This window comes from Paenibacillus xanthanilyticus (genome assembly GCF_042682185.1).
Classification (GTDB): Bacteria; Bacillota; Bacilli; order Paenibacillales; family Paenibacillaceae; genus Paenibacillus_Z; species Paenibacillus_Z xanthanilyticus.
Window position 1 is genome coordinate 3,450,139 of sequence record NZ_JBHUHA010000001.1, and the last position, 230,686, is coordinate 3,680,824.

Genomic DNA, 230,686 nt, shown 5'->3' on the forward strand with positions numbered 1-230,686 from the left:
TGAAGTCCAGCAGCGAGCGGAGCGTCAGGTGCTTCTTGTCTTCGCCCTGCACCATCGCCGAGAATTTCTTGTACATGTCATAGTTATTCGTACGCGAAGCCATCTGCAGCGTGTGGATCGTCTGCGGGCTGAACAGGTGGTCTTCGCCGTCTTTACGCCATTGGTACTCGCCGCCGGAGTCGAGCTCCTTCACGCGGCCTTCCTGCTCGGCGAACGCCCGGTTGTGATGCTTGAGCGTCTCTTGCGCGACGATATCGAGGCCGATGCCGCCGATGCGCGAAGGCGTCCACGTGAAGTACTTCTCGATCAGCTCTTCCTGCAGACCCACGGCTTCGAAAATTTGCGCGCCGCGGTACGATTGAATCGTCGAAATCCCGTATTTGGACAGGATTTTCGTAACGCCTTTCGTCGCTGCTTTAATGAAGTTCTTGACCGCTTTCTCGTGCGTTACGCCGCGCAGCATGCCTTGGCGGATCATGTCGTCGAGCGTCTCGAACGCCAGGTACGGGTTCACCGCGCTGACGCCGTAGCCGAGCAGCAGGGCGAAGTGATGCACTTCGCGCGGCTCGCCGGATTCTAGCAGGATGCTGACGCGCGTACGCGTGCCTTCGCGGATCAAATGGTGATGCAGCGCGGAGACGGCCAGCAGCGCCGGGATCGCCGCGTTCTCGCGGTCAACGCCGCGGTCGGACAGAATCAGAATGTTGTGACCTTTCGCGATGACGCGGTCGGCCGCTTCGTTCATTTGCTCAAGCGCCGCGCGCAGCCCTTCTTCGCCTTCGGCAGCCGGGAATAGAATCGGCAGCGTGATCGACTTGAAGCCAGGACGGCGGACATGGCGCAATTTGGCGAACTCTTCATTAGAAAGAACAGGCGATGCGAGCGAGATCTGGCGCGCGCTCTCCGGCTCCGGATGAAGCAGGTTGCGCTCCGGTCCGATCGTCGTCGTCGTCGCGGTGATGATCTCTTCGCGAATCGCGTCGATCGGCGGGTTCGTGACTTGCGCGAACAGCTGCTTGAAGTAGTTGTACAGACGCTGAGGGCGCTCCGACAGAATAGCCAGCGGCGCGTCGTAACCCATGGAAGCGATCGGCTCTACGCCGCTGCCTGCCATTGGCTCGAGCACTTTGCGCACGTCTTCGAATGTATAACCGAAAGCTTGCTGGCGGCGTTCGACGGACTCATGGTCCGGCTCCGGCAGCTCTGGCGCGTCCGGCAGATCGTCGAGTCCGATCAGGTGCTCGTTCAGCCATTCGCGGTAAGGCTGCTCGCCCGCGATCGCGGCTTTCACTTCCTCGTCGGAAATGATGCGGCCTTCCTTCGTATCGACCAAGAGCATGCGGCCTGGACGCAGACGGTCTTTATATAGGATGTTCTCCGGATCGATAGGCACCGTGCCTGCTTCGGAACCGAGAATGATGTGGTCGTCCTTCGTTACGTAATAGCGAGCCGGACGCAAGCCGTTGCGGTCGAGGATCGCGCCGATCTGCGTGCCGTCGGTGAATGCCATCGCCGCCGGACCATCCCATGGCTCCATCAGCGTGCTGTGGTATTCATAGAAGGCTTTCTTCGTATCGTCCATCGTCTCATGGTTCGACCACGGCTCCGGCACCATCATCATCGCGACGTGCGGAAGCGAACGGCCGGACAGGAAGAGGAATTCCAGCGTGTTGTCGAACATGGCCGTATCGGATCCATCCGGGTTAATGACCGGTTTGACTTTGTCCATGTCGCTGCCGAACAGCTCGCTCTCGAAGAGCGACTGGCGGGCATGCATCCAGTTGACGTTGCCGCGCAGCGTGTTGATCTCGCCGTTGTGGATCATATAGCGGTATGGATGCGCGCGCTCCCAGCTCGGGAACGTGTTCGTCGAGAAGCGGGAGTGGACGAGCGCAATCGCCGTTTCGACCGCTTCGTCGCTGAGCTCCACGTAGAACGAGCGGACCTGCTCGGTCGTGAGCATGCCTTTATACACGATTTTCTTGCTCGAAAGGCTCGGGAAGTAGAACACGTCCCCGCCCTCGGCGCCCGCATAGCGAATCGCCAGCTCGGCGCGCTTGCGGATGACGTACAATTTGCGTTCAAAGGACATTTCGTCCTGCAGGTCGGCGGATTTGCCGATGAATACTTGACGGACGTACGGTTTAACCGCAAGCGCCGATTTGCCAAGCTTCTCATCGTTCGTCGGCACGGTGCGCCAGCCGATAACGGTCTGTCCTTCCTCGCGGATGATCGTCTCCAGCTCGCGCTCGTTTTTGCCGCGGACCGTCTCGTCCTGGGACAAGAACAGCATGCCTACCGCATAATCGCCGCTTGCTGGCAGTTCGATTCCGAGCCCTTTCATCTCGCGCTCGAAGAACTTGTGCGGGATTTGAAGCATGATACCCGCGCCGTCCCCCGTATTCGGCTCGCTGCCTTGGCCGCCGCGGTGTTCCATGTTCTCCAGCACCGTGAGCGCCTGACGGACGATTGTATGCGACTTTTTCCCCTTGATGTTTGCCACAAAGCCCATCCCGCATGCGTCTTTCTCGTACTGCGGGTCGTATAGACCTTGCTTCGGCGGCAATCCGAAACGATTCTCTTTCATTGCGTGCAACCTTTCTATCAGAAGATTTTTGTGCAAACGTAAATCATGACGGCCCTACGCTTCAATTTAGAAGCACAATCGCTTACAATGGAAAAGGAGTGCAACCTCGACCGTTTCCGCATCTTCGAGAGCACGAACATTCCGGCTCTACAGATGTTCATTGTACGGAATCTCGCTTTATCGCTTCGATGTGCCGCAGTTCAAACATCCAATGCGCAAATTTTGTATTTATATGATAATACCATCACCCCATTGCGATATCAATTTATTCTTTTTATGATTGTGATAAGAGATCTTTTACGAAAGATGCCAGTTTCGAACATTCATATAGCCTAACTATAGCAAAAGGAAGTGGTCTCATTGTATAGCAACTTTAGGAAAACGCCTCTTACGCTCCTCTCGCTCGCGGCGATCTTGCTCGCCGGCTCGCTCCCGCAGACCGGCGCGGCAGCGCCGAACGCGAACCAAACGTCCGCAGCGCATATCGCCGAAATCCGGACAATCCCTCTCGCGGCCGCGGCGCCCGTATCCGCTTACAACCGCGCCAATCCGTACAAAATCGTGGCCATCGGCGACTCGCTCACGGTCGGCTACGAGATGGGGATTACCGACCCGTCGGCGCTCTATGGCTACGTCGGGCGGATCTATGAGCAGGCGCTCTATCGCGGCGCCGCCGAAGTGCAGAACTTCGGCATTCTCGGCCTGAAGAGCGGCGGCTTGAAGAGCTGGCTGGATGCGGCTGTTCAAGGCACGACGGTAGCGGCTGAGGACGCGCAGAGCGGTTTGTCCAAATACCCGTACGCAGCCGAGACGATCGCCAAGTCCGCCGCGCTCAAGGAAGCGGCCAGCGAGGCGGATTTGATCGTCATGACGATCGGCGGCAACGATTTTCTTCCTATATTTACGGAGCTGCAATCGAGAACCGTAGAACCGGCCGAGCTGCAGAAGCTGCTCGACGATCTGCTCGCAGGCTATAGCGCCACGCTCGAAGCTTCCCTGCGCGCGATCGTCAGCCTGAATCCGGATGCCAAGATCGTGCTCGCCGACCAATATTTGCCGCTTCCGAAGCCAAGCCAGTTTGTGAAAGTGGTCACCGAGGAGCAATATGCCGTTCTCGAAAAGGCGGTCTCCGCACTGCACGACGCGCTAGAAGCGGTGGAGTCGAAACTTGCCGGAGAAGGCGTATCATTGTCGATCGTTGACATCGCCACGCCGTTCGCCGGCCAGCAATTCATGCTCACTTCCATTCGCGACAAAGACGTACATCCGAACAATGCCGGCTACGAGGTGATCGGACAACAGTTTGCGAGCGCCATCTGGGGCGACTACCGCAAGGCCGCTCCGCTGGCCGCGGACACGCCGCTTCATTTGGTCGTGAATGGCAAAGAACTGACCGGCGGCAACAAACCGGTTATTAAGAATAACACGACGTTCCTGCCGATGCGCGACGTCGCGAGCGCGCTTGGCGCCACGCTCGCCTGGGACGGCAAAACCCAAACGGCGACGATTCAGGCTTCAGGCAAGAAAGTGGCGTTCACGATCGGCGCAAAGACGATGAACGTGAACGGCCAACCGGTGCCGCTGGCAACGCCGGCCTACCTCGCGAAGAATGGCAAAAACCTCTCGACGTATTTGCCCCTCGCGGCATTGTCGGAGGGTCTTGGCTATCAGGTCGTCTACCGCAAGACAATCAAAACGGCATTTATTAATCCATAATTTTCCTTCCTATATTAAGCGCAAAAAAACCAGTCTGGGAACCGGCCGCATGTCGACCGTTTCCAGGCTGGTTTTTTCGGTTCGCCCGCGCGATGCGGGCGTCTACTCCTCCATGTACGGCTTGCCTTCCTCGCCGCCGAGGCCGATGCGGGTCAACTCCTCGATGGTGAAGAGCGAATGGAAGCGCAGGCCGGCCGCTTCAATGTTCCGGCGGCCTTCCGGATCCTGCTCGATCACGCAGATGACGTCGGTCACGTTCGCCCCGGCCGCGCGAAGATCCGTTACGCTTTGCAGCACCTGCGCACCCGTAGAGACGAGGTCCTTGATAACGCAGACGCGCTTGCCCGAGATCTCCGCGCCCTCCGCGACCCGCCCGGTCCCGTACTGCTGCGCCTTCAGGCGCACGAACACGGCCGGCAGCCGCGTCTCCAAGGACAGCACGGTTACAAGGGGAATGCCGCCCAGCTCTAGCCCCGCCAGCACCTGCGTGCCGACCGGCACGAACGTGGACATCTCCCACGCGATCGCGCCCATGAGCCGCGGGTCGGATTCGAACCGGTACGGATCGACGTAATTGTCGCTTGTCGCGCCGGAGCGCATGCGTACTTCCCCGTTCCAATGCGCGAGCTTATAGATTTCCTCGGCCATCATTTGCTTGTCCATGGTAAGAAAGATCGCCTCCTTCGCTGAAATAAACGGACGATGAGGCTTGCCGCCGGCGGCGTCCATGCTACTTGTACTCCCGGCTGAGCGCCTCGAGAGAACTTAATCCCTTCTCCGCCCAGCGCTTCAGCTTGTCCAGCGCTTCCATCTCGCGCGCCAGCGCGGCCATAAGCGAGCTCCGGTAATCCGGCACGTCGCCGCGGAAAGGCGACAAGTCGCCATAAGGCACGTTCGTCTTCTCCGTGTAGCTGAGCGCCCGGCGCTCATGGAACATCGGCACGTCGGGGTCGTACGGATTGTGCAGATCCCCCTGCTCCGGATGCTTGCGCACCGCCAGAATCTTCACGAGCGCGCGAGGTCCGCCGGCTTCGACCACTTCTCCGATGTATTCTCCCGTCTTTACCTTCGCGTTGACCAGTTCGCCCGCTTCCGGACGGTAGGGTTCGCCTGCTCTCATGACGCGTTCACGCTCCATTCGTTTGAACTATTCTGTTCCTAGCATATCGGAAGTAGCGAAGAGGAAGCAAGTTGCGGGAAAAAGCAAGCGCTATCATCTTTTTACCCGACTTGCTCGTCGGTATTCATGGGGGGATGCAAGCCCCTTTGGGAATTTACCTAATTTTTAGGCGCTATTTGTACCGCTTTACAGCTTAGATGGGCGTTGCAATCTTGTGTTAGCGCTCCCGCCGAAGTAATATGGTATAAGATAAGCCGCGGAGAACAGATGGCGGGCGACCGAAGTCCTTCGTCTCTATACAGAAAAGCAGGTGAGAAGATGCGCAAGAAACGAGTGCTGTTGCTCTCGGAAGGGTTCGGCTCCGGACATACCCAAGCCGCCTACGCGCTGGCCGTCGGTCTGCGCGAGTTGGATCCGGGAATCCAAACTCGCGTCATCGAGCTCGGGAAGTTCCTGAATCCGGTGCTGGGGCCGATGATTGTGAACGCTTACCGCAAAACGGTCAGCAAACAGCCGAAGCTTGTCGGCATCATGTACCGCAGACAATACAAGAAATCGCTCAACCGGCTCACCCAGCTTGCGTTGCACCGCATTTTTTATACCCATACCTCCCAAGTCATCGAACAGCTCAAGCCCGATCTGATCGTCTGCACCCACCCGGTGCCGAACGCGGTCGTCGCCCGGCTGAAGCGGCTCGGGCTGGATGTTCCGCTGTTCACGCTGATTACGGATTATGACGCCCACGGCACGTGGACCAGCAACGAGGTGACCAAATACCTCGTCTCCACCCCGATCGTGATGGAGAAGCTGCTCGAGCGCGGCATTCCGGCTCAGCGGATCGAAGTGACGGGCATCCCCGTGCATCCGAATTTCTGGCATACGCACGACAAAGCCGAGATTCGAGCGCAATTCGGCTTGAAGCCGATGCCGACGGTGCTCATCATGGGCGGTGGATGGGGGCTTATGAACAGCGACGACCTGCTCGCCTATATGACCGAGTACCGCGAACGCGTCCAGCTCATTTATTGCGTGGGGAATAATGAAGAATCGCGCGCGCGCCTGCTCGCCGACCCCCGGTTTCAGCACCCGAACGTGCGGGTCATCGGCTTTACCCGGGAAGTCAGCAAGCTGATGGACATTTCCGATCTGCTCGTGACGAAGCCGGGCGGCATGACGTGCACCGAGGGGCTGAGCAAAGGCATCCCGATGCTGTTCTACGAGCCGATCCCCGGCCAGGAGGAAGAGAATTGCGAATATTTCGTGCAGCAGGGGTTCGGCGAAATGCTGGAGTCCGCCGCCACCGTCAAACGATGGTTCGACTTAATACAGGAGCCTTACGCCTCCGACCAATTTAGACGAAAACTGCTGACCAAGCGGAATCAATATTATAATCCGATGCAATGCTCCCGTGCCGTCCTGCAGTTTATGCAGTGACGGTTTTTCTTTTGGCCCGCCCTTTCGCACCGCAATAGGCCCGGAAGAAGGTCTTCCGAGTTAAACATGAGGGTTGGCCGAACGAGCGCCTCTTCGACGACCTGAACCGTCGCCTGCCGCGGCATTCTCGCCGAATCCGATGCGGCAGCATCGAACGTGTCAACAAAAGTTGTCCCCTCTCCGCTGAATAGGCATTCCCGATCGGGGTAAATATAGGGGCGACATGGACAAGGAGGGCTAGCCATGACGAACCGCTCGCTCGACGGGAAAACGATCATTTTGCGGCGGAGCTCGACACGGCGAAGGCGTTCAATTTGACGATCAAGCGCAGCACGGTCGCCGTCCTCGGCCTCGGCAATATCGGTCCTTACGCCGCCATGCCGGAGGTGAAGGGCAAAGCGATGCTGTTCAAAGAGTTCGCCGACGTGGACGCCTTTCCGATCTGTCTGGACACGCAGGATACGGAGGCCGTCATCGCCGCGGTGAAGGCGCTTGCGCCCGGCTTCGGCGGCATTAGCCTCGAAGATATCGCCGCCCCGCGCTGCTTCGAGATCGAGTGCCGGCTTCAGGCCGAGCTGGACATCCCGGTCTTCCACGACGACCAGCATGGGACTGCGGTTGTCCTATATGCCGGGCTGCTGAACGCGCTCAAGCTGGCCGAGCGATCCTTAAGCGAGGCGCGGATCGTCATCTGCGGCATCGGCGACGAATTAGATCAACAATGCGCCCTGCTTCCCCGGTATCTTCCGTGGGGCGCTCGACTACCGCGCCACCCATATCAACGAAGCGATGAAGCTGGCCGCCGCCGAGGCGATCGCCTCGGTCATCGGCGAAGACGTGCTGAGCCCGCTCTATATCGTGCCGAGCGTGTTCAATGGGCGGGGCGTTGAGAAGGTGCGCCGCCGCGTCGTGCAGGCCGCTGCGGCGACCGGCGTGGCGCGCAGGCAAGCGCGCGAGTAGCAGGATCAGACGGAACGTCAAAGAAGGACATCCGCGCCGATTGACGGCCGGATGTCCTTCTTGGTAATCCCGTATAAGTCCGCTCGAAAGAGAACTAATTTACAGCACGCTGCCTCCGTACAGGAAGCGGTACTCCCAGTGCTTGCCAGCGATGTCGCTCGTGCGAACGCCGCCGGAAGCCGTCGAATACGTGTGCAGCACTTTGCCGTCGCCCAGATAGATGCCGACGTGCGTGATCGTCGCCGTGGCCTTGTTTACGCCCGCGTAATTCGACGCGCTCGTCCCCTTATAGGACATGAAGACCATCAGATCGCCCCGCTTCAGACTGCGCCAGTCGGTCTTCACCGCGCCTTTGCTCTGGACGTATTCGCCCTGCCCGCGGGAATCGGCCGGCAGGGTCAGGCCCATGCCTTCGCGGAACGCCGTCCGCACGAAATCCGAGCAGTCGAACGTCGTCGTCGTGTTACGGTCGGAGCTGTATTCGTAAGGCGTGCCCCAATATTTCATGCCGGCCGCGATTACCGCTTCGATGGAAGCGTTCGTGTCCACGGGAGGCGTCTGCACGGGAGGCGTCTGCACCGCGCCGCCCGTCGAGCCGCCGCCCGTGCCGACCGAATAATTCGTCGTCACGTACTTCGGATCCGAGCTCACATACCCTTGGACGCCGTTTCCGTCCTGCACCAGATACCAGTAGCTGTTCGGCTGGCCGATAATCGTCAGCGGTTCGCCCGTCTTCAGATAGCGGATGCGCTCCGCGCTCGTGGAAGGACCGGTCCGGAAGGACGCGGACGACGCGGCAACCGCGTTCGTCGTGCCCGAGGACGGCGCGCTGACCGATGTCGTATAATCAATATATTTGTCCGCGCTGGACATATAGCCGACTCGTCCTGCACTGTCTCTGACTTGGAGCCAGTATGCGTTCACTTCGCTTAGCACCGTGACGTCTTCGCCCGTTTTCAGATAGCGGATAAACGCCCCGCTCGTGGACGGCTTCTCGCGAAACGAGACGGAAGCCTGGATTTCGGCTGGTCCGGTCTGCGCCATCGCGGCGATCGGCATCGAGATGGAAGCGGCAAGAATCGAGATCATCGTCATTGCGGTAAGTTTCTTCATCGTTAGGTACCCCCGTTGTCATGTTGTCGTTAATCGCATGTCTCACGTCATTACCTAGCGCCTATGAATCGTAATGCTGCAACCTGTCTCGGCAAGGTTGTGCTCGCTTGTCCTGGCACCATTGTACGAAGTTTGGCGGACTATCCGCTATCGACCGCTCGTCCCATCTTCCCGGGTCCCATGAGCGGCAAGTCTCAATTGCCGCGGCAACCCAAAAAGCGCTCCGGCGGAGATGCCCAAGCGAACGAATCGCTTGGCCTCTCCGGTCGGAGCGCCTCAAAGGGGACGTATGACAATCGGCTAAATGGATAGGACTATAGACTCAATTATAAGGAGTAAGCTGAATATCCTAGAAACATTTACCGTTTGCGCATTCTAGCGTGTTTATGCCTGATTATGCCTTATCCCTGCGAATACTGCGGCGCCTGTTCTTCCTGCTTGGCTCCCGATGCCGCAGCAAGCTCGCGATACTTATCCATATACTTCACGCACGTGTTCACGTACGTCGCGTGCGACCAGGTCAGCGGCGTAACGGACAGCGGCGATCCGCTGAACGGATCCAGCTGCTCCGGCAGCATGCCGGTGCGCAGCGCGTGGTCGGCGACCCATTCGATCGTCTGGCTGGCTGCTTGGAGTTCGCCCAGCGTCGTCGCCGATTCGATCTTCCAATCGGCCACCCATAACGTGCAGATGATCCACGGATTGCCCGGCGCCTCCTGCAAGTTGCCGGTACGTTGGAAGTAGTAGTCGTTGTAGTAGCGGGCGATGCCGCCGACCGGCGTGCGCACGAGCAGGCCTTGGGCAATCGCGTTCATCGTGCTGTTCACGCGCGGATCGGTCGTCGGCAGCACGCCGAATGCCGCGATACCGTAAATACTGCTCTCGAGCGTCATATCTTTGACCCATTGCCCGCCTCGGCGGTACAAGCCGCGAATAAACCGCCCTTCCTCCTCATCCCACAGATGCTTCACGATGCTCGCCTTCATCTCGTCCGCCGCCTTCTGGAACCGTTCGGCCCGCTCCTCGTTGCCGAAGAGCCGGCAGAAGTTCGATGCGGCGGTCAAGCCAGCATGAACCGCGGATACCGAATACGTGTAGATGCCGTGGCGTTCCTCCCACAAATCGTAGCAGGGTGCCGGCAATCCGGTCTCGGCGTCCACGTAGTTCATAAGGAACTTGCCGGCGCGTACAACCAGCGGCTTATAGAGCGATTGGGCAAAGGCGATGTCGCCGTGCTTCTCGTACAGCTTCCAGAACGCATGCAGCACGAGGCCCGTCTCGTCGATCTGGATCGGCAGCTGCGGCAGTCCGTCAGCGAGGAACGGATGCCAACTGGAGCCGACCGTCCCGTCCGGATTGTACTTATGGTGCAGGTAGCCCTCCGGCGACAATCCCTCGGTACAGAAGACGAAGAACGGCTCGACCAGCTCCGGATAGCCCGCGTCCGACATCGCCATCGCGATCATCGCGCCGTCCCGCGGCCAGACGTAGCTGTAGTGGTCCCGGTTATATTGCAAAATATCCGAATCGTTTGCCGCCGTAATGGCCCCGCGGATGTCGGTCTGCGTGCGAATCGTCAGCAGACTGTGCCGAAACAGGCGGATCGCCCGATCGCTCATGCCGCCGAAGTCCCGCTTCACCTTCGTCGCCCAGCCCTCCCAATAGACGGCCACGCGGCGCAGCAGCTTCTCCGGCCGATTGTCCCGCACATACTGGTCGAGCAGTTTCACGTCCTGCAGATTGCGGCCGACCGACATCCAATAACTTGCCCGCTCCGTCGAACCGCCGGGCACGAGGATGGTCAGGCCGGCCGTGCTGTCGACCGAGCCCTGCGAGATCGGATTGCCCATCAGATGGCCGTCCTCCGCGTCGACCCAGGTCCCCTGCGCCCCGCCGAACCGCTTGATTCCGATCGAATATTGCGAGATGCCGCCTCTGCCGCCCCACCCGTTGAACATGAAGTAGAAGTTGCGTTTATAATGGAACAAGCTTCCGTTCTCCGGCAGGAAAGCGGCGGTGTCGCCGACTTCGCTTTCCCCGATGCTCAAGTCCTGGTGGAAGAACAGGCGCACCTCGCGCTCCTCGTCTCGTTCATTCGTGATCTCGACGCTGCGCAGCAGCACCGGATCCCGTTGGTGAACCCCGTCGTAGATGACGAGCCGGATGCCCAGATTCTCGTGCACCGCTTCGGTAATGGCGACCAGCGTCGAGTCCGCGTAGCGGCTTTCCTTGCGCCAGCTCGGATTGTCGAGCCAGCTGAACTGACCATCGACCCAAATGCCGAAGCGGCACATTTGGCCGCCAACGTGATTGTATTGCCCCACGTAGGGATAATAAATATCGCGGATATAGGCATTGCCGTCGATATTCACGAGTAACTGGCCATTACCGAGCGCGATGTGCCTCGTCATGTCATTTCACCGACTGTGGGTAGATGGGCTTCCGTGCCGAACGGCACATGGCCCTTCTGCGTCAGCCTCATAAGCGCGTCCAGCCGGTTCGTGGATTCGACCACCGACATATAATCGGACTTCGGCACCGAATGATAAGCGACGACCTCTCCCGTGTGGAAATAGAGCTGCAGCTCCGCCTTATCCTCGTTGTACGAACAAAATGCGATTTGCTTCGATTCGACCGGTAATAGCATCCAATTCCCCTCCTTCAGCATATGTTCAGCTATCGTCATTCCCTAACTATATGAGGTATTGCGCGATTTCTTCCCGATATTTCTGCGTCATCCAGTCCAGTTTTTCGTGCGAGTCGGTCTCGACGACGAGCTGCAGCAGCGGCGCGTCCGTCGCGTGCAGGACGAGCACGCTCCCGTCGACGTGATCGAAGCGAAGTCCGCCCGGCCATTCGGTCGCCTCCGACTCGTGCCGCTCCGACAACAGCCGGAAAATCGAGCCTTTGCGTTCCCACGGACAATCGATCCACTCCCGGGCCCGGTATTGCGGCGGAATCGCCGCGAGGATCTCTTCGGGCCGCTGCCCGGATCGCGCCATATGGCGCATGAGCATCGCCGCGGCATACAATCCGTTCAAGACGGGGTGAAACAGCGGATCGTCCGTCGCCTCCAGCATCGAGCGCGGATCATTCTTCGTCCGGCGGACTTGGCCGCCTAATCCTTCAGCGATCGATTCCGCGACGGCCGGCGCATCGACCGGGAGGCCGAACGTCCGGCCGCGGCTGCAATGGCTGACGGCCGCGACCGCCAGGCAGAGCAGATCGTCGCCCTCGATCGGCTCGCCCCGCGCATCCAGCACCCGAAGCGTCCGGCCGCTTTCGTCGAGCATCAGCTTCAAGTCGGCGCTAGCCATGAGCGGCCATAACGCATGCTCGTCCGGCGATCCCGCGTACACAATGCGCGCAGCGCCCGGCCCGAGCAGCGCGGCCGCAAGGCCGAAGATGCCGGGATCGCAGCAGATCGCCACCGTGCCGAGTTCCTCGCCCGCCCAGCCGGCCGTCTCGGTGAAGCGTCTGGCATAGACGTCATTCACATACGTTTCCCCTCGTCCACCCAGCGAATCCGGCTGAACTCGTCGAAAATCGTTGTGATTGTAGGCGGATTCGACCTTTCGCGCCAAGGCGCTCGCGATGGGCAGGCCCGCGGCGTCTCCGCATTCGAACCGGATGCGGACCTCGCTCTCGCCGGCCGCGTGCTGGATGTGGATGTAGCCATCCATGCCCGCATCCAGCATGTAGGCGCGGGCAGCATCCGGCAGCGTCGTTCCGCCGTCGATGACGTCGATGCAGGCGGTCTGCAGCGCGGGGATGATCGATTCTTTCATGACCGCCGCATACGGATGCTCCGAATTCGTCACGAGCAGCCGGCTCCCTTCGGGAAGCTGGGAACCGTAGGCCTGGGCGAACCGAGCCGCGCTCTGGGGCGTCATCTCGACGCCAGCCAGGCCCTGGGCGCCCCAATCGCCTATCAGTCGGGTGGCGGCCGCGCCGCCCCAGATGAGCGAGGTCGGCACATGCGCGTCGTCCTGGATTTCTTTCTCCGGCCAGACGTGCACGTGGCTGGCGACCGTTGCCCTGCGGCCGATCCGGCAATGGCTGCCAACGACGGACTGCGCTTTAAGCCGGGAGCCGTCGCCGATCGCGCTGTGGTTGCACAGCAGGGCGCCCCGCATCTCGACAGCTTGTCCGAGCTGGGCGTTATCCCAAATAATCGAGCGTTCCAGCTCGGAGGCGCCGCCCACGCGGGCGGAATGGCCGATGATGGAATATGGCCCGAGCACCGTGCCGGACTCGACGCGCGCCCCTTTGCCAATATAAGCGGGTCCGAGAATGCGGACCGACTCATCCAGCTGCGCATCCTCGTGCGCCCACACGCCGGGCATTAGGGGGTGTCCCTCCAATTGTACCTCAACTTTGCCGTCCAGCATGTCGAACTGCGTCTGCTTGTATTGATCAATATTCCCGATATCCGACCAGTAGCGGTCCGTTACGTATCCATAGAGCGGGATGCCTGCTTCCATAAGAGAAGGGAACAGCTCCTTGCTGAAGTCGTACTCTCTCCCGGCGGGAATATGGGCAAGCACATCCGGCTCCACAATATATATACCCGTATTGACCGTGTCGCTGAACACCTCCGGCCAATCCGGCTTCTCCTGGAACCGGACGATGCGGCCGGACGCATCGGTCTGCACGACGCCGAACTCCAGCGGGCGCGTCACCCGGGCCAGGACGAGCGTCGCCGCGGATCCGCTCTGTTCGTGAAATCGGACCGCATCGGCAATATCGATGTCGGTCAGCGCGTCGCCGCTAATGACGACGAATCGCTCGTCCAGGAAATCCGCCGCGTTCTTGATGCTGCCCGCCGTCCCGAGCGGGACCGTCTCGTCATAATACCGCAGGTTCACGCCGTGCTCGCGCCCATCGCCATAATAACGGGTGATCGCCTCCGGCATGTACTGAGTCGTCACCGCGATGTCGGTCAATCCGTGCCGTCTGAGCAGTTCGATTATATAACTCATGCACGGCTTGCTCAGCAGCGGGACCATCGGTTTGGGCAGCGAGCACGTCAGCGGCCGGAGCCGCGTTCCTTTGCCGCCCGCCATAATGACTGCTTTCATCCTTCATCCCCTCCTTAGCTCTGCGCGTTCGCGGCGAACTGCCGATCCACGGCATCCCCATAGATGCCGCTAACGCGCTGCGCCAATCGCTCCCATTGATATTCGGTGACGAGCTTCTCGTACGCGTTCTCGGCCATCGATTCGGCTTGGCCGGGATTCATCAGCGATTCGGTCACGTGCCAAGCGAGCGAGTCTACATGGCCCGGCAGCGCTTTGAAGCCGTGCACGCCGTGCTCCACGATGCTCGCAAGTCCGCCCGTATCCGAGACGACGAGCGGCCTGCGGTACCGCATCGCCTCGAGCGCCACAAGACCGAACGGCTCGTACAGGCTCGGAATGACGACGACGTCCGCCCGCGCCATCCAGGCGCTTTTCTCCTGGTCGCTCACGAAGCCGACGAACCGGACGCGATCCCCCAGATTGGCCGCCTGCTGCCGCAGCGCATGCTCCATCGGCCCGCTGCCGGCGATGACGATTCGCGCGTCCGGTACATGGTGCAGAATTTGCGGCGCGGCATGCAGCAGCACCTGCACGCCTTTCTCGAAGACGAGCCGCCCGATGAAGAAGATGACGCGCCCTTCCTCCTGCTTGGGCTGCGCCGCTTCCTCCACGTGAACGTCGATCCCGTTCGGCACGAGGGCGATCTTCTCCTCCGACAGCTGGAAGCAGCGGCGAACCTCCTCCACCATCGGCGTGCTGCAGACGATGACTTTCGCCGCCTCGTAGCAGAGCCCCGCTTCCAGCCGGTGGATATTGTGCTGCAGTTCCGTATGGAGCGCGCCGCCGTTGCGCCCCCACTCCGTCGCGTGGATCGTCGCCACGAGCGGAATGCGGTAGCTCATCTTGATTTCGCGCGCCGTATAATAGACCATCCAGTCGTGGGCATGCAGCAGGTCAACCCGACCGCCCGCCTCGATCCACTGTACCAGATGGTCGGTCATCGCCAAGTTCATCTCGAACATCCAATGGTAAAAGTCCGTGTCGCCCGAATGCAGCACCGGCACCCGATGGACGAAGACGCCGTCCTTCTCTTCGAAATAAGGCGCTCCGAATTGCGAGGTCGTCACCACGTGCACCGCCTCGCCCCGTCTGGCCAGCTCCTGCGCCAGCTCGCTGACCGCCTTCGACAGTCCACCGACGTTCTTCGGCGGATATTCCCAGGCGAGCATGAACGTGTTGCGCTTGTTCCGCGTCCGCTCCATCACCCGATCCAGACGCGAAGCCGACAGCAGCGCGACGGGCGACGGCACGTCGATCGGCACGTAGTCCGCAAAGCTAACCAGCGGGAAGCAGTTGTCCCGTTCCTCGAGCGTCGCGATCCATTCCGGGTCGAGCGATTCGTGATCCAGCATGTCGCACAGCCGGTGGAAATCGAGCAGATGGCGCTTCGTCCGGTTCACCGCGTATTCGACGACCGTGCCCGCATCCATGATGAACGCCCAGTCGCTGCTCTGCGCCAGCATCAGCTCGCGCGCGGCCTGATTCAGCGCCCGCCGCGTCAGCGCGCGCAGCGCGTTCTCGCCTGCGCCCGCCAATTCCGCATGCGCGCCGGCGACGCGGATCATCCGCTCCTCCGCTTGGTGCAGATGGCGATAAATCCAATCGTTATGCCCCTGCAGCCACACCTCGGACGACGAATGGCGTCCCCAGCTCGAATCATTGATTTTGCCCGTGTCCGCCAGCGGGTACTGGGCCAAATATTCCGACGGCGTGATCATCCTGATCGTATGCTGGTCGTAATAAAGCTTGCGGCACAGCTCCTCCAGCCAGATCGGCCCTTCGTACCACCAATGGCCGAACAGCTCGGCGTCGTACGGAGACAGCATGAGCGGCGTCCGGTCGAGGAAGCCGAAAGCGTGCTCGGCCTCGGCTTGGCGGCATGCGATGAAGTGGTCCGCCTGCATCGCCGCCTTGCCGCGCGCCCATTCCGGGTTGTATGGCTCCTTGTACGAGCCCTTGGAGGTAATGCGATAATATTTGATGCCCGTGTTGACCCGCTCGTTCGTCGGCAGGACGTACGGCTTTATGTAACGCCACGCTTCTTCGGACTCCCAACCCAAATCCCAGCCGATGTCGCGGTAGTACTCCCGGTAATCGAAATCGCCGGGGTAGCCGTCCGTCGAGCTCCACACCTGCTGGGCGGACGCGGGATCGCGCGGGAACGCCGTCACGCCGTACGGCGTGAGGAGCGGCGCGTACAGCTCGCGGTTGGCCCGGGGGGTCGCATATTGGACGGCGGTGGAATCGCATAAGAAATAATGAATGCCATACTGGCGCAAGATGCGGTCGATGCCGACGCTATAGGCGCATTCGGGAAGCCAAATCCCTTGCGGGCGCTGCCCGAAATGACGGACGTAATCGTTCACCGCGGTCGCGATCTGCGCCTTGATCGCTTCCTCCGTCTTGACGAGCGGCAGGAACGCGTGGGTCGCGGCGCTGGTCATAATCTCGATTTTGCCGGCATCCTGCAGCGCCTTGAAGCGCGGGATGAGCGCCATGCCTCCGGCGAGGTACATCGCTTTGTAATGCTCGAAGCGTTCCTTGTACATATGCGCGAGCGGCAGCAGGGCCGGATCGTCCTTGAGCCGCTTCGTCTCGCTCTCCGCCAGGCGGATCAATTTATCCAGATGCGCGAGGAAGCGCTGCTGCATGAGCGGATCCTCCAGGAGGGCCAGCAGCGTCGGGGTCATGGAGAGCGTCATGCGAAAATCGACGCCGTCCCCGTCCAGCCGCTCCATCATCTCCAGCAGCGGCAAATACGTTTCCAGCATGGCTTCGTAAAACCATCGTTCTTCTAAATAATCGTCCCGGTCATGGTGACGTATGTAAGGCAGATGCATGTGCAGCACCAGGGTGATATACCCTTTGCAGACCGGCTTCGGCCGGATTTTGTTCATCATCAAGACGAATGCCTCCTTTCTGAATCTGGGCGAGGGTCTGCATATTCTCGAAAAGATGAGGCAGGACGCGCTCGCCGTACGGATGGACCGTCGGCCTGGCCGGGATCACCGGCTCGCCGAAACCAGGGGCGGCATCGCGCGGCACGGCGGCGAAATTCGAGCGCATCAGCGGCACGAATTGCCGGTTCCACGTGTAAGTGCCGAAATCCACGAGATATGTACAGCCTGCCCGGACGCCGCCGATATACCAGTTGTTCGCCTCCGGGTTCGTCTCGATATCAAAATAACCGTTCGCGTTGCTGCCGTTAAAGTAGACGTTGGTGACGTCATAGACGCGCAGCACCTTCGGCAGGAAGTGCCAGTCCGTCTGGAAATGCTGCGCGGCCAGCCAGCGCCGGCGGTTGCCGATCTCCCAGTAGACGTACAGCGTATGGGCGTCCCGAACCAGCAGATGAAGCAAATCTTTGTCATAGCGGTCGGGCAGTTCCTGATGATACAGCATCGGCTTAAAGCCGCCTCCTCTCGCGCATTTGCGGGTAACCAACGTCATTAGAATGGCATTCCCTTCTTGGAAGTATGCAATAAATCCCGGGCTGCCTCCCCCTTCCCCCTCCGCCGAGGGGAACCAAAGGGCTTTGCCCTCTGGACACCGTTTTCGTGCTGGCACGATTGTACGCGTTGGGCGGGTGGTTCGAGTTTGGCACGCTTTTGTCCTTGCGGACAAAGCTTCATGCGCGTGCGACCTCCCCCTTCCCCCTCCGCCGAGGGGAACCAAAGGGCTTCGCCCTCTGGACACCCTTTTCGTGCTGATACGACTGTTCGCGGTGGGCGGGTGGTTCGAGTTTGGCACGCTTTTGTCCTTGCGGACAAGGCTTCATGCGCTTGTGGGCGCACCCTTCCGTTTTCCCTCCCCCTTCCCCCTCCGCCGAGGGGAACCATAGGGCTTCGCCCTCTGGACACCCTTTTCGTGCTGGCACGATTGTTCGCGTTGGGCGGGTGGTTCGAGTTTGGCACGCTGTTGTCCTTGCGGACAAAGCTTCATGCGCGTGCGACCTCCCCCTTCCCCCTCCGCCGAGGGGAACCAAAGGGCTTCGCCCTCTGGACACCGTTTTCGTGCTGACACGATTGTTCGCGGTGGGCGGGTGGTTCGAGTTTGGCACGCTTTTGTCCTTGCGGACAAGGCTTCATGCGCTTGTGGGCGCACCCTTCCGTTTTCCCTCCCCCTTCCCCCTCCGCCGAGGGGAACCATAGGGCTTCGCCCTCTGGACACCCTTTTCGTGCTGGCACGATTGTTCGCGTTGGGCGGGTGGTTCGAGTTTGGCACGCTTTTGTCCTTGCGGACAAGGCTTCATGCGCTTGTGGGCGCACCCTTCCTAGCAGCACCTCCCCCTTCCCCCTCCGCCGAGGGGAACCAAAGGGCTTCGCCCTCTGGACACCGTTTTCGTGCTGACACGATTGTTCGCGGTGGGCGGGTGGTTCGAGCTTGGCACGCTGTTGTCCTTGCGGACAAAGCTTCATACGCGTGTCGTCCGCTTGCGCGGACACCCTTGCTTTGCTAAAACAAAAAGCAGCCAGGACGGCTTTCGCCTTCCTGACTGCTCTCTTGCGGATTCGTTTGGCGCTTAATGCGCTCCGCCTTCTGTGCCGAGCGGCTCCACGTGGACGTGGACGCTCATGATGTTGTGCTTGCGCTCCATGCGCCGCTCGATTTCGTCGCTGATCCGGTGGCTTTCCATCAACGACAGGTCGGGATCGACTTGCACGACGACGTCGATCAGCACGTTGCTCCCGTGCACGCGCGCCTTGATGTCCTTGATCGACCGTACGCCCTGCGTGCGCTCGATCGTGCTCCGGAGCGTATGCAGCTCTTCTTCATTAAAGCCGTCGGTCAGCGCGTGCGTGGAGCTGTAGAAGATCTCCCACGCCGTCTTGCAGATGATCCCGCCCACGAATAACGCCGCCACCGGATCGAGCCAGTACCAGCCGAATTGGGAGCCGATGATGCCGACGGCCGCGCCGATGCTCACCAGCGCATCGGACAAATTGTCCTTGGACGCGGCCATGAGCGCCTGGTTGTTGATCCGTTTGGCGAGCCGCCGGTTATACACGTAGACGCCGAACATGCAGGCCGCCGCGCCGAGCGCCACCCAGGCGGTCAGCATCTCCGGCGCCGCGCGGTGGTCGGCGAACAGCGATTTGCCCGCGCTGATCAGCACCTGGATACCGACGGTCGCCATAATGAAGGAAGCGACGAGCGCCGCGATCGTCTCCGCGCGAAAATGCCCGTACGGATGGTCTTCGTCAGGCGGCTTCTGGGAGATCCGCAGACCGATCAAGACGGCCGTCGATGCGATAATGTCGGTCAAATTGTTATATCCGTCGGCCACGAGCGCGGCGGAAGCAAACGCATAACCCGCGCCGAGCTTGAGCGCCGAAAGCACCAGATAGGCGCCGATGCTCACCCAGGCTCCGCGCTCGCCTTGTTTGATTTCTTGGTATTGATCCACTTACGGCAGCTCCTCTCCATGGCCGGGTTCAGGCAAGTCCGCATTCTCCGCGGGTCCGGCGAATGGCGATTGTCGCCTTCAGCATACCAAGCCGCGTCTTGTGGGTCTAGAGAAACAGTGTTGGCGCGAAGCATACTTTCCCTACCCTCGCAAGATCGTTGACCGCCGCCAACTTTCGCCGGTTCGCTTCCGGCAGTCCAAGTCTAGCATTGCCGTTATGCGCGAAATCAAACCTTTTCCACCCCGCATCTTCCCTTCGAAGCGCGCTATTCCAAGGATTGACAGTGTTTGGGTCCGGTGTTAACGTTAGTGACGAAGAAAACGAACCTAGGAGGCCAAGTCCGTGAATTTCGACGAGCGTGGTCCGATTTATGCGCAGATCGCGCACCGGATTAAAGAAGACATTATAAGCGGCAAGCTCCATGAAGAGGAGCAGGTGTTGTCGCCGAACCAATATGCCGCCTTCTATCAGATTAATCCCGCTACCGCGGCCAAAGCCTTCGAGCTGCTGGAAGAGGAAGGCATCCTGCACGAGAAGCGGGGCCTCGGCCGATTCGTCAGCCGTCAGGCGCGCATCCGCCTGCTCCGCGAGCGCCGGGAGCGCTTCTTCAAGCAATACGTCGATCCGATGCTCGAAGAAGCGTTCGCCATCGGCATTACGCCCGAGGAGATCGCCTCATACATGACGGGGCCCAAGGGGGGCACCCACGGATGAGCATGACGGTCGAATGGAAGGCGATTACGAAGCAATACCGCTCGCAAGCCGCGCTGCGCGGCGTCAACGTCACCCTCTCCGGCAACAAGATCATCGGCCTGCTCGGACGCAACGGCTCCGGCAAGACCACGCTGCTCTCCATGATGAAAGGCCTGCTTCGTCCGACCTCGGGCAGCATCCTTGTTCAAGGCCAGGCGCCCTACGAGAACAGCGCGCTCGCCCGGCAAATCTGCTTCGTGCGTGACAGTCGGATGACATACGGCTTCGCGAAAGCGCGCGATGCGCTGGCAATGGCGGCCTCGGCGTGGCCGAATTGGGACGCGGATTATGCCCGCTCGCTGGCCGATCGGTTCGAGCTTCCACTCGATACGAAGGTCCAGCATCTCTCGCGCGGGATGGAGTCGGCGCTCGGCGCCATTCTCGGGCTCGCCAGCCGGGCGCCGCTCACGCTGCTCGACGAGGCCTACATCGGCATGGACGCCCATGCGCGTTATCTGTTCTACGAGGAGCTTCTCGCGGATTATATCCGATTCCCCCGGATGCTGATTCTTTCCACCCATTTGATCGAGGAAGTCGGCAAACTATTCGAGGAAGTGGTCGTGATCGACCAAGGGACATTGCTGCTTCACGAACCGGTTGAGCAGTTATTAATGAAAGCTTATTCCGTCACCGGGTCCGAAGCTGACGTCGACCGCTTCACCGAAGGTCAGCGTGTGCTGCATACGCTCGGAGGCGGCAGCTTGAAATCCGCATCCGTGTTCGGGGAGTTGACGGATAATCTGCGGAAGCTTGCCGACCTATATCATTTGGAAGTGCGGTCATTGCCGCTGCAGGATTTGTTCGTCCACCTGACGAGCCGGCAGGAGGTGCGCGCATGATGCCCGCCAAACCGTCGGCCCATCCCGTGCTCCTCACGCTGCGTGTCCTGGTGGCCACCGGCAAGCTCAAGCTGTTCGCATTGTTCTGGCTCATATCGGCGGCCATTACCGCGGCGGCGCTCATCTATGACAGCAGGGCGCTCGGCCCGATCCGAATCAGCTACTGGGACAACGTCTTTGAAGCGCTGAACGTCTACGCCTTCATCGTCGGCGTCCGTCTCACCCACGTCCACCTCGGGGTGCTGCTCAACCATGGCATTACGCGCAAGCATGCGGCGCTTGGCACGCTGCTGTTCTGCGGCGCGTTCGCGCTCGCGAGCGCCGTGCTCGTCGGGACCGGGTTCGCAGTCGAGCATGCCGTGTACGCGTCCCAATCCGGTTGGGACGACCAGCTGAAGGATCATCATCTATTCGCGCAGGCGAACCAGATTCCGAACATTGTTCTGGAATACTTCCTGCTTACCTTGTACTCGCTTCTATTGGGTCACTTCATCGCGACGACGTTTTACCGGTTCGGCAAAGCCGCCGGCGTCATGGCGATCGTGCTCGCCCTCAATCTGGCGATCGGCATCGAAGTGCGGTTCTACGATAATTTCGTCAACCTGCTTCGGGAAGGCAGCCTGCTGGAGAGTCTGCTGACGCCGCAGCAGTTCCTGCTATCCTACGGGCTGGCCGCAGCCGTCCTGTATGCCCTCATTCATTACATGTTCCGGACGTCGGAAATCAAACCGCATGCCCGCTAGCCTGATCTCGATCCATATGCCAAAACGGCCCCTTGGCCATAACCCTCGTACGAGGCGTTATAATCAAGGGGCCGTTCGCGTTCCAGTAGATTCGGTCAGCCGCGGTCCATATCTTCCGTCGCATCGGCTGCATTCGAACCCGGCAAGCCGGAACCGCAGGAGACGCAGAATTTCGCCGACAGCTCGTTCTCCGTGCCGCAGTGGCTGCAGACGACGCGGATTTCGCCCATCGTGGATGCGGCCGGCTTCGGTTCCTCCATCGCCAGCTGCGAGCCGCAGTCCGGGCAATACCGCGTATCGAGCGATACGATCTTGCCGCACGCGCAGGACTTCTCCGAACGGATATGCTTGATGCGTTCCTCCAGCATGTCGATCTCCATGCGAATTTCGTCCAGCTGCCGTAGGAACCCAGCGACCTCTTCCTCATGGGCGCCATCGTGCGCGCGGCTGGCATGGGCGTGGTAGACCGTCTCGCCGATCTGACGGAACAGCTGCTCCATATCTTTCTCCTTGCCGGCGATTTGGCCGCGGAGCTTCGTTATTTCCACCGTCTGCTGCGCCTTCTTCGCCGCCTCCGACGCGCTTTGCTTTACTTTATCAAAAAAGGACATGAGAAATTTCTCCTTCCAGCTTTATGCCGCCTTCATTCCCTTTATTCTATCACAAATCGACAGTCCGCCGCATGTCTGGGCAACCAGACCGCGCTTGTCCCTGCAGGCCGCCCTTGCCAAAACTTATAAACTGTAGAAAAAAAGCGGCCCTCCCCTGCTCGGGGAAGCCGCTTCCTTGATCCATGCCTTACGAAGGGATATCCTGCAGCGCATCTCCCAGCGCCGACGCCGCCGATCGGGTCAGCCGCTGCGCCGCCTCGATCCGCTCCGGCTCCGCCCAGACCGGCAGTCCCACGCGGGCGGTCGTGCCAATGCCCATCTCGCTCTCGTAGAGCAGCTTGCCCTGGTGATTCTCGATGATTTTGTAGCTCATCATGAGGCCAAGGCCCGTCCCTTTCGACTTCGTCGTGTAGAACGGCTCGCCAAGTCGGGCCAGCATATCCGCCGGGATGCCTCCCCCTTCATCTCTCACGCTCGTCCAGACCAGGCCATCCTCCATCATGCCGGTCGCGATCCGGATCGTCCCGCCGCCCTGCATCGCTTCGATGCCGTTCTTCAGCAAATTGATGAACACCTGCTTCAGCTGGTTCGCGATGCCCTCCACGAGGAAGATGCCCGGCTCGCTGTGCATCTCGATCTGCACGTTGTTCATGATCGCCTGCGTCTCCAGCAGCATAACGACGTCACTCAGCACCGTATGAATCGCGGTCACCTGGAATTCCGCCGCTTGCGGCTTGGCCAGGATGAGCAGCTCGCTGACGATCTGTTCGATCCGCTCCAGCTCCATTGTCATAATGGAGATGTAATTGCGCTTATTATCTTCCTTCATCAGCTTCGTGAAGCCTTTGAGCGAGGTAAGCGGATTGCGGATTTCGTGCGCGATGCCGGCAGCCAGCTGCCCGATCGCCGAGAGCATCTCCGATTTGCGCAGCAGCTCCTCCGCTTCCTTGCGCTCGGTGATCAGCTCGGAGATTTTCATATAGAAGATCGTCTTGCCCTTCTTGATAATCGGGTGCAATTGGGCCTTCTCCCAATACAGCTCGCCGTTCTTCGCATAGCCGGATAATTCGCCTTCCCACGTCTCGCCGGTCTTCAGCTTCTTCCAGATTTCCTCGAAATCGGCTTCCGCCGCGCGCCAGTCGTTCAGCTCCGCCAGCTGACGGCCCATCGTCTCCTCGCGGTTATAATCGGACACCTCGTAATACTTGCGATTCGCGTACACGATGGCGCCATCCGTATTCGTAATGACGACGACGGACGGGCTCTGCTCCATCGCATAGGAGAGCTTCAGCAGATCCTCGTTAATCTTCTTCAGCTCGGTAATATCGACGAAGGTTAGAATGACGCCTTTGGTCAGCAGCTCATTCGTCCGGTACGGCATCGTGCGGACGCTGTACCAGCGGCCGCTCTTGCTCTTCACTTCCCGCTCCGTCGATTTGAGCGTCTTCAACACGCGCGTGGCATCCTTCACGAAATCCGTATAGTAGAAGTTATGAGAGATATGGCTGAACGGGCGGCCGTAATCGACCTCGAGCAGGTTGATCTCCTTGGTGACCGCGGGCGTGAAGCGCCGAATGCACAGATGGGTATCCAGGAAAATCGTCCCGATCTTCGTGCTGACCAAGAAATTGTCCATGTCGTTATTAAGCTCGGTCAGTTCTTGAATCTTGAACTGGTACTCGGAGTTGATCGTGACCAGCTCCTCGTTCACCGCCTGCAGCTCTTCATTCGTGCTCTGCAGCTCTTCGTTGGAGGCGATCAATTCCTCGTTCGTGCTCTGCAGCTCCTCGCTGGAACTTTCGAGCTCCTCGATCGTCGCATGCAGCCGCTCCTCCGTCTGGCGAAGCTGGTTCTCCAGCCAGAGCAGCTGCCGGCGCACGTTCTCGTCGACCTCGATCGATTCGATGATGCTGCCGCGCTCTTGCAGCTTCTCCGCCGGCTCGAACAGGACGAGCATCAGCCCGCCGAACGTGCGATTCGTTTGGGAGAACGGCTTGACCGTGATCGTCGTTTCCGCCACGCCTATGTTGTTATCGAACCGGACATTATACAGCGATACCGCCGGCTCGCCGGCTCGCACCTTCTGGACGGCTGTGACGATCGCCATCGCCAGCCGAGGATCGAGCAGCTTATGCACGTTCCAGCTGGGCCTGCCTTCCATCGGTGACAAATACGGCTGCATCTTGCCCGTTAAATGCTTCACATCCAGATTCTCATCTATTAACAGCGAGGGCGGCATATGCTCGTTGACGAGCGTTGCATATAGTTCATCCGTCCTGCGCAATTCTGTCGATTTGGACATCTCTCGTACCTTCCGCTTCATCAAGTGATCCGGAGCGCCGGCCGAGCCTTCTCGTGCCTCCAAGTGCAGATTCTGCCCGCCAATGCCGCCCAACCGGTAAGCCTTATGTTGAAACATATTCCATTTCGAGTGAAATGGCTCGAACAGGTGTTCCAAGCGCCCGATCGTCTCGCTCGGCCCAAGAAACAGGAAGCCCGAAGGATTCAGCGCAAAATGAAACAATGAAAGCACCTTGCGCTGCATCTCGCTCTCCAAATAAATCAGCATATTCCGGCATGTGATTAAATCCAGGTTGCTGAAAGGCGGATCCTTAATTAGATTGTGCGGCGCGAAGACGACCATCCGCCGCAGCTCCTTCGTGACCTGGTATGTGTCCCCCTGCCGCGTGAAGAACCTCCCCCGCCTCTCCTCGCTCACGCTCGATTCGATGCTGACCGGATAGACGCCGAAATTGGCGTATTCGATGGAATGCTTGTCCACGTCCGTGGCGAAAATCCGAATCGTATAGCTCTCCGCATCCGGCAGCCCGTCCATGTATTCGGTCACGAGCATCGCCAGTGAATACGCCTCTTCCCCTGTCGAGCAGCCTGCGGTCCAGATGCGCACTTCCCGTTCCTTTACCTTCGACTCGAAAATCCGGGGCAGCACCTGCTCGGCCAGCAGAGAGAATGCCTCCGGATCGCGAAAAAAGTTGGTGACGTGAATGAGCAGGTCTTTGCGCAAAGCCGTCAGCTCGTCTTCGTCCTCGGTGAACAGCTTATAATAGGCGGGGAGCGTCAGGCAGCCTGTCGCGTTCATTCGTTTCTCGATCCGCCTCATGAGGCTGGGCCGCTTATAATAACTGAAATCAATATTGGTCACATGGCGGATGCTGTCCAGAATCTTCGATAGGAGCTCGTCCTTCTCGTCTTCGCTGACCTGCTCGAATTCCGCCACGAGCGAATCCGCGCTCGGGATGAGCGCCGGCGCGTAATTCAGCTTGGCCGCGATCCCCTCGGGGGACAGCACGTAATCGACGTACCCCGTCTGAATCGCGCTCCTCGGCATCCCGTCGAACTTGGCGGTCGCCTCGTTCTGCACGAAGATGATGCCGCCCGCCTTCTTAATGGCGATCGCGCCTTTGGTTCCGTCCGAGCCGGTGCCGGACAATATAATGCCGATGGCCTGCGAGTGCGCCTCGAGCGCCAAAGAACGAAAGAACACGTCGATCGGATAATGAACCTCGCCCGGCTCGGGACTGGCCACGTACAGCTTTCCCCGATGGATGCGAAGGCTGCGGTGAGAAGGCGCCAAATAGACGGTATTGGCCTCCACCGTCATCTCATTCTCCGCTTCAAATATGCGCAAGTTCGTATATTTAGAGAGTATCTCGTTCATTAAGCTCTTGTAGTGAGGGGATAAATGCTGGATGACGACAAAAGCAAGCCCGTTGTCGGTTTTCGCTTCCTGAAACAGCATCTTCAGACCTTCCAGTCCTCCGGCCGAAGCGCCTATGCCAACTATGCGAGACGGTAAGTCGTAAACATTCTGCCGTTCTAGCTGCGCTTGTTCTTCTTGCACCTTTAGCCCTCCGTGGGAGGTAACCTGCACCTCTAATAACCCTCATTAAACATTAAACACGCTTTAGAAACATGAAACAAGGCATACTTCTTCCGCTCGACCGATGTTCCCTCCGTTCGTCAAAATCTATCAAAATACTCCTCGCTTTCTCGCCGAAACAAGGCCTATAATAATGGCAGCCAGATGGCAAAGCTAAATTCGTAAACTCGGGAGGCGACCCACATGCAATTGGCTGTCGAAGAGATCGCCGAACTGATGCTCGCCGGACATCATAGAGCGGTCATGGACCGGCTCGAGCGTTACCGGGAGAGCGGCGCGAATGGCTTGTTCCTGTACGACCGGCTGCTCAAGCCCGCGATGCGCCACATCGGCGAACTATGGGAGAACAATCTGATCTCCGTCGCGGACGAGCACCTGGCGTCGGGCGTCTGCGAATGGGTACTGGAGCGGATCGGCCCCCTTCCGGGCGAGAGCCGGCGCTTCCGCGCCATGCTGTTGTGCGCCGAAGGCGAGCTGCATGATCTGGGTCTTAAAATGTGCGCCGGCATCTTCCGGGAGCATCAGTGGGATACGCGTTATTACGGGCCTAACCTGCCGCTCGAATACGCCATGGCAGGCGCCCTGAATTATAAGCCCGACGTCATCGCGATATCGCTTACGATGCAGCATCAGATCGTGCAGCTCCGCGCCTACGCCGACGCCTTCCTGCAATTGATCCCGAGACCGGCCGTCCTCGTCGGCAGCCGGCTCGTCGGCGAGCTCGATCTGCGGCCGCACGTCCCGGAGGAGACGGTGCTGCTCGGCGATCTATTCGAATTGTCCGATTGGCTTGTCCGTTACGGCCGGTCCGCGCTCGACGAGCTGCAGCAATTGGGATAAGTATTTGATAGGGGGGATAAGGAACATGAAGAAAATAGGCGATACGCTTCATTGGTCCACGATTCCCGCCGCTCTATTCGCCGTGGACGCCTCGCTGCGTCTCTTGGAGGCCAGCGACGCCGCGATTCAACTGTTTGCCCCCGTTATGAATGCCTCCTTCCTCGAATTGCTGGATCCGGGCTCGATTGTGAAAGCCCGACGGTTGCTTGTTCCGGGCAGCGGGGAACCGCACCAGGCCATCGAGCTTAACATGATCACCGCCCAAGGCCGGACGATGCTGGTCGACGTCTATCCCCGTTGGCACTCGGATGGCCTGGGATGGTTATACTGCGGCGTCAAGAACACCGAGCTCGAACGCATCGAGCTGCGAATCGGCCGAATGACGAATCTCCTGAAGGAAGAAGCGCTCCCCGCGCAGACGGTCCGCCCTCTTCACGGCAGCCGGCCGCCGCGCGATGAAGCCGCTCAGCTGCGCTCCCGAATCGAGGTCGCCCTCGAGCTGCTGGAGATGCTGCGGCCGGATCTGATCGAGCTGGGGAAGGACGATTTCCTGAACGTCATCCTCGCGCAGCTGCGTGCCGAGCCCCATCGGGATCGGGAATCCTAATTCGAAATAAAAAGAGCCCTGCGGGATCAGCCGCAGGGCTCTCATTGTATTAGTCTATGGCTTATTCAGCCGGATACATGCGCTCGCGAAGCGCTTTGACTTCCGCGCTCTCGAGGTACTCGTCGTAGCTCATGATCCGGTCGATGACGCCGTTCGGGGTAATCTCCACGATGCGGTTGGCGATCGTCTGCACGAACTGATGGTCATGCGAGGTGAAGATCAGCGTTCCGTCGAAGTCGATCAGCCCGTTGTTGAGCGCCGTGATGGACTCGAGGTCCAAGTGGTTGGTCGGTTCGTCCATGATGAGCACGTTCGAGCCGGAGAGCATCATCTTGGAGAGCATGCAGCGCACTTTCTCGCCCCCGGAGAGGACGCTTGCTTTCTTCAGCGCTTCGTCGCCGGAGAAGAGCATCCGGCCCAGGAAGCCGCGGATGAACGATTCGTCTTGATCCTTGGAATATTGGCGCAGCCAATCGACCAGGTTCATCTCGACGCCGTCGAAATAAGCCGAGTTGTCTTTCGGGAAGTAGGCTTGCGTCGTCGTGACGCCCCATGCGTACGTGCCGCTGTCCGCTTCGACTTCGCCCATCAGAATTTGCATGAGCACCGTCTTCGGCAGCGTGTTCGGGCCGACGAGCGCGATTTTGTCGCCTTTGTTCACGGTCAGCGTCAGGTTGTCGATCAGCTTCTCGCCTTCGATGGACTTCGTGAGCCCTTCCGTCAGCAGCAGCTGCTTGCCCGCTTCGCGCTCTGGTTTGAAGTGGATGAACGGATACTTCCGGCTGGAAGGCCGGATGTCGTCCAGCGAGATTTTGTCGAGGAGCTTCTTCCGGCTCGTCGCCTGCTTCGCCTTCGACTTGTTGGCGCTGAAGCGCTGGATGAACGCCTGCAGTTCCTTGATCTTGTCTTCCTTCTTCTTGTTCTGGTCGCGCATCAGCTGGAGGGCCAGCTGGCTGGACTCGTACCAGAAATCGTAGTTGCCCACGTACAGCTGGATTTTGCCGAAATCGATATCCGCGATGTGCGTACATACCTGGTTCAGGAAGTGACGGTCATGGGATACGACGATAACGGTGCCTTCATAGCCGGCCAGGAAGTTCTCGAGCCACTCGATCGACTGCATATCCAAATGGTTGGTAGGCTCGTCAAGCAGCAGGATGTGCGGGCTGCCGAATAGCGCCTGCGCCAGGAGGACGCGGACTTTCTCGTTACCGGAGAGCTCCGCCATCTGCTTGTCGTGCAGCTCCGGAGGAATGCCCAGACCGTTGAGCATGCCGGCCGCTTCGGATTCCGCTTCCCAGCCGTTCATCTCGGCGAATTCCGCTTCCAGCTCGCCGGCGCGCATGCCGTCTTCGTCGGTGAACGGATCCTTCATGTAGATCGCGTCTTTCTCTTTCATGACCTCATAGAGCTTCTTGTGGCCCATGATGACGGTCTCGAGCACTTTGAACTGGTCGTACTCGTAATGGTTCTGCTTCAGCACGGCCAGACGCTCGCCCGGCGTGATGTGCACTTCGCCGTTCGTCTGCTCGACTTCGCCGGAGAGAATTTTCAAGAACGTCGATTTGCCGGCGCCGTTCGCGCCGATAAGGCCGTAGCAGTTGCCCGGCGTAAATTTGATATTAACATCCTCGAATAAGGCGCGCTTCCCGTATCGAAGCGTGATGCCGCTTGTACTGATCATGGTACGCAATCCCGTCCTTTTGTTCATTTGATACTCATCGCACCATTATACCACAAACCGCGCGAAAAGTCCTTGCGCGAATCCCGCGCGAGGCGGGTTGTGCCGAGAACCGGCGCGCATGACAAGAGCAGCCCCCGGAAATCCGGCGGCCGCCCTATGGTTGCTTCCATGCGGAATCTGACTAGTCCCAGTTCAGCTTCACTTCGTTGCCCGTCTTCGACGACTCGTAGATCGCGTCCAAAATCCGATTGTTCGTGTAGCCCGACAGCGCGGTCGCGATCGGCTCCTTGCCTTCTCGGATGCACGCGACGAAATGCTCGCTCATCAATTGGCGCGCGTCGCCTTCGAGCGGCGCGAGCGACGATTCGATGATGATGTTGTTCTCGTGCGTAACGGTCTTGCCCGTGCTGCCCACGATCGAAGCGCCTGCGTCCGTACCCATCAGGTAGATGAACGGGTCTTCGCTCAGGCCCGCCGCGTGCGCGGCCCAGCTCACTTCCAGCGACAGGGTCGCGCCGTTGTCGAATTTGATCAGCGCGGTCGCCAAGTCCTCGACGTCGTAGTACCCTTCCCAGTTCGGCGTGCCCCAGCTGCCGATGCCGGTTTTCTTCGGACCAAATTCAGCGTACGTCGTCCCGAATACCGATACCGGCTTCGGGTTGCCCATCATGTACAGCGTCAAGTCGAGCATGTGCACGCCGATGTCGATGAGCGGACCGCCGCCGGACTCGTCCATCCGCGTGAACCAGGAGCCCCAGCCCGGGATGCCCTTCTTGCGGATCCAGCCCGCCTTCGCGTTGTAGATGCGGCCAAGCTTGCCTTCTTCGATCTCGCCCTTCAGCGCGCGGGACAGCCCTTCCCATCGCATTTGATGCGCCATCATGAGGATTTTGCCCGACTGCTCCTTGGCCGCGACGATCTCGCGGGCCGTCTCGGAGTTGATCGACATCGGCTTCTCCAGCAGGACGTGCTTGCCTTGGCGAAGCGCCTCGATCGCCAGCGGTGCATGGAACTTGTTCGGCACGGCGATGACGACCGCGTCGATGTCCGGATCCTCCAGCAGCGCCTGCGGGCTTGGATGGACGAGCGGAATATTATGCTCTTGCGCCCGCTGCTCCGCGTGCGGCAGGAAAGTGTCGGTGATCGCCGCCACCTTCGCGCCTTCAAGCTTCTGGAATGCGCCCATGTGCGCGTTACCGATCGCGCCGGCGCCGATAATGCCGATTTTTACGATGCTGCTCATTGTGGTATAGCCTCCCGTTGGATGATTGCGTTTGCATCTATATGGAACGCGCTGCGAGGAACGCGCCCGGTGCTCTGCCCGCGCTCGGATTACGTTCAATTGCAGTTTACCGGACGCCGCGCGCCGAAACCAGTGGGGCGGGTAGGGATTTTTTAATCCGATTTTGTCATGGCGTCGGCCTCGGCGATCTTCAGCACCCTTCCCTGCGGCAGCACTTCGATCCGCTCCGGCTCGATGCCAAGCCGCGCGCGCTCCGCCTCCAGCCGATTCAGCGCTTCCCTCGGCGTGTCGTCCGCCAGCGCGAACGCCCCGTAGTGCATCGGAATGAACAGCCGCGCGCCCACGTCGAGGAACGCCTGCAGCGCTTCTTCCGGCGTGACGTGCTGCATCTTCATGAACCACTCCGGCTCGTATGCGCCGATCGGCATCAGCGCGACGTCGACGCGGAACCGTTCGCCGATCTGCTTGAATCCTTCGAAATAGCCGCTGTCTCCAGCAAAGTAAATCGTCTCGGGCGCGTAGTCGTGCGGCTTCGCGTTCATGATCGACTCGACTGGTTCGATGACGAAGCCGCCCCAATGCGACCGGTTCGTGTCCGTCAGCGTGCGGCGGGTCCAATGCTGAGCCGGCACGAATGTGAAGCGGACGCCGTTCACCATCGTCTGTTCCCACCACTGCAGCTCGGTGACGAACTCGAAGCCCTTTTTGCGCAGCAGCGGTCCAAGGCCGACCGGCACGATGAGCCGTTTGTCGCCGATCAGTTTCTTAAGCGAAGGCAGGTGGAGATGATCGTAATGGGAATGCGACAGAAGCACGACGTCGACCGGCGGCATTTGCCCGATCTCGATCCCCGGCGGCGCCAGCCTCTTCTGAAAGCCCATCGTCTCGGCCCAGACCGGATCGGTGACGATCGTCAGGCCGCTATGGCGGATCAAGAACGTCGAATGGCCGATCCACGTGACCGAAGCCGCCTTCGTGCGGCCCCGCAAATAGCGCAGGTCGGCTTTGACCGTCGGCACGCGCCAGGAGAAGTCTTTCGTTTTCATTTTGCCGGCCCGCTCCCGGCGCCAGCGGCGAAGGTCTGCGAACGAACTCGTCTTCGCCTCCGGATTCATATTCGTGTAGCGCATGCGCGAAACTTGCCCTCCCAGCCTATCAAATCGCGTCTTCTATCTTGTGTTTCTTCTACGATACCAACCCCGCGGGAATTACGCAAATCCGGAGGCGCAGCCTCGATTCGGGCGAAATGCCAGGCTCCCGCCGCGGCTCGCTTCCCGCCGGAATTTCCGGTACACTTAAAGGGAGTCTGGACGTATTCTATGATCGTGGTTACAAGGAGGTATGCGCGATGCGCTTGATATTTATTGAACCGACCCCAAGTCCGAATACGATGAAATTAAACGTGGACGAGAAGCTGCCTGCGGGCAAACGGGAGACGTTCGCCTTGGCGGACGCGGCTTCGGCGCCCGAGCCGCTCGCCAGTCTGCTGCGGATCGACGGCGTGCGCGGCTTGTTCCGCACCGCCGACTTCATCGCCCTCGACCGCAAGCCCGGCGCGGACTGGGAACGCATTCTGTCCGAGGCGCGGACCGTGCTCGGCGAGAGCGCAGACGGCGGGAAGCCGGAGGAGGGCCAAGCGGCCGACAGCTTCGGCGAGGCGCACGCCTTCGTTCAGTTGTACCGCGGCATCCCCATCCAGGTCCGCGTGCGGATGGCGGACCGCGAAGTGCGCGCGGCGATGCCTGCCGCGTTCACGGACGCCGTGACGCGGGCTGCCGCCGCGACGATGATCCGCGAGCGCAAGCTCGAGGAGCTCGGCGTCCGCTACGGCGAGCCGGAAGAGATCGCGGCCGAGCTGGTGTGCGAGCTCGAAGCCGCCTATCCGCAGGAGCGGATCGATGCGCTCGTCGCGGATGCGCTGGCTGCCGGCGCTGCGGGCGGCCAGACGCCGGCGCCGCCGGTGCGCCCGGAGCCGCTGACGACGGAGGAGCTCGCCGCGCGGCTGCAATCGCCGGAGTGGAACGAGCGGTACGAAGCGCTGAACCGCACGATCCCGCAGCCGGATATGCTGCCGCTGCTGGCGCAATGCCTGGCGGACGACAACGCCTCGATCCGCCGGCTGGCCGTCGTCTACCTCGGCGAGCTGCGCCTGCCCGAATCGATGCCGCATCTGTTCACGGCGCTGCGCGACAGCTCCGCGTCCGTCCGCCGGACGGCGGGCGACACGCTCTCCGATCTGGGCGATCCGTCCGCGATCGGCCCGATGATCGAAGCGCTCGGCGATCGCAACAAGCTCGTCCGCTGGCGGGCGGCGCGCTTCCTGTACGAAGCGGGCGACGACAGCGCGATCGACGCGCTGCGCGCCGCCGCCGAGGACGCCGAGTTCGAGGTGCGTCTGCAGGCGCGCATGGCCATGGAGCGTATCGAGCGCGGCGAGGAAGCGGCCGGCTCGGTCTGGCAGCAGATGACGGCGCGCGAGCGCGGCGGCAATTAGAGAGGACATCCGCACCTGTCCGCGATGGACGAATGACGGTGAGAACGCCGGGAAGGGGTAACCTTCCCGGCGTTTTGGTGTTCAAGGGGCGGTTGGGTTAGCCCGCCGTTCCGGTTAACGGCGTGTTACTGAGCTAAGTGGCACTATTCGCCCTCACCGACCCGGCTGCCGGCACATAAGCGTGCTGAACGCCACTATTCGCACACGCCCGCCTGGCTCCCGGTGGGCGAACGCAAAAAGAAGCGTACTCCGCCCGCAGCGGAGTACGCTTCTTTCCATCTTACGCCTGGCGAACCGCCGGTACGCGCGCTTCCACGAGGGCGCGGATCGCATCCGGCGTCTCGAGTTCCAGCGCTTCGGCCGCGAGAGCCGCCATGCTCGCCTGGTCCATGCCGCGGACCAGGCCGCGAGCCGGCAGCACGGCGTTGGCGCTCATGCTGAACTCGTGCAGGCCGAGGCCGAGCAAGAGCGGTACCGCATGCGGCTGGCCGGCCATCTCGCCGCACATGCCCGTCCATTTGCCTTCGGCGCGGGCGGCGCGGATGACGCGCTCGATCAGATGCAGCACGGCCGGCTGCAGCGGATCGTTGAGCGCCGCGAGCTTCTGGTTCATCCGGTCTGCCGCGCACGTATACTGCGTCAGGTCGTTCGTCCCGATGCTGAAGAAATCCACTTCCTTCGCGAATCGGTCCGCCAACAGCGCGGCCGCCGGGATTTCGATCATGATGCCGCATTGGATCGACTCGTTGAACACGGCGCCTTCGGCGCGCAGCTCGTCCTTGCATACGTCGACGAGCGCCTTCGCCGCCCGCCACTCGGCAAGCGTGGCGATCATCGGGAACATGATCTTCAAATTCCCGTACGCGCTGGCGCGCAAGATCGCGCGAAGCTGCGTCTTGAACAGCTCCGGCCGGTCCAGCGAGATCCGGATCGCCCGGAAGCCGAGGAAGGGGTTGTCCTCCTTCGGCAGCTCGAGCAGCGGCAGCTCCTTGTCTCCCCCAATATCCATCGTGCGGATGACGATCGGAGCAATCGGCCCGAACGTGCGCGCGACGCTGACATAAGCATCGTACTGCTCGTCCTCCGAAGGCAGCGTATCGCGGCCCATGTAGAGGAATTCCGTCCGGTACAAGCCGACGCCTTCCGCACCGCGCTCCTTGGCCGCCACGGCATCCGCCGGCGAGCCGATGTTCGCCACGAGCTCGACGCGCACGCCGTCAAGCGACACGCTCTCGAGTCCCATGAGCGCCTGCAGCCCTTCGCGCTTCGCTTGCTCCGCCACGCGGCGCGCGGCGTACTCGGCGATGACGCTCTCGCTCGGGGCGATATGCAGCTCGCCGGATGACCCGTCCAGGATGACGACTTCGCCTGCTTGAAGATCGTCCAGCGCATCGCCCATGCCGACGATTGCCGGGATGCCGTTCGCCCGCGCGATGATCGCCGAGTGCGATGTGCGCCCGCCCTGCAGCGTCACGAAGCCCGCGACCGCGGACGGATCGAGCTGAGCCGTGTGCGAAGGCGTCAGGTCCGGCGCCACGATAATGACCGGATCGCCGCTCCCTGCGGGAGGCATGTCGGATCGCCCGGTCAGGCGCGCGTTGATCCGTCCGCAAATATCCCGAATATCCGCCGCCCGTTCACGCAAATATTCGTCGTCCAAGCTCTCCAGCATGGCTGCGATTTCATCGCGCGCCGCCGCGATGGCCGCTTCCGCCGACTTCAATTCGGAGGCGATCGCACCGCGTGCCCGGTCCAGCAGTTCTTCGTCCTCGAGCAGCATAAGATGACCGTCGAAGATCTCCGCTTCATGCTCTTGGCCCTTCGCGATCAATCGATCCCGCAGTGACGCAACCTCCGCCGCGGCCTCCGCTATCGCTTGCATGAGACGCGCAGTCTCGGACCCCACCGCCGAAGGCTCGATGCTAGCCGGCAAATTCGCCGCTTCGGCTTCGCTCTCCATCCGCCATACCCTGCCGATCGCGATGCCTGGCGAGGCCGCAATCCCCTTGGCGATCATTAGTTTCCACCGTGGCCGTCGATCGCGGCCGAGAGGATCGCGCCGATTTCCTTTTGCGCTTCCGCTTCCTGCTCGCCTTCCGTGATTAGCGTGACGCTATCTCCGTGTTTGGCGCCAAGCGTCAAGACGTTCACCAAACTTTTCGCGCTGTTGCGCTTGCCGTCTTTCTCGACGAAAATCTCACAGTTTGGATATTTTTTAGCCATCTCCACGATTTGTTTCGCGGGACGAACGTGAATGCCCAGTTGGTTTGCTATCGTATAGGTTTGCTGCATGTTCTCCACTCCTGTTCGTAAAATGCTGCTGCGGTATGGTGTTCCTTCCGTCAAAGCTGCTGCGGCGGCTAGGGGCTTCCGCGTCCTGCCGGCGCCTTCTCTATCTGTGGCGCCGGGGATGGATTGCCGTCTTACATGATCTTGTTGATTTCGTCCTTCAATCGCTCGGATTGCGTACCGAAGATGACCTGTACCGCGCCCGAGCCCAGCCGCATGACGCCCGATGCGCCAAGCCCTTTCAGCGCCGCGTCGTTGACTTCTTTCTCGTCCTTCACGACCAGACGAAGACGCGTAATGCACGCATCCACGCTTACGATGTTGTCTTTGCCGCCAAGATTAGCCAACACGCTAGCCGCCTTGTCGCTTACCGTACCGCCGGCAGCCTTCGCCGGCGCAGCGCCGGTCGTCGCAGGCTCTTCGTCCTCGCGGCCCGGCGTCTTCAGGTTCAGCTTCACGATCAGGATGCGGAACAGCGCGTAGTAGATGAGCGCGAACACAAGACCGACTGGAATGATGAGCAGCGGTTTGGTCGCCAGCGAGTAATTGAGCGCGTAATCGATAAAGCCGGCCGAGAAGCCGAAGCCGTGCTTGATGCCCATTTCGGCCACGATGAAGGCTGCCGCGCCGCTCAGCACGGCGTGAAGGATGAACAGCACCGGCGCCACGAACATGAACGCGAATTCAAGCGGCTCCGTAATACCCGTCAGGAACGAAGCGATGGCCGTGCCGATGAAGATCGACGCGATCGCTTTGCGTTTTTCTTTCTTCGCGGTTTGGATAATCGCGATGGCCGCCGCCGGCAGCGCGAACATCATGATCGGGAAGAAGCCGGTCATGAACATGCCTGCCGTCGGATCCCCTTTGAAGAATCGCGTAATGTCGCCATGCACGACGTTGCCCGCCGCGTCGGTGAAATCGCCGATCTGGAACCAGGCGATCGAGTTGATGATGTGATGCAGGCCGAACGGGATGAGCAACCGGTTCGCGAGCGTGAACAGACCCGCGCCGATACCGCCGAGGTCGACGATCCAGCGTCCGAAAATATCGAGCTGGTTCTGGATCGGACCCCAGATCAAGCCGAACACGATGCCGACGAGCACCATCGAGATCGATGTGACGATCGGAACGAAGCGCTTGCCGGAGAAGAAGCCCAGCCAGTCCGGCAGCTTGATCGTATGATAACGCTTATACAAGAACGAAGCCACGAGACCGGCCAAAATCCCGCCGAGCACGCCCATGTTCAATTTCGCGTCCGCCCCGACGATATCCGGGAAGGCGGCCGGCACTTTGGACAGCACCGTCGTCAGCACCAGATACGCGATAACCGCCGCGAGCGCGGCAACCGCATCGCCGACAAGCCCGATCGCGACCCCGACGGCGAAGATAAGCGCCAAATTATCAAAAATCGCGGAACCGCCCGCGCTGAGGAACGGCGCGATGTACTGATTCAAGAACCCGCCGACGTTGTCACCAAGATGAAACTCTTTCACATAATCGATGCTGCCGAAACGAAGCAGAATCGAAGCCGCAGGCAGCGTTGCAACCGGCAGCATGAGCGCTTTGCCGATACGTTGCAGGAATGCTAGCATGTGTACTCCCCCTAGGATGTCAAAAAATGAATGTTATATGCTTACTTCGCCAGAACCGCCTGGATCACCGGATCTTGTCCCGCCGTAACAGAACCTTGCAGCACTTCGAGCTCCGTCACCGACTCTTCCTCGTTCGCGATGAGAACCGGCGTAATCAATGGATATCCGGCGGCGCGAATCGCTTCGATGTCGAATTCGACCAACGTCTGGCCCGCCTTCACTTCATCGCCGATTTGCACGTAGCCTTTGAAGCCCTCGCCTTTCATCGCGACCGTGTTAATCCCGATATGAACGAGCAGTTGAAGTCCGGAAGCATGCTCCAGAATGACGGCGTGGTTGGTGTGGATGACGTGCGCCACGACGGCGTCGAACGGCGCGATCAGCTTGCCGACCGTGGGTTCGATCGCGATGCCGCGACCCATGTGCCCCCCGGCGAACGCCTCATCTGGAACTTCGGAAAGGGGTACTGCTTTCCCCGTAATCGGTGCCGTAATAGTGAACGTATCTTTTTTGGCTTTGAACAATTTTCCGAACATGATTGGAACCCTCCTGATGATGTGGTAGTTGACGTGCGAAACGCGGATTGTTCCCTACGACCCGATTTGTCCTGGCCGCTGAAACACCTCGAACAAGCGGTAGAGATGAATGGCCAGAAACCCGATCTCGTCCTCGCTCACCGGTTTGCCGATATATCCGTGCACCAGCTGCGACAGCTCTTGCGCCAGCGCATACGCGTCCGGCATCTGCTGCGGCAGAGCGGCGACGAGCGGATTATGCACCTGCCTGTCCTGGCTAATGCGTTCGACCGAATAGCGCAGATGCGTAATGAGCCGGATGTAATCAATGCTTTCCCGGGAAATCCGGATGCCCCGCCGTTCTTCGATCTGCTCGACCAGCTCGTTGATCAAATTGGTGAACTTCACGATTTGACCGACCGGCACGTTGCTGACCGCCGAATGGACATGGTAGGTCAGGAACCCGACTTCCTCTTCCGGCACCCGAATTTGAAAGGCGCTGGCGATCAAGTCGGCGGCGCGCTTCGCGATTTCGTATTCGTTCTTGTAGCACATCTTCGTCTCGTACAAGAACGGGTTGACGATCTCCATGCCGTTGCGCAGCCGATAGACGACGAACTGTATGTGGCTCGGCAGCGCGAAATAAATTTTGCGGTTCACCAGCTCTCCGAAACTTGCCGTAATCAAGCCGATAATTTTCTCCGAAATCCGAATGACCTCCGGCTCCATGTCGCCGAGCAGGGTATGGTACTGGACCATCTCGCCCGGATCGTCTAGACGGAAGCGTTTCTCGATGCGCGGATCGGTTGACGGAATGCTTTCGCCGCATTTGCCCGCGAATCCGATGCCTTTGCCCATGAGGACGAGCTCTTCCTTCGTCTGATCATCCAAAACAAGCACGACGTTATTGTTGATTGCGCGTTCGATTCGCAATGTTGAACCCCTCTTTATCATCGCATTCATCACCTTCGCTTATTATGGCAAAAAGGCAAAAAAAAGAGCCAAGAAAAAGATTCTGCAATCAGAATCGTTCTCTTGGCTCATGCCCTCTCACGAGGTAACACGCCGTCGTGTTTGATTATGTCCTCATCATAACGCAAAGAAAGCGTTACCGTCAACTCTGTCTTTCATGGGAAAAACCCCCTGACGTCAGTGGCTCACGGCCTCTTCCCCTGCTCTACGAAGCGTTCTCGATCCGGGAAGCGATGGTCGTCCCGAGGATTGTCTCGATCTCTTCCGCCGGTCTTGGCTTCGACAAATAATACCCCTGCACTTCGCTGCAGCCGTGCTCGCGCAGAAAATCGAGCTGTTCCTTCGTCTCCACGCCCTCGGCGCAAACGCTTAAATGCAAACTGTGCGCCATCGCGATGATCGCCTGCACGATGGCCGTATCGTCCGAGGAATGCGGCAGGTTACGAATAAACGAACGGTCGATCTTCAGCACGTCGAGCGGATATTGGCGCAAATAGCTGAGCGAGGAGTATCCCGTGCCGAAGTCGTCGATCGACACGGTAATGCCGCGCGCCTTGACGGCCTGCAGCCGTTCGGCCACGGCCCGTTCATTCTGGCTGGCGACGCTCTCCGTAATCTCGAGCTCCAGCAGCTCGCCCGGCAATCCCGTCTCCCGCAGCACCTGCTCAATCCGATCCACCAGATGCGTCTGCCTGAACTGAACCAGCGACAAGTTCACGGCCATGCGGACGGGCGGATAACCCGCGTCGATCCAGCGGCGGTTCTGTTCGCATGCCTTGCGCAGGATCAACTCGCCGATCGGGACGATCAGACCGGATTCTTCCGCGAGCGGAATGAATTCCGCCGGACTCACCACGCCGTACTCCGGACTATGCCAACGCACGAGCGCTTCGACGCCTGCGATGCGGCCGGAATGCAGGTCGTACCTCGGCTGGTAATGCAGCAGAAACTCATCCTGCTCCAGCGCCTTATGCAAGCCCTGCTCCAGCTGCATCTCCCGCGAAGAGATGGTGCGGACGTTCGAATCATAGAAGGAATACCCGTTCTTGCCAAGCTCCTTCGTCCGGTACATGGCGGCATCCGCGTATTTGATCAGCTCTTCCGCGTCTTCGCTATCCTTCGGAAACATGGAGATCCCGATGCTCGGCGTGACGATCAGGCTAATGCCCTCGACTTTAAACGGCATGTTCGCATTGGATAGAATCGTACGCGCGATATCCGCCGCCTCGGCTTCCGTCGTTCCCGGTACCAGCACAAGGAACTCGTCGCCGGCAATACGGCTTAAAATATCGCCCTTGCGCATCGAGGAAGCGAGCACACAGGAGAAGGCCTTAAGCAGTTCGTCGCCGACATGGTGGCCCAGCGTATCGTTAATCGTCTTGAATCGGTCCAGGTCGATAAACATGAGGGCCGCCTCCGAGCCGCCCTCCTCGCACATTTTCAAGTGACCATGTACAAGCTCGAGAAACAAATTGCGGTTGGGCAGACCCGTCAGCCGGTCGTAATACGCCATCTGCCGGATCGTCTGAGCCGCTTGCTTCTTCGCCGTCACGTCGCGCGCGATCGTCTGCATGACGCCTCGGCCGTTCCACTTTACGAAGATCGATTTCACTTCGAGATCAATCAGTTCGCCGGACAGCTTGTAGCAGCGAAGCTCCGCCGGCCCGCTCTCCGACAGCCGGCTCGGCGGCGCATGCAGGCCGAACTCCGCGATCTCCCGGTCGTCAGGATGAATGAAGTCGGAGAAGAACCGCCCCATCAGCTCCTCCGGGTCCTTGGCGCCCAGCGTCTCCGCTGCGGCGGAGTTGACGAATAAGATCATCCCGTTCAGATGGACAATGACGGGATCGGGCGAATAATGAACCAGCTTGCGGTACCGCTCTTCGCTCTCGCGCAGCGCGGCTTCGGCGCGCCTGCGTTCGGTGATATCCCGCATGAAGGCGACGAGAATCGGAGGATCCGCCTTGCGAATGCGGGTGACGGTCAGCTCGAGCGGGAACATCGTGCCGTCCGCGCGCATCCCCGTCGTCTCCGTCCGTTCGCCGAACGGATTATCGGCGGGATCGCGTACGTATCGCGCGATGGCTTCGCCGTAGGAATCGCTCAGAAGGGTGGTGAACAGCAGCTCCGGCATGAACCGGCCGACGGCTTCTTCGCGGCGGTGCCCGAAAATCCGTTCCGCGGCGGGATTAAACTCCATGATGCGGCCGTAGGCGTCGATAACGACGATGCAATCGCTGGCCGCTTCGATTAACGAACCGTTCAGCGCCACCTGCTGGGCGATGCGCCGGTCCGCGAAGTTAGCGCAAAGCATCACGATCCCGAGAACCAGAATTGACCATCCCGCGACGCCGATGGCCAGCCAGAAGTACACGTTCGGCTTAAACTCCTCCATGCTTACGCTTGCCAGAGGGGACAGCCGAAGCGCGATCATGCCGACGTACTGCACAGCCGCGATAATCGTCCCCATCGCGAGGCTGCATGCGGCCTTCACCAATCGGTTTAAAGGCGAGACCGGACTTCGGAACCGGTAAGCCAAAATCTGCATGGAAACACAAACGAGGAGGGTAAGCACGGCCGCCACGCAGACGAGCATAGGCGAATACGCGATCCTCGCTTGATCGAGCGCCAAAGCGCCCGCCGCGTGCGTGCCGCATACGCCCAGGCCGAGGAGCAGGCCGTTGCGAACCATCTGTGCGACGCTCAACTCGCGCCGCACGCTCAAGCCAATGCAGGCAAACGCGACGAGGATGGCAACGAAAAGGGAGGAGAGCAGCGCCGTCAAGTAATAATCGGCCGCGCCTCCCTCGCGTCTGTAGGCCATCGTGCCAATGACATGCAGGGCCCACAGGCCGAAGCCGAGCGCGAGCGATCCGCCAAAGAACCAGTAGCGGCGTGCCTTCCCGCGCGCCGCAAGCAGCAGACGGGGAAGATCGAGCGCGATATAAGATGCAAAGACCGAGATGATCAAGCAGATGACGATGAGCCCGATCGGATAATATTGCATAAGGGTTTGGCTCTGATTCACGACATGTCCACACTTTCAATAAGGAAATCTGGATGTGACCGATTACGGCGATCAAGGGCGCAATATAGAATAAGAATCCATCCGAAAATAAAGGATGGATCCCGGCGATTCGGCAACCTGATCAACTTGTCGCGGATGAAGTTCAGCGTCAAGGCAAAAGCTTAGCCGCCTTGGCACAAGGACGGCAGCCTGTTCAAGTTGGCCATTCGGATTATGTCGAACCATTATAAAAATTAACTTATTATGTCATTATAACGATGCGTTTTTTAGATGTATATAGCATATTTTGTCTAAAATTGTCGAATAAGATTGAAGAAATGCTGTTCTTTTGTGCTATCATACCGCCCCCTGCCGCATTTCGCAAGATTACCTTACAAACTTGCCAAATACTATATATCCTTCTTCGATTAGGAAAGAAATCGCGTTCATTGTCTGACTAGGTGAATCCGCTGCATCATCTTATGGCGGCGCGGCGTGTTATATTATTTTCCACGATAAAGAAGCAATACGGGGATCTTGCGGCCCGATGCCGCAAGATCCCCGTATTCGTGCACAGCTGCTATCCTGCGTCGCCATGCCAAAGCTGCCGGAACGATTCGCTGGCGGCGAGCAGCTCCTCCGCCGTCCCCTTGGCCTCGATTCGGCCGTCCTTCATGACGATGATCTGGTCGGCCTGAGCCAGCGCCGCCTTCCGGTGCGACACGACGAGGCAGGTCGCCTCGCCTCGAGCTTGGAACAAGCGCTCCCACAGCTTGCGTTCGGTCTCGACGTCGAGGGCACTCGACAGGTCGTCGAACACGTACAGCTCCGCATCGCGGACGAGCATTCGCGCGGCTGCGGTCCGCTGCGCCTGTCCACCGGACAGCTTGACGCCGCGCGGTCCGATGACCGTCTCGAGCCCGAGCTGCAGATGCTCGATATCATGCTCCATGACCGCCGCATGGATCGCCCTTGCCAAGTTCCCTTCCGTCTCTCGGAGGCCGAGCAATATATTGTTGCGGAGCGTATCGCTGTACAACCTCGGAATCTGAGCCGTGTAGGCGCTGCGGGGCGGGATGAAGAACTCCCCCGGATCCGCGACCACCCGGCCGTTCCAGCTCACTGTTCCCTCCGCAGCGGGCAGCAAGCCGAGCAGCGCGCGGGCTAGCGTCGTCTTACCGGAGCCGATCATGCCGGTCACGACGGTGAAAGAGCCTCGCTCCAGCGAAAAACTGATGTCCGCGATGCCTCTGCCCGTATCCGGATAACGGTAACCGAGCCCCTGCACGTCCAGCCGCTCCAGTCCGGCATCGAAGCCCGCCGCGGCGCCATGCTGCGCCTCGTGCGGATCGAAGCCGCCCTCCCGGTGCGAGAGGTATAGCGGGTGCGAAGCGGTAAGGACGCCGGGTTTCGCGCCCTGCAGCAGCGCCGTCAGCCGCTCCAGCGCAACGCCCATCTGCTTGAAGTAGGTAAGGAACTTGCCGAAGTTCGTAATGAACTGTGTCACGAACGTCAAGTAGTAGACGAAGAGGGAGAAGTCGCCGACGGTGAAAGCGCCGCCCCGCATCTTCTGGCCCGCGAGCAGCAGGATCAGCCCGGTGCCGAGGTTGACGGAGTTGGAGAACACTGAATCGAGCAGCTCGCTCATCAGCTTGTCCTTCACCATCGTCCGGCGCCGTTCTTCGCCCAGCTGGCGGAACCGGTTCACGACGCGTTTCTCCGCGCCGGCCACCTGGATGGACTGCACGTTCGCGAACATCTCGCTGATCGCGCCCGTCACGTTCGAGGTCGCTTCGCGGCTGGCCGCCCGGTACTTCTGGATGCGCTGGGTCGACAGCTGCGCCGCCGTCACGACAAGCACGAGCGGCAGGAAGACGTATAACGTCAGCTCGGCGTCGATGCCGATCAGGATGACGGCCGACACCGCCGCGAACGTCGTCATGCCGAAGGCGTCGACCGACCAGCTCGCCGCTTCCTCCGTCTGGTCGATATCGTCGCGGAAGTAGCTGATCGCCTCGCCCGGCGATACGGGGATCGCTCTTGCGCCCGGCTGCTTCTGCACGTGCGCGAGCATGTTGCGGCGCAGCAGCATGCCGATGCGGAACCGAAAATGAACATCCGTGATGAAGCCGACGAAAATGAGCGCGACCCGCGCGAGCGCCGCGCCCATCAACAGCGAGACGATGCCCCAAATGCCGAGGTTAAGCGCGGCGTCGCCGGTCAACGTATCGAAGAACTCCTTCGTGACCAAGCCCGGCGCGATCGGGGCCAAATAGATCAATGTCCACGCCAGCGCGTTGACGAAATACCGGATCGGACGGTACATAATTAGCCGCCACAAAAACGTAAACGTACTCATGCGAGCACCTCCTCCATCCCCGTCTTCAGCATCCGGCTGAATCTCGAGTCCGGATCGGCCGCAAGCTCCGTCCGTCTGCCGAACTCGAGCACCTCGCCGTCCTCCAGCACGAGGATGCGGTCCGCCCGTTGCACGGTCGCCAGCCGATGCGCGATGATGACGCACGTCCGACGCTCCAGCAGCAGCTGCGTCGCGCGCTCGATGCGCTGCTCGGTCAGGGGGTCAAGACGCGAGGAAGCCTCGTCCATGATGACGAGTCCGGGATCGCACAGGAAGACGCGAGCGAACGCGAGCAGCTGCGCTTCCCCGGCGGACAGCCCGCCGCCGCCGGAGGCCAGCATCGTATCCAATCCCTTCGGCAGCGTCCGGTACCAATTGGCAAGGCCCAGTTCCTCCAGCACGGCGATGATGCGCTCGTCGGCGATCGCATCGTCGTAGAAGGTCAGGTTATCCCGGACCGTCGCCTGCATGATCTCGATGCTCTGCGTGACCATGGCCGCGCGCGAGCGCAGCTCGCTCACCTTCGCCTGCCGGATATCCGCGCCGCCAAGCCGGATTTCGCCTTGCTGTGGGTCGTAGAAGCGGAGCAGCATGCGCGCCATCGTCGATTTGCCGCTGCCCGTCCGTCCCAGCAGACCGAGCACTTCGCCCGGCGCGAGCTTCAGGCTGACGCCCTTGAGCGTCGGCGCGCCTTCGGCCCCTTCGTAGCTGAACACGACGTCCTTGAATTCGACCGCGAGCGGCCCGGCCGGGAAGGAAACGCCCGGTCCGTCCGCGATCTCCGATTTCATCTCGAACAGCTCGTTGATGCGCACGATGCTGGCGTCCGCCTTTTGCAAATCCTCCAGCTGCGTGCGGATTTTCTCGATCGGCTTGGCCAGCAGCTCCGTGTAATAGAATATGAGGTACACCGTGCCGAGCGTAATGTCGTCTTTGTACCAAAGATAGGCGCTCACCCCGAATGCCAGCGCGTTGCCCAGGGCGAAGATGACGATCGTCGACGTCCACATCATCGCGAAGCCGAGGAATGCCTTGACCCGCAGCGGAAGCATCCGCGCCAGCAGGCCGAAGAAGCGTCCCATGACGAAGCCGCCCGCTCCATTGGCGCGAATATCCTCCGTCCCCTCCAGCTGCTCGCCGATAAAGCCGTAGAATTCCGCGTTGGACTGCCGCCAACCGCTCCATACCGGCACCGCGAATTTGCGGATCCATTGGATGATATAAATCGCGAACACGGCGAACAGCGTCATGCCGGCGCCGATGATCCAATTCTCCCGGAACAGCAGCGCGATAATGCCGAAGATGAGCAGCACGTTGCCCGCCAGGTGGATGATCATGCTTGAGAAAAAGTTCGCCAGCGCGTTCACGTCGCCGTCGACCCGCTCGATGATCGCGCCCGACGTGTGCGACTTATGAAAATTCATGTCCAGCGACAGACAGTGCTCCGCCAAATCGCCGCGCAGCGTGTTCGTCGTTCGCCACGCGACGTTCTCGCTCAGGTACGTCGCCACGACGCTGACGACCTGCTGCACGACGGAGAACGCGATGAAGAGGACGGCCGCATAATAAAGCGGTTCCATCGCGCCTTGCCCTTGCGCCTCGTCGATGAAGAACCGGATAATCTGCGGATTGACCAGCTGCAGGCCGATCGAGGCGAACAGCAGCACCGTCAAACCAACGAGCGCTCCCCGCTGCGGAAGCAAATAACGGCGCATCAAAGCGGCGTAATGCCGGAATGATACGTTCGATTTCCCTTGATTCATGGCGCCTCCTTGACCGTAATCATAATGATGACGTTTATGATGTAACCAATTTGAATATCTTTACAGTTTACAACATTGCCGATTCGTTCGGTATCGTCGCATGTGCCTTTTTCTCTGCCGGAGTTGGCCCTCCTTAAGAACTAACGTTCCCATTCTATCAATGGTTAGCAGCTTCTTCAATCGTTTTATTCGCTGCGCTGCCCCTCGCAAACAGCCGTTTCGAATGGCCGGGCGGCACGGGCTGACCAGCCGTTATGCAACTTTTCTTTCTGTGCGCCCGTCATATTCCAATAAAGGACAATATTGGGAGGTCGTCTGAATGATGGTATCAACGTACATAAGAAGGATTGCGATGGCTGCCGTCACGGTGTGTCTCCTCTTCTCGGCTGGCTGCGGCGCGTCTCCCGACCGCCCGAGCTTCTCGGCGTCGGACGCGAACCGCGATCAGATCGCATCCGCGAACGCCTTCTCCCTGGAACTCGGACGCCGGCTGCTGCCCGGCACCGCCGAGAACCGCTTCTTCTCCCCGCTTAGCGTGTCGATGGCGATGGGTCTCGTCTTGAACGGGGCCGCGGGCATAACCCGTTCGGAGATGCTGCAGACGCTGGAAGCGCGCGGGTTGTCCGTACACGAGCTGAACGAAGGCACCCGGGCGCTGACGGATGTGCTCGAGCACCAAGATCCCGAGGTCACGGCTCGGATCGCGAACGCCGCTTGGGTGCAGCGGGGCATTCAGCCGAAGGAGACGTACGCCGCGGATTTGAAGACTTATTACGACGCCGAAATACAGGCCATCGATTTCCGTGATCCGGACGCGCCCGCGGTGGTCAATAAGTGGGTCGATAAGCATACGAAAGGGATGATTCCCCGCTTGATCGAAAGCTTCCCGCCCGATACCGTGTCGGCGCTCGTCAACGCGATTTATTTCAAGGGGGCGTGGAGCGAGCCGTTCGAAAAGGACCAGACGCGGGAGCGGCCTTTCCATCTTGCGGACGAGAAGACGGCGAACGTCCCCATGATGGAGCAAAGCGGTTCTTACCCCTATAAGAAGGAGAAGGCGTACGAGGTGCTGCAGCTGCCGTATGGCGAGGGCAAATGGCGCATGACGATCGTGCTGCCCGGCGATCCGGGCGGACTCGACGCCCTTCTGCCCCAGCTGCTAAGCAGCCCGGAGACATGGCGCGGAGGGCTCGCGACCGCGGGCGGAACCGTCTGCATCCCCCGCTTCAGCATCAAGTCGACGCTGCGGCTGGAGGATACGCTGCGACAGCTCGGGATGAAGACCGCCTTCGACCCGACCAAGGCGGATTTCTCCGGCATGGCGGAGGAAGGCGCGCTGTTCTATATCACTCAAGTCGTCCACCAGGCCCGCATCGAGGTCGATGAGGATGGCACGGAAGCCGCGGCGGCGACGGCTATTGCGGTCGACGGCGGCGGCGAGCCCGGGCAGCCGTTCGAATTCACGGCCGACCGTCCGTTCTTCTTCGCGATCGAAGAGGGCGAGACAGGGGCGATCGTCTTCCTCGGCGCCGTCCGGAATCCGACGGCAATCGCCGGAAGCTAGCCCCGCTCCCCTGCCTTGCCAGCCGGCGACTCGGCTTTCACGCCCGACAGCCTCCGCTAGTCATCGCCCCTCATACCCCGCCTCGAGGGGTTTGTCTCCCCGAAGCGCGGGGTAATGAGGACTACCGATCGAAGAGGAGGCTTGGACTTATGGCAGGCACGATACACCAGACGGGCAGCGGTCAGAGCCGAAAGCCCGTGGGTCCGGCTAACGGGCCGGATACCAAACGCAATGACGCTCCCGCGAACCGCAAGGATACGAAAAGCCGCGGCTGGCAGTTCGCGCAGAACCTCTACTGCCGCTTCCAGGACGACGAGGTGCCGGCGATGGGCGCGCAGCTGACGTATTACTTGATTTTGTCGTTCTTCCCTTTCCTCATCTTCATCATCGCCGTGCTGAGCTTCGCGGATTTGACGGTGCGCGACGTCATCGACGGCATCCGCCTCGTGCTGCCGGAGACGTCGACGAGGACGATCTCGGAGGCGTTCGAGGAAATCCAGCAGTCCCGCAGCGGCTCGCTGTTGTCCTTCGGTCTGCTGATCACGCTGTGGTCCGCCTCCAACGGCGTGAGCGCCGTCATCAAAGCGTTGAACAAAGCCTACGACGTCGAGGAGACGCGGCCGTTCTGGAAAGTGAAGGGCATCTCGCTGCTCTTCACCGTCGTCCTGGCGCTCGTTATCGTCTCGAGCATGGTCATGCTCATTTTCGGCCGCGTCATCGGCGACAATTTGTACAAATGGATGCAGCTGCCCGGCAGCTTCGACGTCATCTGGGGCATTGCCCAATATGTGCTGCCGATCGCGATCATGTCCATCGTCTTCGCGCTGATGTACATGTTCGTCCCGAATCTGCGCCTGAAGTTCAAGGAAGTGCTGCCCGGCGCGATTTTCACCACGGTCGGCTGGATCGTGACGTCGCTGGCGTTCTCGTTCTACGTGAACAATTTCGGCAGCTACTCCAAGACGTACGGCAGCATCGGCGGCATTATCGTCCTGCTGACCTGGCTCTATCTGTCGAGCATCGTGATCGTCATCGGCGGGGAGATCAACGCGGTGCTGCATTTCGACAAGAACGGCAAACAGAAGCCCGCCTGCAAATCGTTCGCGCTTCATTTGCCGTTCATGAAGAAGAAGAAGGCGTAAGGCAAAGTCGCATATCCAGGTTTCCTGCTCCCCGAGGGCTGCATCTTCGTCATTCCGATGACGCGGACGCAGCCCTGTTCGCGTGGCATCTTCATGTATCGTCTGGCGCGGTGCGCCTGCGGTCCAGCTCCCGCCTCCGCCTGGAGGTCCGCATCTTTTCATTCCGGGGACGGTGTTACGGCCTCTCCCCTTCCACTACCATGAAATGGAAGGATTGATTTGCCACAAGCCATAAGGAGTGAAAATGATGAGCAAAAAGATACGCAATCGTGCCCGCACGACCCAGATCGCCGTCGCGTCCCTGCTCGCGGCCGCGCTGCTCGCCGCGCCGGTTGCCGGCGCGCCCGCAGCGGCTCATGCCGCATCGTCCGCTCAACAGCTGCCTGCCGCGGGAACCACAAGCCTACCGGCTGCCGCCGCAGCGCAGGGAACAACCGCGCAGACGCCGGTCGTCGACGCCAAGGCCGTCCAGGCGTTCGCGGACGAGTTCTTCGCCCGCAAGGACGTGAAGGACATCCTGGCCGGCGCAATCGCGGTCGTCGTGAAAGACGACAAGGTGCTGCTGAACGCAGGGTACGGGTATGCCGACGTCGCCGCCAAGAAGCCGATCGATCCGAACGGGACGCTGTTCCGATTCGCCTCCATCTCGAAGGCCGTCACCTCGACCGGTCTCATGCAGCTCGTCGAACAAGGCAAGGTCGATCTCCATGGCGACATTACCAAGTACCTGCCCGGCGTGAATATCGTGAACAAGACCGGCGTGCCGGTCACGGTCGAGCACCTGCTGACGCATACGACCGGCTTCGAATTTACCGACTCGGGCATGGACGCGAATCCGGTGGCCTCGAAGCCGCTCTCGCTGAGCGAATTCGTGCAACGCAACGCGCCGACCGTCGTGCGCAAGCCCGGCGACGTCTACCGCTACGACAATCTCGCGTTCAACATCCAAGGACTCATTATCGAGAACGTATCCGGACAGCCGTTCGAGCAATATATGCAGGAGCACGTATTCGCTCCGCTTCAAATGAACAACGCCACGTACCTGCTTGACGAGACGTCCGGGAAGAGTCTGGCGACCGGCTATGACGGGAAGAGAGAGCCGCTCGACGTTTATCAGTTGACCCCGGCCATTTCGCCGGATGGCAGCATGCTCGCCACCGGCAGCGACCTAGCGAATTTCATGATCGCCCATTTGAACGACGGCGCGTTCGGCGGCAAGCGCGTATTGAAAGCCGAGACGGCCAAATCGATGCTGGAGACGCATTATGAGGCCGCCCCGGGCGTACCGATCATGGGCTACGGCTTCGAATCGTTCTTCCATAACATGCAGAACGGCCAATACGTCATGGGCAAAGGCGGCGACCTGGCGGGTTACCACTCCTGGATGTGGCTCCTCCCCGAGCACAACGTCGGCGGGCTGATCCTGTCCACTTCGGACGCGTCCACGGAGCTCCGCACGCTGTTCTTCGACGCTTTCATGGATCGGTTCTATCCGAAGCAAGCCGGCAATCCGCCGGCCGGCCCCGCCCTCACGAAGCAGCAGTTGGCTAAATTCGAAGGGCTCTACAGCAGCCTGCGCACGCCGCTCTTGGCGACCAAGGTCGCCGCGGGCGACGGCGTCCTGCTCGTGGAGGACGCGCTCGGCTCGCATACGCTGAAGCCGACGGGCCCGCTGACGTTCGAGGACGAATCCGGTCAGATCGCCGCCTTCAAGGAAGACGACAAGGGCAGCATTGCCTACATCTACTACACGTCCCCGGACAGCCTATCGCAAAAGCTCGTCGAGAAGCCGGCTTATGCCGACGTGCCGGTCGATAGTCCGTATGCCGCCGATATTAACCTGCTTCGCTCGCTGGGGGCGTTCAAGGACGACGGGGCTACGGCCTTCGAGCCGGAGCGCGCCGTCACCCGCGCCGAATTCGTCGCCATCATGGCGCGCATCGCCGGGGTCATGCCTTCCAAGAACCCGGTCGCGTTCCCGGACGTGCGCGATCATTCGCTCGCCGCGCTCGTGCAGACGGTGTATGAGCTGGGCGTCTTGACGGGCGTGCCGGGCCAGAACTTCGAGCCCGACCGCGCGATTACCCGCGAAGAAGCCGCCGTCGTCGCGTACCGGCTCGCGACCGGCCTCATCGGCGCGGCGCCGCAGACCGCGAAGCTGGCGACCGCTCCGTCCAAGTGGGCGAACGACGCGGTGCAATTCGTCGTCGCCGCCGGCTGGCACGGTCCCGAGGTGACGAAGGACGCGAGCGGCGCGGCCGAGTATCGCCCCGGCGCCGCGATGAGCAAGCAAGAGGCCGCTGCGCTCTACGGCACGCTGCTGCGCGGCATTCTCGGCGTTTAATTCAGGCTCAGCCAGGCGCATAGAAGACAGCAAGGCTGTCCGGGAACGATTATGTCCGGACAGCCTTGCTTGTGCTCATCGCGTCATAGCGCTTGGATCGATTGGATTTTCCACTGCCCCTTCTCGCTCACTCGTCATCGCGAACTGCAGGCGCTGTTCCTTGCCATCCGATGCGTCGGTCGTGACGACGATCCCGTCCTTTAACCGTTCGGCCTTGACGAGAGCCGGCCCGTCAGGACAAATCGAACGTCGTCCAGCCCTCCCGGTTCAGCGCGTCGACCGTTGCCCGGAAATACCGTTCCCCCACCTCCGAAGGGTGCCGCCGCCATTTCTCCCGCCATGTGCGCTTGTAGGGAAACGTGAAGCGGGTTTTCGGATCGGTGAAAAACTCGATGTAGGGCGGATCATGATCGATATCCCGCCATGCGACGCAGCGGGTCTCCGACACGCCGCTGTGCATCATCCAATTGCGGCGGCACGTCTCGAAGTCGATCGTACGCTCGCGCCCATCGTCGTCAATATATAGTAAGCCTTCCGGCTCGATGCCTTGTATGCGGTCATGATGGTACTCCAACGCGACAGCCTCCTTCGTTCGCAGGGTCAGTCAAGCAATCCGATCAGCACGGCATCGTGCGCCTGCCGATCGAACTGCATCGTAGGCACAAGGTCGAGCCATTCCATCTTCGGTTCCTTCCCCGTCATCCATTCATCGGGGTTCACGATTGGTTTCCCCATTCTGCGCCACTTCACCGTTTCTCCGCTCCGCTCGATTTCAGCGGCAATAACCGAGCAGCTCAGATCGCAGTCTTCCGGACACATCAGGATCGGGATGATATCCAGCTGTTGGTGCGACAGCAGTTTCCCGCGGACGAATGCCTGCTCGCTCGGCAAGTTCATCCAATCCACGATGACAGGCACCAATCCCTCATAGAAGCCTTCCGGATAGAGGCGGTGCAGCAGAGCATCAAGCGGCTCACCGTCGATAAGAATCGTTTGATGCTGATCACAGTACAAGCTTGCCATCATTCTCGTCTCGATTCGGTTTAGATTCACGCTTGTTCCCCCTTCTGCTCTGTCCACTAACAACAAGCCTTGTTATTCCGGGAAGTCGATGAACTCCGACACCCGGTTCTTTAACAGCTCAACCAGCTCCTCGTCCATGTACCGGTAATCGTCCGGGATATCGAGCATCCGAATCGGCTTCCCGTCCAATTGCGGGCCGAACTTCTCCTTAAGGCGCCGGACGTGCTTCTTCTCCATGACGAAAATCTCGTCCGCCCAGCCGATATGCCCTTCCGTCACCTTAATGCGGGCACCTTCCTCTGTGCCGGCCGACCGGACGTCGTACCCCTCCAGCCCGCGGAACAGATGCTCGGCGGTTAAGCTGCGCCACTTGTTGCGGCTGCAAATAAATAATAATTTCATGATGACAGCCTTCCCTCCGCGAACTGTTGAATCAGGCTTATATATGAAGGGTTATCGTACCGGGGCGGCAGTCCATGCGAAGCCAGCACCCGATCAAGCCTCTCCAGTCCGGCCAGCAGTTCCTCCGCAAACCCGAGCATCTCGCCACGTTCGAACACAAAGGTCAGCCCTTCCGTATCCCAGCGCACTCGACCGTCCTCGTGGCGTACGCTAACCTCGTAGCCCCCGCAGCCGAATATACCGCACGTGCAATTGAACATCGGGAATGTCCCCTCGCGCGTAAGCGATGTAAAGAAAGCTTCCGATTCAAATACATTGTCCCCGTGCAGCCGCACCCCCTCGACATAAACTTCGATGCGCTCCGCGACGGCCGGAACCTTCTCGCGCTTATATTTCGATAGGCTTCGGAACACCTGCTTGACTTCATAGTTCAAATCCAACGCTATTCGATTCATAACAACCCCGCTCATGTCCCACCTGCTCTCTCCACGACCTCACGTAATACCTTATTTTACCGAACAACATGCGTGGTCCACCAGAATTACCTGCCGCTCGTTATCCGTTTCTTGCAACCGGGTAATACTTCCTATACCACCCCGTTCGATACCTAGGAGGGATAACCGATGAGCAAAACCGTATACGGCGTGTACGAAGCGACCGCCGACGTGCTGCAAGCGATTCATGCGCTCCGACGAAAAGGCTACGACAGCTACGAAATCAGCGTCGTCGCGCAGGCCGACGAGCCCTGGGATCTCGCCTCGCTGTACCGGAAAGCCGATATTCAAGCGGTCGAGGACGAGGAGGAGCACGCTTCCTTCCTCGAGAAGGTGAAGCGCTGGTTCACCGGCGAAGACCGCGATCTGTTCCGCGAGCGGCTCGTCGCGCTTGGCGTGGGCGACGGCGATATCGATGATTATTTGCCCGACCTGCATGCGGGCAAGTTCCTCGTGCTCGTCGAGAGCGCCCGCGGTGCGGGGCAGCTGCCGCCCGATTACCCCGAGGCCGTCCATGCGAGCAGACAGGAGGCCGCGGCGGCGGGAGACGACGCGCCTCCGCATCCGTATGTGAACGGCGGACGGCTCGATGCAGCGGCGCTGGCGGCGCTGTCGGAAGGCGCGCTGTACGACGATCGCGTCTCCGCCGCTTCTCATGAAGTTCGCGAAGCAGATACCTCCGTTCACGCGCCGATGAGCAACGATTTGTACACGGCCGACCCGCTCATGGATCCGGCGCCCGCGCATGCGCCAAGCTCCCGTACGGCTTGGACGCCCGCGGAACGGACGGACGGACGCGCTTAACGCGCCTTCGCGGCCGTGGCGGATCCGGTTGGGCGGATCGGATTGCCCGCTCTTTTTGCGCGATGCCGGTTATCGACGGGATCCGTTATACCGCCATCTTGCCGTCTTTTCGCCACGACGGTCATCCTCTTCAGTTTCGCCGCTTTCGTTTATCGTTCATACCCGCCGGGTATATACGGTTTGTATCACGGAGCGATGAACGAAGAGGAGGAATCGACAATGTCAAAAGCGGTATATGGCGTATTCAACTCGTCGTCGGAGGTGCTGGACGCGATCCGGACACTCCAAGCCAGAGGATATACAAGCCAGGACATTACGGTCGTGGCCGACAAGGAAGAATCGTGGGATCTCACCGATCTCTATCGCAAAGCGGACGTGCAAACCTTAGCGGACGAAGACCGGGACAACTCCTTCCTGGATAAAGTGAAACGCTTCTTCACGGGCGAGGATCACGAGGGGCTGCGGGACCGGCTGTACACGCTGGGACTGACGGATCAGGATACCGACACCTACATCGCGGATCTGAAGGATGGCAAATTCCTCATTCTGACGGAAGATGCCAAAGGTTTCCTGGACAACCGCAGCGAGGTCGCGGCGAACATCGGTCTTGCCGAGACGGCCGTCACCGCCGAGGATACAAGCCGTAATACGCTGACGGACGATCTGTTCACGCCGGATCCGGTCCTTACCGACTGGTCGGCGCCGTACCCGGCAGAAGGAAGCACGCTATCGGCCGAGGAGCTGGAGGCGGACCGCGAGCGGACGCTGAAGCTGCGCGAGGAGCGACTGCAGGTCGACAAAGAAGCGGTGCAGGCCGGCGAAGTCGTCGTGCACAAGAACGTCGTCGAAGAGAATCGGACCGTCAACGTGCCGGTCGAGCATGAAGAAGTCTTCGTCGAACGCCGCGCCGTCGCGGACGGCCGCACGGATGCGGCGCCGATCGGCGAGGACGAGACGATCCGCATCCCGGTCACCGAGGAGCGGGTCGAGGTAACCAAGAAACCGGTCGTCACCGAAGAGATCGTCATCGGCAAGCGCACGGTGCAGGAGACGGAGCAGGTGCAGGATACCGTCCGCAAAGAGAAAGTCGATCTTGATCAGAGCGGCAATCCGGTCGTGCGGGAAACCGAGTCGTCATCCAGACGTTAAGCAGGCTGCGAATACAGAGGCGGGCTTATCCCCTAAAGGGGACAAGCCCGTTTTGCATGTTAGCGGATAGGCTGCGGAAGGCTTCGCGATGAACGCGCACCATCCTCTTATGCCTGCTTTTCCGTTCGACGCAGCATCCCTTCCGCCGTAAACCACAGCCCTGCGCTGACCGTCCCGAGCAAGATCGCGGTAATCGCCGCCGATGCGGACAATACGAACATGATGAGAATCTGGTACCGTACCGCCTCGATCGGCTCGGCACCCGCCACGATCATGCCCGTCATCATGCCCGGCAGTTGGACGAGACCGACCGTCTTCATGCCATCGAAGGTCGGGATCATGCTCGAGCGTACCGCCCGCTTAGCCGAATGCCGCAGCGCCTGCCGGGTCGACGCGCCGAGCGAGAGCAGCGCCTCGATCTCGCCCCGGGCCGCCTCCAGTTCCCGCGTCATCGCGCTCAAGAATAGCCCGGCGACGATCATCGAGCTGCCGATAATGATGCCGCTCACCGGGATAATATACTGCGGCGTCGCCTCGATAATCCGAAGCGACAGCAGCAGCCCCATCGTGAGCGCTTCCGTCGCGAGCAGCGTGGCCGCGATGCGCAGCCGGATGCCGGGGATGCGATCCGCCCGCTTGCCCGCGTTGAACGCAGCCACGGTAATCATCCCCGTGATGATGAGCACGATCAGCGCCGGGTTGCGGGTATCGAAGACAAAGTGAAGCACGTAGCCGATGAGAAAAAGCTGCACCGCCGCCCGCACCGTGCCGACGGCGATCTCCTTCTCCAGCCCCAGCTTCCGCTTGATGGACAGCAGCATCGTCAGCAGCACGAAGACGAGCGTCGCCGCCAGCGCCCAGTTGCTCATGTATGCGCGCCTCCTTCCACGCCGGCGCCCATACCCGCCTGCTTCGCTCCTTCTACAGGACCTGGTCCCTCCTCCAACTTCGCCCCGGCGGTCCGCGTCGGGCCAGCTTCCGGCTTCATCTCGGCCACCGCTTCCGAGCGTCCGGCCGTCCGCCCCTCGGCATCCGGCCTGACGAAGCGCCTGCCCTGCTCCGTCGCCGGCTCGCGGAAGAACGCGTCCGCCTCCGCCACCTCGAGCAGCCGCCCTTCCGCCATGAACCAGACGGTGCGGCAATGCTCCGCGGCCTGTACAAGGTCATGCGTGACCCACAAGCAAGCGGCGCCTTCCTGTGCCGACCAATCATCCAGCAGCGCTTCCACGGCATCCTTGCTGCCCGGGTCCAAGGAAGCCGTCACCTCGTCGAGCAGCAGCAGCCGCGGCTTCAGCAGCAGCGCCCGCACAAGCGCGGTCCGCTGCTTCTCGCCGCCCGACAGATCCGCGGCGGCGCGCCGCCACCCGATATCCGCCAGTCCCACCGCCTCCATCAAGCGGCGGGCGAGCGCCTCGTCGAACGGCGTGCCGTGCAGGCTGCTCGCCGCGCGTAAATTATCTTCGACCGATCCCGGCAGCATGACGGGCTGCTGCGCGACATAGCATACCTGACGCCGCCACTCTCTCGGCTCGGCGTATGTGCGTGCCTCCTTCCCGTCCAGCAGCAGCCGGCCGCCATCGGCCGCTTCCAGCAGCGCGAATATGCGGAGCAGCGTGCTCTTCCCCTGCCCAGAGCCGCCTAGCAGCGCAACCCGGTCGCCGGCCGCGATCTCCGCCGTCATCTCCGAGAACAGCGTCCGATCCGGCTCGTCCGGCCTCTGCTTCCTTAATTCTTCCATCGTCAATAGCGCGGTCAATCCCGTCTACCTCCTCTAATGCCCCGCGAACAATTCGCAGTCCGAGGCATTCCTTACCAGTCTTTCTTATTATAACGGAAGATGGTCAAATGATCCCGGCGCTCATTTCCATGCGGATCAGGGCGATGTCCGTCTCGCAAAAAAGAGAGCACCCCGCCGTCACCGAACCGATGACCGCGAAGCGCCCTCTTCATGAAAACCTATGCGATTCCGCCGGAAGCGCCGCTCCCGACTTACTCCGTCGCCAGCTCCACCGCAAGCTGCGACTCCAGGCTGTTTGAATAGCCGCCCAGCGTGAAAATCACGCGCTTGAGCTCGCCGCTGAACCGGAACGGCGACGCGTACGCCTCGCTGACCGGCGTCGGGTCGTTCTCCCCGACGTGGAACTGCTCCTTCGTGAAGCCGAGCGCGCCGGCATGGCCAAGCTTGCCTTCGCCGATGCGCGTCCCGTTCGCGTAGAGCGTCCCGACGCCTTCGTTGTCGCCGGTGCGGGCGAAGCGGAAGGCCAACGTCAATTCCCCGACCGGCAGCTCCGTCTCCGACGTGATCGTATACTGTACGCCCCAGGCGTAGTTGTAATGGAACGTCAGCCGGTTATGCTGCACGAACAGCGCGTACCCGCCGAACCGTCCGCCTTGGGCGACGAGCACGCCTTCGTCTTCGATCGAGGACCGGTGCACGATCGCCCGGATCTCGAACGGCTTGTTGCGGATGTCCGGCTGCTTGGCGAACGGCAGGCCGAACGAGGACGGATAGAATACCCGCTCGGTTACAGCCGGTTGCGGCGCGCCGCCCTTCGCCTTCTCCACGCCGCGCACCTTCGCCACGATCGATCGCCCGTCGAGCGGCAGCACCCCGTAACGGCCAGCCTCCGCCCACCACAGCTTGATCAGCTCCCGCAGCTTCTCCGGATGCGCCTGCGCCAGATCGTTCGACTCGGTGAAGTCTTCGTCGACGTGATACAGCTCCCACACGTCGTCGCTGAACGGCGTGTCCGGCTTATGGGCCGCCACGGCCTTCCAGCCTTTGTGCCAAATGGCACGGTTGCCGACCATCTCGAAGTGCTGCGTCTCCTTGCGCGTCGGCTCCTCGCCGCTCGCCAGCGTGTACGCCAGCGACGTGCCGTGCACCGGCTGCTGCTGCACGCCTTTGTAGACCTCGGGCGCCTGAATGCCCGCCAGCTCCAGCACGGTCGGCACGATGTCGGTCACGTACGAGTACTGCGTGCGTACCGCGCCGCCGTCCTGAATGCCCGCCGGATAATGAATAATGAGCGGATCCTTCACGCCGCCGGCGTGCACGAACGACTTATACCACTTGAGCGGCGTATTGCCAGCCTGCGCCCAGCCGATCGCGTAATGATTGTTCGCCGTGTCCGAGCCGATCTCGTCGATCCGCTGCAGCTTCTCGTCCAGCGTCTCCTTGACGCCGAAGCCCTCCGCCCACGAATGGACCGTACCCTCTTGGCCGCCCATCGCGCACGCGCCGTTGTCCGACAGCAGGACGATCAGCGTGTTGTCCAGCTGGCCGATCTCGCGGAGGAAATCGACGATCCGGCCGATATGGTAATCCGTATGTTCGAGGAAACCGGCGAACGCCTCCTGTTGGCGGGCATACAGCTTCTTCTCCGCTTCGGGGAGCGACGCCCACTCGCGCACGTTCGGGTTGCGCGGCGGCAGCACGGCGTCCTGCGGGATGAGGCCGATCGCCTTCTGACGGGCGAACCACTCCTCGCGCGTCACGTCCCAGCCTTTATCGTATTTGCCTTTGTAACGATCGATATATGCCTTCGGCGCGTGATGCGGCGCATGGGTCGCGCCGTAGGCGACGTAGGCGAAGAACGGCTTCTCCGGCGCGGCGCTTTTCTGATCCCGGATGTATTCGATCGCCTTGTCGGTCAAATCCTCGGTCAGATGGTAGCCCTCGGCGACCGTCTTCGGCTGCGGCACCCGGCGGTTGTCTTCCACGAGGTCTGGATTCCATTGATTCGTCGCGCCCTCCAGGAAGCCGTAATAGCGCTCGAAGCCGCGGCCGAGCGGCCAGTTGTCGAACGGTCCGGCCGCCGAATGCTCGGCCGCCGGGACGAGGTGCCACTTGCCGACCGCGAACGTGTTGTAGCCGTTCTCCGCGAGCATTTCGCTCAGCAGCGCCGTCTCCTTGCTCACCTTGCCGCGCGTGTTCGGGAAGCCGTTGTCGAAGCCGGAGACGAAGGAGACGCCCGTCGCGTGCGGGTTGCGGCCTGTCAAGAGCGCCGCCCGCGTCGGCGAGCAGATCGCCGTCGTGTGGAAATTATTGTACCGCAGGCCGCCCTCGGCCAACGCGTCGATATTCGGCGTCGCGATATCCGAGCCGTAGCAGCCGAGCTGCGAGAATCCGAGGTCGTCCAGCAGGATAACGACGACGTTCGGCGCGCCTTCCGCGGCTTGCGCCGGCTGCGGCCAGCTCGGCACCGAATCTTCCACCGTCTTGCCGATCGTGCCGGCGAACGTTTCTTTGCTCCAACTTGTCATGAATAGGCCTCCCTTAGGAAAATGATTGTGCTGTCGTCTCTCCCTACGCCTTGCGCGTCAGCGAGCCCGTGAACACGATGCCGTAGCGGTAGAGCAGCTTGCGGCCGACGATGCCGAGCAGCCGGTCGGTCGCGAAGCCCATCAGGCCGAGCGCGATGACCCCGACGAAAATCCAGTCCGTCTTGAAATACAGCCGCGCGTTCCAGATGAGGAAGCCGACGCCTTCGTTGGCCGCCATCATCTCCGCGCCGAGAATTGCCATATACGAGGTGCTCATCGCCAGCCGGACGCCGGTGAAGATGTACGGGATCGTCGCCGGCACGATGACGTGGCGCATAATTTGCCACTCCGTCGCGCCCATGCTGCGGGCGGAACGAATTTTGTCCTCCTCGACCGCCAGCACCCCGGTCATCGTGTTGATGATGACGGTGAAGATCGTACCGTACATGACGAGGATGATTTTGGACTGCTCGCCGATACCGAACCAGAGCATGAACAACGTCACGAACGCCAGCGCCGGGATGAAGCGGACGAAATTCAGGATCGGCTCGGTCAGCGCCCGCACGAAGCGGATGCGCCCCATGGCCAGACCGACCGGAATCGCGATCAGGCTGCCGATCAGCCAGCCCGTGAACACGCGGTAGAAGCTGTAGAGAATGTAGGTGAACAGCGAGCCGTCCTTCGACAGCTCGATCGCGCCTTGCAGGGTCAGATAGGGACCGGGCAGGAAGTCCGGCTCCGACGCCCAGGCGGCCAGCTGCCAGACGATCAAGGCGGCCGCCCACGGCAGCACGCCGTATTGCAAAATTCGTTTGCCTCTGCTCATCTCGCAGGTCATCTCCTTATTCGTCGAAGTGGGCTTCGATCGTGCCGAGCAAGCCGAGCACGTTCGGGTCGGACAGATCCCGCGGATACGCGAGGGGAATGTCGTATAAGTCCGTAATGCGCGAGGACGGCCCGATCGACATAATGCCGATCCGCTGGCCAAGCAGGATCGCCTCTTGAATATCGTGCGTGACGAAAATGACCGTCTTCTTCGTCTCCCGCCAAATGCGGATAAGCTCCTTCTGCATCGTCCGCCGCGTCATCGCGTCGAGCGCGCCGAACGGTTCATCCATGAGCAGAATCGCCGGGTCGTTCGCCAGCACCCGCGCCAGCTGCACCCGCTGCTTCATGCCGCCGGAGAGCTCCTTCGGGAACTTGTTCTCGTGGCCGGCCAGGCCGACGAGCGCGATGTAGCGGTCGGAGATGGCGCGCCGCTCGGCTTTGGGCACCTTCTTCATCCGGAGGCCGAACTCGACGTTCTCCCGCACGGTCAGCCACGGGAACAGCGACGCGTCCGCCTGCTGGAACACCATCGCCCGCTCCCGGCCGGGCCGCTCGATCTCTTGCTCGCCGAGCGCGATCCGCCCTTCGGTCTTGCCGATGAAGCCGGCGATCATGTTCAGCAGCGTCGATTTGCCGCAGCCGCTCGGGCCGAGCAGGATGAAGAACTCGCCGCCTTTGATCGTCAGGTTGACGTCCTTGATAATGTAGTGCGGCTCGCGGCTGGCGGCTCCCGCGCCGGCGCCGAACGATTTGCGCAAATTCTCGATCCGGATCGCGTGGGCGCCGGCTGGTTGGGTGGTCATAGTGGGCCTCCTTGGGCTATCAGCTATCGGAATGAAAAGCGGATCCTTCCAAAATGATGCTTCGCATGAGAGCTGATCTTCCGATCGCTGTTGTTCACGGATAACTTGGATGGAATTGTAGTAGGTAGTTATCCGTGAACAAAGGCGAACACTGACGTTTCTCCAGATTCATCTCTCTTGCTCCGCCTTTTGTCGGATCAAAATGTTCAAGTCCTATAGCCCGTTTTTTTATTTATAAGTAACAAGCTCCGGGAACGCCTGCTTCAACGGCTCGAGCGCCAGCTTCTCTTTCAGGTCGTAATCGACCTTCAGGATGCCTTTGTCCTGAATGAACTGCTTCATCTCGATCAGGTGGTCGAAATCCTCCTGCGAGAAGCCGACCGTGTAGGTCAGCTGCTCGAGGTCCTTCAGCACGCCTTCCTTCGGCAGCTTCACTTCGTCGAACGCCAGCTGGGCGGTCTCTTCTTTATGGTCCTTGATGTAGGCGATGGCATCGTTCACCGCCCGCAGGATGTTCGCGACCGCCTCCGGATGCTCCTCGACGAATTTGGTTTGGACCACGAAGTAGGACGAGATGCTCGCGTTCGCGTCGGACAGGTCGCCGATTTTGTGCGCGCCCTCGAGGCCGAGGAACTTGTCGATGAAGATGCTCGCCGCGATGACCGCGTCGATCTGCCCCTTCTGCATGCCGACGAGCCCTTCGTCCGGCGTGCTGTACGGCACGTATTTCACCTTGCTCTCGTCGATGCCGGCGGCCTCGAGATATTTGGACCAAATGTACTCGTACACCGTGCCCTTCGCGACGCCAAGGCGCTTGCCCTCCAGATCCTTCGCGCTCTGGATGTCGTCGCCCTTGGCGATGACGATCGACGAGGCGGCGGATTGTTCCGTCTCGCGGCTGAGCGTGCTGACGATCTTGAAATCGCCCTTGGACAGCGAATTCAGCAACGCGTAGTCCGCCGCAGAGCCGGTATCGGCGCGCTCGACGAGCATCGCGTTGATCGTGTCGATGCCGTAGGCGAAGTTGGATACCTCCGCGTCGATGCCGTATTTCTCGAAATATCCTTGCGCCTGCGCCGTGCGGAACTGCAGCGAGCCCGTCGCGACCGTGTCCAGCGCGAGGCGCACCTTGACCGGTTCGCCCGATGCTCCCGCATTGGCGCTCGCCGGCTCGCTGCCCGCGTTCCCGCCCGTATTGCCGCAGCCCGCGACCAGCCCTGTCGCCAGCGCCAGCAGCAGCACCCCCGCCGCGCGGAATCCGAATCGTTTGCGTTTGTTGTTCGCTTCTCTCATTTTCTCATGTCCCCTGTCAATGAATTTAAGTCGCGGTCCGCTTGCCTATCTAGCAGCTCGGTCAGCCCATGCAAGCTGTCGAAGAACGGCCGCATATTGTCCACGATTCGCCGGGAGTAAGCCAGCAGGTCGCGCAGCTCCGCTTCCTCGAAGCCGTCGAACAAGCTGAAGCGGTCATGGGCCTCCTGCTCATGCAGCCACTTCATGAACGCCCGCCCCTTCTCCGTGATGTGCAGCAGCACCGTGCGGCGGTCGTCCTCGGGCCGCGTCCGGTAAATGTAGCCGCCCTGCACGAGGCGATTGCACAGCTGCGTCGTCGCCCCGGACGAGAAATCCGTCTCCGCGGCCAGTTCCCCGGCCTTCTGCGGACCGTCCCGCAGGAGTTTCCCCAGCACGACGATCATCGGCAAGGAAACCTCGCCATGGATCAGCACTTTGTCCCGCTCGGCCACGAACTTGCGAATCATTTTGCGAAAGGCGTCATCCAGCTCGTGCAGCAGCATGTCTCGTTCCGTCATCGTTCCTCCCCCGGCTTAGACAAAACAAAAAAGCTCCCGACCGCACCGAAGCGGCGTCCGCGGCCCTCGCATGGTAGATGCGTCGGGGCGGAGCTCTTCGATTCGTCAGAAGCCATTGGTTATCCAGTAGGCCTATTCTCTTTTTGGAAAGATATTTTGTATGAAGATAAATTATCACAATAATTCCAACCTGTAAAGTAGGTATTTAAAAATAGATCTCATCGGTCACATACGGCTGCAGTCCAAAGAAAAAAAGACGAATACCAATAGAGAAGGTTTGACGCGAGAAAGAGATTCACAGAGTACGTGGCGATGACAATCAGAAGCAAACAAACGAAGGAACGTTTGTTCATGATTTGAGGCGCAAACGGGGTTAAATCAGGCGCTAAGTTCGATAAGTGAATCTAATGCAGCGTCAAATCCGCAAGCGTTGGAGACGGCCCGGCAGACCCCAACTTCTTCTGCTTCCTAGGGGGCATTGGCATCGCCCCGCATTTAAGAACGGGTCGTACTGGCCGCGTTCTGTTGTTTTGCCGTTTCCGCGCGAGTCAGGGTCCCGAAGTAGATCACGCAGAACGCTCGAGTCATCAGGAAGGTGAGGAAAATCGTAGCCCACGACCAAAACCAGTTCCAACGAATATACCGAATCAGATCGGTATATTGTTCGATAAGCACCTCGACCACCGTAAGTACCGTAGTGAATAATACATAATAACCAAATTGAATCCAGCGCCCCCGATGGGACGGATAAAACACGTTAAACACCGCGCATGTCATCGGATAGGCCATATATTCGTAGGTGAAGCTCGTCCGGCTAACGTCGGCAAGCTCCCTTACGGGATAGGCGAGAAGTTGGAGTTCGACCACGGCATGACCGAAAATACACGTCATATACTGTTTGAACAGAAAAGCGACCATCGCCAATCGACGTTTCTGCCGCGGGATGACGAGAATCAGCAATAATGAAATGATCCACGCAGAAACGATAATGCCGTATTGCAGCAGCAAACTCATCCCTCGCTCGCTTCCTTCCTGAAAACTGTGCGGTCTCTAAAGAACCGGCTCACTAGAACGTGGACGGATAGGAATATGATCGATAACACGATCGCCATCAGACTCCAGTGAAAATGAACGTAATCCACCAATTCGGTTTTTGCGGCTAGCATCCCGTCGATTAAGGTGAGCAGTGAAATCCAGACAGCAAAGTAAAAACACGTTGTCCATTTATTCGCACGAGGTCTATAGATGTAATACAGACCGCTCGCCACAGGCGTCCACACCACTTTGGACGTGATATTCAAATCCGAAGCTTTGGGAAATTCACGTAACGGGTAGACCACCAAATCAAATTGAACGAGTACCACTTCTACTCCCCATCCAACAGCCTGACACACAAGAAAGCACAACACAAATTTATGCGCTTTTGCTCTTGGAACAAGAAAATAGATGGTGGTTATACACACAAACCAGACTAGCAGCAATAAATTTCGTTCCATGTCCATGGCCATAGCTTGTACAAGGAAGGAGGCTCCTATGTAGGTGTACTTCTTATTATTCATACGTCTCGCGGGCGGTGCACTTAGGCGAAAACACAACACCGTTTACTCGTTGTCGTTATAGACACCACATGCAGTCATATAAATAAGTGACAGCAGTTCGAACCTGTTGAGGAGGATTTTATATAAATGATGTTACCCAGCGAAACGTATTTTGGTAAGTTTGAGGCGGTTTTTCTATTTTATGGGGCCATGCCTACAGGCGTAGCCGTTTCCGAAACCGGGCGCATCTTCATTTGCTTTCCGAAATGGGGAGACGACGTTAAATTCACGGTGGCTGAAATCGTTCACGATACATTACAGCCTTATCCAAGTATGGAATCCAATGTGGTAAACCCATCGAATATCGCAACGTCCTTCATTAGTGTCCAAAGTATCGTTGCTGATGGAAAGGGTACGCTTTGGGTATTGGATACGGGGGCTCCTAATTTCTCCGAACCCATCAAAGGGGGGGCGAAGTTAGTCGCTGTAGATTTAAAATCAAATACCATAAGAAGGGTATATACATTCACGGATGATGTTGTCCTGCCGACCACTTATCTGAATGATGTCCGATTTGATTTTCGTGTTGGTAAAGCAGGTTATGCTTATATAACGGATTCGTCTTCACGAGGACCTGGAGCCATTATTGTCGTTGATTTAGAAACGGGCTATGCCTGGAGAAGGTTAAACGGAGCCCATTCAACTTCGCCCGACCCCTATTTCTTACCGAAAGTTGAAGGTAAAATCCTGATGAATCGAAACAAAGACGGATCTACTTCACCCTTTAGATTGGCATCCGATGGTATAGCGATTTCCCCGGACGGCAAGACGTTGTATTTTTGTCCGCTCTCCAGCCGCCAACTATACTCGATTTCAACGGAAGCCCTAAGAGACCGAACGATACCGGATATGAATTTACAAGATCACGTGAAGTATTGGGGAGAAAAAGGCGCATCAGATGGAATGATCACCGATGCAAAAGGAACCGTTTACGCCGGAGACTATGAAAATAATAGTATTCGAAAGATATTGCCGAATGGAATCATGGAAACCGTCGCGCATGATCCGAGACTCTTATGGCCGGATACTTTTTCTATTGGTCCAGATCAATACTTATATTTCATCGTGAACCAATTACATCGGCAGGCAAGATTCCATTATGGTAACGACCTGCGGGTGAAGCCTTATAGTTTACTCCGTATGAAAATAAACGAACCGCCTGCTCCTACCTTTTAATAACTATTTAATGACCAGCTTCTGTGAGTCGCTGCCGAACGCACGATTCGATTAAACGATCGGAGAACTATAGCTTAACCAGAACCAGAACAGGGAGCAGGCCGCCACGGCGATGCTCCCTGTTCCATTGAAGTAACGGGCCGATCAGCTTCATTATAAGTATTCTTTACGCCCCAAAATCTGGAGTTTAATGGTAAAATAAGGCTATTATCTATCGCTGGGTTGAAGGTGTGTGTGGATTTACATTGCGGAGCATTCTCTACCGGCGTAAACCCCGACGGACCAAACGATATTCACCGTCTATGGCGACGGATTTGGGGGGAATGGTTTCCGACCTGCGATTATGATTTCGCGGGCGGTCCTGAATTTGAAATGGCCTATGATCGAGGCGGCGGCATGTACGAGATGGAAGTTTGGGTTCCTGTCGTGAAAAAATCGGAGTCCCGGGCGTAGTGCCCTTCATTTCCTTGATGTTGGGAGCGGTTTGTTATGACAATCGTGCACAGAGCGGAAAATGCCATCATCGCGCGGCATGCGCTTGCACAATATGATCTCGACGTGGTATCCGCAGCTCCAATAGCGCAAAGCGGTGCCGCGGTTTTCAAAATCGAAGATGCGCAAGGGAACCTATACAGCCTGCGTCTTCATGAATCTAGCAGCAGCACGCTCGAGAAGATGTGGACGAGCCCAGATATGCTGAATTCCGAATTGGTCTGGCTGGATGCGCTTAATCGCGATACTAGCCTCATCCTCCCCGAGCCGAAGCGTAATCGGGAGGGAGCGTATGTTACGCAGGTGGACCATCGGTATTGTACGCTGCTCAGCTGGGTGGATGGCGAGCAGAAGCCCTATTTTACGAATCAGCACGAATTGAAATCCGCCGCTGAAATGACGGCGGCTTTGCACCGGCAGGCCAGCAACTGGCAGCCCCCTTCTTCGTTCGCCCGCCCTACGATTAATCGTGCACGCATCCAGTCGGCACTCGACTTGCTCAAGGAGCAGAGCAGGGAGGGATTCCTAGACGCATCGCATGTCCAAATCCTTGAAACAGCTGGTGAAAGAGCCATGTCCCTGCTCGACGCCCTCCCGAAAGATAGGATGACCTGGGGCATGTTGCACGGCGATCTCGTTCCGCCCAATATCGTGTTCATAGACGGGGCTGCCCATCCGATCGACTTCGGCGCGTGCGGATTCGGTTTCTACCTCACGGACTTGGCCATCAGCTTCTTCTACATTCACCCTCACGGCCGACAACGGTATATCGATTGGTATGGAGAGCGCTTCCCGCTGCCGAATGATTATGAAGCTCGACTGGAAGGCTTATTCATTGCCTTGCGACTGATCGTGATGAGGAACGCGATCGCTCTGCCTGGGGCGAACGAATGGCTGCCGAACGATGTGCGGAAGTCTGCTTCTCGGGAGTTTGGCCGGTATGCGAACGGAGAGACGTTTTTGTTTACAGGGGCACCGTTCTGGGAGTGAAATCCCAAGCGGCACAATCTAGCATGCGAAAAGGCCGCCAAATCGGCGGCCTTCCCTGCTCCCATTCCTATACGCCCGCAACAATCAGCGCCTTCGCCCTACGCGAGCCGCTTCACGAGCACGACCCGCTCGCCGCCGCGACCGTCGTAATCGACGGCGACGGGCAGCCCGTCCCGCTCCTCCGCTTGGGGCTCCATCCGGAACCCAAGCTTGGCGTGAAAAGCGAGCGAATTCGCCTTATGCGGCGCCGTGACGCAGCGAACCACGCTTCTTCCTCTGGCCGTGACCCGCTCGAAGAATGCCTCGTACAACGCGCGGCCGACGCCGCCTCCCCGATGCTCCGGGCTGACCATGACGATCCGGATATACGCGGAATCCGGTTCCGTCTGTGAGCAGAAGCCCATCACGAATCCCGCCAACTCTCCTCCGATCTCCGCCGCCAGGCACGTATCGCGAAAATGATGAACGTACCACTTACTGAACATATCGCTGTCGTAGCTGCCGCCCCACCAGCGGGCGGCCCTCTCGCGAATGACGCCGATCTCTTCCGGCTCGATCGTTCTTATCCGCATCGTACTTCCTCCAAATCGTTCCTTCATGCAACAGCGCGCTCGCCCGGGTCAACGCGTCCCATCCGGCTTCACCGCGATCAGTAGGAAACGGTGCTCCATCGTCGCGATCCCCCCGCAGTGCCCCGCTTCCTCATGCAGCCGCCGCAGGGCGTCGAAGCAGCGATCCACCGAGAAGCCGGGGAATTCCCACGCGATGACGCGCGCGAAATAGACGAGCGCCCCGACGTCGAGGAACGTCAGTACAGGGAAGCATTCCTCCGCTTGTTCGACCGCGAAGCCTGCCGATCCCAGCGATTGCGCCGCCGATGCCATGTCGAAGCACGGGGCGGTCAAGCCGACGTCCGCGCCGAGCAGCGTCTGCGCCAACTCGCGGTTATTCCGCCCGCCGACCTGCTGCGTGATGAATCGCCCGCCCGGCTTCAGCACCCGGAACACCTCCTCGGGCGAGAACGACTCGTGCCGGTTAATGACCAGATCAAACATGCCCGCTTCGAAGGGCAGCTTGTCGTCCTCGAACACCTGTCTCACTTCGATGCCATAAGCGGGCAGCGTCCGCCTGCACAGCTCCACGTTCGGCGGATACGCTTCCGTCGCATAGGTGCGCCCGGCCGGCGGATGCAGAGAACGGAGAAACTCCCCGCCTCCGGTGCCCATGTCGAGCAGCGTCGTCTTCTCACTAAAGCTCGCCTCCACGAGAGCGCGATAATCCCACGGAAGCGGCTGCTCCTTCACGCGATGCTGGATATAACCAAAGTCCCATCCTTGAAAGCCGGCTTTCTCCTCGGCTTCCCAATAGGCTTTCAACTGCCCTTCCTTCATTCCAATCCCTCCACATATGGTTCGGTGGCCGGGAGCTGGCGCAGTCGACTGATAACACATTCCTTTCAAGCCCGGCCGCATCTGTTATCAGCTTCGTTCTCGCTGCGCCGGGCCGTTACCGAGTTTCCTCACCGCTTTCAAGTGCGCTCGCCTCTCCTTCTAGGACGGCCGCTCGTCCTCGTCGTCCAGCCCTTCTTCCTCATTCTCTTCATCCGGCAGCTCGGGCTCCGCATGCGGAAGCCAACGCTTGTCGGTCAGCCCCTCGTCATCGAGGGTCAATGCTGTCAGGTTAAGGAAAAAACGTCCACTGAAACCACTTGTGGCCGATAGTTGATAGGCTTATGTCTTAGGACGGACTTCTACACCCAATGAAGCTTTGTCCGCTAGGACAAAAGCGTGCCAATCTCTAACCGCCCCGCCAACCGCGACCCAACTCGCCAGCACGAAAAGGGAGTCCAGAGAGCGAAGCCCTTTGGTTCCCCTCAGCGGAGGGGGAAGGGGGAGGGAGGGCTTGCGTTTGAACGTCCGATACGCGAGGTATAGGAAACAGCCGGCGAAAAAGAACGCGCTTACGAAGCCGACCAGCCTGATAAACACCTCGTCGCTTGCGATCATGAAACCTCCCGTCACCACGAAGAAAGCGGCGGCCAGCGTGAGTCCTCCTGTCTTGGCTCTCGCCGGATACAGCGCGACGGACCGCCCGTCGTCCGCTCGATGCGTCATGGCTCAACCTCCCCGCATGCGAATGACTTACGTTCGAAACCGTGATCATATCGAAATCCACGGGATAAAAATTCCTGCTTTGATCACCCTGTTAAAGTAGGACTTTTGGTGTATAATGAATTGCTGTATATTTCGATCTTGAGGCTGATGCGCATGCAACCCTTCAACAAACGGGCTTTCTTCCGAGTCGATCTCAAAATTCCGCTGTCGGCGCTGCTCAAAATTATATCCGTCAGCGGGACGAAGACGGATACCAAACACTCCCGAATCGCCATTAAAGATATCAGCGCCGGCGGGATTCGAATGCACTCCAAGCTCGACTTGCCCATTCACGTCAATCTGGTGCTCGAATTTACGTTCCAGCTGTTCAACGAACCGGTCAAAGTCATCGGGGCCATTACGCGCAAGACGAAGCTGGACGATGCGCTTTTCGAGTACGGCATCCAGTTCTATCTGGACGTCAACAAGGAACGGCAGCTGATGGCTTACCTCAACATGCTGTCCACCCGGCTTCGCGCGCAGAACGTGCTCGGCAGCTGCAGCTTTTGCTCGGATGACGATTTGGACGAGTTTTATAACGAAGACATGAAGAACAAGCTTATCTACGGACCGGTACCGGAGGTCTGATAAGGTTGTTCTCTTTTTTTGCAGTTGATTGAACTCGCTTTAACAAATGCACGTCTTCTTCTTGCGTCCGCTCTTCCCCATCGCTTCGACCTTATCAATGTACGCATAAGCCAAGGGAACTTTGCACGCCGTATCCCCCATGTTGACCGAGACCGCCCCGATCGCTTCGGCCACGCGCCTGGCTTCCGCCTGCAGCGGCAGGACGTATACGCCCACGGCGATAACGAACCCGTTCATCACGTACCGGACATAGTTGCGCTCGCCATGAACGGTCGCCTCGATCCGCGCCAGCAGTCGGCCGATCTCCTCCAGATTCAGCTCCTCGTCGGGCTTCAGCGACAACCAGTTGGCATAGGTGCTCCAGCCGCAGACGGCGATCAGCTCCTCCGGGTCTTCGATCCATTCGATCGCCAGCTCATGTCCGTGCGGACTCTCGGCGGCCAGCCATGCGACGGTATACTCCGCGAGCATGTGCCAATACGCCTTTCGCACCCACTTCCGGAGCGTCTCCTTGTCGAGCTCTCGCGGATTGACCGTCAGCCCCGCCAAATACATCGCGTCGCTGTTGCCCGATTCGTACAGCGCGCGCGCCAGCGGCTGATCCTTCTTCACCGTCTTCACCAGCTTCTTCATGTCCCCGATCCGAACGCCGAAGAACGGCTCCTTCGCCCCATGGCGGAGAAAGGTGCGTTTCGTCTGCTCCGTGCCCATCGCTTCTAACTGTGCCATGACTTCTTCGTAGGTCATCGTTGATCCCCTTCGGCTTTTTCTCGCATTATACCATAATCAGGGAAATGAAGGCGGACATGCCCGGAAGTTGGGCAAGCCGCGTCGATTCGGTATAATGGCATCTAGACAATTCGCGATTATAGCGGAACAAAGGAGATGAATCCGGGTGGCGAACCGAATTTGGAATGCGGGCATTCTGCTGCTGTTTCTGCTGCTGGCCGCGCTGCTGCTGCAGTTCATTCGCGCCTCCTCCGCCATCGGCGACTTGTTCCCGAGCGGCGGCGCGAGCGGGACGACAGCGGTTCGCAAGCAAATTGCCCTGATCGCCCAAGAGCGGGACAACCCGTTCTGGCGTTCGATCGAGGAAGGCGCCCGGGAGGCTGCCGAGACAGCCGGCGCTGCTCTCGTCTATATGGGGCCGGCGCGCATCGACCCTTCCGAGCAAATCCGGCTGCTGAAGAAAGCGATCGCCTCTAAGTACGACGCGATCGTGCTGCAAGGACTCGGCGGCCAGGCGGATTACCGCCAACTTATCGACGAAGCCGCTGCGCAAGATATCCCCGTGCTCGTGCTGGATACGGACGAGCCGGGAAGCAAGCGCCTCGCTTACGTCGGCACGGATAATCAGGCGGCCGGCGTACTGATGGGCGAGCTCATCGCGCAGCGGACCGGCGGCCAAGGGCGAATCGGCGTGCTAATCGGCAGCGAGAAGGCGGCGAACCAGCAGCTGCGCCTCTCGGGCTTGCGCAAGGCGATCGGCGGCTATCCCGGCCTGTCCGTGCAAGCGGTACGCGCGACCGCCATCTCCCGGCTTCAAGCCCAGCGGGAAGCGGAGCGTATGCTGGCGGCCGGAGAGAAGCTCGACGTGCTCGTCGGCTTCAGCGCGCTGGACGGCGAAGGCATGATAGCGGCCGCGCAGCGTCTGGGACGAACGGATGCGCTGCTGCTCGCCTTCGACGACCTGGCGGCGACGCGGGCGGGCATCGCGGACGGACGGATCGCGGCTTCCGTCGTGCAGCTGCCACGGGAAATGGGCGCGCAGGCGATCGAGCTGCTGCGGCGGCATTGGGCCGGGGAAGACATCGGCGGCGAGCATTTTACGAAGGTGTTCATGCTCGATTCGCTGAACGTCGACAGCTTGCCGGAGGCACGGTAAGCCTATGAGCATCCGGAAGAAACTGCTGCTCTTTATCCCGCTGCTCGTGCTGCTCGCCAACACCGTCGCCTTCCTGCTGTTCGAGAGCGCCCACGTCGTGCAGGACAGCTACCGGATCCTGCTGGACCGGGTGCTCGGCATCCGGCGCTGCGCCGAAGCCGCCGAGGCGCAGCTAACCGCGATGTACCGGTATCTCGCCGATCCGGCCCCCGCCGCGCGGGATGCGCTGCGCCAAGCGGAAGCCGCCGCTTCGCGCGCGGCGGACGGACTTGCGGCCTCGGCCTCCGAACCGTTCGGCAATGAAGCGGCGTTCATCGCTTACGGGCGCTTGCTCGCCACGCTGACCGAGCAAACCTCGGCCGCGCTGACGGACGAGGCGGCCGGCGGCGCGATCAGCTTGAGCCGCTACGAGGCGGCCGAAGAGACGGCCGGCTTCATTCGCGAAGCCGGCGCGGAGCTCGTCGATCTGGAGCTGGCCGCTTACGAACCGCTCTATACGGAAGCCCAGCGCCAGAGCGCACGGATGAACCGGCTCGGCCAGACCGTATTCGCCGTTCATGCGCTGCTCGGCATCACGCTCGCGCTCTGGATTTCCCGCAGCATCTCGCGGCCGGTCGACCGGCTCGTCGACTGGGCCGGACGCATCACGGCGCGCGGCGCGGCGGATGCTCCGCCGCCGCCCGCCGACGCGCGCGACGAGATGGGCAAGCTCACGGACGCGTTCGGCCGGATGCTCGGCGCGCTCGAGCGCTCGTCCCGCATCGAGAAGGAAGCGGCCGAGAAGGACCGGCTCGTGAAGGAGCTCGAGCTGGCCGCGCTGCAAAGCCAGATCAATCCCCATTTCCTGTTCAACACGCTCAACGTCCTGTCCAAGCTGGCGCTCATGGAAGGCGCGGACCGGACGAGCGATCTGATCGTCTCGATGTCCAGCATGCTCCGCTACAACCTGCGCAGCCTTGAGCAGCCCGTGCGCATCCGCGACGAGCTGGCGCACGTGCGCGAATATATCGTCATCCAACAAGCCCGCTTCCGCGACCGCGTGCGGTTCGAGGTGAAGGCGGACGAGGCGGCGCTCGACCTGGCCATTCCCGCGCTGACGCTGCAGCCGCTGCTGGAGAACGCGTTCATGCATGGCATCGACGGAATGGAACGCGGAGCGGCGATCGCTCTGCATATCCGCGCGGCGGACGATGGCGGCGCGCGGATAACCGTCTCGGACAACGGGCGCGGCATGGCGCCGGAGGTGCGGGAGACGCTGCTGCAAGCGGTCGGCGGTGAGCGCGGCGGCGAAGATCATGAGCGCTCGGTTGACGAGGCGTTATCCGGCAGCGGCGGAATTGGGCTGGTCGACGGGACCCGCTCCGCAGTGGGCACTACCGCCTCTACCGGTCTCGGGACGCGCAACGTGTTCCGGCGGCTGCGGCTCTTCTACGGGGAAGCGGGACTCGTCGAGATCGACAGCGAGCCAACTCATGGCACGAAAATTACGCTGCGCATACCCGCGCGCGGGAAGGAGTAACCGATGTACCGTTTATTAATCGCCGACGACGAGGCGCTCGAGCGCGAAGGATTGGAGCTGATCATCGGCCGGATGCTGCCGGATACGATCGAGATCATCCACGCGGAGAACGGCCGGGCGGCCATCGAGCTGGCCGAGGAGCGGCGCCCGCATATCGTCTTCATGGACGTCAATATGCCCGGGATCGACGGCCTCGCCGCGCTGCGCGACATCCGCGCGCGGCTCCCGGAGGCGAAGCTCGTGCTCGTCACCGCCTACGACTATTTCGCCTACGCGAAAGAAGCGCTCACCTTGGGCGTCAAAGAATACATCGTCAAGCCCGCCGGGCGGGAGCAGATCGTCGCCCTGCTGCGGCAGCTGCTCGCGGAGCTCGAGCAGGACCGTCTGCGGCGCGCCGGCGAGCTGCGCCTGCGCCAGCAGGTGGCCGAGCTGCTGCCGCTGGCCGAGAACGAGCTCGCCCTTATGCTCATGGTCGACCACGTGCATGGCATCGGGGCGGCACGGTTGGCGGAATGGATCGACTTCCCGCTGGACGCCAGCCGCGCGTTCGTCGTCGCCCTGCCGGAGGGAAGCGATTCGTTCGTCACCCGCAAGCTGTACGATACGATCCGCGGCTTCGCCAAGAGCGGCGGCCAGCCGTGCCTCGTCAGCTCCGCGATCGACCGTCATATGGCCATCTTCTTGCGGGAGCAAGCGGGCCCCGCCTCTAGCGGGTACGCGGCGGCCAAGCGCTTCGCCGAGCAGATCGCCGAGCTGGCGCGGCGCCAGACCGGCAGCCCGGTCACCGTCGGCATCGGCTCCCGGCAAGCGGGCGAGAGCGGGCTGCGCCAGTCGTATTTCGAAGCCGTCTTCGCCTCGACCTGCTGTGCGGACGATCCGGGCATCTGCCTCTTCGACGAGCTCCGCGAAGGCAAAGCCGAGCTTCAGATGGGCGATTTCACGGGCTTCGTCGGCTCAGGCGAGACTGGCGGCGCCTACGTCCTGAACGCGCTGCAGCATATCCGCGAGGAGCGCGAGCATCAGACGCTTACCGTGCTCGACAAAGCCAAGCGGTATATCGGGGAGCATTTTACCGAGGAGCTGTCGCTTGAGGAAGTCGCCGATTACGTGCACCTGAATCCCCACTACTTCAGCAAAGTGTTCAAGCAGGGCGTCGGCGAGACGTTCATCGATTACGTGACCGGCCTGCGCATCGAGCGCGCGAAGGCGCTCATCGCGGATGAACGCCTCAGCTTGAAGGAAGTCTGCTTCGAGGCCGGCTACCGCGACCCGAACTACTTCAGCCGCGTGTTCAAGAAGGTAACCGGCGTGACGCCGACGGAGTACCGGAGCGGGCTTCGCGACGTTACCGAAGAATAGCTTCCTCTTGCAAGCGCGTTGTACATATCGGGGAACGTCCCGAATGCCTTCCCCGGATGCCCTGCGCGCCGGGGTTTCGGCATTTGTCCCTCTCTCCGCTAGCACGATTTCCTCTCTTCTCCTCAATAAAATGCTACTCCCGCCCTCCCTTTCGAATTGCTGATCCGGCGGCCTCAAATTATTGCGGCAACTGCTCGCAATCGTGCTGTATATGCGCTGATTCCGCCGCGTGACCGCGTGCTATAATGGCCGAGCCAGCTTATTTCGAGAGGAGTCTTAACTGTGGAAGCAGCTATTCCATCCCCCGCTACGGAGCGGGTTAGCATGAAATTCGTCACGCTTGTTTCGATCGTCGCCGCGCTCGGCGGCTTACTGTTCGGCTTCGACACGGCGGTCGTGTCGGGCGCCATCGGATTCATGGAAGAGAAATTCGCGCTTAGCCAAGTGCAAGTCGGCTGGGCGGTGTCCTGCCTCATCGTCGGCTGCGTCATCGGCGCCGCGATGTCCGGCGTCGCGAGCGACAAGTTCGGACGCAAAAAGGTGCTGATCGCCGCCGCCGTGCTGTTCGTCATCGGCTCGGTCGGCTCGGCGTTCCCGACCACCTTCACCGGCTACATCATCGCCCGCATGATCGGCGGCATCGGCATCGGGTTCACCTCGACGCTGTGCCCGCTCTACAACGCGGAGATCGCGCCGGCCAAGTACCGCGGCCGCCTGGTCGCGCTGAACCAGCTGGCGACGGTGACCGGCATTTTCATCACTTACTTCATCAACTCCGCGATTGCCGGCTACGGCGATCACGCCTGGGATATCGAGAACGGCTGGCGCTGGATGTTCGGCGTCGGCGCGATTCCCGGCCTGCTGTTCCTCGTGCTGCTGTTCTTCGTGCCGGAGAGCCCGCGCTGGCTCATCAAGCAAGGCCGCGCGGCCGAGTCGCTGCCGATTCTGGTTCGCATTCACGGCGAGGAAGGCGCGCGCCAAGAAGTGCTCGACATCAAGGCGTCGTTCAAGGAAGAGAATTCTTCGCTGCGCCAGCTGTTCAGCCCCGGCCTGCGCCTGGCGCTCATCGTCGGCGTCGTGATCGCGGTGCTGCAGCAGGTAACCGGCATTAACGCGGTCATGTACTACGCGCCGGAGATTTTCAAGGAGACGGGGGCCGGCACGAACGCATCGCTCTACCAGACGATCCTCGTCGGCTTGATCAACTTCCTGTTCACGATCCTGTCGCTGTGGCTCATCGACAGAGTCGGCCGGAAGGCGCTCTTGCTCGTCGGCTCCGCGTCCATGACCGTCTGTCTCGCCGCCATCGGCCTCGCGTTCCATACGGGCCATACGTCGGGTCCGCTCGTGCTCATCTTCATCCTGCTGTATGTCGCGTCGTTCGCGGTGTCGCTCGGCCCCGTCGTCTGGGTCATGCTGTCGGAAATCTTCCCGAACCGCATCCGCGGACGGGCGACGGCCATCGCCTCCATGGCGCTGTGGGCGGCCGACTACGTCGTGTCGCAATCGTTCCCCCCGATGCTGGACTCGTTCGGTGCGGCCTCGACCTTCTGGGTGTTCGGCTTCATGTCGCTGTTCACGGTGCTGTTCACGTGGCGCGTCGTGCCGGAGACCAAGGGACGGTCGCTGGAAGAGATCGAATCGCTGTGGGCGAAGAAATAAAAGAAGGCTTGAGATCGGCATGGTGCCGGTCTCAAGCCTTTTTGGCGTTTCAAAGCCGTTGCTAGCTGGCTGTTCTTCGTCTATCCTGGTCCCCCCCACTTAGCGACTCGCGCTTGGAGTTGCTTGTCCTTAGCTTTGAATTACTTTAGATGCTCAAGAATCTGTAAGGCCCTAAAGAAGTCATTCCCGGTATCATTTGTTGTTTTCTTTGCAAGCAGCCTCATTTCGTTAATTCTGTTCGTATACTCCTTGTTGATAATCAATTCCAAATCAGTCACTTCTGCTAATCCCTTCGTGATATAACCGACAGGGACGTATGGACTCCAAAACATGTACCGTATATTCTGAAAACTCGTCAAATAATTCAAAGCGTAATACTTTTGGTTCTCATGTTTAGTCTTTATCTTTTCAACCGTACTCCTGTTATCCACGTACAACGCTCCGAGCAAATGAGTGGTAACTTCACATAGATAAGCCGTATTAGTCACAAAATTCAAACCCACCACATCTAACTCATTCAATCCTTTTAGCCCTCCCCCTCTCGTTCGTACGTTATATTCGACGAAGTCACATTCCTCAATCTGTTTCAGATAAGCGCCGACAATTAGTTCGCCCATTTCGGTTTTCATATTTTGACTCCCTTTGTTGATGGTATTGGCTGTAATACGAGACGGGCAGCTGAAATATAACACTTTCGCTGTCCCTGCCCCGCTTCTCTTACTCTAGACGCCAAAAAGCCGGCCCGGCAAGCTCTCGCTCCCCGAACCGGCCCTCTATCTTAGTCGTGCAGCGCCGCCTGACGCTTGTACATGTCCTCGAGCACGAGGCACGCCATCGCCTCGACGACCGGCACGATGCGCGGGCAGATGCTCGGATCGTGGCGTCCGTGCGTCTCGATCGTCTGCTCCTGGCCGAAAATGTTCATCGTCTGCTGCGGACGCGAGATCGACGACGTCGGCTTAACCGCGATGCGGAAGACGATCTCGGCGCCGTTGCTGATGCCGCCGATGATGCCGCCCGCGTTGTTCGTGCGGTAGCCGCTCGCGTCCATCTCGTCGTTATGCTCGCTGCCGTTCATGGCCGCCGCCGCGAAGCCCGCGCCGAACTCGATGCCCTTCACGGCCCCGATCGACAGCATCGCCTTCGCCAGCTCGGCGTCGAGCTTGTCGAACACCGGCTCGCCGAGGCCCGGCTTCACGCCGCGGATGCGGCATTCGACGATGCCGCCGCAGCTGTCGCCGGCCGCCGCCAGCTCGTGGATCTTGCCGATCATCCGCTCGGCCGCGACCGGATCGCAGGCGCGGACCGGATTCTCCTCAATGACGCTCTCGTCGAACGTCTCGCATTCGATGCCGCCGAGCATCTTCGTGAACGCGACGATCGAGACGCCGCGGCGCTCGAGCAGCTTGCGCGCGACCGCGCCCGCCGCGACGCGTCCCGCCGTCTCGCGTCCGGATGCGCGTCCGCTGCCGCGATGGTCGCGGATGCCGTATTTCTCGAGGTACGTGAAATCCGCATGGCCCGGACGGAACGCGTTCTGAATGTCGCTGTACGCTTCCGGACGCATGTCGGTGTTCTGCAGGATGATGCACATCGGCGTGCCGGTCGTTTTGCCTTCGAAAATACCGGATACGATGTTGATCGTGTCATATTCCTTGCGCGGCGTCGTGACCGACGACTGCCCCGGCTTGCGGCGGTCCATCTGCTTCTGAATATACGCCGGGTCGAGTTCGACGCCCGGCGTGACGCCGTCCACGATGACGCCGACCGAGACCCCGTGCGATTCGCCGAACGTCGTGACTTTGAATACCTCTCCGTATGTGCTGCCTGCCATTGGCTTCTTCCCCCTAAACGTCCTTTACCTGAATGGTTATGTCCATTATAATTCGGTTCAAGACATTTAAGAAATTGAAATTCAGAACCCTTACCATAGAGGTGATCTATATCAATCGCATGATCAGCACGGAATGGTACCGGATTTTCCTCGCGACCGCCAAGCTCGGCAACTTGACGAAAGCCGCACAGGAGCTGCATATTACGCAGCCGTCCGTCAGCTACGCGATCAAGCAGCTCGAGAGCACGCTGGCCGTGAAGCTGTTCGACCGCTTGCCCAAAGGCGTGTCGCTGACGACGGAGGGCCGGGAGCTGCTCGACTACGTGGAGAAATCATTCGCCCTGCTCGAAGCCGGCGAGCATAAGCTGCGCGCGCTGAAAGATCTCGCGAGCGGCGAGCTGCGCATCGGGGCGAGCGGCCCGATGATCAAGCACTTGATCCTGCCCGCGCTCGACCGGATGCGCGCCGACTATCCCGGCATCCGCATTCGCCTCTCCCAAGGCAGTACGCCGGATATCCGGCAGCGGCTGAAGAGCGGCGAGCTGGATATCGGCTTCGTCCACCTGCCGCTGACCGATCCGGAGCTTACGGTGACGCAGCTGCAAACGGTGCAAGACTGCTTCGTCGTCGGTCAGGCCTACCGGGAATTAACCACACGTCCCATGACCGCCTTGGAATTAACGCGCGTGCCGCTCCTCCTGTATTCGCCCGGCAGCAGCACACGGCGCTTCGTCGACCAATGGCTCGCCTCGCACGGCCTCTCCGCGGAGGTCGATATCGAGCTGAACTCGCTCGACATGCTGATCGAGCTGGCCGAGCGGGGCTATGGCGCCGCCTTCCTTACGCGTGCCTATGTCGAATCGCAGCTGGAGGCAGGCCGGCTGTTCGAGCTCCAAGTGAAGGAGCCGATCCCGCCTCGCTCCGTCGGCATCGTCATACGAGCGGAGCAGTCGCTGCCGGTCGCGGCGGAACGGTTCCTCACGCTGCTGGGCGGAGGCGGGGGCGGACGCGATGCCCCTGACTCCGAAGATTAGCAAGGGGATATCGGCATGCGCAAAAACATCATATCTTGCTTACGACCGCGACGCTCCGCCGCTTTCTCAGGCATCCATATCAAAAAGCCTCCGGCACGCTTGTTCCCAAGCGGACCGGAGGCTTCTTCGCTTTTATTTGGTCGCCTTCGTATACTCCACCGCGCCGACGAGCATGACCGCCGCTTCGGCCCGGCTCGCCTGCGCGAGCGGCGAGAAGCGATTACCCGCGCTCCCTTTGACGATACCTGCATTAACCGCGGCCGCGACGCCCGGCTTCGCCCATGCCGCGATTTGGTTCGCATCGGCGAACGTCGGCTGCGCGGCGGGATCTGTCGCGATGCCGGCCGCCCGCACGATAATCGCCGCCATCTCCGCCCGCGTGATCAGCTGATCCGGCCGGAACGAGCCGTCGGCATACCCGGATACGACGCCGGCAGCCGCCGCTTCGGCGATATACGTGCTGGCCCAAGACGGAATCTTGGCTGCGTCGGCGAACTTCGGCGTGATGCCGTTCGTCGGCTTCAGCGCGAACGCCCGCGTGATCATCGCCGTGAACTCCGCCCGCGTAACCTTCGCCTGCGGTCGGAACGTGCTGTCATCGTAGCCCATGATGATGCCGAGCGCGGCAGCCTTCTCGATGGACGTCTTGGCCCAATGCCCCGCAATATCCTTGAACGCGATCGCAGCCACCGTCTTCGCCGAGATCGGAAGCGTGAGCTCCGCGCCGGCTTTCAGCGTCACCGAGGTCAGGTCGCTCTTGACCAGCTTCACGTCGCCGAGCGATAGCTTCGCGGCGGCCGCCGCATCCCCGAGCACGTCGAACGTGACGGTGGCCAGCTGGACGGTGCCGTTATCGCCGGCTTCCTTGCCGATTTTGACGTGCGCGAACATCAGCTTCCCGCTCACATCTGCCTTTGGCACGGAGAATCCCGCGATCGGGCTGACCGTCTTCACATACTTCAACAGCTTCGGATCGTACGCAACGTTCAGCTCGAAGCCGTAGAGATCCGTCATATTTTCGCCCGTGATGGTCACGGTCGCTTGTCCGCCCGCTACCGGCTTCTCCGGACTAAGCGTCAGCTTGAATGCGGGCTCGCCCGCGGCGGCCGCTGCCGAGAATGGCGCGAGCGCTAAACATAATAAAAGTGCGACTAACCCCAATGATCCGATCCGTTTCTTCTTGCCCAAGAGAGACATCCTTTCCGTCGGTGGTATACCCTTCATAAGTTACGGTAATGCCGGGGTAGCGGTCTAATGCTGCTTGGACCATGCCAAAAGTCTGTCCGCCAGCTTTATTATATTATTAGCTACGTAATGTATCAATAAATTGTTTGAAAAATGTAACCGCTTAATCGCTTGCGCGGCAAGGCGTTGACCAACTGGCTGGCAGTTGATCGCAACTAGCGAATCGCGAATTGCGAACGGCTAAACATAAGGACCAAGGGCCCCCGGTCCATTGGCTGGCGGTTGAGCGCAGCGGGCACAGCTAAAAAGCCGCCCAGGCTGCGACGTCAGCACTAGCGGCTTTTCGGGTTGATTATGCGCCGTCCGCCCGCGCAGCCCGGCTGGAGAAGCGGCGGACCGAGACGAACAGCGCCAGCAGGCAGATGCCCGCGGCGGTCCAGAACACGGCGTGCAGCGCGGTCAACATCGCGCCGCCGTCCGGCTGTGCGGAAGCTTCCCCGCCCTGCCCTGCCACATGCCCGAGCACGGATGAATAAAGCGAGACGCTCACCGCGATCCCGGTCACCATCCCGATATTGCGCACGAGCGCGTTCAATCCGCCCGCGGTGCCCAGCCGCGGCTTCGGCACCGCGCCCATGACGCTCGCATTGTTCGGCGATTGGAACAAACCGCCCCCCAGCCCGAACAGCGCCAAATGCGCGGCAAGCACCCCTGCGCTCTCGTCCGCCGTCAGCGTGTTCAGCAGCGCGAACGCCGATGCGTTGACGAGCAGGCCCGCCGTCGTTAGCCAATTCGGCCCGAACCGGTCCGACAGCCAGCCGGAGATGGGCGCGACCACCGCCATCGTCAGCGGATTGACCATCATCGTATAGCCGGTCTGCTCGGGCGAATAGCCAAGCACGTTCTGCATGTAGAACGGCATCATGACGTTCATGCAGAACAGCGCGACGAACGAGAGCAGCGCCGTCGTATTGCCGACGGCAAAGGCGCGGATGCGGTAGAGGCTAAAGTCGAGCATCGGATACGTCAGCCGCCGCTCGTACAGGTAGAACGCCGCAAGCACGAGCACCGATCCCAAGCCGCCGGCCAACGTCCAGGCGGAGCCCCAGCCCCAATCCTGCGCGTTGGAGAGCACATACAAGAATAACACCATGCCCGTCATGAACAGCACAGAACCCGTGTAATCGAAAGGCTCCCCTTTCTTCGCGGCCTTGGCTCTGGGCAGCAGGTACAAACCGGCCAAGAAACCGATCATCCCGATGGGGACGTTGATCCAAAAAATCGATTCCCAGCCCAACTGCCCGACCAGAACCCCGCCGAGCGCCGGACCTGACAACGAACCAAGCGATACTGTCGTACCCGTAATTCCCATTGCCCGACCGCGTTCGTTGGCGCCGAACGCCTCGGCCACGATCGCCTGACTGTTGGCCATCAAGCAGGAAGCGCCGAGCGCCTGGACGATCCGGGAGACGATCAAGAGCGCGAGCGAGTCGGCCAGCGCGCACATCGCCGATCCGACGGCGAAGGCGATGAAGCCATAATTGTAGATCCGGCCCCGTCCGAGCAGGTCGGATATTTTGCCCGCGATTGGCAGCGTGGCGCAAATCGTGAGCAAATAGGAGGTCAGCACCCACTGGACAACATGGACCGGCGCGCCCAGCTCCGCCGATATGGTGGGCAGCGCCACGTTGGCGATACTGCCGTCCAGCGTCGCCATGAAGGTGCCGACCGATACGTTGGCCAGAATCAGCCAGCGGTTGCGGGTCATTGTATGCCTCTCCTCTCTCGATCGCGCTGCCTTGCCAAGTAATTGAAATTTGTATACCGTTTGAATAGAGATAGAGTCAATCTTGCGAATGGAGGCGATTCGAATATGTCCGCCAGTACGATCCGGGAAATCCAGGCAGCCGATGCGAGCGAGATTTATGCATTAAACCAAGACTTCAACCCGAATTTCCGCGCTTTCGGCGAAGAGCAGGTCAGGCGGAAGATCGACATCATCGCGACGAAGACGAACGATAAAATTTTTGTATTTGAGCAAAACGGCAAAGTCGTCGGCTACATTCACGGCAGTCCGCACGAATTGCTGTTTGCCGATTCCCTCATCAACATCCTCGGCTTCGTCGTCAGCGCCGAACTCCGCAATCAGGGGATCGGCGGCCGCTTGATCGCCCATCTCGAACAATGGGGAGAACGATCCGGCTACTCTGGCATCAAGCTCCTAACCCACCCCAGCCGAACGGCAGCTCACCGGTTCTATGAACGGCGCGGCTATGTGTTTACGAAGGATCAGAAGAATTATATCAAAACCTTCGAAAATGGCGATAACGCGATAGAGAGAGAGTAACCTCAGCGAATGAGCGAATCTCTAAGGAGGTAAAGACCATGAATCTATCCATTCGAACCGATCTCCCGCGCAAAGACGATTACTTCGCGCTTTATCAAACGACGGGGTGGAATGAGAATGGCCGTTGGACGGCCGATATTCTCCACGAGGCGTTGAAAAACAGTTGGCATCTCGTCACCATCTATCATGGCGACAGACTCGTCGCATCGGGGCGCATCGTATCAGATGGGTTCATTCAATGTTTGATCTGCGACATGATTGTTCTGCCTGAGTATCAGAGTCTCGGGCTTGGAAGAACGGTTCTGAATGCCATTCTCGAACATTGCCAAGCGAGCGGGATTCGATGGGTTCAACTGGCTTGCGCCAAAGGCAAGAAGGGCTTTTATGAACGCTTTGGTTTTCAGGAAAGAGCATCCGATGCTCCTGGCATGCAGCTATTCTTGTAAGTTGCCCTAACTCCACCCTTTGCCGACCACCTCGTGCGCGTCGCTGAAAATAACGAACGCATCGGGATCGGCCTCTTTGACGATGTTCTTCAGCTTGCCCGTCTCGTTGCGGCTGATGACGCAGTACAGAATCTCCTTCGGCTCGCGCGTGTAGGCGCCTTTGCCGCTGAGGAACGTGACGCCCCGCTTCATCTGCTGCAGCACGGCGGCGGCAATCTTGTCCGGCTCGTTCGAGATGATCGTCACCGCTTTGGCCGAATACGACCCTTCTTGGACGAAGTCGATCAGCCTCGCGCCGACCGTGATCGCGATCAGCGTGTACATCGCCCGCTGCAGGTCGAGATAGATGAGCGACAGCACAATGATGATCATGTCGGTCAGGAACAGCGTCTTGCCGAGGCTCCAGCCCCAATACTGCCGGCACAGCAGCGCGACGACGTCCATCCCGTCCGTCATCCCGCCGTAGCGGAACACGATGCCCAGCCCTATGCCGACGAAAGCGCCCGCATAGAGGGACGCCAGCAGCGGATCGTCCAGCTTCTTGGAGGCGAATTCGAACGCGTACAGGAAGACCGACAGCGATACCGCGCCGATGATGGCATAGATGAAGCTCGTCCGCCCCATCACCTTCCACCCGATGAGCAGCAGCGGAATGTTGATCAGGAAGCTGGAGACGCCCGGATTCCAGCCGAGCAAATAGTTCAGAATGAGCGAGACGCCCATTATCCCGCCTTCGGCCAGCCCGTTGGCGATATTGAAATAATTAATGCCGAACCCCATGATCGCCGATCCGATCATGATGGCCATGACGTTGACAAGCTTGATATTCTTCACGATCCCGCTCCTACCGGTTATGGTTCTTCTACTAAAATAACCTCGGTTAGCCGCAACTAACCGAGGTTCCTAAATCGATACCAACCTCTTAATTTAGGCCGATTCCTTGTTACCGACCTTCTCCACATCCACGCGGCCGGAGAAGAAGGTGGCGCCGCCGCCCATATCGGCGACGCGCGCAGGGGTGAGCGCGTTGAGCGTATCGCCGCCGCGCTCCGGATCATCGGCCCACAGACCTTGGCTGAGCACGACGCCCGGCAGCAGGTCCGCGCCGACCGCGGCGGTCAGGACGCAGGATCCGCGATCGTTCCACACCCGAATCCGGTCGCCGGTCGCGATGCCGCGGGACGCCGCGTCCGCCTCGTTCATGTGCAGCTTCGGCGTCTTCTCCATGCGCACGTGCTTCTCGTTGTGCGAGAACGTCGAGTTCAAGAAGTTGTGGTTCGGCGCCGGAATGTATAGAAACGGCAGGTCGCCGTCCTCGACGAGCGGCGTGTACGTCGGCAGCGCCGGGTAGCCTCTGCGCGCCATCCTCTCCGACTTTAGCTCGATCTTGCCGCTCGGCGTCGGGAAGCCGGTCTCGAGCAGCGGGCGCACTTGGCCGCGGACGAATTGGTGCTCCACGAGCGACTCGTACGTGATGCCCTCCAGCACCGGATTGCCCGAATCGGCCAGCGATTGACGAATCAGTTCCTCGTCGGAATCGTACAGCGCCGGCTCCTCGAACCCCATCGCCGCGGCCATCAGCCGGAACACGTCCGTGTTCGACTTGCTCTCGCCGTAGGGCAGCATGACCGGCTCTTGAATCTGCACGTAGTGGTGCCAGTACGACGCGTAGAAATCCAGGTTCTCGTACGAGGACGTCGCCGGCAGCACGATGTCGGCGTACTTCGCCGTTTCCGTCAGGAACAGCTCGTGCACGACGGTGAACAGATCCTCCCGCTCGAGTCCTTGCCGCACCTTGTTCGCATCCGGTGCGACGACGGCCGGATTGCAGTTGTACACGTACATCGAGCGCACAGGCGGGTCCAGCTCCGTCAGTGCTTGGCCGAGCAGGTTCATGTTCACGCGCCGCGCCGATTTGTTCTTGCGCAAGTCCGGCCGCTGCAGCGCGCGCACGTTATGCTCGAGATAGCCGCCGTTGCCTTTGATCGCGCCGCCGCCCTGATGCCGCCACGCGCCCGTCACCGCGGGCAGACAGGCGATCGTCCGGATGCACATGCCGCCGTTGTCGTGGTGCTGGGGCCCGTTGCCGATCCGGATGAACGACGGATGCGTGCCGCCGTACAAGCGGGCCAGCTTGTAGATATCCTCGACCGGCACGCCCGTGATCGACGACACCAGCTCCGGCGTATACGGCTTCACCTGCTCGCGCAGCTCCTCCGCGCCGACCGTGTACTGCTGCAGGAACGCCTCGTCTGCCATGCCCTCCGCGAACAGAATATGCATAAGTCCGAGCGCCAGCGCCGCGTCCGTGCCCGGCAGGATCGGAATGAACCAATCCGCCCAGCGTCCGGTCTGATTCTTGTGCACGTCAATGACGACGATCTGCGCCCCGTTCTTGCGCGCCTTCTCCGCGAGCATGACCTGGTGCATGTTCGTGGACGCCGCATTGATGCCCCACATGACGATCAGCTTCGCGTTCACCGTCTCCTCGGGGTCGGTGCCGACGCTGCCGCCCATCGTGTAGCTGTAGCCTTGCGAGCCCGCGGCCGAGCAAATCGTATACTCGAGCTGGGTGGAGCCGAGATAGTGGAAGAACCGGCGGTCCAGCCCCTCCGTGCCGATCATGCCCATGTTGCCGTAGAACGAATACGGCATGATGGATTCCGGTCCTTCCTCGGCGATCAGCGTCTTCCACTTGCTCGCAATCGTCTCGATCGCTTCCTCCCAGGTGATGCGCTCGAACACGCCCTCGCCCTTCTTGCCGACGCGCTTCATCGGGTATTGCAGCCGTTTCGGATCGTACAGCCGCTCCGCCACGTTCCGCACTTTATTGCAAATTTTGCCCTGCGTCACCGGGTGCGAAGGATCTCCCTCGACTTTGACGATCCGGCCGTTCTCTTTATGAATAAGCAGCCCGCATTGATCCGGGCAGTCCAGCGAGCACACGGAGGGGAATACTCCCGTCTCTTGTTCCGCAAAACGCGTCATGGTCTTCGTTCCTTTCGCTCTCGCCTACCGAGCGCCCTCCGGCGCTTTTCGGGGTTCAATATCGTAAGAATCGTATCTTCTATCCTACCATATTTCGCCCCGGCAAGGCATCGACAAAATCAGGCTTTCGCGCCATCGAGCGACGTCCCCGCTGCACAACAGACCCCGATGCGCGTGCCCCGGGGTTTAGCAAGAAAAAATTCCAATTCGACAAAATCCTTCATTTTTCAACCATTTACAATGGTCTTTCGCCGAGATACAATGTACTCCATGGTTTCCAAAACCCATCGAAACGCGCTCCCCGCAAGGCCGCGAAATCCCACTTTTAGGAGAATCCACACGTTCATGACCACGGTTCCAACTTATCTTAGCTTCCCTTACACATACATCGCCGGCGAGAATTATTTGCTCGTCGTGGATGCCGATCACGAAGTCATCGAGCTTATTCCCTATCTCGACATGCGCTTGTCGCGAAGCGGCGACAAGGATGCGCAGTCTGCCGCCATTGCCGTCACCTTCAGCTCGCGCCAGCAAGAGCCTTTCCTGATCGCAAGCAATGGCGAAGCAGACCTGAACGCGTTCCACGATACCTTGCTCGCCAAAGTGAATGACCGGTGCCAGGCATCCGCCTAAAATGTCCGCCCCATCCATCCGCAACCGCCTCCCGCAGCATAAATCCACATTCCGGATTGATCCTATAGATGCGCGTGCATAGAACGCCAGATTCGACGCCGAGAAGCGCCTTGATCGGCTTGCTGATCAATTGGCGACTTTTTGGACAACCTCCATAGGGGTAATGTTCGATAGGAGGAGGGATTTCCATGAGCTTGTACCATTTGTATTACATCATCATCTTCAGCGTCCTGCTAGCGCTCGGGATCGGAGGCATGGCCTGGTTCGTGTTCCACCGTCGCAAAAAAAAGGCCCCATGACCATCCGTCCTGCGCATGCCTACCGGATAAACGCCGAACCCGCGCATGAACCGTCATGCGCTTTTTCGCCTGAGCCGCCATCCTTGCCCCACGCTGCTATCTCCTGTCCAAGCCGAACAAGCGCGAACCGGACGGCGCGCGCTTGCTGGGCTTATTTGTTATGCGCTTGGCAGCGGAACGTCTCCGCCTTACCGCTGATCCCGCGGCGGCTGCGCCTTCGCTTTGGCCGATGCGGCCGGCGTCTCCTCCGGCAGCTCCCGGGCGTTCATCCCCGGCACCTCGCGCGGCACGAATTCCATCTCGCTTGACGAGTAGAGGACGACGTACATTTTGCCGTGCACGGCGTTCGCGCGGATGAGCACCGGCTGATTGTACGGGTTACGGAACACGAAGTCCGGTCCGTCCCAGCTGACGGTGGCATCTCGTCCGGGGCGCACGTACGGCACGCTGCGGCTGTGCGAATACCGCGCCTTGATTTCGAGACCCGCACGGTCGGTCGCGTTGAAGAGCGTGGACGACACCTGGCAGATGCCGCCGCCCACGCCCTCCGACAATTCTCCACGCACGATCACCGGCGCCTCCAGATAACCATTCTCCTTCGTTCGCCTGCCAACCACCCGGTTGAACGAGAATTGCTCGCCCGGGAACACGACGGCATTGTTGATCGCCTTCGCCGCAAGCGCGATATTGTGCGCGCGGTTATGGTTGCGCGGGTTGAAATACGTCACGTAATAGCCGATCGGCCGGCGGCGGATCGACGCGAGCAGCTCGCGATCGACGCGCGCGGCGACCGGCCGCAGCGGCGCTTCGACGAAGGCCGCCCCCTCCCCGTAGAAGTACCGGTAGAACTGTGCCGTGAAAGCCCGTTCATCCAGCCGCCGCCCTTGTCGCTCCGCGATCATCCGGCCGTCTTCGGCGATGTAGGCGTTCGCCGGCGCGAGGTACGCCCGCTTCGACAAGCTTGCGATCAACCGGTCCATTTGATCCAAATCGATCATCGTCACGCCAGGCAGCGCATAGTCCGCCCGCACCACGGCGAGCGGCTCCGCGCCCTGAAGCGCGATGGTCATGGGCTCCGCGCTCCCGCCGCTAAGCTGCAGCAGCGCGAGCAGCGCCGCCGCCCATCCCGCCTGCATACGCGTCACCTCCTGGGAAGATAGGTCTTATCCGAATTCGACATGTTCCATTCGCCAAGGCTGCCACGGCGCCGCGCGCCTCATTCGGAAGACGATCCGCCGCTCCTCCTTGCCGCCTTCCTTCCAATAGATCGTGGCCCGAACGGCGCGCTCCGTCTCGAGCAAGCCTTCGTCCTCGGCCGGCGGCAGCTCGGTCAGCTGACGCACGGCCGTGATCGTCGCCACGTGATGCTGCATCGCAGGCAATTGCTCGTGATGGCGGCTTGGGAAGAGCATCGCCATCAGCTCCCGCTCCTTCTGGTTAATCGCCGTGAAGAACAACGACACGAGCTCCTCCGGCGAGGCTCCCCGGACGAGATCCGGCAGCCGTCCGGCCGCCTTATGTACCATCACCTGGTGATCGTGGTCGACGCTTCGCGTTTTGTGCGTGCTGCTGCCCAGGAAATGAATGCAGAAGTGGCCGCTGAAGTCGTTATCCGGTATGCCGTCGCCGCCATGCGGCATGCCGTGCATGGAAGCGGCCAGCCGGTAGCCGCCCTTGCTGACGAGGATGGCGCGCCGCTTCCAGGTCCATTTGCCGTTGTAAATGCGCTTCATGACCGCGGTATCCTGCTTCGTCAGCGGCTGCACGTCGGCATGCGTGCTGCCGGCACGCCGCTGAACGGCGAATTGAAGGCCGCTCTCGAGATCGGTCACCGTGAAGATCGACTTCATCGTCAAGATTTTCGCCGCTTCGGGCCATGCTAACAGCTCGCCATAGTGAACCGAGCGCAGCAGCGTCAAATAGCCCTTCAGCTCCGTCCGCATGCGGCCGGGCAGCTGAACAAAGACGCGTCCTTCCGGCTCGTACAGACCGAAATCCGAATCGACGACGTAGCGCGTCCCTCGTACCTCCAGGTATACATCCGAGACCGGCTCGGGCTGCTTGTCCATCACGGGCGACTTCCCGATGATGCGCGACCAGCGGCCGGTGTCGACGGGCAGCTCGGTCTCGAGCTTCGCGGTCCGCGAAATTTTGACGAGCAGCCGGCCCTCCGCCTCCTTCTCCGCCGGGCTTCCGTGAGCGGAGCCGGCAAGCAGGAAGCTGGCCGCACCGCATAACAACAGGCTTTTGATCAAGCCGGACATGCCTTACCCCTCCATCATGTGTCGCTTGTATCCATACTCGATACTGCAACCGCTTCTGGTATAGGATGCCAAAGGTTTCTTTTTCCTATTCCCTTCCGCCAAATATGAAAAAACATTCACGCCTGAGCGCGGCCGCTCGTGAATATACTCCATTAGAATCATTCCCAAAGGAGGGGTTACGGGTGCAGCAATTCGAATTGCAGCTGCAGAACGGCTATGGCCTGATTGCTTTCACATCGAACCGCGGGGGAGCCTTCGCGATCTGGCTCTACCGTCCGTCCGACGGGTGGTGCGCCCCTCTCACCAGAGGTCTTGCTGTAAGCGCATCCATTCCGTACTGGTCGCCCAACAAACGCAAGCTCGCCTTTATCGGGGAACAAAGCCGGGTATACGTCGTCGACGCGCTGACCGGCGCCGTGCTGGCGCTCAATCGGATCGAGCCGTATACGTTCCTCGACTGGTCGCCGAGCAGCCGGATCATCGGCTTCTCCGTCCCCGAAGGCATCACGCTGTACGATACCGTCTCTCATCAAGCGGCTGCCATCCACCATCCCGGCGCGTACGATTTGAATTGGTTCCCGAGCGGCCGGGAGCTGCTGTTCGCGGCGCCGGACGCGGACGGGAACGGACAGCTGTTCCGCGTGCGGACGGACGGCGGCGGTCTCCAGCAGCTCACGGATCAGAAGGAAGGCCCGATCCATCATGTCCGCTTATCGCCCGATGGCAGCCGCGTGCTCTACACGTACCCGGGCGCGAGCATCTCGCTCATTGCCACGCTAGAGCTGGCCACGGGCGCCGTTCACCGGCTTGAAGGCGGACCGCTGTCGAAGAACGCCAATCCCGTCTGGTCCCCGGACAGCCGCAGCGTCGCCTACAGCGCCACCGTCTGGGAGAACGAGCGGTACAGCGCGCAGATCGAGACCGACCTCGCGCAGGGAGGACGCCGCCAGACGATCGCGACCGCAAGCTGCTATGCCTCGGTCGTCAGCTGGTCGCCGGACGGCAATCTCATCGCGTACACCTCCGGGTGCCGGGAGACCGGAGACGAAGCGACGCAAATGTGGGTGGCAGACGCAGATTTGCGTCGCGCGCCGCTGCAGATCGTGGACGATGCGGCCGTTACGTCGCTGCAGTGGTCGCCGTCATGAGCGGCTAAGCGGATGGGTGTACGTTCCCAACCCGAAGATGGGGCATGCGGCATGCGGCAACCACCTGGATTTCAACAAAAAGGCTGAGACAGCATGCCGCTGCTCAGCCTTTTTGCCTATCACCAATCCGTATTACGATAACAAATTCAGCTTCACCGCCGCGGTGACCGCCTTCACCCGGTTGTTCACCTGCAGCTTATCGAAAATATTCCGCGTGTGCACCTTCACCGTCTCCGGCGAGAGGACGAGTTTCTCCGCGATCTCCTTCTTGGTCAATCCGGCCGCCAGCTCCCGCAGCACCTCCGTCTCCCGCTCGGTCAACGGGGAAGGGGGCGCGATCGCCGCTCCCGTCCGGGGCTTGCCCAAGCCTGGCGCTCCGCCGCCGAAGTAAGCAAACAGCTGATGCACGTAATGAATTTGGGAAGCGAGCATGGCGAGCACCCCGAACCGCTCCGGCTCGAAGACGCCCGCGGTCAGCTTGTTCTCCATGTACAGCAGGCCCAGCCATTCGCCCTGAATCGTGACGGGCATGCAGAGCATCGACTTCACCCCGGTGCGCACGACGTATTCGTTGCCCGCGAACATGCCGTCCCCGGCCGCATCCTTGAGCGCGAGGGTCCGGCGCTGCACGAGCGCATAACCGACCGCTTCGGCGCAGATGTCCGCGAAGCGCTCGAGCGGCGCGCCCGGCGACTCGAAGCGCCCGCCTTCCGAGATGGAGGCGGCATGCTCGATAACCGCGCCGGAGGGCGACAGCGAGAGATAGCAGGCCCGGTCGGCGCCGGCGATCTCGATCAGAATCGTCATCAGTTGGCGGATCAGCCGGCCGGTGTCCGCTTCCTGCGCGAACGCCTGCGAGGCGCGCATGACGGCGGCCAAATCGAGCATCTTTGCATAATCGAATCCGGCTTGCTCGGCGGAAGCCGACGGCTCGGCGTGCTCCGTCCCCGCCTGCAGCACCAAGACGGCGGCTTCGCCGGCGGACGAGGCGACCGGTACCGGCTGCTCGTGAAGACCCGGGTCGAATAGCCCGATCCGACCTTCGCGTTCCCAATCCGCCAAGCAGCGCTCCAGATCGGCGCGCAGCCCGCGCGCGCTCTGGTAGCGCCCCTGCACCGATTTTTCCAGCAGCTTCATGACGATGCGCGCAAGCATCGGCGGAACCGGCTGCGACGGATGATCGAGCGGCTCCGGCTTCTTCGCCATGTGGGCGTGCGCCCAGCCGAGCGGATCGGCGGCGTGGAAAGGCAATCGTCCGCCCGAGAGCATCTCGTAGCAGGTTACGCCGAGCGAGTAGAGATCCGTGCTCCCGCCGATCGGCTCGTTCATCCGTCCCGTCCGCTCCGGCGCCATATAGGGCGGACTCCCCTCGATCAGCGGCATGCTGCGCGCCTCCCGCCCTTCTCCGGTCAGGACGGAGTGGCCCATCCCCGTCACGAAGACGTGCTTCGTAGCCGGCACATAGATCAGCGTGTCCGGCCGAATATTCATATGCACGATATGCTGGTCATGCAGCTGCTCCAGCACGCGCGCGATTTGGATCGTCATCGATAAGAAAGAAGGCACATCGAGCGGCTGCATCCGCATATAATGCCGCAGCGTCAGTCCGTGAATCCACTCGCTGGCCAGAATGAGCCCATTGCCGCGGCGCAGCAAGTTTAACGGCCTCAGCACACCGGGTATATCAAGATTACCGGCAATCTCGTATTCGTTCATCAGCTTCGCGTTCTCCAGCATGGCCCGCGGACCGTCCTTCACGAGCTTCAGCAGCACCGCTTGGCCCGAAGCTTCGTGCTCCGCGCGGCATACGCGAATGAAGCCGTCCTCGAAGATGAGCTCGCGAATGAGGTAGCCTGGAATTTCAGTCATGAAGTCCCCTCCCATTCCTGCTTCCATTATACTAGGGGAACCGTCCGAGAGTCGAATGGTGACGAAAAAAAGCTAATTCCTGTAAGCGCACTCCCCTAATGGGCGTACCGCCGGAATAATTTTCTGAATTGTATAGACAATTTGGTTGATTTTTCTAAAGCGCTTACATATAATGAGAATATGAGCTAGTGAAGGAGGAATTAACATGCGTTATGCGGGTAATTTTGGCGTCGGTTTGATTTGGGGTTCGGTGCTTAGCGCGCTTCTCTGGATGTCGTTCATCGGCTGGATTCAGCTGATCAGTTCCTCCTTCGACCTTTATCTAAAGTAGAGCTCCCATATATGAAGCCGCCTCGGCCGAGGCGGCTTTTGTTTATATACAGTTCGAACGCATCCAACTCGCCACAGCGAGCAATAGCCTACGCATGCGATACTGGCGGTTTTTAAGGAGGATTTTACCATATCTTGTAGAAATTATACCCAATCTCATCTACCCATGGAGGATTCGCATGAAGCTCATTCGCAATGGCCTGGCGGCGGCCGTCTCTTTGCTGCTCGCCGCATCTCCGCTTCAAGCTTGGGCGGCGCAGCCGGCAGCTCCCGCACCGCAAACGAAGGTGTACCTGAACGGCAAGCCGCTCGCCCTGGACGCGTCGCCGATCATGCGCGGCGGCACGACGCTCGTGCCGTTCCGGCCGATTTTCGAAGCGCTTGGCATTCCCGTCGCCTGGGATCCGCAGCAGCGTCAAATCACGGGACGCGGCGGACAAACCGACATCGTGCTAACGCTCGGCAGCAGGGCCGCTACGGTGAACGGCAAGCAAACAACGCTTGCCGCATCCCCGGAAGCCGTGAATGGCGTCGCCTATGTCCCGCTTCGTTTGGTGGGCGAAGCATCGCAATATTCGGTGGCATGGAATCCGGCGTCGCGGGCGATTACGTTGGATCGCAAAGCGGGAACTGCAATCGCGAGCAGCCCGACCCCGTCCTCCTCGTCTGAAGCCCCCGGGCAGCCGGAAGCGCCGATATCCGGACAGAACGCCCCCGGCTGGATTACAGGAGAAGTGCAGGGCGCAACCGGTCACACCTGGAACGTGCAGCTTTGGCAAGTGTTCCCTGATGGCAGTCAACAGAAGCATTCGGAGGCTATAACCGACACATTAGGGCGCTTCTCGTTCTCGGGTCTAACGATCGGCCAGACGTATATCGCGCAGGGACGATGGCCGGATTCGGCCGGCTTGCGCGCCGGCCGGTTCGTCTATCAGGAAGACCCGCCTCCCATTTTAATGCAAGCGATGCCGAATACGGCGGTTATCCGGTTCCTGCTCCCGGACGGAGAGCCGATCGCCGGTTCCGATATCGAGGTCGCGCGCCAAGGCGGCGAGAATAGCGAACCGAGCATCACGTATCATATCGAAGGCACGAGCACCTATTTGCTCCCCGGCCTTCAAGAAGGCAAGAGCTACACCCTATCCGCGAAATTGAACGGCAGTCTCTTCGGTTATACCGTTGAACCCTTCACGTTCACCTATGCCGCCGGTCAACCCAACCGTTACGACCTGCCGTTGAAAGAGGCGGTGGACGCGTTAACCGGGAAAGTCGTCGACGAAGCCGGTAAGCCGATGCAAAACATTCAGATCGACTTTTATGACCCGAACGATGGGTCGTGGAGCCGAACGGTCTATACGAACAAGGACGGCCGTTATGCCGTTAACGGTTTTCAAAATGGACGCGCCTATCGCTATTTCGTTCGGCCTTCCGCGCCGATGGCGGACGTGCGCAGCGAGTACGCGCACAACGCAGGCGAGACGTTCACCTACACGGCTGGTCTGAAAGAGCTGCCGACGCAGACGATACGCCGCGTGCAGCTGACCGGCACCGTCAAATCGCAGCTTGGCGAACCTTTGCAAGCTTTTGTCACCCTTGAAAACGCCGCCGGTAAGCAGATCGCCAGCTCTCCGGCAAACGCGGAAGGCATCTTCGGGTTGCCCGCGCTCGTGGAAGGTCAAAGCTACACGGTTACGATTTTGCATACGAACCGTCTATTCACCCCGGATACGTCATCCTGGGTCAGCGCATACGCCGCGAAGCCAGAAAAGAAAACGTTTGTTTATGCCTCGTCGATGACGACCTTGGAATTCACGCTGCACGTCAACCCGCCTCTGCTGGGCGGAAAAGTTCAAACGGCGGAAGGCCAAGCCGCTAACGGCGCAAGGGTGCATGTCGAATACGCGGATGGCAGCTCATCCCGTTCCTACTCGTCCATTTCCGGCATCGACGGCAAGTTCATGATCAATACCGACGGCTTCAAAAAAGGCCAAGCCTACGCGGTCAGCGCCGACGGCAGCATGAAATCGCAGACATATCCATTCACGATTCAGGACAATAAAGTCGACCTGCCGATTCTGGTGCTGGACACACGCCCAACAGCTAACCCGTTAAACAAACGCCATAAACGCACGAAAGATGCCCGGCTTTCCGCCGCGGCATCTTTTCGTTCTCCATAGGCTAGTTCTCGCGAATGACGCCCTTCTTCAGGATGACGTTCCCGTACTGCGCCCGCTCTCCGGTCGCTACGATGGCATACGCCGCGCGCGCCCGTTCATAGAACGCGAAGCGCTCCACAAATCCAACCTCGATATCGGCACCCGCCCGCTCCGCGATAATGGTCCCGTACGTGGCCCAGATCGGCGTCGCGACGTGATCGCCCGCGACCTTCTCCATCAGCAGCACCGGTTGATCGACATATTGGTCGAGCGGCATGAGCGTTAGGATGCCATCCAGCAAAGCGGGGATCGGATGCCCGTCGGCGCGGAGGAGCCGCCGCGCGCAGCTTGCCGCCGGGAAGTTGGCGTCGGCCAGCACGAGCTCGTCGCCATGCCCCATTTCCATCAGCGTCTTCAGCAAGTCCGGCGAGAGAATGGAAGGGATGCCATTTAGCATGAGAGGTCCCCCTTATAGACGGCGAACGCAGATAGAGTCGGCTGCCACCGCGAGTCCATGATCGTCAGGCGGATCGCGCGCGATGCGACCGTCTCGAATCGGCAGATCCTTTTGCGGCCGACGACCGTTCCGTCATATACGGGCACCCACTCCCCATCCACCCGCGCCTCCAGCTTGAACCGCTCGATCCGCTGACTGTACCGGTGTTCCTGAAGCACGACATGGTTGAACGTCGCGGACTCCGACAGCTCCACGACGATCTCCGCCCGCTCGGTCCCTTCCTCCGGCGCCCAATACGTATCGGGATTGCCGTCCAGCATGTTCGCGCCATCGTGCCCATGCGCCGACTCCGATGCGGATACGGCCGCCCCCTGAGCTAGATCCGTCCGGAAAATAGCCCGCAGCGTCTCGCCTAGTTCCCGCAGCCGCGCCACGTCGTTCTCGTGGAATAAGCCGCGGCGGTCGGGCGGAATGTTGAGCAGGAACGTCGCGTTGCCGCCGACGGCCCCGTAATAGACGTGCAGCAGCTCCTCCAGCGATTTGACCCGATCGTCCTCAGACGCGTGGTAGAACCAGCCCGGACGAATCGACGTATTCACCTCGGCCGGATACCAGATGAGCCGGCTCTCCCGCTCGATGACGGCGCGGCTGCCCAGGTCCTCGTCCTGCGAATCGTAGCGCTTGGCAAACTCGCGGTCGTCCGCCTGCTGGGAGACCGCTTGAATCTTCTCGTTGTCCCGCAGCGACGCGGGCACAACGCTCCACTCCGACTCACGGCAGTGTCCGGCCTCGTTGCCGCACCAGCGGATGTCCGGTCCGCACACCGAGATGGCCGCGCCCGGTTGAAGCTCGCGCACCGTCGCATAGTAAGCGTCCCAGTCGTACTCCTGCCGCTTGCCGTTCGGCCCTTCGCCGCACGCCCCGTCGAACCAGACGCAGAAAATATCGCCATACCCGGTCAGCAGCTCCCGCAGCTGCGCGATGAAATAAGCGTTATACGTCGGTGAGTCGCCGTATGTAGGCTCATGGCGGTCCCAAGGGGAGAGGTAGATGCCGAACTTCAGCCCGCCTCGGCGGCACGCCTCCGCGACTTCCCGCACGACGTCGCCCTGGCCGTTCTTCCACGGGCTGCTCTTCACCGAATGCGCCGTGTAGGCGGTCGGCCACAGACAGAAGCCGTCGTGGTGCTTGCACGTCAGGATGAGTCCCTTCATACCCGCGGCCAGGCAAGCCTCGACCCATTGGTCCGCGTCCAGCTCGGCGGGATTGAAGATCGCCGGCGACTCCGTGCCATGCCCCCACTCCTCGTCCGTGAACGTGTTGACCGTGAAATGAACGAATGCGTAAAACTCCATGTCCTGCAAAGCAACCTGGCGTTCGGTCGGCGCGACGAGCGCCGCGCGTTGGATGACGCTGTTCATCATGAACTCCCCCAAAGTTAGTTGAGTGTACGATTTTGAGTTATCGATAACTCAAATGGATTTGAGCTTATTATACGCGGTGCATAGGAGCGTGTATAGACTCAATTTTCACGGCCGGCAGCGCAAAAAACGACCGCGCCGCTTCTCGCCGCACAGTCGTCTCAATTTCTCGCGCTATAACCTGCTGCCAAGTTAAACGGTCTGCCGCCCCCATCTCTTTCTCCAAAAAGCTTGCAGTCTAAGATACGCTCTGCTGGTTCACCAAATAATGATACATTCCTTGGCGCGCCAGCAGCTCGTCGTGCGTGCCCGCTTCCGCGATCAGGCCGCCGTCCAACACGAGGATGAGGTCCGCGCTTCGGATCGTGCTCAGCCGGTGCGCAATGATCAGCGTCGTGCGGCCGCTCAGCATCTGCGCCATGTTCTGCTGAATGATCCGCTCCGATTCCGTGTCGAGCGCGCTCGTCGCCTCGTCGAAGATCAAAATCCGCGGGTTGTTCAGCAGCGCGCGGGCGATAACGATCCGCTGCCGCTGGCCGCCGGAGAGGCGCATGCCGCCCTCGCCGATCATCGTGTCGTAGCCGAGCGGGAGCGACGCGATGAAGTCGTGCGCGCCGGCGAGCCGCGCCGCCCGCTCCACGTCCTCCTGCGCCACCGGCATCCCCGCTCCAGCCGCATGCAGCGCGATGTTGTCGCGGACGCTCGCGCGGAAGAGGACCGTCTCCTGCTGCACGACGCCGACCTGCTTGCGGATCGACGACGCATGCACGCCCGAGAGCGGATAGCCGTCGATCGCGATCGACCCGCTCGTCGGCTCCAGCAGCTTCAGCAGCAAATTCGCGAGCGTCGATTTGCCCGAGCCGCTCCGGCCTACGAGGGCGACGGTCTGGCCCGGCTGAATCTCGACGTTCATATTCTGCAAAATCATCTTGCCGCCCCGGTAATATTGGAACGACACGTTATCGAACCGGATATGGCCGCGAATGCTCGGCAGCGTCCGCATCAGCTCCGGCGCGGGATGCTCGGGCGTCGACTCGTACACATCGTTCAGCCGCTCCATCGAGATGCGCGCCTCCGACAGCGTGCCCGTCATCTGCGAGATCGCCTCCAGCGCGTGCATGAACGAGGCGAACAACACGGTGAACGCGACTAGTTCGCCGACGCTGAGCGTCTCCGCCAGCACGAACCGGGAGCCGAAGTAAAGGAGCGCCACGTTGCTGAGCGCGCTTAGCAGCGCTTGGCCGGAAGTCAGCCAGAGCGTCAGCCGGTTGCCTTCGAAACGCAGCCGCAGCTGCTCCGCCAGCTTCTCCAGCAGCTTGCCCCGCACGGCCCGCTCCATGGCGAGTCCCTTCACCGTCTGGATCGCGCCGATCGCCTCGACCACCTGCGTCTGCGATTCGCCTTCGGCGAGCATTTGCTTGCGATAGTTCCGCCGCACCTTCGGCAGCAGCGCCGCATACAGCAGGACGTACACCGGGATGACCGCCAAGGCGATAAACGCCAAAGCCGCGTTGTAGTAGAACATGAGGCCGCCGTAGACAAGCAGCGTCAGCACATCAAGCGCAAGCTGAATGCCGTGGTCGGTCAGCAGCTGGCGGACCTTCTCGTTCTCGTAGACGCGGGTGATGATGTCCCCGGACGTCCGCTTCGTGAAATACGTATACGGCAGGCGGAACAGATGCCGGTAGAAGTTCTCCAGCATCGCCCGGTCGATCCGGTAGGCGAGCTTGCCGATGAGCAGCTGACGGATCGCGATGCCCGCGGCGCTCGCGAGCGCGAGCGATACCATCGCCAGCAGAAGCACATGCAGAAGCGACATGTTCCGCGCGTCCAGCACACGGTCGAAAATTTGCTGCGTCATGACCGGGAACGCGAGATAGACGAGCTCGATCAGCGCCGATAGCGCGATCGCCGGAACGAGCAGCCCCGCGAACGGCTTGAATACGGCAGCGTACCGGCGCCACAAGCTCTCTTCGTCGTTCAAGCGCACCAGCTTATCCGTCGGCGCGAGCGTCACAACCAGACCGGTCCAATGCTTCGCCAGCTTCTCCATGGTGATCGTCTCCACGTCGCCTACGGCCGGATCGGCGATGACCGCTCCGTCCGGACGGACCTCGTAGACGACGACGTAGTGGTTGCCGTTCCAGTGGGCGATGAAGGGCACGGGCAACTGCGCGAGCTGGGCGGCCGTAATTTTCAGCCCCTTCGCCTCGAAGCCGAGCGATTCGCCCGTCTCGGTGAGCGACAGCATCGACGTTCCCTCCACGCCGACGTTGCATCGCTCCCGCATCCGGTTGACGCTCGCCTTCATCCCGTAATACCGGGCGATCATCGTCAGGCACGTCGGCCCGCAGTCCATCTCGTTCTGCTGCATCAGCGCCGGGTAGCGCTTGCGGCCAAGCCCTCTCAGGCGGTCAACGAGCTTCGGCGATGCTTCCCGCTCCGGCTCGAGTACCGCTTCCGCGGGTGCCGCGGCTTCGTCTTCCTCCTTCGCCATGACCGGCATTGGGGCCGCCGAATAATGCGCGGAGATTCGGCGGATCGAATCCAGGATGACGGGATAGCGGACGACCAGCTCGTCGAAATCCGCCTTGGCCAGCCGGAACGCTGTCACCTCGCCTATCGCGCGAATGCTCGCTTTGCGCGGCGCGCCGGTCAGCAGCGCAAGCTCGCCGAAGAAATCGCCCGGATACAGCCGGTTGACGACCTGCCGCTCGGCCCCGATTTCCACGTCGACCGTGCCGGATTTGAGAATATAGAACGAGTCGCCCACGTCGCCCTCGCTCACGAGCAGCTCGCCGGGCGCATAGTCGCAGATGCCCAGATGGTCGAGCAGCGACCGAATCGCCGAGGAATCGACGTGCGTAAAGACGGTATTGTTCTTCAGGAAGGCGTTCAACGCCTCGGAAGAGATGAACTGGCGCATGTAATTCGCCAGCACCGGGTGATCGTTCAGCACCGCCTCGAATTGCTCGCGCCCCACGCGCAGCACCTTGAGCGCCGTCGATGCCCGAATGGCGATGTCCGAACGCTCCTCGCCCAGCAAGCCATGTTCGCCGAAATGCTCGCCCGGCCCGACGAGTCCCAGATTGCTCTCCTTCCGCCCTTCGCCGATCCCGATCTTGCGCGCCTGGCCGTCGACGATGACATAGAACGCGTCGACCGGAACATCGTGCGGCACGACCGTCTCGCCCATGCGGTACCGCTCGGTCCGCATCTCGGCCGCTAACGCTTCTTTCTCCTCCGCCGAAAGCAGATTGAACAGCGGCACGCGATGCAAATAATCCATGTTGTCTATGCCCGCCATTCTATACCTCCGCTCCCTTCCATAGACTTACGCGAATTTCCGCTTCCGACATACGCCGCGCCAGCAGGTCCGCGAATAGAAGCTCGCGAATCGTCTCGTTCGTTTCTTCGTCCAGCTCGGCCGGCCGCAGCGACTCGATCAGCACGAGCATATGGCCGGATTTCGTCTCCAGCGGTCCGATCACGTCTCCGGCCTGCCCGCCGAATACTGCCGCCGCCAGCTCCCCTCCCAGCTCGTCCCTTCCGAATTCGCCGGCGTAACCGCCCGCCATGCGGGTCGACTCCTCCTGCGAGAAGGCCCGCGCCAGCTTGAAGAACGGCTCGCCCTCCTCCACACGGAAGAGGAGCTCCATCGCTTCGCCATGCTCCGCGACGAGCAGCCGCGAGATCTCGGCACGATCGAACGATGCCCGATGCTCGTGGAAAAATTTCGCGATCTCCGCCTCTCCGATCAAGGTCCCCGCCAGCTTCCGCCGCAGAATGCCCGCGCGCACATAGTCCGTCAGGTCGCCCAGCTGCAGACCATGCTGCTGCAGCCATTCGCTCGTCTTCGCCGCGGTGAAGAGCCCTCGGCGCTTGCGGTAGTCGTTCAGCGCGGAGCCGGTCTCTTCTTGGGTGGCCGCAATTCCCGCGTCCGCCGCCCATGCCGCGATGACCACGCGCTCGATGCTTTGCTCCACCGCTTGCAGCGTATCCGACAGCAAGCCCTGCCGGAGCAGATCTTTATAGGTAATGACTTGGCCGCCAACGCGCACCGCCGCATCTTGTAATCGGTCCATCCGTCCCACTTCTTTCTTCCTATCGATCCTCTTATTATAGCAAGGAGCTCTATCGCGTAATAGACGCTCAATCGACAATCGCCGACACTTGCGGGCGCGCAGGCCACGACCTGACGCGAAGTCGATCCGCCGCGATCCGCATGCCAAAAAGGACGGGGTGCCCCGTCCTCTTCATTGTACCGAACGCCGTACCCGCCGCAGTATACCGCGTTGGGGGGTATATTCGACGGCTGCGCGTTTCAGCCCTTACGCTCGATCACGCGGAACGAAGCGGTCGCCAGCGACAGCAGCTTGCCGTCCTCGCCGGTCAACCGTCCTTCGGCCGTGATCATGCGGCCGCTCATATGCGCGATCGAAGCGGATGCGGTTACCCGACCAGCCTTGACCGGAGACGTAAAATGGATGTTCAAGCTGGAGGTCACCACGTCTTCGCCCGGACGCGCGCTCATCGCGATCATGCCCATCGCCGTATCGAGCAGCGACGTATGCACGCCCCCGTGCAAAATGCCGATCATGTTCAGGTGATGCTCCTTGACGTCCAGCCCGATGACGACCTCGCGCTCGTCCTGACCGATCAGCTCGCAGCCGAGATAACCCCAGAACGTGCGGCTCGCCAGCTCCAGCACCGCCTCATCATACAGGCCTTTTGCCTTATCCATCCGATGCTCCTCCTTTCAGCCGTGCATGCGGGCCTGCGGCAACAGCCCAAGATGGCGGGAAGTTCGGCGTCGCATGAAGCCGGCAACCGACCGCCGCGATCGCCCCGCCGCTATTTGACCGTCCGCGCCTCCTCGTTCTTCTGCTCTTCCTCCACGAGCTTGCGGCGCAGCACCTTCCCCGCGATCGACTTCGGCAGGCTGTCGCGGAATTCGTAGATGCGCGGCACCTTGTAGGCGGCCAGCCGCTCCTTGCACCACGCCTTCAGCTCCGCTTCGGTCAGCTGCGCCCCTTCCCTGCGCACGACGTATACTTTGACGGTCTCGCCGCGGTATTGATCCGGTACGCCCAGCACGACGCACTCCTCGACGGCCGGATGCTCGAACAGCACTTCCTCGATCTCGCGCGGGAAAATGTTGTAGCCCCCGGCGATAATCATGTCCTTCATCCGGTCCATAATGAAGAAATACCCGTCCTCGTCCATTCGCGCCATGTCGCCCGTCCGCAGCCAGCCGTCCTTCAGCACCTTGGCCGTTTCGTCCGGCCGCTGCCAGTAGCCCTTCATGACCTGCGGCCCCCGAACCGCGAGCTCGCCCATCATGCCCATCGGCAAATCCTCCCCCGTCTCAGGATGGACGATTTTGGCGATCGTATCCGGGAACGGGACGCCGATCGAGCCTTTTTTGCGATGCTCCCAAATCGGGTTCGCGTGCGTGACCGGAGAGGCTTCCGTCAGTCCATAGCCTTCGATCAAACGCCCCCCCGTAATCGCCTCGAACCGCTCCTGCACCTCGTGCGGAAGCGGCGCGGCGCCGCTGATGCAAATGTTGATCGACGACAGATCGTAGTCGCGGATCTTCGGATGATTGATGAGCGCGATATACATCGTCGGCGCGCCTGGGAAAATCGTCGGCTTGCGCTTGGTGATCGTCTGCAAAATCGCCTCGACCTCGAACCTCGGGACAAGCAGCATTTCGCCCCCGAGCATGACCGCCTGGTTCAGCAGGACGGTCAGTCCGAAGACGTGGAAGAATGGAAGCGCTGCCAAATATCGTTCTCGGCCGGGTACGACTTTGTACGCCCACAGGCTCGTCTGGATCGTATTGGCGATCATGTTCGAGTGGGTCAGCATGACGCCTTTCGATACGCCGGTCGTGCCGCCCGTATATTGCAGCAGCGCGAGATCGTTATCTGCGTCGACCTCGGCGTGTATCGGCGAAGCCGGCTGGGCGCGCAGAAACTTCGGGAACGCGTGCACCCGTCCGCCGAACTGCACCTCGCGGTCGTGGCCGTCCTTCTTCGCCTTGATCGGATAGAGCAAGTTCTTCGGGAACGGCAAGTAATCCTTGATCGACCCGACGATGAGCTGCATGTCGGTCATGCTCGTCACGGCGCTCATCACCTTGCGGAACAACAGGTCGAGCGTGACGATCAGCACGGCGCCGGAGTCCTTCAGCTGGTGCTCCAGCTCGCGCTGCATATAGAGCGGGTTGGTCATGACGACTATGCCGCCCGCCAGCAGCGTGCCGTAGTACGCAATGACCAGCTGGGGACAGTTGGGCAGCACGATGGCCACCCGATCCCCTTTCTTCACGCCGAGCCTGCGGATGCCATGGGCGAACCGGTACGCCGACTGCAGCAGCTCGGCATAGGTGACCTTCTTGTCCATGAAGCTAAGCGCCGCGTGGTTCGGATAACGGGAGGCCGATTCCACGAGGAAATCGGCCAGATTTTGCTTCGGATACGGGTAAGTCGAAGGCACTTCTTGCGGATAATGGAGGTACCATGGCTGCTGTGACAAAACCCATCACCTCTTAGGTTAAGAATCGCTCCTAGACGGAGTACGATTCGGATTGAATAACGCGCGCCGCGATGTGGCGCTTGAGCTGCACGGTATTGACGGAGCTGCGGCGCGTGAGCTTCTTCAGCACGGACAGCTGGGTGCGGAGCATGTCGCCGGTCTCGATCGTCGACAGAATTTCCTTCGCCAAGCTCTCGATCTCCGCGAACGCCTCGTGAATGAACACGCGCGTCATCGCGATCGCCTGCGCCGATTTCTCTTCGCCCTGCTTGTCGACGAGCTTCTGCGTACGCAGCAGCGCGCTCTCCATTGCGAAGACCTGGATCATGATGTCCGCCAGATTGCTCAGCGATTCCTGCTCCTGCTCGAGCTTCGGCCCGAACTTCTGCACCGCCGTGCCGCCCGCCATGAGGAAGATCTTCTTCGCCATGCCGACCAGATGCGCCTCTTCCGCAAGCGTCCCCTCGAATACTTGGCCCGGGATCAGCTGCAGCAGCTCGCCTTGGAGCGCCTGCGCTTTCTGAAGGAGCGGCAGCTCGCCTTTCATCGCGCGCTTCACGAGCGTGCCCGGAATGAGGAGGCGGTTGATTTCATTCGTGCCTTCGAAAATGCGGTTAATGCGCGAGTCGCGGTAGATGCGCTCGACTTTGTATTCTTGAATGAAGCCGTAGCCGCCGTGAATTTGGACGCCTTCGTCCGCCACGAAGTCGAGCACCTCGGAGCCGAACACTTTGTTGATCGAGCATTCGATGGCGTATTCGGCGATCGCCTTCGCCGACAGCCCGCCCGCTTCCGCCGAGTTATGGTCGATGTCCGCGAGTCCTGCATCCATGAGACCGGCTGTGCGGTAAATGACGCTCTCGAGCACGTACGTCTTCGTGTTCATCTCCGCCAGCTTCTTGCCGATGAGCGGGAACGAGGAGATCGGCTTGCCGAACTGGGTGCGCTCGTTCGCGTATTTCGCGCTCAGGTCAATCGCTTCCTTCGCCGCGCCGAGGCAGCCGACGGCCAGCTTGTATCGGCCAATGTTCAGGATATTGAAGGCGATGAGATGGCCTTTGCCGACCTCCCATAACAAGTTCTCGACCGGCACCTTCACTTCCTCTAGAATGAGCGGGCGCGTCGAGCTTCCTTTTATCCCCATCTTCTTCTCTTCCGGACCGAGGCTGACGCCCTCCATCGTGCGCTCGACGATGAACGTGCTGAAGTGCTGGCCGTCTACCTTCGCATACACGATGAACACGTCCGCGAAACCGGCGTTCGTGATGAACTGCTTCGTGCCGTTCAGCACGTAGTGCGTGCCGTCCTCGGACAGCTTCGCCGTCGCCTTCGCGCCGAGCGCGTCGGACCCGGAGGACGGCTCGGTGAGGCAATACGCTGCGATGCGCGCGCCGCTGGCAAGATCCGGCAGGTACTTGCGCTTCTGCTCGGGCGAGCCGAAGTAGACGATCGGGAGCGTGCCAATGCCGACGTGCGCGCCGATCGAGAGCGCGAAGGACGCCGCGCGGGAGAGCTTCTCGCTGATGAGCGTGGAGCTGACCTTGTCGAGGCCGAGGCCGTCGAACGCTTCCGGCACGTCCGCGCTCAAGAGGCCGAGCTCGCCGGCCTTGCGCATGAGCTTCACGGTGAGGTCGTAGTCCAGCTTCTCCAGATGCTCATCCACCGGCAGCACGTCGCGCTCGATGAATTCCGCCGTCGTCTCGGCGATCATGCGCTGCTCTTCGGTCAGGTCGTCCGCGGTGACGATGGAACGGAAATCGAAGTCCTCAATAATGAAGCTGCCGCCGACGACTTTATCGAACGTTTTATCCATAGGGGAAAACCTCCTGAAATTGTGGTGTTATAAGGTGGAGCTGAAATCGATTCGAAACACGTCGCTCCGCCGGATGGAATGTTCTTTCGATCGCTGTTGTACCTGAGTTTCTGGATTCAACCCGATAACGGTTGAAACTCAGGTACAAAGGCGACCACTGACGTTTCTCCAGAATCATTCATCCTTGCTGCGCTCGTTGTTTCACCGTTTCAGATCAACCTTATAAAGGATTGATTTCATTGTTTTCTGAGCAGCTGCTGAAGAGAGACTTCGCGTCTTCTCTTCGAGTTGGATAGAACCCGAGAGCGCCTTCAGTCCTAATCCCGTGCAGCTTCTGACTCTAGTTGCAGCTTCACGTCGGGTTTCGCCGACTTCACAATCTGCTCGCCTACTCCGGATAGACCTCGAACACCCCTGCCGCGCCCATGCCGCCGCCGATGCACATGGAGACGACGCCATGGCCGCCGCCGCGTCTGCGCAGCTCGTGAATGAGGCTCGCGGTCAGCTTGGTGCCCGTGCAGCCGAGCGGATGGCCGAGCGCGATCGCGCCGCCGTTGACGTTGACTTTGTCTTCGTCGAGTTCCAAGGCGCGGATGATGTGCAGGCACTGGGAGGCGAATGCTTCGTTGATCTCGAATAGGTCGACCTCGGCGACGGAGAGGCCGGCTTTCTTGAGCGCCTTCGGGATCGCTTCGACCGGGCCGACGCCCATGATGTCCGGGTCGACGCCCGCGAGGGCGAACGACTTGAACGCGGCGAGCGGCTTGAGACCCAGCTCGTCGGCCCGCTCGCGGCTCATGACGAGTACCGCCGCGCCGCCGTCGCTCATCTGCGACGCGTTGCCCGCGGTGACGCTGCCGGTCGGCTTGAACGCCGGGCGCAGCTTCGCGAGGCCCTGCTCGGTCGTGTCCGGACGGACGCCTTCGTCCATCTCGAGGACGAGCTTCTTCTCCCACGCTTTGCCGTTATCGAAGCCGCGGACGCTCGTCGCGACCGGCACGATCTCATCCTTGAACGCGCCGCGCGCCAGCGCCGCCGCGGCTTTGCGGTGGCTATTGGCCGCGAAGCGGTCCTGGTCCTCGCGGGAGATGCCGAAGCGGTCCGCCACGTTCTCCGCCGTGTGGCCCATGCCGATGTAGATGTCCGGCCGCTCGTCGACGATGACCGGATGCGGCGCCGGCTTGAAGCCGGCCATCGGCACGTGGCTCATGCTCTCGACGCCCCCGGCGATAATGACGTCCGCGCCGCCGCTCATGATGCGCTCCGCCGCGAAGGCGATCGACTGCAGGCCGGAGGAACAGAACCGGTTGATCGTCAGCGCCGGCACCGTCGACGGGAAGCCCGCGTACAGCGACATGATCCGCGCGAAGTTAAGCCCCTGCTCGCCCTCCGGCATGGCGCAGCCGATAATGATGTCCTCGACGTCTTCCTTGTTCACGCCCGGCGCGCGGTCGATGACCGCCTCCAGCACCGCCTTGCCGAGGTCCTCGGCCCGCGTGTGCACGAAGCTCCCTTTCTTGGCGCGGCCCACCGGCGTCCGCGCGACCGATACAATGACTGCTTCTCTCATGCGTTGTTCGCCCTCCTTCGGGTATTAGTTGCGAAGCGCTTTGCCCTTGGCAAGCATGTGCTGCATCCGCTGCTGCGTCTTCGGTTCGCCGCAAAGGCTCAGGAACGCCTCGCGCTCGAGGTCCAGCATATATTGCTCGGTGACGAGCGTGTTCGCCGGCACGTCGCCGCCCGCGAGGACATGGGCCAGCTTCTTGGCGATGAGCAGGTCGTGGTCGCTGATGTAGCCGCTCTGGTGCATGCCGAGCGCGCCCATCTTCAGCACCGCTTTGCCGTCCGATCCGACGACGCGGATCTTCTGCGCCCGCGGCGCCTCGTAGCCGGCCTGGGTCAAGCGAATCGCGGCTTGCTTCGCTTCGTAGATCAGGTAGTTCTGGTTCATGATGACCCGGTCGTTGCTTCTCAGATAGCCGAGCCTCCGCGCGTCGTGCGCGCTCGTCGACACTTTGGCCGTGCCGATGTTCATGAACAGCTCGTTGATGTGCGGCTGCAGATCGACCTCCGGATTCGGGTTCGCCTGGCTGAGGCGCAGCGTCAGCTCCTTACAGCCGCCCCCTGCCGGGATCAAGCCAACCCCGACTTCGACGAGGCCGAAATAGGTCTCGGCGTTCAGCGCCATCTCGTCCGCCGGCAAGCACACCTCGACGCCACCGCCGAGCGTCATCCGGTGCGGCGCCGCCACGACCGGCTTCTCGAAGTGCTTCAGCTTCATCATCGTGTCCTGGAACAGGCGGATGATCGCGTCGACCTCATCCCACTCCTCGTCCTGCGCTTCCATCAGCAGCAGCATGATGTTGGCGCCGACGCAGAAGTGGCGTCCTTCGTTGGCGATAATGAGCGAGTCGTAATTCTTCCGCACTTCTTCGACGCTCTGCTGGATCATCATCAGAATGTCCGCGCCGATCACGTTGTTCGGCGAGTGGAACTCGAGCGCCGCCACGCCGTCGCCGACGTCGATCAGGCTCGCGCCGCTGTTGCCGCGAATGACCTTGTTCTGCTCCTTCAGCGCGCGCAGCGAGATGATCTCGCGGGGCTGCTCCACGGCGCGGAACTTGCCTTCGTACGCGTAGGCGACGCTGCCCGCTTCCTTCTGGTAGAACGACTTGTTGCCCGCGGCGATCCAGTCCTTCACCCATGCCGGCACCTGCGTCCCCTCGGCTTCCATCCGCTCGACCGAGCGGACGAGGCCGATCGCATCCCACAGCTCGAACGGGCCGAGCTCCCAGCTGAAGCCCCATTTCATCGCTTTGTCGATATCGACAATCGTATCGGCGATCTCGCCGACCTTCTCCGCCGCGTAGACGAGCGTGAGCTTCACGATTTCCCAAGCGGCTTCCGAATACTTGTCTTTGCCGCCGAGCATCGCCTTCGTCTTCTCCTTGGCGCCTTTGGCCGCCTTGGACGCTTCGAGCGAAGCCGACGCCGGCTTCTTGCCCTTCGCGTACTCCATCGTGCCAAGGTCGAGCGACAGAATCTCGCTGCCCTTCTCGCCTTTTACTTTCTTATAGAAACCGCTGCCCGCCTTCTCGCCGATCCAGCCGCGCGCGACCATGTCCTTGAGCAGCTGGGACGGTTCGAACACCGCTTTCTCCGCTTCGTTGTCGACCTTCTCGAACACGTTGTTCGCGACGTGCACGAAGGTGTCGATGCCGACCAGATCGAGCGTGCGGAACGTCGCGCTCTTCGGCCGGCCCATCGCCGGACCCGTGATCGCGTCGATCTCGTCGACGGTCAGCCCTTTGTCCGCCATGACCTGAAGCGTCGCGAGCAGTCCATACGTACCGATCCGATTGCCGACGAAATTCGGCGTATCCTTGGCGACGACGACGCCTTTGCCGAGCGCGCGCTCGGAGAACGCCGACATGCGGCTTACGATCGCCGGGTCCGTCTTCTCGCCCGGGATGATCTCCATCAGCTTCATGTAGCGCGGCGGGTTGAAGAAGTGGGTGCCGAGGAAATGCGACTTGAACGCGTCGCCGCGGCCTTCGGCCATGGCGTTGATCGAGATGCCCGACGTATTGGAGCTGACGACGATACCCGGCTTCCAGTGCGCTTCGATCTTCTCGAGCAGGCTCTGCTTGACGGCCAGATTCTCCACGACGACCTCGATGACCCAATCCACGTCCTTGATCCGGTGCAGGTCGTCTTCAATGTTGCCCGGCGTAATCCGGGCGACGAACGCGTCGTCGTACAGCGGCGACGGCTTGATGGACGGCAGTTTGGCGAGCGCGCCTGCCGCAAGCCGGTTGCGGACGGCCGGGGATTCGAGCGTCAGCCCTTTCGCTTCTTCCTCCGCGGTTAAGGATTTCGGTACGATGTCGAGCAGCAGGCTCGGAATGCCTGCGTTCGCCAGATGGGCGGCAATGCTCGCGCCCATGACGCCAGAGCCGATAACGGCGGCTTTCGAAATTTGTGCTGCCATGCGGATAATCCCTCCTGAAATGGTAGTTGGTAGGTTGCCGCCTCCCCCATCCCCCTCCGCCGCAATGCTGTCAGGTTAAGAAGGGCTGCGGCCCTTTGACCCATTTTTGTGGCTCCCTCCTCCCACCTCCTCCGCCGAGGAGGCTCCAAAGCCTATGCTTCCGAAGTGCGCTTTCCGATGGAAAACGCTTAGGGCTTTGCCCTCTGGACTCCCTCGTTCGAGCTGGGACGTTTGTTCGCGGTAGGCGGATGGTACAAGGTTGGCACGCTGTTGTCCTGTCGGACAAAGCTTACTTGGGTTTTGAAGTCCGTCCTACGACATTTGCATGTGCGTAAGCCGTTCAACTATAGCTACAGCTGGCTTCACCAGCCGTTTTCCTTAATCTAGAAAAATTGCCTGCAAGGGCCCTCGTCGCAGCGCCTTACGCCGCGCCGAACACCGCCTGCTCCAAAATCTCCGCCACGTCGCGCGCCTTCACGCGGTCGTCGGCGTCCTTCAGCTTCGTGCCGTCCTCGAGCATCGTCAGGCAGAACGGGCACGCGCTGCTGATCATCGTCGGGTTCACCTCCAACGCCTGCTCGGTGCGGGCGAGGTTGACCCTTTTGCCGGCCGTCTCTTCCATCCACATCATGCCGCCGCCGGCGCCGCAGCACATGCCGTTCTCGCGCGTTCTGGCCATCTCGACCAGCTCGACGCCTTGTATCGCACGCAGGACATCCCGCGGTTGATCGTATACATTGTTGTAGCGCCCAAGGTAGCAGGAATCGTGGTACGTAATGCGTTCTTTGACGGCATGCTTCGGCGTCAGGCGCCCTTCCTTCAGCAGCTGGTCCAGCAGCTGCGTATGGTGAAGCACTTCCACCCCCTCCAGCCCGAATTCGGGATATTCGTTCTTCAGCGTATTGAACGTATGCGGACATGCGGTCACGATGCGGCGCACGCCGTACTTCTGGAACGTCTCGATATTCTCGGCGCACAGCTGCTGGAACAGCATCTCGTTACCCATCCGCCGCGGCGTGTCGCCGGAGTTCTTCTCCTCGTTGCCGAGAATCGCGAAGTTGACGCCCGCTTCGTTCAGCAGGCGGACGAACGCGCGGGATACTTTGCGGGAACGGTTGTCGTACGAGCCCATCGAGCCGACGAAGAACAGGATGTCGAAATCCGGATTCTCGCGCACCGTCGGCACCGGGATGCCGCCGATCTCGCCGGTCCACTTGCCGCGGTCGGCGCGGCTGATGCCCCATGGATTGCCCTGGCGCTCGATGTTCTGCATGGCGCGCTGTCCTTCATGCGGCACGCTGCCCTCCATCAGGACGAGGTGACGGCGCAGGTCAATGATCTTGTCGACGTGCTCATTGCCGACCGGGCATTGGTCCTCGCAGTTGCGGCACGTCGTGCACGCCCAGATCTCCTCCTCGGTCATGACGTCGCCGATGAGCGACATCTCCTCCGGCTTCTTCTCCGACGGCTGCCACGTCTTCTTCTGCCAATCCATCGTCGGGCTAATATTCGTAATGCCCTCGGTCTCCCAGGCCGGCATCGTCTCCGTCGCGCCGTCGGACATGCTGTGAGCGCTTCCAATTGGAAACGCGAATTCCGGCATCCACGGGGACTTGCTCGTAATCGCCGCGCCCTTCTCCGTGAGATGGTCGCGCAGCTTGACGATCATATGCATCGGCGAAAGCACCTTGCCGGTGTTCGAGGCCGGGCATACGTTCGTGCATCGTCCGCATTCCACGCAGGCATAGAAGTCGAGCATCTGTTTCTGCTTGAAGTCTTCGATTTTGCCAACGCCGAACGATTCCGCCTCTTCGTCCTCAAGATCGAGCTTGCTCAGCTTGCCGACCGGCTCCACGCGGCCGATGAAGATGTTGACCGGCGCGGTGATGAGGTGAAAATGCTTCGACTGCGGCACGTACACCAGGAACGTCAGCAGGATGAGCAGATGCGCCCACCAGAAGATGAAAAACAGCGCCTTCGCCGCCGTGGCCGACAACCCCGCCGCAGCCGCCGCGATGAGCGACGATACCGGCGCGTAGCCGGATGCTTCATGCCCCATCCAGACGCGGTGAAAGCCGAGCGACAGGATAAGCGTCAGCATCAGCGTCGAGATAAGGATGAGGACGATGGCGGGCTTCAGCCCCTTCTTCAGCCGGGACAGCTTCTCGCCATAGCGGCGGTACGCCGCGTAGCCCGTCGCCAGCAGGATGAGCAGCACCGTGATCTCCTGCGTCAGCCCGAACACGCTGTAGCCCGGGATCGGCAGCGGCTCTCCCCCGGACAGGCCGGTATAGATGAGATCGAGCGCGCCGAACTGCAAAATAATGAAGCCGTAGAAGATGACCAGATGCATGATGCCGCTTCGCTTATCTTTGAGCAGCTTCGTGTGTCCGAACGCCTGAGCGAGCAGGTCGTTCACCCGGCTGCGCCAGTCGAACGGCTTCTCCGGCGGCTTGCCCAGCTTGATGTACAGGTAGCGGTGGTAGACAGCCTTATAGAACAACGAAAGGGCGTACCCGACCACCAGAAGGAATGAAACGTAAAGCAGCACAGACAACAGCATGAGCACCCAACCTTTCTTCAGACTCTTTTGTAAGCCTTTACATTTACAATGTTTAAAAAAGGAATCTCCTGCATACCCCATTCGCGTATACGGCCATTCCTTTCATGACCGACATGCCTGCATCCAGATAAAAAGAAGCGATTCACCCTCGTTCGTTCCTCCAGCGCGTGCTGCCGTAAAACTTATGCGGATAACATTGACAACGTCCCGCATATTTCATAAGATGGATTCAAGTAAATGAATGACCATTCATTCAGTTTCTGGTTAGATCTTAACACCGAGGTGCGATTCATGACAAGTAAAAAAATGAATAAATTTGAATTGATCCTCGATGCTGCCGTCAAAGTATTCGCCGAGAACGGCTACCACGGCTCCCAAGTATCGAAGATCGCCAAGGAAGCCGGCGTGGCGGACGGTACGATCTATTTATATTTCAAGAATAAGGAGGATATCCTCGTTTCCTTATTCCGCGAACGCTTGGGCGAGCTTGTCGGCAAGTTCGAAGCCTCCGCCCGGGAGTCGGCCACCGCCGACGAAGCGCTTCGCCGCATTTGCGAGCTTCATTATACGGAGCTGGAGCGAAATCCGACGCTCGCCTACGTAACGCAGATCGAGCTGCGTCAGAGCTCGCTTGAGCTGCGCAAGTCGATCGGCCAGGCGCTCAAGCCCTACATCGACTTGATCGAGAACGTGCTCGTGAAGGGCATGGACGAAGGCACGTTCCGCGCCGGGCTGGACGTGAAGCTGACCCGCCTGCTCATCTTCGGCGCGATGGACGAGGTCGTCACCTCCTGGCTGATCTCCGGCCGCAAGTATTCGCTGTCCGCGCAGATCGAGAATACCGTCTCGTTCTTCCTGCGCGCCCTGAAGCCTTAATTCATCCTAATCTTCAATTCGAGAGGAGCATGTCAGATGAATGTCGTCGTACTGCTGAAGCAAACGTTTGACACGGAGGAAAAAATCGTCGTTAGCAATGGAGCCGTATCCGAGGATGGCGTCAAGTTCGTCATTAACCCGTACGACGAGTACGCGGTCGAGGAAGCGATCCGCCTGAAGGAAGAGAGCGGCGCAAGCAGTGTGACCGTGCTGTCCGTAGGCCCTGCCCGCACCGCTGAAGCGCTGCGCACGGCGCTCGCGATGGGCGCCGACGAAGCGGTGCTGATCGAGGACGACCGCATTCCGCAAGACGAGTACGCCGTCTCGGTCGTGCTGGCCGCCTATCTGAAGCAGCAATCGGTCGACGTGATCCTCGGCGGCAACTTCTCCGTGGATACCGGCGGCTCGCAGGTGGCCGTCCGCCTGGGCGAGACGCTCGGCATTCCGCATGTCTCCTCCATTACGAAGCTGTCGGTGAGCGGCGGATCCGCCAGCGTCGAGCGCGACGCCGAAGGCGATCTGGAGCGGGTCGACGTGCAGCTGCCTGCCGTGTTCACCGCGCAGCAAGGGCTGAACGAGCCGCGTTATCCATCCCTGCCGGGTATTATGAAGGCGAAGAAGAAGCCGTTCAAGCAGCTGACGCTCGACGATATCGGCGTCTCTGCGGGAGACCTCGAAGCGAAGACCGCGCGCCAATCGCTGTCCCTGCCGCCGAGCCGCCAAGCCGGCCAAATCCTGTCGGGCGATCTCGCCTCCCAGGCCGCGAAGCTGGTCGAGCTGCTCCGCACCCAGTCCAAAGCCATTTAATCCGGACGATTCCAAGGGAGGAACCTTAAGATGAGCAAAACGTTTCTGATCGTAGCAGAGCACCGTGACGGCAAGCTTCGTCAGGTCACTTTGGAAGCGCTTCAAGCGGCGGCGAGAAGCGCGCAGGACGGCGACTCGATCCATGCGGCGCTGCTCGGCGGCAGCCTGGACGCGCTGGCTTCGGAGCTGGCGACCTATCCGCTCGCCAAAGTGCACGTTATCGAGAACGATAGCCTGAACGCTTATAATCCTGAAGCCTACGTACGCGCGCTGACCCCGCTGCTCGACGCGCTGAAGCCGGACGGCTTGTTCCTCGGCCATACGGCGATCGGCCGCGACCTCGCGCCGGCGCTCGCCGCGAAGCTGTCGGCCGGCCAGCTGTCCGACGTGACCGCGATCGACCAAGAAGGCGGCGAGGTCGTCTTCACCCGTCCGATCTACGCGGGCAAGGCGATCGAGAAGAAGACATTCCGCGCCTATCCGTGGGTCGTGACGGTTCGCCCGAACAACATTCCGGCGGCCGAAGCGGCTGGCGGCGGAGCGGCAATCGAGAAGCACGCCGCGGCATCGGCGGCCGACCTGCGCACCGTCGTGCGCGACGTCGTGCGCAAGACGTCCGGCAAGGTCGATCTGACTGAGGCGAAGGTCATCGTCTCCGGCGGACGCGGCGTGAAGAACGCGGACGGCTTCAAGCCGCTCGAGGAGCTCGCCGACCTGCTCGGCGGCGCGGTCGGCGCCTCGCGCGGCGCGTGCGACGCGGGCTACTGCGACTACGCGCTGCAGATCGGCCAGACCGGCAAGGTCGTCACGCCGGAGATCTACATCGCCTGCGGCATCAGCGGCGCCATCCAGCACGTCGCCGGCATGAGCGGCTCGCGCATTATCATCGCGATCAACAAGGATCCGGAGGCGCCGATCTTCCAGCTGGCCGACTACGGCATCGTCGGCGACCTGTTCGAGGTCGTGCCGCTGCTGACGCAGGAATTCCGCAAGGTACTGGCGTAAAGCGAGCATAGGCACGGCGATAGGAAGGAAAGAGAGCACGTTAGCAGAGGGACTCGGTCTCCTGCTTGCGTGCTCTCTTCGGCTTGTGCGTGTGACGGTCTAGTCCATGGCAGCTTGCTGCGTCAGTGCCGTAACCAGGTTGCGCAGCGACGACGAGATAGTGGTGTCCGTCACGCTGCCATCCGCTCCGATGATCCTACTGACGAATGGAACCGCGATTGCTGCTTTGTCCGGGATGGCTGCGCTCATCATCTGCAGCGTTAATGTAAGCGAATGGAGCGCGGTAGAGCCGCCATCCGGGTGCGGAGAAGCGCTTAAGACGGCTGTCGGCTTATGCATGAACTCACCGGAGGATACGACCCAGTCCAGCGCGTTCTTTAATGAACCCGGCACGCCTCGCGCATATTCCGGCGTACAGATCACGCACGCATCCGCCGCTCTTAATTCCTCCCTCCATTCTCGCACGGCCTCATCTAATTGAGCTTCGTCACCATCTAAATCCGGACTGAAATGCGGTAGAGTCGCGAGTCCTTGATACATTCGAAACTCCGTACCGGGCGGCATCATGCTTCCGATCGAAGAAAGCAGCCGTGTGTTAGAGGATTGCATGCGTAAACTTCCGGAGATACCAAGCACGACCATGGTTCGTTGCTGCATGTATTCACCCTCTTTCCATCACGATACCTATATGATACACCCTGACATTAGTGTCACGGTCAATCGGATGATCCCTCCAAGGCTCGTAGTCCTCTCAGATTTAGCGCGGAGATGCGTTTTGTTGATATTCCCGTGACCCCTCTTCCGCCTCGAAGCCAACCGCCATGGCGATGAGCGCGATTCCGTTCAGTGCCGGAACGAGCATAAACCATCTCCCCGCCCCGCCCAGTATGACGCCAAGCAGGAAGGGGACGTTCAGAAGCAGCGATAGACCCATGAACACCGGGTGACGGGTAAGCGCGAATAGGGAGGCTAGCAGCGCAATCGGCACGAGCAGCCCGATGACGCCCACGACATCTTGCCCTTCTTCCCGGAACTCTGCCTGTAACCGCAGGCAGACGATGACCGCACAGATGATGGCCGCTAAACCAAAGCTCACGGCCATGCCGTAGACATAAGAGCGTTTCATGCGCTAAACCTCCTTTTCTCCTCAGCTTGCCCATTTAACGTCGAGCACAACGGCAGCACAAGCGCGCAAGCCTGCCTTTAGGCGCGCCGGGGCCTGCTGCTTCGCCTCCGTCAGCAGCCTCTAGCGTCAATAGCGGGCTCATAAACAACCTTCCGCCTCTCCCCACCCGCCTCCTTCAAAAGCAAACAACCCGCCGGGTCCATCCCGGCGGGTCATTCTTTCATAATACTCGCAACCTACATGAGCGGCTTGGCTTACTTCGCCGCTTCCACGACAGGGAACCAGCCCGGCGTATGAATGATCGCCTGCCAAAGCGGATCCGGCACGACCAAGCGTTCCTGATCATCCTTCGTCAGCGTCGTGGCGATATCCGCCTCGCGGCCTTCCTTCACTTTGCGCACCCAATCCGGCTCGATGATGAGCTCGCGGCCGAGCGCGACGAGCGGCGCGCCCGTCTCGATGGCCTTGATCGCGTCGTCCGGCGTCTTGATGGAACCGACGCCCATGACCGGCACGCGGCCTGCCACACGATCAAGAATCCAGGCGAGACGGGATTTGCTCTCGTCGGCGCCGCGGCGCGGCTTGGAGTCGTACTCCATTAGCGACACGTGCAGGTAATCCAGCTCTTCCGCCGACAGCGCGTCGAGCAGACGGAACGTCTCCTCCATCGTAATGCCCGGCGTCTCCTGTTCTTCCGGCGAGAACCGGTAGCCGATCGCGAACGGCTGCTTCGCATGTTCAGCCACGACGCGCTTCACTTCCCGTACGACGGCCAGCGGGAATGCCAGGCGATTCTCGAGATTACCGCCCCAGCGGTCTTCGCGGCGGTTCGAATGCGGGGAGAAGAACTGCTGGATCAGGTAGCCGTTCGCGCCGTGGATCTCGACGCCGTCATAGCCGGCAGCGATCGCGCGTCGCGTCGTTTCGCCGAAGTCGCGAATGATCGATTCGATCTCCGCATCGGTCAGCTCGCGCGGCGTTACGCCCGGATTCTGATCCGAGCCGACCGCGCTAGCGCTGACCACGTCGCCATTGGGCACAAGCGCCGGCGGAACTTGACGGCCGCCATGGAAGATCTGCAGAATCGCCTTCGCGCCCTTGGCTTGAATCGCCTTCGCCAGACGGGACAGACTTGGAATAAATTCGTCTTTATGGCCGGCGAACTCGCCTTGGAAGCCTTTGCCGTTCTCGGTCACGTACGTGCACGCCGTAATGACGAGACCGACGCCGTCGGATCTACGCTCATAATAGCTCACCTCGGCATCCGTCACGTTGCCGTGCTCGTCACTGGAGAAGTTCGTCATCGGCGCCATAACCAGACGGTTGTTCAGCTCTACGCCGCTCTTGAAGCGGAAGCTCTCGAAAAGGGGTTGGTACGTTGGATTCATGGTTGAATATCGCTCCTTCTATATCGATCGCGGGCAAGTGCGCCCGTTGTTCCTTACTGGTAACGCGGAAGGTCGAGCCGATTGCGTGCTGCGCGGAAACCCGCCTGGCCGACGCGCGGCGCGTCTTGGCGACCGCCCTGCTTTAATCTGGCCGAAAGTTCCTGAAACCATGCCACGTCCTGAGTCGCGAGCGCGAGATCGATCAGATCCGCGATTTGCCCCGCGTCTTCCGTCTCCGCGAACGGCATGTCTTTCAGCCAGTGCTCGCGCATCATGACCCCTTTGCCGATGACCGCTTCGTTATCGGATTGAACCACGTGGACTTTCGCGACCGCTTCCGCCTCGTGGATGGCGACGATGAAGCCCTGAATCAGCTCGCCGTTCTCCGCTCGCCCTTGCACCCAATCGCTCATTTCGAATCTCATACTGAACACCACCCTCGTTTAGAGTCGGAAACCAAAACTGTAACAAATTTTATTACACTTCTGTGATGAAAAAGATGAGTTTCATCAGCCGATTACCGCCCATCACTATAACTATATATTTAATAGTTACCCTAATAATATGAGTTTAAAACGTTTTTGTCAACTGGTTCCTTGCATCGAAGTTCGACTTGGGGTTGGCACTAGCATTCGTTCGCCTTCAAACCCGCCCCTTTGACTCGTCTCCTACAAAGGATTACCCATCGCGTACTCTGATGTAATCGATCCAGCTCAACATCCTCCGGTACCCTGACAGTCTGTTGTCAGGGAAGGCGGTCTATAATGGAGATAACACGATCACCAAGAAGGGGGCATTCCGAAATGGACTACGTCGCAGCCGGCGCGCCGCAATCGACTCACGCTAACCGCATCTTATCCACTCGAGAGCTCAATCGCACTCTCCTGAGCCGACAGCTCCTGCTTCGGCGAGCCGAGATGCCCGTATTGGACGCGCTCGAGCATCTGGCCGGCATGCAAGCCCAGAATCCGTATCCGCCCTATTACGGGCTATGGTCCCGGCTGACCGATTTTCAGCCCGAACATTTAGCCGAACGGCTGTTGGACCGCAGCGCCGTGCGTATCGTGCTCATGCGCGGCACGATTCACCTGGTAACGGCCCAAGATTGCCTCAGGATGCGCCCGCTGACACAGCCCGTGCTGGAGCGCTGGCTGCAGGGTTCGGTCCTCAAGCAGCTCGAAGGGGTCGATCTGGACGAACTCGAGTCGGCCGGCCGCGCGCTCGTGGAAGAGAAGCCGCGCACCTTCAGCGAGCTCGGTATCCGGCTTGGCGAACGCTGGCCAGGCTATTCCGCCGATGCGTTGACCGGCGTTATTCGCTGCCGGCTGCCGCTCGTGCAGATCCCGCCACGCGGCATTTGGGGAGAAGGCGGGCTGGCCGTTCATACGACGGCGGAGTCATGGATCGGCGAACCGCTGGCCGAAGACGCCTCCCTGCCCTCGCTGATCATGCAATACTTGACCGCGTTCGGCCCGGCTTCCGTGAAGGACGTTCAGGTCTGGTCCGGCCTGACCCGGATTCAGGCAGCCATCGAGCAGCTGCGGCCCTATCTGCGCACGTACCGGGATGAAGCCGGCCAGGAGCTATTCGATGTCTTGGAAGCGGAACTCCCCGACCCGGATACGCCGGCCCCGGTCCGGTTTCTCGGCGAATTCGACAATATGCTGCTCGCTTACCACGACCGCTCGCGGATCATGAACGCGTCGATCAAACCTCGGGTGTTCACGAAGAATGGCATTATCCGGGCGGCCGTATTGGTCGACGGGTTCGTGCGCGGCATATGGTCCATCGAAGAGCGCAAAGGCACGGCGACACTAACGGTCGAGCTGTTCGGCCCGATATCCGATACGGAGAAGCAAGACATGGAGGAGGAAGGCTGGCGGCTGCTCCAATTCGCGGCGCCGGATGCGGCGCATCACGATATTCAGCTGTATTTGCCGTAAGTCAGACCGACGGGGCCCAGCGAACATATAGGGAAAAGGCGATGGATAACCGCCATGCATGCCGGTCATCCAATCGCCTTTTTGGCCTGATATTCGATTCGCATTCCTCTTCCGAGCCGTATGGTCGGCCCGTTACCCCTTCAGTTTCGCGATGACCGCTCTTGCCGCCTGCAAGGTCGATTGCGGATTTTGGCCCGTGATCAGGCTGCCGTCCACCTCGACGTGATCCGCCCAATCGGAAGCCGCCACGAACTCCGCGCCCGCTTGGCGCAGCTCGGTCTCCAACAGGAACGGCATGGCTGCGTCCAGACCGGCCGCCTTCTCTTCCGAATCGGTAAAGGCGGTCAGCCGTTTGCCTTCGACAAGGGGCTTCCCGTCGGCGCGGGTGGCGCGAATTAGACCCGCTGGCCCGTGGCAGACCGCAGCCACGATTTTGCCGCTCTCGTAGAATTCGCGAAGCAAGCGCTGCAGCTGCTTGTTATCCGGCAAATCGAACATCGTGCCATGACCGCCCGGCAGGAAAATCGCGTCGAAACTAGCCGCATCCACTACATCCAGCGTGACGGTCCGCTCGAGGAACCGGCGCGTCTCCAGCAGTTCCGGCTCGACATCGCCTAAGCTGCTCGGATCGATTGGCGTTTGGCCGCCGAGCGGGCTCGCGACCGTAACCGCATAGCCTTCCCGGGTAAAGGCCAGATACGGTTCCGCGAACTCGGACAGCCAAAGGCCCGTCTCCTTGTCCTCGTTAATGCGGTTGGCGGACGTAACGACGATCAATATATGTTTTGTCATTTCAATCTCTCTCCTTCTATGCTTCTTGTTTTGGCGCTACAGGGCAATTATAAGCAGAGCGATTCAATAAATCTAATTATATAAATTGCGTGTTATTATAAATATTTTTATAATAAAAGACAGTCCTAACGTCAGGAGCTGGAGAAACGAATGGTCGATTTCGAGTGGTACCGCAGCTTCATCGCGATCTACAGGCACAACTCCGTCTCCGAAGCGGCGAAGACGCGGATGATGACCCAGCCGGCGATGAGCCAGCATTTGGCCGCGTTGGAGGCCGAGATCGGGGAACCGCTGTTCGCGCGCGTCTCCCGCCGACTTGTCGCGACGGAGCGAGGCAAGGCGCTTTACTCCCGGCTTGCCCCCTTGATGGAATCGCTGGAGGACACGACCGCCCACCTCAAATCCGCGTCGCGGCCAGCCGCCGGCGTCGTCCGGATCGGCGCCTCGCTCGAGTACTTTCACGAATGCATCCTGCCCAAGCTGGCGGACACTCCGTTCCATACGGTAGCCCAATTCGGGACGGCCGACCAGCTGCTTGAGCTGATGCAAGAGGACGCGGTCGAGCTGATCGTCACCTCCAAGAAATACGCCGAGCCCGGAATCGAGTACGAGAAGCTCGCCGAGGAAACGTTCGCGATCGTCGCGCCGGCGCGGATGACCGTGCCGGAGCTGGAAAATCTAAAGGAGATCGAAGCGTGGCTAGCCGCGCAGAACTGGATTTCGTACGGCGCCGAGCTGCCGATCATCCGACGGTTGTGGCGCGCGCATTTCAAGCGGCGTCCAATCCTTCAGCCGGTTCACGTCATCCCCAATCTCCACGCCATTCGCAGAAGCGTCGAACGCGGAGCGGGGATCAGCATTTTGCCGACCTATATGCTGCAAGACGCGGGAACGGACGTGCACGTCCAGCTCGTCTTCGAGAAGCTTACGGTAAGCAACGAGCTGCTGATCGGCTACAAGAGCAAACGCAAACACGATCCCAAGCTCCGCGAGCTGATTGCCTTAATCGGCGAGCAAGGGATCTAAGACATGGGAGGGAGGATACGCGAGATGAGCAAACAAAAGGACAATAACGACAAGGAGCTGGCCTTCCTGAAGGAGCAGCTCGGATTGGACAACCCGTCGCCGGACGAGCTGCGCACCGCGCTCAAGGAGTTGGCTTCCCGTAAAGTCATTTCGAATTTCAGCATAAAAAGCAACAAGGAATAACCTTGTTGCTTTTTTGTATCAACACTATTGGTAGTGGTGGAAATCTCCGTTTACGACAGCCGATACACCGCGAACGGCTCTTGATGCCGGAACGGCGCGCTCAGCTTGTCCAATTCGGCCAGCGTCGCCTCGTCCAGCGCAAGCGCGGCGCTCGCTCCGTTCTCGGCGAGCTGCTCCGCCTTCGTCGCGCCGACGATCACCGTCGCGACGGCCGGCCGGCTCATGAGCCAAGCGAGCGACAACGCGCCAGGCGTCGTGCCGATCTCCGCAGCCAACGCGCTAACCCGGCGTCCAAGGGCGATCCGGTCCTCGCTCAGGAATTTGGCGAAATGGGGGTTCGTGTCCACCCGCGAACCGGCCGGCACGTCGTCGGCCGAAGCGTATTTGCCGGTCAGAATGCCGCCCGCCAGCGGAAAGTACGGGATGATGCCCACGCCTTGATCCAGGCAGAGCGGCAGCAGCTCGTTCTCCGGCGTACGATCGGCCAGCGAGTAGCTCGTCTGGGTCGAGACGTAACGGTTCAAGCCCAGACGGTCGCTGATCCCAAGCGCCTTCATCAGCTCCCATGCGGCGTAGTTCGAGGCGCCGATGTAGCGCACTTTGCCCGCGCGTACCATGTCGTCGAGGGCGCGCAGCGTCTCCTCGAGCGGCGTATCCGGATCGAACGTGTGAATCTGGTACACGTCCACGTAATCCGTCCGCAGCCGTCTCAAGCTCGCTTCCAGCTCGCGCTGGATATGGTAGCGCGACGAGCCGCGTTCGTTCGCGCCTTCGCCGCGCGGCAATCCCGCTTTGGTTGCCAGCACCGCCTCGTCGCGTCGGCCTTGCAGCGCGATCCCGATAATCCGCTCCGATTCCGTCCCCGCATAGATGTTGGCCGTATCGATAAAATTGATCCCCATATCCAGCGCTTGATGAATCACTTCGATTGACGTCTTCTCGTCGGCGCGCCCGCCGAAGGCGTTCGTGCCGAGCCCGAGCGCCGATACTTTCAATCCGCTGGCGCCTAGTTTCCGATACTGCATCGTGGCTTCACTCCTCTATGTCTCTGCCCGTTGGTTGGCACGTCATTATTAATGCGGGAAGAGGCGCAGGACCTGATGTCCGGCGCCTTCTTCCATTCGATTGCACGCCCGATGCTCCATCACCCGCGCAGCCCAGCCGCTCTCGCCGCTGCCGTATTCCCCGTAAGCGACGCCAACGTCTCGTCCAGCTGGGCGAGCAGCTTCGGCTTCTCCCACGGCCCTCCGCCGGTGGCCAGATCCTGACGAATCAGCCCCAGCATCCAGAGAGAGAACACGACCGCCGCCGCGTAGTAATCCGCCCGGAGCGCCGAAGCGTCCAGCGATTGGCCGAGCCGGATCGCTTCCTCCGCATACGCGTCCAGCGCCTTCTCCCGCCAGTTCAAGCCGGACGGACGAGGATGCAGCGGGTGCGACAGGTCGATCAAATGATACAAGTCCCACGTACGGTAATTCCAATGCGCATGCTCCCAGTCGAGGATGTACAATTCGCCGCGAACGCGCGCGTAATTGCCGACATGCAGATCGCCGTGCGAGAACACGAGCGGCTCGTCCGGCGCCCGCCAGCCGGCCGCGATCCGAAGCGCGTCGCCGATCTCGGCTTGCGCCAAGCCGCGCTCCAGGAGGAATGCCTGAAGCGGCGCCTGTCGCTCTCCCACTTCCGCGGCCATCTCCGAGAGGAGCGGCTTCTGCCCCCGAAGCGGCAGCGGATCGATCGGCCGATGCGGAAGCGAGTGCCACCAGGCCACGCGCCGCGCGGCTTCTTCCACGAGGGTCGGGTCATGCGGGTGCGTCAGCTCGCCCAAGTCCTCGAACAGCAGCCATGCCGCGCCCTCGTCCGCCTCGTCGGTCCATGCGCGCGCCAGCCTCGGATAGATCGGCGGGAACGCGGCAAGCATCCGCTCGTACACCATGCGCTCCCGTCCATCGCCGCCTTCGGGCTTCAAAATATAGCGCGCGCCATCCGAGCCGACGACCCTTTCGATGCGCCGGTTGCCCAGCCCGACGTAGATCGTACTTCGCTGCTTAAAATCCGATTGCCGCATGCCGAACGCCTCCGACTTCCCTGCTTGCTATTACGCATTCCTTTCTCCATGCAAAAAAAGCCACCGCTCGTTCCCGCGCCTATATCCGCGCGCTCAGCCCGCCCGATACCTCGTGCGGCACGTATGGCTCCTCGAGCGCGGCGATTTCCTCCGCGGTCAGCCGCAGCGACAGCGCCGCGACCGCGTCGTCGAGATGGTGCGGCTTCGTCGCGCCGACGATCGGGGCGGCCACCGGCTGTTTCTGGAGTACCCAGGCGAGCGCCACCTGCGCACGCGGAACCTCGCGAGCCGCCGCGATTTCGGCGACGCGCTCCACGACCTTGCGGTCCGCTTCGGCCGTCTTCGCATACAGCGTTTTGCCGAACTCGTCGGTCTGCGAACGCTGCGTTGCTTCGCCCCACTCCCGGGTCAGCCGTCCTCGCGCCAACGGGCTCCACGGAATGAGCGATACGCCTTCCTCGAGACACAGCGGAATCATCTCCCGCTCCTCCTCCCGGTAGAGCAGGTTCAAATAATTCTGCATGGAGACAAAGCGCGTCCAGCCGCGGCGCTCCGCCGTATGCAACGCCTTCTGGAACTGCCACGCATACATGGAAGACGCGCCGATGTACCGGGCTTTGCCCGCTTTGACCACGTCATGCAGCGCCTCCATCGTCTCCTCGATCGGCGTGTTCGGATCCCACCGGTGAATTTGGTACAAATCCACGTAGTCCGTGCCGAGCCGGCGCAAACTATTGTCGATCTCGCTCAGAATCGCTTTGCGCGACAAGCCCGCCCCGTTCGGACCCGGATGCATCCGTCCGTGCACCTTGGTCGCGATGACGACCTCGTCCCGCTTGGCGTAATCCTTCAGCGCCCGCCCGACAACCTCTTCGCTCGCGCCCGACGAGTAGATGTTGGCCGTATCGAAAAAATTAATCCCGTATTCCAGCGCTCGCTTGATGAAAGGACGGCTCTGCTCCTCGTTCAGCACCCATGAGTGCGCGCCCCGTCCCGGATCGCCGTAGCTCATGCAGCCTAAGCAAATCCGCGATACGTCGAGTCCCGTTGAACCCAGTTTTACGTAATCCATCTGTTCGCCCGCCTTCCTACTTCCGTTATTTTCCTCCCTATCATAACGCATATTCCTAGAAGGGGGCAAAAGAGGAAAACCGCGCAAACGGCCTTTGCGCGGCATGGTTATGGCGGCGATACGATTGTCCTTGGGTACGCGAGGCGTCGTCGCCCACGGGGCGTTCGGAAGCGAGCTTGTTGCAGCGCGCTCCCTCGGAATGGGCCCCCCCGTGACTTCGGATAATCGGAAGCCCGGAATCGGACCAAGGACAGTCTCGCCCTCGGCCCGACGGACTCGGACCCGCCTATCGGCTCCCGCTTCCCGCTGCTTCCGCCCGCACCGCCGCAACAAGCTCCCGCTCCAGCTCCTCCTCATAGTCCCGTCGCTGCTCGGGCGTATATCGCAGCTTATCCGCCATGGCCCGAATGACCGCGCCTTTATGCTTGCGAACCGAAGCGATGTCGAAGAACAAGGCCCCCGTCCGGCGAATGAGAAAATCGACCGGCTTCGCCGCGCGCTCGAATTCGATCGCGTAATGAAGCGCCGCGTACAGCATGGGCGGCATGCCGTAACGCGCCGCCTGCACCTTGGCGGTCGGCATCGCGCCGATGATCGCCGCGGCGTTCGTCCCATATCGGCGCGCCAGCCATATCGCTTCGTCCGGGTCCACGCCCGCCTGCAAGCCGAGCTCCGCCATCTCGCTCAGGAAGGCAGGGAATCGCGCCGACCCCCCCATGTCGCCGCCGGATATCGGCATCGTCCGGGTTTGGCACGGCCCGAACTTCCCCGCGCCTTCGACGGCCAGCTCCTTCGCGATCCGGTCCGTCACCGTCTCGGCCATTTTCCGGTAGCCGGTCAGCTTGCCGCCCGCGATGGTGATCATCCCGGACGGGGAATGGAAAATCTCGTCCCGCCGCGACACCTCGGACGGGGATTTGCCCGCCTCGTAGATGAGCGGGCGCAGGCCCGCCCAGCCGGACTCCACGTCGTAGGCGGTCAGCTTCAAATCGGGGAACATGAAGGCGCACGCTTTCAGCACGTAATCGCGGTCCGCTTCGCTAATGCGGGGATGTGCCGGATCGCCCTCGTAATCGGTATCCGTCGTGCCGACGTACGTCTTGCCGTCCCGCGGGATCGCGAACACCATGCGGCCGTCCGGCGTATCGAAGTATACCGCCTGCCGCAGCGGGAACCGCTGTCCGTCGAAGACGAGATGCACCCCTTTGGTCAACCGCAGCGTCTTGCCCTGCTTGGACCCGTCAAGCTCCCGCAGCGCGTCGACCCAAGGACCGGCGGCGTTGACGATTTTGCGCGCCCGCACCGTGTACGTCCCGCCCCCTATTGCGTCCGCCGCTTCGATGCCGACGAGCCGTCCGTCCTCGTAGAGCAGCTTCGCCGCTTTCGCATAATTGACGAGGTCCGCGCCGGCCTCGGCCGCTTTTTTGAGCACCTCGATCGTCAGCCGCGCGTCGTCCGTCCGGTATTCCACGTAATAGCCGCCGCCCTTCAGCCCGGTGCGCTTCAGCAGCGGCTCCTTGCCGAGCGTCTCTTCGCGGCTCAGCATCGTTCTGCGCTCCGCGTGCTTCACCCCGGCCAACCGGTCGTATACGCGCAGCCCCAGCGACGTCGAGGCTTTGCCGAACGTGCCGCCTTTGTAGATCGGCAGCAGCATCCGCTCCGGCGTCGTCACGTGCGGGCCGTTCTCATAGACGACGGCGCGTTCCTTGCCCACCTCGGCCACCATCCGCACTTCCAGCTGCTTCAAGTAGCGGAGCCCGCCGTGCACCAGCTTCGTCGACCGGCTCGACGTCCCCGCCGCAAAATCCTGCATCTCCACCAGCGCCGTCTTCATCCCCCGGGTTTGCGCGTCGAGCGCGATGCCCGCCCCCGTAATGCCGCCTCCGATAATAAGCACATCGTATTCGGTCTCCTGCATCCGCCGCAGCGTCTCCTCCCGGTCTGCCGCATGCCACCTGCCCATCGGAACCGCCCCTTTCGCCGGATTGTCGCCCGCTCTCGAGCGGACGGATCTCGTTCGTCTTCCAACCTTCTCCTTATATATACCGAAAAAGCTCCAAACCGTTCCTTCCGCCGAGCCGCGTCTAGAAAGTTTGAAGCTTCTGGGTGATAGGCGCCGACATGATGGAGCTAGCGCGCAGCCATTGCTTGTCCCATGAGAGGCAAAGGGGATAGTGGGCCGCAGCCCGCTATCGAATACGCCATCATCGCCCCGCCGGTTGTCGGCGATCGCCTGGCGGTCCGGCCCGAAGAGCGACGTCTCCCCCGCCGCCTACTTGAACGCCATCGCCGCACGGACCGCCTTCTGCCAGCCGGCGTACAACGCTTCGGCTTCCACGCGCGGCATCGCCGGGGCATACACCCGCTCCACGCGCCGGTTGTCGGCGATCGCCTGACGGTCCGGCCAGAAGCCGACGGCGAGCCCCGCCAAGTACGCTGCCCCGAGCGCCGTCGTCTCGCCGACGGCCGGCCGCTCGACCGAGACGCCGAGCAGGTCGCTCTGGAACTGCATGAGCAGCTCGTTGCGCACAGCGCCGCCGTCGACGCGCACGCCCGCGAGCGCAAGACCCGCGTCGGCCTGCATCACATCGAGCACGTCCCGGCTCTGGTACGCGAGCGACTCCAGCGTCGCCCGCACGAAGTGCTCCTTCTCCGTGCCCCGCGTCAGCCCGAACACCGCGCCGCGCACGTCGCTGTCCCAGTATGGCGTGCCAAGGCCGACGAACGCCGGCACAACGTACACGCCGTCCGCAGACGTCACGCGCGACGCGTACATCTCGCTGTCTCCTGCCGACTTCAGCATCCGCAGCCCGTCGCGCAGCCATTGGAGCGCGGCCCCCGCGACGAACACGCTGCCCTCCAGCGCGTACTCCACCTTGCCGCCGATGCCCCAGGCGATCGTCGTGAGCAGCCCGTGCTTGGAGGCGATCGCCTGCTCGCCCGTGTTCATGAGCATGAAGCAGCCCGTGCCGTACGTGTTCTTGACCATGCCCCGCTCGAAGCACGCCTGGCCGAAGAGCGCGGCCTGCTGGTCGCCGGCGATGCCCGCGATCGGCACGCTGTGCCCGAAGAAATGATGATCGACAATCATCCCGTACACCTCGGACGATTCCCGCACCTCCGGCAGCATCCCGCGCGGAATGTCCAGCACGGCCAGCAGCTCGTCGTCCCAGCACAAGTCGTGAATGTTGTACAGCAGCGTGCGGGAAGCGTTCGAATAGTCGGTGACGTGAACGTCGCCCCCGGTCATTTTCCAGACGAGCCATGAATCGATCGTCCCGAACAGCAGGTCGCCCCGCTCCGCCCGCTCGCGCGCTCCTTCCACGTGATCGAGCATCCACCTCACCTTCGTGCCGGAGAAATACGGATCGATCAAGAGGCCCGTTTTGCGCCGAAACAACGCCTCATGCCCATCCGCCTTGAGCGCCTCGCAGATCTCGCCGCTCTGCCGCGATTGCCAGACGATCGCGTTCATGATCGGCTTGCCCGTATGGCGGTCCCAGACGACCGTCGTCTCGCGCTGGTTCGTAATGCCGATCGCCTCGATTGTCTCCGGGCCCACGCCCGCGTTGGAGAGCGCGCCGGCCATGACGCTGAGCACCGATACCCAAATATCGCCGGCGTTGTGCTCCACCCAGCCCGGATTCGGGTAAAATTGCTGAATTTCCTGCTGCGCCGAACCGACGATGCCGCCCGTCTCGTCGAAGACGATCGCCCTCGTGCTCGTCGTGCCTTGATCGATCGCCATAATGTACGTCTGCTTCAACCCGGATTCCTCCTCCGCCGTGTATGAATACGCTTTCCCTCCATTATAGCCCAGCCACCGGAACGGAAGAAAGCAAGGACTCTGCCGGCAACCCGCGGCGCTTCTCGAAATTGCTTTTTCAATCCGCCCACTTTGGGTACAAAATAAGGTATACTTAGCGAGAATTACCGGCATTTATCCCCCTCATTAGCCAAGGAGGCTGCCATTCCATGAGTCACCCTGACGAACAGGCTTGGTTTCAGCAATCGTATCGCCGGGCCCCGTTCGGGATCGGCGTTTTTAGTGCGGAGGAAGGACGGTGGCTGCGCGCCAACCCCGCGTTGTGCCGGCTGCTCGGCTACGGCGAAGGTGAATTGGCCGTGATCGCCGAGGCGGACCTGACCCATTCGGATGACCCGACCCTGACGCATTTTCTCTTGTCCGGCGGCAGTTCGGATGCACCCGACGCTGATGCGGATGCGGACGCGCCGCTAACCTTACATAAACGCTATGTGCACAAGAACGGCTGCATCATATCGGTGACGCTGCATCTATCCCTATTGGAAGAAAACCGCTCAACCGATCGGTCCCGCTATTTGGTGCAAATGATCGATATGACGGCGCAGCTGCAGCGCGAAGAGCAGCTGCGCGTGAGCGAATACAAACATCGGCTGGTCACGGACGTGTCGCTCGATTGGATTTCCCGGCACAAAACCGACGAGCATGCCACCATCACCTACTCCTCCCCATCTTGCCGGGCGTTCTTCGGCTATACGCCGGAAGAGATGATCGGCCACAGCGCGATCGCCGGGGTCCATCCGGACGATCTGGAGCATGTGCGGGCCTTTCTGGCCGAAATCGTGCACACGCAAGGCAGCCGCGTGATTTTCCGCTATCGGCATAAAGATGGCCATTATGTGTGGCTGGAGTCGGCCAGCCGATATACGTTCGACGCGAACGGCGACGTAGACGAGATCATCGCGGTGTCCCGGGACATTACGGAGCGCATTCGCGCCAACCAGCTGCTGCAGGAGAGGGAACAGAAGTACAAATCGCTGTTCGATCATAATCCGGCCGCGGTCTATTCGATGAATATGAACGGCGATTACTTGACGGCCAATCCGAATCTCGAGAAACTGACCGGCTACACGCTGGATGAGCTGATCGGCATGTACTGGGGACCGATCGTCGCGGAGAAAGATCTGGCCAAGACGCAGCACCATTTCAATCTCGCCAAGCAAGGCATGCCGCAAAGCTACGATTTGACCATCATCCACAAGGATGGGCATCTGGTGGAGATTAATTCCACCAACATCCCGATCGTGGTCGACTCCGAGGTCGTCGGCGTATTCGGCATCACGACCGATATTACCGAGCGCCAGCGGTACATCGAGCAGATCGAGAAGCTGAGCACAAGCTATACGCTCATCCTGAACGCCGTATCCGAGGGCATCTTCGGCCTCGACACCGAGGGTAACACGATGTTCGTCAACCCGGCCGGAGCGGCGATGCTCGGCTTCGAGCCTTCGGAGCTGATCGGCAAGCCGTACCGCGGCATCCTGCAAGAGCCTTATTCGAATGCGCCGCAGCTCCTTGACGGGGAGGACGCTATTTTCCGGGTCATCCAGAGCGGCCGCACGTACCACAACAAGGAATCCGTCATGTGGCGCAAAGACGGGTCGAGCTTCCTCGTCGAATATCAGGTCACCCCGATGACGGACAAAGGCGAGGTCAAAGGCGCCGTCGTCGTCTTCCGGGACAAGACGAGCGAGCACGAAATTTTGCGCGCCAAAGAATCGGCCGAACGCGCGGACCAGGCCAAGTCGGAATTCCTCGCCGTCATGAGCCACGAAATCCGCACGCCGATGAACGGGGTCATCGGCATGACCGAGCTGCTCGCGGATACCGCGCTCGACGAGGAGCAGCGCGGCTACGCGGACATGATTCGGCAGAGCGGTGACGCGCTCATGCGCATCATTAACGAAATACTCGATTTCAGCAAGATCGAAGCCGGCAAAATGGAACTGATCGACGAGCCGCTCTCCGTCCGCGATGTCGTGGAAAGCGCCGCTTCGCTATTCGCCCCCCGGGCGGCCGAGCGCGGCATCGGACTCGATTGGCGGTTCGACGAACGCATCCCGGCTCTGGTCATCGGCGATGAAGGCAAACTGCGGCAAATTATCGTCAACTTGCTCGGCAACGCGATCAAGTTCACCGAGCATGGCGCCGTCCAGATCAGCGTCTCCATGCACGAGCCTGCCGAACCGCACCGGCTCTATATCGAATTCACGGTGACCGACACCGGCATCGGCATTCCGCCCGACAAACAGCAGCTGCTGTTTCAATCTTTTACCCAGCTTCATCCGGCCATCAACCGCAAGTACGGCGGGACGGGACTGGGATTGGCCATCTGCAAAAAGCTCGTCGAGCTGATGGGCGGCCTGATTACGGTCAGCAGCAAGGAATGCGAAGGCTCCGTCTTCAGCTTCACGGTACCGTTCGGCCTGCCTTCGCATGAGGCGAGCGCCGGCGCGGAATACGCGCTGCCGGTCGGACGGCTGGAGCAAGGCGCCGAAAGCCAAGCAGCGGCTAACGCTGCGCTCGCCCATACCCCGGGCCTCGCGGCTTCCGCAGCGCGGACACGGCCCGCGGACTCGCCTTCCGGCCCGCTTCGCCTGCTCGTCGTCGACGACGTGCCGGTGAACCGGATGCTGCTCGCCACCTTGCTGCGCAAGCTCGGCTGCGAGCCGGATTCGGCGGAGAACGGCGCCGAAGCGATCCGAATGGCGGCCGCCGGCTCGTACGATATCGTCTTCATGGACCTGCAAATGCCGGTCATGAACGGATTCGAAGCTGCCGAGAAGATCCATCGGATGTTCGACGAAGCGGATCGCCCCGTCATCGTCGCCGTCACCGCCTATGCGCGGCGGGAAGACCGCGATCGCTGCTTGGCGGCCGGCATGCAGGATTTCATCAGCAAGCCGGTGTTCGCCCAGGAGGTCGAGCGCGTCGTCAAGCAATGGGCGCCGCGAACCCCGAAGCAAGAGCGATAAGCGCGCCGGTTCCGTATACCCTCGACAGCGGCGTCCTCCGGGCCGGCCGCGTGCTCCTGCTCGTCGGCACCGCGGCGTTCGCAGCCGCTATCTACCGCTTCTCGAGGCGAGATTTGCCGCTGTAGCCGCGATACGTCGACCACCTGCATCATCGTTTGCGCTCATCCACAAGCGCCAGAAAGCCCCCGGTCCTAAGACCGGGGGCTTCCTTCGCGTTCATTCCGGGTTGTTGAAAATAAAGCTGTAATCCTCTTCGTCGTCGCCATACCCTTCGGCAAAGCGCTCTTCCTTAAAGGGATTGCCGTACATGTGGTACCCGTGCTGCTCCCAGAAGCCCGGCTTATCCTCCGCCATGAACTCGATGCCGCGCAGCCACTTGGCGCTCTTCCAGAAGTACAGATGCGGCACGACCATCCGCACCGGATACCCATGCTTCGGCGTCAGCAGCTCGCCGCCGTGGCGCACTGCCAGCAGCGACGTCTCGCGCATGAAATCTTCCAGGGGGAGGTTCGTCGACCACCCCTGCTCGGCGTGAAGCATGACGTACTTCGCTTCCGGCTTCAGCCGGACTTTCTCCAGGATCGTCGACACCGCGACGCCGCCCCACACGTTATCCAGACGAGACCAGGTCGTCACGCAGTGAATGTCGTTCGTGAATTCGCGCATCGGCAGCTTCATGAACTCGCCGTAGCCGATCGTCACTTCTTCCTCCACGAGTCCGAACAGCTTCAGGTTCCACAGCGCCATATTGTTGTAATACGGAACGTCGCCGTGATGGAGCACCGGAAAATTCGTCGTCAGAATCTGGCCCGGCGGAATCCGGGCCGGATCAATGTCGCGCTCTTCGTTCGCGCCATGCACATACACCATGCGTTTCGCCTCCTCGCGCCCCACGCCCGGCGACTGCCGGCCGTGCTTCCAACGTTATCCCCGCTGCGACGCGATTTTATTCACCGCGCTGAACAGCGCTTTGACCGAGGAAGTCATGATGTCGACGTCGATGCCGCAGCCCCAATGCTCGGTGCCGTCTTCGGCCGTCACGCCGATGTACGAGACCGCCTGCGAGCCCGAGCCGACCGTCAGCGCATGCTCCTTGTAGATCAGGTTCGAATAGCGAATGCCGAGCTCGTTCTGGATGGCGCTGCTGATGGCATCGAGGCGTCCGTTGCCCGCGCCCGTGAACTCGCGCGCTTCGCCATTGACCTTCACCTTGACGACCGTCTGGAAATCGTCGTGCTCCGTGAACCGGTAGTTCAAGAATTGCACCGGCGCCGCGATGTTGACGTATTCGCGGACGAAAATGTCGTAGATCTCTTCCGGCTGCAGCTCCTTCTGCTCGCGGTCGGAGACGTTCTTGACCGCGTAGCCGAAGCTCTCGCGCATGCGCGCCGGCAGGTCCAGGCCGTACTTCTGCTCGAGCAGGTAGCCGATGCCGCCTTTGCCGGATTGGCTGTTGATGCGAATGACGTCTCCTTCGTATTCCCGGCCGATGTCCTTCGGATCGATCAGAAGGTACGGCACCGTCCAGTGCTGGCAGTCGTTGTCCTCGCGCCACTTCATGCCTTTGGCGATGGCGTCCTGATGGGAGCCGGAGAACGCCGCGAACACCAGCTTGCCGCCGTACGGCTGGCGCTCGTTCACTTTCATGCGCGTGACGCGCTCGTACATCTCGATGATCTCCGTAATGTTGGAGAAGTCCAGACCCGGGTCGACGCCGTGCGAATACAAGTTCAGCGCCAGCGTCACGATGTCGACGTTGCCCGTCCGCTCCCCGTTGCCGAACAGCGTGCCTTCGATCCGCTGGCCGCCCGCCAGGATGCCCAGCTCGGCGTCCGCCACGCCGCTGCCCCGGTCGTTGTGCGGGTGGAGCGAGAGAATGACGTTCTCGCGGTAGTTCATGTGTTCGCTCATATATTCAATCTGGCTCGCGTATACGTGCGGCATCGACATCGAGACCGTCGCCGGCAGGTTGATGATGACCTTGTTCTCCGGCGTCGGCTGCCAGACGTCCAGCACCGCGTTACAGATATCAAGCGCGAAGTCGATCTCGGTGCCCGTGAAGCTCTCCGGCGAATATTGGAATTTGAAGTTGCCTTCCGTCTCGGCCGCGACTTCCTTGAACAGTTTCGCGCCCGCGACCGCGATCGCGATAATCTCTTCCTTCGACTTCTTGAACACCTGCTCGCGCTGGGCGACGGAGGTGGAGTTGTACAGATGGACGACCGCGCTCTTCGCGCCCTTCAGCGACTCGAACGTCTTGCGGATGATATGCTCGCGCGATTGCGTAAGCACTTGGATCGTCACGTCGTCCGGGATCAGGTTCTGTTCGATCAGCGTTCGCAGGAACGTAAATTCCGTCTCCGACGCCGCCGGGAAGCCAACCTCGATTTCCTTGAAGCCGATCTTCACGAGCATCTGGAAATACTCCAGCTTCTCCTCCAGGTTCATCGGCACGACCAGCGCTTGGTTGCCATCGCGAAGGTCGACGCTGCACCAGGTCGGCGCTTCGGTGATGTATTCCTTCTCTACCCACTTCATGCTTGGCTTCGGCGGCATAAAATAGCCGCGGGCATACTTCTCGACATTGTTCATGATGATGACCACCTTCTTCTAGGTATAGGCCCGTGCGGCGGCACGGAGAAAATAAAAAAGCCTTCCGTCTCTATACTGTATAGAGACGAAAGACTGTGACATCTTACGCGGTACCACTCTGGTTCACGCCGGGGCTCCGGCATGCGCTCAACGGATGAGGGCGTGTTCCTCCCTTATCCTCCTGTTGTAACGGTCAGGCTCCGGCTCCGCTTACTCTGCTGAATTTCGGCGGGCTACTTCAAGGTGAGTTCGGATCGGCTTCGCGGCTGTTTCGCACCATCCAACAGCTCTCTGCTACGCGAGTTGCGCATTCCTACTGGTCCTCTGCAACGTATTTCAAATATTGTTGCTAATATACTACATTGCTCCACGCTTATCAAGCATATTCTGAATTTTTGAACTTGCGCGGTTTTGGCTTGTTCCCTCCCCCTTCCCCCTCCGCCGAGGGGAACCAAAGGACTTCGCCCTCTGGACTCCCTTTTCGTGCTTGCTCGATTGGTAGCGGATGGCGGGTTGCTTCGAGCTGGCACGCTTTTGTCCTCGCGGACAAAGCTTCAGCGGGTTTCAAGGTCATTCCTATAAGGCATAAGCCTGTCAACTATAGGCATGGATTGGCGCTTCACCGGACGTTTTCCCTTAACCTAAACTTCGAGCTGACCTTCGCTTTCGTCCGCTTTGCTTATCCGCAAGTCCTCATCCATATCATTTCCCAAGCAAAAAAGGAGCGGCGCACAAGCCGCTCCTTTCATTTGATGGCACCCTAAGCGCGAAGCAGCAGCTCCGCCAGCGTGCGCACCATGACGCCCGTGCCGCCCTTCGGCTCCCATCTGCGTTCGCGCTCGAGCCATGCCGTTCCGGCGATGTCCAGATGCACCCACGGACGCTCTTCGGCGAACGCGCCGATGAACAATCCCGCGATGCTCGCCGCGCCGTACTGCGAGCCTTTGTTGCGCATATCCGCCTGATCGCTGTCGAGCTGCTTGCGGAATTCCGGATAATTCGGCATCGGCCAAATCCGCTCGTCGGCATGCTTCGACGCCAAGATGACGTCCTGCAGCAGCTGTTCGTCGTTGCCGATCGCGCCCGTCGCCACGTCGCCAAGCGCGATCAGGATCGCGCCGGTCAGCGTCGCCACGTCGACGAGCTTCGTCGCGCCCCGACGGATCGCCGTCGTCACGCCATCGGCCAGGACGAGCCGGCCCTCCGCGTCGGTATTCGTAATTTCGACCGTCGTGCCGTTCATCATCGTAATGACGTCGCCCGGCTTGAAGGCGCGGTCGGACGGCATGTTCTCCGCGGATGGCACGACCGCGACCACGTTCACCTTCGGCTTCAGCTCCCCGAGAATGCGCATGACGCCGAGCACCGCGGCCGCGCCGCCCATGTCGGAGATCATCTCCTCCATCCCCGGCGCCCGCTTCAGCGAGATGCCGCCGGTGTCGAACGTGATGCCTTTGCCGACCAGGCCCCATACCGTATCGTTCTCTTCGTCGCCGCGATAGTGGATGACGATCATCCGCGGCGGATGCGCGCTGCCTTGGCCGACGGCCATCAAGCCGCCCATCCCCTGCTCGGCCGCCGTGAATTCGTCGAGCACCTCGACTTCCAGATCCTCGTATTGCCCGAGCGTATCCTCCGCTTCCATCGCCAGAAGCTCCGGATACAGCTTATTGCCCGGCATGTTGGTCAAATCGCGCGCGTAATTGACCCCCTCGGCGAATACCTTGCCGCGCTCGATGCCCGCTTCCCACTGCGATGCCGCCTCGCTGCCCTCTACCGCAAGCGCCGAGACGAACGCGACCGAGCGCACCGTCTGGGCGGCTTGCTCCTTCTTCGCCGACTTGCGCTTGTACAGCGTGAGCGCGTAGCCTTCGGTCAGCGCCTGCGCCGCTTGCGCGATCGTATACGTCGATGCGCCCGCGCTTACCGCGGCCGGAATGAGCTGCTGAATGGCGGTCGCCTTCAGCTTGCTAGCCGCCTTCGCCGCCGACGCCGCCGCATCGCGCAGACTGTCCAGCGTATCGTTCTTATGCGTAATGCCGGCATAGATGACATGACCTGCCGGCAGCAGGCCGAGCGTCGGCAGCACGAGCGCTTCCTTGGCGTCCGCCTTGAACAGCCCTTTAGCCGCGTGCGCCCGCAGCGCGGCGTCCAGCTGCGGATGCACCCACTCCGCGTCCGCCTGCTGCAGATCTTCCCGGTCCAAGAACGCGACGATAACGTCAAAGTCGGCCGCGCCGCGATCCTGCACCCCGTATGTAAATTGAATGTTAGCCATTATTGTTCATTCTCCTTCCGTGCAAATGCCAAAAAATCGGGTATTCTCAGCATACCCGATTCTAAGCCTTTACTCCACTAATGGCAAATAGATCTTGAAGTCCGTGCCTTCCCCGCTGCTGCTTGTGACGCGGATCGAGCCCCCGTGGTTGCGCACGATCCGGTAGCTGACCGCAAGCCCGAGTCCCGTGCCGGCTTCTTTGGTGGTGAAGAACGGGTCGAACAGCCGGTTCTGCACCGTATGATCCATGCCCTTGCCGTTGTCGCGCACCGTAATTTCGGCATAGGAACCGTCGCGCCGGATGACGATATCGATGCGCCCGCTCCGCTCCTCGCTGATCTCCTCGATCGCCTCCATCGCGTTGCGCATCATATTCAGGAACACCTGCTTCACCTGCTTGACGTCCACGGACGTCGTCATCTGGTCGTCGTAGGCTTCATACTGAATTTCGCTGCCCTTCATGAGCGCCTCGCTCTCGCACAGCATGATGACTTCTTTCAGCAAGGAGCCGATATGTACGTTCTGCTTCATCGGAGCCGACGGCTTCGACGAATTGAGAAATTCATAAATGATATCGTTCGCCCGGTCGATCTCGGCGAGAATGATCCGCGCGTATTCTTCCTTCCCAAGCTGGAACAAATGCGGCCGCAGCAGCTGGATGAACCCCCGAATCGACGTAAGCGGATTGCGAATCTCGTGGGCGATGGAAGCGGCGATCTTGCCGAGCATCGCCAATTTGTCGTTCTGGTAAGCCGTCTGCTCGATTTGCTTATACTCCGACACGTCCTTCACGCTGAACAGATAGTCGCCGTCCAGCTGATCGCCGTAGGTAATGGTGACGAGCAAATGGCGGCCGTTCGCGTCCTGCAGCTCGAAGTAGCGGCTGCGCCGGAGTACCATCTCTTTGTACACCCGCAGCACGATGCGCCGCGTGCTTTTGCGCAGCTTCGGATGCAGCAGAATGTCGCGAAGATTGCAGCCGATCAGCGTTTTGCGCGGGATATCGAACAATCTGGACATCTGCACGTTGACGAAAGAAAGCAGCCCGTCGTTATCGAATATCGCCAGGCCGCTGTCCATATATTGCAGCACGTTCTCGTACTTGTCCTTCACCATCTGCACCGACTGTTGGGATCGCAGCACCTGGTCGCGCGCTGCGCTCATCCGCTCGAGCGGCACCGGCTCCCGCTCGTCCCGGAACCGGAACGCCACCATCAGCTCGATCAGAAACACGAACGACCGGCTGTACAGCTTGAGCGCCTCGTCCGATTCCACGTTCGCGACCAGCATCTGCATCGATTCCTCATGAATCGCGATAATATCCTCCGGATGCACGCCCTGCAGCCATTTGCCGATCTCGGTCGCTTCGAACAGCGATTGCTCACTGCCGCTTCTTACATATTCCGCAAGCGCCGGAAAATAGCGCTTTCGAATTGCCTGCATGCTAGCCCTGCTCCTCTCCTGCCGCATAAACCGGGAAATCGACGCGCCAAGGGGCTAGCCATTTCCGAAACTGAATCACGTTGCCGCGCGCCGGGTCCCACGCCGCCACCATGTCGTCGACGAGCGGGCGCACCCACTCGGCCGAGATCCGCTCGCGCCCCCGGTAATGATCGTAGATGCGGACTTCCAGCCCCGGGCCTCCGCCCGCTTCCCCTTTGCACCGTTCCATTTTACGAATGACCATATGGCCCTTCTCCGGAAATTGAATCAATTTTAGCGCAAGCTCCGAGATCGTGTACGCAATAATCGTCTGATCGACCAACCCGAATCCGATGCGCGACGCGATTTCGCGCCCTTTCCGACGCGCATGTATCGCGTCCGCCCATTCCCGAATGTGGAAAATTTCCACGAGCCCCATCGCCTCCGTCTGAACAATTGCCGTTTCGCTATGCCCGTACATGGATGCACTTACAAATAATGATAGTAACTGCGTCTGCCGTTTGCAACCGAAGAGATTGTCGAAAATCGCCGCATAACGCGCTATCGGAAAGGGATCCATCTGTGTCCAGGGGAGTAAAAGCGACCGTCACGAATGATAAAACGGCATAGGTACGTACAGCCCTAAGGCTTATGCCATCACCATTGAGAACCAAAATAGGCAATCGCCCCCGAATTGCGACCCTTCTTTGGCGTGAAAGCACCCCGATCGTGTATAAGCCCCAATCTGGATGGCTAAGAGGTACGTACAGCCATTGGGCACGAAGCGCCATCACGTACGCACAGCCGTTAGGCGCAAGCGACGCGGCCATATGACCGCACCGCATGCAAGAAGGCGCGGAAGCCATGCTCCCGCGCCTTGCCCCGACCTTCCGGCTTTCTCTCATCGCCGGCTAATCTTCGCTCTTACTCCCTCGATTGTTGTCGTTACGGTTGCCGCTGTCTTTATCCGAACCGCGCTCCCGCTCCTGCTGCTTCGTCGGGTTGCGTCCTTGACTCTTGTCCGAATCGGTATCGTCGGCTTCATCGGCGCGGGATTTGCCCTTGCTCTGACTGCCGGTTCCGCCCTCATCCTCATCGGCCTCGCGGCCATTCGTCTTCCCGCTATTCTTGGTGCCGGCACTGCCATTGCCTTGGCTCGCTTTGGCGCCGCTTGCGTCGTTATCCTTCTGCGCCGAGGCGGAACCGCCGTCATGACGGCCAGTAGAGGCGGTTTTACCGCCCTGCTGCCCGTCCTGCCGGTCCGTATCGTTATCCTCGTCGTCGCGGTCGTCATCCTCGCTGTCGCGCCCCTGCTTCCGATCGTCGTCGGAGCGCTTCGAATTGACGTCCTTCTCGCGATCTTTCCACTTGTTTCCGTTGCCGTTCGCCTTGCCGGAAGCCTGCTCCGAACCAGGCTGAACCTGCTGCGCTTGGCCACCTGTGCCTTGCGAGCCTGCCGCAGGCTTGCCGTTATTCTTCACCGGCTCGGCTGGCGTCTTGCCGTCGGTGGCAGCGCCCTTCTCCGGCTTGGCCGCATCCGGCTTCGCTGGCGTTGTCGCCTTCTCCTGGCCGCGCTTCGATTGGGCTTCGGCCGCGAGCGCCTTCAGCTTCGTCTTGATCGACTTCTTATCGATCGTTGCCTCGCCCGTCGGCTGTTTCTCGTTCGGCTTGATGACCTTTTCCACGCCGCCAAGCGCTTTTGCCGTGTTATGGATGGACTGATGCTTCAGTGCCTCCAAATCCACCTCGTGCCCTTCGTTTTTCGCCAACAGATAGAACGCCATTTTGCCTGAAGAGACGCCGCTTTGCTTCGCTTCCTCACGCACTTCCGCCGGAACGCTCAGCGTGGACACCTTCACCGCATCCGCTGCCGGAGCCGTCTCTTTCTTGACGGCCAGCGTTTCCTTCACCGCCGCTTGCACATGCTCGGTGAGCGCATCCTCGTACGCCTCGTTGCCTTTCACAAGCACGCTCGTGATGAAGACGTCGCCTTCTTCGCTATCGAAGTAATGGGCGTCCCGGGCACGATCCGTGATCGCGGCCGCTACCGTTTCGGCTGGCTGGCCTTCGTATTCAAGCCCCTCGATCAGCTTCGCGCCGTCCGGATTGAGCGGATGAAGCTCCATGACCCGCTCCTTGCCGTCGATGCCCAGCTCCACGCTCGGATTAATATCCATCGTCAAGTACGCGGCCACAGCCGGCTGCGGCGACGCGACTTTCACCAGCCATGGCGTTAAAAGAAGCAGCATGATCGCGGCCGCGGCGGTCGCCATCCCATAGCGCGATTTGCCTCCCCACGCGCGCTTGCGCGTCAGTGGCAGGGCTGCCTCATCCAGTCGGATCTCGTCCCCGACCTGCACGCCCTCGCTGGCTTTCACCTTCCGAAACTCTCCGTCCGGCGTCATGACAACAGCGACATTACTCCGTATTTCCATCACCACTGCCCGGTTCATGCGCTTCCTCCTTTCATTGTGCTGACGCTAGCGTCATCTGGCTGCAAATGCTGTAGATAGCCTTGCAAATGCGGGAAATCGCCGTCCCGCAGCAAAGCAAGAGCAATAATGTATTTGCGATTGCGCTCGATCGTCTTTCGCGACACGCCGGCCATGAGGCACAGCTCTTTGATCGGCATTTTGCCGCTGGCGCCGAGCGCGTTCATCAGCGAAGGCGTGTCCGCCAGCATAAACGCAATCGAAGCGAGCAATCTGCGGGAATCCGCGTGCTTGGGCGACAAATCGGGCAATTCGGCAAAGCTTATGTCATACCTGCCGAGGCAGGTGTTATAGTCGGCGATCTCCAGCCGCCTCGCGTCGCTCTCCCGCTGCGCTTCGTAACGGGCCATCGCTTCGTTGCGTTCCACTGGGTTAATCGTCTGCTCGTCCTCGTCGAGCGCGTCGAAGGCGCTTGTCGGGACGCTGCTCGCATGCCGCTGCTCCTTGCGCACGTAGTCGATCAGCCTGCGGCGGATGACCGTATCGGCAAAACCAAGGAACGACCTGCCGGCCTCGGGCGAGAATTGATTGATGGCTTCGTCGAAGGCGCTGAGCGCAATGCTGAATTCATCGTCGTATTCGGGGTTCACATATCGTTTGCAGAACCGGCTCGTCACCTTCGCAATATAAGGTTCGTACGCGGCGATAAAATCGTCGCGGGAAGCATCGCCCGCGCGGATGCGCATGACGATCGCCTCGGGTGTTTCCTGTTCGACTGCCGCCCGGCTCTGCTTGCCGAAAAAGCGTTTAAACAGTACTAGTAGCAACCGCTCCACCTCTTAATAAATAGTTTCGCAACCGCACTCCGTATTGAGGGGGCCGGGCTTGAGAAGCCATAAAAAAATGAAAGCCTCCTTGGCGAAGGAGGCTGAATCGCTTAACAATAACCTTCCGAAGTACGGCGCTGACGCAGCTTCATCTTTCGCTGGCCGAGCACCCCGAGACGTTTCTTCAGTTCCGCCGTCCAAGCCTCGTCTTGAATCTGGGCCGCGAAGCTGAGCAGATCCAGCGCCATGTCGATCTGGTTGGAAACGACATCAAGCGGATCTTCGTTCTCGTTATTCACGCAGTTTTCAAACAACGTAAGGCCGTCCTGCTCGACGTATTCGAGGAAATCGACCTCGGAAGCGCCGTCTCCATGTGCGTACTCGGCCAGAATCTCGTACTCATTCTCAATCCCGTGATGAATCTCCACTCTGTGGCATACCGGGCAAAAAAGAATCGGAACGTTATGGATATGCGTCCGGAAGTGCTTCAGCGTCCCGTTCGTTCCGATCATGCTAGCACCGCAGCAAAAACTCATTTGTCTTTCTCCCTTCTAGTACCGTCTATATTTGTACTATCGGTCTGCTCCTACGTTTAGTTGATAAGCGCCGATCTTCCAATTTCATGACAGGTGCAGCAAGGTTGGCGTGTCGCTCGCTATGAGACTTGCTTCATCTACAAGGCAGCGATCCGCTAGGCTTCTTCTAACGTATTCGCGGTGAGCTAGCCTAATTCCTGCTTTCGCCCAAAGCCCGGCAAGCAGGAAAAAACCGGCATTCTCGAGAGGATGCCGGTTTCTTCGCTTGAGATACAAGATATGAATACGTTATGGCCATTCATTCCACTTACATTTCTCCAAAACAAAAAGGCTGGCGCCGCATAAAACGGTGCCAGCCTTTGTTGGTCAGGCTACTATTGAGCAACCAGGTGCTTGTCGCCTGGCTTCCAGTTCATTGGGCACAGACCGCCGGATTGCAGAGCTTGAAGAACGCGAAGCGTCTCTTCTACGCTGCGGCCCACGTCGTTGTGGTTAACGACTTGGTATTTCAGTTCGCCTTCTGGATCGATGATGAACAGGCCGCGAAGCGCGACGCCTTCTTCTTCGATCAGAACGCCGTAGTCGCGAGCAACCGTCTTCGTGATGTCGGCAGCAAGCGGGAAGTTCAGTTGGCCAAGGCCGTTGTCGGCAACCGGCGTGTTGATCCAAGCGCGGTGGCTGTGGATGGAGTCCACGCTAACGCCGAGGATTTCGGTGTCGAGCTTGCTGAACTCTTCGGCAGCTGCGGACAGCGCCGTGATTTCAGTCGGGCATACGAACGTGAAGTCCAGCGGATAGAAGAACAGCACGAGCCATTTGCCTTTGTAGTCGTTCAGGGATGCTTTACCGAAAGTTTTGCCGTCGCCGGAAACAGTCTCCATTGCGAAGTCCGGAGCCGGACGTCCTACCAAACGTTGTGTCATGAGTAAGATTTCCTCCTTCTAATACGTAACATTTCTTTACCTGCGTCACAGTAAGTGACTTTCGAATAAATGGTACCATTACATTAGAATAGAGTCAAGATAAAAGCTATTCGTTAACAATAATAATTATAATTTGAAGAGAGTTGTTTTATTTTACCATGGCCGCAACGATCAGATCGCCCATCGCCGTCGTGCCGATCGCCTTGCTCTTGTCGACCGCGATGTCGCCCGTGCGGTGACCGGCGTCAAGCACGTTCTTCACGGCGTCTTCGATCACTTGCGCCGCTTCGTGATAGCCGAACGACAGACGGAACATGAGCGCGACCGACAGAATCGTCGCGATCGGGTTGGAGATGCCTTGACCCGCGATATCCGGCGCGGAGCCGTGTACCGGCTCGTACAGGCCGAAGCTGCCTTCGCCCAGCGACGCGGAGGACAGCATGCCGATCGAACCCGTCAGCATGGCCGCTTCGTCGCTCAGGATGTCGCCGAACATGTTCTCCGTCACGATGACGTCGAAGCTCGCCGGACGGCGGAGCAGCTGCATCGCGCAGTTGTCGACGAGGACGTGCTCCAGCTCGACGTCCGGATACTCAGGCGCGATCCGGTTGACGACTTCGCGCCACAGGCGGGACGTCTCGAGGACGTTCGCTTTGTCGACCGAAGCCAGCTTCTTGCGGCGCGTGCGCGCGATATCGAACGCCTGGCGAACGATGCGCTCCACTTCCGTCACATTGTATACGCAGGTATCGACCGCTTCTTCGCCGTTCGCGCCTTCACGGCGGAATTTCTCGCCGAAGTAGATGCCGCCGGTCAGCTCGCGCACGACGATAAGATCCGTGCCGTCGAGCACTTCAGGCTTCAGCGTGGACGCTTCCTTCAAGCAATCGAACACGGTAGCCGGACGGATGTTCGAGAACAGGCCGAGCGCCTTGCGGATGCCGAGCAGGCCGGTCTCTGGACGAAGCTCCTTCGAGTTGTTGTCCCATTTCGGGCCGCCGACCGCGCCAAGCAGCACGGCGTCGGCTTTCTGACAGATCTCCAGCGTCTCTTGCGGCAGCGGCGTGCCTTTCTCGTCGATCGCGATGCCGCCGAAAAGGCCGTGCTCCGTCTCGAATTGGTAGCCGAACAGCTCCTCGGTTTTCTTCAGGACTTTCAGTGCTTCGCCAACTACTTCCGGTCCGATTCCGTCACCTGCGATGACGGCGATTTTTTTTACGTCAGCCATTATGTTTCACTACTCCCTCTGTTTTCATTCCCGGCCTGCTTGCATTCGCTCGGGTTCAAAGCCGCTAATCGGCTAATTGAATACGATTCTCACTCTATCAACAGTTGTACCATATTTGCTTCGATCCGACCAAGATATGAAAGCTATCGCTTTTATAGGTTTTACGTATAAGACAAGCGCGCCCTGTGTCCATTTATGAAAAAAAGCGGGAAGCTTCGCCCCCGCTTTCTGCCTTGCCTATCCTTTCCCTTCTAGAACAGCCCTTTGTCCTTCGCCTGCTGCGCCGCGTCTTTGCTGCTCTTGGCCCCGATTTTACGCAAAATGTTATTCACGTGGTTCTTGACCGTTCGCAGCGACAGAAACGACTTCTCCGCGATCTGACTCTGGCTGTAGCCCTCGTGGATCATCGACAGCAGCTGGACCTCGGCCGGCGTGACCAGGCGCTTGAACTTGTCCGTCTCGTATTCTTGCTCGACCGACTTCAGGCGCCGGAATTCCTGCAGCATGAGCTGCGCCGCGGCGGCGTCGATCGCCGAGCGGTCGGCCGCCGCCTGGCGGACCGCCTGCGGAATCGCGGTGAAGTCGGATTTGACCAAATAGTTGACCGCCCCCGCCCGGAACGCCTCGACCACGAACTCCCGGTCCTCCATCGACGTGAGCATGATGACCCGGGCGCCCGTAGCTGCGGGCAGCTCGCCCGCCAGCTTCAGTCCCGCCGGGTTGTCCGCCATCATAATATCGAGCAGGATGACGTCCGGCGCCGCTTCCCGCGCCAGCCCCAGCGCCGCATCCGGCTCATCCGTGCTGGCGACCACCTCGATGTCCGCCTCGCTCTGCAAATACGCGACCAATCCTCTGCGCCAATCCGGATCGTCCTCCACGACCATAACCCGAATCGCTTCCTTCCGCTGTCCTTCCATCCCTGATCCCCCTGCTGCTCGTGTCGCTTGCGCTCGTTAGTTCTGCTTTTTGATTCGCGGAAAATGAAACATGACGCGCGTGCCTTTGCCCAATTCGCTCTCGATCCGCAGCTCGCCGCCCTGCCGGTTCATCAGCTGATAGCAGTAGGCGAGCCCAAGTCCGAAATTCATGCTTTTCCCGCTCTTGGTCGTATAAAAAGGCTCGACCACCTTGCGCAGGTTCCGCTTGTCGATGCCGCCGCCCGTATCCCGAATCTCGATCGTGCTGCCCCGCTTGGCGCTGCGGACACAGACGTGCAGCTCGCCGCCGGAAGGCATCGCCTCGACCGCGTTGTTCAGCACGTTGCCGATCGCCTCCAGCGTCTGCGCGGGATCGGCGTCCGCCTCGGCCGACTCATCCAGCTCCGCGGTCACCGTAATGCGCCCATCTACCGCCGGCGCAAGCGACGCGGTCTGCAGACGGACCAGCTCGGCCAAATTGACGCGCTGCGTCTGCAGCCGAAGCTCCTGCGTCCGGTCGTGCACGCTGCGGATCATGGCCTCGATATGCTGCGCGGCGCTGGCGATGACGCGAATATCCTCCCGCAGCTCGGCGTTCGTTTCGTTTCCCGCCGCCCGCTCGATTTTGTCGCTGAACAGCTTGATCTTGCCGATATCGTTCTTGATCGCATGGTTAAGCATCGCCGTCCCGCTCGTGATCGCGCGAAGCGAGTAATCCATCCTGCGCCGCTCGATGAGCAGCTGCACGCCGAGAAAGCCGAAGTTGAACAGCGACACGATGAAAATGAGGAACGCGATGGCGATCGGCCATACGTTGTACACCCACATCCGGTACACGCCGAATAGCGGCATGACGTAATTCATCGTGACGGCGATGAGCAGCGCCGGCACCACCGCCGCGGTCACGACCAGATGCGCGCGCCGTTCCGCCGGATTCATCCCGCGCTTGCGCAGCAAGAGAAGGGTTCCCGCCGCGGTGTAAGGCAGCGCCCATATCGCCAAAATCTCATAATGCACCGGCACTTCCTCCGCGATCGGCAGCATCAGCATGAAGCCGATCGGCGCCAGCGCCGCCAGCGGCAGCCACTTCGCGATTCGCTGCGGCAGCGCTTCCCTATTGTAGGCAGCCGAGAAGCATAGGAACGCATACGTCAGTCCGTAGTAGCTGATCCACGAGCAGCCGCGCTGCACATGACGGATCATCGCTTCGTCCGCCGCGCTCATGCCGGCCTCGACCGCCGCGACGATCCAGCCTTCCATGACCGCCGCGAACGCCCCGGTCCCCGCGCAGAACGACAACAGGCTGAGCCAGCGCACCGCCGCGCTGCGCCGGTTCGAGACGATCAACAAGGCCGCTGTGACCCATAGCGCGATCCATACAAAAAACATTCTGCTTACGCCCCCGTGTACATGTGTCTAGTTTTACCAACATTATAGCATGGGAACCTGAGGCGAAGGAGACGGATTTCGCGCGAGGACAGCGAATGCCTGTCATCTTTTTTGTCACCGGAAGGGATGAGCGCGCGAACTTGCGAATGGCTGGTTCTCATGAAAAAAGCCGCCCCATGAGGCGGCGTTCCCGGCGATCCGGTTCGCATATGGCCTCGTGGGGCGGCTTGCATCGGCCTGCGCCGGCGGACCGGTAGCATGGCCTTAATCCGTATGAAATTACGGTCGATTACTTCTTGATCCAGTGCATCAATTCACGCAGCTGACCGCCGACTTGCTCGATCGGATGCTCTGCTTCGCGGCGGCGGGTAGCCGTCATCATCGCTTTGTTCGATTGGTTCTCGAGGATGAAATCGCGTGCGAAACGGCCGGATTGGATGTCGTCCAGTACCGCTTTCATCGCTTTCTTCGTCTCGTCCGTTACAACGCGAGGACCTGTAACGTAGTCGCCGTATTCAGCTGTGTTGGAAATGGAGTCGCGCATCGAAGCGAGACCGCCTTCGTACATCATGTCAACGATCAGCTTCAGTTCGTGCAAGCACTCGAAGTAAGCCATTTCCGGCGCGTAGCCAGCTTCAACCAGCGTCTCGAACCCTGCTTTAACGAGTGCCGTAGCACCGCCGCAAAGTACGGCTTGCTCGCCGAACAGATCGGTTTCGGTTTCTTCGCGGAACGAAGTTTCGATAACCCCTGCACGTGTACAGCCGATGCCTTTTGCGTATGCAAGGCCGATTGCTTTTGCGTTGCCTGTAGCGTCTTGCTCGATCGCGATCAGACCAGGAACGCCGAAGCCTTCCACATACGTACGGCGAACCATGTGGCCCGGGGATTTAGGCGCAACGAGCAGAACGTCTGTATCTTTGCTAGGCACGATTTGGCCATAGTGAACGTTGAAGCCGTGGGAGAACATCAGAGCTGCGCCTTTTTTGAGGTTTGGCTCGATTTCTTCTTTGTATACTTTCGCTTGCGTTTCATCCGGCATCAGGATTTGAACAACGTCAGCGACTTTAACCGCTTCAGCAACGTTCAATACTTCGAAACCGTCGTTTTTCGCTTTGTCAGCGGATTTACCCGGACGCAGGCCGATGATAACTTTCAGGCCGCTGTCGCGCAGGTTTTGCGCTTGTGCGTGGCCTTGGCTTCCGTAGCCGATAACCGCGATTGTTTTACCTTGCAGAACGCCTTGGTCTGCGTCTTTTTCGTAGTAGAGTGTAACTGCCATATCGAATGATGCCTCCTTTAATTTAACCCTTTTGAGCGGGTGTTGAAGGGGAAGGCGCTAGGGCCGCTTCGGCTCTGCGGTTCGTTGCCGCATTACAGCGAAAGCTTGTCTTCCCGCTTGAACTCCCGCCCAAAACGGGCGGTAAGTCCTTATTATTGCGCGCGTGCTGCGTGACGACGAGTAGTGCCTTATGGTCTGGCGTTGCCGCGGATCATCGCGGTGACGCCAGTGCGGGAGAGCTCGCGGATGCCGTACGGCTTCAGCAGCTCGATCATTGCGTCGATCTTCTCCGTGTCGCCGACGACCTGCACCATCAGCGTGTGCGTGCCGATATCGACGACCGATGCGCGGAACGTATCGACGACGCCGAGAATTTCGGGACGAACCGCCGGCTCCGCGTTGACCTTGATCAAGGCCAGCTCGCGGGCGACCATCGGGTTCGCGCTCAGGTCGATGACTTTGATGACGTCGATCAGCTTATACAGCTGCTTCGTCACCTGCTCCAGCGTATTGTCGTCGCCGGACGTCACGATCACCATCCGGGACAAGCCGGCTTCCTCGCTCGTCCCGACGGTGATGCTCTCAATGTTGAAGCCGCGGCGTCCGAACAAGCCGGATACGCGCTGCAGAACGCCGGGCTGGTCATTCACAAGTACGGCAATCGTGTGCTTCTTCATTCTTCATCCCCCATTAACATCTGGTCGATCGTAGAGCCCTGCGTCACCATCGGATAGACGTTCTCTCCCTTGTTGACGACGAATTCGACGACCGCCGGACCCGGGTGATTCATTGCTTCGACCCAAGCTGCGCGCGCTTCTTCCTTGTTCGAGGCGCGGAAGCCCTTAACGCCGTATGCTTCGGCCAGCTTCACGAAATCCGGGCTGCCCGCCAAATCGATGTGGCTGTAGCGGTTATCGTAAATGAGCTCCTGCCATTGACGAACCATCCCGAGCACCTGGTTGTTCAGAATCGCGACCTTGACCGGGATGTTGTTGATCGCGCAGATCGCGAGCTCCTGCGCGCACATCTGCATGCCGCCATCGCCGTTGATCGAGACGACGACCCGATCCGGATGCGCCATCTGCGCCCCGATCGCCGACGGGAATCCGAAGCCCATCGTGCCCAGACCGCCCGAGGTGACCCAGGAGCGAGGCTGGTTGAACTTGTAATACTGCGCGGCCCACATCTGATGTTGGCCGACGTCCGTCGTGACGATCGCTTCGCCCTTCGTCTCTTCGTGGATCATCTCCACGACCCACTGCGGCTTCAGCACCTCGTCGGAATCCTTGTAGCCGTAAGGCTTCTCGGCTTTCCAGCTGGCCAGCTGCGCGCGCCATGCGTCGGCGTTCGCCGCCCACTTGACGTCCTTGTTCGCGATCTCGAGCACCGTCTTCACGTCGCCCACGATCGGGATGTCCGTCGGCACGTTCTTGCCGATCTCGGCCGGATCGATGTCGATGTGGACGATTTTCGCCTTCGGCGCAAAGCCGGACAGTTTGCCCGTTACCCGGTCGTCGAACCGCGCGCCGATGTTGATCAGCAGATCCGCGTTCTGGATCGCCATGTTCGCCGTCCATGTGCCGTGCATGCCCGGCATGCCGAGCCACAGCTCGTTGCCGCTTGGGAAGGCGCCGAGGCCGAGCAGCGTCGTCGTGATCGGAATGCCCGACTTCGTGACGAACTCGAACAGCTCTTCGTGGCCGCCGGAGTACACGACGCCGCCGCCTGCGAGCACGAGCGGGCGTTCCGCCGTCTCGATCGCCTTGATCAGCTTGTCGACCTGCTGTTTCTTCGGCGTAACCGTCGGGTTGTAGCCGCGTAGGCTCACTTCGTTCACGGGCTGGAACATCGTCATCTCCGCCGATACGTCCTTCGGAATATCGATGAGGACGGGACCTTTGCGGCCGGTGTTCGCGATATGGAACGCCTCATGGATGATCCGCGGCAGGTCGGCTGCCTTGCGGACGAGATAGCTGTGCTTTGTAATCGGCATCGTGATGCCCGTAATATCCGCTTCCTGGAAAGCGTCCGTTCCGATCAGCGTCGTGGCGACGTTGCCCGTAATGACAACCATCGGCACCGAATCCATGTAAGCCGTCGCGATGCCGGTGACGAGGTTCGTCGCGCCCGGACCCGACGTGGCGATACAAACGCCGACTTTGCCGCTAGCGCGGGCGTATCCGTCCGCTGCGTGGATGGCGCCTTGCTCGTGGCGTGTCAGGACGTGATTGAAATCGGAGAACCCGTGCATCGCGTCATAAATGTACAACACCGCGCCGCCCGGATAACCGAACACGCACTCGACACCTTCCAGCACCAAGCTCCGGAGCAGGATCTCAGATCCCGAAATGACTTCGGGTTTCTTCAGCTTCTCGATGATTTCCTCTTTCGACTTTAACGTTGCATTTTGCGCGACCATCAGTCGTCCTCCTCTCTTGAAAAACCAAAACAAAAAAGCCCTCCGTCTCCAACAGCCCGGATCACCGAACTGCTAGGGACGGAAGGCTATCGCTTCCGTGGTACCACCCATGTTTGTTATCCGCCTCGCGGCGAACAACCTTAACAAGTACGTCTGCAAGCATTGCGCAGATCGCACCCGACACATTAACGCGTGCCTCGCGATTTCCCCTAATAGGACGGCCGGGCAGGCGCGTATTTTCAGGGAAACAGCTCCGAGGTGAGCTCGTTGGAAAGGGATTTTGGCGACGGTTGCAGCAGATCCGTCCGCTCTCTGAACAAAAGAGCCCTTAACACTTCGTCCTCATCATTGCCGATAGAGTATTAACTTGTTGATTATTATATGCTCACCGATTCGGTTCGTCAAGGACTCGATTTCGCGCAATTCGAAAAAGTGAGTATTGCGGAGCAAGCACCGCAATTCGCCCGCATACATACGATACAACAACCCATGCAGAAAGCGGGATGATCGCCATCGCTCTCATACGGCCAAGACGCCCCCGGACGGATGACGCCGAAATCATCCGCCTCATCCGCACCGAGCTGATGCCGCTGTCGCATACCGCCAACCCGAACGACGCGAAGACGATTCGCGAGCTGCCCAAGCGTCTTCGCCAAGGCGTCACCTTCGTCATTTCGCGCAAAAAAACGAGCATGCCGCTCGGATTCCTTCACCTGTACGTCATCGGTGATATCCTCCAATACGACATGCTCGCCATCCATCCCGACCACCGGGGCAAGCATTGGGGCCGTCTGCTCATGGCCCACGGCGAAGCGTACGGCCGTTCCAAAAATTGCACCCTCGCCCGGCTCTTCGTCGACAAAGGCAACGACAAAGCGCATATCCTTTACCAAAGGCTAGGATTTACGACCGTGCGCTACTACGACTTCATCCGCTGTTACGAAATGAACAAACCGCTCGCCCCGTAACGCCCGGGACGCCTCTTGCGCGGAATCGGCTTAGAACAGGCCCGGATAACCTCCGTAAGGGCCTCCGTAAGGGCCTGGGCCGTACGGACCGAAGCCGGCTCCGCCAATTGGCTGGTCACAGCACGGGCCGTCGAAGCCCGGGCCGAAGCCTGGACCGTAACCCGGGCCGAAGCCACCGCCGAAGCCGCCGCCGAAACCGCCGCCGAAGCCGCCTCCCCAGTACGGAAGCGTGCCGATCGCCAGCAAGTCGAACAGCACCAGCGGCAGAATCGCTTTCGTTTTCACTTTTTTTCCTTTGTCCTTGCCCGCTGGTTTCAAAAAGAGTTTATTATCCGAAACGCGGACAAGCTTGCCGGAAGCGACCGAACCGTCTTTGCGAACGGCGTAGACCGTTTTGCCAACCAATTTACGAGCTTGCTCTTTGGTGACGCGCTGCATGAGCGTTTCCCTCCCAAGGATATGGAATGCCAAGCCGCCCTCCGTGTTAGACAAGAGTGGAGAGCGAAGCTCAGTTGTCCTATATCCTATTCAGCGCGCTTGCCGCCGGATTGTATCTTTGTCCCGCGAACAACAACCTAAACACACTACACTCATGTACACTAGAGATGGACACCCGTCTATTTGCAGGATGCGATTTTCTTCCGGCATGCCGCTTATTTGGCTCGCTTCATATGCCGTGCCAAAGGAGCCCCTCGAATGGGAGCAGGACGACTTCCCCCGTCTCGAGTGATTGCTCGCCCGCGAGAAAGAAAGCTGCCTCTCCGCGCGGCTTTTGCGCTTTATGACGGATGGATCGCGGTATTCAGCCTTTGACCCGGTTCACGCTTCTTCTGCTCGAAGGGCGTTTAGCTCGATGATGTTATGGTCCGGATCGAGCAGGAAAATCTGGGCGAAGCCCGTGATGCTGTCCGGCTTGGCCCTGTATTTCAAGCCATGCCCGCTCAGCCAGTCGATCGCCGCTTCGTAATCCGCCACGCGCAGCGCGAAATGTCCGTCTCTGGTGTCGATGCCGCCTGCCCTTCGTGTCTCCCCGTCGTGGACAATGAGATGCAGCTGCTGGCCGTTCTCGCCAACTGCGAACCACGCGCCGGGAAAATCGAACGGCGGCCGCGGAATCTCCTTCAAGCCGAGAATGTTCTTATAAAACGCTTTGGCCCGGGCAAGATCCGTGACCAGGATGCTTACATGATGATAGCCGTCGATCGCGAGCATATGCCTCGCCTCCTCATCGTAATGTCGCGCTGTATTAGTCTAGCATTCCGGGAAGAAATTTATTGCACGCCGCACACCTCAATCGCCAGCTAGCGTCCTTGCCCGCGGGTGCGTGCCCGTCAAACGGGCGCGCACCCGCGGGCCCCGAATAAGGGGCCTGCGCGAGCGCTCCGAGGATGCATCCCGTAGCGGCCGCGTCCGGCGGGACTGGCTTGCCGGCCGACGTTACCGGAACATAAAGAAAGGCCAAACAGATCGGTCTGTTTGGCCTTTCGTCCGCCAAGGCGCGGAGCCTTGGCGATATGCAACGCGTACTACGCGTTTACTTTTTCTTTTGCTACTGCTGCCAGGGAGTTGAACGCGTTGATGTCGTTCACGGCCAGGTCAGCCAGCATTTTGCGGTTTACTTCCACGCCGGCTTGTTTCAGGCCGAACATGAATTTGCTGTAGGACAGACCGTTTTGGCGAGCTGCCGCGTTGATACGGACGATCCACAGTTTGCGGAAGTCGCGTTTTTTCTGACGGCGGTCACGGTATGCGTAGAGCAGGGATTTCATGACTTGCTCTTTTGCTGTTTTAAACAGGCGGTGCTTCGAACCGAAGTAACCTTTTGCGAGCTTCAAAATTCTTTTACGACGACGTGCGCGGACGAAACCGCCTTTAACTCTTGCCATGAGTAGAAACCTCCCGAGTGTTGTTTAGTGCGTATTTGAAAATCCGTATTCGCGTACGGACTATTTCAGGTTTGCAAGACCTTGTTGAATGCGGCGAACGTCGCCTGCAGCCATGAGCGGCTGGCCAGCAAGAACGCGCTTTTGACGACCGGATTTACCGGAAAGCAGGTGGTTGCGGAACGCTTTGTAGCGTTTCACTTTGCCAGTACCCGTAATTTTGAAACGGTCTTTCAAACTGCTGTGCGTTTTCATCTTAGGCATGTGATGATCCTCCTCAAAGAATTAAGCTTAGTTGTTGTTTTTTGGTGCCAAAATCATGATCATGCTTCGACCTTCCAGCTTCGGCACACGCTCGACCACGCAAATGTCCGCGACTTCCTTCTGAAGACGGTCCAGAATGCGTTGTCCGATGGCGGCATGTGTAATTTCGCGGCCGCGGAAACGGACGGAAGCTTTCACCTTGTCGCCTTCTCCGAGGAACTTGACGACGTTGCGGAATTTCACCTGGTAGTCGTTCTCCTCGATGTTCGCGCGGAACCATACTTCCTTCAGATCGACGATCTTCTGATTCTTGCGCGCTTCTTTCTCTTTCTTCTGCGACTCGTAACGGAACTTGCCGTAGTCCATAATGCGGCATACCGGCGGTTTCGCGGTAGGAGCAACATTGACGAGATCCATGTTAGCGTCGATCGCCATTTGGAGCGCTTCGCGGAACGGCTTGATGCCGATCTGTTCGCCTTCCGGCCCTACAAGACGTACTTCCCGAGCGCGAATCTCGTCATTGATTTGATGTTCTCTGCTAATAACCTGCCACCTCCAAAAATAATGTGCATCTATAGCGCCCGAGGGCGCGGCTGCAAACAAAAAATGCGGGCCCCTAGCGGACCCGCATTCCATTAACCAAGATCGTAGTCGTATCAATCATCGCATGTAAGCGAGGACACTTCTATTCCTAGTCGCAAACCAGTCGGCAGAGCCGAGTAGGTGAGAAGCGGGTGCTTCTGCTTGTGCGTTATTCGTTTTGTTTCGTACCGACATAATATAGCATAGCTTGGCATGGAAAGTCAACGCCGAAGTTTCGCAAACGAAACCGGCGGCGCGACTAGAAAGCCAAGGAAGTGAGTCTTGGCTTTCTGGAGCTTTCGGCTTTTGCTTTGGCTTTGGCTTTGGCTTTGGCTTTGGCTCTTGAACTCGTGCCCAAGCGCAAAGCGGGGCACCACCCTGCAGCGCAGGTTTCTCGGCTGTAAGCGACTTTTGTCGCCGTGTTCCCCCCGCAGCGGGAATCCTAATCCGGGAACACGGCAGACAACGGGAGCGTCACCGAGATAACCGGAGCACGGAACACGGCAGACAACGGGAGCGTCACCGAGACAACCGGAGCCTGAGCGTCAGCGAGAAACCGGAGCCCTATTCGTTCGCCCGGTTCACATACTCGTTCGGTACCTCGTCGCCTTGCGGATTGTTGTTCTTGATTTGCGCCTTGCGCCCGTTGCGGAATTCGCCGCCGTGCACATCGTTCTCGCGCTGATCGTTGTTGTCCGTGTGGTCGTGGCTGTTATGGTTGTAGTTCACGTTGTTGCTCATCGCATCGTTCACCTCTTTCGCGCCCTACGCGCGGAAATCGCCTTTCGGCGTGCCGTCCTAGCGTCTGCCGGAAGAGGGAGAATTATGCGCGGGCGACGGTCTTCGGTGTGAACGCGAGGAAGCCGCCGCAGATGGATTTTGCGACATGCCAACTTGGGAGATCGAAAAAGGACCGCTCCGATGAGCGGCCCTTGCGCGTGCTACACTTGCTTGCTCTGTACTTCCTCCAGCCGGATGACGCGCGTATGCTGCGTATGGCTCCACTGCTTGTTGTTCTGCGTGAAGAACGCGTAGAACGTAATCGGCAGCCAGGAGAGCTGGAAGAAAATCATCGAGATGAGATGGCCGTACATCTTCGGCGACTTGACGCCTTCCAGCGCCATAACCAATGGGAACATCAGCGCGGTGAGCGTAAGCGACACGATCGCGATCCAGCTTGGCAGGTAGCCGTAGATCGAGATGAACGCGTTGTCCGCCGGGATGACGTTGTCGATCCAAATCATCGCCGTCAGCACGAAGCCGAGCAGCGTATTATACGCGGACATCGTGTAGATGGCAGCATCGAACTTGACGAAGCTGCGCTCCTTGATGCTCGCCCAGATGAGCGGGAAGAAGTAGTTGCGGGCGACCGTGAAGTGCCCCTGCATCCAGCGCAGCCGCTGACGGGCCGACGCTTTGAACGTGAGCGGCTTCTCGTCGTACACCTTCGCTTCGAAATTCAAGACCGGATGGACGCCGCGCTTGACGCAGCGCATGGAGAACTCCAAGTCCTCGACGAGGCTCGTCGCACCCCAGCCCATCTCCTTCATCAAGCCCGTCTCGAAGCACATGCCCGTGCCGCCCAGGAAGTTCGCCATCCGCAGATTGCGGCGCGACAACTGCCACAGACGGTTGCAATACCAGTACGTGATGCCGTACGAAGCCGTGACCCAAGAGTCGTCCGGGTTCTTCGTATCCAGGTACGCCTGAATGACTTGGTGGCCGTCGCACAGGTCGTTGTTCATGTGAAGCAGGAAGTCGGTATTAACCAGGTTATCGGCGTCGAACATGACGATCGCGTCGTATTGACGCGGCATCGCCCACAGCTCCTTGAGCATCCATTCGATCGCGTGACCTTTGCCGCGCAGATGCGGATTGTTCCGCTCGCAGGCGTGAACGCCCATGCTGCGCGCGATCTCCGCCGTGTTGTCCGTACAGTTGTCGCAAATGACGAAGACGTCGTACAGCTCTTTCGGATAATCGAGATTTTTGAGGTTGTCGATCAGCGCGCCGACGACGGCCGATTCATTGTGGGCCGCGACGAGCACGGCGAAAGATTTTTGCGGTTTGTGCTTAAGTTCCTTGCGTTTGCGCACGATGCCAAACAGCGCTAGCACGAATTGATAGACGCCGACGAAAGCGAGAATCACCTGAAGCGCGACTAAAATAACGTTGATGATCATATTCGGTTGTTGCCCCCTTAAGACCCCTTTTTTTGCGATACTCTCTCTGTTTTGTATGCGAGATGAGCGCATGCCCCTTATAACCGATCAGGCGACCGCGGCGTCTGTTTGTTTGTTTTAGCCACAGCCATACTGATTTTCCACACATTGCATTCGTTTGTCAAAAGCCCAAAAACCGCTTGTACAGGCGTTTGAGCGAAGAAAAACGGTTTCAAGTCTAGTCCATGCTCGCGATTCCCCCGTTTTTCGGCCGCTCACCCGGTTTTTCAGCCAATTCTGGCGAAAACCACAGGCTTTGTATGGTAAACGACCCGCGCATTAGAAAAGTTTCATCTTCGCCCCTCACCGGGTGTGACGAATCGATGAACGGCCGGGCGCCGCAGCCTCCCGGCATGCCTCCAGCAATCGGCCGAAAATATCGTCCCACGACTGGCTGCGAGCGTATGCCATCCCTTGTATCGCCATGCGGGCCCTTAGACGCGGGTCCGCATGAAGCAGCGTCAGCGCGTCGGCGAACGCCTCCGGGCTTGCAGGATTGCATAAGAGGCCGGTCGCCATCGGTTCGACGATGTCCGCCACGCCGCCGCTCGACGCGGTCACAACGGGCGTGCCGCAGGCCATGGACTCGAGCACGACGTTGCCGAACGTCTCGGTCGGCGACGGGAACAGGAAGACGTCCGCGGCGGCATACCACTGCTGCAGCTGCTTCGGCGGCGTGAATCCAAGAAAATGCGCGGGCAGCCCCATCGCGGCCGCCTGCTCCTTCAGTCCCTGGGCGGATGGCCCGTCGCCGGCCATGACAAGCTGCGCATCGGGACAGGCCCGCTCCCGAAATAACGCGAACGCCGCCAAAGCGGTCTCGACATTTTTCTCCGGAGCCAGCCTTCCGGCATAGAGCACGACGAAACGTCCCGACTCGATCCCATGCGCCGCCAGCAATCCGCTCCGGTCGACAACGGGATGAAACAAACGCGCGTCGATACCGCGCGGCCAAACGGAAAGCCGATGCTCATCCCACCCCCTGCCAAGCAGCTCGCTTCGAGTTGATGCGGAAGGCACGAAGATGCGGCTGGCGTCCTGATGAAACCAAGTTAGATATCTCCATAACATCTTAACCATCCATTGCAAATTGTAAAACGGCAAATAGCGGTCAAAATGCGTGTGGTACGAGGCAACGAGCGGGATGTCGTACTTGCGCGCGTAATGGATGCCGCATAAACCGAGATTGAACGGCGTTGCGACGTGGATGAGCGTCGGCTGGAACGCCTGCAGGGCGCGCCGGATGTGACGCGGATTCGGAAGCGCCAAGCGGCACTCCGGATAGAGGTAGAACGGCAAGCTCGCGAAGCGCTCCACCACTGAAGGGACAGGTTCGTCCGCGCTTGCCGCCGGATCGGGAGCAAATACCTGCACGGGGATGCCTTGACGTCTCAAGTAATCGGCCCATCTGCCAAGCGTTCGTGCCACGCCGTTCACTTCCGGTTCGTACGTGTCCGTGAATATCGCCAGCCGCATCTGCATCGCCTCCGCCTGCCGGTCGCTTCGGCGCGCCTGTCGGCACGCGCCTCAAGTCCCGGACTTCGATTTTGGCTTCAGCTTAAAAAATCTGTGTTTGCGCTGCATCAAGCGGGTGCGAATGAATCGTTAATATGGGATTCGCAAGCCGTTGACACGGCGCGAACATTGGACGATTACAATGGGATAAACGGGCGCCGGATGCGCCGCCTGAAAGCGTGGTATACGGAGGGATAGGGAATGCAAACCATGGTGGCTTGGCTGAGGGGCAGGGAGTACGCTCTGCTGGCCTGGGCGAATCGCAGACCGATCAACCGGATGATGGAACGCATGCTCGGAAGGTGGCTTGGCACGATAACGCACATGGGCGGAGCCAGCTTCACGCTAGTCTCCGCCCTGTTGGTGGCCTGTATTGCCCCCGCCCCTTGGGGGGCGGCAGGCGCTCAAAGTCTCGCGGCCGTGGCGCTCAGCCATCTGCCGGTCGCACTCGTGAAACGCAAATTCCGCCGGCTGCGGCCCTACCAGAAGCTGCCGCATCTGCACTGCGCCGCCAAGCCGCTGCAGGACCCGTCGTTCCCGTCCGGCCATACGACGGCCATCACCGCTTGGCTTACGCCTTGGCTGATGGCCGACGCGTCGCTGCTGCCCGCCCTGCTGCCGGCCGCCCTGCTGATCGGACTGTCCGTCGCCTGGTCGCGGATGTACTTAGGCTTGCATTATCCTTCCGACGTCGCGGCCGGCGCCGTGCTCGGCTCGTCTACCGCCGTGCTCGTCTCTTCGCTCTGGTCTCTCTTCTGAGCTTCGAGCTTCGCTTGGCGATGCGCCGCCAGCGCCTGCGCGCCGATGACGACTTCGACGCGGTGGATGTTGTTGCCGCGCTCGACGAATTTGGACTCGTACTCCGTCAGCACGAGGTCGTCGCGAAGTTCGTCCTTATGCAGATGGAGCGAAATGTTGCGCATGACGAGCTCCATATCCGCGAAGCTGTTCAGCGAGAATTCGAATAACGATTGCGAGTCGGTCTTGAAATGAATCTCGCCGCGTTCGTTCAAAATCTCCATATACTTAGCCACGAAACGCTGGTGCGTCAGCCTTCTGCGGGCATGCTTGGCCTTGGGCCACGGATCGCTGAAGTTGAGATGAATACGCTCGATCTCGCCCGGCGCGAACATGTCCTCGATGCCTTCGATGTTCGCCCGCAGCAGCGCCAGGTTCGGCGGCGAATCTACGCCTTGCTCGGCCCATGCGGCGCGCGCCTTCTCGCTCGCGCGTCGGATCAGCTCGTCGTACATGTCGACGCCGATGAAGTTGATGTGGGGATTGCGCACGCTCATCTCGCTGATGAATTTGCCTTTCCCCATGCCAAGCTCGATATATATCGGGTTATCGTTGCCGAAAAATTCGCGCCAGCGGCCTTTGTGCGGCTTCGCGTCCAGCACGCAAAGATCCTTTTGGTTCTCGATCGCTTCCAGTATTCCTTTTCTTCCTCTAAGACGCATTGTCGATTGATTCCTCCATCATCTATAAGTACGTGTTCAAAAAGTCGTCCATTCAGCACCGAGAAGGTGGCGACTCTTGAACTTCCTCTATAAGCATAAGCTAGTCCTTATTGTGACAGGTGGGACAGGGGCTTGTAAAGGTGGGCGCGGAAGTTAAAAAGCCGCCGGCTGGGCCGGCGGCTGAATGCGTATGCTGCTTGAGCGGACGTTAGTTGAGCATCTGGCGCGGCTGGTTGCCGCCTTCGATTTCGTATTTCTCTTCGAGGACGGAGTTGAGCTTCTTGCGAGCGGACACCTCGACGTTGTGGTTGCCGTGGAACCGGATGCCTGCAAGCGCCATCAATTCTTTCATCGTCAACTCTACCGTTACCTTCTGATCGCCTTGCGGAATTTTGACTTGACCGTTCATTCTCCATCACCTCATGCGGTTTTATAGTGACAGTATTTCCAGAAAACCGACTAACTATGACAAGGGTAGGAATGTTGGTAAAATGCTTGTAAGTATTGATTTGTCGCACTTTTAAGATAACACATCATGTAAGGTTAAGCAAGGGATATTTTCCAATTTGACTGCCTAAATATTTCCCTCCCCCCACCCCCTCCGCCGAGGAGGCTCCAAAGGGCTCCGCCCTCTGGACTCCCTTTTTCGTGCTGACTCGATCGGTCGGTGGATGGCGGGTGATTTCGAGTTGGCACGCTGTTGTCCTTACGGACAAAGCTTACGCTCGAGGTATCCAGAAATTAAATTAGGTGGTTGGCGATGTTTACGTGCGATTCATGGTGCGGCGTGCTGGGACTCGCTTGGCGGGCCGGGCCGCCAAGCTTCTCTGAAACATTTCCCTCCTTGCTTCGCTCGGAGGGGCTTCGGGTCACCTTGATTAAAATTAATCCAAGATGACCCTTGCCAATGAAGAAAGAATCCGAAATTCCCGCAAAATCGGGACTTTCCAACCACCCATTTCGCTCGGCCGTTCGTAGCCTTTGCCGTTTTTTTTCGTTACAATGGTGATTAACCTCGATGTATAGGAGTCTGAATCATGCAAGTTAGGGCGAATGCCGATTTGACGGAACCCCTGCTGTGGAGCGACAAACGGTTCCATACGTGGAATTACGAGATGCGCGAGCAGTTCCATGGCAAAGTGTTCAAGGTGACGCTCGACGCCGGGTTTACGTGTCCGAACCGGGACGGATCGATCGCCAAGGGCGGCTGCACGTTCTGCAGCGCGCGCGGGTCGGGAGATTTTGCCGGCAGCCGCCGGGACGACCTGATCACCCAGTTCAATACGATCCGCGACCGGCAGCATCAGAAATGGCCGGACGCGCAATATATCGGTTATTTCCAAGCCTATACGAACACGTATGCGCCGGTCGACGAGCTGCGCGAGTATTACGAGACGGTGCTCGCGCTGCCCGGCGTCGTGGGCTTGTCCATCGCGACCCGGCCGGATTGTCTGCCGGACGACGTCGTCGATTATTTGGCCGAGCTGAACGAGCGGACGTATCTGTGGGTGGAGATGGGACTGCAGACGATCCACGAATCGACCTCCGCGCTCATTAATCGCGCCCACGATACCGCGTGCTATCTCGACGCCGTTGAACGGCTGCGGGCGCGCGGCATTCGCGTATGCGCGCATATCATTTACGGCCTGCCGCAAGAGACGCGCGAGATGATGCTGGATACCGGCCGCGCCGTCGCCAACATGGACGTGCAGGGCATCAAAATCCATCTCCTCCACCTCATGCGCAAAACGCCGATGGTCAAGCAGTACGAAGCCGGCCTGCTTCGCTTCCTCGAACGGGACGAGTACATCGACCTCGTCGTCGATACGCTGGAGTGGCTGCCGCCGGAGATGATCGTGCATCGGGTGACCGGCGACGCCCCGCGCGAGCTGCTCATCGGGCCGATGTGGAGCACCAACAAGTGGGATGTGCTGAACGGCATCGACAAGGAGCTGCGCCGCCGCGACACATGGCAAGGCAAGCTGCGGGAGGTGAAGTAAATGGGCTTCCTATCCGTACTTAGCATGGCCCATCGCCTCGTGCAGGAACGGGTGCGGCCCGGCGACCCCGTAATCGACGGCACGTGCGGCAACGGCATGGATACGCTATTCCTCGCCGGGCTGACCGGGCCGCGCGGCAGCGTCTATGCTTTCGACGTCCAGGAACAGGCGCTCGCGCGGACGCGGGAACGTCTCGCGCCGCTCGCCGCGGACGGGCGAATGCCGAACTTGCATGCGGTGCTCGACAGCCATGCCCGTATCCGGGAGCATGTCCAGGCCGAGCTGCATGGGAAAGTTGCCGCGGCGATGTTCAACTTCGGCTATTTGCCGGGGGCCGATCCTTCCGTTATCACGGAGACGCAATCGTCGGTCTCCGCGCTCGAAGCGGCGCTAGACGTGCTTCGTCCGGGCGGGATCGTCACCGCCGTGCTCTACCCCGGCCACGAAGGCGGCGATGCGGAAGCGGCGGCGATCGAAGCTTGGGCGTCCGCCTTGCCGCAGGTCGCGGCCCAAACGCTGTTGTACCGTATGGCGCAGAAACCAACCGCGCCTTATTTGATCGCGATTGAGAAGAGAACTTAATTTCATGAAGGAGGCGTTCACGCTATGGCAGTTCGCAAATTGGAGCATGTCGGGCTCATGGTCCGCAGCATTGAGAAGTCCGTCGCATTTTATACGGAGGTTGTCGGTCTCGTCTATCAATATACGCTGACGCACACGAACGGCGTTATTCGGTTGGCCTTCCTGGCCGGCGCCGAATCGGGCGATACCGAGCTGGAGCTGATCGAGGGCTACCAGGATGAGCTGCCCGCCGAGGGCCGCGTCCATCACATCGCCTTTACGGTCGATGACGTGGAGGCCGAGTTCGCGCGCATCAAGGCGCTGAACGTGCCGCTGCGCGACACCGAGATTACGACGCTGCCGAACGGCGCCCGGTATTTCTTCTTTTACGGACCCGACGGCGAATTCCTGGAGATGTTCCAACCCGCTCCGCAACCGACCGCTTAGACGCACCCCGCCCAAGACGGGTGCACGTTACATAAGGGCAACAGATAGAGAAATCATGGGATGAGGAGAGATTGACATTGGTACAACCGTATCCGCTGCAATTTAAACCGGAGATGAAGGAACGCGTATGGGGCGGCCGCGCCCTGGAGAATTTCGGGCTGGAGCTGCCGGAAGGCGCCATCGGCGAAGGCTGGATGATCGGCGATCACCCGAACGGCACGACGAAAGTCGTGAACGGCGAGCTGGCCGGTCTCGGCCTGGACGAGATCCGCGAGCAATACGGGCGCGAGTTCTTCGGATCGAAAGGCTTCTCCGCGAAAAACGGACGCTTCCCGCTGCTCATCAAGCTGCTCGACTGCAATGACGACCTGTCGATCCAGGTTCATCCGACCGACGATTACGACCGTCTGCCGGAAGGCGAGCTGGGCAAGACGGAAATGTGGTACATCCTCGACGCCAAGCCGGGCGCCAAAATCATCTACGGTCTGAAGGACGGCATTGGCCGCGCCGAATTGGCCGCCGCGATCGAGGAAGGCCGCGTCATGGACGCGCTGCAGGAAGTGCCGGTCCAAGCCGGCGACGCGTTCTATATTCCGGCCGGCACGGTGCATGCGCTCTGCGCGGGCGTCGTCGTCGCGGAAATTCAGCAGAATTCCGATACGACCTACCGCGTGTTCGACTACAACCGTCCGGGTCTGGACGGCAAGCCGCGCGAGCTGCACGTCGAGGACTCGCTCAATGTGACCGCCTACGAAGGCGCCGGCGCGACGCGCATGAAGACGGACGGCATCGGCGCGAATGAGTGGCTGTCCATCGCCTCGTCCCCGTATTTCACCGTCGATAAAGGCGTTGTCCGCCAGCCGTGGCAGCAAGCGACGTCGCCGGAGAGCTTCGTCATTCTCGTCGTGGCGGAAGGAACGGGCAAGCTCGGCTGGGCCGGCGGCTCCCTGGACGTCAAAGCAGGCGAATGCTTCCTGCTCCCGGCGAACCTTGGCGGGTATGAGCTGGATGGCGAGATGACGGTACTGCGCAGCGTGGCTCCATAAGCGAACGCCAAGCGGCGATGCTGCAACCGGCTTCCGGGAGCCGCATGGTCAGAAAAGAAAAGCCTCGGATTTTCGCGTTTTGCGGAAATCCGAGGCTTTATTGATTTTTGGGACGCGGGCTAGATCCGCGACCCGGGCGGCGCGCGATGCCTGCGGCACTGACGCGGGCGCGCGGCTTCATGTCTAAGTCCGCGCAGTCGGCTCCGCATTCGGGAGATGCCGCTTCAGCTCTTCCGCGAATGCGCGCGGCTGGTCCATGGCGAGATAGATTTTGTCTACCTTGCTCGGCAAGCCGAGCAGGCCCTCCACCTGCCGCAGCTCGGCCAGATCGATTCGGACGTTCGGCGGCTGGAGGAAGGTCGCCCCTTCGGCCGAGGTACGCCGCTGGCTGCTATCGATCTGAAATTCCGACGCGGCTTGCGCGGACGCGATGGCGGCGAGCGGGATATCCGCCTGGAGCTTGAGCCCGTATCGGATGCGCAGCGTCCCGTCCGCGATCGTAACCCTCTGAAGACGGGAGGCGCGGTAGTCGGCGACAAGCAGGAGCAGCAGCCATAGGTTTAGGATTGTGGTTACCCAGGCGGCGATGTGCGACCACAGACCGATCAACAGATGCATGGCCACTGTATCGACGAGCACGATGACCACGAATGTGATCGTCGCGGCCAGGCTGCCCTCCCCATAGGTGAATGCAAGCGGACCGGGCTCCAGCACCTTGCTCTGCATGCCCTTCCTGCGCCCCCATGAGCCGAACGCGTAATAGAGCATGAGCGACTCATGCCGGAGCAGCGCCTTGATGCCCCCGTCGCCGATATGCCGACGGAATACGGTCCGAATCGCCTCCGCTCCGTCCGCTTCGCGCCGGCGTTCTTCTCGATAGGCGCGAACGATGCGCCATACGAAGCGCAGTTCCACCGCGATGATCGCGATTTCGAGCGGCAGCAGCACCGCCTCGAACAGCCACACGGCGCCCCTCGTCTGCGGCGGCAGCATGAACCATGCCGCGAGGAGCGCAACCGCCGCGGCGGGCAGCACCGCCTTCCACCCGCCTCCGCGCCGTCTCACGACCAGGAAGTAGTACAGGAGCGGCACCGTCAACGCGGCATCGAACAGCACGCCGAACGCGACGAACGCCCGGTCGTCCGCCGCGGACGCGCGAATGGCGAACCAATCGGCGAGCAGCACCAGACACGCCGCCGCCAGAAACCCGAATAATCGCCCTCTCGATACGCTGGTCATCGTCATGCGAATCGCCTCCTCTTCGAATAAGGCGGCAAGGCCGCCAATCCGTCCCGCCCACCTGTTTGGGAGTATTTTCTAGCTCAATTATAACGTGCGGGTTGCCTGCGAAGCTGTGAAGAAAGCGTGTATTTTCGACCGCCCGCAGGATGCAAAAAAGAAGCCGACCTCGCCGGTCGGCTCCTGTACAGCTTTACTTCAAAATGGCATCGATGAGGGCCAGCTCGTCTGCCGAGAATTCGAGATTGTTCAGCGCCGCGACGCTGTCTTCGACCTGGCTCACCTTGCTTGCGCCGATCAGTGCGGACGTGACGCGTCCGCCGCGCAATACCCACGCGAGCGCCAGCTGGGCCAGCGATTGTCCGCGGCTTGCCGCGACGTCGTTCAGCTGACGCAGCTTCTCGACCAGCTCCGGCGTAATGTTCTTCTCGTTCAGGAACACGGACGCCCCCGCCGCGCGGGAGTCGCTCGGAATGCCGTTCAGGTATTTGCCCGACAACAATCCTTGCGCGAGCGGACTGAACACGATGCTGCCTACGCCGCCCGCATCCAGCACGTCCTGCAGCCCGCCTTCGATCCAGCGGTTGAGCATGCTGTACGACGGCTGGTGAATGAGGATCGGCGTGCCGAGGCGATTGGCGATCTCGATTGCTTGCGCCGCCTGCTCCGCGGAATAGTTGGAGATGCCCGCGTAGAGCGCTTTGCCCGAACGGACGATATGGTCGAGCGCGCCGATCGTCTCTTCCATCGGCGTGTCCGGGTCCGGACGGTGATGGTAGAAAATGTCCACGTAATCCGTGCCGAGCCGCTTCAAGCTTTGGTCCAAGGAGGAGATCATGTATTTGCGCGAGCCCCACTCGCCGTATGGGCCTTTCCACATGTAATAGCCGGCTTTGGTCGAGATGATCATCTCGTCGCGGTACGGCTTGAAATCGGTCGCCAGCACGCGGCCGAACATTTCTTCGGCGGAGCCCGGAGGCGGTCCGTAGTTATTCGCCAAGTCAAAATGCGTGATGCCCAAATCGAACGACCGGTGCAAAATCTCCCGGCCCGTCTCGAACTTGTCCACCCCGCCGAAATTATGCCAAAGTCCGAGCGAGATCGCCGGCAGCTTCAGTCCGGAACGTCCGGATCGGTTATACTTCATCGTTTCGTAGCGAGCTTCGTTTGCTTGATATACCATGGGCTACCTATCGCTCCTTATCCTGTGCAAGACAGGTCGTATGTAAGGCTGCTAACTCTCTCATTCTACACCTGTGCAATTCGGTTGCACAATGAAGCGGTTGGCATTATTTTATGCAAATTTGGCGCGTATACTGGGGAATAAGCTTCCTCAAGGCAAAGGGGCCAGGCCGTTATGTTTAGAAGAAATCGGCTGTCGACCATCGTCCCGCTGCCCCGAAAAGGCAAAAGAGCGCGCCTCGCGGCACGCCCTTGTCTGGCATCCATTCGATCAACCGATCGCGATCTGCTCCGCCTTCGCCAGACGCAGCAGATGCGGCTTCGCCGCACCGCCGTAGAGGACGATCAGCAGCGTATCCGCGTCAGTGCGCACCTCGCCGGTCGCCAGGAAGGCGGCCAGGTCGAACGGCAGCCGTTCGATGACGGCATGCTTATGCAGCTCCTTCTCGCCAAGGCCCAGCGCCGCGAATTCGGCGGAGACATCCTGCGGACGCTCGGCCAGCCGCTGCATCCAGCCGTTCCAGACCGCCTTGTCCATCGTGAAGTCCCACCATACTTTGCGCGGCTTGTAGTTGTGGTTCAGGAAGTAGTCGTACTTCATGAGGCCCAGCACGACGTCCGGGTTCCACGGCAGGCCAGATTGGGAATCCCGCCGTTCCCCGGCGCCTTCCTGCAGGAACGCCCACAGCCGAGAGAACAAGTCCTCGAGCTGATGGCCGATCTTCTGCCAGCCGCGTCCTTCCCAGAAGTCGCCGAACTGCTGGAAGAAGTCGAACGGCGACGGGAAGACGCGTTCCACGAGGTAGAGCAGCGCGTGATCCATCCGGTGCGCGTTCCAATATTTCTCGAGCACGTCCTCGACGCGCTTGATCCGCACGATGTCGCCGAACGGCAGCAGATCGTTGCTGAGCATTTCGTAAGGCGCCCGCTCCTGGTACTTGTAGCCGTATTTGTCCGCGTCGATCCGCATGCCCGTGCCGCGCAGCATCTTGAGGAAGCCCAGCTGCAGCTCCTCCGGCCGAAGCGCGAACACGTCGTTGAACGTCTTGCGGAAGGTGTCGTAATCTTCGTGCGGCAGGCCGGCGATCAAGTCGAGGTGCTGGTCGATCTTCTTGCTGTCCTTCACCTTCGTGACGGTGCGCACGAGCTTCGTCCAATTCTGGCGGCGCTGCACCGCTTCGTTCGTCGGATCGTTCGTCGACTGCACGCCGATCTCGAACCGGAAGATGCCCGGCGGGGCATGCTCGGCCAAATAATCGAGTACCTCCGGACGCATAATATCGGCGGTGATCTCGAATTGGAACACGCAGCCCTGATGGTTCTCGATCAAGAACTTGAACATCTCGAGCGCGTAATCCCGCTTAATGTTGAACGTACGGTCGACGAATTTGATCAGCTTCGCCCCTTGGGCGATCAAAAATAGAATATCGGCCTTCGTCCGCTCGATATCGAAATAACGGACGCCGACCTCGATGCTCGACAGGCAGAACTGGCAGCTGAACGGACAGCCCCGGCTCGTCTCGAAATAGACGACGCGGCTGCCCAGCTTCGGCAGATCCTCCTCGAACCGGTGCGGCGAGGGCAGCTTGGCCAAGTCAAGCTTCGGCCGGCCCGGGTTCACGCGAATCTCGACGTTGCCGTCTTTGAGCGTCTTGCGGTAGGCCACTCCGAACACCATATGGAATTTGTTCGTGCCGTCGCGCAGCTCCGACAGCAGATGGTGGAATGTCTCCTCCCCTTCGCCGACGACGATGTAATCGACGTCGCGCAGCCGGTCCATCCAGAACTCCACGTCATAGCTGACTTCCGGTCCGCCGAGGACGATCTTCACCTCAGGCATGATTTTGCGGAGCATGTCGATGACGATGATCGTCTCTTCGATATTCCAGATATAGCAGGAGAATCCGACGACGGCCGGCTTGCGGACGAAAATATCGGACACAATATTCATGGCCGGATCTTTGATCGTGTACTCGGCAATATCGATGTCGAACTCGTCGCCGCAATAAGCTTTCAGGCAGCGCAGCGCGAGCGAGGTGTGAATATATTTGGCGTTCAATGTCGCCAGAACGACTTTCATGTGCGTTTCATTCCCTTTTCGTATAGGCATGGTGTTCTTATTGTACCGGATCAGGGGACAAAAAAGAAGGGCGCGTCGGCCGGCGGCAAGATGTGAATCTTGCCAGCGGGACATGCCCTGCGCGCGCAAGCCTCACGGCTTGCCTATATTACGTGCGTACGCGAACGTACATTTTGTCGTTCTCCTGCAAGTCGATGACCGGGTAGCGGACCTGCCATTTGCCATTGTCCAGCTTCGTCACTTCACCGGACGCAAAGCCGCGCGGCTCGAAGTTGAACTCCTGCTGGTAATAGACGGACAGCTGGATCGTCTGGTTCGGCAGCGCCTTGCGAAGCGCGGCTCCCGCGTCGATCGCCCAATAGCGGAGATCGTCGGCCGTCTTGTCCCCGTACAGCATATAGAAGGACGAATCGATGACCGCGTCAATGACCAGCCAGCCCGAGGCGTCGCGCTTCACTTCGACGTTCTTCAGCTCGGTCGTGCCTTCCAACGTCGTGACGGATCCGAAATTATCCGCGAACGCCTTGCGAATCTCTTCGGTCGTCGCGCCTTCAAGCTTCAGCTCGGATGCCGGCTCGAACGCCGCCTTCTTCGGATTCAGGCTGTACTCCTGAAGCAGCGCCAGCACGTGGCGGACGGAGACCGCGAAGTTCAAATCCGCGCTCGTCCCTTCGATCTTGGACGTCGTAATGCCGAGCAGCTCGCCGCTCTCGTTGAACATGGCGCCGCCGGAGCTGCCGTGGTCGATCGGCGCGCTCGTCTGATAGTACAGCGTGCCGGCTTCGTAGGTGATGTTGCTGATCAGGCCCTCGGCCGCCGTGTTCTGGAAGCCGAGCGGGCTTCCGATCGTCACGATGCGGCTGCCCTTCTCCACGAAGAAGGGACTGGCCAGCTTCACCGGCGAGACGCTAAGCGCGGTCTCGGTCTGAATGATCGCCAGATCGGCGTCTTCGTTGACCGCGACGATGCCTTTGACGCCGAGTGTCGTACCGTCGTTCAACGCGACCGTTGCTTTGGAAGCGCCCGTCACGACATGATAGTTGGTCAAAATCAAGCTGCCGCCGACGACGACGCCGCTGCCTTGTCCTTTGTCGGTCGTGATCATGACGACCTTCTCGTCGTTCATCGCGACGATCTCCTGCGTGGTCAGCGCTTCGGTTGCCGCTTCGGTCCCGCCGCCCGTCGCTGCCTCGTCTTCTGCGTCCTGCTGCTCGGAAGTGATCCGAATGACCCGCTGCTTGGCATCCACCGCCACTTCCGCGCCCAGCGCTTCGGCTACGAAGCGAAGCGGGACGAGCGTCGTGCCGTTCTTCTGCTGGGCTGCGGTCTGCAGCTTGACGGAAGCGCCGTTCTTCACGGCGTAGGCGGAACCGATCTTCAGCGAGATATAATCGCTGCCCTTGGTCGCGAGAATCGTCTTCGTCTGTGCGTCCCACGTCACGTTTGCGCGAAGCGCGCCGAAGATCGCGCGCATCGGAACGAGCGTCGTGCCGTTCTTCACCGTCGGAGCCTGCGGCAATGCCAGGTTAACGCCGTCCACGAATACTTTCATGACGGATGTCTGCGCGCTGGCCGAAGCCGCGGCCGCCACTCCCGGCTGCAGAGCGGACAACGGCGCAAGCACGAGCCCTGCTGCGAGAACGGATGCGATTATCCGTTGTTTAAAAGGGTTGCTATTCATGGTCAGGTATCCTCCGGTTTTTGTAATCTCCCATGAGGTTATCCTATCAGAGGGCCTATGAACTGTCTATGAATAAACATTGGTTGGACTGCTTAAAAGTCGCTGAAAAGGACAGCCGCAGCGAGACCGGACGCAAGCTCGCCAGAATTCCAAAGAACCGCGGCTTGCGCGCATGGCATCGGGCATTCCCGTATGCTATAGTGGTGGAATGTCAATTGAAACGCCCACCTTCAAGGAGGATCGACTATGCTATTCGACCCGTCGATTTACGATAATTTAAAGGTAGCTTTCGAGAATCAGCTCTACGACCTGGACAATCTGGATGCGAGAATCACCGTTACCGGGCGGCGCGATCTGCTCGATATGGCGGTTATGTCGCGCGCGTTCGCGATCCGGTTCGTGCTGCGGGAGGCGCCGGCGCTCGAAGCCGAGCTCTTATTGGAAGCGTCGCTTGCGGAGCTGGCCGCGGAAATTATGGAGCTCGCGGAACAGAAGCCCGGCTGCCGGCTGTCGCTCCGGTTCCATCAGCAGGTGCCGCGCGATACGGCAGACGATGCTTGTGCCCGCATCCATCGCATTCTCGCCGACATTTGGAGTCCAGAGCTGCCGCCGCGCCAGACGCTGCAATTCCAATACCAGGACGAGCAGTCTGCGCCCGTATTCGCGCATACCGCGGAGCTGACTTTCAATCGCAAGATCGACGAGGAACAGATGGAGGATATTCCGGACTTGCTGGAGCATGTGCTGCGAACGCTTGCGGAGCTGGATGCCGCGCGCAAGTAACGGACAACGCCAAGAGGCTGAGCTGTCATCGGGATGATGACGTCTCAGCCTCTTCTGCTACGGATGCGCCGCGACGCTCCGCCCGAGTCGCGCTTTTCCGGGCCGCTCCTCCCATCCGGCTTGTCCAAGGACGGCCGCGACGGATACGAATGACCACGATGTCCGTGATCTTCGGCGGCGCGCCCCCAACCGCTGCCTGTTACCCCCGACTCTCGCCATCGCCTTCGATCAGTTCGAGCAGCGAGGCCGGTAGGGAAAATTGCTGGTTGTTCAGCCGAATATGGCGCAGCTCGTTCTCTTCGATCAGCTTGCCTTCCTTCAGCTCATTCATCTCGCGATGCAGCCGCTCCATCTGGCGATCCAGCAACGTGGCCGAATCCGCGGCCGCCTTCAGCTCCGCCATAAGCCGCTCGGGCACCGCTTCGTTGTATTTATAGAAAATTTTATGCTCCAGGCTTGCCCAGAAATCCATGGCGATCGTCCGGATCTGCACCTCGATGCAGACGCGTTCCACCCGATCCGACATGAAGACCGGCACCTCGATCAACATATGCAGGCTTTGGTAGCCGTTCGGCTTCGGCTCGCGGATGTAATCCTTGGTCTCCAGCACGACCAGATCGGATTGCCCGGCCAGCATGTCGCGCACCCGGTAGATATCCGAGATGAACGAGCACGTGATCCGCAACCCCGCGATGTCGCGGATATTGGCGCGTATGCTGTCCAGCGAGATATTCAGCTTCTTGCGGAACAGCTTGTTCATGATGCTCTCGGGCGACTTCAGCCGGGACTTGGTATGTTCGATCGGATTATAGTCATGAAGCAGCTGAAACTCTTCCTTCAAAATATCGATCTTCGTCTCCATCTCGTCGAGCGCAAATTTGTACACCATCATGAACCGGGTAATCGTCTGCTTCAACTGGTGAAAATGTTCGATGGACTCCTGCGGGCTCATGGCCACAACTCCCCCTTGCGCTTGCTTGTCCTGCGGCGGCAGCCGCGAACGGGCCGCAGCCTCAGCATACCGCAACCCGCAGCGATTGTCCAAAAGGACCGGCGGCTGCGCCAAGCGCCAATAACCCCGCGCCGGGCGCGGGGGGGTGGCGTACGACAAGCGGCTTCCGTCAGGTAGGCGTATCTCCGTCCTTCTCCGCTCTTCCGACGAATCTCGAGATGCCCAGACGGGCGCTGGCCAAGCGTGGCATGATGCCCGGCTTCGCGTCGGATTCCGCCGGTTTCGGCTTCACGCCGAGCTGCCGGAGCATAGCCGCGAAGTGCCCCGTATACCGCGAAGGGGCGAACTGTTCCGATATATGCTTGACGCCGTTGTCCCGGATCCGCTCCCGGAGCGCCCGGTCGTTCATCAGCTGACCCGCCTGCTCGATCGCTTCCATCAAGTTGCCCCGGGCGTACAGCTTGCCCGTCTCGTCGTGCGTAATGAACCGCCGTATACCGCCCGAATCGGTGGATAGTACCGGACAGCGGCATAGCAGCGCCTCCGCCACCGCGTAGCCGAAGCCTTCCATGATCGAGGTCGAGCACAGGAACCCGCCCGAATCGCCAATGATCGAATAGTAGTCCGCCATCAATTGATGCGGCACGCAGTCGTACTGGTAGAGCCGCTTCTCCAGCCCCAGCTTGGCGACGAGCGCGTCGAACGCCGCGCGCTCCGACGGCTGCGAGAGCGCGCGGTCCTCGAACATCCACAGCTGCAGGTCCGGCTTCTCGACCGACAGCCGGAAGCCGAGCTCCAGATACTCGCGCCAGTTCTTGTTCGGCTCGATCCGTCCGACCCAACCGAGGATCGGCGCTTGATGCGGCGGGTACGCTTCATAGCCGAACGTGCCGACCGGCAGCGGATCGTCGAAGCAGTACTGCGGCAAGTCACTCAGGTGCTCCCGCATCAGCTCCTCGAGCTGCTTCGTTCTCGGGTATACGATCGCATCCGCGTTCTCGCGCACCCGCTCTTCGAATTCGATCATGATTTGCTTGGCCGTCTCCGGCGTGCCAAGCCCCTGCACTTCGTAGATCAGACAGCCCTGGTAGCCCGCCTGCCGCACCGATTCCAGGAGATAACTGTCCGTGCATACGACGATGGCGTCATACCGCTCGCGCGCGAGCAAGTCCTTCAGCTCCTTGTCGTTCTCCACGATATGGGTCGGGATGTTGCGGATATTTTGCATGCCGGACCCACCCATTTTGTACAGCAGGTGGCACTCGAAGCCTTTCGCCCCGAGCGCTTGGCACCGGATGCGATTGAGCGTCTCCATGCCGCCGCTGGGATTATAGAACGTGAACAAAATTTTCATCGCTGCCGCTCCCTTCGCTCGGTTTAATGGATACCCATCAGCTTCGACAGCGCCGTCGTCCGGAACAGCTCGCCCGTGAAGTCCGTCAAGGATCGTCCGTCTCCGGGATAGCGGTAGCCGACCTGCCGGTCGTCGGTGTAGAAGTCGGACAGCACTTCGCCGCCTGTGCGGTTCAGCTGCTGCACGAGAATTGTCAAATCCATCGGTTCGGGAAACAGCCGCGAGTCCAGGACCATCGTATACGGCGTCGAGACGCCGCGCATGAAGACGCGAAGCGCGGCTTGCCGGGATGCGTTCGGGTAGGCGCGAAATGCCGTGGTCGGGTGCGAAATTTCTGCCAGCTTGCGCGTCACGCTCTTATCGACGCTCAAATCCAGCACGTGCACATGGTAGTTGCTAAACGCCTGCTCATAGACGTTCTCCAGCCGATCGATCTCGCTTTGGCCCGCGCTGCGCAGCGGATAGATCAGCGTGACTTCCGGCATGATGCCGCGCCGCTGCCTGGCCTGCATCCGCGCCAGATGATACGCGTAACGCCATCTGCGGTGCTGATGCACGCTTTTGAGCGTCGCCGACACGCTCAGCGTGGAATCAACCCGGTAGTCGACCAGCTCCACCGGAACAAAACGGATCTCGCAATGCTCGCACAGCCGCAGCCAATATTCGTAATCCTCCACCGGCTCCAGGCGATAGCCCTCGATCTTCCGCGCGATTTCCGCTTTATACATAAACGAAACGCCAATGATCGATCCGTCCAGCAGCGCTTCCTTCGGCTGCGACTGATATGCCCGCTGCGCCACCAGCCCTTTGCCCTCCAATACGCGGTTCCCCTGGTTGTCGATACTGTTGAAGGAGCTGTACGCGAGGCCTAGCGACTCCGGCCCTTTGCGCAGCGTGCCGCGCAGCACCTCCAGAAACGCCGGATGGTAGACGTTATCGCTCGAAGCCCATGTCCAGTACAAGAGCCGATCGTCATTGGCCAGATGCGAAAAACCCGTGTTCAGCGTCGCGGCGACCCCGCGGTTCACATCATGCCGGATGATCTCCACCCGGGGATCGGAACCCACGAACCTTCTGGCCAGCGTCTCCATCTCCGGCGCGCCGTCGATCACGATCACGAAGCGGAACTCGCGGAGCGTCTGCGTCAGGATCGATTGGATGGCCGCTTCGAGAAAAGCCGGAACCTGCTTATACACAGGCATGACGACCCCCACATCAACCATAAACATCCTCCTTTGCGCGGGTGAAATCCCTTTTAGTGCGTGTTCAAAAAGCCGACGATTCAGCACCGAGAAGGTTGCATGAAGGCGAAGAAGGAGGAGCGGAGTTTAGGCAAACCTAAATGAGCACCGGACTTCAAGCCTGAACGCAAGATTCGACGCCGAGCTGCTCCTTGATCTGCTTCGTGATCAATCGGCGACTTTTTGAATAACCTCTTTTACCAGTGTATGGGAAGATTGCGGGAATGCCTGTGCACGTATCCCTGAAGCGCTTATACCCCACCCAAAAGAAGCCGCGGAAGCAAGCTCCCGCGGCGAAAGGAGAACACGACGGCTTATATTACGCCGTCGGTGGGGGTTAAGACCGGAATCTCCGTCAGCTCCGACTGCAGCACCCGCTGGCCGGCCACCAGGTTACCAAACTCGTCGACGCCGAAGACGGAAAGCAGCGCGTTCGGCAGCGGCGTTATGATGCTCAGCTGCACCTCGTAGGCGAGGTTGCCCGCAATGTTGAACAGCTGCCGGGTGGCGCTGTTCGGAGCCACGACGATACCGGTCTGGTAGACTGGCGAAAGCGTCAGCGTCGTGGCCGATAAGGCGAATATCTGCACGATGACGGTCACGTCCGCGACCTGGTCCAAGTTGCGCACGTTGACAACCACGTTCGTCGCGGCCGTCCCGGTCGCCCGCGTGTTCGTCAGCAAACTCGTTGTGAAGGGCATCGTCTCCACACATCCTCTCATCCCTATTTCCTACCAATCTATGTGACGCGAGCGCGAAGATGTGGATTTCACACGGCAACACGCGCCTGTTTTTGCTAGATGCGGGAGACTTGCCAGGCCAGCCCTTAATCTAGCGGCATATAGTATGGCAAGCTTGTAACCTGAGGAGGTTCGATTGTCATGACCAACTTCAACTTCCCGGTCAGCGATCCGGGAAACCCGAAGTTCGAGCCTGCGGTAGCCGTGAACTTACTCTCCCCGAACGTCATGATCGCCGTGGCGGTAGATACGACGGACGGCACGCCGCAGACGGGGCTGTATCGTTCGCTGGACGGCGGCGCGAATTGGAGCAAGCGGATCCTGCCGATCCTGCCGCCCTTCACGGGCGCGGAGGCGCCGTTCGTCGCCTATGCGTTCCCGACCACGTTCTACGTCACCGCGCATGCGTTCCCCGGCGCGCAGAGCGGAACTTGCATCGTCTACAAATCGACGGACAACGGCACGACGTTCTCCGCTCCCGTAATTGTCGGCCCCGGGTATGGGACGTATATTAATAACGACGAGACGAGCGTCACCGTCGACAACGGACAGTCCAGTCCCTATCTGGGGAACGTCTACATCACGTATAACCACCAATTCAACGTCGCCAACGGCGGCAACTCGACGGCCTTCCTCAATCGATCGACCGACGGCGGGACGACTTGGGATCAGCCGGTCAAGCTGTCCGGGGAATCCGACCGCGTCGAGCGCCCGGAGGTCGCGGTCGATCTCGTCGGCAACGTCTATGCCGCTTGGGTCACGATCAGCCCGTCGTACCGGTTCATCGTGCGGCGGTCAACGGACGGCGGCGCCACCTTCTCGCAAGCGATCAACGTCGCCACCATCACCCCCGTGCCGACCGTCCTGCCCGTGCCCGGCTATGCGTTCCGCGTGCTGACGTTCGCCAATATCTCCACCGACAACTCTGTCGGCCCCACGACCGGACGGGTCTACTGCGTCTGGCAGGACTATCGACAAGGCTATTCCGACATCTACATGTCCTTCTCCGATAACTTAGGGCAGTCCTGGTCATCGGCAGTATCCATAACCGGCGCGCCTTCCGGCACCCAGAACTTCTTCCCGGCCATCGACGTCGATCCGCTGACCGGCGTCGTCAATATTATCTACTACAGCAACCAGATCAACGGCTTCGACCTCGACGTCTACGTCGCCCGTTCGATTAACGGCGGCGCGACGTTCACGAATACCCGGATCACGACGCAATCGTTCAGCCCGAACGGCAGCAGCCCGACGCCCATTCCGCTTATCGGGGACTACATCGACATCGCCAGCGTGCCGCCCGGCGGGTACATCGGGACGTGGGCGGACACGCGAAACGGAAGCTTGCAGATATACGCCGGCTACTCGGATGTCGTGATTACGCCATAGGAGCTTATGCAGGCGGGCATACGCTGGCCTCTCCTTCCCGAAGCGCCTCCCATTGCGGCAACCCTCGCGGTTGGATAAGATGGGAGAGCCGGATTCATTTGCCATCATAACCGCGGGCTTGACCGCCCGATTCGAAGGAGTGCTGCCCGCTATGCCTACCCACGATTTGTTCCGCGGCGAGCTGATCCGCTTCGCCGCCCCTCGAGCCGAAGATGCCGACGAGCTGGCCCGCTTCTCGGAGGACTATGCGTACTTAACCCAGGTCGACACCGAGCATGCCATTCCGCAAACGCCCGATGCCTACGGCAGCGCCAACAGAGCCAACACGATCGAATTTCATCTGCGCACGCTCGAGGATGACCGGTTCATCGGGTTCGTCGCCCTGCACAGCATCGAATGGAACAACCAGGCGGCCCTCGTCGCGGTCGGGATCGGCGATCCGAACGACCGGGGCCGGGGCTTCGGCATCGAGGCGCTGCGGATGATTCTGCGCTATGCTTTCCACGAGCTGAACCTGAACCGCGTCGGGTTGGATGTCATTTCGTACAACGAGGCGGCTTATCGCGCCTATAAGAAAGCCGGCTTCATCGACGAGGGACGTGCCCGTTCGGCCGTGCTGCGCGGCGGCCAAAGCTACGACCTGATCAAAATGGGCATTCTACGCGCGGAATGGGAAGCGAATCAAGCCTAGTACGGCCCGGTGAAAGCGAGAGCCGCGAAGATTGACGGACCGTGCGGCTGTAATCGGATTTTCGGCAGCAAGCGGCGGCACAGCCTAGATGGCCGTGCCGCTAGTTTTCTAAAAAGAAGAAATTCTAAATTTCACGTCTATAATTCAGCTTCTATTTTTCCGGAATGAAACTTGCCGCACCTCCAGTGGACGACAGCCGTTTCACCGTATTGCCCGGGAAATTGTCGAATGAAAGCGTTTGTACGCAGCACACTATTTTACCCCATATGCTCCCATCTGCTATGATTAACGCTATACCGCATTCAGGAGGCTTCCCGCTTGAGCTCGACGATTCGAAAAAAGAAACTCAAACCCGTCCAATTGGTCGTATCTATTTATATCATCACGACTTTCGTCGCCGCCGGGATCCTTCGACTCCCATTCCTGCATAAGGAGCATGTAGATATCGGCTTCATCGACGCGTTGTTCACGGCGGCCAGCGCCATCAGCGTCACCGGCTTAACGGTGATCGACGTGTCGGACGTGTTCAATACGGCAGGGCTGATCGTGCTGATCATCCTGTTCCAAATCGGCGGCATCGGCATCATGACGCTCGGCACCTTATTCTGGTTGCTGTTCGGCCAACGCATCGGGCTGGAGCAGCGCATGTTTATCGCGGCCGACCATAACCAATCGACGCTATCCGGGCTTGTGGGCTTGATGCGGAGCATTCTGCTGCTCGCGGTCATCATCGAAGTCACCGGCGCGCTGCTGCTCGGCACTCATACGCTCATGACCGGCTATCACGAGCATTGGTACACCGCCTATTTCCATGGGTTGTTCGCCTCGGTCAGCGCGTTCACGAACGCCGGCTTCGATCTGAACGGCAACTCGCTCATTCCGTTCGCGCACGACTACTATTATCAGATCGTGACGATGGGTCTCATCATCGCGGGCGGGATCGGCTTCCCTGTCCTGCTCGAGCTGAAATGGCGGATTATGCATCCGAAGGAGCGGCATCGGTTTACGCTGCTGACCAAGATCGCGCTCCTGATGTTCGCCTTTCTCGCCACGCTCGGCACGGTCACGTTCTTCTTGTTCGAGCGGACGCACTTCCTCCAAGGCCATGGGGCGGTGGATTCGTTCTTCTACTCGTTGTTCCATTCCATCTCGGCCCGCAGCGGCGGCGTCACGACGATGGACGTTAGCCAGCTGTCGTCCCCGACGCTGCTCATGCTCTCGGGTCTGATGTTCATCGGCGCCTCGCCGAGCAGCGTCGGCGGCGGGATCCGGACGACGACGATGTTCGTCATGCTCGCTGCCGTGTGGTCTTATATGCGCGGCGCGCCGAATACGAAGGTGTTCGGCCGCGAGCTGCTCGAGGAGGACATCCGCCGCTCGTTCATCGTCTTCTTCACGGCCACGATCTTCGTGTTCACCGCGATGCTGCTCATGGCGTGGACCAATCCGTATCCGCTGCATCAGCTGCTGTTCGAAGTATGCTCCGCCTTCGGAACGACCGGCCTGTCGACGGGCATTACCGGGACGCTCAGCCTATCCGGCAAACTGATCCTGATCGTCATGATGCTCATCGGCCGCGTCGGCATCATTAACCTGCTGCTTACGCTCAAGCAGGAGGAGCATCCGGTGCGCATCCGGTATCCGAAGGAGCAGGTCATCGTCGGGCAGTAAGCGAGCGCGTGAAGACGCCATCGCAACGCCATACACCTGGGATAGATCGCAGAAAAAGCCTCCGACCGGCGAACGGTCGGAGGCTTTTGATCGTGGCCAGCTATGGAGCGGCTTACTTGAATTTGGACAGCGGAATGACGAATTCCGGAATGCCCGCCGCGTACGGCGTATATTCATACAGGCCGAAGTACACCACGAGCGCATCCCCGCGCAGGTAAAACCGCTGGTCGGCGTCGATCGTCGTGAACGGCTCGATAAGCGGCAGGTCGGTCGCTTTGATCTGGCGTTTGATCTCCTCGTTGACGATGGCGATATAATTCGCGTTGCCGCCCGCCGCTTCCTGCAGCGTCAGCTCCTTGCCCGTCTTCAGGTCGTACGTGTGCGATTGCAGATCGTACATGCCGTGCGCGCCGCCGGAGTAAGTGTAGACGTCGAAATGCAGGCTTAACAGTCCGCCGTCGTTCTTCGTGACCGTGTAGTTCACGTCATAGGTAAGCGAGTATTCCCCGATCCACTCTTCGCCGCCGAAGTCTTTCACGAACGCTAGACCCGCGGTCTCGTACGCTTTGCCTTCCGCGGCCAGCAGCGTGTTAATCTTGCTCTGTACGTCGGCGTCCGCGAAGCCCTGCAGCTGCGGATATTGCACCGTCATCTCGACCTTGTCCTTCGTCTGCTCAATCGAGCGGTTGGCGAGCGTCAGCGCATTGCGCGCCGCTTCCTTGATCGTCACCCGCTTCTTGGCCGTATCGTAGCCGATCTCGTAATCCATCTGCTCCAGCAGGAAGCGGAGCGGCAAATACGTCGTTCCCTTGACGATAATGGGCTGTTCGGCGGCGTACCCGAGTCTATGGCCGTTCACGTCATATTGATACGCGCCTTCGACCGGCTTCATGGATAGCTTCTTCGACTTGCCGCCGACCGAGATGACCTTCGTCTTCGCATCCCATCCGGCGGTCAGCCTGAGCTCCTTGCTCAGGAAAGCCAATCCGATATAGGTCTGGCCGCTCATGACGCCGCCCGGCACGCTGACCGCCCGTCCGCCGATCACGACGTCCAGCGTCTGCAGCTTGAAGCCTGCCGGCACCGCTTCCGCCGCGTATGCGGCATTGCTTGCAGCAGGAATGGCCTGCACGCCGGCGCCCAGCAGCAGCGCCGCCGCCAGCGGCAGCCCCGCCATTCTCCGCATTCCCTCGTATTGGCGCGTTCTCTTGTTGTTCATGCCCGATTGCTCCTCTCGATGCGGACGCTACCGTCCGCTCGCTATTCGTTTCTACGTCCAGCATCAAACTCCTCTTATCCGGCGACCGCCTGCCCTGGGAACGGCTGAGAACGGCTGGGGCGCCTCGCTTTGCCAGCGCGTCCCTCGCCGTGGTATCGTGGACATAACGATAAAAGGAGGGAAATCCATGATTGCCATTTATCCCGCATCCTCGCGACATGCCGGCGACAAGGGATGGCTGAAGAGCCAATTCAGCTTCTCGTTCGGCGATTACTACGACGAGAACAACACGTCCTTCGGCCCGCTTCGCGTCTTCAACAACGACATTATCCAGGGCGGCTTCGGCTTCGGCGCGCACCCGCACCGCGAGATGGAGATCGTCTCCATCGTCCTTCAAGGCCAGCTCAAGCACGAAGACAGCACGGGCGAATCCGCCGTCACCACCTGGGGCGGCGTCCAGCGCATGACCGCCGGCACCGGCCTCGTCCACTCCGAGGTGAATCCCGGCGAAGAGGACTGCCATCTGCTGCAAATCTGGGTGAGCCCGAACGAGAGCAAGCTCCCGCCCTCCTACGAGACGACCACCTACGACACAGACGCCCTGAAAGGCCGGCTGCTGCCGATCGTCTCCCACCAGGCGAGCGAACGCGTCGCGTTCATTCACCAAGACTTGACGATGTATCTCTCCGAGCTGGAAGAAGGCCAGACGCTTCAATTCGAGCAGCCGGAAGGGCGCCGCATCTACCTGTTCGTCATCGAGGGCCGCGTCGCGATCGACGAGGGCCACGAGCTCGGCTGGCGGGATACCGCCCGCATCGCCGACCATCCGCGCCTGACGATCAACGCTCGCGCCAAATCCTTATTCCTGCTCATCGATCTGCCTTAATAAAGGAGACAACAAGTATGACGAACGCGATTCACAAAAAGTTGCTGATCAAGCAGGTCATCGGCCGGCTGCTGCTCGACACCGAACAAAGCGGCTGCGCCTTCACGCTGGAGCCGAACGGCGACGGCTGGCTCGTCTCCTTGCAGCGCGTCCCGTTGGACGCGGGCCACGAGATCAAGCGGCTGGAGGATGACCTGAACCTGTTCTACTTCGAGGAGAACAAGGCGACCGGCGAGCTGCGCAAATGGTGGCTGTACGATCTGGACGTCCCCGCGATGGACTGGGATGCGGAGCAGCAGACGCTGACGCTGCGGGTCAGCTCGCGAGTGGGGTATACGAACGAGAAGGTGTAGGGGAAGGTAGGTTGCGCGGCATGACTCCGCTTCGTGCAGGCGCGCAGGTCAGCCGCATGGTGTCAACCGGCCCCCGGATTGCTGCCCCTCGCACTGCCTCCCGCCGCGAAGATAGTACCAAGAAGGCTGTCTGCCCCGTCCGGCCGAATGCCAAAAAGCCCTGATCGCGAGATCAGGGCTTTTCATCGTCGTGCTTTGCCGCCTACGTGTTTGTTCCATCCTCCAAGGAATCGACCATTTTACCGATCGTCCCATCTTGCGTCTTCGTAGGTGCCTCGGTCTCCTCCGCGGCGTCGGTCGATGTGCCGCTTTCCGTAATCCGGGAGTTCGCTTCATTCTCCGGTACGTATTCCTTGTACGGCGTCTGGATATCATCGACCAACGGCAAGTAAGAAGGATCGAAGTATGCCGTAAACACGAGACTGGCCGTCACTTGCTTCGTGCTGTCCCGCGAATTGCCGGAAATATCGAATTTATCGACGACCACCAGGCGCTTCATGTTCTGGACGGCGTAGACGTATTTGCCGATGTCCGCTTCGCGGCCTTTAATGGAGACCGACACCTCGACCTTCTTGGCCGTCGACAGCGCGCTCGGCTCCGTGCTCTGGCCATCCCCCACATCTCCGGTGTCGATCGCTTCCTCGTTTTCCGCTTCCGTGTTCTTGTCCTCAATCGTAAAGTTGGCGGTCAGCGTATCCGCGAACGTGATCGCTTCGATCTGGTACAAATCAAGCAGCAGCTGCTCGGTGTTGTCCCACAGCGGCAGCGCCTCCTGCACGGCAGCCGCGTCGAAGCCCTCGTTCTTCTGCTTGCGCTCGTCCACTTTCTTCTGCAAAATCGCGCGCTGGCTATCAAGCGTAGATAGCTCGCTTTCCTGATTGGCAATCGTGTCGCCGGCGGGTTTCACCAAGTACATATAGAGCGCGAACAGGGCGAGGAACAATATGACCGCCAGCAGCATGACCGCGGTCCGGTTCTTACTCAGCTGTTCCATCGGCATTCCCCTCCTCTCCGGCATTCAGACTGCGCATCTTGACCGCGAAGGAAGCCGAATACGGCTTGCGCAATTCCGCGTCTTCCCCGGTTCGAAGCGTCGCGGTCTGCTCTTCTTTGATGATGGAGCCCATCGTGGCATCGGCCACGAACGACATGCGGCGAAGGTCGAACAAGTAGCGGGAGGCATCCCTCATGGTCAAGAAGCCGGCCGATACCGATATTTCGCCGGACGCCGAATAGTTAACCGTTCCGAGAATGGCCCCCTTCGGAAGACCGCGCTGCATCTCGGAGACGATGCCCACCACGTCGCGCTGCTGCGACTTGATGGCCGCGATCGTCGCCTGCGGGTTAATATTGGCATCGCTGCTTCCCGAGGCTAACTCGTTCTGAAGAAGCGCGAGTTCGTCATTTAGCTGAGTCATCATGGCCTTGTTGTCGGCGATCTCGCCTTTATTGCTGATATACATGTAGCTGGTGAGACCGAAGAGCAGCGCCCAGAGCACGAGCGTCCCCCCCAGCACCGCCGGGAAAATTCTCGCCTCCCGGTCAATGCGCGGCATTAAGTTAATATGGAACTTGCGTTCGTCCGGCAGCGTGAGACCGGACGCCACAAGATAAGGTTCGATACCGCCGTCCAGCTGACTGCCGCTTGCTTCCAGCGCCGAATAATCCGCTTCCGATACCGACATCTCCGGTTGCGATTCGCGGATGGCACTTAATAGTGCAGCCCGTGAATGCGCCGGACCTGCAAGGATCGTCCGCGAAATGCGAGAAGCTCCCTCATGGAGACCGAATTGATAGAAATTCAACATCCGCGACAGCTCTGCCGTCACTTCGGCCACCTGCAGCTCATTGAGCTTGCCACGCTCGTGCGCCGCCGTCTCGTTCAGATTGATCGCGCGCATGAAGATGGGATTGCCTTCGTGGAACATATAGATATCCAGGACGGATTCACCGATGTGCACGATCATCGTCTCGGTTGCCGGTTCGACTTGATCGGCGAATACGAGCTTCGCCAGCGCCGATGCGGCCAAATCCGCCCCCTTCACTTTCAGACCCGCGTTGTGCAGCAGATCGGCGCAGGTCACAATCCATTTGCTTGGCGCGGCGAAAATCAGCACCTGCGTGCTCTCCTCGTCCATCCCGATGCGGACGAAATCGTACACCGGATCCTCGAACGGCAGATGGAGCGTCGTCTCGACCTCTAGTTCGACCAGATGGCGGAGTTCCTTCGCGTTCGTCGTCGGAATTTTCATTTTGCGCACGATGATGAGCGAGGTCGGCACCGAGAAGGTCACGGAGGCGCCGGTCAGCTTCTGCGCCTTCACCCACTGCTTCAGCGCGACTTGAATGCTTTCCGGGTTCATGATCTGATCTTCGACGATCAACCCTTCCGGCAGCGGCAGGAACCCCGTCCGTTCAATCTCCCACTCTTTCTTTTTGCGCAAAGCGGCAAAACGAACGCCCGTCTGGTCGAACGTGATCCCGATTTTTTTGGTTCCTATGGTCCCTATGGACAACATGTTAAGTTCACATCCCGCTTATGCGAATAATATCGAGAAGTACCCGTCAATGATGGCCTGTCCGAAAGCGTACGCGATAAGCGAACCGACAGCCAGGAACGGCCCGAACGGGACCGGTTGTTTGCGTTCGATAAGGCCAAGCAGCTGCAGCGCGCCGCCCACGATAACCCCCAGCAAGCAGGCGAGCAGCAAGGCGACGACCGTGTTCGGAAACCCGATGACGAAGCCCAAGACCGCGAATAATTTGATATCTCCGAAACCCATCCGGCCGCCGGAGAACAGATGAACCAGCAATAAAATACCCCCGCCGAAAAGCGCGCCGACGAGATACTGCCAGAGCGGCAGCTCGTGATGAAGAACCCGGGCTGCAATTAAGAGCGGGAGGAAGAACAGCAACACTTTATTCGGAATCAACATATACTTGAGATCGGAAACGGTAATAATAACCGAAAGACTCGACAACAGTAAGGCGCTGATTAACTCCAGCGACAGTCCGAAACGAAGAAATAGGCCTGCAAACAATAAGCCGGTTACGAGTTCGCCGAGCGGATAGACGAAGGACACTTGCGCGCCGCAGTGGCGGCAGCGGCCTCTGGATAACAGCCAACTGAACACCGGGACCAGATCCCGCCTGCGCAGCTGCGTCTGGCAGCTCGTGCAATGCGAAGGCGGCCGAATGACCGATTGCTTCGCCGGCACGCGCAAGCCCACCACGTTGAAGAAGGATCCGCAGACGAGCCCGACAATGAACAGGTAGAGCGCAATCGCAATTGTCATTTGAACATGGCCACTTTCGTTTTAGGTTAAAGGAAAGGAACCGGAACGAGTTCCGGTTCCTTATAACAAAAATTAGTTAGTTGTGTCTTCTGCAGCCATTACTTGTGTTGCATTGAAGACATGGTTAGCTGTTGTGCCAGTACCTGCATTTGTGTTCAGCGTGACGCTCGTAAGTTGACCATCACCATCAAAAGTCACAAATGTATTTGCTGGGTCCAAAGCTACTCTTGTGCTTGGAAGCGTAACGCCAAGATCCATATAACCTTCGTCTTGCATCTCATCAAGAGTTACGTTTTGTGCACCTTGAAAATCTCCATTCTCTTCTCCAACAACATATAGTCGCGCAGCATCATAAAGTTGTCTTGCTGTTGCAACATCAGAATCCTCACGCGAATTGGCAATAATGTTACCAATCAGTGGTACAGCGATTGCTGCAATAATACCAAGGATTACAATAACCGCCAAAAGTTCAATCAGCGTAAAACCTTTTTCTTCCTTCTTCAGTTGCTTCATAGCTTTTGCAAACATACTTCATTCCTCCTACATGTTCTTCTTAATTACGGCCAGCGCCACCCTAGCTGGCCCGTGACTTACGACATTTGCTCGTACAGACTAAACATCGGCAACATTATTGACGCCACAATTATCCCGACAACTCCAGCCAAAAACACCAACAACAACGGTTCGATCAAAGATTTCAATCGATCGACGGTATTCTCTACATCCATCTCATAGAAATCCGCGACCTTCGAAAGCATCAGATCTAGAGAGCCCGTCTCTTCGCCAATCGCGATCATCTGCGTCACGAGCGGCGGGAATACCCACGCTTTCTTTAACGGATCTGACAATGGATTACCCTGTCGCAGGGAATCTGCCGATTGACGGATATACTTGCTTATAACTCTATTATCGACAACCTCTTCGACAATTGTTAGAGCTTGCAGCATCGGAACAGCACTAGCATACAAAGAAGAAAGCGTCCGGGACATCTGCGCAATAGCACCTTTTTGCGATAGCTTTCCAAAGACCGGAGCCTTCAATTTCATATATGCAATTACATAAGCTCCTTTTTCCAAACGACCGATAATAAAATAGCTAACCACCAAAGCAATCACACCAAGGAGCCACAAATACCATTGATTCGAAATACTGTTACTCATCGCCATGACCATCTTCGTAATCGTCGGCAACTCAGCATCCATCGACGCGAACATAGATACAAACTGCGGAACAACCGCTTTCAACAAATACACAACCGCTGCAATAGCCAAGAACCCAACGACGAGAGGATACGTCAACGCCGACTTAATCTTCTCTCGCGTCATATGCTCCTTCTCAAAGAACACCGCCAGCCGTTCCAGCGTGCCCTCGATATCGCCGGACTCCTCACCCGCGCGAATCATACTCGTGAACATTGCGGGGAAAATACGCTTATGCTCCTGGACGGCCGCCGAGAACGCATTGCCCTTCAGCAAGCTGCCGTGAACGGAGACGAGTGCTTTCTTGAGCGGCTTGCTCTCCGTCTGTGCGGCGAGAATACCGGTCGCGTCGAGGATCGTTACACCAGCTCGGATCAAGGTCGCGAACTGCCGGCAATACACGATGAAATGCTGCGTCTTGACCGGATTGCCGATATAAATATCCATCTGCAGGAACGTGTTCCGCTCTTCCTCGAGCGAAAGGACGATCAGACCGCGTTTGCGCAGCTCCTCGACCGCCGTCGACTTGTCCATCGCGGAAATCTTGCCCTTGAGCTGCCGTCCGCTGGAACTCTTCACATGATAAGCAAACTGTGCCATTAGTGAACACCTTCGCTTATATACGCTTTGGCGGTTAACGCATCAACAAGCCCTTGCTGGAGCATTTCCTTGATAGAAGCGTCCATCGTGTGCATGCCCTGCGCGCGTCCGGTCTGCATGACGCTCTTGATCTGATGAATCTTCTCCGTCCGAATCAAGTTCGCTACGGCCGGGTTATTCACCATAATCTCCGTCGCGCACATGCGTCCTTGCCCGCCGGATCGAGGCAGCAGCCGCTGCGAGATAACCGCGACCAGCACGGCCGCCAATTGAGCGCGTACTTGAGCCTGCTGATGCGCAGGGAACGCGTCAATAATGCGGTCGATCGTCTGCGGCGCATCCGACGTATGCAGCGTCGCAAAGACCAGATGACCCGTCTCCGCCGCCGTCACGGCTGCCGAGATCGTCTCGAGGTCGCGCATCTCGCCGACCAGAATGACGTCCGGATCTTGGCGAAGCGCGGCGCGCAAGCCGTTCGCGAAGCTCTTCGTGTCGTTGCCGACTTCGCGCTGATCGACGACCGACTGTTGATGTGCATGGAGAAACTCGATCGGATCCTCCAACGTCACAATATGTTTCTTCTGCGTCCGATTAATATAATCAATCATCGCCGCCAGCGTCGACGACTTGCCGCTGCCCGTCGGGCCTGTCACCAGAACAAGCCCTTGATGCTTGTTCGCGAGCGTCGCCAGGATAGGCGGCAGCTGCAGCTGCTCGAGCGTCGGAATCGCGGTCGGAATGGTCCGGATCGCAATGCTGACGCGGCCTCGCTGCCGGTAGGCGTTAATCCGGTAGCGCGAGCAGCCTTCTAGCTCATAAGAGAAGTCGACTTCGCCCGATTGTTCGAAACGCTCTTGCTGATCTTGATTGAGCAGCGCCATAGCCATCGCGCTCGCCGCTTCTGTCGAGACCAACTCTTCGCCGATCCGCTGGAGTATGCCATGTACGCGCATAACGGGAGGCGATCCGACCGAAATATGCAGGTCGGATGCCTTGCACTCATGTGAATGGCGCAGCAGGCCGATGATCTGGTCCAACCCTTCTGTCATTCGTCACCCTCCTGCTCGTTAATGGGATACCGTCTCCCGGAGTACTTCCTGCAGGGAGGTAATACCGCTGATCGCTTTCTCCAGACCGTCATCCATTAGCTGAATCAAGCCGTTCGCTTCCGCGGCACGGCGGAGATCCTGCACGGAAGTCTCCGTGCCGATCAACTGCCGGATCGCATCGTTCACGCCGAGCACCTCGTGGATCGCGACGCGACCGCGGTAGCCCGTCTTATTGCAGTTCCCGCATCCCGTGCCTTTGTACAGCTTGTCCGCCTTCAGACCGTGGCTGTGCAGGAAGATCATCTCCTGCTCGGTCGGCTCATAGGAGGTTTTGCAATCCGGGCAGACCCGGCGCACAAGACGCTGCGCGACAACGCCAACGAGCGAGGACGCGATCAAATACGGCGCGACGCCCATATCCCGGAAGCGCGTAATCGTGCTGACCGAGTCGTTCGTATGAAGCGTCGACAGCACCAAGTGGCCCGTTAGCGAAGCGCGGATCGCGATCTCGGCCGTCTCCGCGTCGCGAATCTCCCCGACCATCACGATATTCGGGTCCTGACGCAGGATGGAGCGGAGTCCCGCCGCGAACGTAAGACCGATCTGCGGATTGACGTGCACCTGGTTAATGCCTTCCAGCTGGTATTCAACCGGATCTTCGACGGTAATAATATTAACGTCTTCTTTGTTCAAATGTTGAAGAGCAGAATACAAAGTCGTTGTTTTGCCGCTGCCCGTCGGACCCGTAATCAGGATGATGCCGTACGGCACCTCGATCATCTCGCGGAAAATCCGCTGGTTATGACCGCTGAAACCAAGCTGGTCAAGCGCCTTCACGCCGATGCTCAGGTCGAGAATCCGCAGGACGATTTTCTCGCCATGGATGGTCGGCAGCGAGGAGACGCGAATATCAACGGTCTTGAAGTCGACCTGCATCTTGATCCGGCCGTCCTGCGGCAGACGCCGCTCGGCAATGTTTAGCCTCGCCATGATTTTGAGACGGGCCGTAATAAAGCCTTGCATTTGCTTCGGAATAACCCGTTCTGTCCGCAGCACGCCGTCGAGTCGGTACCGAATGGCGACATCGCTCTCGCCCGGATCGACGTGGATATCGGACACCTGAAGCTGTACGGCCTGCTGAATCATCTGGTTGACCAGTCGAACAACCGGGGAATCCTCGTCCGTAATCTCCGTCTCGCGAATCTCGTCCGCCGTCGTGGGCAGCTCGCCCATGATTTGGGACATCGAATCTTGAAGGCCATAATGCCGCGCGATGGCGCGCTGCAGCTCGTCCTTGGACGAAATCGCCGGCTCGATCCGGAATCCCGTCGACATCCGCAGTTCCTCGATCGCGAAGTAGTCGAGCGGATCGGCCATGGCCACAAGCAATCGGCCTCCGTCTTTTTGCAGCGGAATCGCCTGGTAACGTCTGGCCAGACTCTCCGGAATAATCTGCGTAATCGACGGATCGATCTGATATTTATATAAGCTGACGTGCGGAATACCAAGCTGATACTCTAGCACCTCGATTAGCTGCTGCTCCGATATATAGCCTTGCGTGATTAACAAGTCGCCAAGCTTCTGCTTCGTTTTGCCTTGTTCGCGAAGCGCCTGTTGAAGCTGCTCCTCCGAAATAACCCCGCTCTCGACAAGTAGATCGCCGAGTCTCTTTTTCTTTACGGTGCTCACGCTATGCTCACCATCCCATCCTTCCTATATTTGCGCCAATGAACTAAGTAACCAGAACTAGGGACTTTAGAACTATAACAAATTGTATCACGACAATGGGTTTATTTGGCCAAAAAAACATCTGTTTCTATGGCCTTAGAAGACTACAAATATTATATACATATGCCGATAAATATGACAATATTCGATTCTTATCAACTTAATCTCTATCCTTTTGCTTAGCTTACGATGTATAATAAGGAGGTGCAAGAAGTAGTTCTTGGGAACTGTATCAAACTGTAACATCTTCCTTCTTTGTGTAAGTTTTGCGTAAGAAAGATTTTGTAGTGGAGGTAGTAATAGATGAGTATGCGCACGAGTAAGCTAATTGCTAGAATGCTTATCGTCAGTCTGATCGTCACCCTTGTCGCGATACCCGGACTCCGCCCTAAGGAAGCGTTCGCGGATGAAGTCGACATCATCGCGATCAAGGCGGACATCAACTCGAGGTTTATTACGGTGGATGCTAGCAGCACGCTGGCGGCGATAAGCACGAGCGCCAACACGTCGGCCGAGCTATTCGAGCGTATCATGCAGAGCAGTGAAACTTATATTTTGCGCTCGAAGCTGAACGGCAAATATGTCGTAAGGGATACGAACGTCAGTCCCGCCAAGCTTAAGGCAACGGGGACGCGCTCAAGCGATGCGGAGATTTTCAAATTCGAACGCGCCAACGGCTTCGATTACTTTAAAGCATCGAATAATAATTACGTCACGGCAGAACGAGATACCAGCGGAGTCCCTCTTACTGTAAGAACCGGGACGAAAGGGAATTGGGAGAAATTCACCTTCTCCAACAATATTTCCAGGGTGCTGGAGATTACGGATTCCGGCGTCTCTGATTTACAACCCAAGCTGGCCGGACTGGCCAACGTTACGATCGAGACCGTCAGCATGAAACGTTTCGTCGCGCTTCGTGGCGAACTGGCAGGCAAGTACGACGTCATCTATATCGGCAAAGGCAATTACAATCCGACGATGCTGGAAAGTATGACAAAGCTAACTCCTGCTCAACGGGCAGAAAAGCATGCTACTAAAGGCCTGGCGAACGATATTACGCGATTGAAAGCCAACGAAATTGTGGAAGCCTTCATCCGCAAAGGCCAACTCGTCTATATCTATAACGATGTGGCCAACAAAGACGGACTTATCTATCAAGGCTATAAGACGGAGAACAAAGACAGCAACAACAATACGATCTCCACGACGTTCACCCCGAAGACCGGCATTCTGTACAAAACCTTCGCATCGTATGCGACCGTGACACGCAGCAACGTCAAATTCATTACGCCGGCCGACCTGAATAACATCGCCAGCCGGTTTACGTCGAGCAACGAGCTGCTCTATCAAAGGCCGACCTTCTTCTTGACAAGCCAGCCGGAACGCTTCGTGGACAAGACGAGCAAAGCGTACGCGCCTGGCGAACGCATTACCTTCAACTTCACGGTGCCGAATTACAACGAGTTCGCCTCGGACAACCTGACCGCCAACTTGTATATCGGGCTGGACCAGGCCGTGAAATTCGAGGCCGACCAGCAGGTGGCAACCGCGGTTATATCCGGCGGAAACGGCACGATCTCGTATGTGCTGCCGCGCGGCTACTCCGGACTGTATTATTGGAAACTCGAAGTCGTCGATTCGGCCAGCGAGCTGAAGAGCTATGATACGGGCGTCATCCGCTTCAAGGATAAAACGACCAACCTGCGTGTTCTGCAAATTATGCCCGGTTCGAACACGGGAAGCCGGTTGACGCTTGGGACCAACTTGAAGCAATCGTATCTGACGGACTCGACGCTGGATTACAACATCGCCATTACGACGGAGACGTTCGATACGTTCAAAACACGCGACATGTCTACGCTGAACGGTTCGTTCGATATGCTTATTTTCGGATTCGGCGACTCTTATAACGTCAATTCGGGGATATCGGATACCGCTGCGGCCGCCGTAAGGAAATATATTTCGACGGGTCAAAGCGTCATGTTCACGCACGATACGGTGTTCTCTAGCAACGGTACGCGCAATATCTGGATCAACAGCTTCCAGACCGACTCGGGACAGATTGCGCCTTGGACCGACTTGGGTCTGTCCGCCCCGGCCACATCCAAGGCCGTTACCAAAGTGAATGACGGGCTGCTTACGCTGTATCCGTTCAATCTGAACAATACGACGCCGTCCATTGCGACAACGCACAACCAATATTTCACGTTGGATCTGGAAGACCCGACGGTCGTCCCTTGGTACAACATTACCGGCAACAGCCGCGACGAGAACGACAGCTGGAACCACTATTACACGTATTCCAAAGGAAGCGTGACCTATACGGGCAGCGGTCATACCTCTACCGGCTTCGAAGATTGGGAGCAGCGGTTGTTCGTCAATACGATGTACCGCGCGTTCATGGGTTCCAACCACGCGCCAGAACTCACGGTTGCCAACCCTGTCAGCTACACGGCGGAGAACAACAACTTTATACCAAACTATCAACCGATCGTCATCAACTTCACGCCGGAGGATTACGACTTCGAGGATCGTAACCTGACGGCCGAGATTAAGTTCTATGATGCGAACGGCAGCGAGCTGACGGGCTTGCGCATTCCGGAATTCACCACCCCTTCCGGGACGGTGGTTCAACGGACGATCGACAATCCGCTGCCGAACGGCGGCGATCTGAAGATCGAAATCACGGTGAAGGACAAGACAGGAGCTATCGACCGCGAGACGATTCCGGTTAAGGTGAAGGTCATCACGTCCAACCTTTCCGTCGACCGTGCGATCACTGGTCTTCTAGCCAACAACCGAATTGAGAAGAACGAGTCCGCTCAGATTACGTATACGCTGACGCCGCGCGCGATCGAGAAGTCGCCGGGCTTGGATGCCTCTACGCTGAAGATTACGAACCTGACCTTCCGCGAGAAGCTCCCTGCCGGCCTGGATATCGTCGGCGCATTGCCGCCTGGCATGACGATCGACCGGACGACGCCGAACGGATATACGTTGAGCGGCACGAGGCCCGACATCGCCTATAGGTTGGCCGCTAACGGCAGCAGCTACATCGCTTCCGCGGACAGCTTTACGATTACGGTAACGCCAACCCGCAACGGTTCGTATACGCTGAACGATTCATCGCTGACGTTCTACGATGTCGGCGCGAAGACGCCGCTGACGCTGCCTTTCCCGGTCAAGTCGTTCGAGGCCATTACGAAGGCGACGCAGATCATTATTGATGACAAAGAATTGGCCAAAGGCGACAGCTACCGGATTCCGGTCGTAACGACGCCGGATGATGCAACTACGCTGCTCAGCTGGACGTCCAGCAAGCCAGCCATTGCTACCGTCGATGCTTCCACCGGTTACGTCCAGGCAATGGCAACCGGAACGACGACGATTACCGTCACGGATTCGATAAGCGGCAAGACCGATACGGCGATTATCACCGTTATTGAACGCGGTCTGTCGATCAGCGGTCCTGACACCGTATCTGTCGGGCAATCGATTGATCTGACCGGCATGTTGAAGGTTCCGAAGTATGAAACTATCAATCCCGGCTCGATGAGCTGGAGCATCTTCAACCCGTCGAACGGAACGGAAGGCAAAGGTTCGCTAAGCGGGACGGGTGACTGGACCCGAACATTGACCGGCGAACACACGGGCACCGTCAAAGTCATCCTGAGCGTGACGACGACAGATTCGATGACCGATGACTCAAGCGCCAGAACCAAACGTTATGACTACGAAAAGACGATCACGATAACACCGCCGGGACTTAGCCTTAAACCGATTACGAACAAAATCGCCGTGGGCGACCAAGTTCCGCTCGAAGGACTCTTAAAGTCCTCGCTTGGCAACCTGCTAGGCAATAATCTCATTAGCAGCGTCACGTGGAGCTTGAAAGGCAGCAACGCCGGCGGCAAGGCAAGCTTTGTGAGCACGAACACCGACACGAATCTGACGAATACACTGAACGCCACGCAAGCAGGCGATGTGACGGTTGTCCTCAACGTGAGGCTCCTTGGCGGCCTGGTCAATACGAACATTCTATCCGCTGAGCTTCCGCTCACGATCCTGAACCGCGCGCCTGACCTGGGCGGTCCGATAACGATTGGTGCCGGTAATTCACCTCAGCTACCGTTCACTTGGGATGGCGAAGGCGGAGCACCGAGCTTCTCGTATACGCCGACTTGGGAATTGGTCGGCGCCGAACCGGGCAACACGGCCGCGATCAGCAATAGCGGCAGCAACAACGGCCAGTTAACGACCACCAAAGCCGATGGCGGCATTCTGAAGGCGATCGTCTCAATCCCGACGCCTGCCGGACCGATCCTGACGGCCGAGAAGACGATTAATGTCGTCAATCTGTCGCTGCCGGCGCTCACGATGCCGCAAGGCACCGTGAAAGACCTGCGCAAAGCGCTGACGACGGCGAAGGAGCCGCTGCTGCAGGTGGTTCCAAGCTCCCTGCGCACCGCATTGATCGATAAAGTTCGATTCAGCAGCGATAACTCGAACATTGTTAGCTTCTCCGCTGACGGCGACTTGGTCGGCAAGCGGGCGGGCACGACGACGATTAACGTGACGCTGACCGACCTCAATCTGACGATTAAAGTCAAAGTCACCGTCACGAACACCGATAAGTACTAAGCATTGAACAACGCCGAACGGCTGCGCAGGATCCTTCCCGCGCAGCCGTTTTCTTTTGTAAGCGTAGGGTAACGAAACGCAAAGAGAGACTGCTTCCCGGGTATTCGCCCGGTTCGCAGCCTTTCTTCATGCTATTCCTTATTCGACTCCAGCTTCTTCTTGCCGATCTGCACCCTTACTTTATCGACGCGGGGCAAGCCCGTGCCTTGGTTAAACACCGCCCCGTTATAGTCGATCACGAAACGCGCTTGCTGTTCGGTTAAAGCGGATTGCGGTGCTTCGAAAATAATCTGAGCCTGCGCTTCGCCGGTGATTGGATCTTTCTCCGTGCCGAACTTCTCGGTCGTATTGCCCAAGACCGCATTCACCTCGATGCCTTTCTTGGCGAAGAAGCCGCCGTGTATCCAGAAGAGCGAGCCGACGCCGTACAACTCTGCATTTTGATCCGTATAGAAAAATCCGTCCAACGTATAATTGCTTTCGCGGTCATACCCTTCCTTATTGGTCGAGCTGTCGCTCAACGATTGGAACGAATCTACCCGGTACATCTCGATCGGACCGTTCGCGATGAGGACGAATACCTTCTGCATCCCGCCTGCCGTTACGCCGCGAATCTCGGCATCCATCACGACGTTCCCCGCTTGGCCGGTCTGCTTGTTCACCGCGCTGCTGAGCGTATACATCGTGGAGTCGATGTTCATCTTGCCGCTTAGCGTCACGTTGCCCACGACCAAGATGTTAGCTCGAATATCGACCGGAGCGCTATCGTCGTTCAGGACGTTCAAATTCCCGTTTACGATCAGCCACTTTCGCTTTTCAATCGCGGCGCTCTCCAAATCCTTGTCCGCGAACACGACTTCCTTCAGCTCTTTGCCGAGCGTAAGATCACCGTCGATGATGATCGGGCCTGTCATATTCGCAAGCGCGGCCTTCAACTCGTTCATCTGCTCCGTGTACGCCTGCTGCTGCGCCTCGGTCGGATTGGAGCCGAGGGCGGCCGGCTGCTGATATTTCCATTTGCGCCCTGAGTAATTGAGCTGGTACTGATTCTCGACCTTCTGCATGAGCTGCTTACCCGGATCTTGCGTCCAGCTGGCGGCGTCGCTTCGGTATTGCTGGACCCATTGGTCGCGCAGATTCTCGTCCAGGCTGCCCGTCGAGTCGAAGGCTTTGTCCACGAACGTCTCGCCGACGTTGATCGACAGGAACTTCTTCGTCTCCGTTTCTTGCACGGACAGACCGTGGAAACGCTGCTTATTCGCTTCTTCTTCGAGGTTCTCTTTCGTCAACGGAATATAAGGCGGCGTGTTCTCATCGCCGGATTGCTCGCGATAGCCAATGTTGCTGACGTTCTGAATATGCACCTGACCCGCTTCCAGATCGGCGGCATCCACGCCGCCGATCGCCGCCGAATCCACATCGCCCGGCTTCACGTAGAGGAATTGCGTTGGTGCGTCTAGATTCTCATTCCCTTTATAGTCATAGTTGGCGATGTTCTGAATTTTCAAGTTGCGCCCCGCATAGATATTGCCCTTGAAATACGGAGAGCCATTAATGACAACGTCGCCTTCCGAAGACCCCATAGCGTAATAGAGGAAATCCGGGAAGGAGTTGAGCGTCACGTCCTGCGTCAATTTTCGCGTGACTTCGTTTACGGTCGCCTTCGCCGTAATCCGAATCGTCCGTAGGAAGCTTTCCCCGCTCGCATCAACCTTCGTTGGATCGCAATATACTCTATTGCGAATCAACAGGTCCGTGCCCACCGGCGCTCCATTGGCAATGCAGATCCGATCAATCTTATAGCCCGGCGCTTTGGCCGCGTCTATCTCCGACGATTGCGTCCCATAGTAGTCGCTGTCGATGGCATCGGATATAAACTTCTGGATGCCGGCCTCCAGCTCTTCCGGCTTAAACGACTTCCCTTCGAACCGCGTTATGATCCGGGCAAGCGCTTCGCTCAGCGCTTTGTCGGCCAGGTGCAAGGTTTGCACGTTATCCTCGCTTTTCTGGCTTCGCACGGCTCCGCCGACGGTAGCGCCGAGTATGGCGACGCCGAGCAGCGTGAAGAGCAGCAGCATGAATACCACGAGCAGGAAGGCAGAGCCTTTTTCATCGCGTATCATCTGGTTCTCCCCCCTTTAAAATCCGAATTTGCTTTCGAGCACAAGATCGTGGTTCTCGTTCGCGTACATTTGACGAAGCTTCAACTGGATCTCGATCAATCCGCTGCTGCAGGACGACTTGGACGTATCCGAGCAGACGAGGCGGATGTAGGAGCCCTCTTGCCAATCCGCATCCGATTGAACGACGAGTTCCGAGTCCAGTTCCACCTCGTCGCTATTCGTCACCACGCCGTCGTCATTCTTCCTTTTGAAGAATAGCGCGTTCTTCGCGGATTCATCGCTGTAGTCGAATACGATCTCTTCCGACTCCATGCCGGCGAGTTTCAATGTGATCCGCTGCCGATACGCATCCGATTTACTCTGCGCAATGCTATCCGGACCATAGGTATACAGCTTGGAAATAATCGACGACATGATGAGGTCTCCCTCGTCCCGAAGGCTGTTCTCGATCCGAATCTTGTTGTAGGCGCTCATGCCGAAGGTGATGGAAGAATAGATAATCCCCATCACGACGGATAATAACGTAAGCGACGCGATGAGCTCGATTAGGGTAAGCCCCCGCTCGTCGCGAGCCCGTTCGCGCAGCCGGTTAACGAATGCTCTCATCGGTGATGTATCCCTCCACTTCGGTCTGGTCCCGTTTGGTCGTAACCGGTTCGATGGTGCCGTCCGCATTGACCTTCTCTTCCGATACCGACACTTTAATCGGAATCAAGTATTTGCTGATCGTCTGCGCATCGGCCGCCTCTCCGCTGCCCGCGCTTGTCCCGCCGGTCGCGGCGCCTTCCTTCAACGTTTTATACAGACTTGGCTGATAGCTGATTTCCACGCGGTACTGAATGCCGTTAATATTCGGATGCAGAATCGTGGCGAGCGTGCTCGTATCCGTGCTTCCGTTCCGGATCAATGTCCGGTAGTTAGCGCATACGCCGTTGGTACACCCGTCCGCGCTGATGACGTTCCGCTTCTCGCCGGAAGGAAGCGTCTCCGCATCGACTTGAAAATACGTCCCAAGCTTGTCGAATACGGTTTCCTTCTGTAAATAGAACAGCGTGTTGCGCGCCAAATTAACCATAACCGTCTTGTTCTGGTTGCCTTTCGCGTAGGACATCGCATTGACGAAATACGAGGTCAACGCCAAGCCGGCGATGGCGAGCACGACGAGGCACGCCAAGATTTCAACTAAAGTAAAGCCGCTTTCGACGGAGGCTTCTCTATGGCTTTGCTGCATAAGGGGACATCCTTTCCTTCGCTTCGGTGACCTAATATAAACGACAATCTTCTTCATTTCGACAGGAGGACGCCAAATACCTGCCTAGTTCATAAGACCCATAAATAGACAGTTCCTAGCAAGGTGGCAGAAACAGAACCGAGCCTCTTCATACTCTTGCTTCATCCCATCAGGGCAGCGTAATCCTAGTCGGAGAATTATCGGGAGGGTGACTGCATGCTGTTTCAAAAACGCGCCAAACCATCCCGCCTCGGCCCAGTTCATTCCTTCTCTATTTATTACGGTATTTCGACAGCCGAAATGAAGAGGATGCTGGTCGCGACGGATCTCGCGATCATCGAGCCGCGGCAGTGGCAGGCCGAGGACATTCGGGCGCTTCGCGAGGCGGGGACGGCCGTGTATGGCTACTTGGCGGTGATGGAGACGCCGAGCTGGAACAAGACGCGGTGGACGGCCATCACCGACGAGATGCGCCTGATCGCGCATGGACAGCGCATCCGCTTCGAGCAATGGGACGCCGAGCTGATGGACCTGCGGTCGGCGGCCTATCGCGAGCTGCTGCTGGCGGAGATCGGCGAATTGGCGGCGCGCGTGCCGCTCGACGGCATGATGCTGGATACGGTCGGGGACATCGAGGAGTATGTGCCCGAGGCGCAGCGGGCGGCCATGGGCGAGGCGTACAAGACATGGCTGGAGGAAGCGGCGCGGCGTTATCCCGCGCTGCGCTGGCTGCAGAATCGCGGCTTCGCCCAGCTGGAGGCGTGCGCGCCGCTGCTGAGCGGTATGCTGTGGGAGGGCTGGAACGGCCACGAGGCGCGCGGCGACTGGGTCCGCCAGCGCGTGGAACTGCTTCGCCGGCTGCGCCAAGACGGGCTTGGTCTGCTCGCGTCCTCGGCCGATCCGTCGCCGATCCATGGGAAGACGGCGCGCAAGCACGGCTTTGTCCACGGAGTCATGTCGGATATGTACGGTGTGTAGAGCGCTGGCTGACCGCGTCCGTTCAGGTTCGTCGCGAATTTCGTCCACGCAAAGAAGACCACGCCGCCAGGCCGGACGCGTGGTCTCTTCGTTATGCTATCGATCCGCCGTAACACCGTCTGTCGCACGCTCCTCCTCCAGCATCTCGGCCAGTCCTTCCCGCAGCGAATACGATGGACGCCAATCCAGCGCGGTCGCCGCGAGGCTATTGTCCAGCAGACTGTCGCGAATATCCCCTGGGCGGCTGCTCATGTATTTCGGCTCGAAGGGCTTGTTCAGCAGACTGCACATGGCGCGCAGCAGCTGATTGACGCTCGTCGGAATGCACGAACTGACGTTGATCGTGCGGCCGCTCCCCCCGGTCAAGGCGGCGATGTTGGCCGCGACGATATCCTTCACGTAGACAAAATCACGCGTCTGCTGTCCGTCTCCGAAAATAACGCAAGGTTTGTCCTTCAGCAGCTGCGAGGCGAATACCGAAACCACGCCGCCTTCGCCGCGCATGCCCTGGCGCGAGCCGTACACGTTGCTGTACCGCAGGATCGTGTAGTCCATGCCGCCAGTCTCCGACGCCACGCGAATGTACTGCTCCGGCGCGTATTTCGAGATGCCGTAATACGATTGCGGCCGGATCGGATGCCTTTCGCTCACGAGCGCGCTGACCGGATTGCCGTATACGGCCGCGGAAGAGGCGTAGATGAGCTTGCGCGCGCCGCTGGCCTTGCAGGCTTCGAGCACGTAGATCGTCCCCGTCACGTTGTTCGCCGCGTCCTTGTCCGGACGCTGCATCGATTGGGATACGGACACGGACGCGGCTTCGTGCAGCACCACCTCCGGGCGGAAGCCGCGGAAGACGTCGGTTAAACGGGGATGCAGCAGATCCAGCTCGACCAGCTCCGCTTCCGGGTGAACATTGCGGCGAACGCCCGTGCTCAGGTTGTCGACGACGAGCACGCGGTGGCCCTCCGCGATCAACCGGTCCACGAGATGCGAGCCGATGAAGCCCGCCCCTCCGGTTACGATAACGTTACTCATGCTGTCCTCAGCTCCTTGTCGCGGTCTCCGTATATACAAAACACGTCTCGCACACCTTGCCGTGCGATTTGCAGTTCACGTCTTCCTCCCGCGCGATGACGAAGCAGTCCTTGTCGTCGCGCTGGTAGGCCGGACATTGCCGGCATACGTCCGAGGGCGAGCACAGCATGTCCCAGCACGCGCCGAGCGCGCGGCCGCCTAGCTGCGGCCCCCCGCGCTTCTCCGCGAACCAGTCGATGAACGTTTGCACGATGCCGCCGTCCAGCTGCGAACCGGCGAGCGTCTCGAGCGAGCGGATCGCTTCCTGGAACGGCATCGGCTCCCTGTACTTGCGTCCGTTGATCTTCGCCAGGAACGTCTGCACGACGAGCAAAATGCGCGAACCGACCGGAATCCGGTCGCCCCGCAGACCGGCCGGATAGCCCTGTCCGTCGATGCGCTCGTGATGATAGCGGATGATGTCCGCGACTCGCTTGCTGCCGAGCGTCATCTCGGCGACGGCCGCGCCGACTTCCGCATGCAGCTTCATCGTCTCGAACTCCAGCTCCGTGTAGCGGCCTTCCTTGAGAAAAAGCTCCTCCGATAGGCCGAGCACGCCGATGTTGCTCAAATAAGCCGCGGTCCCGATATCGCGCACGTGATCGTCAGCCAAGCCCAGCCGCTTGGCGATGATGATCGAATACCGGCTCATGAGCTCGGAATATCCGACGGTGAACGGGTTCAAATCGTCGATCGTGCCCGCGAGCAGCTTGAGAAATTCGGCATACGTATGCGCGAACGGCTTCATCCGCGCTTGAATGGCGAGCAGCTGCGCGAGCTGGCGCGTCATCGTCGCGAACGTCGTGCGCAGCTGCCCCTCGGCTTGCTCGTTCGTCGCATGGCGGTGCAGCCCGCCGATGAAATACGCCCGCTTGCCCGGCAGCGGCAGCCGTCCGGCAAGCAGGTAACCTTCGCTAATGCCGCCGAGGAGCGATAACGCCTGATCGTACTCCACATCGTCCTTGTCCCATAGGACAAGCTCGTGCGGTTCGATCAATTGGATGAGCAGCGACAAGTTGATCGCCTCGTCGAGGCTTCGCTTGACGGCATCCGACCAGCCGAAGAACATCGGCATCGATGCTGCGCCCGCTTCGACCGTGAGCAGACAGCCGCCCGTCAGGCCAAGCGCGGTCGCGGACATCGCCAGCGTCTTGCGCACGACGGCTTCGGTGTCCATCGCCATCGTGCTGATCGATTCGAGCGCGGCGCGCGATGTCTCGACGATGGACGCCTTGCGGTCCATCCGGTCCGACTCGGCGAGCACGTCCAGCAGACGCGGGAGGTCCGTGCCGACGGCGCCCAGCAGGAACGACTGCCGGCGGGAGATCGAGCGTACCGGTCCAAGCCGCACCAGCCCTCGCACCCCGACCGGCAAGTTATAGAGGGGCACCGCGCCTTCGCTCACCAGACCGGCCGTCCGCGAAGCCGCATCTGCGGCGATCGTCAAGGGAGGGTGGTAGCGCTCCTTCTCGTAAGGCGCAAGCCCGCTGTACGACGGACCGATCTCCCCGGGTCCTTCCCGCCGGTTGCGAACGGCTTTCAGCACGAACGACTCGCTTCCCGCATCCTCGCGAATATAGAACGTATAGCTGTCCGCTTCGACCATCTGACTGATCGCTTCCAGGAAGAGGCTCAGATTGTTTTCCAGTCCCGCCTCGGGCTGAACGCGCTTGACCAGCAGCTCGAGATGGGCGGAACGCGCCAGACGAAGACGCTGGCGATGATTGACGATAGCAAGCCAGATCAGTAGAAGCACGACCGCCCCGAATAATAGCCATCCTAGAACCGAAGCGGATGCTTGTGCAGATTGTTCCAAAAGCGCGCCCTCCTTCCCCGTACCAAGACGCCCGATTCGCGCGCCCGCGTCCGTTCGCCGCTTTCCAAAACGCACGATATTGTTGCAGTCCCTCGCCATTGCCCCGCTCTTATTGCAGCCACTCCCGCGGCACCGACAGCTCGCGCAGGAGAGACGCCTGTTTGTCCCCGCGCGCCAGCTTCTCCTGCTCCACATCGCGGATCGCGATATGCTGCGCCAGCTGCCGGATTTTCTCGTTCATGATCGACAGCTGGATCGAGAGATGCAGCACGATGACGAGCAGCACCAAGGTGGAGAGCAAGAACAACAGCGTCGGCGGATAGTGGATGCCGAACAACGAGGCCAGATGATCAAACCAGCTCGGATAGGCCGATAACCCCAGAATGATCGCGGCGCTCAGCAGCCAGACGACCGAATTGCGCGCGCTGATTTTATGCCGAAGCAGCAGCCGGAGGATAAGGCCGGAGAACGCGAGCCCGCAAAGAAGGACGAACCATCGCAGCATATCAACCATTGGCGTAGGCGACCTCCTCGTTGGTCATTTTGTGACGGAGCAACACGACCAGAATGCTCAGCAAAATTTGGCACATGTAGATGGCCGGTTTGAGCCCGGCGTGCATCGACACGCCCGCCTCGCGCTGCTTCATCCGGACCGGCACCTCTTTGATGCTGAACTTCATCAGGATTTGCTGGATCAAAATATCCGCGTCCGGAAAGTCGGCCGGGAATCGGTCGCGGACCGAATAGTAGCTGAACACCCGGTCGGATACGCCGCGCAGCCCCGAGGTCGGATCCGAGATGCGCTTGCCGGTCAGCTGCCGGATGAGCACCCGGAAGAAACGGATGCCCGCCCCTTTGACGATCCCGGTCTCGAACGTGCCGTCCTTGCGGACGAAGCGGGAACCGATGACGATATCCGTGCCGCCTCGCTCGAGCTGCGCCATGATGACCGGCAGGTCCTGCGGGCTGTGCTGCCCGTCGGAATCGAACTGGATAATGAACGGATAGCCGGCCTTCACCGCGTATTTATACCCGGTCTGCAGCGCTGCGCCGTAGCCCAGATTGCACGGATGGGACAAGACGATCACCTCGCCGTAGCGTCTCGCCCGTTCCTCCGTCCGGTCGCGCGAGCCGTCGTTGACGACCAGAATATCGATGGGGAGCTTGGCGGCCAGCAATCCGTCGAGAACCCTTTCGATATTCGCCTCCTCGTTGAAGGCGGGGATGACGATGAGAAAACGGTTGTCCATGCTCGGCACCTCCTTCAAGCGTATGGCCTCGCGCTTCGCATGAGCAGCCAGCCCATCAACAGCGCATTGAGCGTCCAGCCCGCGCTGGACCCGTAGCCAAGCGCCGGAGCGCCGTAATGCGGGACCAGCAGCAGATCGAACGCCATCGTTACGAGCGTGGCAGCCGCGTAAACCGCCACGCAGGCCCGCAGCCGGCCGATCGCAAGAAAGTAACGCAGTCCGATCGCGGAGACCGCTTGGCCGACGACACCAAGCGAATACCCCCCGAGCAAATCGGCGGTCATCCGGACGGATTCCGCGCCGAACGCGCCGCGCCCGAAGAGCAGCTCGACCGTGAAGCCGCGAAGCGCGAACAACAGCGCGGCCGCCGGCAGCAGCACGGCGAGCGTCCCCGCGAGGGCGCGCAGCACTTCCGCGCGGGCCCGCTCGCCGGCCTCCCCGCGAAGGCGGTCTCCTTCCGCCTTCCGCGACATCGAAGGCAGCAGCACCATCGCGACTGCCGCCACGAACACCCAATTCGGGAATTGGGCGACCCGATACGCATAGCCGAGCGCCGTGACCGTCCCCGGCGCCAGGTTCGCGGCGACCGCGCGCTCGAACGCATAGCCCGCCTGCATGCACAGCGTGAGCGCAAGCAGCGGCGCTATGCCGGCGTAGACGGCTCGCAGGCCGTCCGATCGGACCATCGCGGGCGCGGCCAATGCTTGTTCGGGCAATGGGGCGGTCGCGCTCGCCGCCGCCTCGAACGGCGGATGCTGCCGGTCGTGGGACGCGCTATCGCGGCCGATCGGCTGTGTTCCGCTGCTCGCGCCGCCTCTTTCTGTGGACGACCGATCCGGATGGCTCGCGGCCGCGTTAACCATCAGCCGGGCATGCCGGAGCCGCAGCATACCCGCCATCGCGATGACCCCCGCCAAGATTGCCCCCGCGTAAATAACCGCACCCATTGATCGGTCAATATGCAGCAGCACGCATCCGATGACGGCCGCGAGCATCATCGCGTTCAGCAGCAGCGGAGCGGCCGCGGCGGCAAAGAAGGAGCCCCCGGCCGCAAGCGCGGCGGCGTACGCCGCGAAGATCGGAAAGACGGGGAGCGCCGCGAGCAGCAGGCGGTAGAGAACAACCCAGGCCGGATAGTCCGAGCCGCCGCCAGCGCCTTGCCCCAACATGCGGAACACGGCTTCGCCCCCCGCCCATAAAGCGAACGCGACCGCTGCCAGGGCGACTGCCGCATGGACCGCCAAACGTCTTGCGGTGCTGGCGAATTCCGGGTAGCGGCCTTGCGCCCACAGCCGGGACAGCGCGGGCACGGCGGCGACCGAGACGACGGCGGCGATCAGGTTGTAGCCGATCGTCTCCGGCAGCAGATAGGCGGTGTTCACCAAATCCGCCTCGCGCGTGGTGCCGAAGTAAGCGGCGAAGGCGAGATCCTTGGCGAACGCGAGTCCCGCCCCAGCCAAGTTCACCATGGCGACGCCGCCTACCAGGAAGACGCCGGCGGGCACCCGCCAGCGGGGACGGCCGCCCGCTCCCACCCCGTTCACGTCGCTCCCCCGGCCGCCGCCGTAATCAGCTCGCGAATCGGATACGTCCGCTCTCGGATGAGCTCACCGAGCGGAGCGAAGGCAAAATCGCGCAGCAGCCGTTCCAGCTTTGGCCTCATCCCGGCCAGCCCGTAATACTGAACGAGCCGGATATGCGGCGGAGCGGGCAGGCGCGGCTGCCCCAGATCGAGCTCCCACGGATGCAGGTAAATCATGCCGGGACGCGAACGGTTGACCTGCTTCAACGCCCATTGTACGTACCGGTACGGAAGCGCCCGCAAGTAGAAGCCGCCCGAGAACGGGAGGGGCATGCCATTCATCTCCGCGACGGATTGCGGAAACTCGGTCAACCCGGTCAGCCTGCCGTTCACGTACGGCCGGAACGGGGCGCGCGGCCCCCCGGCGACGCCGGATAGCGGCGTGCGGAAAGGCTGCAAGCTCGAATCGACGCGAAATCCTTCCTCGGCGAGAATGTGCAGCGCTTCGTAGCGCTCCGGCGTGATCGACCAGGACGGCGCCCGGTACAGCTCCACCTTGCGCCCGGTTATGCCCTCGAGCACCTCTTTCGAGAAGCGAACGTCCGCCCGAAATTCCGACGGCGTCTGCGAGGTGACGAGCCGATGCCATCCGCCGTGCGAGCCGATTTCGTGCCCGTCCCGCGCGATGTCCGCCACGAGGGATGGATGGCGCTGGGCGACGCAGCCGAGAATGAAGAATGTACCTCGCGCGCCATATTGCGCGAACAGCTCCAGCACTTCGGCCGTGCTTTGCGCGACCCGATCCTCGTAACGAGGCCACTCGGAAGGCGCGATGTTCAGCCCGCTCGTCATGTAGTAATCTTCCACGTCCACGGTCAACGCGTTCAGCATGCTTGCTCCCTCCCGTCGGCCGCGCTTCTCTTCGCGCCGCACGTCCGTTTCTTCCTTCGTATCTGGCCATATCGCCGTCTATCGCTTAAATAGCTTCCGCCACATCCCCGCATCCAGCGCGTATCTTGCGCAGGCGAGGCCGAATCCCGCCGCCGCCATCGGATCGCGCCAGGAGAGTATGTCGTCCTCGACGGGTCGTCCTCCTTTGCCGAGCAGCGGCGGATCGAGCTCCCGCCAACGTCCGGTCGACATCGCCCGCAGCAGGTCGCCGGGCAGCAAATTGCGCGTCACTTGCCCGATTCGGTAAGACGTGACCGGTTCGACCCGCTCGCCGAGCGAGAGACGGTAATGAAGATGAGGAAAATCGACGCCGGACTGAATCGCCAGATGCAGCGAGTTCCAATAGCGCGGATTAATCTCCATCAGCTTCAGGCGCCCGTCCCTCGGATCGCGCATCCACTCCACCTCGGCGATGCCGCGCCAGCCTAGCTTTCGCAGCAGCACCGCCGCCTGCTCGGCCAACTCCGGCATCGCGATACTCTCCTGCACCGTACTGGGCCCGATATCCGCCGGATAATGGCGGATCTCCCGCTGGACGAACGAAGCGATAACGCCTCCTTCCGCATCCAGCAGCAGCGCCGCGTCCAGCCGCTCGCCGGGCGGTATGTATTGCTGAATCATCGGCGGCAGGCCGCCGGCCGCCGCTTCTCTATAAGCTGTGCCAAGCGCCTCCGCATTATGAACGAACCGGATGCCTCTCGACCCGGAGGAATGCCGGGGCTTGACGACAAGCGGGAACGCCTCGGTCGCCGCGATCGCCGCCAGCTCCTCCTCGCCGCCCGGCAACCAGGTAAGCGGCGTCTCCATGCCGAGCTCGCGCGCCGCCAGGACGGTCTCGTACTTATCTGCCGCCCGGCGGAACGGCTCCGCGTCCGGCTGCAGGAAGCGCGCGGCGTCGGCCAGACGCTCCCGGTGCCCAATCGTAATCCCGACCGTCGCTTCGTCCATCGGCAGCAGCACGAGACCGGGCATCCGAGCCGCCGTCTCCAGCAGCCAAGCCGCGTAATCGTCCGGCCGTTCGACCGGATGCGGACTGAGCAGGCGGCCGGCGCAATAGGCGGAGAAGCCCGCCGGCGTGAAGCGCGTCGAATCCGCGGCATAGACCGGGATCCCCTTGGCGCCGAGCGTGCGCACGACGGCCAGCGATTTGCGCAGCAGCGCGTCGGTGACGAGCGCCGGCGCGTTCATGTTGGACTCCCCCATAGCCGTCGGTAATTCTTATCTTTGGCCTCCGGCCGCTCGATATACCAGATTCGGATTTGCGCGTCTTCGTAATAGATCTCGGGCGCGCCATGATGGGCCGAGTAGACCTGCAGCCAGTCCGCCAACAACCGCCGCTCCTCCTCGTGTTTGGCATATCGTTCCCGCGCCAGCTCCTCGTAGATGGTCAGATGCTTGGGCACGCGGTACACCTGCTTCTCCTCCACGATAAATAGGGTCGGGGCCAATCCGGGATCCGGCGCGGGTTGCCCGTATCGGGTAAGCGGGGGCAGCGAAGGATCGTACATGGCGACCAAGGTGCGGACGTATTCGTGGTAACCAATGCTGTAGACCAGCGAGTAGCCCTCCTCCTGCGAGAACATCCCCCACGTATGGGGCGGCTGTTCGCCCGCGATTCGCAAATATTGGCGGTACATGCTTTCCCAATCCATTTTGTACGTGACGATCGGGGTGATCCGAACGACAGTCGCGAAGCAGACCAAACAGGCTGCGACGGCCGCCGCTTCGACCGCCGGACGGAGACGCCGGGCGCCCGCCGCCCGCCATAGCGACCACCAGGCGAACCCGGTGACGAAGCAGATGCCGAGCGCCCACAGCACCTGCGTACGGGCCGCTAATACGAGGCTCTTCGTCAAATACGGGGCGATATAGTAGAGCAGGAATGAGGCGGTGCCCATGCCGAGCGCGAACCATTCGGCCAACCGGCGCTCCCCGCGCTTCCAGCCGATGAGCAGCGACGCGGCAATGATCGCGAGCGCCCCCAGCCCGAGCTTGTCCGCTCCCGTCAGCTCCGGAATGACGGCGGCCGTCGTGCTCGTCAAGAAGTCGGCCGAGCTCCCGTGCATCGGAATGCCCAGCCATGCGCCGATCTGAATCGGGGCGTACGTCGCGACGGCGGTGCCCGCCGCTCCGGCAGCGGCAGCGCCGATCCGGCGCCACGCGCGGGTATCGCGCCCGAGCGCGGCCGCGATCAGGCAGACCCCCACGCCCATCCCGGCGTACGCGAGCGCGAGCGTATGGACGAAGCCGGTCGCCCCCAATCCCGCCAGGGCAGTCCGAAAGGCAAAACGGCCGCCGGTCTGCAAATACCGCAGCAGAAAATACAGCGACGGAAAAATAAAAACAAACGCGAACTCCTGCGCGTTCGTCGCCGCTTGCCGCTCCCAATCGCCGCCCATCAGGAACGAGCCGCCGAAGCTGTAGACGGCCGCCCCGGCAATGCCCGCGTACGGACTGCCGGTAAGGCGCGAGAGCACGAAATAGAACCCGGCCGCCGTCGCAAGGCCGCACAACGGCCCGGTGTATTTCTGCACGTAGAGCGGATCGATCGCGGCGAATTTCTCGAGCAGCGACAGGATGATATGAAGACCCTGCGGATATAAGCCGTCATGGAACAGGATCCGTTCGCTGATGTATTTCATCCAAGCCAGCGTGACCGCACCGTCCGAGAGCGCGGGAGCGGCGTAATGAACCGCGTCATAGAAGCGGATGTAAGCGCCTGCTCCGAGGACGGCCAGCAGCAGCGCGCTCGGCATCCAGTCCCTCAGGCGCGCGCGCCAATGCGCGCCGGCTGCCGCGCGTTGGCTGTTGACGGCACGATCGCCTTGCCCCAGGTCCGCTTCCGAACGGACATCCCTCTCGCCGCTCGGACGAAGCGCGTTCGTTCCTTGCGCATGCTTCCATCTCCAAGGCCGCCCCAACCGCAGGCCGCCGTCGAACATCGCATAGAAGCGAAGGCGCAGCTGACGCGTCAAATCCGCCCTCGCCTGCTTGCCCCCGCGCTGCCACAGCCGCCGCGCGCTGAGCAGCGCAAGCACGGCCGCGACCGCCATGAACTCGTATAGTCGGAGCGCGACCAGCACATAGCCCAAGACGATATAGAGACAGGCGGCCTTCATGAACAGCGCGAAGACGCCTGCCAGGCGATCGCCCGGCTCCGCGCGCAGGAATAAACGCGGCCACAGCAGGAACAGCACCGCGCAGGCGAACGCAAAATGCATCATCGCATAGAATTGGTTGCCGAACGACGAGTAATCCAGACGTATCGCCCTCCTTCCGCTTTCCTCCTGCCGGCCTTAGAGGTACCGCTTTAAGCAATGGCGTACAAGTAATAGTCCAACTTCCCGATCACCTGGCGCATCGAGCGGAAGGACAGCGCCGAGAAGACGATCGCGCCCGCCAGCACGCCGAAGACGGCCAGCGAGTAGTCGATCCACCGGCTGAGCGCGAAGCCCAGCGCGACGTTGACCGCCAGCGCCGGCACGATCGCCCGGTTCACGAGGGACGGCTGCGACAGGGCGAACAGCGTCACCGCGTTCATCAGCCCTGTCGCGAGGATGACGTAGGCCAGCAGCGCGACGATGAAGACGAACCGCGTCGTCGCGCTTGCGATGAGATGCTCGCCCTCCCGAGCGTAGTAGAGTCCGTCGAACATCTCCACCAGTCCATAGACGAGCAGGGCGCTCAGCGCGGAGGACGCCGCGATGACCGCCATCATCCGGTTATAGATCCGGCGGAAGCGGGCGTTCATCAGCTCCGACTCGAAGCCCCAATACCGTTTGTAGCTGGCTTCGACGTCCAGCATCATTTTGTTCACCATGACCTCGCACACGCCGAGGGGAATCATGAGCGACAGCAGCGCGAAGTCCAGCCCAAGCTCGTATTCGCCGCGGAACCAAATGAAATACGGCATGTACCCCGCGTTCGAGGACCACGCCATGATCCGGTCGACGAACAGGAATGCGAAATACAGCAGGCCGTAGGCGAAATAAGGCGCAACCGCGTACACCGTGACGGCCATGCGCGGCATGTTGGGCGCGATCCCCTTCTCCTCCCGCTTGGCCGCCTGCCGAAAAAAATAGACGACAAGCGCCATGCCCGCGGCCGACACGACCAGGATGGACAGCAGCTGCGCGAAAATAACGTCCCACGCCAGCACGCGAAACAACACGTACACAAGGCCGATGCCCGCGAGAATCAGACCGGTGAACGCCAGCTCCCGCCGCAAGATGTACATGACCGTTACGGACAGCCAGATCGATACGAGAAAAAAGAAATACAACACGATGTACAAGAACATCTCCGGCGGAAACACGTTGAACACGAGATTGAACACCAGCAGCAGCACGCAGGCGACAAGCGCCGCCGCGTAGCCGAGCCGGATGAACAGGAATGTCACCTTGTGCGCCATCGTGTAGTAGCCCTGCGAAATATAGAAGAAGCCCCGCCGCGCGATCGCCTGCGTAAATCCGCCCACGACGACGAAGCTGGCGATCGTGCCGATCGCGATGCATGTGGCGATTTCCACGGACAAATGCTCGTACGACCAGAGCGAGAATTTCAGCGTCAGCATCGAGATGACCGAGATCGCCATCGGCAGCGCGAAAATGACGCCCCGCAGGAAGCTCTTGAGCAGCGCGAGTCCCGTGCGGAGCACGCCCCTCTCTTCGTTGACGGCGAAGGTGCTCGTGACGACCTTCCGGCGCACGGCTTCCCACACCTCGACGGCCAGCTCGAAAATATCGGACGTGCCGAACGCCTCCGCGGCCCGGGCATCGTTCCAGCCCATCGATTCCAGCAGCGCGGCGACGGCGTAGCGATCCTCGGGGAGGGCGTCCCGGGCGGCCACTTCGCTCACGAGCCGCTCGAACCGTTCCGCCCGCGTCGTCTCGGCTGGCTGCGCCTTCGCGTCGGCCGAACGCGAAGCCGCAAGCAACGGGTTCATCACGCGTCCGCCCCCAATCCGGGAATCACCATATGGACGACAAGCTCCGCCAACTTGCCTTCGCGCTCCGCCGCCGCCACGGTCTCCGCGGTGATGCGGTCGCCCTTGGCGATCAGCACGCGGCCGTCCCCGGCATGCAGCGATTGCCCCGCCGTCTTGCCGACGATGTAACGCTCCCGCACGAATCGAATCTCTTCGCCGAGCGCCTCGCTGGCGAGAGCGGAGGGCGGGGCAACGGACGGCTGATCCGAGGGCGGGACGCTCCAGTTCTCATCCTTGTCCGCTGGATCGACGGGCGATGCCGCTTGCCCGTCATCTTCGGATATTCCCACCGCCCCAGCCCCCCGCGTCTCGGTCAAGCGTGGAATCATGGCGGTCTCGACTCGTGCCGGCGACGAGCGGTCCCGTATGCTGCGGCAGCTGCTCCGGATCGCGGTTATCCTGCATGTAGGGGTCCAAGTCTCCCCAATAGGCGGAGGAAGAGGGCCGGCCGAGTCTTCCGCTTCGGAAAGCGGAGACGCCGGCCGCGGCTCTGGCGGCGTTCATCGTATTGGAGACGACCGGGTCAAGCCCGGAAGCCGTGCTTGCCCTGGTCCCGGTCTCCCCTGCCGCGAGCGCGACGCCCCCAGCACCCGGCATCCGCATGGAGGCATCGCTTGCATCGCGCCATTCGCCGGCTGCCTCCACCCGGTCGAGCATCGACCGGATTCGGAATTGAAGAACCTTCGCGCTGCGGGCCGAATCCGCCACGGCATGACTGACGCCTCGCTCGCGAGCCGCCGCAGCCTCGCCGTCGAACGCCGCATCTCCCTCTCCCTCCGGCGGCAGGACGGCAGCCGCCTGCGAGGGAGCTTGCACGCCCGACAGCGCCGCCTGCAGCAGCGCCAGCTCCTCGGGGCTGCTCTCGCTCGGGGCGAGAGCAGCCCCGAACAACGAATCCGCCTCGGCGAGCAGCCTGGCGATGGCCGCCTCGCATTCGGCGAATTGCCGGTCGGCTTCCCGCACCTCCGCCTCGTGCTCGGCTTCTCGCTGCTCATGCAGGCGGCGAAGCGCGGCGGCTTCCGCTTCGCCTTGACGCCGGATCGCGGCGGCAGACCGGGCGAGCCGGCTCTCCGCCCAGCCCGCGATGGCTGTGTCGGCACGGTCCGCACCGTCTAAGCCTTCGACAGTACCGGGCGGAGAAGCGCCTTCCCGTCTTCGCCGCAAGTCCTCCGACAGCTGATCGCCTCGCGCGCGCTCCTTGCGGATAGCGGCTTCCAGCTCCTCCGCTTCGCGTTCGCGCGCGGCCTCAAGCGCCGCGAACCACTGCTCCGTCTCCAAGGGATGGTAGCCCCGCCAAGCGCGGGGCAGCTCCTTCGCTTTGCTCAATCGCCATCCTCCTCCCCTCCGCGCCACCTCGCCTGCGCTTCGCCCAGTCTCGCCTCCAGGCGGGCAAGGGTATCTGCGCGCAGACGCGCATGACGCGCCTTGTCCGCCTCGTGACGCATTCGCTGCTCCCGCAGCCGGGCCGTCAGTTCCTCCACGAGCAAGCTCGCCTCGGCATGAGCGGCCGCTAACGGCGCGCAGAGGTCCCGGGAATCTCGCTGGCCTGTCGTCCGCTCGACCGGCTGGCGAGCGGTAGTTACACGGGCCAACTCGTCTGCTAGCCGCTCGTTATCGGATCGCAGGCGAGCCAATTCCGCCCGCAGCCCGTTCATCCGCTCCGCATGCCGCGCGGCCAGGTGCTCGTTCATTGTCTGCACCGCGGCCGGCTGATAGCCCCATAACGTCCGTCTCATTCTGCCCGGCATGTTAACCCATCCTCCGTTTCGCCCGCAGATTGGCGCACAGCTCGCTCCGCAGCAGCTCCGCCATTGCTTCGTCATGCCGGCCTAGCGCGTTATAGGCACTGGCCAGCTCCGCTAGAATATAGGGGACGCTAGGCGCATCCGGATCCATCGCAACAGCGTCCCGCAAGGCTGCCGCGGCCGCCTCGTACTCGCCGCGCGCGGCATGCGACAATCCCTGTTCGATCGCCGACCGCTGTCTGCGCGCGAGCTCCCCGCGGGCGTCTGCGACTTCGCGAGCGTCCGCCCACACACCAGTGACGTGAACGTCTTGTGCCGCTTGATCGCGTGAATTCCCGCTTATCTTAAGCGCCTGCGACGGTTCCTTCTCCGGCTCTTCCGCTCCCTGCCGCCGAGCCGTATCGCGCCGCGGCTTGCGCGCGATGGGCGGAATCCGTTCGGCGGCGCGAGCGGCAAGTTTAATATAACTCTTCATATGCAGTTCCAATACGCGGCTAAGCGTAAAATAGGAAAGCGCCCGCTCCCTGCCATCCCGTCCGGCTTCCGCCCGCAGCCCGGGGTTGTCCGCGTAAGCGAGGATCGCTTCGGCCAGCGCCTGCGGATTGCGCGGCTCCACCAGCCGGCCGGTCTCGCCGAGCGCCTCGGAGATGCCGCCGACGTCGGTGGCGACGACCGGCTTGCCCGTCATCATCGCCTCGACGACGGAATACGGGAACGCCTCGGAAATGCTGGAGAGGACGATCACGTCCCCGCTGTTGTAGGCGGCGGCCATCTGCGTCGCATGGCCGGCGAAGACGAAGGCGCCGCCCAAACGCAGCTCTTCTTTGAGCTTCACGCATTCCTCGTAATAGGCAGGCACGCTAACCGATCCGTAGACGATGAACGTCGCGTCCGGCTGCTTGTCCAGCACGATCCGCGCCGCGCGCAGGAACGTCTTGATATCCTTGATCGGGTCGATCCGCGCGATCATGGCGATCGTGACGCCGCTCCTCTCGCGCCGCCCGGACGCGTCCGGCTTGAAGACGCGGGTATCGATGCCGTTGTAGATCACCTCGATCCGCCGCTTCGAGATGCCCAGCTCGCTTTCCCAGCGGGTGTTGTAGAGACAGACCGGCGACACCTGATCGGCGAACGCGTAGTTCAGGCTGGTGATGGATTGGATCATCCGGATGAGGAATTTGGTCAGGAACGTCGAATAGCCCCGCCCGGAGAGCGACAAATATTGCTCGCGCAAATAGATGCCATGCTCGGTCAGCAGGTAGGGCGTATCGTATATTTTTTTGGCCAGCACGCACGGAATGCCGCAGAACGCCGCCGCGGAGGAATGCGCGACGTGCGCGCGCGGCACCGGCGTGTTGACGATCGTGAAGAACCGGTACACCCAGCCCAGGCTCTGGATCAGCCCGTGGATGTCAGGCTGGCTGAAGCCGGTCGATTTGTCCGCGGCGATCGCCAGCATCATCGCTTTGTAGGAATTCCAGACCAGCTCATGCTTGAAGGTCGCCTTGTACTCGTAGCGCTCGAAGTAGCGGTAGAGGCCGACGAGCGTGTCCGCCAGCCGGTAAGGGTCCTTGATCTCCGCCGTCAGCTCGCTCAAGAGCGCCCGCAGCAGCGGCAAGAAGTGTTCCCGGATCTCCTTCTCGCCCGTCCGCAGCTTCTGGGCGTAGACGTCCGCGAACGGCGTCTTCAGATGCTCGCTCGGCTCCTCGGTGCCCCATAGCGGAACGCCGTAGAGACTTGCCCGCTCGGGCAGCTTGAACTTCTGGGTCACGAACGGGTTCATCATGATGCTATATACGACGAAATCGACCTGCTCCAGCCGATTGACCAAAATATCGCACCAGGTGCTCACACCGCCTTGATGATAGGGGTACGTCCCTTCCGTCGCGAGCATGACCAGCATGTTGTTGTCGTTCACGGGCACCGACCATCCTTTATCGGATTTGACTGTACTAGGATGGTCTGCCAACGGAATCTTTATCGAATTTCGACCTTATCCAAACGATGCCAAAGGTCATCCCGCGCGCCCTCGATCGACAGCCGGACGCCCGGCTTGCCCGTATCCGGGTCGACGATCGCGGCCAGCAGCGCATAAGTTCCGGGCTTCAAGGAAGCCGGAACCCGAATCCGCGCCTCCACGGTCTGGCGTTCGCCCGGCATCCACTTGCGGATGTCCGTCTGCGCCGTCGCCGTCGTCTCCGCCGCGATCCGTCCCGCGTGATCGGCAAGGGCGAACCGGACCGGCCACGGATAATAGAACGGCGCGACGCCTTTATTCCTCCATTCGGACGTCACCTGCAGCGCACCGCCGCGCTTGATGCCGCTCGCATGCGACGCCTGTTCGATGACCAGCCGATACCCCATAAGCCGCTGCAGGTAATCGACGCCCGCCTGCTCCTGCGAGCTGAGACCGCTCTTCTCGTGCATGCCGAGCAGGGCGGTCGCCCCAATCCATGACGAGTGGCTGGCGCGAATCTGGGCCGCCGCCAGCAGCAGCCGGTCTCCGCTCACGTAAGCGTCCGGCGCATAATTGCTGCTGAACTCGCCGCCCGAGTAGTTGTAGCGCCACCACTCCGGCATGCGCGAGCCGTCCTTGGCTGCCTTCGCTTGCGCCGGCTGCACATAACCCGCGATGCCGTCCCACCCGTTTGCCGTCCAACCCAGCCACGTCGCCGTTGCAATCGCTTCGCCGAACATGTCGTTGTACAGTCCGAGACGATGAGCCGCCGCCAGCGGGAACGGCTTGCGCATGCCGATCCGTGTCTTGCGGAACGCGTCCGTGTAGGCTTGAACGTACCGATCGGACACCGCGAGCGACGGGAACGGCTCCTCCAGCAGCGCCGTGTGGAATTCGCCGTAATGGCCGATGCTGCCGATCTGGATGAACGCGACGCGCGGATCGGCGTCATAACGCTGCGCGAGCGCCCGAATGACGCGTGCATGCTCCCGAATCAGCAGCGGGCTGCCGTAATTCGGACTGAAGCCGCCGCCCTCCTTCGTCTTGTAGCGAATGCCCGCTCCCGCCTCGCCTTCCGTCTGCGCGAGCGCCTGGTAGAGCCAATCCGGGATGTCGAGATGGTTCGGATCGTCGCTCGGCATGTCCATGACGAGGCGCAAAATAAACCGGTCGCCTGCGGCCGCCCACTTGGCAAATGCGTACTTGCGCTCCAGCCCCGCCCAGTCGAAGCGTCCCCGCTCCGGCTCCAAATCCCGCCAGCGGATGCTTGCCGTCACGAGGGCGTGCGGCTGCTTGTAATCTCCGCCCCGGGACGACGGCGCCCAACCGATGAACGGATTCGTCAGCGAGCCGAATAGCTGCTTCGGATAATAGCGCGCGGACTCGCCCGCATCCGAGGATGCGGCAGCCGCAATCCCCGCGCTTGTCGTCCGCGCCGCGCCGACCGCCGGGATTCGGCCGCCGTCCGCGCTCTCGTAAGCGAGGAGGAGCGGCATGGCGGCAGATAGCCCCACATCCGACAGATAGACGGAGAAGCCGGCCGAAGTCTCCCTTAAATCCGCATAGGCCGCGCCTTTGTCGAGCCAAGCCTGCGCCCTGCCGTCCCACGCATAGAGCCGGTTGTATTCGATCATGAACTCGGCCCCGACGTCCGCAGCCGCGCCGCCGGCATAACCGGTCGCGTGATCGCCGTCCGTGCCGAGATAGAGCGTATGCCAAGGAGACAGCTTCGCCCCGCGGACGATGACGTAGAGCCTGCCTCCGGATTGCAGCACGGTCATGGCGCGTCCCTCCGCTCCCGCGGTCCCGTCGAATCGTTCTCCGCGCGACCAGACGTCGACGCCGTCGACCGCCGGGATATCCGCGTCTGGGAGGTGCGATGCCGAAGGACTGCCGATGAGCTCGGTTCCACCGTCAGGCAGGCGCGACGCGCTCAGCCGATAAGGCTGCTTCCCATAGTCGCCGGCTCGCGCGCCAGAGATCCGTACGAGAACGCTTTCTCCCGCTTGGACGGCGAGTTCGACGCGTTCGCTCAGACCCCCGCCTTGCTTGCCCTCTCCGAGCCGTTCGCCCTGCGGGCCCCGCGCCTCGAGCTCGAAATCCAGCCCCTCCGGCACGATCAGGTCGAAGCGTACACGCTCCGTCCGCAGCGACGTATACCGGTACCAATCCTCGTCGCCCTGCTTGGACAGATACGAGACCCGTTCACCGGCCATCAGCGGCACCGCCTGTTCCGCTGCATCGTTGGGCTCCCCATTGTCCGTCATCTTCGCGTTCGTGTAACGCAGCCGGATCTCGTCGGCCAACAGAACGCCGGAGCCGCCCGCTTCCGTCGCGGCTACGCGCAGCGTGACGAAGGCGTACGCCGCCTTCTCGGGTACGACCCCCTCGGCGCGCAACGCGGCATATTGGGCGGCCGTCTTACTCAGCTCGCGGCTCATCTCGCCCGCCCACTGCCCGCTCGCGTCGAAGAAATCGGCGAACAGCACGACGCGCGCGCCTTTGAGGGACTGCGGCAGCAGATGGCCCTCCAGCGCGAACGTCTTCCCGCCCGTGACCGCCACGCGCTGGTAAGCGCTGATGCTGTCGCCTTTGGCCAGCTTGTCCGCCGTCAGCCGAAACGCCTTGCGCCCGCCCGCGACGGGACTTGCCACGAGCGCGTACTTCCCGCTGCCGAGCGACCACCCCTCCGGCTTGCCGCCTGCGCCTGCATCCCGCTCGAACCCGCCGTTTATCAGCAAATTGCCGCCGTCGGTGCGACCCCAGACCGCGGTGCTAAGCGCGGACCGCTTGCCCTCGCTGACCGCCGCCACGGCGAATTTATAGGACGCGGCCGCCGCTAGGCCGCGCACCTCCATGTGCCGGGCATCAGTCGCCGCCGCTTGCTTGCCGTTGACGTAGAGCACATAGGTCCACTGCCCGGCGCCCGGCGGCGGCGACCAGGACAGCGTCACCGACGATTGGCTCGTCGCGGCCACTCGCAAGCCGGACGGCGGCAGCACGTACGCGCTCGCGCTCGCCACCTGCGTCGTGTTCTTCGGTTGGATTGTCGCGGCTTGCGCCTGCTCCACAGGCGGCAACCAGGGCGCTGCCGCCGCATGGAGGCCCAGCAGCAGGGCGGTCCCCCATATGGCCGCGGCGGTCGTTCGCAGTCTCCTCATGTCGATCCCTCTTTCGGTTTCTACATCCGTGTATATCCCTTTTTTCGGCATCCGGCGAGACTTCCATCAGCGGAAAATGGTGGAAGGACGCGTTGTCGCAGCTTGCCGAAGCGTCCCCTTCGCCAGCGTGTAGCGCGCCGGCGCGTGCCCTCATTGCAGCTAATTTTAGCGTTCCCCTTCTTGTCCCCGCCACGATTCGCCAGCTATGCCATTTTCGCTAAAATGGCCGCCGATGGCGCATACTAACCGGGACTATACGCAGAAAGGCGGACGACAATGGGGAACGAGGGAATACGGGTCGTGTTGATTAACGGGGCCGGGTGCGAGGTCGGCAAAGCGGCCGCGCTTCATTTTGCGCAGGCGGGCGACCTCGTGCTGCTGTGCGATCAGGAGTCGGAGGTGCTGCAGGAGATTACGAACGAAATTTTCCGTCAGGGGCTGCAATCGGACGTCTATTTCACGAACGTCACGGAGCCGCTGGAGGTCAGCGCCATGGTGCAGCAGATTATCGGGGATTACGGCAAAGTCGACGTGCTCATCAACAACACGACGAATCATGTCCGCAAGGCCGAGAAAGAGCGGGCCTTCGAATATTACGAGCAGTTTTTCGAGGATTTGGTCCGGAGCGTGTCGCTCGTCACCGCCGCGGTCTTGCCGGCGATGCGGGAGCGCCAATACGGGCGGATCGTACACGTGATGCCCGGCGTCATCCATGTCGGCGAGAACGGCTTCCCTTCGTATGCGGTCGCGCAATCCAACCTGCATCAGATGACGCTGGTGGCTTCCGAGAGGGAGAAAGAGCACGGCATTCTGATCAACCTGCTTAATCCAGGCGCGATTCGGACCGAGCTGAACCCGTTCTACGGCGAGGAGCCCGACTCGATTCTGCCGATGCTGGGGCGTCTGGCCGCCCTCCCTCCTGACGGCGTCAGCGGCCGGCTGCACAACGTGAACATCATGGATCATCGGGGCCAAATTTATTTGGACAACCTGTTCGACGAGGACGAGGTCGCATATATGGGCACCGAGGCGGGCGAGGACGTGGAAGGGCTTGTGCAGCCGTAGGCTGATTGACGATGAGGCAGCAGGAACGGGACGTGCACGCTTGGGCGGAAGGGTCGGCTGCACACCACGATTGGTGGACCATCCGGCGGCATCGCGGCCGAATTGTCGCGCATCGTATCGGCGTCCCACTCCTGCCAGCCGCAACTCGCCGTGCACCGCGCTTCGTCTCAGGCACGCTCATCAGCGCGCCTCCCGCCGTTTTGCCCACTGACCGCACGAAAAAACGGCGGCGCGGGAGAATCTCCCGCACCGCCGCTTATTCTTCTCGATTATCCGCGCCTGACGAGCGACGTTAAGCCAAACCTTTCGCCTTCTTGTAGGCGGCGACGTATTGAGCCGAACGATCCGCGATCAGATCGTAGTTGCGCTGCTTCACCGCTTCGGTCGTCAGGTCGGAGCCGATGCCCACGGCGACGGCGCCCGCTTTGATCCATTCGCCCAGGTTGTCCAGCGTCACGCCGCCGGTCGGCATGATGTTCGCCTGCGGGAGCGGCCCCTTGATCGCCTTGATCATCGACGGCGAATAGAGGTTGCCCGGGAACAGCTTGACGATATCGACGCCGAGCTCGAGCGCTTCCTGGATTTCCTTGACCGTCATGACGCCCGGCATGACCGGGATACGGTACCGGTTGCACAACGCGACCGTCGCCGGATTAAGGGATGGCCCGACGACGAATTCCGCACCGCTCAGAATCGCCGCGCGCGCCGTCTCGGGGTCGAGCGCCGTGCCGACGCCGATGATCGCGAACTTGGATGGGTCCTGCGACTGGCTGGAATACGTCTTCGCCAGACGCTCGATCGCCTGCAGCGCGAACGGCACCGTCATCGTTACCTCGATGACCTTGATGCCTCCCGCGATGCACTGGCTGGCCATCTCGAACACTTCCTCCGGCGATTCCCCGCGCAGTACCGCGACGACGCCCTCTTCCGATATTTGCTGGAGCAGTCTCAACTTCTTCATAGCTCGTTCATTTCTCCTTTACCCTGGTATGAAATGATGTGCGAATTGACTAACGTCCTTTCTTCTGCACGGAGGAAGCGTTTTCCTCCCCGGTCCGCGAATTCGGCCAAAGACGTCTTACAGGAAGAGCACCATATGATGGTCGTCGAGATACGTCCCGCCGATTCTCATCGCGCGCGGCTCGGTGCCGTAGACGCTGAACCCGACCGACACATACAGCCGGACGGCCGCCTCGTTCGACGCCATGACGGTCAAATGAAGCTGTTCCACCCCTTCGCAAGCCTTCGCGCCTGCGATCAGGGCCTGCATCAGCGACAGACCGACCCGCTTCCCCCGCGCTTCGGGCGCGACGTAGACCGCGTACACGTTCGCCTTGTGCGCGACTTTCGGGTTCGTCTCCCGCACGAGCGTCGCGACGCCGGCCAGCTCGTCGCTCGCTTCGATCGCGCCAAGCGTGAACTTGCCGGCCTCCGGCGTCAGCTTGTCCCGGGTCATCTCCACCGGTCGGTCGAGCTCCGCCTCATAGGTCGTGAGAAACGCTTCCGGATGTTCCCGCAAAGCCCGAAGCCGCAGCGCTCGATAACGTTCCGCATCATCCGAAGTCAGTACCCGAATCAACATGAGGCTGCCGTCTCCTTTCTTTATCCCCCTGATTCTACCATCAAGTAGACGCATTTTTCAGTCCAATGCGAACTTTTTCCATAAAAGTTCAGCGTTTTGGTCAAATCGCGCGTAAATTTTGCAACTGGACCTTTGATCCTCGCCGCCGCTCCTTTATAATGGTAGCTAAACATCATTTTTGGTTACGCTTACAATCGACGGCATTTGCGTCCGCCTTTAGGCTCGGTTCCTTTCAGCCATTGGCTCGCGCGGCGAGCATATCCGGCATTCGGGTTCCCCATCTTCCCGCTCAGACGGCGGCTTACAACGAGGTGATAACGGCCATTCGCCAAATGTGGTTTATTTCTAGTTGAATCAACCTATTAATATTTGTATGATTGATTTATAAATATATGAAACTCTCCCGGAGGAACCATGCGAATAGACGTTACCGATAAATGGCTTCCCGTATACGAAGCGCTCGCCAGCAATGTGCGGATCGAAATGATCCAGCTGCTCGCCAAACAGAATATGAACGTGAAGGAACTGGCGCAGGCGCTCGGCCTCAGCAGCGCGATCATGACGATGCACGTGAAGAAGCTGGAGAAAGCCGGCTTGATTCGCACGACCATGGTTTCGGGTAAGGGCGGGGCGAAGAAAGTGTGCACGCTGATTACTGATTTCATTGAAATCGATTTCCCTAGCCGCGAAGAGTCTGCCCCGCGCGAATATCACCTGACCGAAGTATCCGTGGGCCACTACACCGATTTCCACGTCGAACCGACCTGCGGCTTGGCGACGACCGAGAGCGTTATCGGGATTTTCGACGAGCCGCGGTATTTCCTCGATCCGGAGCGCGTGAACGCCAAGATTCTCTGGTTCGGGCAGGGCTACGTCGAATACCGGGTGCCGAACTTTCTGATGAAAAGCGAGGATCCGCTCGAGCTCGAGGTATCGATGGAAATCTCGTCCGAGGCCCCTTTCGCCAACGAGAACTGGCCGTCGGATATTAAGTTCACGCTGAACGGCATCGATATCGGCACGTGGACGAGCCCCGGCGATTTCGGCGGCGGCAACCGGGGCAAATACACCCCGGATTGGTGGTGGAACGAGATCAACCAGTACGGTCTGCTGAAGGTGCTGAAAATCAACGACAAAGGCACGTTCATCGACGGCCAGCACCTCTCCAACGTCACGCTCGAGCAGCTCGACATCAAGCGCAAGCAGTGGACGTTCCGGATGGCCGTGCTCGAAGAGGCGGAGAACGTCGGCGGACTGACGCTGTTCGGCTCGGGCTTCGGCAACTACAATCAGGACATTCAATTCAAGCTGTATTACAAAAAAGACGTCAATCCGCGCGGCGATACGGCCGCGGCCGGAACCGCGAAGCCCTAACCGCAAAGCCCCGCCATTCGGCCCAGCGCCGAATGGCGGGGTTCTTTTGTCAGGCGGATGCGGCGGCCTCTAACTTTCAGGTGCGAGTGAATAGCGCCTAACCAGCGCCGCACGCCAACGACAGACGAACGCCTTTTGTACGTCAATTACACGTCAATTACACGTCAATTACACGCCAAAAGCGCAGAAGGCATGGCCCCATCCGGGACCATGCCTTCTGCTTCATCTCCCGCGTCTCGCGCGGATTAATAGTTCAGCTTCCACAGGGCTGCCGTGGCGGCTCCTTCGACAAAGCGGCTCTTCTCCGCTGCATGCTCTATCGCGAAGTCACGCCCGCCATCGCTTCGCCAGCCAATCGACGCCCGCGGCGGCCGCGATTCCGGCCGCATACCGGAGCAGATCGACGGCCAAGAAGCCCCGGCCCAGCACGAGTGCGCCCACTGTCGTCTCCCGCGCCGCGTTGAGCCACGGCGCTTGGTAGAGCTGGCTGAATTCGATCGCGGCCGCGACAACCGCGCTCGCCGCTGCCGCGAAAGCAGCCGGCTTGCGCGCAAACACCGTGCGGAAGCCGACATACACCATCGCCGCCCACAACGCATCCCCGGCATGCGACGCGACGAACGGCGGCAGCGCGTCCGCGAAGCGCTGCGAGGCGAGGCCGAGCAGCATGACGGCGATTACAGCCGCGGCGTAACCGAGGCGCAGCCTCATGCCGCTAGCCCGTCGTGCGGTTGCGGCGTTGTCGGGGCGCGCTTTCATGACGCCAATCCGTAATACTGCCGCAGCGCTTCGATCAGGCCGAGCGGGTTCTTGCGCAGGTCCTTCGCGCTGAAGAACAGGTTGCCCTTCACTTCCGCGTACTTGGCGCTATAGCGCAGCTGGTCGATGATCTCCTGCGCGCTCTGCCAGCCTGCTTCTTTCCCGCCGACCTTATGGCCCGCGTGGCCGATGTACAAGTCGACGCCCGTGCCGCGCACCTCCTGCGCCCACCAGTCGACCAGCTTGCCGTAAGGCGCCGCGCTCGTGGCGAAGCTCCAATAGATTTGCGGCACCACGTAATCGATCCAGCCCTGCTTGATCCAGGTCCGCACGTCGGCGTTCATGCTGTCGTACGCGGTGACGCTCGCCTTCGTATCCGAGCCGCTCGCGTCGACCGCCTTGTTGCGCCATACGCCGAACGGGCTGATGCCGAAGCGCGCGGCGGGCTTCGCCGCATGAACCGCTTCGTCCAGCTGCCGGACGAAGGCGTCGATATTCGCCCGGCGCCAGTCGCCCTTGTTCCGGATGCCGTCCGGATTATACTGCGCGAAAGCCGCATCGTCGCCGAACGCGCCGCTCGAGGGATAGAAATAATCGTCGAGATGGACGCCGTCGACGTCGTAGCCCTTCACCACTTCGGTGATCGCGTCGATAATATGCTGCCTTGCCTCCGGGATGCCCGGGTTGACGTACAGGATGCCGCCCGAATTCACGATCCACTCCGGATGCAGCTTCGCGACGTGGTTATCCGCCAAGTTGTCCAGCTTCGCGTTCACGCTCGCCCGGAACGGATTGAACCAAGCGTGAAATTCCATGCCCCGCTTGTGCGTCTCTTCGATCATGAACGCCAGCGGGTCATACGCCGGGTCCGTACCCTGCTTGCCGCTCAGCGCTTCCGACCAAGGGGCGAGCGCCGAAGGATAGAGCGCGTCTCCGGCCGGACGCACCTGCACGAACACCGCGTTCATGCCCATTCCCTGCAGCTCGCCGAGCAGCGCGACGAATTCCTGCTTTTGCTGCTCCGCCTTGCCCGCGGACGCCTTGGTCGGCCAATCCAAATTATAGACGGTCGATATCCATGCGCCGCGCAGCCCGTTCTTCCCATCGGTCCCCGCTCCCGAACCCGGCGTCGCCACCGGTCCGCCGTCTTGGCCCGTTCCCGGGTCCGTCCCCGGCTCAGAGCCGCCGTCTCCCCCTGAATTCCCCGACGCCCCGCTCTGCAGCGCGATCGTCCTGTCAGCGGCGTTCCATACAACCGTCAGCCCCAGCTGCTCGCCGACGAAGCGAAGCGGCACCATAATCCGGCCCCCGCGCGCCTGCACGCTCGCGCCCAGCACCACCTCCGAGCCGTTGACGATCGCGATCTTGGCGCCGCTCGCCATCGTGATGACGGACGGTCCATCGACGATCGTCACCGTCTTCGCCTTGCCGTCCCAGCTGACGTCCGCGCCCATGCCGCGGCTGATCACCGCCAGCGGTACCATGGTGACGTTCGCCTTCGGCACCACGTACGGCGCGACGTCCGACGCCAGCTCCTCCCCATCCATGAAGATGCGGATGACGTCCGCCGCTTCCACCGTCTTCGGCTCGCCCGCACCGCCCGCCAGCCCGACGAGCATCGCGGCCAGCAGCAGCCATTTCATTCGTTGCCACGCTTTCACCTGTTCATCTCTCCCATGCTTGTTTCGTTCCCATGATCCGTCGATAGTTAGACGACGCGGGGCTTGCGTTTGTTGCTGTTCGAGGAAATATGTTCCACCTGTTCCACCTGCGCAAAGACAAAGAAGCCCGGGCACGCCGCCCGGGCTTCTCGTGAAACGCATATGGAATAATGGCTGTTTACTCTTGAACGCCTTCCCGCAGGGGCAGGTGCTCCACGAAGCTGTCAGACAAATGCAGCAGCGCAAGCGCTCGGTCGGACTCTTCCTTCGTCGCGACGCCCGTCTTGACGCTGTTATCCCGTACATCATAGGCGGTGCCGTCGTCGAACGAGATGCCCGGCAGGAACATCGCCTTGTCGTTGATGAACGTGCCCGTTGGCAGGAAATGCCGCATCGGGACAAGATTCGATTGCGTGTTCAGCAAATCTTGGCCGAAGTGAATCTGCTGATTCAGCGAGACGCCCAGCAGGTTGGCCGCGGTCGGCAAAATATCGATCAGCCCGCCGGTCATGCCCACCTTGGACGGCGAGGTGACGCCCGGCGCATGGAGAATGAACGGAACGCTGAACATGTCCGTGTAGCCGTATTCCCGGCCCATCACTTCCTGCATGAGCTCCTTCTCCTTGCCGTCCAGCGCGTACAGCGACACGCCCTGATGGTCGCCGTAGAACATGACGACGCTGTTCTCCCACAGCCCGCTCGTCTTCAGGTCGTCGATGAACTTGCCGATCGCCCAGTCGGCGTAGTTCTGCGAACGGATGTAGTCGCCGACGAGCGTGCCCTCGAACCGCTCCGGCAGCTGCATCTTGTACTTCTCTTCCGGCAGATGGAACGGATGATGGGCGCTCATCGAGATGACCATCGCATAGAACGGCTTCTCCGCCGCGTCCATCTCGATCAGCTTCGGCATCGTCTTCTCGAAGAACACCTCGTCGGACGCGCCGAAGGCGATGTGGTCCTGGTCGCCGTAGAAAGCTTTGTCGTAGAAGGTCCCCCAGCCGAGCGCCGGGTACAGCTCCGTCCGGTTCCAGAACGACACGTCGTTCGTGTGGAACGTCGCCGTATCGTAGCCGCTGGCCGTCAGCAGCTTCGGCAGGCTCGGCAGCTCGTGCTTCACGTAATCCTCGGTCGCCGCGCCGTGCTTCGGAATATACAGCGACGTGTTCGTCACGAATTCCGCGTCCGACGTCGTCCCTTGGCCGACCATCGTGTAGAAATTGTCGTAGTGCGCGTTCTCTCTAGCCAGCTTGCTCAAGTTCGGCATCACTTCCTGACCGTCGATCTTCAGGTCGATCAGGAAATCTTGCACCGATTCCATCTGGACGATGATCAGGTTCTTGCCCTTGGCCGCTCCGAAATGCGCGGGAGCCAAGGACTTCGAGGCGCCCTTCAGCTCGTCGATCCGCGCCTGCGTGATCTCGTTCATCGGCGCGGGCTCCTCGTCGGCGGTCGTGTCCGCGAAGATCGTGTACACCTCGTAGTTGAGAATGCCCATTTCTTCGGCCTGCTTGTTCTCGTTCATGCTCGCGCGGTTCGGCCACACGTTGAAGATGCACAGGACGACCGATAGCACGAACATGACGCCGAGAACCGGCTTCGCGACGGGCTTGACGGTGAACGGTTTGTTCGAACGGGCCGAATTGCGCCGAATCCAGTACAGCACGGCGCCGAGCACGATGATATCGACAAATATGAGCAGGTAGTACGGGTCCATTAGCGAATAGGTGCTGTCGCCGACCTGGGTAACCTTGCCCGCTTGCGTAATGGCGTGATAGGTGACGATGATGCCGTAATATTTGTAATACATGAGGACGGTGAAATAGAGAAGGGTAAACAAGAGATTCGCCAACGTATAGTAGAGCAGCTTTCGTTTCTTGGCGAACCATTCGATCAAGCAAAAGACGATCCAGAAGAACGGAATTTCCGTCCACAGCGTCAGCCACGACGGGCCATCCTCGAATACGACAAACCAGGCAAGCGCCCCTTTTAACACGAGAATCAGCGTAAATAACAGAATCCGCCGATTGCCGAGTCGCATCAGTTGCGGCATTGCAAACCTTCCTTTCCATTCGGGAACGACGAAAAAAGGCCGACAGGCTCGTCTCCGCCTTCCCATGTGTTCTTTGCATGCGATCGATTCAATTCCGATAAGATCAAGGTCTTGCTTCCTTCGCTTCTCTCATCTCTTCATATATTCACTGAACCTAAGAGACGTTCCCGCGAACGTGAAAAATAGTACACAAACTCAACATAACCTCAACCTTACTCCCGTTCATTTTGAAAGTCAAGGCGGCGCAAATAATTGTCATAAATTAGAATTAGACACATTGTCTAGCAGTCGAAACAACTGCGCCATCCTTGCGGCGACGCGCGTAATCCGACAAGATGATGGGCAAGTCTGCCCTTACGAACGCATGTATGAAAATAGGCAAAAAAAGCCCGACCGCCCCAATCGGGACGGCCGAGCCGATGCCGGCATCACTCCGGCGCATAGGTGGAAAGCTTGAAGCTCTGGACGGATTCCATCAGTTCCCCCGCCATCTTGGCAAGCATCGCGGACGCCGCCGCCACCTCTTCCATCGACGCGTTCTGCTGCTGCGCCGACGACGCGACGGTATGCGTGCCGTCCGCCGATTCGCGCGCGATCTCGGAGACGCCGGCGATCGAGCCCGCCAGCTCGTCCATCTGCGCGGTGACGGCGCGAATGCCGTCTCTGGCCTCGCGCATCCGCGAGGACAGCTGCTCGACCGCCTCGCGGATGCCCTGGAACGTGGCGCCCGTCTGGCCGACGCGATTGATCCCCTCGGCCAGGGCCGCGCTCCCGCCCGCTACGGCGTCGACCGCATTCTTCGTATCGCGCTGGATATCCGTAATAATACCGCGGATCTGCTCGGCCGCCACCGTCGACTCCTCCGCCAGCTTGCGGACCTCGTCCGCCACGACCGCGAACTCCCGCCCGTGCTCTCCCGCCCTTGCCGCTTCGATCGCCGCGTTGAGCGCAAGCAGGTGCGTCTGCCCGGAGATGGTCGTAATGAGCGCGACGATGCGGTCGATCTCCTTCGACTTGCTGCCGAGCGTCTGCATGATCGCCGCCATCCCCTGGATCCGCTCGTCGATGACGTTCATCTGATCGACGGCCGATCGGACGACCTCGCTGCCGCTGACCGCTTCCTCCCGCGAACGAAGCGACGACTCGCTTGCCGCTTCGACGCTGTCCGCCAGATCGCGCACCGAGGCCGATACCTGGGCCGCGATGCCCGCCCCGTGCGCGGTCATCTCGACCTGGCGGGTCGCCCCTTCGGCGATGAGCGAGATGGAGTTGGCGATTTGCTCGGTCGCGCGGCTCGTCTGCTCGGCGCTCGCGGTCAGCTGCTCCGAGGTCGAGGCCACGGTGTGCGCGTTCTGTACGACGCCGGAGAGCGTGCCCTCGAGCGAATCCATGGTCCGGTTGAAGTTGTCCGCCATCTGGCCGAATTCGTCTTCCGAATTCTTTTTGATCCGATACGTGAAGTCGCCTTCGGCAAGCGCTCTCGACAGCCGCATCACGCTGCCCGCCGCTCTGGCGATCGAGCGGCCGAAGAAGTACACCGACGCGGCCAGCACGAGGATCGCCAGCGCGCTGATGAGGTACATTTTCCGCTTTAAATCGTTGATGGGGGCTAGCCATTCGTTATCCGGCACGACGAGCGCGAGCGACCATCCCAGCTCGGGAAAGCGCTGGTAGAACGCTTGATTATGGCCTTTCTCGTCCTTGAAACCGGCAATCCCCGATTCGCCCGCGAGCATCGCTTGGCCCAGCGCCGCCAGGGAAGCATCCGTCTCGTCCTGTACCTTCACCTTCATCGGCTTGGTTGCATCGGGATGACCGAGATACGTGCCGTTCTTGTCGATCAGGAACGCCCAGCCCGACTTGCCGACGACCATTTTGCTGATATAGGCTTGCAGACTGTTCAGGCTAATATCCCCCGTCACGACGCCGAGCGGCTTCTTCTTCTCGTCGCGCATCGGTATGCTGAACGTAATGAGCGTCGATTTCGTCGCCTCGTCATAGTAGGGGTCGGTGATGACAGCGGCTTGGTCCGAATGGATCGCATCCTTGTACCACGCCTGGTTGTGGAAATTGTATGACGGATCGTTATAGGCATCCGTAAACGTCGCTTTGCCGCCTTCCTTGAAGCCGTACACCGATTCGTATTTGGTCTCGGGATCATAGGCGTAGGGTTCATAAAAGACACCGATGCCAAATGTATCTTTGTTGACGGTCAGGCTGCCTTCAATGATCGCCTGCAGCTCGTCTTTGGAACGATAAGGGTTCGTCTCGATCGTGCGGGCGAACGACTGCGCGATTTTGCCGTGCGCGTTCAAATTGATGTTCATCTGGTTGATGACCCGGTTCAGGCCGTTATCCATCCCCCGCTCGAGCTCGACGTACAGAGCGTCGCGCTGCTGCTTGTTGGAATAGAGCACGAGCCCCAGCAGCGTCAGCAGCACAATAGGCAGCATCGTCGCCAGCATTCTTGCATTAATGCTTCTAAATCGCATCGCAAGTCCCTCATTCTTCATCCGTCATGGCAGACCTGGCGATTGCAGGTCAGGCACCTACATTGTGGCCGGAAAGCGGGCAAAACATGCGCCAATGACCCTCCGTGTCGGAGCAGCAGCAGACCCCTCCTCGCGTACACATTCGATTCGAGTGCGAGCGCACGAACGTTAGTCCGTTTCAACATAAAAATAGACCGGCGATCGCTCGCCGGCCCTTCTCTTGCTTCGTATATATGGCGGTCTTCCGCCCATAGCTATTAGAACGATTGCGCTGCGCTTGCCGCGCGCTTCAGACCGTCCTCGACGATCGCCGCGGATTGATCCGGGGAAGCGTTGTGGCCTTCCACGATGACGGACGTGATGTCGGTGATGCCGAAGAAGCCGAGCAGCGTCGTGACGAGCTTCGCGGACATTTCCACAGCAGCTGCCGGACCTTCGGAGTAAACGCCGCCACGCGCGTTAAGCACCGCGACTTTTTTGCCGCTCAGCAGGCCGACAGGGCCGTTCGCCGTGTAGCTGAACGTTTTGCCTGCTTGGCACAGGTAGTCGAAGTACGTGTGCAGCACGGCCGGAATCGTGAAGTTCCAGAGCGGGAACGCGAACACGACTTTGTCCGCTTCGATGAATTGGTTCAGGTAGCGGTTGACGTACGCCGCGATTTCGACTTCTTCCGGCGACAGCTCGAGGCCGCGGCCCGCTTTGAACATCGCGTTGATACGGGTAGCATCGTAGTAAGGGAGATTTTCCGCGAACAGATCCAGCTCCGTAACTTGGTCTTCCGGATGGGATTCTTTGTACGAAGCCAGGAAAGCGTCGTACAGTTTCACGCTCACCGCTTGGTCGGCGGGGCGGTTATTTGCTTTGACGAAAAGAACGTTTGCCATGAATGATTCCTCCTGTAAGGTCGCTTTTAGTGGTTTCTTCTACCTAAGCAGATATTGAATTAGTATCGATTAAACTTTTACAACCAGCTAACTAATAGTTAGTATATTGTCTTAGTAGCGTATTGTCAAGACGAAATCACGCTGGATGCGCGGCCAGTTCTTATCCTCCCCAGGCTTGTCCGTTTGAGTCCCTCGTCTGATCGAGAAATCGCAAAAAACCAGAAGGCGCGAACAATCGCGAGCCATCCGGTTTTTTTCGCGGACTATTTGCCGAGCCGCCTCAGCTCCGGTCATCCTTCCTCTGCGTCCGCTCCGATCAAGTATCGTTTCAAGCTCGCGCTGTGCAGCAGTCCGATCAGCGCCGCATCGAACAGCAGCGCGCCTTCGATCGGGGTGATCGAGCCGTCGATCGCCGCGAAGAACGCCCATACCAGCAGCAGGACCAAATTCAAGGTGATGTACTCGCTCAACCTTCTCATGGCCGTATACCGCTCCCCCTTTGGCATCGTGCATCTAGTTAACCATATGTACAATGACCGGATAAGGTTCATGACTGCCGCATTTTCGCGCAATCGATTCCGATAAGAAACGACAAGTCTCATTCGCCCGTTGCTGTATACTAAAGGGTATGGATAGGATTTCCAACCCACGAAGAGAGGCGTGAATACGAAATGAGTAACGGAGCCGAGCATGCGAATCACCGAACGAAAGATACGGAAACGGAGGGCTATCGGCCAGATCGTCTGCCGCAGACGTTGCGGTTGATCCAAAGGGCCGGTACGGTAGAAGCCTCCTTCCGGTTCGGCAGCGGCGCGGTCCCAGACACGGTCGTACCGCGCGGCGGCTTCCGGGCGGTCGGTCTTCGCTGGGAAGGTACATTCGCCGAGGCGGGCCAAGGGGCGATCCGCCCGCTTCAGGCGCAGATGATCGCGCGGATCGGCGAGGTGTCCGACGCGATCGAGGCGGACACGCTCGTCTGCGTATCGTTCACCCGCGAAGGCGGCTTCGTTCATTATATCGCCGTGCAAGTCCGCGAAGACGCCCCCGTGCCCGAGGGCATGCATGACTTCTCGCTCGAAACGGCGAACTATCTTTATTGCCGCAAGGGCGAGACCGACGCCGTCGAAGACGTCTATGCGCACGCGTTCTCGCTGATGGGCGAGCGCGGATTCGCTCATGACCGGGGCATCCACGTCGAGCTGCACTCGCGCGGCTGGCTGGCGGACCGACCTTACGCCATGGATATTTATTTGCCCGTCGTTCCGCTGTAGCATGGCTTTCGACGCTGGATGCCTGGGCAGATGCCTCCAAGGCAGGGCGATTGTTCATTTTATATGGAGCGGCGCGTCGTCTTAGTACGCGACACGCGCAGTATAACATCGGACTGAGCGGAAGACGGCAAACGGCAGCGGCGAACGATAACGTTCGCGGCTGCCGCCTCTCCTTGCCATAAGCCAAAGACATTCTTACCTGCCGACACCCTCTCGGGACCAAAAGCTTCCTACCCGCTCCCGCCATCCCTCATCCAGGCGAGCGCCGCACGCGAGCAGGCCCAGCGAATAAGCACCCGTCACGGGCGGCAGCGTTAGCCGGCTCGTGCGCAGCGCGGGCAGCGCCCGGCGCAGCTTGACCTCCGTTAACGCCGCGAACCAGTCGCTGCCGAATAGTCCCCCGGACAAGATGATCGGATCGCCGGGCGACAGCCCGCCGAGGCGGCCAAGCTGGCACGATACGCCTCGGGCCAGCTGCGCAAGCTCTTCCGCAGCCGCTTCGGCAATCGCGCGCGCGACAGGATCGCCCTCGCGGGCGGCCAGCAAGGCAGGTACCGCGAGCGAAGCGATATCCTTCCGTACGCCGGCACGCTCGTAGTACAGCTCGATGAACGATGTCGGGGAGGCGAGGCTCAGATGCCGCAGCAGCATCGGCGTCAGCGCGGTCGCTTCGCCTCGTCCGTCATGCGCGCGCATGACCGCGCCCAGCGCGCGGCGGCCGATGTCGTAGCCGCTGCCCTCGTCGCCCAGCACGTGACCCCATCCGCCCGACCGCGCCTCCGCGCCGTCCGCCGTTCTGCCCCAGGCCACCGACCCGGTGCCCGCGATAAGCGCGATGCCCGCTCCGCCTCCGCCGCCCGCGGCCAGGACGTTCTCGACATCCGGATAGACGCGAATAATCGCGCCCTCGCCCGCATGCGCCCGGAGCAGGCGGGCGATCCGTTCCCGGTCGCGCGGCTGGACGACGCCGCCCAGACCTGCCGCGATCACGGCGACTTGGTCCGGCTGCGCGCCGGCCAGCCCGAGCGCCTGGCGGATGAGAGAGCCGAACGTCGCCGCTACCTGCGGCCAGGGCCGGGATTTGACGTTGCCCGCATCGCCCTGGCACGCCGCCAGCAGATTGCCCTGCGCATCCCCGATCACGCAATGCGTCTTCGTGCCTCCGCCGTCCAGGCCAATAATGTACGCTGGCCGTTCCTCGCCCATGGCGTTTACTCGCCTTTCGCCGGCGGACCGGCGTCCTTCCGCGTCCAGCTTGCCCAATCGAACGCGGCCCGCCGCCGCCGCGCCTCGTAATGCGGCGACGCCAAGTACGGCTTGCCCGCTTGGCAGACCAGCTCGTCGCCGTCCGTCAGACCGGCGTCGCGCGCCGAGAGCTTGCGGACGAGCCGGCCGCGCCAGCGCAGCAGCTCCCCCCGCCACTCCGGCTTGGCGGCCAGATCCTCCGATTCCGACAGATCGCCCCGCAGATCGAACAGCTGCTCCGTCCCCAGCCGCGGGAACCAAATATATTTGAACGCCCCATCGGTCATATACTGCATCTCCTGCTCTTCCGAATAACAAGTCGAATGCTCGCCGTGGATATAGCCGCGCTCGGCCAAACCGGAGGCGTCGCCCCGCAGCGCGCCGCCAAGGCTCAAGCCGTCGACCCCCGGCGGTATCGGCACGCCCGCCGCTTCCAGCAGCGTCGGCAGGATATCCTGCAGCACGACCGGCGCTTCGACGACGGCCGGCGCATCGGCGGGTCGCCCGCCGGGCACCTTCACGATCAGCGGGATGCGGGCCGAGCCTTCATAGGCGTACGTTTTGCGCCACAGATGATGGTCGCCGAGCATGTCGCCGTGGTCGGAGACGAACACAATGAGCGCCGAGTCGAACAGCTTCTCCTTCTTCAGCCGCTCGAACAGCCGGCCGAGCTGATGGTCGATATGCGTGATCGACCCGTAGTAGCCAGCGCGCGCCTGCCGGATATCGGCCTCCCGCTTCACGCCGCGCCACGCATCGGGCCGCAGCGCCTCCGCCAGATCGTCGTGCCGATCGTCCCAGTCGCCGCGATACGGCGCGGGCAGCTTCTCTTCTTGGCGCAGATACCGATCATAATACGGCTGCGGCGCATCATAAGGCGAATGCGGACGCGCGAACGACACCTTCAAGAAGAACGGCCGTGACGGATCGCGCCGGCCCAAGAACCGGATCGCCTCGTTCACGGTCCAGGTGCTCGGATGCATCCACTCCGGCGCGTGGTAGGGCCTCGCCATCCAGGAATTCCAGCCGATGCCGTGATCGACGATGTCGTAACGTCCGCCGCTCTGCTGCCGGAACCAGGCTCTGTAATCGGAGACGAAGCCCGGGTCCTCCTCGCGCCCCGATTCATCGAGCACCGTCTCGTGGAACCCGTTCAGCGCGCGCTGCGGATAGAAATGCATTTTGCCCACGCCCGCCGCGTGATAGCCCGCCTTCGCGAGCTCGCCCGGCAGCGTATGTTCGAAGCCGACGCCCATCGGCCCTTGCCCGGCACCCATCCCGAGAATGCCCGTGTGCCACGGCTCCATCCCGGTCATCAGCGCGGCCCGCGCGGGCACGCACGAAGGCGACGGCGTGTAAGCATGCGCGAACCGGGTCCCGACGGAGGCCAAGTAATCCAAATTCGGCGTCTCGATCACGTCGTTGCCGTAGCAGCCGAGCGCGTCGGCCCGGTGCTGGTCGGTCATAATCAGAATGATATTGGTCATCAGCTCTTCATCCCCGTCAGGGCGATCCCCTGAATAAAATAGCGCTGCAGCGCGGCAAACAATACGATGAGCGGCAGTACCGCCATGCAGGCGGCCGCCATCATCAACGGATAATCGGTCGAGAATTCACCCACGAAGCTGGCGACGGCGAGCGAGAGCGTGCGCATCTCGTCCGAGCTCGTCATGACGAGCGGATTGAGGAAATCGTTCCACGCCGCCATGACGACGAAGATCGAGAGCGACAGCAGCCCCGGCGCGGACAACGGCAAGTACACGCGCGCATAGATGCGCGGGAACGACGCGCCGTCCACTCTCGCCGCTTCCCCCAGCTCTGCCGGGATCGAGAGAAAGAACTGCCGCAGCAGGAAAATGCCGAAGGCGCTTGCCAGTCCCGGCACGGTCAGCGCGTAGTACGTGTCCAGCCAATGCAGCTCCTTTACAAGCAGGAAGGTCGGGATAAGCGAAATTTGGTGGGGCAGCATCATGACCGAGAGCAGCAGCAGGAACAGCGCGTTACGGCCCGGGAACCGCATCGTCGCGAACGCGAACGCCGCCATCGAGCAGAAGAGCAGCTGCCCGGCCGTCTTGACGACCGTCAGCAGCAGCGTGTTGCCGAAATAACGGAGAAAATCCGTCTCCTCGAACACTTTGGCGTAATTGCCGAACTGCCAGGCGGCCGGAATGAGCGTCGGCGGCGCCTGCATCGATTCGGCGAACGTCTTCAGCGAGGTAAGGACCATCCATAGGAAGGGCAGTGCCATCA

191 protein-coding genes, 1 pseudogene and 1 other annotated feature (2 of these 193 running past the window's edge) are annotated in these 230,686 nt (G+C 60.3%); of the genes and pseudogenes, 54 read left to right on the plus strand and 138 right to left on the minus strand.

Translation table 11 applies throughout. The features are described 5' to 3' along the window. A protein-coding gene (gene gltB / locus ACFSKT_RS14840; protein WP_377721758.1) for a glutamate synthase large subunit crosses the window boundary here: on the minus strand, positions 1 to 2,587 show its 5' portion. The gene continues 2,018 nt to the left of window position 1, outside the view; 2,587 of the gene's 4,605 nt are visible here — the first part of the coding sequence; its start codon is at positions 2,585 to 2,587; its stop codon lies beyond the left edge, outside the window. A gap of 360 nt (positions 2,588 to 2,947) precedes the next feature. Here gltB and ACFSKT_RS14845 point away from each other — a divergent pair, with 360 nt between their 5' ends. Beyond that, positions 2,948 to 4,303: a stalk domain-containing protein gene (locus ACFSKT_RS14845; protein ID WP_377721759.1), complete on the plus strand. Its 1,356-nt coding sequence runs from the start codon at positions 2,948 to 2,950 to the stop codon at positions 4,301 to 4,303. A 102-nt stretch (positions 4,304 to 4,405) separates the two neighbouring features. On the opposite strand, the gene ACFSKT_RS14850 is transcribed toward ACFSKT_RS14845, so the two are convergent. Further along, positions 4,406 to 4,966: an orotate phosphoribosyltransferase gene (locus ACFSKT_RS14850; RefSeq protein WP_377721760.1), complete on the minus strand. Its 561-nt coding sequence runs from the start codon at positions 4,964 to 4,966 to the stop codon at positions 4,406 to 4,408. A 67-nt stretch (positions 4,967 to 5,033) separates the two neighbouring features. Next, a complete protein-coding gene (gene kapB, locus ACFSKT_RS14855) occupies positions 5,034 to 5,423 on the minus strand; it encodes a kinase-associated lipoprotein KapB (RefSeq protein ID WP_377721761.1) in 390 nt (129 codons plus the stop codon). Between the two features lie 318 nt (positions 5,424 to 5,741). On the opposite strand from kapB, the gene ACFSKT_RS14860 reads away from it, so the two are divergent. Together ACFSKT_RS14860 and ACFSKT_RS14865 are read left to right on the plus strand one after the other, a co-directional pair. Continuing rightward, a complete protein-coding gene (locus tag ACFSKT_RS14860) occupies positions 5,742 to 6,857 on the plus strand; it encodes an MGDG synthase family glycosyltransferase (RefSeq protein WP_377721762.1) in 1,116 nt (371 codons plus the stop codon). Between the two features lie 293 nt (positions 6,858 to 7,150). Next, positions 7,151 to 7,817 (plus strand): annotated as a pseudogene (locus tag ACFSKT_RS14865) (NAD(P)-dependent malic enzyme); the annotation flags it as partial. Between the two features lie 99 nt (positions 7,818 to 7,916). Here the strand turns inward: ACFSKT_RS14865 and ACFSKT_RS14870 are convergent. The 7 genes from ACFSKT_RS14870 to ACFSKT_RS14900 all read right to left on the minus strand — a co-directional run bounded on the left by ACFSKT_RS14870 (position 7,917) and on the right by ACFSKT_RS14900 (position 19,418). Continuing rightward, positions 7,917 to 8,930: a C40 family peptidase gene (locus ACFSKT_RS14870; protein ID WP_377721763.1), complete on the minus strand. Its 1,014-nt coding sequence runs from the start codon at positions 8,928 to 8,930 to the stop codon at positions 7,917 to 7,919. 401 nt (positions 8,931 to 9,331) lie between these two features. Beyond that, complete coding sequence (locus ACFSKT_RS14875; protein WP_377721764.1) at positions 9,332 to 11,341, minus strand: glycoside hydrolase family 15 protein; 2,010 nt, start codon at positions 11,339 to 11,341, stop codon at positions 9,332 to 9,334. Then, complete coding sequence (locus tag ACFSKT_RS14880) at positions 11,338 to 11,577, minus strand: KTSC domain-containing protein (protein ID WP_377721765.1); 240 nt, start codon at positions 11,575 to 11,577, stop codon at positions 11,338 to 11,340. The genes ACFSKT_RS14875 and ACFSKT_RS14880 overlap by 4 nt, the downstream gene beginning before the upstream one ends. Before the next feature lie 46 nt (positions 11,578 to 11,623). Further along, positions 11,624 to 14,011 (minus strand): sugar phosphate nucleotidyltransferase, encoded by a 2,388-nt coding sequence (locus tag ACFSKT_RS14885; RefSeq protein WP_377721766.1) that lies wholly within the window; start codon positions 14,009 to 14,011, stop codon positions 11,624 to 11,626. Between the two features lie 14 nt (positions 14,012 to 14,025). Continuing rightward, complete coding sequence (locus ACFSKT_RS14890; protein ID WP_377721989.1) at positions 14,026 to 16,911, minus strand: 1,4-alpha-glucan branching protein domain-containing protein; 2,886 nt, start codon at positions 16,909 to 16,911, stop codon at positions 14,026 to 14,028. Next, the gene (locus tag ACFSKT_RS14895) at positions 16,823 to 17,413 is read right to left on the minus strand and encodes a DUF4912 domain-containing protein (RefSeq protein ID WP_377721767.1); all 591 of its coding nucleotides are present in this window, start codon (positions 17,411 to 17,413) and stop codon (positions 16,823 to 16,825) included. The genes ACFSKT_RS14890 and ACFSKT_RS14895 overlap by 89 nt, the downstream gene beginning before the upstream one ends. 1,120 nt (positions 17,414 to 18,533) lie before the next feature. Then, positions 18,534 to 19,418, minus strand: coding sequence for a cation diffusion facilitator family transporter (locus tag ACFSKT_RS14900; protein ID WP_377721768.1), 885 nt, complete (start codon positions 19,416 to 19,418; stop codon positions 18,534 to 18,536). A gap of 343 nt (positions 19,419 to 19,761) precedes the next feature. Between ACFSKT_RS14900 and ACFSKT_RS14905 the strand changes: the two genes are divergently transcribed. Genes ACFSKT_RS14905 through ACFSKT_RS14915 form a run of 3 tightly spaced genes read left to right on the plus strand, consistent with a single transcriptional unit; the run spans position 19,762 to position 21,754 of the window. Further along, complete coding sequence (locus tag ACFSKT_RS14905; RefSeq protein ID WP_377721769.1) at positions 19,762 to 20,133, plus strand: GntR family transcriptional regulator; 372 nt, start codon at positions 19,762 to 19,764, stop codon at positions 20,131 to 20,133. Then, a complete protein-coding gene (locus ACFSKT_RS14910; protein ID WP_377721770.1) occupies positions 20,130 to 21,011 on the plus strand; it encodes an ATP-binding cassette domain-containing protein in 882 nt (293 codons plus the stop codon). The genes ACFSKT_RS14905 and ACFSKT_RS14910 overlap by 4 nt, the downstream gene beginning before the upstream one ends. Next, positions 21,008 to 21,754 (plus strand): hypothetical protein, encoded by a 747-nt coding sequence (locus ACFSKT_RS14915; RefSeq protein ID WP_377721771.1) that lies wholly within the window; start codon positions 21,008 to 21,010, stop codon positions 21,752 to 21,754. Before ACFSKT_RS14910 ends, ACFSKT_RS14915 begins: the two co-directional genes overlap by 4 nt. Before the next feature lie 95 nt (positions 21,755 to 21,849). Here the strand turns inward: ACFSKT_RS14915 and ACFSKT_RS14920 are convergent, their stop codons facing one another. Continuing rightward, the gene (locus tag ACFSKT_RS14920; RefSeq protein WP_377721772.1) at positions 21,850 to 22,365 is read right to left on the minus strand and encodes a zinc ribbon domain-containing protein; all 516 of its coding nucleotides are present in this window, start codon (positions 22,363 to 22,365) and stop codon (positions 21,850 to 21,852) included. Between the two features lie 187 nt (positions 22,366 to 22,552). Further along, positions 22,553 to 26,227 carry a CheR family methyltransferase gene (locus tag ACFSKT_RS14925; protein ID WP_377721773.1) on the minus strand — a complete coding sequence of 1,225 codons (3,675 nt, stop codon included), beginning with the start codon at positions 26,225 to 26,227 and terminating at the stop codon, positions 22,553 to 22,555. Positions 26,228 to 26,449: 222 nt separating this feature from the next. Between ACFSKT_RS14925 and ACFSKT_RS14930 the strand changes: the two genes are divergently transcribed. Next, positions 26,450 to 27,106: a cobalamin B12-binding domain-containing protein gene (locus tag ACFSKT_RS14930; RefSeq protein ID WP_377721774.1), complete on the plus strand. Its 657-nt coding sequence runs from the start codon at positions 26,450 to 26,452 to the stop codon at positions 27,104 to 27,106. 25 nt (positions 27,107 to 27,131) lie between these two features. After that, complete coding sequence (locus ACFSKT_RS14935; RefSeq protein ID WP_377721775.1) at positions 27,132 to 27,713, plus strand: nitrogen regulation protein NR(II); 582 nt, start codon at positions 27,132 to 27,134, stop codon at positions 27,711 to 27,713. Between the two features lie 61 nt (positions 27,714 to 27,774). On the opposite strand, the gene ACFSKT_RS14940 is transcribed toward ACFSKT_RS14935, so the two are convergent. From ACFSKT_RS14940 to ACFSKT_RS14950, 3 genes are all read right to left on the minus strand, one after another. Then, on the minus strand, positions 27,775 to 29,397 hold the full coding sequence (locus ACFSKT_RS14940) for an ABC-F family ATP-binding cassette domain-containing protein (RefSeq protein WP_377721776.1): 1,623 nt from the start codon (positions 29,395 to 29,397) through the stop codon (positions 27,775 to 27,777). 181 nt (positions 29,398 to 29,578) lie between these two features. Continuing rightward, entirely contained in the window at positions 29,579 to 30,640 is a 1,062-nt protein-coding gene (locus ACFSKT_RS14945) for a Gfo/Idh/MocA family protein (RefSeq protein ID WP_377721777.1), read from the minus strand. Positions 30,641 to 30,792: 152 nt separating this feature from the next. After that, a complete protein-coding gene (locus ACFSKT_RS14950) occupies positions 30,793 to 31,770 on the minus strand; it encodes an MBL fold metallo-hydrolase (protein ID WP_377721778.1) in 978 nt (325 codons plus the stop codon). 218 nt (positions 31,771 to 31,988) lie between these two features. Between ACFSKT_RS14950 and ACFSKT_RS14955 the strand changes: the two genes are divergently transcribed. Next, complete coding sequence (locus ACFSKT_RS14955; protein WP_377721779.1) at positions 31,989 to 33,134, plus strand: conserved virulence factor C family protein; 1,146 nt, start codon at positions 31,989 to 31,991, stop codon at positions 33,132 to 33,134. Between the two features lie 280 nt (positions 33,135 to 33,414). Here ACFSKT_RS14955 and ptsP read toward each other — a convergent pair whose 3' ends face one another. The 8 genes from ptsP to ACFSKT_RS14995 form a co-directional block, all read right to left on the minus strand. Beyond that, positions 33,415 to 35,151, minus strand: a complete 1,737-nt coding sequence (gene ptsP, locus ACFSKT_RS14960) for a phosphoenolpyruvate--protein phosphotransferase (protein WP_377721780.1) — start codon at positions 35,149 to 35,151, stop codon at positions 33,415 to 33,417. After that, on the minus strand, positions 35,151 to 35,426 hold the full coding sequence (locus ACFSKT_RS14965) for an HPr family phosphocarrier protein (protein WP_377721781.1): 276 nt from the start codon (positions 35,424 to 35,426) through the stop codon (positions 35,151 to 35,153). Before ACFSKT_RS14965 ends, ptsP begins: the two co-directional genes overlap by 1 nt. 131 nt (positions 35,427 to 35,557) lie before the next feature. Then, a complete protein-coding gene (nagE, locus tag ACFSKT_RS14970) occupies positions 35,558 to 37,015 on the minus strand; it encodes an N-acetylglucosamine-specific PTS transporter subunit IIBC (RefSeq protein WP_377721782.1) in 1,458 nt (485 codons plus the stop codon). Between the two features lie 41 nt (positions 37,016 to 37,056). Then, positions 37,057 to 37,551, minus strand: a complete 495-nt coding sequence (locus ACFSKT_RS14975; RefSeq protein ID WP_377721783.1) for a PTS sugar transporter subunit IIA — start codon at positions 37,549 to 37,551, stop codon at positions 37,057 to 37,059. Positions 37,552 to 37,605: 54 nt separating this feature from the next. Continuing rightward, on the minus strand, positions 37,606 to 38,463 hold the full coding sequence (locus tag ACFSKT_RS14980; RefSeq protein ID WP_377721784.1) for a PRD domain-containing protein: 858 nt from the start codon (positions 38,461 to 38,463) through the stop codon (positions 37,606 to 37,608). A 244-nt stretch (positions 38,464 to 38,707) separates the two neighbouring features. Further along, positions 38,708 to 41,509, minus strand: a complete 2,802-nt coding sequence (locus ACFSKT_RS14985; protein WP_377721785.1) for a bifunctional diguanylate cyclase/phosphodiesterase — start codon at positions 41,507 to 41,509, stop codon at positions 38,708 to 38,710. A 580-nt stretch (positions 41,510 to 42,089) separates the two neighbouring features. Next, positions 42,090 to 43,868 carry an ABC transporter ATP-binding protein gene (locus tag ACFSKT_RS14990; RefSeq protein WP_377721786.1) on the minus strand — a complete coding sequence of 593 codons (1,779 nt, stop codon included), beginning with the start codon at positions 43,866 to 43,868 and terminating at the stop codon, positions 42,090 to 42,092. Beyond that, positions 43,865 to 45,631: an ABC transporter ATP-binding protein gene (locus tag ACFSKT_RS14995; RefSeq protein ID WP_377721787.1), complete on the minus strand. Its 1,767-nt coding sequence runs from the start codon at positions 45,629 to 45,631 to the stop codon at positions 43,865 to 43,867. Before ACFSKT_RS14995 ends, ACFSKT_RS14990 begins: the two co-directional genes overlap by 4 nt. Before the next feature lie 319 nt (positions 45,632 to 45,950). On the opposite strand from ACFSKT_RS14995, the gene ACFSKT_RS15000 reads away from it, so the two are divergent. From ACFSKT_RS15000 to ACFSKT_RS15010, 3 genes are all read left to right on the plus strand, one after another. Then, positions 45,951 to 47,195, plus strand: a complete 1,245-nt coding sequence (locus tag ACFSKT_RS15000; protein WP_377721788.1) for a serpin family protein — start codon at positions 45,951 to 45,953, stop codon at positions 47,193 to 47,195. 149 nt (positions 47,196 to 47,344) lie between these two features. After that, the gene (locus ACFSKT_RS15005; RefSeq protein ID WP_377721789.1) at positions 47,345 to 48,337 is read left to right on the plus strand and encodes a YihY/virulence factor BrkB family protein; all 993 of its coding nucleotides are present in this window, start codon (positions 47,345 to 47,347) and stop codon (positions 48,335 to 48,337) included. Positions 48,338 to 48,584: 247 nt separating this feature from the next. Continuing rightward, on the plus strand, positions 48,585 to 50,681 hold the full coding sequence (locus ACFSKT_RS15010; RefSeq protein ID WP_377721790.1) for a serine hydrolase: 2,097 nt from the start codon (positions 48,585 to 48,587) through the stop codon (positions 50,679 to 50,681). 232 nt (positions 50,682 to 50,913) lie between these two features. On the opposite strand, the gene ACFSKT_RS15015 is transcribed toward ACFSKT_RS15010, so the two are convergent. Genes ACFSKT_RS15015 through ACFSKT_RS15030 form a run of 4 tightly spaced genes read right to left on the minus strand, consistent with a single transcriptional unit; the run spans position 50,914 to position 52,561 of the window. Continuing rightward, a complete protein-coding gene (locus ACFSKT_RS15015) occupies positions 50,914 to 51,255 on the minus strand; it encodes a hypothetical protein (RefSeq protein WP_377721791.1) in 342 nt (113 codons plus the stop codon). A 26-nt stretch (positions 51,256 to 51,281) separates the two neighbouring features. Further along, positions 51,282 to 51,734, minus strand: coding sequence for a hypothetical protein (locus ACFSKT_RS15020; RefSeq protein ID WP_377721792.1), 453 nt, complete (start codon positions 51,732 to 51,734; stop codon positions 51,282 to 51,284). A 42-nt stretch (positions 51,735 to 51,776) separates the two neighbouring features. Then, positions 51,777 to 52,106 carry a low molecular weight protein tyrosine phosphatase family protein gene (locus tag ACFSKT_RS15025; protein ID WP_377721793.1) on the minus strand — a complete coding sequence of 110 codons (330 nt, stop codon included), beginning with the start codon at positions 52,104 to 52,106 and terminating at the stop codon, positions 51,777 to 51,779. After that, complete coding sequence (locus tag ACFSKT_RS15030; RefSeq protein ID WP_377721794.1) at positions 52,103 to 52,561, minus strand: hypothetical protein; 459 nt, start codon at positions 52,559 to 52,561, stop codon at positions 52,103 to 52,105. The genes ACFSKT_RS15025 and ACFSKT_RS15030 overlap by 4 nt, the downstream gene beginning before the upstream one ends. 168 nt (positions 52,562 to 52,729) lie before the next feature. Here ACFSKT_RS15030 and ACFSKT_RS15035 point away from each other — a divergent pair, with 168 nt between their 5' ends. Together ACFSKT_RS15035 and ACFSKT_RS15040 are read left to right on the plus strand one after the other, a co-directional pair. Beyond that, on the plus strand, positions 52,730 to 53,404 hold the full coding sequence (locus tag ACFSKT_RS15035; RefSeq protein ID WP_377721795.1) for a general stress protein: 675 nt from the start codon (positions 52,730 to 52,732) through the stop codon (positions 53,402 to 53,404). A gap of 219 nt (positions 53,405 to 53,623) precedes the next feature. Next, the gene (locus ACFSKT_RS15040; RefSeq protein WP_377721796.1) at positions 53,624 to 54,553 is read left to right on the plus strand and encodes a YsnF/AvaK domain-containing protein; all 930 of its coding nucleotides are present in this window, start codon (positions 53,624 to 53,626) and stop codon (positions 54,551 to 54,553) included. Between the two features lie 107 nt (positions 54,554 to 54,660). On the opposite strand, the gene ACFSKT_RS15045 is transcribed toward ACFSKT_RS15040, so the two are convergent. From ACFSKT_RS15045 to ACFSKT_RS15085, 9 genes are all read right to left on the minus strand, one after another. Beyond that, on the minus strand, positions 54,661 to 55,422 hold the full coding sequence (locus tag ACFSKT_RS15045) for an ABC transporter permease (RefSeq protein WP_377721797.1): 762 nt from the start codon (positions 55,420 to 55,422) through the stop codon (positions 54,661 to 54,663). After that, positions 55,419 to 56,309, minus strand: coding sequence for an ABC transporter ATP-binding protein (locus ACFSKT_RS15050; protein WP_377721798.1), 891 nt, complete (start codon positions 56,307 to 56,309; stop codon positions 55,419 to 55,421). Before ACFSKT_RS15050 ends, ACFSKT_RS15045 begins: the two co-directional genes overlap by 4 nt. Before the next feature lie 233 nt (positions 56,310 to 56,542). Further along, positions 56,543 to 58,819: an arylsulfatase gene (locus ACFSKT_RS15055; protein WP_377721799.1), complete on the minus strand. Its 2,277-nt coding sequence runs from the start codon at positions 58,817 to 58,819 to the stop codon at positions 56,543 to 56,545. Between the two features lie 43 nt (positions 58,820 to 58,862). After that, positions 58,863 to 59,645: an ABC transporter permease gene (locus ACFSKT_RS15060; protein WP_377721800.1), complete on the minus strand. Its 783-nt coding sequence runs from the start codon at positions 59,643 to 59,645 to the stop codon at positions 58,863 to 58,865. 16 nt (positions 59,646 to 59,661) lie between these two features. Then, positions 59,662 to 60,450, minus strand: a complete 789-nt coding sequence (locus ACFSKT_RS15065; protein WP_377721801.1) for an ABC transporter ATP-binding protein — start codon at positions 60,448 to 60,450, stop codon at positions 59,662 to 59,664. Between the two features lie 228 nt (positions 60,451 to 60,678). After that, positions 60,679 to 61,743 (minus strand): ABC transporter substrate-binding protein, encoded by a 1,065-nt coding sequence (locus ACFSKT_RS15070; RefSeq protein ID WP_377721802.1) that lies wholly within the window; start codon positions 61,741 to 61,743, stop codon positions 60,679 to 60,681. Beyond that, on the minus strand, positions 61,740 to 62,261 hold the full coding sequence (locus ACFSKT_RS15075; protein WP_377721803.1) for a MarR family winged helix-turn-helix transcriptional regulator: 522 nt from the start codon (positions 62,259 to 62,261) through the stop codon (positions 61,740 to 61,742). Before ACFSKT_RS15075 ends, ACFSKT_RS15070 begins: the two co-directional genes overlap by 4 nt. A 495-nt stretch (positions 62,262 to 62,756) precedes the next feature. Beyond that, complete coding sequence (locus tag ACFSKT_RS15080; RefSeq protein ID WP_377721804.1) at positions 62,757 to 63,275, minus strand: CBO0543 family protein; 519 nt, start codon at positions 63,273 to 63,275, stop codon at positions 62,757 to 62,759. Continuing rightward, positions 63,272 to 63,820: a CBO0543 family protein gene (locus ACFSKT_RS15085; protein ID WP_377721805.1), complete on the minus strand. Its 549-nt coding sequence runs from the start codon at positions 63,818 to 63,820 to the stop codon at positions 63,272 to 63,274. The genes ACFSKT_RS15080 and ACFSKT_RS15085 overlap by 4 nt, the downstream gene beginning before the upstream one ends. A 129-nt stretch (positions 63,821 to 63,949) precedes the next feature. Here ACFSKT_RS15085 and ACFSKT_RS15090 point away from each other — a divergent pair, with 129 nt between their 5' ends. The 3 genes from ACFSKT_RS15090 to ACFSKT_RS15100 all read left to right on the plus strand — a co-directional run bounded on the left by ACFSKT_RS15090 (position 63,950) and on the right by ACFSKT_RS15100 (position 66,517). Continuing rightward, positions 63,950 to 65,035 (plus strand): L-dopachrome tautomerase-related protein, encoded by a 1,086-nt coding sequence (locus tag ACFSKT_RS15090; protein WP_377721990.1) that lies wholly within the window; start codon positions 63,950 to 63,952, stop codon positions 65,033 to 65,035. A gap of 180 nt (positions 65,036 to 65,215) precedes the next feature. Further along, a complete protein-coding gene (locus ACFSKT_RS15095; protein WP_465263323.1) occupies positions 65,216 to 65,488 on the plus strand; it encodes a GyrI-like domain-containing protein in 273 nt (90 codons plus the stop codon). Positions 65,489 to 65,524: 36 nt separating this feature from the next. Beyond that, complete coding sequence (locus ACFSKT_RS15100; protein ID WP_377721806.1) at positions 65,525 to 66,517, plus strand: phosphotransferase enzyme family protein; 993 nt, start codon at positions 65,525 to 65,527, stop codon at positions 66,515 to 66,517. A gap of 98 nt (positions 66,518 to 66,615) precedes the next feature. Here ACFSKT_RS15100 and ACFSKT_RS15105 read toward each other — a convergent pair whose 3' ends face one another. The 3 genes from ACFSKT_RS15105 to ACFSKT_RS15115 all read right to left on the minus strand — a co-directional run bounded on the left by ACFSKT_RS15105 (position 66,616) and on the right by ACFSKT_RS15115 (position 68,631). Beyond that, positions 66,616 to 67,089: a GNAT family N-acetyltransferase gene (locus ACFSKT_RS15105; protein ID WP_377721807.1), complete on the minus strand. Its 474-nt coding sequence runs from the start codon at positions 67,087 to 67,089 to the stop codon at positions 66,616 to 66,618. Between the two features lie 48 nt (positions 67,090 to 67,137). Further along, positions 67,138 to 67,908 (minus strand): class I SAM-dependent methyltransferase, encoded by a 771-nt coding sequence (locus ACFSKT_RS15110; protein WP_377721808.1) that lies wholly within the window; start codon positions 67,906 to 67,908, stop codon positions 67,138 to 67,140. 339 nt (positions 67,909 to 68,247) lie between these two features. Next, the gene (locus ACFSKT_RS15115; protein WP_377721809.1) at positions 68,248 to 68,631 is read right to left on the minus strand and encodes a hypothetical protein; all 384 of its coding nucleotides are present in this window, start codon (positions 68,629 to 68,631) and stop codon (positions 68,248 to 68,250) included. A gap of 153 nt (positions 68,632 to 68,784) precedes the next feature. On the opposite strand from ACFSKT_RS15115, the gene ACFSKT_RS15120 reads away from it, so the two are divergent. After that, entirely contained in the window at positions 68,785 to 69,258 is a 474-nt protein-coding gene (locus ACFSKT_RS15120; protein ID WP_377721810.1) for a PilZ domain-containing protein, read from the plus strand. Between the two features lie 39 nt (positions 69,259 to 69,297). On the opposite strand, the gene ACFSKT_RS15125 is transcribed toward ACFSKT_RS15120, so the two are convergent. Continuing rightward, the gene (locus ACFSKT_RS15125) at positions 69,298 to 70,005 is read right to left on the minus strand and encodes a DNA alkylation repair protein (protein ID WP_377721811.1); all 708 of its coding nucleotides are present in this window, start codon (positions 70,003 to 70,005) and stop codon (positions 69,298 to 69,300) included. 148 nt (positions 70,006 to 70,153) lie between these two features. On the opposite strand from ACFSKT_RS15125, the gene ACFSKT_RS15130 reads away from it, so the two are divergent. The 4 genes from ACFSKT_RS15130 (at position 70,154) to ACFSKT_RS15145 (ending at position 75,683) form a co-directional block, all read left to right on the plus strand. Beyond that, complete coding sequence (locus ACFSKT_RS15130) at positions 70,154 to 71,143, plus strand: substrate-binding domain-containing protein (protein WP_377721812.1); 990 nt, start codon at positions 70,154 to 70,156, stop codon at positions 71,141 to 71,143. A gap of 4 nt (positions 71,144 to 71,147) precedes the next feature. Next, a complete protein-coding gene (locus ACFSKT_RS15135; protein WP_377721813.1) occupies positions 71,148 to 72,662 on the plus strand; it encodes a sensor histidine kinase in 1,515 nt (504 codons plus the stop codon). A 3-nt stretch (positions 72,663 to 72,665) separates the two neighbouring features. Continuing rightward, positions 72,666 to 74,021: an AraC family transcriptional regulator gene (locus ACFSKT_RS15140; RefSeq protein WP_377721814.1), complete on the plus strand. Its 1,356-nt coding sequence runs from the start codon at positions 72,666 to 72,668 to the stop codon at positions 74,019 to 74,021. Between the two features lie 261 nt (positions 74,022 to 74,282). After that, positions 74,283 to 75,683 carry a sugar porter family MFS transporter gene (locus ACFSKT_RS15145; RefSeq protein ID WP_377721991.1) on the plus strand — a complete coding sequence of 467 codons (1,401 nt, stop codon included), beginning with the start codon at positions 74,283 to 74,285 and terminating at the stop codon, positions 75,681 to 75,683. 140 nt (positions 75,684 to 75,823) lie between these two features. On the opposite strand, the gene ACFSKT_RS15150 is transcribed toward ACFSKT_RS15145, so the two are convergent. Continuing rightward, complete coding sequence (locus ACFSKT_RS15150; protein ID WP_377721815.1) at positions 75,824 to 76,312, minus strand: hypothetical protein; 489 nt, start codon at positions 76,310 to 76,312, stop codon at positions 75,824 to 75,826. Between the two features lie 149 nt (positions 76,313 to 76,461). Next, entirely contained in the window at positions 76,462 to 77,517 is a 1,056-nt protein-coding gene (gene aroC / locus ACFSKT_RS15155) for a chorismate synthase (RefSeq protein WP_377721816.1), read from the minus strand. A gap of 119 nt (positions 77,518 to 77,636) precedes the next feature. Between aroC and ACFSKT_RS15160 the strand changes: the two genes are divergently transcribed. Then, the gene (locus ACFSKT_RS15160; protein WP_377721817.1) at positions 77,637 to 78,551 is read left to right on the plus strand and encodes a LysR family transcriptional regulator; all 915 of its coding nucleotides are present in this window, start codon (positions 77,637 to 77,639) and stop codon (positions 78,549 to 78,551) included. Between the two features lie 132 nt (positions 78,552 to 78,683). Here ACFSKT_RS15160 and ACFSKT_RS15165 read toward each other — a convergent pair whose 3' ends face one another. Next, positions 78,684 to 79,739, minus strand: a complete 1,056-nt coding sequence (locus tag ACFSKT_RS15165; RefSeq protein ID WP_377721818.1) for an S-layer homology domain-containing protein — start codon at positions 79,737 to 79,739, stop codon at positions 78,684 to 78,686. A gap of 349 nt (positions 79,740 to 80,088) precedes the next feature. Further along, entirely contained in the window at positions 80,089 to 81,504 is a 1,416-nt protein-coding gene (locus ACFSKT_RS15170) for an MFS transporter (RefSeq protein WP_377721819.1), read from the minus strand. A gap of 105 nt (positions 81,505 to 81,609) precedes the next feature. Here ACFSKT_RS15170 and ACFSKT_RS15175 point away from each other — a divergent pair, with 105 nt between their 5' ends. Next, on the plus strand, positions 81,610 to 82,083 hold the full coding sequence (locus ACFSKT_RS15175; protein WP_377721820.1) for a GNAT family N-acetyltransferase: 474 nt from the start codon (positions 81,610 to 81,612) through the stop codon (positions 82,081 to 82,083). A 38-nt stretch (positions 82,084 to 82,121) separates the two neighbouring features. Further along, a complete protein-coding gene (locus ACFSKT_RS15180) occupies positions 82,122 to 82,529 on the plus strand; it encodes a GNAT family N-acetyltransferase (protein ID WP_377721821.1) in 408 nt (135 codons plus the stop codon). Positions 82,530 to 82,535: 6 nt separating this feature from the next. On the opposite strand, the gene ACFSKT_RS15185 is transcribed toward ACFSKT_RS15180, so the two are convergent. Beyond that, positions 82,536 to 83,366, minus strand: a complete 831-nt coding sequence (locus tag ACFSKT_RS15185; RefSeq protein ID WP_377721992.1) for a YitT family protein — start codon at positions 83,364 to 83,366, stop codon at positions 82,536 to 82,538. Between the two features lie 90 nt (positions 83,367 to 83,456). Then, positions 83,457 to 85,517, minus strand: coding sequence for a molybdopterin oxidoreductase family protein (locus ACFSKT_RS15190; protein ID WP_377721822.1), 2,061 nt, complete (start codon positions 85,515 to 85,517; stop codon positions 83,457 to 83,459). A gap of 345 nt (positions 85,518 to 85,862) precedes the next feature. Between ACFSKT_RS15190 and ACFSKT_RS15195 the strand changes: the two genes are divergently transcribed. After that, positions 85,863 to 86,150 carry a hypothetical protein gene (locus ACFSKT_RS15195; RefSeq protein WP_377721823.1) on the plus strand — a complete coding sequence of 96 codons (288 nt, stop codon included), beginning with the start codon at positions 85,863 to 85,865 and terminating at the stop codon, positions 86,148 to 86,150. Positions 86,151 to 86,338: 188 nt separating this feature from the next. After that, positions 86,339 to 86,449 (plus strand): PEP-CTERM sorting domain-containing protein, encoded by a 111-nt coding sequence (locus tag ACFSKT_RS15200; RefSeq protein ID WP_377721824.1) that lies wholly within the window; start codon positions 86,339 to 86,341, stop codon positions 86,447 to 86,449. Positions 86,450 to 86,637: 188 nt separating this feature from the next. On the opposite strand, the gene ACFSKT_RS15205 is transcribed toward ACFSKT_RS15200, so the two are convergent. Both ACFSKT_RS15205 and ACFSKT_RS15210 read right to left on the minus strand, forming a co-directional pair. After that, positions 86,638 to 87,585 carry a VanW family protein gene (locus ACFSKT_RS15205; protein ID WP_377721825.1) on the minus strand — a complete coding sequence of 316 codons (948 nt, stop codon included), beginning with the start codon at positions 87,583 to 87,585 and terminating at the stop codon, positions 86,638 to 86,640. Positions 87,586 to 87,612: 27 nt separating this feature from the next. Beyond that, positions 87,613 to 88,713, minus strand: a complete 1,101-nt coding sequence (locus tag ACFSKT_RS15210; protein ID WP_377721826.1) for a hypothetical protein — start codon at positions 88,711 to 88,713, stop codon at positions 87,613 to 87,615. 182 nt (positions 88,714 to 88,895) lie between these two features. Between ACFSKT_RS15210 and ACFSKT_RS15215 the strand changes: the two genes are divergently transcribed. Further along, positions 88,896 to 89,861, plus strand: a complete 966-nt coding sequence (locus ACFSKT_RS15215; RefSeq protein ID WP_377721827.1) for a TolB family protein — start codon at positions 88,896 to 88,898, stop codon at positions 89,859 to 89,861. Positions 89,862 to 89,993: 132 nt separating this feature from the next. Here the strand turns inward: ACFSKT_RS15215 and ACFSKT_RS15220 are convergent, their stop codons facing one another. Continuing rightward, positions 89,994 to 91,730 (minus strand): protein kinase domain-containing protein, encoded by a 1,737-nt coding sequence (locus ACFSKT_RS15220; protein ID WP_377721828.1) that lies wholly within the window; start codon positions 91,728 to 91,730, stop codon positions 89,994 to 89,996. 205 nt (positions 91,731 to 91,935) lie between these two features. Between ACFSKT_RS15220 and ACFSKT_RS15225 the strand changes: the two genes are divergently transcribed. Then, entirely contained in the window at positions 91,936 to 92,061 is a 126-nt protein-coding gene (locus ACFSKT_RS15225) for a hypothetical protein (RefSeq protein ID WP_281288249.1), read from the plus strand. 178 nt (positions 92,062 to 92,239) lie between these two features. Further along, positions 92,240 to 94,237 carry a stalk domain-containing protein gene (locus ACFSKT_RS15230; RefSeq protein WP_377721829.1) on the plus strand — a complete coding sequence of 666 codons (1,998 nt, stop codon included), beginning with the start codon at positions 92,240 to 92,242 and terminating at the stop codon, positions 94,235 to 94,237. Position 94,238: 1 nt separating this feature from the next. Here ACFSKT_RS15230 and ACFSKT_RS15235 read toward each other — a convergent pair whose 3' ends face one another. From ACFSKT_RS15235 to ACFSKT_RS15280, 10 genes are all read right to left on the minus strand, one after another. Beyond that, positions 94,239 to 94,673, minus strand: a complete 435-nt coding sequence (locus tag ACFSKT_RS15235) for an RbsD/FucU family protein (protein ID WP_377721830.1) — start codon at positions 94,671 to 94,673, stop codon at positions 94,239 to 94,241. Further along, a complete protein-coding gene (locus ACFSKT_RS15240) occupies positions 94,667 to 96,094 on the minus strand; it encodes an alpha-L-fucosidase (RefSeq protein ID WP_377721993.1) in 1,428 nt (475 codons plus the stop codon). The genes ACFSKT_RS15235 and ACFSKT_RS15240 overlap by 7 nt, the downstream gene beginning before the upstream one ends. Before the next feature lie 238 nt (positions 96,095 to 96,332). Then, positions 96,333 to 99,401, minus strand: a complete 3,069-nt coding sequence (locus ACFSKT_RS15245; RefSeq protein WP_377721831.1) for a peptidase domain-containing ABC transporter — start codon at positions 99,399 to 99,401, stop codon at positions 96,333 to 96,335. 1 nt (position 99,402) lies between these two features. Continuing rightward, positions 99,403 to 100,179 carry a peptidylprolyl isomerase gene (locus ACFSKT_RS15250; RefSeq protein WP_377721832.1) on the minus strand — a complete coding sequence of 259 codons (777 nt, stop codon included), beginning with the start codon at positions 100,177 to 100,179 and terminating at the stop codon, positions 99,403 to 99,405. Between the two features lie 239 nt (positions 100,180 to 100,418). Further along, the gene (locus ACFSKT_RS15255) at positions 100,419 to 100,838 is read right to left on the minus strand and encodes a PaaI family thioesterase (RefSeq protein ID WP_377721833.1); all 420 of its coding nucleotides are present in this window, start codon (positions 100,836 to 100,838) and stop codon (positions 100,419 to 100,421) included. Between the two features lie 110 nt (positions 100,839 to 100,948). Then, complete coding sequence (locus ACFSKT_RS15260; protein WP_377721834.1) at positions 100,949 to 102,637, minus strand: long-chain-fatty-acid--CoA ligase; 1,689 nt, start codon at positions 102,635 to 102,637, stop codon at positions 100,949 to 100,951. A 31-nt stretch (positions 102,638 to 102,668) separates the two neighbouring features. After that, entirely contained in the window at positions 102,669 to 104,450 is a 1,782-nt protein-coding gene (locus tag ACFSKT_RS15265) for an acyl-CoA dehydrogenase family protein (protein WP_377721835.1), read from the minus strand. 388 nt (positions 104,451 to 104,838) lie between these two features. Further along, positions 104,839 to 106,020 carry an acetyl-CoA C-acyltransferase gene (locus tag ACFSKT_RS15270; RefSeq protein WP_377721836.1) on the minus strand — a complete coding sequence of 394 codons (1,182 nt, stop codon included), beginning with the start codon at positions 106,018 to 106,020 and terminating at the stop codon, positions 104,839 to 104,841. Between the two features lie 24 nt (positions 106,021 to 106,044). Next, complete coding sequence (locus ACFSKT_RS15275; RefSeq protein WP_377721837.1) at positions 106,045 to 108,441, minus strand: 3-hydroxyacyl-CoA dehydrogenase/enoyl-CoA hydratase family protein; 2,397 nt, start codon at positions 108,439 to 108,441, stop codon at positions 106,045 to 106,047. A gap of 421 nt (positions 108,442 to 108,862) precedes the next feature. Continuing rightward, complete coding sequence (locus ACFSKT_RS15280) at positions 108,863 to 111,004, minus strand: (Fe-S)-binding protein (RefSeq protein WP_377721838.1); 2,142 nt, start codon at positions 111,002 to 111,004, stop codon at positions 108,863 to 108,865. A 291-nt stretch (positions 111,005 to 111,295) separates the two neighbouring features. Here ACFSKT_RS15280 and ACFSKT_RS15285 point away from each other — a divergent pair, with 291 nt between their 5' ends. The 3 genes from ACFSKT_RS15285 to ACFSKT_RS15295 are packed head-to-tail and all read left to right on the plus strand — an operon-like array spanning position 111,296 to position 113,692. Then, the gene (locus tag ACFSKT_RS15285) at positions 111,296 to 111,880 is read left to right on the plus strand and encodes a TetR/AcrR family transcriptional regulator (protein WP_148932537.1); all 585 of its coding nucleotides are present in this window, start codon (positions 111,296 to 111,298) and stop codon (positions 111,878 to 111,880) included. A gap of 36 nt (positions 111,881 to 111,916) precedes the next feature. After that, on the plus strand, positions 111,917 to 112,687 hold the full coding sequence (locus tag ACFSKT_RS15290) for an electron transfer flavoprotein subunit beta/FixA family protein (RefSeq protein WP_377721839.1): 771 nt from the start codon (positions 111,917 to 111,919) through the stop codon (positions 112,685 to 112,687). A 30-nt stretch (positions 112,688 to 112,717) separates the two neighbouring features. After that, complete coding sequence (locus tag ACFSKT_RS15295) at positions 112,718 to 113,692, plus strand: electron transfer flavoprotein subunit alpha/FixB family protein (RefSeq protein ID WP_377721840.1); 975 nt, start codon at positions 112,718 to 112,720, stop codon at positions 113,690 to 113,692. A 99-nt stretch (positions 113,693 to 113,791) separates the two neighbouring features. Here ACFSKT_RS15295 and ACFSKT_RS15300 read toward each other — a convergent pair whose 3' ends face one another. The 4 genes from ACFSKT_RS15300 to ACFSKT_RS15315 form a co-directional block, all read right to left on the minus strand. Continuing rightward, positions 113,792 to 114,349, minus strand: a complete 558-nt coding sequence (locus ACFSKT_RS15300) for an NADPH-dependent FMN reductase (RefSeq protein ID WP_377721841.1) — start codon at positions 114,347 to 114,349, stop codon at positions 113,792 to 113,794. Between the two features lie 100 nt (positions 114,350 to 114,449). Next, the gene (locus tag ACFSKT_RS15305; protein ID WP_377721842.1) at positions 114,450 to 114,818 is read right to left on the minus strand and encodes a hypothetical protein; all 369 of its coding nucleotides are present in this window, start codon (positions 114,816 to 114,818) and stop codon (positions 114,450 to 114,452) included. Between the two features lie 254 nt (positions 114,819 to 115,072). Beyond that, positions 115,073 to 116,206: an NADH-dependent flavin oxidoreductase gene (locus tag ACFSKT_RS15310; RefSeq protein ID WP_377721843.1), complete on the minus strand. Its 1,134-nt coding sequence runs from the start codon at positions 116,204 to 116,206 to the stop codon at positions 115,073 to 115,075. Between the two features lie 53 nt (positions 116,207 to 116,259). Further along, positions 116,260 to 116,631: a hypothetical protein gene (locus ACFSKT_RS15315; protein ID WP_377721844.1), complete on the minus strand. Its 372-nt coding sequence runs from the start codon at positions 116,629 to 116,631 to the stop codon at positions 116,260 to 116,262. Between the two features lie 378 nt (positions 116,632 to 117,009). Here ACFSKT_RS15315 and ACFSKT_RS15320 point away from each other — a divergent pair, with 378 nt between their 5' ends. Continuing rightward, a complete protein-coding gene (locus tag ACFSKT_RS15320) occupies positions 117,010 to 118,149 on the plus strand; it encodes a winged helix DNA-binding domain-containing protein (RefSeq protein ID WP_377721845.1) in 1,140 nt (379 codons plus the stop codon). 132 nt (positions 118,150 to 118,281) lie between these two features. On the opposite strand, the gene ACFSKT_RS15325 is transcribed toward ACFSKT_RS15320, so the two are convergent. Continuing rightward, the gene (locus ACFSKT_RS15325; RefSeq protein ID WP_377721846.1) at positions 118,282 to 118,941 is read right to left on the minus strand and encodes a type 1 glutamine amidotransferase domain-containing protein; all 660 of its coding nucleotides are present in this window, start codon (positions 118,939 to 118,941) and stop codon (positions 118,282 to 118,284) included. A gap of 150 nt (positions 118,942 to 119,091) precedes the next feature. On the opposite strand from ACFSKT_RS15325, the gene ACFSKT_RS15330 reads away from it, so the two are divergent. Next, positions 119,092 to 119,967 carry a LysR family transcriptional regulator gene (locus ACFSKT_RS15330; protein ID WP_377721847.1) on the plus strand — a complete coding sequence of 292 codons (876 nt, stop codon included), beginning with the start codon at positions 119,092 to 119,094 and terminating at the stop codon, positions 119,965 to 119,967. 24 nt (positions 119,968 to 119,991) lie between these two features. Further along, entirely contained in the window at positions 119,992 to 120,150 is a 159-nt protein-coding gene (locus tag ACFSKT_RS15335; protein WP_377721848.1) for a hypothetical protein, read from the plus strand. 50 nt (positions 120,151 to 120,200) lie between these two features. Here ACFSKT_RS15335 and ACFSKT_RS15340 read toward each other — a convergent pair whose 3' ends face one another. The 5 genes from ACFSKT_RS15340 to glpK all read right to left on the minus strand — a co-directional run bounded on the left by ACFSKT_RS15340 (position 120,201) and on the right by glpK (position 127,038). Beyond that, a complete protein-coding gene (locus ACFSKT_RS15340) occupies positions 120,201 to 121,175 on the minus strand; it encodes an aldo/keto reductase (protein ID WP_377721849.1) in 975 nt (324 codons plus the stop codon). A 119-nt stretch (positions 121,176 to 121,294) separates the two neighbouring features. Continuing rightward, positions 121,295 to 122,218 (minus strand): aminoglycoside phosphotransferase family protein, encoded by a 924-nt coding sequence (locus ACFSKT_RS15345; RefSeq protein WP_377721850.1) that lies wholly within the window; start codon positions 122,216 to 122,218, stop codon positions 121,295 to 121,297. A gap of 79 nt (positions 122,219 to 122,297) precedes the next feature. Continuing rightward, complete coding sequence (locus ACFSKT_RS15350) at positions 122,298 to 123,290, minus strand: aldo/keto reductase (protein ID WP_377721851.1); 993 nt, start codon at positions 123,288 to 123,290, stop codon at positions 122,298 to 122,300. A 286-nt stretch (positions 123,291 to 123,576) separates the two neighbouring features. Further along, positions 123,577 to 125,253: a glycerol-3-phosphate dehydrogenase/oxidase gene (locus tag ACFSKT_RS15355; protein ID WP_377721852.1), complete on the minus strand. Its 1,677-nt coding sequence runs from the start codon at positions 125,251 to 125,253 to the stop codon at positions 123,577 to 123,579. A gap of 309 nt (positions 125,254 to 125,562) precedes the next feature. Next, positions 125,563 to 127,038 carry a glycerol kinase GlpK gene (gene glpK / locus ACFSKT_RS15360; protein ID WP_377721994.1) on the minus strand — a complete coding sequence of 492 codons (1,476 nt, stop codon included), beginning with the start codon at positions 127,036 to 127,038 and terminating at the stop codon, positions 125,563 to 125,565. 227 nt (positions 127,039 to 127,265) lie between these two features. Between glpK and ACFSKT_RS15365 the strand changes: the two genes are divergently transcribed. Continuing rightward, positions 127,266 to 130,088: a PAS domain S-box protein gene (locus tag ACFSKT_RS15365; protein ID WP_377721853.1), complete on the plus strand. Its 2,823-nt coding sequence runs from the start codon at positions 127,266 to 127,268 to the stop codon at positions 130,086 to 130,088. A gap of 216 nt (positions 130,089 to 130,304) precedes the next feature. On the opposite strand, the gene ACFSKT_RS15370 is transcribed toward ACFSKT_RS15365, so the two are convergent. The 15 genes from ACFSKT_RS15370 to ilvB all read right to left on the minus strand — a co-directional run bounded on the left by ACFSKT_RS15370 (position 130,305) and on the right by ilvB (position 148,336). Further along, the gene (locus ACFSKT_RS15370; RefSeq protein ID WP_377721854.1) at positions 130,305 to 130,958 is read right to left on the minus strand and encodes a sulfite oxidase-like oxidoreductase; all 654 of its coding nucleotides are present in this window, start codon (positions 130,956 to 130,958) and stop codon (positions 130,305 to 130,307) included. A 54-nt stretch (positions 130,959 to 131,012) separates the two neighbouring features. Continuing rightward, a complete protein-coding gene (gene leuA / locus ACFSKT_RS15375; protein ID WP_377721855.1) occupies positions 131,013 to 132,680 on the minus strand; it encodes a 2-isopropylmalate synthase in 1,668 nt (555 codons plus the stop codon). A 78-nt stretch (positions 132,681 to 132,758) separates the two neighbouring features. Beyond that, positions 132,759 to 133,019: a binding site (T-box leader), on the minus strand. Positions 133,020 to 133,440: 421 nt separating this feature from the next. Continuing rightward, the gene (locus ACFSKT_RS15380; RefSeq protein WP_377721856.1) at positions 133,441 to 134,958 is read right to left on the minus strand and encodes a leucyl aminopeptidase; all 1,518 of its coding nucleotides are present in this window, start codon (positions 134,956 to 134,958) and stop codon (positions 133,441 to 133,443) included. 69 nt (positions 134,959 to 135,027) lie between these two features. Then, positions 135,028 to 136,401 (minus strand): ATP-binding protein, encoded by a 1,374-nt coding sequence (locus ACFSKT_RS15385; RefSeq protein ID WP_377721857.1) that lies wholly within the window; start codon positions 136,399 to 136,401, stop codon positions 135,028 to 135,030. A gap of 1 nt (position 136,402) precedes the next feature. Beyond that, positions 136,403 to 136,810 (minus strand): ATP-binding protein, encoded by a 408-nt coding sequence (locus tag ACFSKT_RS15390; protein ID WP_377721858.1) that lies wholly within the window; start codon positions 136,808 to 136,810, stop codon positions 136,403 to 136,405. Between the two features lie 481 nt (positions 136,811 to 137,291). Continuing rightward, positions 137,292 to 138,833, minus strand: coding sequence for an anti-sigma-I factor RsgI family protein (locus tag ACFSKT_RS15395; protein WP_377721859.1), 1,542 nt, complete (start codon positions 138,831 to 138,833; stop codon positions 137,292 to 137,294). After that, positions 138,830 to 139,639, minus strand: coding sequence for an RNA polymerase sigma factor SigI (gene sigI, locus ACFSKT_RS15400; protein WP_377721860.1), 810 nt, complete (start codon positions 139,637 to 139,639; stop codon positions 138,830 to 138,832). Before sigI ends, ACFSKT_RS15395 begins: the two co-directional genes overlap by 4 nt. A gap of 110 nt (positions 139,640 to 139,749) precedes the next feature. Then, positions 139,750 to 140,175 carry a hypothetical protein gene (locus ACFSKT_RS15405; protein WP_377721861.1) on the minus strand — a complete coding sequence of 142 codons (426 nt, stop codon included), beginning with the start codon at positions 140,173 to 140,175 and terminating at the stop codon, positions 139,750 to 139,752. A gap of 374 nt (positions 140,176 to 140,549) precedes the next feature. Next, positions 140,550 to 141,098, minus strand: coding sequence for a peroxiredoxin (locus tag ACFSKT_RS15410; protein WP_377721862.1), 549 nt, complete (start codon positions 141,096 to 141,098; stop codon positions 140,550 to 140,552). 148 nt (positions 141,099 to 141,246) lie between these two features. After that, positions 141,247 to 142,326 carry a 3-isopropylmalate dehydrogenase gene (gene leuB, locus ACFSKT_RS15415; RefSeq protein ID WP_377721863.1) on the minus strand — a complete coding sequence of 360 codons (1,080 nt, stop codon included), beginning with the start codon at positions 142,324 to 142,326 and terminating at the stop codon, positions 141,247 to 141,249. Between the two features lie 251 nt (positions 142,327 to 142,577). Further along, positions 142,578 to 143,246: a response regulator gene (locus ACFSKT_RS15420; RefSeq protein WP_377721864.1), complete on the minus strand. Its 669-nt coding sequence runs from the start codon at positions 143,244 to 143,246 to the stop codon at positions 142,578 to 142,580. Positions 143,247 to 143,282: 36 nt separating this feature from the next. Further along, complete coding sequence (locus tag ACFSKT_RS15425) at positions 143,283 to 144,635, minus strand: sensor histidine kinase (RefSeq protein WP_377721865.1); 1,353 nt, start codon at positions 144,633 to 144,635, stop codon at positions 143,283 to 143,285. A gap of 289 nt (positions 144,636 to 144,924) precedes the next feature. Further along, positions 144,925 to 145,917 (minus strand): ketol-acid reductoisomerase, encoded by a 993-nt coding sequence (gene ilvC, locus ACFSKT_RS15430; protein ID WP_148932507.1) that lies wholly within the window; start codon positions 145,915 to 145,917, stop codon positions 144,925 to 144,927. 188 nt (positions 145,918 to 146,105) lie between these two features. Next, entirely contained in the window at positions 146,106 to 146,594 is a 489-nt protein-coding gene (gene ilvN, locus ACFSKT_RS15435) for an acetolactate synthase small subunit (RefSeq protein ID WP_377721866.1), read from the minus strand. Beyond that, positions 146,591 to 148,336, minus strand: coding sequence for a biosynthetic-type acetolactate synthase large subunit (ilvB, locus tag ACFSKT_RS15440; protein ID WP_377721867.1), 1,746 nt, complete (start codon positions 148,334 to 148,336; stop codon positions 146,591 to 146,593). Before ilvB ends, ilvN begins: the two co-directional genes overlap by 4 nt. A gap of 503 nt (positions 148,337 to 148,839) precedes the next feature. Here ilvB and ACFSKT_RS15445 point away from each other — a divergent pair. Next, on the plus strand, positions 148,840 to 149,304 hold the full coding sequence (locus tag ACFSKT_RS15445) for a GNAT family N-acetyltransferase (RefSeq protein ID WP_377721868.1): 465 nt from the start codon (positions 148,840 to 148,842) through the stop codon (positions 149,302 to 149,304). Between the two features lie 30 nt (positions 149,305 to 149,334). Here ACFSKT_RS15445 and ACFSKT_RS15450 read toward each other — a convergent pair whose 3' ends face one another. The 8 genes from ACFSKT_RS15450 to ACFSKT_RS15485 form a co-directional block, all read right to left on the minus strand. Beyond that, positions 149,335 to 149,742: a hypothetical protein gene (locus tag ACFSKT_RS15450; RefSeq protein WP_377721869.1), complete on the minus strand. Its 408-nt coding sequence runs from the start codon at positions 149,740 to 149,742 to the stop codon at positions 149,335 to 149,337. A gap of 381 nt (positions 149,743 to 150,123) precedes the next feature. Continuing rightward, complete coding sequence (locus tag ACFSKT_RS15455; RefSeq protein ID WP_377721870.1) at positions 150,124 to 150,516, minus strand: VOC family protein; 393 nt, start codon at positions 150,514 to 150,516, stop codon at positions 150,124 to 150,126. A 314-nt stretch (positions 150,517 to 150,830) separates the two neighbouring features. Then, a complete protein-coding gene (gene rplT, locus ACFSKT_RS15460) occupies positions 150,831 to 151,190 on the minus strand; it encodes a 50S ribosomal protein L20 (protein ID WP_377721871.1) in 360 nt (119 codons plus the stop codon). Between the two features lie 60 nt (positions 151,191 to 151,250). Further along, positions 151,251 to 151,451, minus strand: coding sequence for a 50S ribosomal protein L35 (gene rpmI / locus ACFSKT_RS15465; protein ID WP_148932499.1), 201 nt, complete (start codon positions 151,449 to 151,451; stop codon positions 151,251 to 151,253). Between the two features lie 27 nt (positions 151,452 to 151,478). Continuing rightward, entirely contained in the window at positions 151,479 to 151,976 is a 498-nt protein-coding gene (gene infC / locus ACFSKT_RS15470; RefSeq protein ID WP_377721995.1) for a translation initiation factor IF-3, read from the minus strand. 621 nt (positions 151,977 to 152,597) lie between these two features. After that, complete coding sequence (locus tag ACFSKT_RS15475; RefSeq protein WP_377721872.1) at positions 152,598 to 152,774, minus strand: hypothetical protein; 177 nt, start codon at positions 152,772 to 152,774, stop codon at positions 152,598 to 152,600. 200 nt (positions 152,775 to 152,974) lie between these two features. Next, positions 152,975 to 154,213 carry a glycosyltransferase family 2 protein gene (locus ACFSKT_RS15480; RefSeq protein WP_377721996.1) on the minus strand — a complete coding sequence of 413 codons (1,239 nt, stop codon included), beginning with the start codon at positions 154,211 to 154,213 and terminating at the stop codon, positions 152,975 to 152,977. Between the two features lie 345 nt (positions 154,214 to 154,558). Further along, complete coding sequence (locus ACFSKT_RS15485) at positions 154,559 to 155,731, minus strand: glycosyltransferase family 4 protein (RefSeq protein ID WP_377721873.1); 1,173 nt, start codon at positions 155,729 to 155,731, stop codon at positions 154,559 to 154,561. A gap of 240 nt (positions 155,732 to 155,971) precedes the next feature. Between ACFSKT_RS15485 and ACFSKT_RS15490 the strand changes: the two genes are divergently transcribed. After that, complete coding sequence (locus ACFSKT_RS15490) at positions 155,972 to 156,529, plus strand: phosphatase PAP2 family protein (protein WP_377721874.1); 558 nt, start codon at positions 155,972 to 155,974, stop codon at positions 156,527 to 156,529. On the opposite strand, the gene trmB is transcribed toward ACFSKT_RS15490, so the two are convergent. Then, a complete protein-coding gene (trmB, locus tag ACFSKT_RS15495) occupies positions 156,448 to 157,230 on the minus strand; it encodes a tRNA (guanosine(46)-N7)-methyltransferase TrmB (protein ID WP_377721875.1) in 783 nt (260 codons plus the stop codon). The genes ACFSKT_RS15490 and trmB overlap by 82 nt on opposite strands. 208 nt (positions 157,231 to 157,438) lie before the next feature. Further along, complete coding sequence (locus ACFSKT_RS15500) at positions 157,439 to 157,639, minus strand: hypothetical protein (RefSeq protein ID WP_377721876.1); 201 nt, start codon at positions 157,637 to 157,639, stop codon at positions 157,439 to 157,441. A gap of 628 nt (positions 157,640 to 158,267) precedes the next feature. Here ACFSKT_RS15500 and mnmL point away from each other — a divergent pair. The 4 genes from mnmL (at position 158,268) to ACFSKT_RS15520 (ending at position 161,284) form a co-directional block, all read left to right on the plus strand. Beyond that, positions 158,268 to 159,230: a tRNA modification radical SAM protein MnmL/YtqA gene (gene mnmL / locus ACFSKT_RS15505; protein WP_377721877.1), complete on the plus strand. Its 963-nt coding sequence runs from the start codon at positions 158,268 to 158,270 to the stop codon at positions 159,228 to 159,230. Then, positions 159,231 to 159,812: a tRNA 5-(aminomethyl)-2-thiouridylate-methyltransferase MnmM gene (gene mnmM / locus ACFSKT_RS15510; protein ID WP_377721878.1), complete on the plus strand. Its 582-nt coding sequence runs from the start codon at positions 159,231 to 159,233 to the stop codon at positions 159,810 to 159,812. A 24-nt stretch (positions 159,813 to 159,836) separates the two neighbouring features. Then, positions 159,837 to 160,238 carry a VOC family protein gene (locus ACFSKT_RS15515; RefSeq protein ID WP_377721879.1) on the plus strand — a complete coding sequence of 134 codons (402 nt, stop codon included), beginning with the start codon at positions 159,837 to 159,839 and terminating at the stop codon, positions 160,236 to 160,238. Between the two features lie 77 nt (positions 160,239 to 160,315). Next, the gene (locus ACFSKT_RS15520) at positions 160,316 to 161,284 is read left to right on the plus strand and encodes a type I phosphomannose isomerase catalytic subunit (RefSeq protein WP_377721880.1); all 969 of its coding nucleotides are present in this window, start codon (positions 160,316 to 160,318) and stop codon (positions 161,282 to 161,284) included. Between the two features lie 183 nt (positions 161,285 to 161,467). Here the strand turns inward: ACFSKT_RS15520 and ACFSKT_RS15525 are convergent, their stop codons facing one another. The 4 genes from ACFSKT_RS15525 to ACFSKT_RS15540 all read right to left on the minus strand — a co-directional run bounded on the left by ACFSKT_RS15525 (position 161,468) and on the right by ACFSKT_RS15540 (position 167,466). Next, positions 161,468 to 162,529, minus strand: coding sequence for a hypothetical protein (locus ACFSKT_RS15525; RefSeq protein WP_377721881.1), 1,062 nt, complete (start codon positions 162,527 to 162,529; stop codon positions 161,468 to 161,470). Between the two features lie 187 nt (positions 162,530 to 162,716). Then, positions 162,717 to 163,706, minus strand: coding sequence for an L-glyceraldehyde 3-phosphate reductase (gene mgrA, locus ACFSKT_RS15530; RefSeq protein WP_377721882.1), 990 nt, complete (start codon positions 163,704 to 163,706; stop codon positions 162,717 to 162,719). A gap of 270 nt (positions 163,707 to 163,976) precedes the next feature. Then, positions 163,977 to 165,785: a B12-binding domain-containing radical SAM protein gene (locus ACFSKT_RS15535; RefSeq protein WP_377721883.1), complete on the minus strand. Its 1,809-nt coding sequence runs from the start codon at positions 165,783 to 165,785 to the stop codon at positions 163,977 to 163,979. Between the two features lie 148 nt (positions 165,786 to 165,933). Next, the gene (locus ACFSKT_RS15540; protein ID WP_377721884.1) at positions 165,934 to 167,466 is read right to left on the minus strand and encodes a stalk domain-containing protein; all 1,533 of its coding nucleotides are present in this window, start codon (positions 167,464 to 167,466) and stop codon (positions 165,934 to 165,936) included. 246 nt (positions 167,467 to 167,712) lie between these two features. Between ACFSKT_RS15540 and ACFSKT_RS15545 the strand changes: the two genes are divergently transcribed. After that, positions 167,713 to 168,249, plus strand: coding sequence for a hypothetical protein (locus ACFSKT_RS15545; RefSeq protein WP_377721885.1), 537 nt, complete (start codon positions 167,713 to 167,715; stop codon positions 168,247 to 168,249). A gap of 199 nt (positions 168,250 to 168,448) precedes the next feature. On the opposite strand, the gene ACFSKT_RS15550 is transcribed toward ACFSKT_RS15545, so the two are convergent. From ACFSKT_RS15550 to ACFSKT_RS15565, 4 genes are all read right to left on the minus strand, one after another. Continuing rightward, positions 168,449 to 169,201 (minus strand): GTP pyrophosphokinase, encoded by a 753-nt coding sequence (locus ACFSKT_RS15550; RefSeq protein ID WP_377721886.1) that lies wholly within the window; start codon positions 169,199 to 169,201, stop codon positions 168,449 to 168,451. A 169-nt stretch (positions 169,202 to 169,370) separates the two neighbouring features. Further along, on the minus strand, positions 169,371 to 170,555 hold the full coding sequence (locus tag ACFSKT_RS15555; protein ID WP_377721887.1) for a glycosyltransferase family 4 protein: 1,185 nt from the start codon (positions 170,553 to 170,555) through the stop codon (positions 169,371 to 169,373). Positions 170,556 to 170,578: 23 nt separating this feature from the next. After that, complete coding sequence (locus ACFSKT_RS15560; protein ID WP_377721888.1) at positions 170,579 to 171,778, minus strand: glycosyltransferase; 1,200 nt, start codon at positions 171,776 to 171,778, stop codon at positions 170,579 to 170,581. Positions 171,779 to 172,110: 332 nt separating this feature from the next. After that, positions 172,111 to 172,497, minus strand: a complete 387-nt coding sequence (locus ACFSKT_RS15565; RefSeq protein WP_377721889.1) for a hypothetical protein — start codon at positions 172,495 to 172,497, stop codon at positions 172,111 to 172,113. 180 nt (positions 172,498 to 172,677) lie between these two features. Between ACFSKT_RS15565 and ACFSKT_RS15570 the strand changes: the two genes are divergently transcribed. The 3 genes from ACFSKT_RS15570 to ACFSKT_RS15580 all read left to right on the plus strand — a co-directional run bounded on the left by ACFSKT_RS15570 (position 172,678) and on the right by ACFSKT_RS15580 (position 176,287). Next, positions 172,678 to 173,925, plus strand: a complete 1,248-nt coding sequence (locus ACFSKT_RS15570; protein ID WP_377721890.1) for a sialidase family protein — start codon at positions 172,678 to 172,680, stop codon at positions 173,923 to 173,925. Positions 173,926 to 174,076: 151 nt separating this feature from the next. Next, positions 174,077 to 174,616 (plus strand): GNAT family N-acetyltransferase, encoded by a 540-nt coding sequence (locus ACFSKT_RS15575; protein ID WP_377721891.1) that lies wholly within the window; start codon positions 174,077 to 174,079, stop codon positions 174,614 to 174,616. 318 nt (positions 174,617 to 174,934) lie between these two features. After that, complete coding sequence (locus ACFSKT_RS15580; protein WP_377721892.1) at positions 174,935 to 176,287, plus strand: TrkH family potassium uptake protein; 1,353 nt, start codon at positions 174,935 to 174,937, stop codon at positions 176,285 to 176,287. A gap of 112 nt (positions 176,288 to 176,399) precedes the next feature. Here ACFSKT_RS15580 and ACFSKT_RS15585 read toward each other — a convergent pair whose 3' ends face one another. Beyond that, positions 176,400 to 177,506, minus strand: a complete 1,107-nt coding sequence (locus ACFSKT_RS15585) for a PdaC/SigV domain-containing protein (protein ID WP_377721893.1) — start codon at positions 177,504 to 177,506, stop codon at positions 176,400 to 176,402. Positions 177,507 to 177,693: 187 nt separating this feature from the next. On the opposite strand from ACFSKT_RS15585, the gene ACFSKT_RS15590 reads away from it, so the two are divergent. Together ACFSKT_RS15590 and ACFSKT_RS15595 are read left to right on the plus strand one after the other, a co-directional pair. After that, entirely contained in the window at positions 177,694 to 178,392 is a 699-nt protein-coding gene (locus tag ACFSKT_RS15590; RefSeq protein WP_377721894.1) for a pirin family protein, read from the plus strand. A 17-nt stretch (positions 178,393 to 178,409) separates the two neighbouring features. Continuing rightward, complete coding sequence (locus ACFSKT_RS15595; RefSeq protein WP_377721895.1) at positions 178,410 to 178,745, plus strand: hypothetical protein; 336 nt, start codon at positions 178,410 to 178,412, stop codon at positions 178,743 to 178,745. 202 nt (positions 178,746 to 178,947) lie between these two features. Here the strand turns inward: ACFSKT_RS15595 and ACFSKT_RS15600 are convergent, their stop codons facing one another. The 7 genes from ACFSKT_RS15600 to ACFSKT_RS15630 form a co-directional block, all read right to left on the minus strand. Next, complete coding sequence (locus tag ACFSKT_RS15600) at positions 178,948 to 179,739, minus strand: hypothetical protein (protein WP_377721896.1); 792 nt, start codon at positions 179,737 to 179,739, stop codon at positions 178,948 to 178,950. Next, on the minus strand, positions 179,723 to 181,264 hold the full coding sequence (gene pilM, locus ACFSKT_RS15605) for a type IV pilus biogenesis protein PilM (RefSeq protein WP_377721897.1): 1,542 nt from the start codon (positions 181,262 to 181,264) through the stop codon (positions 179,723 to 179,725). The genes ACFSKT_RS15600 and pilM overlap by 17 nt, the downstream gene beginning before the upstream one ends. An 18-nt stretch (positions 181,265 to 181,282) precedes the next feature. After that, on the minus strand, positions 181,283 to 182,041 hold the full coding sequence (locus ACFSKT_RS15610) for a prepilin peptidase (RefSeq protein WP_377721898.1): 759 nt from the start codon (positions 182,039 to 182,041) through the stop codon (positions 181,283 to 181,285). 72 nt (positions 182,042 to 182,113) lie between these two features. Then, the gene (locus ACFSKT_RS15615; protein ID WP_377721899.1) at positions 182,114 to 182,569 is read right to left on the minus strand and encodes a type II secretion system protein; all 456 of its coding nucleotides are present in this window, start codon (positions 182,567 to 182,569) and stop codon (positions 182,114 to 182,116) included. Positions 182,570 to 182,631: 62 nt separating this feature from the next. Next, positions 182,632 to 183,840 carry a type II secretion system F family protein gene (locus tag ACFSKT_RS15620; protein WP_377721900.1) on the minus strand — a complete coding sequence of 403 codons (1,209 nt, stop codon included), beginning with the start codon at positions 183,838 to 183,840 and terminating at the stop codon, positions 182,632 to 182,634. Continuing rightward, positions 183,840 to 184,889 carry a type IV pilus twitching motility protein PilT gene (locus ACFSKT_RS15625; RefSeq protein ID WP_377721901.1) on the minus strand — a complete coding sequence of 350 codons (1,050 nt, stop codon included), beginning with the start codon at positions 184,887 to 184,889 and terminating at the stop codon, positions 183,840 to 183,842. The genes ACFSKT_RS15620 and ACFSKT_RS15625 overlap by 1 nt, the downstream gene beginning before the upstream one ends. An 18-nt stretch (positions 184,890 to 184,907) precedes the next feature. Then, positions 184,908 to 186,578 carry a GspE/PulE family protein gene (locus ACFSKT_RS15630; RefSeq protein WP_377721902.1) on the minus strand — a complete coding sequence of 557 codons (1,671 nt, stop codon included), beginning with the start codon at positions 186,576 to 186,578 and terminating at the stop codon, positions 184,908 to 184,910. 342 nt (positions 186,579 to 186,920) lie between these two features. On the opposite strand from ACFSKT_RS15630, the gene ACFSKT_RS15635 reads away from it, so the two are divergent. Beyond that, complete coding sequence (locus ACFSKT_RS15635) at positions 186,921 to 191,258, plus strand: DUF5057 domain-containing protein (protein ID WP_377721903.1); 4,338 nt, start codon at positions 186,921 to 186,923, stop codon at positions 191,256 to 191,258. A 131-nt stretch (positions 191,259 to 191,389) separates the two neighbouring features. On the opposite strand, the gene ACFSKT_RS15640 is transcribed toward ACFSKT_RS15635, so the two are convergent. The 3 genes from ACFSKT_RS15640 to ACFSKT_RS15650 are packed head-to-tail and all read right to left on the minus strand — an operon-like array spanning position 191,390 to position 194,612. After that, complete coding sequence (locus ACFSKT_RS15640; protein WP_377721904.1) at positions 191,390 to 193,381, minus strand: hypothetical protein; 1,992 nt, start codon at positions 193,379 to 193,381, stop codon at positions 191,390 to 191,392. A gap of 15 nt (positions 193,382 to 193,396) precedes the next feature. Beyond that, complete coding sequence (locus tag ACFSKT_RS15645) at positions 193,397 to 193,987, minus strand: prepilin-type N-terminal cleavage/methylation domain-containing protein (RefSeq protein ID WP_377721905.1); 591 nt, start codon at positions 193,985 to 193,987, stop codon at positions 193,397 to 193,399. Next, positions 193,971 to 194,612, minus strand: coding sequence for a type IV pilus modification PilV family protein (locus ACFSKT_RS15650; RefSeq protein ID WP_377721906.1), 642 nt, complete (start codon positions 194,610 to 194,612; stop codon positions 193,971 to 193,973). Before ACFSKT_RS15650 ends, ACFSKT_RS15645 begins: the two co-directional genes overlap by 17 nt. 216 nt (positions 194,613 to 194,828) lie before the next feature. On the opposite strand from ACFSKT_RS15650, the gene ACFSKT_RS15655 reads away from it, so the two are divergent. Next, positions 194,829 to 195,590, plus strand: coding sequence for a hypothetical protein (locus tag ACFSKT_RS15655; RefSeq protein ID WP_377721907.1), 762 nt, complete (start codon positions 194,829 to 194,831; stop codon positions 195,588 to 195,590). Between the two features lie 96 nt (positions 195,591 to 195,686). Here ACFSKT_RS15655 and ACFSKT_RS15660 read toward each other — a convergent pair whose 3' ends face one another. From ACFSKT_RS15660 to ACFSKT_RS15725, 14 genes are all read right to left on the minus strand, one after another. Next, entirely contained in the window at positions 195,687 to 196,625 is a 939-nt protein-coding gene (locus ACFSKT_RS15660; protein ID WP_377721908.1) for an NAD-dependent epimerase/dehydratase family protein, read from the minus strand. Positions 196,626 to 196,632: 7 nt separating this feature from the next. Then, positions 196,633 to 198,480 carry an HD-GYP domain-containing protein gene (locus ACFSKT_RS15665; RefSeq protein ID WP_377721909.1) on the minus strand — a complete coding sequence of 616 codons (1,848 nt, stop codon included), beginning with the start codon at positions 198,478 to 198,480 and terminating at the stop codon, positions 196,633 to 196,635. Positions 198,481 to 198,589: 109 nt separating this feature from the next. Next, positions 198,590 to 198,994 carry a DUF2304 domain-containing protein gene (locus ACFSKT_RS15670; protein ID WP_377721910.1) on the minus strand — a complete coding sequence of 135 codons (405 nt, stop codon included), beginning with the start codon at positions 198,992 to 198,994 and terminating at the stop codon, positions 198,590 to 198,592. After that, positions 198,987 to 199,730, minus strand: coding sequence for a glycosyltransferase family 2 protein (locus ACFSKT_RS15675; protein WP_377721911.1), 744 nt, complete (start codon positions 199,728 to 199,730; stop codon positions 198,987 to 198,989). Before ACFSKT_RS15675 ends, ACFSKT_RS15670 begins: the two co-directional genes overlap by 8 nt. Positions 199,731 to 199,744: 14 nt before the next feature. Further along, entirely contained in the window at positions 199,745 to 201,274 is a 1,530-nt protein-coding gene (locus tag ACFSKT_RS15680) for a lipid II flippase MurJ (protein WP_377721912.1), read from the minus strand. Continuing rightward, positions 201,271 to 202,143 (minus strand): DUF3473 domain-containing protein, encoded by an 873-nt coding sequence (locus ACFSKT_RS15685; protein WP_377721913.1) that lies wholly within the window; start codon positions 202,141 to 202,143, stop codon positions 201,271 to 201,273. Before ACFSKT_RS15685 ends, ACFSKT_RS15680 begins: the two co-directional genes overlap by 4 nt. A 78-nt stretch (positions 202,144 to 202,221) precedes the next feature. Further along, on the minus strand, positions 202,222 to 203,391 hold the full coding sequence (locus ACFSKT_RS15690) for a carboxylate--amine ligase (RefSeq protein WP_377776323.1): 1,170 nt from the start codon (positions 203,389 to 203,391) through the stop codon (positions 202,222 to 202,224). Beyond that, entirely contained in the window at positions 203,388 to 205,427 is a 2,040-nt protein-coding gene (locus ACFSKT_RS15695; RefSeq protein ID WP_377721916.1) for a hypothetical protein, read from the minus strand. The genes ACFSKT_RS15690 and ACFSKT_RS15695 overlap by 4 nt, the downstream gene beginning before the upstream one ends. An 86-nt stretch (positions 205,428 to 205,513) precedes the next feature. Beyond that, complete coding sequence (locus ACFSKT_RS15700) at positions 205,514 to 207,151, minus strand: hypothetical protein (RefSeq protein ID WP_377721917.1); 1,638 nt, start codon at positions 207,149 to 207,151, stop codon at positions 205,514 to 205,516. Beyond that, positions 207,148 to 207,480, minus strand: a complete 333-nt coding sequence (locus ACFSKT_RS15705; protein WP_377776324.1) for a hypothetical protein — start codon at positions 207,478 to 207,480, stop codon at positions 207,148 to 207,150. Before ACFSKT_RS15705 ends, ACFSKT_RS15700 begins: the two co-directional genes overlap by 4 nt. Next, positions 207,461 to 208,516, minus strand: a complete 1,056-nt coding sequence (locus ACFSKT_RS15710; protein WP_377776325.1) for a hypothetical protein — start codon at positions 208,514 to 208,516, stop codon at positions 207,461 to 207,463. The genes ACFSKT_RS15705 and ACFSKT_RS15710 overlap by 20 nt, the downstream gene beginning before the upstream one ends. Continuing rightward, entirely contained in the window at positions 208,513 to 208,938 is a 426-nt protein-coding gene (locus tag ACFSKT_RS15715; RefSeq protein WP_377721919.1) for a hypothetical protein, read from the minus strand. Before ACFSKT_RS15715 ends, ACFSKT_RS15710 begins: the two co-directional genes overlap by 4 nt. Position 208,939: 1 nt before the next feature. Further along, complete coding sequence (pelF, locus tag ACFSKT_RS15720) at positions 208,940 to 210,853, minus strand: GT4 family glycosyltransferase PelF (RefSeq protein ID WP_377721920.1); 1,914 nt, start codon at positions 210,851 to 210,853, stop codon at positions 208,940 to 208,942. 59 nt (positions 210,854 to 210,912) lie between these two features. Next, a complete protein-coding gene (locus ACFSKT_RS15725) occupies positions 210,913 to 214,053 on the minus strand; it encodes a DUF4832 domain-containing protein (protein WP_377721921.1) in 3,141 nt (1,046 codons plus the stop codon). A 276-nt stretch (positions 214,054 to 214,329) separates the two neighbouring features. Here ACFSKT_RS15725 and ACFSKT_RS15730 point away from each other — a divergent pair, with 276 nt between their 5' ends. Beyond that, positions 214,330 to 215,118, plus strand: coding sequence for an SDR family NAD(P)-dependent oxidoreductase (locus ACFSKT_RS15730; RefSeq protein WP_377721922.1), 789 nt, complete (start codon positions 214,330 to 214,332; stop codon positions 215,116 to 215,118). 292 nt (positions 215,119 to 215,410) lie between these two features. Here ACFSKT_RS15730 and ACFSKT_RS15735 read toward each other — a convergent pair whose 3' ends face one another. Next, a complete protein-coding gene (locus ACFSKT_RS15735; RefSeq protein WP_377721923.1) occupies positions 215,411 to 216,079 on the minus strand; it encodes a bifunctional 2-keto-4-hydroxyglutarate aldolase/2-keto-3-deoxy-6-phosphogluconate aldolase in 669 nt (222 codons plus the stop codon). 117 nt (positions 216,080 to 216,196) lie between these two features. Beyond that, positions 216,197 to 216,700, minus strand: a complete 504-nt coding sequence (locus tag ACFSKT_RS15740; RefSeq protein WP_377721924.1) for a GNAT family N-acetyltransferase — start codon at positions 216,698 to 216,700, stop codon at positions 216,197 to 216,199. A gap of 414 nt (positions 216,701 to 217,114) precedes the next feature. Between ACFSKT_RS15740 and ACFSKT_RS15745 the strand changes: the two genes are divergently transcribed. Continuing rightward, complete coding sequence (locus tag ACFSKT_RS15745; protein WP_377721925.1) at positions 217,115 to 218,074, plus strand: ArsR/SmtB family transcription factor; 960 nt, start codon at positions 217,115 to 217,117, stop codon at positions 218,072 to 218,074. 327 nt (positions 218,075 to 218,401) lie between these two features. Here the strand turns inward: ACFSKT_RS15745 and ACFSKT_RS15750 are convergent, their stop codons facing one another. The 6 genes from ACFSKT_RS15750 to ACFSKT_RS15775 all read right to left on the minus strand — a co-directional run bounded on the left by ACFSKT_RS15750 (position 218,402) and on the right by ACFSKT_RS15775 (position 226,399). Further along, positions 218,402 to 218,833 (minus strand): ribosomal maturation YjgA family protein, encoded by a 432-nt coding sequence (locus ACFSKT_RS15750; RefSeq protein ID WP_377721926.1) that lies wholly within the window; start codon positions 218,831 to 218,833, stop codon positions 218,402 to 218,404. Continuing rightward, positions 218,830 to 220,476: a family 10 glycosylhydrolase gene (locus tag ACFSKT_RS15755; RefSeq protein WP_377721997.1), complete on the minus strand. Its 1,647-nt coding sequence runs from the start codon at positions 220,474 to 220,476 to the stop codon at positions 218,830 to 218,832. The genes ACFSKT_RS15750 and ACFSKT_RS15755 overlap by 4 nt, the downstream gene beginning before the upstream one ends. Positions 220,477 to 220,672: 196 nt before the next feature. Continuing rightward, positions 220,673 to 222,544: an LTA synthase family protein gene (locus ACFSKT_RS15760; protein ID WP_377721927.1), complete on the minus strand. Its 1,872-nt coding sequence runs from the start codon at positions 222,542 to 222,544 to the stop codon at positions 220,673 to 220,675. 428 nt (positions 222,545 to 222,972) lie between these two features. Beyond that, positions 222,973 to 225,036, minus strand: a complete 2,064-nt coding sequence (locus tag ACFSKT_RS15765) for a methyl-accepting chemotaxis protein (protein ID WP_377721928.1) — start codon at positions 225,034 to 225,036, stop codon at positions 222,973 to 222,975. A gap of 257 nt (positions 225,037 to 225,293) precedes the next feature. Continuing rightward, on the minus strand, positions 225,294 to 225,920 hold the full coding sequence (locus ACFSKT_RS15770; protein ID WP_377721929.1) for an FMN-dependent NADH-azoreductase: 627 nt from the start codon (positions 225,918 to 225,920) through the stop codon (positions 225,294 to 225,296). A 290-nt stretch (positions 225,921 to 226,210) separates the two neighbouring features. Beyond that, complete coding sequence (locus tag ACFSKT_RS15775; RefSeq protein ID WP_377721930.1) at positions 226,211 to 226,399, minus strand: hypothetical protein; 189 nt, start codon at positions 226,397 to 226,399, stop codon at positions 226,211 to 226,213. Between the two features lie 192 nt (positions 226,400 to 226,591). On the opposite strand from ACFSKT_RS15775, the gene ACFSKT_RS15780 reads away from it, so the two are divergent. Then, positions 226,592 to 227,191 (plus strand): GyrI-like domain-containing protein, encoded by a 600-nt coding sequence (locus ACFSKT_RS15780; RefSeq protein WP_377721931.1) that lies wholly within the window; start codon positions 226,592 to 226,594, stop codon positions 227,189 to 227,191. A 195-nt stretch (positions 227,192 to 227,386) separates the two neighbouring features. On the opposite strand, the gene ACFSKT_RS15785 is transcribed toward ACFSKT_RS15780, so the two are convergent. The 3 genes in view from ACFSKT_RS15785 to ACFSKT_RS15795 are tightly spaced (at most 5 nt apart) and all read right to left on the minus strand, a layout consistent with a single transcriptional unit that may run on beyond the window. Further along, complete coding sequence (locus ACFSKT_RS15785; protein WP_377721932.1) at positions 227,387 to 228,397, minus strand: BadF/BadG/BcrA/BcrD ATPase family protein; 1,011 nt, start codon at positions 228,395 to 228,397, stop codon at positions 227,387 to 227,389. 5 nt (positions 228,398 to 228,402) lie between these two features. Further along, complete coding sequence (locus tag ACFSKT_RS15790) at positions 228,403 to 229,923, minus strand: arylsulfatase (RefSeq protein WP_377721933.1); 1,521 nt, start codon at positions 229,921 to 229,923, stop codon at positions 228,403 to 228,405. Then, on the minus strand, positions 229,923 to 230,686 hold the 3' portion of the coding sequence (locus ACFSKT_RS15795) for a carbohydrate ABC transporter permease (RefSeq protein WP_377721934.1). It continues 55 nt past the right edge of the window; 764 of the gene's 819 nt are visible here — the last part of the coding sequence; its start codon lies beyond the right edge, outside the window; its stop codon occupies positions 229,923 to 229,925. The genes ACFSKT_RS15790 and ACFSKT_RS15795 overlap by 1 nt, the downstream gene beginning before the upstream one ends.

Bases quoted from the DNA above. Each gene is read 5' to 3' on its own strand.
- ACFSKT_RS14850 (WP_377721760.1), bottom strand. From the start codon at position 4,966: ATGGACAAGCAAATGATGGCCGAGGAAATCTATAAGCTCGCGCATTGG.
- kapB (WP_377721761.1), bottom strand. From the start codon at position 5,423: ATGAGAGCAGGCGAACCCTACCGTCCGGAAGCGGGCGAACTGGTCAAC.
- ACFSKT_RS14860 (WP_377721762.1), top strand. From the start codon at position 5,742: ATGCGCAAGAAACGAGTGCTGTTGCTCTCGGAAGGGTTCGGCTCCGGA.
- ACFSKT_RS14870 (WP_377721763.1), bottom strand. From the start codon at position 8,930: ATGAAGAAACTTACCGCAATGACGATGATCTCGATTCTTGCCGCTTCC.
- ACFSKT_RS14875 (WP_377721764.1), bottom strand. From the start codon at position 11,341: ATGACGAGGCACATCGCGCTCGGTAATGGCCAGTTACTCGTGAATATC.
- ACFSKT_RS14880 (WP_377721765.1), bottom strand. From the start codon at position 11,577: ATGCTATTACCGGTCGAATCGAAGCAAATCGCATTTTGTTCGTACAAC.
- ACFSKT_RS14885 (WP_377721766.1), bottom strand. From the start codon at position 14,011: ATGAAAGCAGTCATTATGGCGGGCGGCAAAGGAACGCGGCTCCGGCCG.
- ACFSKT_RS14890 (WP_377721989.1), bottom strand. From the start codon at position 16,911: ATGATGAACAAAATCCGGCCGAAGCCGGTCTGCAAAGGGTATATCACC.
- ACFSKT_RS14895 (WP_377721767.1), bottom strand. From the start codon at position 17,413: ATGCTGTATCATCAGGAACTGCCCGACCGCTATGACAAAGATTTGCTT.
- ACFSKT_RS14910 (WP_377721770.1), top strand. From the start codon at position 20,130: ATGAGCATGACGGTCGAATGGAAGGCGATTACGAAGCAATACCGCTCG.
- ACFSKT_RS14915 (WP_377721771.1), top strand. From the start codon at position 21,008: ATGATGCCCGCCAAACCGTCGGCCCATCCCGTGCTCCTCACGCTGCGT.
- ACFSKT_RS14920 (WP_377721772.1), bottom strand. From the start codon at position 22,365: ATGTCCTTTTTTGATAAAGTAAAGCAAAGCGCGTCGGAGGCGGCGAAG.
- ACFSKT_RS14930 (WP_377721774.1), top strand. From the start codon at position 26,450: ATGCAATTGGCTGTCGAAGAGATCGCCGAACTGATGCTCGCCGGACAT.
- ACFSKT_RS14935 (WP_377721775.1), top strand. From the start codon at position 27,132: ATGAAGAAAATAGGCGATACGCTTCATTGGTCCACGATTCCCGCCGCT.
- ACFSKT_RS14940 (WP_377721776.1), bottom strand. From the start codon at position 29,397: ATGATCAGTACAAGCGGCATCACGCTTCGATACGGGAAGCGCGCCTTA.
- ACFSKT_RS14945 (WP_377721777.1), bottom strand. From the start codon at position 30,640: ATGAGCAGCATCGTAAAAATCGGCATTATCGGCGCCGGCGCGATCGGT.
- ACFSKT_RS14950 (WP_377721778.1), bottom strand. From the start codon at position 31,770: ATGCGCTACACGAATATGAATCCGGAGGCGAAGACGAGTTCGTTCGCA.
- ACFSKT_RS14955 (WP_377721779.1), top strand. From the start codon at position 31,989: ATGCGCTTGATATTTATTGAACCGACCCCAAGTCCGAATACGATGAAA.
- ptsP (WP_377721780.1), bottom strand. From the start codon at position 35,151: ATGATCGCCAAGGGGATTGCGGCCTCGCCAGGCATCGCGATCGGCAGG.
- ACFSKT_RS14965 (WP_377721781.1), bottom strand. From the start codon at position 35,426: ATGCAGCAAACCTATACGATAGCAAACCAACTGGGCATTCACGTTCGT.
- nagE (WP_377721782.1), bottom strand. From the start codon at position 37,015: ATGCTAGCATTCCTGCAACGTATCGGCAAAGCGCTCATGCTGCCGGTT.
- ACFSKT_RS14975 (WP_377721783.1), bottom strand. From the start codon at position 37,551: ATGTTCGGAAAATTGTTCAAAGCCAAAAAAGATACGTTCACTATTACG.
- ACFSKT_RS14985 (WP_377721785.1), bottom strand. From the start codon at position 41,509: ATGCAATATTATCCGATCGGGCTCATCGTCATCTGCTTGATCATCTCG.
- ACFSKT_RS14990 (WP_377721786.1), bottom strand. From the start codon at position 43,868: ATGAGTACGTTTACGTTTTTGTGGCGGCTAATTATGTACCGTCCGATC.
- ACFSKT_RS14995 (WP_377721787.1), bottom strand. From the start codon at position 45,631: ATGAATCAAGGGAAATCGAACGTATCATTCCGGCATTACGCCGCTTTG.
- ACFSKT_RS15000 (WP_377721788.1), top strand. From the start codon at position 45,951: ATGATGGTATCAACGTACATAAGAAGGATTGCGATGGCTGCCGTCACG.
- ACFSKT_RS15005 (WP_377721789.1), top strand. From the start codon at position 47,345: ATGGCAGGCACGATACACCAGACGGGCAGCGGTCAGAGCCGAAAGCCC.
- ACFSKT_RS15010 (WP_377721790.1), top strand. From the start codon at position 48,585: ATGAGCAAAAAGATACGCAATCGTGCCCGCACGACCCAGATCGCCGTC.
- ACFSKT_RS15025 (WP_377721793.1), bottom strand. From the start codon at position 52,106: ATGAAATTATTATTTATTTGCAGCCGCAACAAGTGGCGCAGCTTAACC.
- ACFSKT_RS15030 (WP_377721794.1), bottom strand. From the start codon at position 52,561: ATGAATCGAATAGCGTTGGATTTGAACTATGAAGTCAAGCAGGTGTTC.
- ACFSKT_RS15035 (WP_377721795.1), top strand. From the start codon at position 52,730: ATGAGCAAAACCGTATACGGCGTGTACGAAGCGACCGCCGACGTGCTG.
- ACFSKT_RS15040 (WP_377721796.1), top strand. From the start codon at position 53,624: ATGTCAAAAGCGGTATATGGCGTATTCAACTCGTCGTCGGAGGTGCTG.
- ACFSKT_RS15045 (WP_377721797.1), bottom strand. From the start codon at position 55,422: ATGAGCAACTGGGCGCTGGCGGCGACGCTCGTCTTCGTGCTGCTGACG.
- ACFSKT_RS15055 (WP_377721799.1), bottom strand. From the start codon at position 58,819: ATGACAAGTTGGAGCAAAGAAACGTTCGCCGGCACGATCGGCAAGACG.
- ACFSKT_RS15060 (WP_377721800.1), bottom strand. From the start codon at position 59,645: ATGAGCAGAGGCAAACGAATTTTGCAATACGGCGTGCTGCCGTGGGCG.
- ACFSKT_RS15065 (WP_377721801.1), bottom strand. From the start codon at position 60,450: ATGACCACCCAACCAGCCGGCGCCCACGCGATCCGGATCGAGAATTTG.
- ACFSKT_RS15070 (WP_377721802.1), bottom strand. From the start codon at position 61,743: ATGAGAGAAGCGAACAACAAACGCAAACGATTCGGATTCCGCGCGGCG.
- ACFSKT_RS15075 (WP_377721803.1), bottom strand. From the start codon at position 62,261: ATGACGGAACGAGACATGCTGCTGCACGAGCTGGATGACGCCTTTCGC.
- ACFSKT_RS15080 (WP_377721804.1), bottom strand. From the start codon at position 63,275: ATGAGTTTGCTGCTGCAATACGGCATTATCGTTTCTGCGTGGATCATT.
- ACFSKT_RS15085 (WP_377721805.1), bottom strand. From the start codon at position 63,820: ATGAATAATAAGAAGTACACCTACATAGGAGCCTCCTTCCTTGTACAA.
- ACFSKT_RS15090 (WP_377721990.1), top strand. From the start codon at position 63,950: ATGTTACCCAGCGAAACGTATTTTGGTAAGTTTGAGGCGGTTTTTCTA.
- ACFSKT_RS15100 (WP_377721806.1), top strand. From the start codon at position 65,525: ATGACAATCGTGCACAGAGCGGAAAATGCCATCATCGCGCGGCATGCG.
- ACFSKT_RS15105 (WP_377721807.1), bottom strand. From the start codon at position 67,089: ATGCGGATAAGAACGATCGAGCCGGAAGAGATCGGCGTCATTCGCGAG.
- ACFSKT_RS15110 (WP_377721808.1), bottom strand. From the start codon at position 67,908: ATGAAGGAAGGGCAGTTGAAAGCCTATTGGGAAGCCGAGGAGAAAGCC.
- ACFSKT_RS15115 (WP_377721809.1), bottom strand. From the start codon at position 68,631: ATGACGCATCGAGCGGACGACGGGCGGTCCGTCGCGCTGTATCCGGCG.
- ACFSKT_RS15120 (WP_377721810.1), top strand. From the start codon at position 68,785: ATGCAACCCTTCAACAAACGGGCTTTCTTCCGAGTCGATCTCAAAATT.
- ACFSKT_RS15125 (WP_377721811.1), bottom strand. From the start codon at position 70,005: ATGACCTACGAAGAAGTCATGGCACAGTTAGAAGCGATGGGCACGGAG.
- ACFSKT_RS15135 (WP_377721813.1), top strand. From the start codon at position 71,148: ATGAGCATCCGGAAGAAACTGCTGCTCTTTATCCCGCTGCTCGTGCTG.
- ACFSKT_RS15140 (WP_377721814.1), top strand. From the start codon at position 72,666: ATGTACCGTTTATTAATCGCCGACGACGAGGCGCTCGAGCGCGAAGGA.
- ACFSKT_RS15150 (WP_377721815.1), bottom strand. From the start codon at position 76,312: ATGAAAACCGAAATGGGCGAACTAATTGTCGGCGCTTATCTGAAACAG.
- aroC (WP_377721816.1), bottom strand. From the start codon at position 77,517: ATGGCAGGCAGCACATACGGAGAGGTATTCAAAGTCACGACGTTCGGC.
- ACFSKT_RS15160 (WP_377721817.1), top strand. From the start codon at position 77,637: ATGATCAGCACGGAATGGTACCGGATTTTCCTCGCGACCGCCAAGCTC.
- ACFSKT_RS15170 (WP_377721819.1), bottom strand. From the start codon at position 81,504: ATGACCCGCAACCGCTGGCTGATTCTGGCCAACGTATCGGTCGGCACC.
- ACFSKT_RS15175 (WP_377721820.1), top strand. From the start codon at position 81,610: ATGTCCGCCAGTACGATCCGGGAAATCCAGGCAGCCGATGCGAGCGAG.
- ACFSKT_RS15180 (WP_377721821.1), top strand. From the start codon at position 82,122: ATGAATCTATCCATTCGAACCGATCTCCCGCGCAAAGACGATTACTTC.
- ACFSKT_RS15190 (WP_377721822.1), bottom strand. From the start codon at position 85,517: ATGACGCGTTTTGCGGAACAAGAGACGGGAGTATTCCCCTCCGTGTGC.
- ACFSKT_RS15195 (WP_377721823.1), top strand. From the start codon at position 85,863: ATGACCACGGTTCCAACTTATCTTAGCTTCCCTTACACATACATCGCC.
- ACFSKT_RS15200 (WP_377721824.1), top strand. From the start codon at position 86,339: ATGAGCTTGTACCATTTGTATTACATCATCATCTTCAGCGTCCTGCTA.
- ACFSKT_RS15205 (WP_377721825.1), bottom strand. From the start codon at position 87,585: ATGCAGGCGGGATGGGCGGCGGCGCTGCTCGCGCTGCTGCAGCTTAGC.
- ACFSKT_RS15210 (WP_377721826.1), bottom strand. From the start codon at position 88,713: ATGTCCGGCTTGATCAAAAGCCTGTTGTTATGCGGTGCGGCCAGCTTC.
- ACFSKT_RS15220 (WP_377721828.1), bottom strand. From the start codon at position 91,730: ATGACTGAAATTCCAGGCTACCTCATTCGCGAGCTCATCTTCGAGGAC.
- ACFSKT_RS15225 (WP_281288249.1), top strand. From the start codon at position 91,936: ATGCGTTATGCGGGTAATTTTGGCGTCGGTTTGATTTGGGGTTCGGTG.
- ACFSKT_RS15230 (WP_377721829.1), top strand. From the start codon at position 92,240: ATGAAGCTCATTCGCAATGGCCTGGCGGCGGCCGTCTCTTTGCTGCTC.
- ACFSKT_RS15235 (WP_377721830.1), bottom strand. From the start codon at position 94,673: ATGCTAAATGGCATCCCTTCCATTCTCTCGCCGGACTTGCTGAAGACG.
- ACFSKT_RS15240 (WP_377721993.1), bottom strand. From the start codon at position 96,094: ATGAACAGCGTCATCCAACGCGCGGCGCTCGTCGCGCCGACCGAACGC.
- ACFSKT_RS15245 (WP_377721831.1), bottom strand. From the start codon at position 99,401: ATGGCGGGCATAGACAACATGGATTATTTGCATCGCGTGCCGCTGTTC.
- ACFSKT_RS15250 (WP_377721832.1), bottom strand. From the start codon at position 100,179: ATGGACCGATTACAAGATGCGGCGGTGCGCGTTGGCGGCCAAGTCATT.
- ACFSKT_RS15255 (WP_377721833.1), bottom strand. From the start codon at position 100,838: ATGGATAAGGCAAAAGGCCTGTATGATGAGGCGGTGCTGGAGCTGGCG.
- ACFSKT_RS15265 (WP_377721835.1), bottom strand. From the start codon at position 104,450: ATGGATAAAACGTTCGATAAAGTCGTCGGCGGCAGCTTCATTATTGAG.
- ACFSKT_RS15270 (WP_377721836.1), bottom strand. From the start codon at position 106,020: ATGAGAGAAGCAGTCATTGTATCGGTCGCGCGGACGCCGGTGGGCCGC.
- ACFSKT_RS15275 (WP_377721837.1), bottom strand. From the start codon at position 108,441: ATGGCAGCACAAATTTCGAAAGCCGCCGTTATCGGCTCTGGCGTCATG.
- ACFSKT_RS15280 (WP_377721838.1), bottom strand. From the start codon at position 111,004: ATGCTGTTGTCTGTGCTGCTTTACGTTTCATTCCTTCTGGTGGTCGGG.
- ACFSKT_RS15285 (WP_148932537.1), top strand. From the start codon at position 111,296: ATGACAAGTAAAAAAATGAATAAATTTGAATTGATCCTCGATGCTGCC.
- ACFSKT_RS15290 (WP_377721839.1), top strand. From the start codon at position 111,917: ATGAATGTCGTCGTACTGCTGAAGCAAACGTTTGACACGGAGGAAAAA.
- ACFSKT_RS15295 (WP_377721840.1), top strand. From the start codon at position 112,718: ATGAGCAAAACGTTTCTGATCGTAGCAGAGCACCGTGACGGCAAGCTT.
- ACFSKT_RS15300 (WP_377721841.1), bottom strand. From the start codon at position 114,349: ATGCAGCAACGAACCATGGTCGTGCTTGGTATCTCCGGAAGTTTACGC.
- ACFSKT_RS15305 (WP_377721842.1), bottom strand. From the start codon at position 114,818: ATGAAACGCTCTTATGTCTACGGCATGGCCGTGAGCTTTGGTTTAGCG.
- ACFSKT_RS15310 (WP_377721843.1), bottom strand. From the start codon at position 116,206: ATGAATCCAACGTACCAACCCCTTTTCGAGAGCTTCCGCTTCAAGAGC.
- ACFSKT_RS15315 (WP_377721844.1), bottom strand. From the start codon at position 116,631: ATGAGATTCGAAATGAGCGATTGGGTGCAAGGGCGAGCGGAGAACGGC.
- ACFSKT_RS15320 (WP_377721845.1), top strand. From the start codon at position 117,010: ATGGACTACGTCGCAGCCGGCGCGCCGCAATCGACTCACGCTAACCGC.
- ACFSKT_RS15325 (WP_377721846.1), bottom strand. From the start codon at position 118,941: ATGACAAAACATATATTGATCGTCGTTACGTCCGCCAACCGCATTAAC.
- ACFSKT_RS15330 (WP_377721847.1), top strand. From the start codon at position 119,092: ATGGTCGATTTCGAGTGGTACCGCAGCTTCATCGCGATCTACAGGCAC.
- ACFSKT_RS15335 (WP_377721848.1), top strand. From the start codon at position 119,992: ATGAGCAAACAAAAGGACAATAACGACAAGGAGCTGGCCTTCCTGAAG.
- ACFSKT_RS15340 (WP_377721849.1), bottom strand. From the start codon at position 121,175: ATGCAGTATCGGAAACTAGGCGCCAGCGGATTGAAAGTATCGGCGCTC.
- ACFSKT_RS15345 (WP_377721850.1), bottom strand. From the start codon at position 122,218: ATGCGGCAATCGGATTTTAAGCAGCGAAGTACGATCTACGTCGGGCTG.
- ACFSKT_RS15350 (WP_377721851.1), bottom strand. From the start codon at position 123,290: ATGGATTACGTAAAACTGGGTTCAACGGGACTCGACGTATCGCGGATT.
- ACFSKT_RS15355 (WP_377721852.1), bottom strand. From the start codon at position 125,253: ATGGGCAGGTGGCATGCGGCAGACCGGGAGGAGACGCTGCGGCGGATG.
- glpK (WP_377721994.1), bottom strand. From the start codon at position 127,038: ATGGCGATCGATCAAGGCACGACGAGCACGAGGGCGATCGTCTTCGAC.
- ACFSKT_RS15365 (WP_377721853.1), top strand. From the start codon at position 127,266: ATGAGTCACCCTGACGAACAGGCTTGGTTTCAGCAATCGTATCGCCGG.
- ACFSKT_RS15370 (WP_377721854.1), bottom strand. From the start codon at position 130,958: ATGGTGTATGTGCATGGCGCGAACGAAGAGCGCGACATTGATCCGGCC.
- leuA (WP_377721855.1), bottom strand. From the start codon at position 132,680: ATGAACAATGTCGAGAAGTATGCCCGCGGCTATTTTATGCCGCCGAAG.
- ACFSKT_RS15380 (WP_377721856.1), bottom strand. From the start codon at position 134,958: ATGGCTAACATTCAATTTACATACGGGGTGCAGGATCGCGGCGCGGCC.
- ACFSKT_RS15385 (WP_377721857.1), bottom strand. From the start codon at position 136,401: ATGCAGGCAATTCGAAAGCGCTATTTTCCGGCGCTTGCGGAATATGTA.
- ACFSKT_RS15395 (WP_377721859.1), bottom strand. From the start codon at position 138,833: ATGAACCGGGCAGTGGTGATGGAAATACGGAGTAATGTCGCTGTTGTC.
- ACFSKT_RS15405 (WP_377721861.1), bottom strand. From the start codon at position 140,175: ATGAGTTTTTGCTGCGGTGCTAGCATGATCGGAACGAACGGGACGCTG.
- ACFSKT_RS15410 (WP_377721862.1), bottom strand. From the start codon at position 141,098: ATGACACAACGTTTGGTAGGACGTCCGGCTCCGGACTTCGCAATGGAG.
- leuB (WP_377721863.1), bottom strand. From the start codon at position 142,326: ATGGCTGACGTAAAAAAAATCGCCGTCATCGCAGGTGACGGAATCGGA.
- ACFSKT_RS15420 (WP_377721864.1), bottom strand. From the start codon at position 143,246: ATGGAAGGACAGCGGAAGGAAGCGATTCGGGTTATGGTCGTGGAGGAC.
- ACFSKT_RS15425 (WP_377721865.1), bottom strand. From the start codon at position 144,635: ATGTTTTTTGTATGGATCGCGCTATGGGTCACAGCGGCCTTGTTGATC.
- ilvC (WP_148932507.1), bottom strand. From the start codon at position 145,917: ATGGCAGTTACACTCTACTACGAAAAAGACGCAGACCAAGGCGTTCTG.
- ilvN (WP_377721866.1), bottom strand. From the start codon at position 146,594: ATGAAGAAGCACACGATTGCCGTACTTGTGAATGACCAGCCCGGCGTT.
- ilvB (WP_377721867.1), bottom strand. From the start codon at position 148,336: ATGGTCGCGCAAAATGCAACGTTAAAGTCGAAAGAGGAAATCATCGAG.
- ACFSKT_RS15445 (WP_377721868.1), top strand. From the start codon at position 148,840: ATGATCGCCATCGCTCTCATACGGCCAAGACGCCCCCGGACGGATGAC.
- ACFSKT_RS15450 (WP_377721869.1), bottom strand. From the start codon at position 149,742: ATGCAGCGCGTCACCAAAGAGCAAGCTCGTAAATTGGTTGGCAAAACG.
- ACFSKT_RS15455 (WP_377721870.1), bottom strand. From the start codon at position 150,516: ATGCTCGCGATCGACGGCTATCATCATGTAAGCATCCTGGTCACGGAT.
- rplT (WP_377721871.1), bottom strand. From the start codon at position 151,190: ATGGCAAGAGTTAAAGGCGGTTTCGTCCGCGCACGTCGTCGTAAAAGA.
- rpmI (WP_148932499.1), bottom strand. From the start codon at position 151,451: ATGCCTAAGATGAAAACGCACAGCAGTTTGAAAGACCGTTTCAAAATT.
- ACFSKT_RS15475 (WP_377721872.1), bottom strand. From the start codon at position 152,774: ATGAGCAACAACGTGAACTACAACCATAACAGCCACGACCACACGGAC.
- ACFSKT_RS15485 (WP_377721873.1), bottom strand. From the start codon at position 155,731: ATGCGGCTGGCGATATTCACGGACACGTACGAACCGGAAGTGAACGGC.
- ACFSKT_RS15490 (WP_377721874.1), top strand. From the start codon at position 155,972: ATGCAAACCATGGTGGCTTGGCTGAGGGGCAGGGAGTACGCTCTGCTG.
- trmB (WP_377721875.1), bottom strand. From the start codon at position 157,230: ATGCGTCTTAGAGGAAGAAAAGGAATACTGGAAGCGATCGAGAACCAA.
- ACFSKT_RS15500 (WP_377721876.1), bottom strand. From the start codon at position 157,639: ATGAACGGTCAAGTCAAAATTCCGCAAGGCGATCAGAAGGTAACGGTA.
- mnmL (WP_377721877.1), top strand. From the start codon at position 158,268: ATGCAAGTTAGGGCGAATGCCGATTTGACGGAACCCCTGCTGTGGAGC.
- mnmM (WP_377721878.1), top strand. From the start codon at position 159,231: ATGGGCTTCCTATCCGTACTTAGCATGGCCCATCGCCTCGTGCAGGAA.
- ACFSKT_RS15515 (WP_377721879.1), top strand. From the start codon at position 159,837: ATGGCAGTTCGCAAATTGGAGCATGTCGGGCTCATGGTCCGCAGCATT.
- ACFSKT_RS15525 (WP_377721881.1), bottom strand. From the start codon at position 162,529: ATGACGATGACCAGCGTATCGAGAGGGCGATTATTCGGGTTTCTGGCG.
- mgrA (WP_377721882.1), bottom strand. From the start codon at position 163,706: ATGGTATATCAAGCAAACGAAGCTCGCTACGAAACGATGAAGTATAAC.
- ACFSKT_RS15535 (WP_377721883.1), bottom strand. From the start codon at position 165,785: ATGAAAGTCGTTCTGGCGACATTGAACGCCAAATATATTCACACCTCG.
- ACFSKT_RS15540 (WP_377721884.1), bottom strand. From the start codon at position 167,466: ATGAATAGCAACCCTTTTAAACAACGGATAATCGCATCCGTTCTCGCA.
- ACFSKT_RS15545 (WP_377721885.1), top strand. From the start codon at position 167,713: ATGCTATTCGACCCGTCGATTTACGATAATTTAAAGGTAGCTTTCGAG.
- ACFSKT_RS15550 (WP_377721886.1), bottom strand. From the start codon at position 169,201: ATGAGCCCGCAGGAGTCCATCGAACATTTTCACCAGTTGAAGCAGACG.
- ACFSKT_RS15555 (WP_377721887.1), bottom strand. From the start codon at position 170,555: ATGAAAATTTTGTTCACGTTCTATAATCCCAGCGGCGGCATGGAGACG.
- ACFSKT_RS15560 (WP_377721888.1), bottom strand. From the start codon at position 171,778: ATGGTTGATGTGGGGGTCGTCATGCCTGTGTATAAGCAGGTTCCGGCT.
- ACFSKT_RS15565 (WP_377721889.1), bottom strand. From the start codon at position 172,497: ATGCCCTTCACAACGAGTTTGCTGACGAACACGCGGGCGACCGGGACG.
- ACFSKT_RS15570 (WP_377721890.1), top strand. From the start codon at position 172,678: ATGACCAACTTCAACTTCCCGGTCAGCGATCCGGGAAACCCGAAGTTC.
- ACFSKT_RS15575 (WP_377721891.1), top strand. From the start codon at position 174,077: ATGCCTACCCACGATTTGTTCCGCGGCGAGCTGATCCGCTTCGCCGCC.
- ACFSKT_RS15585 (WP_377721893.1), bottom strand. From the start codon at position 177,506: ATGAACAACAAGAGAACGCGCCAATACGAGGGAATGCGGAGAATGGCG.
- ACFSKT_RS15590 (WP_377721894.1), top strand. From the start codon at position 177,694: ATGATTGCCATTTATCCCGCATCCTCGCGACATGCCGGCGACAAGGGA.
- ACFSKT_RS15595 (WP_377721895.1), top strand. From the start codon at position 178,410: ATGACGAACGCGATTCACAAAAAGTTGCTGATCAAGCAGGTCATCGGC.
- ACFSKT_RS15600 (WP_377721896.1), bottom strand. From the start codon at position 179,739: ATGGAACAGCTGAGTAAGAACCGGACCGCGGTCATGCTGCTGGCGGTC.
- pilM (WP_377721897.1), bottom strand. From the start codon at position 181,264: ATGTTGTCCATAGGGACCATAGGAACCAAAAAAATCGGGATCACGTTC.
- ACFSKT_RS15610 (WP_377721898.1), bottom strand. From the start codon at position 182,041: ATGACAATTGCGATTGCGCTCTACCTGTTCATTGTCGGGCTCGTCTGC.
- ACFSKT_RS15615 (WP_377721899.1), bottom strand. From the start codon at position 182,569: ATGTTTGCAAAAGCTATGAAGCAACTGAAGAAGGAAGAAAAAGGTTTT.
- ACFSKT_RS15620 (WP_377721900.1), bottom strand. From the start codon at position 183,840: ATGGCACAGTTTGCTTATCATGTGAAGAGTTCCAGCGGACGGCAGCTC.
- ACFSKT_RS15625 (WP_377721901.1), bottom strand. From the start codon at position 184,889: ATGACAGAAGGGTTGGACCAGATCATCGGCCTGCTGCGCCATTCACAT.
- ACFSKT_RS15635 (WP_377721903.1), top strand. From the start codon at position 186,921: ATGAGTATGCGCACGAGTAAGCTAATTGCTAGAATGCTTATCGTCAGT.
- ACFSKT_RS15640 (WP_377721904.1), bottom strand. From the start codon at position 193,381: ATGATACGCGATGAAAAAGGCTCTGCCTTCCTGCTCGTGGTATTCATG.
- ACFSKT_RS15645 (WP_377721905.1), bottom strand. From the start codon at position 193,987: ATGAGAGCATTCGTTAACCGGCTGCGCGAACGGGCTCGCGACGAGCGG.
- ACFSKT_RS15650 (WP_377721906.1), bottom strand. From the start codon at position 194,612: ATGCAGCAAAGCCATAGAGAAGCCTCCGTCGAAAGCGGCTTTACTTTA.
- ACFSKT_RS15655 (WP_377721907.1), top strand. From the start codon at position 194,829: ATGCTGTTTCAAAAACGCGCCAAACCATCCCGCCTCGGCCCAGTTCAT.
- ACFSKT_RS15660 (WP_377721908.1), bottom strand. From the start codon at position 196,625: ATGAGTAACGTTATCGTAACCGGAGGGGCGGGCTTCATCGGCTCGCAT.
- ACFSKT_RS15670 (WP_377721910.1), bottom strand. From the start codon at position 198,994: ATGGTTGATATGCTGCGATGGTTCGTCCTTCTTTGCGGGCTCGCGTTC.
- ACFSKT_RS15675 (WP_377721911.1), bottom strand. From the start codon at position 199,730: ATGGACAACCGTTTTCTCATCGTCATCCCCGCCTTCAACGAGGAGGCG.
- ACFSKT_RS15685 (WP_377721913.1), bottom strand. From the start codon at position 202,143: ATGCTGAACGCGTTGACCGTGGACGTGGAAGATTACTACATGACGAGC.
- ACFSKT_RS15690 (WP_377776323.1), bottom strand. From the start codon at position 203,391: ATGAACGCGCCGGCGCTCGTCACCGACGCGCTGCTGCGCAAATCGCTG.
- ACFSKT_RS15695 (WP_377721916.1), bottom strand. From the start codon at position 205,427: ATGATGCATTTTGCGTTCGCCTGCGCGGTGCTGTTCCTGCTGTGGCCG.
- ACFSKT_RS15715 (WP_377721919.1), bottom strand. From the start codon at position 208,938: ATGCCGGGCAGAATGAGACGGACGTTATGGGGCTATCAGCCGGCCGCG.
- ACFSKT_RS15725 (WP_377721921.1), bottom strand. From the start codon at position 214,053: ATGAGGAGACTGCGAACGACCGCCGCGGCCATATGGGGGACCGCCCTG.
- ACFSKT_RS15730 (WP_377721922.1), top strand. From the start codon at position 214,330: ATGGGGAACGAGGGAATACGGGTCGTGTTGATTAACGGGGCCGGGTGC.
- ACFSKT_RS15735 (WP_377721923.1), bottom strand. From the start codon at position 216,079: ATGAAGAAGTTGAGACTGCTCCAGCAAATATCGGAAGAGGGCGTCGTC.
- ACFSKT_RS15740 (WP_377721924.1), bottom strand. From the start codon at position 216,700: ATGTTGATTCGGGTACTGACTTCGGATGATGCGGAACGTTATCGAGCG.
- ACFSKT_RS15745 (WP_377721925.1), top strand. From the start codon at position 217,115: ATGCGAATAGACGTTACCGATAAATGGCTTCCCGTATACGAAGCGCTC.
- ACFSKT_RS15750 (WP_377721926.1), bottom strand. From the start codon at position 218,833: ATGAAAGCGCGCCCCGACAACGCCGCAACCGCACGACGGGCTAGCGGC.
- ACFSKT_RS15755 (WP_377721997.1), bottom strand. From the start codon at position 220,476: ATGAAATGGCTGCTGCTGGCCGCGATGCTCGTCGGGCTGGCGGGCGGT.
- ACFSKT_RS15760 (WP_377721927.1), bottom strand. From the start codon at position 222,544: ATGCCGCAACTGATGCGACTCGGCAATCGGCGGATTCTGTTATTTACG.
- ACFSKT_RS15765 (WP_377721928.1), bottom strand. From the start codon at position 225,036: ATGCGATTTAGAAGCATTAATGCAAGAATGCTGGCGACGATGCTGCCT.
- ACFSKT_RS15770 (WP_377721929.1), bottom strand. From the start codon at position 225,920: ATGGCAAACGTTCTTTTCGTCAAAGCAAATAACCGCCCCGCCGACCAA.
- ACFSKT_RS15775 (WP_377721930.1), bottom strand. From the start codon at position 226,399: ATGAGAAGGTTGAGCGAGTACATCACCTTGAATTTGGTCCTGCTGCTG.
- ACFSKT_RS15780 (WP_377721931.1), top strand. From the start codon at position 226,592: ATGAGTAACGGAGCCGAGCATGCGAATCACCGAACGAAAGATACGGAA.
- ACFSKT_RS15785 (WP_377721932.1), bottom strand. From the start codon at position 228,397: ATGGGCGAGGAACGGCCAGCGTACATTATTGGCCTGGACGGCGGAGGC.
- ACFSKT_RS15790 (WP_377721933.1), bottom strand. From the start codon at position 229,923: ATGACCAATATCATTCTGATTATGACCGACCAGCACCGGGCCGACGCG.